This window comes from Flavobacterium sp. N2270 (assembly GCF_025947225.1).
GTDB lineage: Bacteria > Bacteroidota > Bacteroidia > Flavobacteriales > Flavobacteriaceae > Flavobacterium.
Genome location: NZ_CP110005.1, coordinates 1 through 230686, shown reverse-complemented (window position 1 = coordinate 230686; position 230686 = coordinate 1). Strand labels below are relative to the sequence as shown.

The window sequence follows — 230686 nt, the reverse complement described above, 5'->3', positions numbered from 1 at the left end:
TGGCGGAATGGTTTGGTATATGTTTCCAAAAGTAGATGACGCTATTTCTTGGGAAGGACATTTAAGTGGTTTTTTAACAGGAATTGCTTTTGCTTTGGTTTTAAGAACACCTCAATTTGCAAAACCTATTTTATACGACTGGGAAAAACCTGATTTTAACCCAGAGCTGGATCCATTTATAAAAAATTTTGACGAAACAGGAAAATTTAACCCTCTGCCAAAACCAGAAGAAGTCGTAAAGGAATACTTTACAACTTCTTTAAAGGTAATTTATAATTTTATTGGAATTAAAAAAGATTGATGGTTATAGATTAACGACTTTTGATTTTTAAAACAATCTGAAATCAATAATCTAAACTCTACCTTCTTCAATCTACTGTCTTTGTCTTACCGTTTCATATAAAAAAGCGCCACAAGCCACAGAAACATTTAACGATTCTATAGTTCCATACATTGGTAATTTTGCTTTTTCATCTACAATTTTCAATACTGAGGGGTTTACACCACGGTCTTCACTTCCCATTATAATTGCAGTAGGTTCAGCAAGTGATATGTCGTAAATGGTATTGTCGGTTTTTTCAGTTGCAGCAACAGTTTTGATTCCGCTTCCTTGTAAAAAGAAAATAGCGTCTTTAATGTGGTCTACTTTGCAAATTGGGACATTAAATACTGCACCAGCACTAGTTTTTACAGTATCTCCATTTACAGGTGCAGAACCTTGTTTTTGAATAATAATTCCGTCAACTCCAGTACATTCTGCAGTTCTGATAATAGCTCCAAAATTTCTAGCGTCAGACAATTGGTCTAATATTAAAAATAAAGGTGTTTTTTCTTTTTCTAAAACTGCTGTAACCAACGTTTCTAAATCATGGAAAGAAACAGGTGAAATACTTGCAACTGCACCTTGGTGGTTTTTAGAAGTTAATCGGTTAAGTTTTTCAACAGGAACATAAACAAAATTAATATTGTTTTTTTTCATTGTTTTCAAAAGCTCTTGCATCAATTCGCCTTGTGCGTCTTTTTGAATAAAAACTTTATCGACTTCTTTTCCTGCAACAATAGCTTCTATTATTGCTCTAATTCCAAATATTTGATTTTCTTTTTCCATTTGGCAAAGATAAATTAAAGTTAGAAGTAAAAGTTACAAGTTAGAAATTTTTTAAAAATTCGTTTTAAAACTAATGTGAATTATAGAATTTGAAAGTTTGATCGCTTGATTATTTGTAGAGCCATTTGCATAAACCAAATTAAAAAGACCGTTATTGGTTAGTAATCCAAATCCAAATCCAAGCCCGAGAAGGCTATCTTGTATTTCTGATGATTTATCTTGAAAATAGCCGTAATCAGTTATAGAATGAACATAAATATTTGGTGCTAGAATATAGTTGTATTCAAGCATTAAGCCTGAGAAGAAGTTGGCTTGTAAACTATTTTCTCTAAAACCTCTAATGGAATTGATTCCTCCAAAGCGATACAGTTCGTTTATTATATAAGTATCACTATTTAAATAAAACGTTTGGTTTTTTATTCGAATGTTGTTTTTGGTGTTTAAATATAAAATATGAGTAGCGTCTATTTGTCCAAAAAATTGAGAAGTGTTTTCGGAAGCTATTTTACGATTTCCAAAACCTGTTTTGAAAAGGAAATTTGTTCTTTCTGGAAATAAGAAGTCATCTATTTTTCTTTTGAAATATTCAAAACTTGTGGTGTAAAAAGTATTGGTAAATGTATTTAAAGTTGCTGAATTTACTTTTTGGATGTCTACTGATTTGGTGTTTTGAAAACCTAAATATACTTTTTTGTTATACGTAAAATAATAACCTAAATTTAAATCGGTAATTGTGTTTTGAAATGTACTGTCTCTTTTAAATATTCGTAAATCAGCTTTTAATCCAAGCGGACTTTTAAATAAGTAAGGTAATTCTGTTCCAAGGTTAAAAGAAGTTTGTTGTTTTCCGTCGTTTTTCCAATAGAGTTTAAATTTTTCTCCTGAATTGAAAATGTTTTGTAGTGATAAATCCAAATATCCGTTAAAAATCAACTTGTTATTTTCATCGTTTGAAAAACCAATAAAGCCATCAAATTTATTTGGTTTTGTTTTTTCTAGATAAGTATAAATCTTTGTTGAATTTTCAGTAAATAATATTTCTGGATATTTTGTTTGTGTAATGAATGGAAGTTCGGAAAAATCATCGTTTATCTCTTTTACCAAATCTTGGTTGAAGGTTCTTCTTTTATATTTTTTAATCCAATTCTTTTTAATGTTTGTTGGAAATTTATCATATCCAAGAATGACCAAATCATCAACTGTTCTTTTTTGGTTTAATTCTATAAATAAAGTAGCAGTAAGTTTATTTTTAATTTGTTTATGATTAGTCAATGAAAGTTTAGCTAATGAATAGCCTTTCTTTTCAAGTAAGTTGACTTTAGATTGCATCCAACTCTCAGTTTCTTTTATTTTCAGTCGAATGGAGTCGGATTCTATTTGAAGTGTAGCTAAAATGTCTTCTGAAATTGTACCTGTATATATATGTATCTTTTTAAAAGGTAAGCCTAATTTATATTGAAATAAAAATGTACTGTCGTTCGTTTTTGTTTGTTTTATTAATTCAGCTTCAAAAAAACCATTGTTTTGAAGTGTTAAATCAAATATTTCTTTCTCCTTTAATATATCTGCCACAAGTTTATGTTTACTCTTATAGTTTATAGAGTCAATTTGCTTGGTTTCAAAGTCATTTTCGCCTTCAATTTTCAAATAAAAGTTTTGAGAAATAGAAAGATTGCAAGTAAATAAAGTAAAAAACAGAATAAAATATTTCATTGATGTAAAGAAACGTAAAAAAAATAAATTAAGTATAATGTCTTGTAAATAGCTTGATGAAACTAAGTTATTAATTCTGTTTTTTAATGTAAATAAATATTTCATTTAGAGATGATTGAAAATTAATGGATTAAGTTTGTTTTGTTTAAATTAATCATTACATTTGCATCCCCTAAAAAGCGGGGATATTAAATTATTAGTAACAATTATTAACAGTTATGCCAACAATTCAACAATTAGTAAGAACAGGAAGAGCCAAAATAACTAAGAAGAGTAAATCGGCTGCTTTAGATTCTTGTCCTCAAAGAAGAGGGGTTTGTACGCGTGTGTATACTACAACACCTAAAAAACCAAACTCAGCAATGCGTAAAGTTGCGCGTGTGCGTTTGACAAATGGTAATGAAGTAAATGCTTACATCCCTGGAGAAGGACATAATTTACAGGAGCACTCGATAGTATTAGTTAGAGGTGGAAGAGTTAAAGATTTGCCAGGTGTTAGATACCACATTGTACGTGGTGCTTTGGATACTGCCGGAGTTAGCGGTAGAACTCAAAGAAGATCTAAGTACGGAGCAAAAAGACCAAAAGACGCTAAAAAGTAATTTTTAAACTTTTAAAGAAAAGACATGAGAAAAAGAGCAGCCAAAAAAAGACCTCTTTTACCGGATCCTAAATTTAACGATCAGTTAGTAACACGTTTTGTAAACAACTTAATGTGGGATGGTAAAAAATCAACAGCTTTTAAAGTATTTTATGATGCATTAGACATTGTAGAAGCTAAAAAAGGAGATACAGAAAAAACAGCTTTAGAGCTATGGAAAGATGCATTAACAAATGTTATGCCTCACGTAGAAGTAAGAAGCCGTAGAGTAGGTGGAGCAACGTTCCAAATACCAATGCCAATTCGTCCAGATAGAAAAATTTCTACTGCAATGAAATGGTTAATATTATATGCAAGAAAAAGAAATGAGAAATCTATGGCAGGTAAATTGTCGTCTGAAATCTTAGCAGCTTCTAAAGAAGAAGGTGCTGCGGTTAAGAAAAGAATGGATACTCATAAAATGGCAGATGCAAATAAAGCATTCTCACACTTTAGATTTTAATTAGAAGAAATGGGAAGAGATTTAAAATATACAAGAAATATTGGAATTGCTGCTCACATTGATGCTGGTAAAACAACAACAACAGAGCGTGTATTATTCTATACTGGGAAATCGCATAAAATTGGTGAAGTGCATGATGGTGCAGCAACAATGGACTGGATGGCTCAAGAACAAGAAAGAGGTATTACTATTACTTCTGCTGCAACTACTTGTGAGTGGAATTTTCCAACAAAGCAAGGTGCATTGTTGCCAGAGTCTATACCTTACCACTTTAATATTATTGATACTCCGGGACACGTTGATTTTACTGTAGAGGTAAATCGTTCGTTACGTGTATTAGATGGTTTAGTTTTCTTATTTAGTGCTGTTGATGGTGTTGAACCTCAATCAGAAACTAACTGGAGACTTGCTGATCAATATAGAGTACCTCGTATGGGATTTGTTAATAAAATGGACCGTCAAGGATCTAATTTCTTAGCAGTATGTCAACAGGTAAAAGATATGTTGAAATCAAATGCTGTTGCTATCACTTTACCTATTGGTGAGGAAAATGATTTCAGAGGAGTTGTTGATTTAGTTAAAAATCAAGCTATTGTATGGCATGATGAAACTCAAGGAGCTACTTTTGATATTATTGATATTCCAGCTGATATGGTTGATGAAGTTAAACAATATCGTTCTATTCTTATTGAAGAAATCGCTACATATGACGAAAATCTTTTAGATAAGTATATGGAAGATGAGAATTCAATAACTGAAGATGAAATTAATGCTGCATTAAGAGCTGCTACAATTGATATGGCTATCATTCCTATGATTGCTGGTTCTGCGTTTAAAAACAAAGGAGTTCAATTTATGTTAGATGCTGTATGTAAGTATTTACCATCTCCAATGGATAAAGAAGGTATTGAGGGGATTCATCCTGATGATGCTGATTTATTAGAAGAAGATCAAACAAAAATATTACGTAAGCCAGATGTTAAAGAGCCATTTGCTGCTTTAGCATTTAAAATTGCTACTGACCCTTATGTTGGTCGTTTAGCGTTCTTCCGTGCTTATTCAGGACGTTTAGATGCGGGATCTTATATTTTGAACACTCGTTCAGGAAATAAAGAGCGTATCTCTCGTATTTACCAAATGCATGCTAACAAACAAAATCCAATCGAATATATTGAGGCTGGAGATATTGGAGCTGCTGTAGGATTTAAAGATATCAAAACTGGGGATACAATGTGTGACGAAAAGCACCCAATTATTCTTGAGTCAATGAAATTCCCTGATCCTGTAATTGGTATTGCAATTGAGCCTAAAACAAAAGCTGACGTTGATAAAATGGGTATGGCTTTAGCTAAGTTAGCTGAAGAGGATCCTACATTTACAGTTAGAACTGATGAGGCTTCAGGTCAAACTATTATTTCAGGTATGGGTGAGTTACACTTAGATATCTTGATTGATAGAATGAAGCGTGAATTTAAAGTTGAAGTTGACCAAGGTGAGCCTCAAGTTGAATATAAAGAAGCATTTACAAGATCTGCTACTCATAGAGAAACTTACAAGAAACAATCTGGTGGACGTGGTAAATTCGGTGATATTGTATTTACATTAGAGCCTGCTGAAGATGTTGATGGTAAGCCAGCTGTAGGGTTACAATTTATTAATGCTGTTAAAGGAGGAAATGTTCCTAAAGAATATATTCCTGCTGTTGAAAAAGGTTTCCGTGAAGCTATGAAAACTGGTCCATTAGCAGGTTATGCTGTGGATAGTTTGAGAGTTACTTTGTCTGATGGATCTTTTCACCCTGTAGATTCTGATGCTCTTTCTTTTGAATTAGCGGCAAAAATGGGGTATAAAGAAGTAGCTAAAGCTGCAGGAGCTGTTATTCTTGAGCCTATTATGAAAATCGAAGTTATTACTCCAGAAGAAAATATGGGTGATATCGTTGGGGATTTAAATAGAAGAAGAGGTCAAGTTAATGACATGGGAGATAGATCTGGTGCAAAAACTATTAAAGCTGATGTGCCTTTATCTGAGATGTTTGGTTATGTAACTACATTGAGAACATTGTCATCTGGTAGAGCTACTTCTACAATGGAGTTCTCTCACTATGCAGAAACACCTTCTAATATTTCAGAAGAAGTAATTAAAAAAGCAAAAGGTAACGCTTAATTTTTAAGAAAATGAGTCAAAAAATCAGAATAAAATTAAAATCTTACGATCACATGTTGGTAGACAAGTCTGCTGAAAAGATTGTAAAAACTGTAAAGAGTACTGGTGCTGTAGTTACTGGGCCAATTCCTTTACCAACAAATAAAAAGATTTTCACTGTTTTACGTTCACCACACGTAAATAAAAAATCTAGAGAGCAATTTGAATTAAGCTCTTACAAGAGGTTATTAGATATTTATAGTTCTTCTTCAAAAACTATCGATGCTTTAATGAAATTAGAGTTACCGAGTGGTGTTGAAGTTGAAATTAAAGTATAATTTCAATATAACTGTTTGGTCAGTAATAAAAACCGCAAGTATTTATGTACTGCGGTTTTTTTAAATACTTCAAGTTGTTTTTTAGGTCAAAAACTTATTTTTTGGTCTAACTAATTATATTTGCGGTATTTAAAAAAAAATTATATATTTGCACCCTCAAAAAGAGGTGTGTATGTATTATATGTATACAAAAAGTAAAATTTAATTAATAATTAGTTTAATATGTCTGGGTTAATCGGAAGAAAAATTGGCATGACTAGCATTTTTGATGAAAACGGGAAAAATATTCCTTGTACAGTAATTGAAGCTGGTCCATGTGTAGTTACCCAAGTCAGAACCGAGGAGGTTGACGGGTACGTTGCTCTACAACTTGGTTTCGATGACAAATCTGAAAAGCAAACTGTTAAAGCTGAGGCAGCTCACTTTAAGAAAGCAGGAACTGTTGCGAAGAAAAAAGTCGTTGAAATTAAGGAGTTTGAACAAGAGCACAAATTAGGTGATGTTATCACTGTGGATTTATTCATTGAAGGTGAGTATGTTGACGTTCAAGGAGTGTCAAAAGGTAAAGGTTTTCAGGGTGTTGTAAAACGTCACGGTTTTGGTGGTGTTGGTCAAGCGACTCATGGTCAACATAACCGTTTGAGAGCACCTGGTTCTGTTGGAGCTTCATCTTATCCGTCTAGAGTATTCAAGGGAATGCGAATGGCTGGTAGAATGGGTGGTGATAATGTTACAGTTCAAAATTTAAAAGTTTTGAAAGTTGTTGCTGAAAAGAACTTATTAGTTGTTAAAGGAGCTATTCCTGGACACAAGAACTCTTATGTAATCATTCAGAAGTAATGGAAGTAAAAGTAGTAGATTTCAACGGAAAAGATACTGGAAGAAAAGTTCAACTTTCTGATTCAGTATTCGCAATTGAGCCAAATAATCATGCAGTATATCTTGATGTTAAGCAATACTTAGCAAATCAAAGACAAGGTACTCATAAAGCTAAAGAGAGAGCAGAGGTTACTGGAAGTACTCGTAAGATTAAAAAGCAAAAAGGAACAGGTACAGCTCGTGCTGGTAGTATTAAGAATCCTTTATTTAAAGGAGGAGGTACTGTTTTTGGTCCAAGACCAAGAAGTTATTCTTTCAAATTGAACAAAAACTTAAAAAGATTAGCAAGAAAATCTGCTTTATCTATTAAGGTAAAAGAGTCTAATTTGATTGTTGTAGAAGACTTCAGTTTCGAAGCTCCAAACACTAAAAATTTCATTAACGTATTGAAAGCTTTAGGGTTAGAAAATAAAAAATCTTTATTTGTGTTGGGCGATTCAAATAAAAATGTATATTTGTCGTCACGTAATTTAAAGGCTTCTTCAGTGGTAAGCTCTTCAGAATTAAGTACTTATACTATTTTGAATACAAATAGTTTGGTTGTTTTAGAAGGTGCGATTGGAGAAATTGAAGAAAATTTAAGTAAATAATTAAGGTTATGAGTATCATTATTAAACCTATTATAACTGAAAAAATAACTAAACTTAGTGAAGTTTATAATCGTTTCGGTTTTGTGGTTCAGAAGTCAGCTAATAAAATTCAAATCAAAAATGCAGTTGAAGCTGCTTATGGTGTGAATGTTGAGGCTGTTAACACTATGACTTACAGAGCGGATAGATCGGTAAAATACACTAAAAGTGGTTTGATCAGTGGTAAAACAAATGCTTACAAGAAAGCAATTGTACAAGTAAAAGAAGGTGAAACAATAGATTTTTATAATAATATCTAATAGAACATGTCAGTTAGAAAATTAAAACCTATTACCCCAGGTCAGCGATTTAGAGTTGTGAATAGCTTTGACACTATTACAACTGATAAGCCGGAACGCTCTTTGTTGGCGCCGAAAAAAAACTCTGGAGGTAGAAATAGTCAAGGAAAAATGACCATGCGTTATATGGGCGGTGGTCACAAGCAAAAGTATCGTTTAATCGATTTTAAAAGAACTAAAGATGGGATTCCAGCTACAGTTAAAACTATCGAGTACGATCCTAATCGTTCTGCTTTTATTTCTTTATTAGCTTATGCTGATGGTGCAAAAACTTATGTTATTGCACAAAATGGATTAGAAGTTGGACAAACTTTAGTTTCAGGTCCAGATGCGTCTCCAGAGATTGGAAACACAATGCCTTTAAGTAAAATTCCTCTAGGGACAGTGATTTCATGTATTGAATTACGTCCAGGTCAAGGTGCTGTTATTGCGCGTTCGGCAGGAACTTTTGCTCAATTAATGGCAAGAGATGGAAAATATGCTACTATTAAAATGCCTTCTGGTGAAACAAGATTGATCTTGTTAACTTGCTCGGCTACAATTGGAGCTGTTTCTAACTCTGATCATCAATTAGTTGTATCAGGTAAAGCTGGTAGATCTAGATGGTTAGGTAGAAGACCGAGAACAAGACCAGTTGCAATGAACCCAGTTGATCACCCAATGGGTGGTGGAGAAGGACGCTCTTCAGGAGGTCATCCACGTTCAAGAAAAGGTTTACCAGCTAAAGGTTATAGAACTCGTTCTAAAGTTAACCCGAGTAACAAGTATATTGTAGAACGTAGAAAGAAATAATATAAGATATGGCACGTTCATTAAAAAAAGGACCTTATGTTCACTATAAATTGGATAAAAAAGTTCAAGATAATGTAGAGAAAGATAGTAAAGCTGTGATCAAAACTTGGTCAAGAGCATCTATGATTACTCCAGATTTCGTTGGGCAAACTATCGCAGTTCATAATGGTCGTCAATTTGTACCTGTTTACGTTACTGAAAACATGGTAGGACATAAATTAGGAGAATTTTCACCAACAAGATCTTTTAGGGGTCATGCTGGTGCAAAAAATAAAGGTAAAAAATAAGAGGCATGGGAGTTCGTAAAAGAGAAACAGCAGATGCGAGAAAAGAGGCTAATAAGTCTATTGCTTTCGCAAAATTGAATAACTGCCCTACTTCACCTAGAAAAATGCGCATCGTTGCAGATTTAGTAAGAGGTCAGAAGGTAGAATTAGCTCTTAATATATTAAGATTTAATAGTAAAGAAGCTTCGAATAAACTTGAAAAACTTTTGTTATCAGCTATTGCTAACTGGCAGGCTAAAAATGCAGAGGAAAGTTTAGAAGATGCAGGCTTAATTGTTAAAGAGATCAGAGTTGATGGTGGTGCTATGTTGAAAAGACTTAGACCAGCACCTCAAGGTCGCGCTCATAGAATAAGAAAGCGTTCTAATCACGTTACAATCGTATTAGGATCTAATAATAACACACAAAGTAATTAATAAACAGTATGGGACAAAAGACAAATCCAATTGGAAATAGACTTGGTATCATCAGAGGGTGGGACTCAAACTGGTATGGTGGAAATGACTACGGTGATAAAATCGCTGAAGACTACAAAATCAGAAAGTATATCCATGCACGTTTATCAAAAGCTAGTGTGTCTAAGATAATTATCGAGAGAACTTTAAAACTTGTAACCGTTACTATCACTACTGCTAGACCTGGTATTATTATCGGTAAAGGTGGTCAAGAGGTAGACAAGTTAAAAGAAGAACTTAAGAAAATTACAGATAAAGAAGTTCAAATCAATATTTTTGAAATCAAAAGACCTGAGTTAGATGCTTTTTTAGTGGCTAACAGTATTGCACGTCAAATCGAAAACAGAATCTCGTACAGAAGAGCTATTAAAATGGCTATTTCTGCTGCAATGAGAATGAATTCTGAAGGGATTAAAGTGTTAATTTCTGGTCGTTTGAATGGTGCTGAAATGGCGCGTTCAGAAGGTTTTAAAGATGGTAGAATTCCTTTGTCAACTTTCAGAGCTGATATTGATTATGCATTGGCTGAAGCTCATACTACTTATGGTAGAATGGGAATTAAAGTATGGATAATGAAAGGTGAGGTTTACGGTAAGAGAGATCTTTCTCCGTTAGTAGGTATGGACAAACAAAAGTCTAAATCTGCAGGATCTGGAAAAGGTAAACCAAACAGAAGCAAAAGAAAGTAATTTTTTAAACTAAAGAAAAATGTTACAGCCTAAAAGAACAAAATACCGTAAGGTACAAAAAGGTAGAATGAAAGGTAACTCTCAAAGAGGGCATGAACTTTCAAATGGAATGTTTGGTATTAAATCTGTACATGAAAATGGAATGTTCTTAACTTCTCGTCAAATCGAAGCAGCTCGTATTGCAGCTACTCGTTATATGAAGAGAGAGGGACAATTATGGATTAAAATATTCCCAGACAAGCCTATTACTAAAAAGCCTCTTGAAGTACGTATGGGTAAAGGTAAAGGTGCAGTTGAATACTGGGCTGCAGTTGTTAAGCCAGGAAAAATAATGTTTGAAGTTGGTGGAGTTCCACTTTCTGTAGCAAAAGAGGCTTTACGTCTTGCCGCTCAAAAACTTCCTGTTAAAACTAAGTTTGTCGTTGCTAGAGATTTTCAAGCATAATCTAAATTTATTATGAAACAATCAGAAATAAAAGATCTATCTGCAGTAGAATTGCAAGAGAAGCTTAGTCAATTAAAGAAAACGTATGCTGATTTAAAAGCAGCTCACACGATTTCACCAATTGAGAATCCTCTTCAAATAAGAACTATTAGAAGAGCTGTAGCTAGAATTGCTACAGAGTTAACTAAAAGAGAGTTACAATAATTGTATTCTGCTGAAAGATGGAAAAAAGAAATTTAAGAAAAGAAAGAGTTGGTGTTGTTACTAGTAACAAAATGGAGAAATCTATTGTTGTTTCAGAAACAAAAAGAGTAAAACACCCTATGTATGGTAAGTTCGTGTTGAAAACGAAAAAATACGTTGCACACGACGAAACAAACGACTGTAACATTGGAGATACTGTAAGAATTAGCGAAACGCGTCCTTTAAGTAAATCTAAATGTTGGAGATTAGTTGAAATCATTGAAAGAGCTAAGTAATTATGGTACAACAAGAATCAAGATTAAAAGTAGCAGATAACACAGGAGCAAAAGAAGTTTTGACTATCCGTGTTTTAGGAGGAACGAAACGTCGTTATGCCTCTGTTGGAGATAAAATTGTAGTTTCTGTTAAAGATGCTACTCCAAACGGTAACGTAAAAAAAGGAGCAGTTTCTACAGCAGTAGTTGTACGTACAAAGAAAGAAGTGAGAAGAGCAGACGGATCTTATATCCGTTTTGATGATAACGCTTGTGTTTTGTTAAATGCAACTGGTGAAATGAGAGGAACACGTGTTTTTGGTCCAGTAGCAAGAGAACTTCGTGATAATAAATTCATGAAAATTGTATCATTAGCACCAGAGGTGCTTTAATATCTAAAATGATGACAAAGCTAAAAATTAAATCTGGAGACGTAGTTAAAGTTATTGCTGGAGACCATAAAGGTTCTGAAGGTAAAGTTTTACGTGTTATCCGTGATAAAAATAAAGCGGTAGTTGAAGGTGTTAACATGGTTTCAAAACATACGAAGCCAAGTGCAAAAAACCCTCAAGGAGGTATCGTTAAGAAAGAGGCTCCAATGCATATTTCTAACTTGTCTTTAATTGATCCTAAATCAAAAGAGGCAACTAAAGTTGGATTTAAAGTTGAAGGAGATAAGAAAATCAGATTTTCAAAGAAATCTAATCAAGTATTATAGTAATGGCTTATATACCTAGATTAAAAGAAGAATATAAGAGTAGAGTGATCTCTGCTCTTACAGAAGAATTCGGTTACAAAAATGTTATGCAAGTTCCTAAACTTGAAAAAATTGTTGTAAGCCGTGGAGTTGGTGCAGCTGTGTCTGACAAAAAGTTAGTTGATTATGCTGTAGAAGAAATGACTAAAATTACTGGTCAATTAGCAGTAGCTACAATTTCTAAAAAAGATGTTGCATCTTTTAAATTAAGAAAAGGAATGCCGATTGGTGCTAAAGTAACTTTACGTGGTGAAAGAATGTATGAGTTTTTAGATAGACTTATTACATCTTCATTACCATCTGTTAGAGACTTTGGTGGAATTAAAGCTACTGGTTTTGATGGTAGAGGTAATTATAATTTAGGAGTTTTAGAGCAAATCATTTTCCCTGAAATTGATATTGATAAAATTAACAGAATCTCTGGTTTTGATATTACTTTTGTTACTACTGCAAATACAGATACAGAAGCTAAAGCATTATTAACAGAACTAGGGTTACCTTTTAAAAAGAACTAAGATATGGCTAAAGAATCAATGAAAGCCCGCGAGGTTAAAAGACAAGCAATTGTAGATAAATATGCTGAAAAGAGAGAAGCTTTAAAAAAAGCAGGAGACTATGAAGCATTGCAAAAATTACCTAAAAATGCTTCTCCAGTACGTTTGCATAATCGTTGTAAGTTAACTGGAAGGCCAAGAGGTTACATGCGTCAGTTTGGTATTTCACGTGTTACTTTCCGTGAGATGGCTAATCAAGGTTTGATTCCAGGTGTTAAAAAAGCATCTTGGTAATCTCGTAAAAAGTTATTACTTTTGCAATCCAAATAAAAATTAACTGGTTATAGGTTCGTTTGGTGAGTGCCAAACGAAAACCCTAACCGCAATTCTATACAAATGTATACAGATCCAATTGCCGATTATCTTACAAGAGTTAGAAATGCAGTTGCTGCAAACCACAAAGTGGTTGAAATTCCTGCTTCTAACCTTAAAAAAGAAATCACAAAGATTTTATTCGATCAAGGATATATCTTAAGTTACAAATTTGAAGACAACTCTGTTCAAGGGACTATCAAAATTGCTCTTAAATATGATAAAGAGACTAAAGAGTCTGTTATCAAAGATATCCAAAGAATTAGTAAACCAGGTTTACGTAAATATTCAGGTTCTTCTACTTTACCTAGAATCTTAAATGGTTTAGGTATTGCTATCGTTTCTACATCAAAAGGTGTAATGACTGGTAAGCAAGCAAAGCAACTTAATGTTGGTGGAGAAGTTATTTGTTACGTATATTAATAAAAAGACGAAGAATGTCAAGAATAGGTAAAAATCCAATTGCAATACCAGCAGGAGTAACTGTAGAGGTGAAAGATGCTGTTGTTACAGTAAAAGGAAAATTAGGCGAGCTTTCTCAGGAGTTTTCTGATGTTACGGTTAAAATTGAAGATAACAATGTTATCGTTGAGCGTTCATCTGATCAAAAAAATGAGAGAGCGAAACACGGACTTTATCGTTCTCTTATAAACAATATGATTATAGGGGTTTCTGAAGGTTTTACAAAATCATTAGAATTAGTTGGTGTAGGTTATAGAGCTTCTAATCAAGGTCAAAAACTTGATTTAGCTTTAGGATTTTCACACAATATAGTTTTAAATATTGTACCAGAAGTTCAAGTGGAAACTATATCTGAAAAAGGTAAGAATCCAATAGTAAAATTATCATCATTTGACAAACAATTATTAGGTCAAGTTTCTGCTAAAATCAGAGGTTTCCGTAAACCAGAGCCATACAAAGGTAAAGGGGTTAAGTTTGTAGGTGAAGTATTAAGAAGAAAAGCAGGTAAATCAGCTTAAAAATTAAGACTATGTCATTAACAAAAACTGAAAGAAGACAGAGAATAAAATTCAGAATTAGAAAGACTGTTAGCGGTACTGCTGCTCAGCCAAGACTTTCTGTATTTAGATCTAATAAAGAAATCTATGCTCAAGTCATAGATGATGTAAACGGTGTAACACTAGTTTCTGCATCTTCACGTGAAAATGAAGTTGTAAAGGGTACAAACGTTGAAACTGCTAATGCGGTTGGAAAATTAGTTGCTGAAAGAGCACTTAAAGCTGGTATCAATACAATATCTTTTGATAGAGGAGGGTATTTATATCATGGACGTGTAAAATCATTAGCTGAAGGAGCTAGAGAAGCAGGACTTAAATTCTAAGAAATTATGTATCAAAATTATAAAAACGTAGAACTAGTTAAACCAGGTGGTCTTGATTTAAAAGATCGTTTGGTTAATGTAAACCGTGTAACTAAAGTTACTAAGGGAGGTAGAGCATTTGGTTTTTCTGCAATTGTTGTAGTTGGAGACGAGCACGGTGTTGTAGGTCATGGTTTAGGAAAATCTAAGGATGTATCTGAAGCTATTGCTAAAGCAGTAGAAGATGCTAAGAAAAACTTAGTTAGAATTCCTTTATATGGTCATACTGTACCTCACGAACAAAAAGGAAAATTTGGAGGAGCTAGAGTTAATTTAATGCCTGCATCGCATGGTACCGGAGTAATTGCTGGTGGTGCTGTTCGTTCGGTATTAGAGTCTGTAGGGATTCATGATGTATTGTCAAAATCTCAAGGTTCTTCAAATCCTCATAACGTTGTTAAAGCTACTTTTGATGCTTTATTACAAATGAGAAGTGCTGCAACAGTTGCAAAACAAAGAGGACTTTCTCTAGATAAAGTATTTAAAGGATAAAATTCAAGGAAAAATGGCAAAAATATTAGTAAAACAAGTAAAAAGTAAAATCAACTGTCCTCTTGATCAAAAGAGAACATTGGAAGCTTTAGGTCTTCGTAAAATGGGACAAGTTGTTGCGCATGATGCAAATCCTGCTATCCTTGGAATGGTAAATAAAGTTAAACACTTAGTTTCTGTAGAAGAAACTAAATAATAATATTCGTTATGAATTTAAGTAACTTACAACCGGCTGAAGGGTCAACACATAACCAAAATAAAAGATTAGGTAGAGGAGAAGGTTCTGGAAAAGGTGGTACTGCTGCACGTGGACACAAAGGAGCAAAATCTCGTTCTGGTTATTCTAAGAAAATTGGTTTTGAAGGAGGGCAAATGCCACTTCAAAGACGTGTGCCTAAGTTTGGTTTCAAAAATATCAACAGAAAAGAGTACCAAGGTATAAATCTTGATACAATTCAAATGTTAGTAGATAACGGTGTGATAACTGATACACTTGATTTTTCAGTGTTAGTTGAAACTCGTTTAGCTACAAAAAATAGCTTAGTAAAGATTTTAGGAAGAGGTGAGCTAAAAACTAAATTAAAAGTAAGTGCTCACAAATTTACTGCAACTGCAAAAGCGGCTATAGAAGCTGCTGGTGGAGAAGTAGTAAGTTTATAATCTAATTAGTAAAATGAAGAAATTTATAGATTCATTAGTCAATGTTTGGAAAATAGAAGAGTTAAGAAATAAAATAACTTTTACTTTACTTATTTTGCTTGCGTATCGTTTTGGTGCACAAGTAACTCTTCCAGGTATTGATGCTACTCAATTAGGAAACCTTTCAAATCAAACTGACGAAGGTATTGGTTGGTTAATTAATGTATTTACAGGAGGTGCGTTTTCGCAGGCTTCTGTATTTGCATTGGGTATTATGCCTTACATTTCAGCATCTATTGTTGTTCAGTTAATGGGAATTGCAGTTCCATATTTACAAAAACTTCAAAAAGATGGTGAAAGTGGTAGAAAAAAGATCAACCAAATTACAAGATGGTTAACTATCCTTATTACTCTTGTTCAAGCGCCAGGTTATATTTATAACCTTAACACGACTTTACCTAGTGAAGCGTTTGTTCCTGAGTTTTTCTCATTCTTTTTCTTATCAATTTCAGTGCTTATTTTAGTCACAGGAACGATATTTGCAATGTGGTTGGGTGAAAAGATTACTGATAAAGGTATTGGTAATGGTATCTCATTATTGATTATGGTGGGTATTATTGCAAGAATGCCTCAGTCTTTCATTCAAGAAGTTACTTCTAGAACTACACAGGCTAATGGAGGTGTTATGATGATTGTATTGGAACTTATCTTATGGTTCTTAGTTATTATAGCTTGTATCCTGTTGGTTATGGCAATGAGAAGAATTCCTGTACAGTATGCAAGAAGAACTGTTTCTGGTGAGTTTGAAGAAGATTCAATGGGAGGATCAAGACAATTTATTCCCTTAAAGCTTAACGCATCTGGTGTAATGCCAATCATATTTGCACAAGCAATTATGTTTATACCTGCTGCAGTTTCTGGTTTAGCTAAAGAATCAGACACAGCACAGTCGTTAGCTGGAATGTTTAATGATCCTTTTGGGTTAGTATATAATATAGTATTTGCTTTGTTAATAATAATTTTTACGTATTTTTACACCGCAATTACTGTACCAACAAATAAAATGGCTGATGATTTAAAGAGATCTGGTGGTTTTATTCCTGGTTTTCGTCCTGGTGTTGAAACTGGTGATTACTTAGATAAGATCATGTCTTTAATTACGTTTCCTGGCTCTCTATTTTTAGCGATTATAGCGGTTTTACCTGCTGTTGTTGTTAGTTTATTGGGAGTTCAAGGGGCTTGGGGTTATTTTTATGGAGGAACATCATTATTGATTATGGTCGGAGTTGCAATTGATACAATTCAACAAATTAATTCATATTTGTTAAATAGACATTATGATGGTTTGATGAAGAGTGGTAAAAATAGAAAAGCAGTAGCTTAATTTTTTATGGCAAAACAATCAGCAATAGAACAAGACGGATCAATTATCGAAGCATTATCAAATGCAATGTTTCGTGTTGAGTTAGAGAATGGACATATAGTAATCGCTCATATTTCTGGAAAAATGCGTATGCATTATATTAAATTATTACCAGGAGATAAGGTAAAACTTGAAATGAGCCCTTACGATTTGTCTAAAGCAAGAATTACATATAGATACTAAAGCTACTAAAATGAAAGTAAGAGCATCAGTTAAAAAAAGAAGTGCCGAGTGCATTATTGTGCGTAGAAAAGGAAGATTATACGTTATTAACAAAAAGAATCCTAGATTTAAACAAAGACAAGGATAATTATGGCTAGAATTGCAGGGGTAGATATACCTAAACAAAAAAGAGGAGTTATCGCATTAACCTATATATTTGGTATAGGTGCTAGTAGAGCTAAAGATATTTTAGCTAAAGCTAGTGTTAGTGAAGATAAAAAAGTTCAAGATTGGAACGATGATGAAATTAGCGCCATCCGTGAGGCTGTTTCATTTTTCAAAATTGAAGGAGAATTACGTTCAGAAATTCAATTAAACATTAAACGTTTAATGGATATTGGATGTCAAAGAGGTATTCGTCATAGAGCTGGACTTCCGTTAAGAGGTCAAAGAACTAAGAATAACTCTAGAACTAGAAAAGGTAAAAGAAAAACTGTTGCTAATAAGAAAAAAGCAACTAAATAATAAGTAAGTATGGCTAAAGCAACAGCAAAAAAACGTAAAGTTATCGTTGAATCTACTGGAGAAGCTCATGTTAGTGCTACTTTTAATAATATCATTATTTCTTTAACAAACAAGAAAGGTGAAGTTATTTCTTGGTCTTCAGCTGGTAAAATGGGTTTCAGAGGTTCTAAAAAGAACACTCCATATGCAGCACAGTTAGCATCTGAAGATTGTTCAAAAGTAGCTCTTGAAGCTGGACTTAAAAAAGTAAAAGTTTACGTTAAAGGTCCTGGTAACGGTAGAGAATCTGCTATTCGTTCTATCCACAATAGTGGTATCGAAGTTACAGAAATTATCGATGTTACTCCTATGCCTCATAATGGGTGTAGACCTCCAAAGAGAAGAAGAGTTTAATATCAAATATATTTATTATATATTTGCACTCTTAAAAAAAAATAATTTAGTATAAACTAGATAGAATTACGATTATCGAAGGATTTGACCTGAATTCATAATCTCTATCTTAAAAAAATTGAAATGGCAAGATATACTGGTCCAAAAACAAAAATTGCTCGTAAATTTGGCGAAGCAATATTCGGAGAAGATAAAGCTTTCGAAAAAAGAAATTACCCACCTGGCCAACATGGAATGGCTAAAAGAAGAGGTAAAAAATCTGAGTACGCTGTTCAGTTAATGGAAAAGCAAAAAGCTAAATATACTTATGGTATTTTAGAAAAGCAATTCAGAAACTTATACAAAAAAGCTGCTGCAGCTTCTGGTGTTACAGGTGAAATTTTACTTCAATTATGTGAATCTCGTTTAGATAACGTTGTATATAGAATGGGTGTTGCTCCTTCTCGTAGAGCTGCTCGTCAAATCGTTTCTCACAGACATATTACAGTTAATGGAGAATTAGTAAATGTTCCTTCATATCACTTAAAAGCAGGAGATAAAGTTGCTGTTAGAGCAAAATCTAAATCTTTAGAAACAATTGCAAATTCTTTAGCAAGTGCTTCACAAGTTTATGAATGGATTACTTGGAATAATGATACAATGGAAGGTACTTATGTTGCTGTTCCTCAAAGATTACAAATTCCTGAAAACATTAAAGAGCAACTAATCGTTGAGTTGTATAACAAATAAAATCTGACATTAGTCGAATTATATGGCATTATTTAATTTTCAAAAGCCCGATAAAGTTATCATGATCGATTCAACCGATTTTGAAGGTAAATTCGAATTTAGACCTTTAGAACCTGGTTACGGATTGACAGTTGGTAATGCATTAAGAAGAGTTTTGCTTTCTTCTTTAGAAGGATACGCTATTACATCTGTTAGAATGGAAGGAGTTGAACATGAATTCTCTACTATTTCAGGTGTTGTAGAAGATGTTACAGAAATTATATTAAATCTTAAACAAGTTCGTTTTAAAAGACAAATTGAAGATATTGATAATGAGTCTGTTTCTATTTCTTTAACAAATAAGGAGCAAATAACTGCAGGTGATTTCCAAAAATTTATTTCTGGTTTTCAAATTTTAAACCCTGATTTAGTTATTTGTAATTTAGATAGCAAAACAACTATCAACATGGAACTTTCTATCGAAAAAGGTAGAGGTTATGTTCCTGCTGAAGAAAACAAAAAAGCGAACGCACCCATTGGTACAATTTATACTGACTCAATTTACACTCCAGTAAAAAATGTAAAGTATTCAATTGAAAACTTTCGTGTGGAACAAAAAACCGATTATGAAAAATTAGTTTTCGAAATCCAAACTGATGGTTCTATTAATCCTAAGGATGCTTTAACTGAAGCAGCTAAAACGTTGATTCACCACTTTATGTTGTTTTCTGATGAAAGAATTACACTTGAGGCTGATGAAATTGCTCAAACAGAATCATATGATGAAGAGTCTTTACATATGAGACAATTATTGAAAACTAAATTAGTTGATATGGACTTGTCTGTTAGAGCTTTAAATTGCTTAAAAGCGGCAGAAGTTGATACATTAGGAGACTTAGTTTCTTTCAATAAGAATGATTTAATGAAGTTCAGAAACTTTGGTAAAAAGTCTCTTACAGAACTTGATGAATTAGTTGCGGCTAAAAATCTTTCTTTTGGAATGGATTTAAGCAAATATAAATTAGATAAAGAATAAATTCTTCATATTTTGCTCTCCATAGTGGATTGCAGCAAGATGAAGGTTAAATAGTTAGTCATGAGACACGGAAAAAAATTCAACCATTTAAGTAGACAATCAAGTCACAGAAAAGCTATGTTAGCTAATATGGCTTGTTCGTTAATAGAACACAAGCGTATTAATACAACTGTTGCTAAGGCAAAAGCTTTAAAAGTGTTTTTTGAGCCTCTTGTTACAAAATCAAAAGATGATACTACTCATAACAGACGTATCGTATTCTCTAAATTAAGAGATAAATATGCTGTTACTGAATTATTCAGAGAAGTAGCTGCTAAAGTTGGTGATCGTCCAGGAGGATATACACGTATTATTAAATTAGGAAATCGTTTAGGAGATAATGCGGATATGGCAATGATCGAATTGGTAGATTTCAATACCATTTATACTGCTGGTAAAAAAGAAGTTAAGAAAACTACTCGTCGTGGTAAGAAAAAAGCAGATGTTGCTGAAGCTCCAACTACTGATGCTTCTGAAAACACAAATGCTCCAGAATAATCTTAAAGTTTTTATAAAAAAAGAGACATATTGTAAAATATGTCTCTTTTTTATTACATTTGCTTACAAAAAAAATATTTTATGAAATATATTATTTTATTCTTACTTGTTTCTTCTTCATTATTTGCGCAAAGCGATAATCAATTTGATTTTAATAATTCTTCAGCTACTTCAGGTATTAATGATGAAGTTAAAATGAATGGTGCTTGGATTGTTTCTAAACCAGTAAAGTCTCAAATTGAAGGTTCAGTATATTTGTTTCCTACTTGGAGTGGAAACTTTGTGATGCAATCTAAAAGTGGTAGTAGATTCACTTTAGATAATTTAAATTATAACATAAAGACTAAAGAGTTAGAAACTAAATTTTCAAGAGATTCTGTTTTTCAGTTTAATAAAAATGACTTAAACTTTGTTTATTACAATTCCAAAACTTATAAATTATTTAATGGCGAGTTGTTACAAGTTTTAAATGTTGATGGGAATTATAATTTTTTTAAAAAATTTGATGTTTCTGTTGTTGATGGTGTTCTTAACCCATTAACTCAGGTAACTTCGCCTAGTTTTTATAAGACTAAAGAAGAATATTTATATTTAAATGGTACATCTTTGGAAACTCTTAAGTTGAAGAAAAAATTTATTTTAAAAATTTTCAGCGATAAAGAAAAAGAAATTAAAGCTTTTGTTTCAGATGAAAAGTTGTCTTACTCTAACGAGGATGATGTAGTAAAAATATTTAAATTTTATTTTTCTAAATAGCTTAAAAAAAGGATAAACATTGTTTATCCTTTTTTTATATACCTTTTTTTCAATTTTTAATTTAAATTTGCATAATCAACAACAACAACAACACACAATGAAATACATTAATCGCTCACAAGCTTTATTGCTATTAAAAGACGGTACTGTCTTTTATGGTAAATCAATTGGTATAGAAGGAAAGACTTTTGGAGAAGTTGCTTTTAATACTGGAACTACAGGCTATCAAGAGATTTTTACTGATCCTTCTTACTTTGGTCAAATTATGGTTACAACTAATGCTCATATTGGAAATTATGGCACTAACCAAGAAGAGGTTGAGTCAAATTCGGTAAAAATATCTGGTCTTGTATGTAAAAATTTTAGTTTCAATTATTCTAGAGAAAATGCAGAGCAAAGTTTGTATGATTATTTAGAAAAAGAAAAATTAATAGTAATTTCTGATGTTGATACTAGAGCATTAGTGAGTTATATTAGAGATAATGGCGCAATGAATGCTATTATTTGTACAGATGGAACTCCTGCTGAAGAGTTAATGAAAGAGTTTGATTCTATGCCTGATATGAAAGGTCTAGAATTAGCTTCTAAAGTTTCTACTAAAGAGCCTTATTTTTATGGAAACGAAAATTCCAAATACAAAATTTCTGCTCTCGACTTAGGCATTAAAACGAATATTTTACGAAACTTGGCTTCAAGAGATTGTTATGTTAAGGTTTTTCCATACAATGCTTCATATGAAGAAATGAAAGCGTTTTCTCCAGATGGTTATTTTCTTTCCAATGGTCCTGGTGATCCAGAGCCTCTTATAAGTGCGCAACAAGTTGCTAGAGAAATTATGAGTGAAAATAATCCACTATTTGGTATTTGTTTAGGGCATCAAGTTATTGCTTTAGCAAATGGCATTTCAACTTACAAAATGTTCAATGGACATAGGGGTATCAATCATCCTGTGAAAAATTTAATTACTGGTAAAGGTGAAATTACTTCTCAAAATCACGGTTTTGCTGTAAATAAAGAAGAATTAGAAGCGCATCCTGATTTAGAAATTACGCATTTGCATTTAAATGACAATACTGTTGCTGGAATGCATTCTAAATCTAAAAACTGTTTCTCAGTACAATATCATCCTGAAGCAAGTCCGGGACCACACGATTCAACTTATTTGTTTGATCAATTTATAGAAAATATCAATTCGTTAAAAAAATAAAATATACAAGATGAGTATTATTATTAAAATTCATGCAAGACAAATTCTTGATTCTAGAGGTAATCCAACAATTGAAGTTGATGTAATTACAGATAATGGAACTTTAGGTAGAGCGGCTGTCCCAAGTGGAGCTTCAACAGGAGAGCATGAAGCTGTTGAATTAAGAGATGGTGGCAAAGAATTTATGGGTAAAGGTGTTCGTAAAGCAATCGAAAATGTAAACATTACTATTGCTAATGAATTACTTGGAACTTCAGTTTTTGAACAAAATGCTATCGATAAAATTATGATTGATTTAGATGGAACTCCAAATAAATCTAAATTAGGAGCAAATGCAATTTTAGGTGTTTCTTTAGCGGTTTCGAAAGCAGCAGCTAATGAATTAGGAATGCCTTTGTATAGATATGTTGGTGGAGTTTCCGCTAATACTTTACCGGTTCCAATGATGAATATCATAAACGGTGGCTCACATTCAGATGCGCCAATTGCTTTTCAAGAATTTATGATCATGCCTGTAAAAGCAAAAAACTTTTCGCATGCAATGCAAATGGGAACAGAAGTTTTTCATAATTTAAAGAAAGTTTTACACGATAGAAATTTATCTACTGCAGTAGGTGATGAAGGTGGATTTGCACCAAATTTATCAGGAGGGACTGAAGATGCATTAGACTCTATTAAATTAGCAGTTGAAAACGCAGGTTACGCTTTTGGAGAAGACATCATGATTGCTTTAGATTGTGCTTCGGCTGAATTTTATGTGAATGGAAAATATGATTACTCTAAATTTGAAGGTAAAACCGGAAAAATTAGAACTTCTCAAGAGCAAGCAGAATATTTGGCAGAATTGACAAATAAATATCCAATTATCTCAATTGAAGATGGAATGGATGAAAACGACTGGGAAGGTTGGAAGATTTTAACAGATTTAGTTGGAGAAAAAGTACAATTAGTTGGAGATGATTTATTTGTAACTAATGTAGAGAGATTATCAAAAGGAATTGATAAAGGAATAGCTAATTCAATTTTAATTAAAGTAAATCAAATAGGTACTTTAACCGAAACAATTGCTGCTGTTAATATGGCACATAATGCGGGTTATACATCAGTAATGTCTCATCGTTCTGGTGAAACAGAAGATTATACAATCGCTGATTTAGCAGTTGCTTTAAACTGTGGACAAATTAAAACAGGTTCGGCTTCTCGTTCAGATAGAATGTCAAAATACAATCAATTATTAAGAATTGAAGAAGAATTAGGAGAGGTTGCATATTTCCCGGGATCAAATGCTTTTAAGGTAAAAAAATAACTTTTTACAAAAAAATAAAAAAACCTGCTAATGTTAAGTTATTAGTAGGTTTTTTTATTTAAAAATTAACGATAAATTATTTAAAATAACTTTAAAATTAAATTTTTATTCGTTAAATTCGCAATGTTCGTAAAATTATAAAATACATTTAGTAAATATGTCAAAAACTGCAATATTAGAGCTAGATGGCAAAAAGTATGAGTTCCCTGTTTATGTTGGGACTGAAAATGAAGTAGCTATCGATATAGAAAAGTTGCGTGGAGCAACAGGTGCAATTACAATTGATCCAGGGTACAAAAATACAGGTTCTTGTAATAGTGAAATTACTTTTTTAGATGGTGAAGAAGGAATCTTACGTTATAGAGGTTATTCAATTGAAGAATTGGCTGATAAATCAAATTTTTTAGAAGTTTCTTATTTATTAGTTTTTGGTCAATTGCCAACTGCTAAACAGTTAGAGCAATTTGAAAATGACATAAGAAAATACACTTTAGTTAACGAAGAAATGAAAACTATTTTAGAGGGTTTTCCTAAAACAGCTCATCCTATGGGTGTTTTGTCTTCTTTAACAAGTGCATTAACAGCATTTAACCCAAAACCAGTGAATGTTGATAATGAAAAAGAATTATATGATGCAGTTTGCAAAACTATGGGGAAATTTATGGTTATTGCAACTTGGACATATAGAAGAAGAATGGGTTATCCTTTAAACTATTATGATAATACTAAGGGATATGTAGAAAATTTTATGCGTTTAATGTTTGAAATTCCTACTGAGCCATACAAAATGGATAACAAAGTAGTTGCAGCTTTAGATAAATTATTTATTCTTCATGCTGATCATGAACAAAATTGTTCAACATCTACAGTTAGAATTGTTGGTTCTTCTCATGCAGGTTTATTTGCTTCTATTTCTGCAGGTGTTTCTGCATTATGGGGACCGTTACACGGTGGGGCTAATCAGGCAGTTTTAGAAATGTTACAAGAAATTCACGATAATGGTGGAGATGTTGATAAATACGTTTTAAAAGCAAAAGATAAAGAAGATCCATTCCGTTTAATGGGATTCGGACACAGAGTTTATAAAAACTTCGATCCAAGAGCAACAATAATTAAAAAAGCAGCTGATGATGTTTTAACTGCTATGGGTGTAGATGATCCATTATTAGATATTGCTAAAAAATTAGAAAAAGTAGCTTTAGAAGACGAGTACTTCAAAGCTAGAAGTTTATACCCAAATGTAGATTTCTATTCTGGAATTATATATAGAGCAATGGGAATTCCTGTTGAAATGTATACCGTTTTATTTGCAATAGGACGTTTACCAGGTTGGATCGCTCAATGGAAAGAAATGAGATTAAATAAAGAACCTATAGGTCGTCCAAGACAAGTATATATGGGGGAAAATTTAAGAGCATTCGTCCCAGTTGAAAAAAGATAATTTTTAAATTATTGTATAAAAAAATCCCGATAAATCGGGATTTTTTTATACACAATATTTAGAAAAAGTGAAGCATACTATTTAATTCCTTTTCCTATCTTTGCCATACTATGTTATGGAATAACAATGTAAAAGCTAAAAAAGCCAATTTATGTTACAATTAAATGTAAAAAACGAGTCATCACGATTAAAAGCAGTGGTTTTAGGAACTGCAATAAGTAACGGACCAACTCCAACAGTAGAAGAAGCTTATGATCCAAAATCATTAGAACATATTCTAGCAGGAACTTATCCTGTAGAAAAAGATATGGTAAATGAAATGGAAGCTTTTAATAAAGTGTTTCAAAAATATGATGTAAAAGTCTTTAGGCCAGAAATTATTGAAAATTACAATCAAATTTTTACAAGAGATATTGGTTTTGTAATTGATGATACTTTTATTAAAGCAAATATTTTGCCTGATCGAGAACGCGAATTAGATGCTATTCAATATGTAATAGATCAAATAGATCCTAAAAAGGTAGTTCGTCCGCCAGAAGAAGTACATATAGAAGGTGGTGATGTTATGGTTTGGAATGATCATATTTTTATTGGGACATATAAAGGTTCAGATTATAAAGATTATATCACAGCAAGAACAAATATGGAAGGTGTAAATTATATTAAAAATTTATTTCCTCATAAAATTGTTAAAGAATTTGATTTGGTTAAATCAAAAATCGAAGCAAAAGATAATGCATTGCATTTAGATTGTTGTTTTCAGCCTGTTGGAAAAGATAAAGGAATTATTTACAAAAGTGGTTTCCGTGAAGAAGCAGATTATATGTATTTGGTGAATCTTTTTGGAAAAGAAAATTTATTTCACATTACAAGAGATGAAATGTACGGAATGAATTCAAATGTTTTTTCAATTGCTCCAGATGTTGTAGTTTCAGAAAAAAACTTCACAAGATTAAATACATGGTTAAGGGAAAACGGATTTACAGTGGAGGAAATTCCATATGCTGAAATTGCTAAACAAGAAGGTTTACTTCGTTGTTCAACTTTGCCATTAATTAGAGAATAATTTATATTAAAATACAAAATGAACCAAACTACAAATACAATATTAATGATTCGTCCGGTTGCTTTCCGTATGAACGAACAAACAGCTGTAAACAATTACTATCAAAAAGTTTTAGATGGACTTTTACCTGCAACTGTAAATGCAAAAGCACAAGAAGAATTTGATAATTATGTGGTGAAATTAAAAGCTGCAGGAGTGAACGTTATTGTGGTTGATGATACTCTTAAGCCAGACACTCCTGACAGTATTTTTCCTAACAATTGGGTTTCTTTTCATGAAAATGGAGATGTTGCTCTTTATCCTATGTTTGCAGAAAACAGAAGATTAGAAAGACGTGAAGAAATTTTAGATCTTTTGGAAGAAAAAGGATTCAAAATTGAGAACATTGTTGATTATACTTCTGCTGAAGAAGATAATTTATTTTTAGAAGGTACGGGAAGTATCATGTTAGACAGGGAAAATGAAATTGCTTACTGCGCCTTGTCTCCAAGAGCAGATGAAGAACTTTTTATTGAGTTTTGTGAAGATTTTCATTACGATCCAGTAATTTTTGAAGCTTTTCAAACGTTACCAAATGGCGAAAGAAAACATATTTACCATACTAATGTAATGATGTGCTTAGCGGAAACTTTTGCTGTTGTTTGTGCAGATTGTATTGATGTTAAAGCAGAACAAAAAAATGTTTTAAAGCGTTTAAAAAATAGTGGTAAAGAAGTAATTTTAATTTCGGAAGAACAAGTAAATAATTTTGCCGGAAATATGTTGCAAGTGCGCGGTGCAAATGACGAGTTGTTCTTAGTTATGAGTAACGCTGCTTACCAATGTTTAACAAAAGAGCAAATTACTAAAATAGAAAAACATTGTAAAATTATTTATGCAAGTTTAGATACTATTGAGCTTTGTGGTGGCGGAAGCGCTCGTTGTATGATGGCTGAAGTTTTCTTGCCAAAAGCATAATCGATGTTGTCAAAAAAAACAAAATATGGAATAAAGGCGTTAATTTATATTGCAAAGCAAGATAATTTAATGCCTGTTCTAATTTCTGAAATTTCTGAAAAAGAAAATATTTCTAAAAAATTTTTAGAGGCTATTTTGTTAGATTTAAAGAAAATTGGTTTGGTAGGTTCTAAAAAAGGGAAAGGTGGTGGTTACTACTTAATGAAAAACCCAAAAGAAATTTCTGTTGCAACAATTATTAGGTTTTTAGACGGGCCAATAGCTATGTTACCTTGCGTAAGTTTAAATTTTTATGAGAAATGCGATGATTGTCCTAGCGAAGAAACGTGTGGCTTAAATAAGTTAATGATTCAAGTTAGAGATAATGCATTGAGTGTTTTAGAAAAGAAAACATTATACGATTTAATAACTTTTTGATTTTTTTTACCAAATTAGTCTACTTATTCGATAGACTAATAGTATATTTGAAAAAAAATAGAATAGTTGAAATGATACTCGATTTAATAAGATCTAAAAAACCTTTAGAAAAACATAAAGAAGTCAAAGTATCTGCGTTAAAAGCGGTTACTTGGAGAATTGTAGGTACTATTGATACTACAATTATTTCTTATATAATGACTGGAAGTTTTAAAATTGCCTTTTCAATTGGCAGTTTTGAAGTTTTTACAAAAATGATATTGTATTTTTTTCATGAAAGAATTTGGGCAAGATGGACAAAATAAAATCACTTTTAGAAGAGTATAACAATAAAATAGCAACGCTCAACTTAGCAGAAAGTTTACAATATGTTGCTAATACCATTGAAGGGAAACATGTTTTTTCAACTTCATTTGGTATTGAAGACCAATTAATTCATCATTTTTTAGACCAATTCGAAAATGAGGTTTCTATTTTTACATTAGATACAGGAAGACAATTCAATGAAACCTACGAAGTCTTCCAAAAAACACAAGATAAATACAAACAAAAAACAATTCATGTCTATTATCCTAATGAACTTGATATTCAAGACTATGTTTCAAAAGACGGAGTCAATGGTTTTTATGACAGTATTGAAAGTAGAAAGAGTTGTTGTTTCGTAAGAAAAGTTAAACCCTTAAAAAAAGCTATTGCAGGTGCTAATTTATGGATTACTGGTTTACGTGCAGAACAATCGCAAAATAGAGAAACCATGCAGTTTTTAGAATGGGATGAAGACAACCAATTGATAAAATTCAATCCTTTATTGAAATTCTCTTTAGAAGAAGTAGAAGAATTGGTTGCCCAACATAATATCCCAATAAACAGTTTGTACAAAAAAGGCTACCTAAGTATAGGTTGTGCACCTTGTACTCGTGCTCTTGAAGAAGGAGAAGATTTTAGAGCTGGTAGATGGTGGTGGGAAAATGGTAAAAAAGAATGTGGCTTACACATTCATCAAGATAAAAATAATTAATAACAAATGAAAGAAATGAGAAATCATTTAGAGGAATTAGAAAACGAAAGTATTTATATTTTAAGAGAAGTCGCAGCCCAATTTCAAAAACCAGTCTTGTTGTTTTCTGGTGGAAAAGATTCCATTACAGTAGCAAGATTAGCGCAAAAAGCCTTTTATCCGGCTAAGATTCCGTTTGCTTTTATGCATATCGATACCGGTCATAATTTTCCAGAAACGATAACTTTTCGTGATAAATTAATAGCTGAATTAGATGTCGAATTAATCGTTCGCTATGTTCAAGATAGTATTAATTCAAATAAAGCACAGGAAGAAACAGGTAAGTATGCGAGTAGAAATTCGTTGCAAACCGTAACGCTTTTAGATGCTATCGAAGAATTCGGGTTTGATGCTTGTATTGGCGGAGCGCGTCGTGATGAAGAAAAATCTAGAGCCAAAGAACGCATCTTTTCAGTAAGAGACGATTTTGGACAATGGGATGCTAAAAAACAACGTCCGGAAATGTTTACAATTTTGAATGGTAAAATCAACTTTGGTGAAAACGTAAGAGCTTTTCCTATTAGTAATTGGACCGAAGAAGATGTGTGGAGTTACATCAAACAAGAAAATTTAGAATTGCCTTCTATTTATTTCGCTCACGAACGCAAATTAGTAAAAAGAGACGGAGCCGTTTTAGCACACTCAGCGTATTTGAATTTGGTGGAAACCGATGAGATTGTTACCGATATTGTTCGTTTTCGTACGGTTGGAGATATGACATGTACAGCAGCTTTACCATCAAATGCAGCTACAATTGATGAAGTAATGTATGAAAACAAAGCATCAAAATCATCAGAAAGAGGAGCGAGGATAGATGATAAACGATCGGAAGCCGCTTTGGAACAAAGAAAAAAGGGAGGCTATTTTTGATGATTGGATCTTTGGATTATTAGATTTTTCGAAGAATCGAAGAATCGAACTTTCCAAGAATCGAAGAATCGTACTCTCAAATAATCTAACTATCGAATAAAAAAATGGAATTACTTAAAATAAATACAGCAGGAAGTGTCGATGACGGGAAAAGTACTTTAATAGGTCGTTTTCTGTATGATAATAATGCATTGACAATCGAGCAAGAAGAACTTGTTCGTAAAAAAACAAAAGAAAAAGGATTAGAAGATTTAGATTTTTCTGTGATTACTGATGGTTTAATTGCAGAACGAGAACAAGGAATTACTATCGATGTGGCTCATATCTACTTTTCTTCGGAAACTAGAAAGTTTATTATTGCTGATAGTCCTGGTCATGTGGAATATACTCGAAACATGGTGACTGGTGCTTCTAATTCCGATTTGTCGATTATCTTAATTGATGCTCGTAAAGGCTTATTGGAACAAACGCATCGTCATTATTTTATTAGTCGTATGTTGCGTTTGCAACAAGTGGTGTTTTGTATCAATAAAATGGATTTAGTCGAATATAGTGAAGATGTTTTTCTAAACATAGCTGCCGAAATCGACAAAATGGTGAAGCAATTAGAACCTATTCAACAAGATATTGCCATTATCCCAATTAGTTCTTTAAAAGGAGATAATGTAGTGCATGTTTCCAAAAATACACCTTGGTATAATGGAGAAACCTTGTCAACTGTTTTACATGGTTTCTCTAAGAAAGTAGAAAACACAAAACCATTTAGAATGGATGTGCAGCAAGTATATCATGTCCAAAATGATAAGTTTATAGATTACAGGTCGTATGCAGGTAGAGTAAGTTCTGGAAGTGTGAAAGTAGGAGATGTATTGAGTGTTTTGCCGTCTGAAAAAAAATCAGAAGTAATTGAAATTAGAAAATTTACAACGACTCTATCAGAAGCTAATACTGGTGATTCTATTCAAATTAGATTAAAAGACGAAATTGATATTAGCAGAGGAATGCTTTTGGCAAAAGAAACTACTCCTTTTCTTTTCGAAAAAGAAGTACAAGCACGTATAGTATGGTTAGACGAAAAACCTGCTAATTTAAGTGCAAAATATCATTTACAAGTTGCTTCAAGAACTACTTTTTGTAAAATTCAAGAAGTAAATTATTTAATAAATCCTGAAAATCCTTTAGAAAATTTTGAAGGATCTAGTATTGAATTAAATACTATTGCAGTTGTAAATTTAAAACTTGCAAATGCTCTTTTCTTAGATAAATTCTCAGAGAATAAAGCAAATGGAGCATTTATTTTAATTGATATGCAAACAAATAATACAGTTGCTGTTGGTTTTGTAGAATAAATTATTTAAAAGAAAACCTTAAAATACAAATTGTTTTAAGGTTTTTTTTTAAGGTTCTAATTGGTTCTTATTAATAATTAAAATGCAGTAGCTAATATATTTACAAGAGAACTACTTATATATTGAATACCAATTGCAATTACAATAAAACCAATAATACGTGAAATTGCTACAATACCCGATGCTCCTAATATTTTTGATAAGTAATGAGCGCTTTTTAAAATAAAAAAAATAGTAAGTGCTACACATAAGATAGCTGCACATGTAATAATTTTATCGGAAATTTCTGGTTGTTCTTGATACATAGCTATTAATAATGACATAGAGCCTGGGCCTGCGAGCATTGGCATTGCTAAAGGGGTAAGTGCAATGTCGTTTCTGTGCATAGCGTCATTAGTAACTTTTTTATTTAATCCTTTTCGCTTACTTATGTTTCCAGACAATAAAGAAAAGCCAGAATTAACAATAATAATTCCACCGGCAATTCTTAAAGCATCAATGCTAATTCCAAAAAAGTTAAGCACATATTCTCCAATAAAAAAGGATATTAAAAGAATTATAAAAACGTTTATAGCTGTCCAAATTGAAATTCTCGAGCGTTCTTTTTTGCTGTCATCTTGAGTTAGTCCAACAAAAATAGGAATTGCTCCTAAAGGATTAAGAACAGAAAATAGTGCGGCAAATACATAAATAAATAGCTCCATAATTTTTTTTGCAAAGATATAGCTACTTTTTTTAAATAGCTTTTAATGTAATGTTAACTCAAAGTTATAATTATTTTAGTAATTTTATATAAATATTCTAAATATGTGAAATCACAAATACTAATATTGTTTTTTAAACTATCTAAAAAAGTAAGCGATACACATTTCTAAAAAATAATAATATTTACATATGAAAACACTTGTTATAGGGGCTTCTACAAATAAAGAACGATATTCTTATAAAGCAATAAATAATTTATTAGCAAAAAGTCATCAAGTTGTGGCAATTGGAGCTGCAAAAGGAATGGTTTTAGATGTGCCTATTGAAACTGAAAAACTAGATTTTCATGCAATTGATACTATTACACTTTATATTAATCCAAAAGCACAGCAAGAATATTACGATTATATTTTATCATTAAAGCCAAGAAGAGTAATTTTTAATCCTGGAACTGAAAATGAAGAGTTTGAACAAATTCTAAAAGCTAATAATATTGCTTTTGAAGAATCTTGTACTTTAGTTTTGCTTGCTACGAATCAATATTAATCCTAAGAAAGTTAGTATTCCGTTTACGATTAATATTTCAAATCCAAAATTAAAACCAAACCATTCAAAACTGTAGTTGTTTAATAATAAAGAAATTACTACTGCTAAAATGGCTACAATTGGTACAAGAACATCTTTGACTTTCCATTTGGTAAATAAACCAAAACTATAAAGACCTAATAATGGCCCATAAGTAAACCCTGCAAATTTTAATACTTTATCAATGATACTTGAATCATTAAAGGCGTATTTGAAAAATAAGATTACAAAAATAGAAATTACTACAAACATTAAATGAATTCTTTTTCTTATTGTAACCTGTTTTACTTCATCGTATTTTTTCTCAATATCAAGAATATCAATACTAAAAGAAGTGGTTAATGATGTTAAAGCACTATCTGCACTTGAATAAGCTGCGGCGATAAGGCCAAGTAAAAAACTAAATGCTACGACTATTCCTAAATGCTTATTGGCTAAAATTGGAAATAAAGCATCACCATGAGCGTTAATACCATATTTTAAGGCATATTCTGTAAATAATAATCCTAAAACAAGAAAGAAAAAATTAACAATAGTAAGTACAATTGTAAACCAAAACATGTTTTTTTGCGCATCTTTTAGTGTTTTACATGTTAGGTTTTTTTGCATCATATCTTGGTCTAGACCTGTCATAACAATTGCTATAAAAGCACCAGATAAAAATTGTTTCCAAAAATAAGTTGGTTTATGTATGTCTTCAAAAAAGAAAGTTTTAGAAAAATCACTATCCGCTATAAAAGAAGAAAAATTTGAAATATTTAAACCTAAATCTTCAGAAACTACAACAATACAAATTCCAACAGATACTAACATGAAGAATGTTTGAAGTGTATCGGTCCAAATAATAGTTTTAATTCCAGATTTAAAAGTATATAGCCAAATTAATAAAATTGTTGCAGTTACGGTTATCCAATATGAAATGCCAAGTGGTTCAAATACTAAAGTTTGCAAAACATCGGCAACTAAAAGTAATCTTAAATTAGAGCCAACAGTTCTAGAGATAATAAAAAACCAAGCTCCTGTTTTATAAGAATATTTCCCAAATCGATCTTCTAAATACGTGTAAATAGAGGTTAAATTAAGTTTATAGTATAGTGGGAGTAAAACGGTAGCAATAATAAAGTATCCAACAATGTATCCTAAAACAATTTGAAAATAAACAAATTGAGAGCCTTCTACTTTTCCAGGAACGGAAATAAATGTTACTCCTGAAAGAGAAGATCCAATCATTCCAAAAGCTACTAAATACCAAGGCGATTGCTTGTTTGCTTTAAAAAAAGAGTCGTTATTTGAAACTTCTTTCTTTCCTGTAAAGTAAGAGAACAAAATAAGTACACTAAAATAAGATAGTATTAATATAAGAATTGATATTGGGCTCATAGTTTTTGCTTAATTTCAAACAAAGATAAAAGAATATATTAATAATAAAATGACTTACTTTTGTATTTTTGTAATTATGGAATTACCTTCAAAATTATTAGAAAATGCGGTAAATGAAATAGCTCAATTACCCGGAATTGGTAAAAGAACGGCACTTCGATTGGCTTTGCATTTACTTCGTCAACCTTTAGATCAAACGCAAAATTTAAGCTCTTCACTATTTAAATTAAGAAGTGAAATTTCTTATTGCACCGAATGTCATAATATTTCAGACGATAAAGTTTGTCTAATTTGTAGTAATACAAAAAGGGATAAGAGTTTAATATGTGTGGTTGAGGATGTTAGAGATGTTATGGCTATTGAAAATACAGGTTTGTTTAAAGGGGTTTACCATGTTTTAGGTGGTAAAATAAACCCTATTGAAGGAATTGGGCCTAGTCAGTTAAAAATAAGTACTTTAATTAATAAAATTAAACTAGGAAATGTTGAAGAAATTATTTTTGCACTAAGTTCAACTATGGAGGGAGATACAACTAATTTTTATATTTATAAACAGATTAAAGATTTTAATATAAAAACATCAACAATTGCTAGAGGTGTTGCAATTGGAGATGAATTAGAATATGCTGATGAAGTAACATTAGGAAGAAGTTTGTTGCATAGAATTCCGTTTGAAAGCTCGTTGAAACAGAATTAATTTTTTTAATATAAAAGGGTTTAAATTTCTCAAATTTAATTCTAAAAACTATATTTGTTTTCTTAAATAAAATGTAATGAAATTGTATAAATTTATATATATATTATTAATAGTAGTTTTTGCTACTTCGTGTATACCAAATAAAGACTTAATTTATTTACAGAAAGAACAAGAAAAGAATCAATTTATTCAGGTAAATGAATCTCTTTCAAAGCCTTATCGTGTTCAAACAAATGATATCTTATCAATATCAATAAAAGCCTTGGATCAACGATTAGTGGAAATGTTTAATCCATCTACTCAACTAAATCAAGTGCAGCAAAGTCCACAAACACTTTACTTCAATGGATTTACAGTAGATGATCATGGAAATATTAATATACCTGTTTTAGGAAACTTAAATGTTTTAGGATATTCTGTTGAAGAAGTTAAAAACGAAATTGAAAAAAGACTTTTGGATGAATATTTTAAGAGTGAGGCGAGATTGTTTGTGAATGTAAAATTAGCGGGCTTAAGATATACTGTGAATGGTGAGATTAACACCCCAGGAACAAATGTATTGTTTCAGGATAAAGTAAACATAATGGAGGCAATTGCAAACTCTGGAGATATTACCATTACAGGAAATAGGAAAGAAGTGCAAGTTATTAGAAAATTACCTCAAGGTTTTGAAACATATTATATAGATTTAACTAGTTCAAAAGCATTTGAATCTCCAGTTTTTTATATACAACCAAATGATTATATCTATATAAAACCTTTGAAACAAAAGTCTTGGGGAACAGGAACCACTGGTGTTCAAACAATAGGAACAATTATAACTGCATTGTCATTAATAACAACGACTATTTTGTTAACTAGAAATCTATAATAGAGAATAAGATGTTAGATACTAAAGATTTTACTTTTTTTGAGTCTCAATCAAATTTCGATTTTAAAGGATTTTTTTTAAAGATTATTGGATATTGGAAATGGTTTGTGTTAAGTTTTATTATTACATTTCTAATTGCTTATAATGTAAATATTAGAAAAGAAAAGATATATGGAATGGAATCTAGCATTGTTGTTAAAGATGAAAACAATCCATTTTTTACAGCTAATACCAGTTTGGTTTTTAACTGGGGAGGTGTTTCAGATAAAGTTCAAACTGTAATTACAACATTAAAGTCGCGTTCGCACAATGAATTAGTTGTTGATAATCTAGAATATTATATCAATTACGAAGTTAAAGGCAAGTATTATTTTGAAGACGTTTATGGCAGTGTCCCTTTCTATGTGAAAATAGATAAAAATAAAGGACAACTTTTAAATACGCCTATCAAAATTAAGTTTTTATCTTCTAATCAATATGAATTAAGTGTTGATTTTGCCGAATATCCATCGGGAAAACTAATCCATTACATTGATAACTCTCAAAGCGATTTAGGAACGTTAAATGATGTATTTGTTAAAAAATACAAGATTAATGAGGAAGTTAATTTGCCATTCTTAACATTAAATCTTCATTTAAATCCAGATGCAATTAATTTTAAAGGAAAAGAGTTTTATTTAAGATTTAGTGATTTTAATGGAACGGTAGCTAAGTATAAAGAAATTGATGTTTCTGCTGATACTAAAGCTGCTTCAGTTATTACCTTGCAATTACAAGGAGCAAATAAATATCGATTAGTAAAATATTTAAATACTACTGTATCAATGTTGAAAAAGATTCAGTTAGATGGTAAAAATCAATTTGCAACAAATACAATTAATTTTATTGATTCTACATTATTACAAATGGAAGGTCAAATAAAAGAAGCAGAAAATGAATTAAAAGATTTTAGAAGAGGAAAAAATGTATTTCAATTAGAAGCTGGTGGTGAGAAATTAACAGATAAAGTTTCAGAGTTCGATATAACAAAAGATGAACTTGAGCGTAAAAGCAAATATTTAAATTTATTGAATACATATTTGCTTAAAAATAACGACTTTTCTAAATTGCCAGCGCCATCAGTTGCAGGAATTGATGACCCTAATATTTTAATTAATGTATCAAAGTTAATTCAATTGTCTACTCAAAGAGCTGAGTTAGGTTATTCAGTTAAAAGCAATAAAATGTTCACCGAGTTTGATTCGGAAATGGAAGCATTAAAAAAAGTGTTACTACAAAATATTATTAGTGCTAAGACTTCTTTGAATGTAGATATGGCTATTGTAAATAGAAATATTTCAGCTCTTGAAGGTGAAATCAGTAAGCTTCCAGAGCAACAGCAAGAACTAGTTAAAATTACTAGAAAATATGATCTGAAAGACAATTTATATAGTACTTTTTTACAAAAAAGGAGTGAAGCAGAAATTGTTAAAGCAGCTAACATTTCTGATATAGACTTTATCGACCCCGCAAAGGATATTGGTGGAGGTTTAAGGGGGCCAAAGACAAGTATTAATTATATTTTAGCAATTTTAATTGGATTTTTGGTGCCATTTTTAATTGTATTTCTTATAACCTTATTAGATAATAACATAAACACTGCTGATGATATTCAAAAACTTACAAAAATTCCTTTAATTGGAGTAATTGGAAAGAGAAATACACTAAATAACTTATCAGTTTTTGAAAAACCAAAATCACCTTTAGCAGAATCATTTAGAGCAATTCGTTCTTCTTTACAGTTTATGTATAAAAAACAGAAAGTTGAGGGTTCTAAAATTTTAATGCTTACTTCTTCAGTCAGTGGAGAAGGTAAAACATTTTGTTCAATTAACTTAGCAACCGTTTTTGCATTAAGTGAAAAGAAAACTGTAATTGTTGGTTTAGATTTACGTAAGCCAAGAATTTTTGGTGATTTCAATATTGATAATATTACGGGTGTTGTGAACTATTTAATAGGTCAAAAAACATTAGAAGAAGTTACTCAATCAACTCACATACCTTATTTAGACTTAATTACTTCAGGTCCTATTCCGCCAAACCCAGCTGAATTGTTAATGGGTGGAGCGATGGATGATTTAATTGAAGAGTTAAAACTAAAATATGATTACATTATTTTAGATACACCTCCTGTTGGTTTAGTTGCTGATGCCTTAGAATTAGCAAAATATGCAGATGCCACAATATATGTTACTAGACAAGGATTTACCAAAAAGGGAATGCTTGCAGTTGTAAATGAAAAACATAAAAGAGGAGAACTAAATAATATTAGTGTCTTATTAAACGGGTTCCAAAATAAAAATAAATATGGCTATGGTTATGGATACGGTTATGGCTATGGTTATGGAGCTTATGGTGAGTCATATCATGATGAAGTAGTGGAAGAAAAAGGATTAAAAAAGATTCTGAATAAGTTTCGAAAAAAAAATTCTTAGGATTTGGAAAAAGTAATAAAAAATAAAAAAATACTTATTACAGGAGGAGCTGGTTTTATAGGTTCTAATTTATGTAATTACTTTGTTGAATATAATGAAGTGGTTTGCTTGGATAACTTTGCTACAGGTCATTTTCATAATATCGCTCATTTAATAAATAATAAAAACTTCAAATTAATTGAGGGAGATATTAGGGATTATAAAACATGTGAAGATGCAGTAAAAGGAACGGACTATGTATTGCATCAGGCTGCGCTTGGCTCTGTTCCAAGATCAATTAATGACCCATTAACTTCAAATGAGGTTAATGTTTCAGGTTTTTTAAATGTTTTACAAGCAGCTACAAAAGAAGGGGTTTCTCGATTCGTTTATGCGGCAAGTTCGTCTACATATGGAGATTCAGAAGCGTTACCTAAAGTTGAAGATTGTATAGGTAAACCATTATCACCTTATGCTGTTACCAAATATGTAAATGAGCTTTATGCCGATGTATTTAGTAAAACCTATGGTATAGAAACAATTGGTCTAAGGTATTTTAACGTTTTTGGAAGAAATCAAGACCCAAATGGAGCTTATGCAGCGGTTATTCCTAAATTTGTAAAAAGTTTTATAAATCATGAAAGTCCGGTGGTAAATGGTGATGGCAACTTTTCTAGAGATTTTACCTATATTGATAATGTGATTCATATGAATGAAAAAGCATTAGAAACGCAAGATAAAAACGCTATCAATACAGTTTATAATACTGCTTTCGGTGATAGAGCTACTCTAAATGAGTTAATAAGTTATGTAAAAGAATATTTAGGTGAATTTGATCCTGAAATTTTAAAAGTAGAAGTTAAATATGGCCCTTTAAGAGCGGGAGATATACCTCATTCTTTAGCAAGTGTAGAAAAAGCAAAAAAATTATTAAATTATAATCCTCAATATTCACTAAAAACAGGACTTAAGGAGGCAGTTGAGTGGTATTGGAAAAATTTAAAATAGAATATGATTAAGAATATATGTTGTATTGGTGCAGGTTATGTTGGTGGTCCAACAATGGCTATTATTGCACAAAAGTGCCCTAATATTAAGGTTACAGTAGTAGATTTAAACGAGGAAAGAATTGCTGCTTGGAATGATGTTGATGTCAATAATATTCCTATTTATGAACCGGGTTTAAGCGAAATCGTTGCTGAATCTAGAGGAAGAAATTTGTTTTTTTCAACAGAAGTAGATAAAGCTATTGATGAAGCTGAAATGATTTTTATTTCGGTAAATACACCTACAAAAACTTATGGAGTAGGTAAAGGTATGGCGGCAGATTTAAAGTATATTGAATTATGTGCTCGCCAAATTGCAAGAGTAGCTAAGTCTGATAAAATAGTGGTTGAAAAATCTACTTTACCTGTTAGAACTGCAAGCGCTATTAAGGATATTTTAGATAATACAGGTAATGGAGTAAGTTTCCAAATTTTATCTAACCCAGAATTTTTAGCTGAAGGTACTGCAGTTGAAGATTTATTGGCTCCAGATAGAGTTTTAATTGGAGGAGATTCTTCTGAAGAAGGTAAAAAAGCAGTTCAGTCTTTAGTAGATGTGTATGCTAATTGGGTGCCTAAAGAAAATATTTTAACTACCAATGTTTGGTCGTCTGAATTGTCAAAATTAACGGCAAACGCATTTTTAGCGCAAAGAGTTTCTTCTATAAACGCAATGTCAGAACTTTGTGAGAAAACGGGAGCAGATGTAAATGAAGTTGCAAGAGCCATTGGAATGGACAGCAGAATTGGTTCAAAATTCTTGAAATCATCTGTAGGATTTGGAGGTTCTTGTTTTCAAAAAGACATCCTAAATTTAGTTTATATAGCTCAGTCATATGGATTAAATGAAGTAGCAGATTATTGGGAACAAGTGATTATTATGAATGATCACCAAAAAAGAAGGTTTGCAAAAAACATCATTAAAACATTATACAATACCGTTTCGGGTAAAAAGATTGCTTTCCTGGGTTGGGCATTTAAAAAAGACACAAACGATACAAGAGAATCAGCTGCAATTTATGTTGCCGATTATTTACTTTCTGAACAAGCTCACGTTTCTGTTTATGATCCAAAAGTGAGTGAAAAGCAAATTCTGTTCGATTTAAATTACTTGGCATCTAGAAGTGAAAATGATAATAAAAAAGGACTTTCGGTTATAGAAAATCCTTATGAAGTATGTGAAAACGCTCATGCTATTGCCGTGTTGACAGAATGGGATGAGTTTAAAACCTACGATTGGCAAAAAATATACGATTCAATGCTTAAGCCAGCATTCGTATTCGACGGAAGAAATTTATTAAATAAAGCAGAATTAGAAAAAATAGGATTTATTTATCAATCTATTGGGAGTTAGGTTTTGAGACTGGGAGACTTTGAGATTGGGAGATTGGGGGACTTGGAGATTAGGAGAGACTTTAAAATTAAATATTTTATGGCGAAAATTGCTACTCATAAAGACTTAAGGGTTTATCAATTGGCTTTTGAATTGAGTATGGAAATTTATAATGTTTCGAAAAGTTTCCCTGTTGATGAGAAGTATTCTTTAACAGATCAAGTTCGAAGAAGTTCTCGTTCTGTTTGTGCAAATTTAGCTGAGGCTTTTAGAAAAAGAAGATATCCTAAAAATTTTGTTTCTAAACTTTCAGATTGTGAAGCCGAAGCTGCAGAAACACAAGTATGGTTAGACTTTGCGTTAGAATGTAAATATATTAATAATGAGCTCTATAATGAGATTTATAAACAATATGATATGGTATTAGGTATGTTAGTAAAAATGATTGTTGAACCTGAAAAATGGAAATTATAATGTCGCAACATCATTCCATCACCCCATCACCTCGTCTGGCTATTATTGGACTTGGCTACGTAGGCTTACCGTTAGCTCGTTTGTTTGCCACAAAATTTAATGTGGTTGGTTTTGATATTAATCAAAATAGAATAAACGAACTTAACCAAGGTATTGATGCTACGCTTGAAATTGAAAATGACGTTTTAAAAGCAGTTTTAAAAGAGACCAATTCTGAAGCGAATGGATTGTTTTGTACAAATGATTTAAAAGAAATAGAATCGTGCAATTATTATATTGTTACGGTACCCACGCCGGTTGATAAGCACAATAAGCCCGATTTAACGCCTTTGTATAGAGCGAGTGAAACCGTTGCAAAAGTTTTGAAAAAAGGTGATATTGTTATTTATGAATCAACTGTTTACCCTGGAGTTACAGAAGAAGAATGCGTACCTGTCTTAGAGAAAAATTCAGGCTTGAAATTTAATGTAGATTTCTTCGCTGGGTATTCTCCAGAACGTATTAATCCGGGAGACAAAGAACATACGGTTGATAAAATATTAAAAGTTACCGCAGGTTCTACTCCAGAAATTGGAATTAAAGTAGACGATTTATATAAAACGGTAATTACTGCAGGAACACATTTAGCTCCTTGTATAAAAGTTGCTGAAGCGGCTAAAGTTATTGAAAACTCGCAACGCGATATCAATATTGCTTTTGTAAATGAATTAGCTAAAATTTTTAATTTATTAGAAATTGATACAGCTGCTGTTTTAGAAGCTGCCGGAACTAAATGGAATTTTCTTCCCTTTAAACCGGGTTTAGTTGGCGGACATTGTATTGGGGTTGACCCATATTATTTAGCACAAAAAGCACAAGAAAAAGGATATCACCCTGAAATTATATTAGCTGGAAGACGATTAAATGATTCTATGGGTGAGTATGTTGCTTCACAAGTTATTAAATACATGATTAAAAAAGGGGTAGTTGTAAATGGCGCTTCTATTTTAATGTTGGGAATTACTTTTAAAGAAAATTGCCCCGATGTTCGTAACACAAAAATTATAGATGTTATCTCTTCTTTGAAAGAATATGGAGTTAGTGTAACTATTTTTGACCCTTTAGCTAACCCTGCGGAAGTGGCTCATGAATATGGACTTGAGGTTACTAATAATGTACCCAATGAAAAATTTGACACTATTATTTTAGGTGTTGCACATAAAGAATTTAAAACATTAGATTTATCTCTTTTGAGGAAAAAAAATAGTGTATTGTATGATGTGAAAGGTGTTCTGCTTGAGGCTGTAGATGGGAAATTATAAATATTAAATTTTGAAAGAGCATAAATTTGGCGCTATATTATCTTATGCTAATCTAGCATTGACAAATATAACGGGGTTATTATTAACTCCGTTTATTATTAAAATGCTAGGCGATTCGGAATATGGTCTTTATACGCTTATAGGTGCTTTTGTGGGTTATTTATCCGTTTTAGATTTAGGATTAAATAATACTATTGTTCGATTTGTTGCCCAATATAGAGTGCAAAATGACAGTAAAGCACAAGAAAATTTTTTAGCCATAAGCCTTATCATATATACTTTTATAGGGCTTTTAATTACTTTTTTTGGTATTTTATTCTATTTTAATGTAGAAGTTTTGTTTAAGAATTCATTATCTTATGGCGAGTTGAGTAAAGCCAAAACTATGTTATTGATTTTGATTTTCAATATAGCCATAACTTTACCTGGCGGAGCTTTTACAGGTATTTGTTCTGGATACGAAAAATTTATTTTTCCAAGACTTTTAACTATAATTAAAGTTGTTGTAAGGAGTATTGCGGTTGTTCTTATTTTAAAAAAAGATGCAGATGCAATAGGTATTGTCGTATTAGACACAATTGTAAATTTGTTATTTATTATAGTAACAATATATTACACCTTTTTTAAACTAAAGGTTAGCATTAAGCTTCATAAATGGGAGTTTTATTATGTTAAAGAAATATTTCAATATTCCTTTTGGATCTTCATTTTCGCTTTAGTGTATCAATTTCAATGGAGAACAGGTCAAGTGATATTAGGAACAACAACTAATACAATAACGGTTGCTGTTTTTGGAATAGGTGTTATGCTAGGGATATATTATACGACTTTTGGAAATGTTGTAAATGGTTTAATTTTACCAAAAGCAATCCAATCTGTTTATAATAATGCTTCTGCTGAAACTCTTACTAATCAAATGATTAAAGTTGGCCGAATTTCTTTATATTTATTGCTATATGTACTTGGCGCTTTTTTATTAACTGGCCAAGACTTTATATTACTTTGGATAGGAAAACTGTATCAACCTGCTTATTTAATAGCGGTTTTAATAATGCTTGTTTATGTACTTCCTATTTCTCAAGGATATGCACATGCTATTTTAGAGGCAAAAAAAATGTTGCGTTTTAAAGCTTTGTCTTTTTTATTATTTAGTATAATTGGATCCGTATTGGGCTATTATTTGTCTTTAAAATTTGGCATATTTGGAATGATTTATGGTTTAGTAAGTGCCATTTTTGTTCTACAATTGATTATGAACTACTATTATCAACAAAAATTAGATCTAAATGTCTTTAAGTTTATAAAAAGTACAATATTAAAGTTTGGAATAACCTTTATGATTATATATATATGTTGTTATTTTGGTTTTACTCTTTTTGATAAAATTAATTGGTTCAATTTTATATTGAAAAACTTAATTTATACGTTCATTTTTGTTTTGGTTTTTTTTCAAATGTTAAATGAAGAGGAAAAGCGTCTAATTTTTAAAAATAAATTATGAAGATTTTACACTTTATAGATGAAATTAAAATGGGCGGAGCACAAACTCATTTACTAACTATTGTGAAAGAAATGGTTTTGCAGCACCCAGAAGATGAACAAAAAATAATTGTTCTATTTGAAGATAATTCATTAAGTGAGAAATTCAGAGAAATAAATGTAGAAGTTATTTGTTTAAATTTAAGATCATTTTTTCAAACTAAATCCTTTTTTAAAATATTACAATTATTAAAAAAAATAATAAAAAAAGAAGCTCCAGATGTAATTGAAACACATTTAACTTGGTCTAGACTATTAGCAAATACTGCTGGTTTTATGGTAGGAGTAAAAAATAGAATAGGTTTTGAACAAGGAGATATTTATATGAATTCCATAAAATTTAGATTTTTAAATTTTATGTCTCAATTTTTATTTCATAAAATAATTGTTTGTAGTAATCAATTAAAACAATGGACAAATAGCACACATAAAATATTTAATTACAAACTAAACGTAATGTATAATTGTGTTGATTTGTCTAAGTATAAATCTATTGCAAATAAAAAATTAGATACATTTATAGATAATCCACCAAAATTTACTTTTGTAACTGTTGGAACACTTGGTCGTGGAGTTAATAAAAGAGTTGATGTTTCTATTAAAGCTATTGGATTATTGAAAGAAAAGGGTCATGATGTAGGATTATTGGTTTGTGGGGATGGTGATCAAAGAAACGAATTAGAATTGTTAGCTAATAAATTAAATATTTCCAATGCGATACATTTTTTAGGAATGAGAAATGATGTAGATCAACTATTGCCAAATGCTTTTGCTTTTATTCATGCTGCTCCATATGAGCCTTTCGGAATTGTATGTATTGAAGCTATGGCATGTGGTCTTCCAGCGATTGTTCCTAATTCTGGAGGTATTCAAAATATAGTTTCAAATGGTATAGATGGTTTTGTTTATGAAAAATTATCAGAAAATGCGTTAGCCGAAAAAATGGAAAAATTGATTCTTAACGATGAGGCTTATCCTAAATTTACGGAAAATGCATTGGAGAATGTAAAGCAATATGATGTAGCTTTATATGTATCTGAATTATATAAATTATACCATGCAAAATAAGAATATTCTTGTCATAACGCCATTTTTCGCTCCCGAAACACATGCTGCAGTTTTTCGTGCCCATAAATTGGTCAAATATTTAAAGCGTGAGGGATGGAATCCAATTGTTTTAACTGTAAATACAAATTATATATATAATGAAGATGAGTCCCTTTTAAAAGATTTAGAGGGTGTTGAAATATATCGAACAGAATATATCGAACCGTCATTAAGAGGTTTGTATATGTGGATTACAGGTAAGGATAGAACATTTAAAACACTTAAAAAATTAAAGCAAAATACTGAAAACACAAACTCTATAGAAAGTAATACTATATTAAATAAAGAATCTTTTTTTAAAAATTATTTGTATAAGTATTTGTTAGATAATTATTTAAATGTTCCAGATCGTTTTTGGACTTGGAGAAAAGGTACGGTTAAAAAAGCAAACCAATTAATAAAAGAAAAGAACATTCAGTATATTTATACAACTTCTTTACCTTTTACAACACTTCAAATTGGAAGTCGGTTAAAAAAGGAGCATAATGTTAAATGGATTGCAGATTTTAGAGATCCAATTATGTATTCTTTACGAAACCATTCTTCATTACCAAGAGTTTTTAAAGAACAAAAACAAATTGAAATTGATGCTTTAGAATCGGCAGATATAATTACAGGATTATCGTCTAGTTACAAACTGATTTATCATGATTTATATGGAGGCAAATATGATAAAAAAACGCATTTTATTCCAACAGGAGCAGACGATGATTATATTCCGAAGGAAGAAATTAACCCATTAAATGAAATAATATATATTGGTGAGTTTCTAAAAGATTATGGGGGAGTTTTCTTTGAGTATTTAGAAAGTTTTTTAAAGACCAAACCGGAATTAAACGAGAGTTTTCAAATTAGGTTTATTGGAAATTCGGCAATCAATAAGAAAGCTATAAATGAAGTTGGAATTTCGTCTTTAATTAAAGAAAAATTGATTTTTGAAGACCATTTACCTCAAAAAGAATTGTATAAAAGAATTGTAGCTTCAAAAGCCGTTCTTTTAATTCCTGGTTATGATAGTCATTGGTGGACAAACTTCGCGAAAATGGTAGACTATATAGCCTTACAAAAGTACGTCTTAGCAATAGTGCCAAATCCTAGTGAAGCTAGAAAGGAACTAACTAATGCTAATTTAGGATTGTTTTTAGATAACGAAGAGCAAGCACTTAAATGCTTCTCAAGCATAACAAATAGTACATTTTCTCAAGAACCTAACGAAGAGTTTTGTAAAAAATACTTAGCAAGTAGTCAGGTTAAGCAATTTATTCAAATAATTGAAGGCTGATAATGGATAAAAAAAGAATTGAGAGTTTAGATGCATTAAGAGGCTTTGCAGCAATAGCGTTTGTTTTAAGGCATTATACTACAATTTTTAATTTTAAATTTAATACACCATTAAATTTTAGTGTTGAATTTAAATACGGCTATTTGGGTGTAGAACTTTTCTTTTTAATTAGTGGTTTTGTTATTTTTATGTCCATAGAACAAATTCAATCGATTAAAGAATTTATCATCAAAAGATTTGTTAGACTTTATCCCACTTATTGGATTCCTTTATTTCTTACATCTTTAGTGATTTTAATTTCTGGAGTGTCAAAATTGGCGTTTTCAAAACTCGATTTTCTTTTAAATTCAACCGTAATTCAAGATTTATTTATTCCCATATTACATAATAAGCATATTGATGGCGTTTATTGGTCTTTAGCTGCAGAATTATTGTTTTATGGATTTATATTATGTTTATACCAATTCAAATTATTAAAACATATTCAAATTATTGGCTTTCTTTGGTTGTTATCCTCTATCATTTGCATTCCAAATGACTATAGTGTTTTTATGATTGGTATTATATTAAACATGAAATGGAGTCCTTTGTTTTTTGGAGGAATGATGTTTTATACTATTTGGAAAAACGAAGCAGAACGAAAAAAATGGACTTCTCATATCTTAATTTTTTTTAGTTTAATTAGTTATTATATTTTAACTTTAACAAAAGCAACAGACCCTTTAAAATCAAGTATAGAAGAATGTATTGTGGTAACTGGTTTCTTTTTTACTTTTTATTTATTGTCGTTTGAAAAAATAACTTTTCTGTCAAAATCTAAGATATTATTATTTTTAGGAAAAATATCGTATCCATTATATTTAATACATCAAAATATCGGTTACATAATTTTGTTGATTTTGGTACAACAGTTTAATTTAATAAACCAAGTTATTATTATAGTTCCCATTTTAATATCTATAGGTTTAACTATGTTAATTGTTTATAAATTTGAAATGTCTATTTAAACAAATTGAAGAAATTTTAATTAGAAAAAAATATAATGCAAGGAATATCCGTAATCATACCTACTTTAAATCGAACTGATTTTTTAATTACTACCTTAAAAGATTTGGTTGTACAAAAATGCACCTTTCCATTTGAAATTATTATTGTAGATCAATCGAATGAGCCAGATATTGATGTAATTAATTTTGTTTCAGACTATTTATTTGTAAAATACCATCATATTACTTTTTTTAAAGGTTTGCCTCAAGCTAGAAATTTTGGATGGCAAAATGCGGAATATGATTTTATATTATATGTAGATGATGATATAAATTGTAATAACCAATTACTTCAAGAACATTTTTCGATTTTGAAAAATAAAAATACAGGTGTTGTTGCTGGAGGAATAATTGAAAAAAACAATCCTAATGAAGGTAGTAGAACAGGTGTTTTTAATAAATGGACTGCAACTCCAATTCCTGGTTTTCATTTAGAGGGAACCTTTGAAGTTGATCATGCAAAAGGGTGTAATTTTTCTACGAAAAAGGAAGTTTTACTAAAAGTAAATGGAATTGATGAAAATTTAACGAAAGGAGCTGCTTTATACGAAGAAACCGATTTTTGTTTACGCGTTAAAAATGTAGGATATGAAATTATGTTCCATTCTAAAGCTAGGCTTCATCATTTAGCTGCAGAAACAGGTGGTTGTCGTGTACTCGATATAAAAAAATATATTGCTTCTTTGGTTCGTAACCGTTCGTTAATAATTCAGCGTCATTTAAAATTTGTAAATAGAATAAGTGCTCATTTATATCTATTAAAACTAGTAGTTGCGTATGCTGTATCTTATCGTAAAATAACCATTTTTAGTAATTATTTTAAAGCCAGATTAGAAGGTAAAAAGGCTGGAATTGCTAGCGTAAAATGCACTAATTATAATGAATAAAACATTACTGATATTTTCTTATGACTTTCCGCCTTCAAATGGTGGAATAGCTCGCTTGTGCAAAGAAATTACTTCAGGAATGCAGGAATATTATTCTGATGTAAAAGTTTTAACAAGAAAAAAATATGGTGAGCAAATTCCTTATAATGTCCATGAAATTGAAATTGTAGAACTTTCTTCTGACCGATTTAAATGTGAAAAAGAAGCTTTCCAATATTTATACAAAATAAAAAACAAGCAAAATGTTGACGTTTTATGTGGGCTTTGGCATCCAGAAGCTACTTTGGCAATATTAGCAGGATTTAAAAATGTTTTTATTTTAGGTCATGGAACAGAGTTTTTAGCTGGAAAAAGCACTTTTAGAAAATATTTTTGGTTGTCTATATATGCAAAATGGACTTTAGGGAAAGTAAAACTAAACATTGCAAATAGTGCATATACAAAGGGGTTAATACATCAAATTAATCCCAAAGCTGAGTCAGTAGCTTTACCATTAGGTGTTAATTCAGATTTTTTTAAACCGTTAGCAACTAATGTAGAAGCTAATAAAAAGTTTAGAATAGCAACACTTTCTCGAATACTACAATTTAAAGGCTACGATTTTATTGCAAAAACAATTGCAGCTTTACCAACGGATTATCAAGAAAAAATAGAATGGAATATCGGAGGAATTGGACCTTATTTAGAAGAGTTAAAAGTACTTGTTAAACAATTAGGGATTCAAAAGCAAGTTCATTTTCATGGTTTTATAAAAGAGGAAGTTTTACCTAGTTTTTATAATTCAAATGATATTTTTGTACTTTGCACAAGAGAACAAGATGACTCAACTTCGGTAGAAGGCTTTGGCTTAGTTTTTTTGGAAGCCCAATCTTGTGGAATTCCTGTTATAGGAACTAAAACTGGCGGAATAGCAGATGCAGTTACAAACGAAACTGGCGGCTGGTTAATAGAACAAGATAATAAAGAAGAATTGTCAGATATTTTGATTAAATGTATAGATAATCCAGTTTTATTGGAAGAACAAAAAAAACTAGCAAGAAAGAGAATTTTAGAAAATTGTACTTGGAAAAAATACAATTTAAATTTAAAACAATTACTTTTAGAATGATACCAGTTGAGATATATTCAAATGTTTATTATCTATTGCTAAGCATCACTGTTTTATTTAGCATATTACCTTTATTTATAAAAAAAGATCTAGAATGTTTTCCAAAAATTAATTTATATGTTGGAACCTTTTTAGTACTATTAATTGTAATTGCATTTATTGGGTTAAGAGACCCTTATGGTAACTGGAAATATTTTGGAGATACAAATCACTACAGTGAAATGTATAAAAATTTATCTTTAACTAGTTACGGAGTAAAGTCTGATTTTGGATTTTATTTTTTAATGTTGTCTGTAAAGCCATTTTTAGACATTGTTGGGTTTTACTTTATATGTGCTTTAATATATGTTTTACTTCCTTATTATACTTTTAAGAAATGGTTTAAAGAGTATGTTTTTTTTGCTTTACTCTTATATGTAACTTCAATGTCTTTTTGGGCCTTTGGTATCAATGGTGTGCGTAATGGTTTAGCAAGTTCTGTTTTTATATTTGCTTTATCCTTTTATGATAAAAAATGGTTAATGTATGGAATAATATTAATTTCCATTTCTTTTCATAAATCCATGTTTCTGCCTTTGATTGCATTTATTTTAACGAGTGAAGTTAAAGATACTAAGTTCTTAATAAAAATGTGGCTTTCCGTAGTTGTTATTAGTTATTTTTTTGGAAGCCAAATAGAAACTCTTATATCTGATTTTTTCTTAAATTCTGGTATTTTTGATGATAGAAGAGTAGAAACTTATTTTTCTGATGAAATTGATGGTGAAGCAGTACGAAGAAGCTATCGAATTGATTTTATATTATATAGTGCTGTTGCTATTGTTTTAGGATATTATTATAAGTATAAAAAACAGTTTGAATCTGTTTTTTATAATCGACTTTTAAACACTTATATTATTGCAAATCTAGTTTGGGTTTTTTTGATTTATGCTGCATATACAAACAGAACAGCTTATCTATCTTGGTTTATAATGCCCGTTGTAATGATATATCCACTGTTAAAACAAAAAATATTTGACAATCAAACTAAGGTAATTGGGTTCATGATAGTTGGAAGTTTATTGTTTACTTTGTTAATTTATTTTAAAACTGCATAATGCAAACTAAAAAAATAGCCGTTGTAGTTCCTGTTTATAATAGGGAAAGTACAATCTTAAAATCTTTAAAATCATTAGAAAATCAAACTTTTAAAGACTGGTTTTGTATAATCGTAAATGATGGGTCTACCGACAATACAAAAGAAGTAATTTCAACTTTAGATGTAAATAAATATTTAGTTGTTAATTTTTCAAAAAATATGGGCAGAGGTTCTGCTCGTCAAGCAGCAATAGATATGGTTAGAAGTTTAAAAATTCCATATATGTGTATGTTGGATGCGGATGATTTTTATTTTCCAGATAAACTCGAATTTCAATTTAATTATATGGAACAGCATCCAGATGTAACTTTACTTTCATCTGCGATGGCTTTATCCGATAAAAATAATAATTTGTACAGTGTAATTCGACCTTTTGAAAATGAAACTGCTTTTTATTTTAATTCTTTTATAAATTTTATTCAACTGCCTCATGCTTCTTCTATTATTCGTATTCAAGATATTGAAGGAGTAAATTATGATAAAACTTTCAGGTTTTCTGAAGATTTAGATTTTTTAAGAAGGATTCTTATTAAGAAAAAATATGCCTTTACACCTAGAATTCATTATGGTTATAAAAGAGACAACTCTTTTTCATTTTATAAATATTTCAAATCAATTAGTTTTAATATAAAATCCTTTAATAGACTAGAAGTAAGTATACTTCAAAAAATAAAATACGCTACAACTTCTGTTTTGAAAACTTCTGTTGTTTTTATTTTAAGTATTTTTGGGGTTGAAAAATTATACTTATCAAAAGTTGGGCAAAAACCAAGTCTTCAAGATTGTAAGAAATATGAAAACTTTGAAGGTAAATTTTAAAAATTATAATGAAAAAAATCTGTTTCATAGTTTCTACTCCATTAACAGCAAATGCATTTTTGTTGAAGCATTTTGAATACCTTTCAAGGGAATTTCAAATTACTTTGGTTGCTAATTATGACGAAAAAATTCAAGAAGAAATTCCTTTTGTAACACATAAAAAAGACATTAAAATAAATAGAAACATCGCTATTTTTTCAGATGTAATGGCCTTAATCAAATTAAGTATTTACTTAAAACAAGAAAGGTTTAATGCCGTACATACGGTTACCCCTAAGGCAGGTTTAATAGGAATACTTGCGGCTTGGTTGTCTAAAACACCCATTAGAATTCATATTTTTACAGGACAAGTTTGGCATACACAAACGGGATTAAAAAAACGATTGTTAAAATTCTTAGATACAATAATAGTTAAATTTTCAACACATATTCTTGTAGACGGTCAATCGCAAAGACAATTTTTAATTGCAAATAAAATTATAAAAGAATCCAATTCTCAAGTATTGGGTAAAGGTTCAATCAGTGGAGTAGATGTTGGTCGTTTTAACCCAACAGCATCCGTTAGAAAAAAATATAGAGCACAATTAGGTTATAATGAAAATGATGTTGTTTTTGCTTTTTTAGGCAGAATGAACACCGATAAAGGCATATTAGATTTAGCACATGCTTTTCAACAATTGAATGTAAAATATCCAAACGTACGATTACTTTTGGTAGGTTTTGATGAAGAAAACATGGAAACTCAACTTCAAACAATTATAAGTTCCAATTATTTCTTTTTTGGATCAACCTCAAAACCAGAAGAAGTTTTGCAGGCCGCTGATGTTTTTTGTTTACCCAGTTATAGAGAAGGTTTTGGAACAAGTGTTATTGAAGCTTCATTATTAGAATTGCCCATAATTTGCAGCGACACTTATGGTTTAGCAGAAACGATTCTTGAAAACAAAACAGGTTTACGCCATGAAGTAAAAAATATAAACCAACTGTATAATCAAATGGAATTGTTAGTTACAAAAGAAACCACTCGAAAAGTTTTAGGTAAAGAAGGAAGAAATTATGTTATTCAAAATTTTTCAGCTGATGAGGTGTCTGAACAATGGTTGCGATTTTATAAAGAATTAGTATAATAAATGTATAAAAATTTTATTAAAATAATACTAGATTTTATATTGTCCTTAATCGGATTCATAGTGCTGTTACCTTTGTTTTTTGCAATAACTATATTGTTGACTATTGCCAATAATGGAAAACCCTTTTTTGTTCAAAAGCGACCAGGTTATCAAGGGAAAATATTCAGCATCGTTAAGTTCAAAACGATGAATGATAAAAAAGATGCCAAAGGGAATCTTTTATCAGATGCTGAACGATTAACACGTATTGGATCTTTTGTTCGAAAAACATCATTAGACGAAATTCCTCAATTGCTAAATGTTTTAATTGGCGATATGAGCCTTATAGGGCCAAGACCCTTATTAACACAATATATGAATTTGTATTCTCCTTATCAAAATAGGAGGCATGATGTGAAACCCGGAATTACAGGTTGGGCACAAGTAAACGGTAGAAATGCAATTGACTGGGAAACAAAATTTGATTTAGATGTTTTTTATGTTGAAAACTTGTCTTTTAAATTAGATGTAAAAATCATTTTAAAAACCATAAAGAAAATACTCATTAGCGAAGGTATAAATGCTGAAAATGCCGCAACAATAGAGCCTTTTAGCGGGAACACAGATATAGTCGTTTTTGGCTGTGGCGGACATTCAAAAGTTGTAATCGATGTCTTGTTAGAAGAAAATAAATACCAAATTAAAGCTGTTTTTGATGATAACCCTAATGTTGTAGAATTATATGGCTTTAAGGTTTTTTTAAACACCAATTCAGATTTTTTTAAAAACAAAAATACTATTATTGCAATAGGGAGCAATCAAATTAGAAAAAAAATAGCCACAACCTTAAATACAAATTTTGTCATGACCATTCATCCATCTGCAGTAGTTTCTAAGTTTGCTAAAATTGGAAAAGGAACACAAATAATGGCTACAGCAGTCGTTAATCCTGGCGTCATAATTGGTGATCATTGTATTATTAATACTGGTGCAATTGTAGAGCATGATTGTATGATTTCTAGTTATGTTCATATATCGCCTAATGCTACTTTAGGTGGAGGTGTATCTGTTGGAGGGCTAACCCAAATAGGAATAGGCGCTTCGGTTTTGCCCGGTTTGCAAATAGGTAAAAATGCACAAATAGGAGCAGGTGCTGTAATCATTGAAAACGTACCCGATAATGCCGTTGTTGTAGGGGTTCCTGGGAGAATAATAAAATACCAAGAAGAAATTAAAAATGAGCAATAAAATCTGGCTTTCTTCACCTCATATGGGTGGAAACGAACAAAAATACATTCAAGAAGCATTTGCTGAAAATTGGATTGCACCACTAGGTCCAAATGTTAATGGTTTTGAAAAAGATATTGAACACTATTTAAAGGAAGGTGTTTTTGTTGCTGCCTTAAGTTCGGGAACGGCAGCTATTCACTTGGCTTTAATTTTATTAGGAATAGAAAAAGACGATGAGGTCATTTGTCAATCCATGACGTTTTCGGCTTCGGCAAATCCAATTATTTATCAAAACGCAACACCTGTTTTTGTAGATAGCGAAAAAGAAACATGGAACATGTGTCCAAAAGCTTTAGAAGAGGCTATAATCGATAGAACAGCAAAGGGTAAAAAACCTAAGGCCATTATAGTAGTTCATTTATATGGAATGCCTTATAAAGTAGATGAGATAAGAGCGGTTGCTGATAAATACAATATCCCTATTATTGAAGACAGTGCTGAGGCGTTAGGCAGTTCTTATAAAGGGCAAAAATGTGGTACTTTTGGAGATGTTTCTATCTTATCGTTTAACGGAAATAAAATCATTACCACTTCTGGAGGTGGAGCCTTAGTAACAAAAACAAAAGCAATAAAAGAGAAGGCCGTTTTCTTAGCCACACAAGCTAGAGATGCCGCACCGCATTATGAACACAGTCAAATAGGGTATAATTATAGATTAAGTAATGTTTGCGCAGGAATTGGTCGCGGACAAATGGAGGTGTTAGATGAGCATGTGCAATTGCGTAGAACAATGAATCAGTTTTATGTAAATTATTTTTCTAAAATGGACGGCGTAACAGTTTTACAAGAGCCCTCTGTGGATTTTTATTCTAACCATTGGTTGAGTGCAATTGTCTTACAATCTTATGAGCAACGAGAAGCTTTACGATTAGCGCTTGAAAGCGAAAATATTGAATCGAGACCTTTGTGGAAACCGATGCACTTACAACCTGTATTTACTAAATATCTTTTTTTTGGAAACGGAACTTCAGAAGATTTGTTTAACAGAGGATTGTGTTTGCCTTCGGGTTCTAATTTATCTGTAGCAGATAAAAATAGAATTAGAGTGGTTTTAGATGCTTTTTTTAAATAGTTACTGTAATATTAATTATAAATAAGGCTATTAACTCAATAAGTTTAATATTTTTGTTGTCCCAATTCTTTAAAATTCAAATACTTTGACAAATAATGAACATAAACCAAGTTCTTCTTTGCTGAAAAAAGTAGGAACATTTTTCTTAGCAAACCGATTTTCTAATCTTGGTTATTTACCCAGATGGATTGTTTTTTGTATGGATGTTTGTATTGTTTTTTTTGCCAGCATCGTAACCTATTATATTGTTGAAAACCTTACATTCAGGCACTATGATACCTATTCGGTTCTTTCTAGGTATATTATTACTATTCTTACATATGTTTTTTTCTTTTTGCATTTAGAACTTATGCAGGAATCATAAGACACTCCAGTTTTATTGACGCTTTAAAACTATTAGTTTCAACTTTTGCTACTTTTTTAGCATTAGTCACTTTAAATTACATCCACTTTTTAATTACAGGAAATAAAATTTTTCTTTTTCCAGTATTACTAATTCATTTTATCATTTCATTTTTATTGCTTTTCTTGTTTAGAGTGGCCGTTAAATTCTTATATGAAAAATACATTGAATATGGTAATTTAGAAAAAGAACAAAGGGTTATTCTTTTTGGAAATGACAGTAATGCAGTTGCAGTTGCTAATGCTTTAAATTTAGAACAACCTAGAAAGTATAGAGTGGTTGCCTTTGTAGATAACGGCAAATCACATGATCTTAGGTTGCTTTTAGGTTTGCCCATAGTAAATTATTCTCAAAACATAGCGGCAATTTTAGAAGAGTTCAATGCTCAAGCTTTAATTATAACCGATAGGATGCTGAGTAAAAAGCAACAAATAAAAATTGTTGACGATTGTTTAGATAACGATTTCAAAGTATTAACTCTTGAAAAAGTAAAAGATTGGCAAGATCAAAAAGACCTTTCTAAAAACCTTAAAAATTTCGATATTAATGATTTGTTAGAACGAAAACCCATACAGTTAAATACCCTTCAAATATCAAATCAATTAAAAGAAAAAATAGTATTAATTACTGGTGCGGCGGGTTCTATAGGTAGCGAAATCGTTGCTCAAATTATAACTTTTAATCCACATGCAATAGTATTAGTAGATCAAGCAGAAACACCGCTCTATGATTTAGTGAATGGAATAGTTAACAATGTAAAGCATATTAAAATTATTCCTTATGTTGCTGATGTAAAAGATGTTCAAATGATGGACTTCATTTTTAAAGAACACAAGCCCCAAGTGGTTTATCATGCCGCGGCTTACAAGCACGTTCCTTTAATGGAAAATAATCCGTATCAAGCGGTTTATACCAATGTAATTGGTACTAAGAATACAGTCGATTTAGCTGTAAAATATGCAGTAGAGTCCTTTGTTATGATTTCGACAGATAAGGCTGTTAATCCCAGTAATATAATGGGGGCAAGTAAAAGAATTGCGGAACAATATGTGCAATCCTTGGCTTTTAATATAAATGAACATAACACATCAAAAACAAAGATAATCACAACCCGTTTTGGAAATGTATTGGGTTCGAACGGTTCTGTTGTACCTTTATTTACCAAGCAAATTCAAGAAGGTGGTCCGTTAACCGTTACGCATCCCGATATCATTCGTTATTTTATGACCATTCCCGAAGCCTGTCAGTTGGTTCTTGAAGCCGGTTCTATGGGAAATGGTGGCGAAATATATATATTTGATATGGGTAAACCTGTTAAAATCATCGACTTGGCTCATAAAATGATAAAACTAGCCGGCTTTATTCCCAATACAGAAATGGAAATCAAAATTACAGGTTTGCGACCGGGCGAAAAATTATATGAAGAACTGTTAAACGAAAGTTCTAAAACATTGAAAACACATCACGATAAAATAATGATTTCTAAAGAATTGGAAGAGTTTAATTATGAAATTGTAAATTCAGATATTGAATCCTTAAAAACTTTATTGGCCACTTTTAATACGGTTGAAATTGTAAAGAAAATGAAACAAATGGTTCCCGAATTTAAAAGCATGAATTCGAGCTTCGAGAAATTAGATTAGAAGTTATATAAAGAATCTTATATTTGTTAAAATTTAAAAGAAGAGAATGAAATTTAAAAATGCAATATATCTAGTACTATTTTCCTTTTTGATAGCTTCCTGTGCTTCAAAAGAAAATATAGTGTATTTACAAAATAACAATATCACTTCCAGTGCCACACAATATGAACCTACCATACAACCGGATGATGTATTGTCTATTATGGTTAGCTCTGAAAATCCTGAAGTAGCCGCACCTTATAATTTAAAAAGTGTAGCCATACAAAATGCTACCGAAGTCATTGCGGTAAATGAACAAGTCCAAGCCTATATAGTAAACAGTAAGGGAGCCATTCAATTTCCAATGTTAGGAGATATTGTATTAGGTGGTTTAACTAAAACAGAAGCCATTGATAAATTAAAATCAATATTAAAAGACCATGTAAAAGATGCCATAATTCATATGAGAATCTTAAATTTTAAAGTTTCAGTTTTAGGAGAAGTAGCAAAACCAGGAACTTTTACTGTTAATAGCGAAAGAATTACAGTGTTAGAAGCATTGAGTATGGCAGGAGATCTTACGGTTTACGGAAAACGAAAAAACATTTTGGTCATTCGCGAAAAAAATGGAGTTAAAACAACTCAACAAATTGATTTAACAAACTCCGACTTTTTAAATTCCGAATATTATTATTTGGCTCAAAACGATGTAGTGTATGTTGAACCCAATAAAACAAAAGTAAATTCATCAGTAGTTGGACCAAATTTAACAGTAGCCATCTCGGCTATTTCATTACTAGTTACTATTTTAGCTATTACAATACGATAAAATGCAAAAAACAGAAAGCTCAATTAGTTCATCAAACAACTTTAACCTAAAAGAAGAGGTTTATAAATATTTATCCCAATGGAAATGGTTCGTATTGGGTGTGTTTCTTTGTTTAGCTGTAGCCTATTTGTATTTAAGATATTCCGTACCTCAATATAAAGCCAATGCTACGATTTTGGTTAAAGACGATCGAAAGGGTGGAATTGCAAACGAACTTTCTGCTTTTTCAGATTTAGGTATGTTGTCTAATATTAAAAGTAATGTAGACAATGAAGTTGAGGTTATCAAATCGAGAACGTTAATTGATAGAACCATTCAAGATTTAGAGCTTACAACCGTTTATATGAATATTGGGAGGGTAAAGTCGGAAGAATTGTATAAAAGTTACCCTGTTAAAATGGTGGTGCTTAAAGCAGATGAAAACTATTTTAGTAGCTATAAAAAATACCGCATTGCACATCATGATGCTGCTTCTTTTAAACTTTATAACGATTCAGATTCTGCTATAGGAACATTTAAATATGGAGAAAAAATTAAAGTAAACGAAGCTGTTTTACAGTTTATAAAAACAAAAGACTACAGTCTTAATAAAGAGTTTAATATTGCGGTGAATTATTACCCCAAAGCACAACTCGTAGAAAGTTTTAGAAACAGGTTGTTGGTTAGTACTTTAAGTAAAAACACGAGTGTTATAGAATTAAGTATTGTTGATCCTGTAAAATCAAAAGCCGTTGATTTTTTAAACGAATTGGTGTCAAATTATAATAAAGATGCAATTGATGATAAAAAATATGTATCTGAAAACACCTCAAAATTTATAGACCAGCGCTTAGAGCTTATTGCAAAAGAACTTCAAGGGGTAGAGCAAGATGTGGAGGCTTTTAAAAAGTCCAATCAAGTTACCGATATCGTTTCTGAAGCCGGTTTGTTTTTAGAAAATGCCAGTGAAGTGGAAAAGCAAAAAATGGCCAACTTAACCCAAATTAAAGTGGTTGAAACCATGATGGACTATGTTAATTCTAGTGATTTTTCAGAAACATTGCCCGCAAATATCATAGCGCAAGATCAAGGCGCAACGAGTTTAATTTCCGATTATAATAAATTAGTTTTAGAACGCAATAAACTTACCAAAACGGCAGGCGAAAAAAACACATTAGTAAAAGCATTAGATGCTAAAATTACTTCGTTAAAGCAAAACGTTAAAGCGAGTTTAGCACAATATAAATCGTCTTTAGGAATTCAACAACAAGACTTAACCCGACAAAAAGCTAAAGTGGTAGGTAAAATAGCTCAAATTCCTACACAAGAACGTTTGTTTCGCGATATTGATAGAAAACAGCATGTAAAAGAAGCTTTGTTTCTTTACTTATTGCAAAAAAGAGAAGAAATGGCTATTTCTTTAGCGGTTACAGCTCCTAATGCAAAAGTAATTGACTTGGCTATTTCCTCTTCGGTTCCTGTATCGCCAAACAGAAAAGTCATTTACTTGGGAAGTTTTCTTTTAGGGATACTTATTCCTTTTGGAGTAATCTATATCAACGATTTATTCGATACTAAAATTAAATCAAGAGTAGACATAGAACGCGCTACAACGTTACCATTTTTAGGTGAAATCCCTCGATTAGATACCGGCGTGCTTTTAGTTGAAAACTCATCGAGATCCACAACTGCAGAAGCCATGCGAATTATAAGGACCAATTTAGAATTCTTACTCAATGAAGTGGAAGAAGGAACAGCGAAAACCATTTTTTTAACCTCTACTTATCCTAAAGAAGGAAAAACATTTGTATCGGTTAATTTAGCGTCAATAATTTCACAATCTAACGATAAAGTACTGTTAATAGGTGCAGATATTCGTAACCCTAAATTAGATGATTATATGCAATTGCCTCAAAAAGGGTTAACCAACTTTTTAGCAGATAAAACAAGTGCCCCTATAAACGATTTTATTGTGAGCAGTAAAGAGATTCCTAATTTACATGTACTGCCTGCCGGAGTGATTCCGCCAAATCCTGCAGAATTGCTAATGGGGTCTAAATTGAATATTGCTTTTGAAGAATTAAAAAAACAGTACAATTATATAATTGTAGATACGGCACCAGTAAGTTTGGTTACCGACACTTTAATTATTGCTAAAAATGCAAATGCATTCGTTTATGTAGCGCGTGCTAATTTCTTAGACAAAAGAATGCTGGAGCTTCCACAAAAACTATATTCAGAAAACAAATTACCTAATATGTCAATTTTGTTAAACGATACAAATGGTAAAAAAGGCTATGGCTATGGCTATGGTTACGGTTATGAAGCAGAAAGTGAAAGCAAGAAATCTTGGAAAAACATTTTTAAAAAATAAATTTTAGTTAAAAAACACATTAGCACTTATTGCTTTTTCAAGTGCTTCTTTATTTTTAATAATAATTTTATTTTGAAAAGACTTTATGTGGTTTTCATGATGAATGTCACTTCCAACAAAATCAATCATCTTTTTTCCTAAAAGAGTGTCAGCTGCTATAGCAACCTCTTTTCCATAATAACCAACAGAAGAAAGTAAATTCATTTGAAATAAACAACCTGCCTTTTTTAACTCCTCATACATTTTAAAGTTATTGTGGTAAAAATTATAACGTTCTGGGTGAGCCAATACTGGTTGGTAGCCTTTTAGCTGCAATTCAAAAAGAATTTCCAACAACTGCATTGGTGGATTTAAATACGACATTTCAACTAAAACGTAATTGTCTTTTAGCGTTAAAAGCGGTTCTGCTTTAAATTGTGCTAAAAAATTTTCATCCATGAAATATTCCGATGCTACACCAAGTTGTAAGTTGTCAGTTTCTTGGGGTAAATCGGCTTTCAACTTTGTATAGGTATTTTCAATATCTTCTTTCGAATTGTCCCACACATTTTTAATCGTATGCGGAGTAGTAATGACTTTTTTAAAGCCTAACTTCTTCATTTCGTTCAAAATAAAAAGACTATCCTCCTTATTTTGTGCACCATCATCTATTCCCGGTAAAAGATGCGAATGGATATCCACATAATCACTTGGAATGAGTTCTTTAAGTTTTGGTTTAGATTTGAAAATGGAAAACATCTTAACATTATAATTTAATGCAAAGATAGTTTATTTAGTGAAAAGTAGCGGTGAATTGTGAAGAGAAATGGAGGGTTGGGGGATAGGAATCAGGTGGGCTTGAGTGTAGAATATTTGTCTGTGTAGAAACTTATCGTACTTTAAGGGCTTGTGCAATCAACTTCCAGAATATCGGTCTCAAAGAGACTGATTTTTATGGTCTCAAATTCTTTCTGGTCATTATATTCCTAATGTAAACTAAGGTGCTAATTCTTCAACTTTTTTTTGAATCAACGCTTTGTAATACTGATATAGATAAGTTTACAACATTAAAATAATGTTGTGAGGGTCTTGATGATTACGTTTCTTCAATGGTTTTTAAAGCTTAGTATGGTTGCTGTATTCTCTTTCTTATGGACTGGTTTGGTTTTTTTTCTGATTTTATTTGAAAATGAAATGCATATGAATGCTATCCAAAGTTTTTTCTCGTTTGGCGTGTTGAGTGTCCAGTTTAAGGTGTGTTTTTTACTTGTTTTTTCTAGCGTAATTTCATTGCTGTAAAGGGTTTCACAAGTATCTTTTTCATAGTCCCAATTTGCAATGGCTAATTGCAGGTGCACAAGATTGGCTTCTGAATCGGGCCAGTTGATGTCTTTTTCAGGGTTTATGGCTTTGATGTTTGGTTCTAATTTTTCCCAATTGAAAGTGATTTTTCGTTTGTATGTTTTGCTTAGAGGTCGTGATTTATTGGCTTCAAAACCTACTAAAAGAGTTGGTCCGTCGGGAGTTTGTAATCCGTTTTCCAGTTTGCGTTCTCCAATAGGGTGTTTGGTATCTTCTTCTAGTATTTCAAATAATAGGCTGTTTACTCTTCCTGCAAAGGAACCTTCTTTTGCTTTGTCGAAGAATTGTTTTGCTGTAAGCCTGAATGCTTTTGCTTTTAGTACACAACTTCCAAACTCATTGCCTTGTTGTCGGATGCGGTCGAAGATAGGGTTTTCTTGGAATTGCTTTTTTGTTATGCCTGTTTTTCCTTTGGTTCTGACATAATTACCGTTTGGTGTGTTGTAAAAATTTAGATCGTCTATGGTTCCCTTAACTTTAAAAGGTGCGATTATTTTTGCCATTGTTCTTTTTTGAATTAAAATTAAATAATTTTCTTTTTTGTGTCAATAGTTTTTGTCGAGAGACTTAGAGAAAAGGAGATGGGGAGAGTGACTTGAGGTTTGTTTATTACGCGTATCCTTGTTATGAATAAAGTTGTCGTAAAATGCACTTCAGTAAACTTTATAAGTTCATAATTGGTTTCTTGCACTTCAATTTTAAAACAAACAAAATCCAAATAAATTTGTACCTTCTTTAAAATAGCTTATTTTTGACAAGACATGTAAAATTATTAGAAATTCAACACATTTGAAGATGAAGAAAGTGTTTATAATAGCTGAAATTGCTCAAGCGCATGAGGGAAGTTTAGGTATTGCACATAGTTATATAGATGCATTAGCTAAAGCTGGAGTAGATGCAGTTAAATTTCAAACACATATTGCTGAAGCAGAAAGTAGTGTTTTTGAGTCCTTTAGGGTTAATTTTAGTTATGAGGATGCCACTAGAATGGAGTATTGGAAACGAATGGAGTTTACTCCTGAACAATGGAAAGGATTAAAAGAACATTGTGATCAAGTTGGAGTTGAGTTTATGTCTTCCCCGTTTAGTTGTGCTGCGGTGGAATTATTAGAAGAAATAGGTGTTTTAAGATACAAAATAGGATCTGGAGAATTGAATAATTACTTGATGTTACAAAAAATTGCAGCTACAGGAAAGCCAATTATACTGTCTTCAGGGATGAGTGATTATGAAGAGCTTGAACAAACTATTAATTTTTTATCTCCTTATGGTAATGAATTAAGTTTGTTGCAATGTACAACTGCTTATCCAACAGTTGCTAGCCAATGGGGGTTGAATGAAATACAAAAATTAAAGAATAAATTTCAAATTCCAATAGGTTTTTCAGATCATTCGGCTGGAATTGTGGCGCCATTAGCTGCAGTCGCAATGGGAGCTTCAATATTAGAATTTCATGTAGTTTTTAATAAAGAGATGTTTGGTCCAGATGCTAAAGCTTCTTTAACTATAGAAGAAACAAAAGAATTGGTAAATGGAGTAAGGTCTATTGAAGAATCAATTCATTCAGATTATTCAAAACAAGATGTACGTACGTTTAATGATTTGAAAATTATGTTTGGAAAATCATTAAGTGTTAATAAGGATTTGAAAAAAGGAAGTGTTTTAAGCATAACTGATTTAGAATCTAAAAAACCTGGAAATAAAGGAATAAGTGCCAAAGAATTCCGAAATGTTATTGGAAAAGAATTATTAGTTGATTTAAAGCAATGGGATTTTTTAATCCCAGAAAATATAGCTTAATATGTCAAAAAGAAAAATATGTGTAGTTGTTACTGCACGACCTAGTTATAGTAGAATAAAAACTGCTTTACAAGCCATAAAAGAGCATCCACAATTAGAATTACAATTGGTAGTTGCTGCTTCTGCTTTGTTAGATAGATACGGAAGTGCGGTTAATTATATTCTAAAAGACGGCTTTGAAATTAGTGCGAAAGTTTTTAATGTTTTAGAAGGTGAAAACTTAGCTGCTGCTGCAAAAACTACAGGAATAGGTATCCTAGAATTATCATCGGTATTTGAAAATTTAAAACCGGATATTGTAGTAACGGTTGCCGATCGATTTGAAACCATGGCAACTGCGATTGCGGCATCGTATATGAATATTCCATTAGCGCACATTCAAGGAGGTGAAGTAACAGGAAATATTGACGAAAAAGTTCGACATGCAATTACTAAATTATCCGATTATCATTTTGTGGCTTCAGAAGATGCAAAAGTACGCGTAATCAAATTAGGGGAAAACCCAGATTTTGTATATAATACAGGTTGTCCTTCTATTGATTTAGCAAAACAAGTTATAGAAAACAGTACAACTTTGCCTTTCAATCCTTACGAAAAATATGGAGGAGTAGGAGAAGAGCCTGATTTATCAAATGGTTATTTGGTGGTTATGCAACATCCAGTAACGAATGAATATCAAAATTCAAGATTACATATTGAAACAACTTTAAAAGCCGTTTCAGAATTAAATCAACCCACATTATGGTTTTGGCCTAATGTAGACGCGGGTGCCGATGGTACTTCTTCAGGAATAAGAGCATTCAGGGAAAATAATAAATTACCAAATGTGCATTTTTTTAAAAACATGGAGGGAAAAGATTTCCTACATGTATTGAATCATTCTAGTTGTTTGATTGGAAACTCAAGTGTTGGAATTAGAGAATGTGCCTATTTAGGAGTGCCAACTGTTAATATTGGAAGTCGCCAAAATCGTAGGGATCGTGGTGCAAATGTAATAGATGTTGACTATAATAAAGAAGCAATAACAAGTGCCATTCAATTCCATTTGAAAACAGGAAAAACAACCAAATCAAATGTATATGGTGGTGGTAATGCAGGAAGTAATATAGCAAATTTACTAGAACAAGTTCCATTGCAATTTCATAAAACCATTATGTACTAATGAGAGTATTGGGGCTTATAACTGCAAGAGGAGGAAGCAAAGGTGTTCCTGGTAAAAATATTAAATTACTAAATGGCAAGCCTTTGTTGGCATATACGGTTGAAGCTGCAAATGCGTCTAAGTTTATTACGGATTTAGTTTTATCAACTGATGATGATGAGATAATACAAGTGGCTGAAAATATAGGTTTGTCTGTTCCTTTTAAAAGACCAGCTGAACTGGCTGTAGATAGTGCGTCTTCAATTGATGTGGTTGCTCATGCTTTGCAGTTTTTTGAATTGAAGGGAGTTTTTTACGATGCGGTTTGTTTATTGCAACCAACTTCTCCATTTAGAAAAGAAGGATTTATTGATGAGGCAATTGAGAAATTCATTAATCAAAAAACAGATTGTTTGCTTAGTGTTTTACAAGTGCCTCACGAATATAATCCGCATTGGACTTTTTTAGAAAATAAAAACGGAACTTTAGATATCGCCACCGGTGAAAAAGAAATTATTAAAAGAAGACAAGATTTGCCCGTTTCTTTTTTTAGAGACGGAAGCATTTATATTACTAAAACAGCTGTAATTAAAGAGAAACATTCCTTTTATGGTGCATCTATTAGTTATATAGAGAGTGATCCTGCTTATTTTTGTAATATTGATACTTTAAAAGATTGGGAAATAGCTGAAGCAAAAGTACTTCAGTTAAGAATGTAATACTATGTGTGGAATTGTAGGGATAATAGGTTCTTTACCTAATGGAAATGAATGTATAAACGAAATGTTGTTTGCACAACGTCATCGAGGACCCGATGCAACCCATAAATGGATAGGTGAAAATGTGTTTTTAGGTCATAATAGATTGTCTATTATTGATTTAAGTTCTGAAGCAGATCAACCTATGGTTTCTTCAGATGGTAGATTTATACTTGTTTTTAACGGCGAAATATATAATTACTTAGAGTTAAAAGAACAGCTGTTTGATTATTCTTTTAAAACATCTTCAGATACAGAAGTTTTGTTGGCGCTTTTTCAAAAGAAAGGAAAAACAATGTTGAATGATTTAAACGGAATGTTTTCTTTTGCAATTTGGGACACCAAAGAACAAAAAATGTTTGCAGCCAGAGATCGTTTTGGAGTAAAACCTTTTTACTATGCTTTTAAGAACGACACTTTATTTTTTGCTAGTGAAATAAAAACACTATTTGCAGCGGGTGTTGAAAAAATAAAAAATAAAAAAGTTTGGGCTAATTATTTAAGTTTTGGAACTTATGGATTGCCAAATGAAACTTTTTGGGAAAATATTCATCAATTACCTGCAGGACATTATTTTGAATATGATTTACATGCTCAAAAAAAAGTAGAACCAGTAAAATGGTACGACTTCGTAAATCATATAAAAAATACACCTCAATTGGCTGAAAAAGAGCTAAAAATAAAATATTTAGAATTATTACAAGACAGTATTCGTTTGCGTTTTAGAGCAGATGTTCCTGTTGGATTTAATATAAGTGGAGGTTTAGATTCTTCAGCGTTATTGGCTTTAGTAAATCAAGAATTTCCAGATAATAAAACAATAGAAGCTTTTACATTTTATACCAATGATGAGCGTTATGATGAATTGCATTGGGTAGAATTAATGTTAGAAAAAACAAAGAATCCTTTAAATAAATGTTTGTTAGAGGCAGAAGAAGTGCCTAAACTGATTGCGGAAATTGCTGCGCTTCAAGAAGAACCTTTTGGTGGTTTTCCTACTTTGGCGTATCATCAAATATTTGCAAAAGCGAGAGCAAAAGGAATCTTAGTGTTACTAGACGGTCAAGGCATGGATGAGGCTTGGGCAGGATATGATTATTATCAAACCAATTCAGGATTTACCATTCAAGGAACGAAAACAGCACCTGTTAGGCCAGAAGTTTTAACCGAAGAGTTTAAAGGATTTGCTGAGAAAGAAGTATATGAAAAGCCTTTTGATAATGATTTGCAAAACCTGCAGTATAGAGATTTATTTTACACTAAAATACCAAGGGCGTTGCGTTTTAATGATCGAATAAGTATGTTGCATGGGACAGAGTTAAGAGAGCCATTTTTAGATTATCGATTAGTGGAATTAGCTTTTGCACAATCAAGCAATATGAAAATAAAGCATGGACAAGGAAAATGGATGTTGCGTGAAATTGTTAAAGAGTTGTTGGGTAACGAAGTAGCTTTAGCTCCTAAAAGACCTCTGCAAACTCCGCAAAGAGAATGGATGGCTCATGAGCTACATGCTTATGTAGATGAGAAAATAGTAGAATTTTCTAATGGTAACTTTGTGCAAAAAGAAAAAGTATTAGCTTTATGGAATGCATATAAAAATGGAAGTCAAGATAATAGTTTTTATCTTTGGCAGTGGATTAATTTGAATGCGATAGGATAATGGATTTAATTGGGAATCTTTCAGGTCGATTAAGGATCATTAAATTTTATTTTAAATATGTAAAATTTGGGATGCTATTTATTGTATGTCTTTCTTTCCTAACAGGGGTTTTAGAAAGTATAGGAGTAAGCATGATTTTTCCTATTTTACAAAGTATTCTAGAAAATAAACCAAAATTAGAAGCTACTAATTTTCCTATTGTAAGCGATGTGTTAACTTTTTTTTCTATTGATTATACCATAAATAATTTAGTAACAATTTTTGTTGTACTATTTCTTTTTAAGGCAGTTTTTAAGTTTGTAACAGGTTATTTTAAGTTGTTTTACTCAAGTAAGTTTTTACTGGATATAAGGAAAAATATGATTAAAAATTTATCTGGCTTAGAATACACAAATTATACTAAGCGAGAAACAGGAAAATTGTCTAGTACTTTTACTTTAGAAGTAGAAAATATGGTTTCTGGATTTATATATTTTTCTAACTATTTAGTAACCATATTTACAGGTATTTCATTTATAATTATCATTCTTTTCATAGAATATAAATTTACTTTTATAATATTATTTTTCGGAATGATATATTATTTAGGTTTTAAAAAGTTAAATGTAAAAATTAAAAATATTTCAAAAGAAATAACTTCGTCTAACTCAAAATTTAATAGCTTATTAATTCAGTTTATTCAATCTTACAAATATTTAAAATCAACAAATAATTTTTATCATCTTAATGATTTTTTAAAACAAACCGTTGTTAACATTAGAAGGTTAAAAATTCAAAAAGATATTAGAACCAATTTTGTTCTTGCAATTCAAGAGCCTGCAGTACTTTTATTAGTATTGCTTATTGTTTATGTTTCTGTATCTGTAATTAAAATAGAAACATCCGTAGTTTTAATGTTATTGGTGTTGTTTTACCGTTCTACCAATTATTTTTTATCTTCTCAATCTACTTGGAATAATTTTTTAGGGCAAATAGGAAGTACAAATTCAGTTATTCAATTAGAATCTAGTTTAATTGAAAATCAAGAGGATAGTGCAGGAGTGAAAAAAGTTGATTTTTCAAAATCAATAATTTTAAAGGATATAGATTTTAAGTATTCTAATGATTCTATGATTAAAAATCTAGATTCTATTAATTTAGAAATTCCATTAAATAAAACAGTCGCTTTTGTAGGTAAAAGTGGAAGTGGTAAAAGCACATTAATTAATATTATAACAGGTTTGTTAAAGCCCAATTCGGGAAATGTGAGTATTGATGGTATTGACTTAAGTGAAATTAATTTAAAAGATTGGCGTTCAAAAATTGGTTATATTGCACAAGAATCTGTAATTTTTAGTGATACAATACTAAATAATATCACTTCCTGGGATTATAACAAAGAGCAAGATTATTCTCGTTTATGGAATGCTATAAAAATGAGTCATTTAGATGAGATTATTAAAAATGATAATGATTTAAACAGAGATGTTGGTGATAGAGGTGTTTCTCTTTCTGGTGGGCAAAAGCAACGTATAGCGATTGCAAGAGAATTATATCGTAATCCTAAAATTTTAATATTGGATGAAGCTACTAGTGCGTTGGATTCTGAAACAGAAAAAAGTATTATTGAAAGTCTGGAAGAATTAAATGGTAAAATTACAATTATTGTTATTGCGCATAGATTATCTACTATTAAAAACTCTGACATAATTAATGTAATTGAAGGAGGAATAATAATTGAAAGTGGAAGCTATGATGAATTAATAAATAATAATTCCTCTAGGATGAATGAGTTTATTAAAATGCAAGAATTATAAAATTTTAGAATTGAAAAAAAAGAAATTACTTATACTAACAACTTCAGTATTTACCGATAGGATGTTGCAACATTCTACTTTTTTAGGTACATTGACAAAAGAATTTACTGTAGAGATATGGGCAAAATCTTTTGTTTCGAACCCTAACGATTGGACAATAGAAAATGTTAGTGTAAAACCATTTCCCGAGCTTAAACCTTTGCCAAATTGGACTAGTTATTTAAGGAGAATTAATGAATATGCTTGGATGTATGCTTTAGATGCAAAAAGTATTGCAATCAATATTAAGTATAAAACAAAGAAAACAGCTAAATTAAAGTTTCTACTTTTTTTAGGAAAGTTGGTATCGTTACTTCATTTGCATTTTTTAATGGAATGGCTTGTTTTTAAAAGTGTTCAGGTTAGCGAAAGAAATCCTTTTCTAGCCTCAGATTTAAAAGATACTTCATTGGATTATTTAATGGTTTTAAATCCTTTTTGGGTAGAGGAGCCTTTAGTAGCGATTGAAGCTAAAAAAATGAATGTTTCGATTGTAAGCATCATTCCTTCTTGGGACAATATTACCACTAAATCGAGAATGCTATATACATCTGATTATTATGGAGTGTGGTCTTCTGTTCGAATACAAGAGTTGAATAAATACTACCCTTACACTTTAAAAACTAAGAATTTTGTTTTTGGAACTCCTCAATATGATGTGTTTTCAAATCCTGATTTTCTTATGGATAAAAAGGTGTTTTATAATCAATACGGTTTAAATGAAGAATTGCCGTTGCTGTTGTATACTTTGGGGTCGCCTTTATTTATAACTTCGGAGATTGATGTTTGCTTGAAATTTTGTAAATTGGCCTCTACAGAAGGATTGTTGGATGCGTTCCAAATTTTAGTACGACCACATCCTATTAAAGATTTTTCAACTTATATACCAAAATTTAAAGATATAGATAATCGAATAAAAATTCAAAGCGAAGTTCAAACATCAAGCAAGCAGAAATACCGTTTTATGGATAAACAAATGCTTGAAAATTGGGTAAGTACATTTCATTATTCTGATTTAGTAGTTGCCACCAGTTCTACGACTTTGTTAGATGCGTCCATGTTAAATAAACCGCATATTAATATAACTGAGAACTTATCAGATGATAAAAAATTTGATTCTTTTTTGAGGGATGTAAGTTATGGGTTTAAGCATTTAGAAGATTTAAATAATAGTGATTTATTGAATAATGTTAAAAACTGGGATGCTTTTTTTGAACAATTGAAAGCGTTTTCTAAAGATAAGAATAGTATAAAAAATACAAGTAATGCTCTTGTTTTACATCTATGTGAATATAAAAATGAAGGTAAATATGGGAAACTATTTGCCGAGCAGATAATAAAAAATTTAAAATAAAAATGTTAAGTAATAAATCCATATTAATTACAGGAGGAACAGGTTCTTTAGGCAAAGAATTAACCAAGACTATTTTGAAAAAATGGCCGGATGTAAAACGATTAGTCATATACTCAAGGGATGAACAAAAGCAGTATCAAATGGCACAAGAGTTTTCGGATAAAGAATATCCTGCTATTCGCTATTTTATTGGTGATGTTAGAGATTTAGAACGATTAAAGCGTGCTTTTAACGGAATAGATTATGTTATCCATGCTGCGGCAATGAAACACGTTCATATAGCAGAATATAACCCAGATGAATGTGTAAAAACAAATATAGGAGGTGCCGAAAATGTCATTAAAGCAAGTTTAGCTAGTGATGTAACCAAGGTAGTAGCCTTGTCTACAGATAAAGCCTGTGCGCCTATCAATTTATATGGTGCCACAAAACTTACTTCGGATAAATTATTTATCGCAGCAAATAATATAAAAGGTAAACAAGATATTAAATTTTCTGTTGTTCGTTATGGAAATGTTATGGGGTCAAATGGATCTGTAATTCCATTTTTTATGGATAAAAGAGAAGAGGGAGTTTTGCCCATCACCGAGCCATCAATGACGAGATTTAATATTTCATTACAAGGCGGAGTAGATATGGTTTTACATGCCTTAGATAGTGCTTGGGGTGGCGAGTTATTCGTGCCTAAAATTCCATCGTATAAAATTATGGATGTAGCTCAAGCTATTGGGCCATCTTGTGAACATAAAATAATAGGAATTAGACCTGGAGAAAAAATACATGAAGAAATGATCACCGCTTCAGATTCTTTTACAACTTATGATTTAGGTAAGTATTTTGTAATTTTACCCCAAGTAACCAATTGGAATTTAGAAGAATATAAAAAACATTTCAATGCTCAATTAGTTCCTCAAGGCTTCAGTTATACTTCAGGAGAAAATACGGAGTGGGAAACTGTAGAATCTTTACGCTTACTTATTAAAGAACATTTGTATACAGATTTTCAAGAAAAATAATTGATGATACCTTACGGAAAACAAAATATAACCCAAGAAGATATCCAAGCTGTTACAGAAGCTCTGAAAGGAGATTATTTAACGCAAGGACCCACTATTTTAGCTTTTGAAGAAGCATTTGCACAATATATTGGATGTAACTATGCCGTTGCAGTTTCAAATGGAACAGCTGCCTTGCATTTATCAGCAATGGTATTAGGTGTTTCTGAAGGAGATAAGGTAATTACCACTCCATTAACGTTTGCAGCTTCTGCAAACTGTATTCGTTATTGTGGTGGGGAAGTTGTTTTTTCAGATGTTGATTCTCAAAGCTATTTGTTAGATTTAAATAAGGTTGAAAAACTTCTAGAAGCTTCCCCAAAAGGAACTTATAAAGGAATTATTCCTGTTGATTTTGCAGGAGCACCTGTTAATTTAGAAGCTTTGAAAGCATTAGCGAAAAAATACAATTTATGGATTATTGAAGATGCTTGTCATGCACCAGGAGGCTATTTTATAGATAGCTTAAATAATAAACAAAATTGTGGAAATGGAAATTTTGCCGATTTGGCTATTTTTTCTTTTCATCCGGTTAAGCATATAGCTACTGGAGAAGGAGGTATGATTACGACTAATGACGAAAAATTGTATCATAAATTATTAGCATTGCGTACACATGGAATTACACGTGACGCCTCTCTTTTTAAAAATTCAGTAGCATTAGCAAATGGTATAACAACTTCAAAAGGAGAAGGTTATCCTGGTTGGTACATGGAAATGCAAGAATTAGGTTTTAATTATCGTTTTACCGATTTTCAAGCGGCATTAGGTATTAGCCAACTTGCTAGAGCAGATGAAGGAATTGAAAGAAGAAAATCGATTGCAAAGAAATACGAAAAGTCTTTTTTGCATAAAGAATATATTAAAGGACAATCTGGATATATTGAAGGGCATGCATATCATTTGTACATAATAGAAGTAATAGATCGCTTAGGACTTTATAATCATTTAAAGGCAAATAATATACATGCACAAATTCATTATATTCCTTGTCATTTAATGCCTTATTATCAAGAGTTGGGTTGGAAAGAAAATGATTTTCCTCAAGTAGAAACTTATTATAAGCAATGCATCAGCTTACCTATGTACCCTACGTTGACCGATGAAGAACAAGATTTTGTAATTCAAATAATTGAAAAGTACTATGCCTAATATAGCTATTATACCAGCACGTGGAGGCAGTAAAAGGATACCTAGAAAAAATATTAAATTTTTTTTAGGGAAGCCAATTATTGCTTATTCTATTGAGGCTGCTATTAATAGTAATTTGTTTGATGAGGTTATGGTTTCTACTGATGACGATGAAATTGCTTCAATTGCATTAAAGTATGGTGCCAAAGTACCTTTTTTGAGAAGTGAAAAGAATAGTGATGATTTTGCTACTACTTACGATGTTATTGAGGAGACATTAATAAATTATAAAAAGCAAGGTAAAAATTTTGATTATGCCTGTTGTATTTACTCATGTGCTCCTTTAATTCAAATAGCTTCCTTACAAGAAGCTTTTACGGTTTTACAGCAAAATTTTTTGGATACTGTATTTCCAGTTGTTCCTTTTTCATTTCCTATTCAAAGAGCGCTAAGGTTGCAAGAAGAAAAACTTTCTTTTTTTTATCCAGAGTTTGCTTTAACACGTTCTCAAGATTTAGAAATTTCCTATCATGATGTAGGACAATTCTATTTTATGAACTGTGAACAGGTATTAAAAAAGAAAGCATTGTTAACGGATAAAACAGGAACCGTTGTTTTAAATGAATTATTGGTTCAGGATATTGATAATGAATCGGATTGGATGTTAGCCGAATTTAAATATAAAATCCAAATCTTAAATGAGAAAATATAAAATCCTTAAAACAAATGTTTTTGAAAAGAATGGATTTCGAATAGAGCCTATCCGAGATGAAGATAAGTATGCTATTTTACAAATTCGAAATGAACAATTATACCACTTAAGGCAAACTGAGCCATTAACAAGAGAAAAACAAGAGCATTATTTTGCAACTGTAGTGTCTAATTTATTTGAAGTTGAAAGGCCTGACCAATTATTGTTCTCATTTTTTGAAAATAATGAGTTTATAGGTTATGGTGGCTTGGTTCACATCAATTGGATTGACAAAAACGCAGAGATTTCATTTGTAATGAAGACCGAACTAGAAAAGGAATATTTTGCTAAATATTGGTCAGTTTTTCTTCAATTAATTGAAAAAGTTGCCTTTGAACAATTAAAATTTCATAGAATTTTTACCTATGCGTTTGATTTGAGACCTCATTTATATAACGTATTAGAATCTTGTAACTATCAATTAGAAAAAGTTTTAAAAAATGTTCCTTTTGCTAATAATAAATCGACTAACGTTAAAATTCATTCTAAAACCTTTAAAAGATATTGTATGCAAAGTAAATTTAAAGACTATGAAATGAATACTTTTAATAAAAAAATTGCTATAATAACTGGCGCTAACAAGGGACTTGGTGAGGCGCTTTTTAACCAACTATTTAACAATGAGTATTTTGATAAAATTGTATCTCTTTCAAGGCGTGTTTCTAAAGTTCAGGCTGATTTAATTTCTAATGATGATCCGCGTTTTGAGTTTATTCCTGTCGATTTATCTATGTTAAATAATAGTGAATTACTTAAAAATCTTGAAACGATATCTTTAGAAGCAAAAGAAGTACTTTATATAAATAATGCAGGAACTATTTTTCCAATTGGAAAAATAGGTGAATTAAATGATAATGAGTTAGTTGAGTCTTTACAAGTTAATGTTTTAGCGCCATCTATAATTATTAATTATGTTCTTAAAACGTTCTGTAAGGCGAAAATTGAAATAATAAATATTACATCTGGTGCTGCAAATTATAGTATTGATGGTTGGTCAGTCTATGGAAGTTCTAAAGCATACTTAAAATTTTTCACTCAATCACTTTCTGATCAAGAAGCAAATAATAATTTTGTTAAAGCAATTAATGTCGATCCAGGAGTAATAGATACTGATATGCAATTACAAATAAGGAATTCTTCAATTCCTGGATTTACAAAACATGCAGATTTTGTTGCGCTTAAAGAAGATGGTAAGTTGCAACCTGCTTCAATGGCCGCTCAAAAAATTATTGAAAAGATTAGCCTTATTATATGAAGTTAGCCATATTGTCAGATATTCATGGTAATGTTTATGCATTGCAGCAAGTACTTCTCCATGCTGAGAGAATTGGTGTAAAAAAGTTATTAATACTTGGTGACATTATTGGGTACTATTATCATCCTGATAAAGTATTGAGTTTGCTTAGTAAATGGGAATATGAATTAATTAGAGGTAATCACGAGGAAATGCTTCAAAAAGTTATAAATGGTGAGCTAAAAATGTCTTTTCTAACAAAAAAATACGGCAATGGACATCAATTTGCAATTGATAAACTTAGTACTGAACAGCTTGATGAAATTTTAACAGCTCCTGATCAAAAGGAAGTCATTATTAATGCTACAAAAATATTAATGTGTCATGGTTCACATTGGGACCCTAATTATTATTTATATCCAGATACAAATGAAGAAATTTTAAATCGTTCTAATGATGTTTCTGTTGATTTTGTGTTTGTCGGACATTCTCACTATCCTTTTGTTCATCAAAACAAAAAAAATACTCTTATAAACGTTGGTTCTGTAGGTCAATCTCGTAAGAAAGGAGGAATAGGTAATTGGGTCTTATTAGATTCTAAAACTAAAGAGTTTCAATTAATGAGCACTTCTTATGATGTAAGTATATTATTAGGAGAATTGGAACAAATTAATCCAGATATCCCTTATTTACAAACTATACTAAAAAGAAATAATAATGAAATTTAAATGTAAAATTTTGGTTACTGGTTGTGGTGGTGATATTGGACAAAGTATTGGTAAGCTCCTCAATAATCATGTAGATGATTTGTATGGAATAGATATTTCGAATAAAAATGCTGCTCAATTTATTTATAATAATTTCTCTTTAGGAGAAAGATGTACTAATGAAAACTTTATTTCTTTTTTAACTAACTTTGTACAGGAAAATAAAATTGATTTTATAATTCCAGTTTCTGAACCAGAATTACGTTTTTTTTCTGAACATAATATACATGATAATATAGGTGGAGCAAAATTAATTACTGCTTCTTTATTCGCATTAGAAATTGGTTTTGATAAATTAAAAACAGCAATTTTTTTAAAGGATAATAATCTTCCATTTCCAAAGACACAAAATGTAAATGAAGTTGATCAATTGAGTTTTTATCCTGTTATTTTGAAATCAAGAACTGGTTCAGGAAGTTCTCAAGTATATGTGGTTCATGATAATGAAACATTTCAATACCTTAAACGTGTGAATTCAGAATTTATAGTTCAAGAATATTTAGATGACACACATGGAGAATATACTTGTGGTGTTTTTAGAAGTAGTAAAGGAGAAATACGAACGATAATCTTAAAAAGAGAGTTAACAGGTGGATTCAGTGGTTATGGAGAAGTAATAATTGATAATTCAATTGTAAGTGTTTTAATTTCAATTGCTGAAAAATTAAATTTAAAAGGAAGTATTAATGTTCAATTACGAATAACTAGCAAAGGGCCAGTCGTATTTGAAATTAATCCACGTTTCTCTAGCACAGTTCTTTTTAGACACCTTTTTGGATTTAAAGATGTAATTTGGTCTATAGAAGATGCACTCGGTCTTCCTATTTCTAAATATACAGCTAATGCTATTGGTAAAAAATTTTATAAAGGATTTAACGAATATATATCATAAACGAATTTATAATGATAACTTTTAAAATTAAAGATATACTTGTAGGTAATGACTCACCATGTTTTATTATTGCAGAACTTTCTGCCAATCATGGTGGAGATATAAAAATTGCAATTGAAACTATTAAAGCAGCAAAACGTGCTGGGGCAGATGCTATAAAACTTCAAACATTTAAACCTGAAACAATTACCATAAACTGCAAGAATGATGACTTTAAGATTAATCAAGGAACACTTTGGGATGGTCAATTTCTTTATGATTTATACAAAACAACTGCATTACCTTGGGAATGGCATAATGAATTAATAAATACTGCTACTTCTGAAGGACTAATTTGTTTTTCTTCACCTTTTGATAAAACAGCGGTTGATTTTTTAGAGACATTGAATGTGCCTGCTTATAAAATTGCTTCTTTTGAAATTACTGATATTCCGTTGATTGAATATACTGCTTCTAAAATGAAACCTATTATTATTTCTACTGGAATTGCAGAATTAGCAGATATTGAATTGGCTGTTGAAGCGTGTAAAAGAGTAGGGAACCACGATATTGCATTACTGAAATGTACCTCAAGTTATCCAGCACCTATTGAAGAAGCAAACATGATTATGGTTAAAGATTTAGCGGAGCGATTTAATGTAGTTTCTGGGCTTTCAGATCATACCATGGGAGCTACGGTGCCTATTGTAGCTACCGCTTTTGGAGCAAAAATAATTGAAAAGCATTTTATTTTAGACAGGTCTATTGGTGGTGCTGATGCATCTTTTTCAATGAATGAGGAAGAGTTTACAGTAATGGTAAAAGCTGTTAGAGAGGCTGAAAAAGCAATTGGTAAAGTAGATTATGCGTTGACAGAAAAACAAAAAAAAGGCAGGGATTTCAGTCGTTCTTTATATATTGCAGAAAACATTAAAAAAGGAGCAGTTTTTACTGAAGAAAATCTTCGTTCAGTGCGTCCAGGTTTTGGTTTGCATCCGAAATATTACAATCAAATTATTGGCACTGTGGCAGACAAAGATTATGAAAAAGGAGATCGGTTTTTAAAAGAAATGAACTAAATGAATTTGGAAGAGAAAAAAGTTATTTTTATAACTACCTATAAAGCGAGAGACTTTCATGGTAATGGATTGGTAGGTTATTATTTAAAAAAACATTATAATATTGACTCATTTTTTGTGCATGGATATAGCGTAAAAAAAGAAATTTTAAGCATAAAACCTGCGGTTTTGGTAATGGATCATTTGGTTTGGGATCATAAAAAAGAGCTCGCCAATTGGGCTTCTTCAATAGGGGTTAAAGTTGTGTTATTATTTACAGAAGGCTATTATAAAGATATTTCAAGTTTTGATAAAATTTTTGGACATCCAAAAGCGTCTGACTTAGGAGTTACTACTTATTGTGCTTGGAATGAAAAAATGATTCAAAGAGTTAGGGCTTTAGAGTACTCTCAAAACTTTATTGATAAATTTAAAATTACAGGAAATCCTAGATTTGATTTTTTAACGAATTGTAAATTAAAGAATTTTGGGATTAGTAAAGAAAGTTTTTATGCTAAATATGATTTAGAAAAATTCAACGGCATAATAACGTATATGTCAACTACTCCTTACCAAGGTTATGATTTTGAAAAATTTCATTTTCGCTATAAAAATAAAGCTAAATATACTGAAGATACAATAAATTCAGCTTTTAATGATAATCAGAAACAATTTAAAAATCATGTCACAATTATTAGAGATTTGGCTTTAGCAAATCCAAATATTTGTTTTTTTTATAAAACACATCCATCAGAAGCCTATATCTCTAACTACGATGCGTTTTTTAGTGAATTGCCAAATGTTAAGTTGATTGTTAACGAAACTGTAAAACCATTTTTACAGTATAGTGATTTAGTTATTCAAAGAAATTGTACCACTGCATTAGAATCGTGGTTGCTAGGAAAACCTGTTGTTCAATTGGATGATGACACTTATAGTAGTGCTACTTATGAAGAACACAAAAGATATTCATATATATTGAAAAACTTTGAAGAAGTTGATGCGTTTATTAAAAATACCAAATATACTGATTGGGATACTAAAGACGTAACTGTATTTTTAAAAGGAATTTTTGGTGAATTAGATGGTTTAGCACATGAACGAGTTGCTCTACAAATTTATGGAACAATTGAAAATTGGAATGAAGTAGATGAATTGAATTTAATAAAAAATTTAAATCAATTTAAATTAGAAGATAATAATAGATTGCCCAATAAGATAAAAGATGCTTTTGGATTAAAAAGAGATTTTTCATTGCGTCCTAAAGTTTATTTCAAGAGATTGTTTTCAAATAAGGAAGCTAAAAATACCGATAATGAAGTAAATATTTCACAAGATGAAGTAAATGCATTTTACAATAAATTAGATAATATTTTTGAAGAAGCCTAATGTCTAAATTGCCTAAAATACTTATAATACTTCCGCGTGGAGAAACCATTCGTAACTTTATTTATACTGATATAGTTAAAGAATTGCGTACACATTATCATGTTACTTTACATGCTGTAAAACCTAATGAACCTATTTGGGAGCTTTTAGAAGAGCATAGTGATGAATTAATAGAATTACAACCGGAAAAGTTTTCGTATATTTATAAATTGTTTTTTGAAATTTTTGATCTTGCACATAATCGTTATATGTGGTCTGAAGCTGCAAAAGTGCGATGGGAAATGCGCGATGTAGAGGCCAATACTATTAGGAAAAAGGCTATTCGTTTTTTTAAAAAGACAGTTGCACGAGTATTGGCTAATCAAAGAGCATTAGTTTTTTTAGAACAAATAGATGCATGGTTGGCTAACAGAGAACAGCAAATTATTACACATCGTAATTGTCTTAAAGCAGAGAAATTCAAATTGGTTTTTAATACCTCTCATTCTCATGCGCGAATTGCATTGCCACTAATTTATGCAGCTAATCAAGAAAAAATAAAAACAGCTACTTTCTTGTATTCTTGGGATAACTTAACTTCACAAGGTAGAGTAGTACCTCGATATGATTATTATTTTGCTTGGAATTCCAAAATAAAAGCCGATTTTCATTCTATTTATCCACATATTGAAGAACAACAAGTTCTAGTGACGGGTACTCCCCAATTCATCAATCATTTTAATGATGATAAGTGTTTAGCTAAAAACGATTTATATCTAAAAATAGGTTTAAAACCTGAAGATAATTATTTTTTATATTCTTCTGGTATGAGTCATCATATGCCTTATGAACCGTATGTGGTAGAACGAATAGCGGATATTATTAAAGCAATTGATCCTAATTTAAAATTAGTCGTTAGAACGTATGCAAAAGACAAAGGTGATGTTTTTGATGCATTAAAGCATAAACGAAAAGACATCATTATTCCTAATGTAGAATGGGAAAAAAATTTTCAAACTCCTTTAGAATCGGATCAGGCTTTTTTTATCGCTTTAATGAAAAATTGTATAGCAGGTATTAATGTTGCTTCCACTATTTCTTTAGAATTGTGTATGCTGAATAAACCCGCAATTAATGTAGGGTATAATCCGCCCGGAAAAGATATTTATCCTTATAATTATACTCGTTTTTATAGCTTTGACCATTATAAACCTATTGTTGATAGTGGCGCCGTTCAAGTAGCCAAAGACGAAGAAGAGATGAGGTTGTTTTTAGAAGAAGCGATACAAAATACGGATAATTTTTCTGCGGAACGAAGTGCATTAGTAGATGCTTTTTTCGAACAACAATTAGGTGAAATTGTGAAAGATAATTTTATTAAATTTATAAGGCAAAGTGTAAATGCAAACTAAAAAAATAGCTATAGTAAGTCATGTTAATCCATTCTCAAATGGTAGTGGGCAAGTGGAACGTGTTTATAATACTTTGTTAGCCCTTGCTTCAGAATGGAATGATATTACGTTGTTTACATTGCATGAAGATAAAACTACTTCTGATAAAATAGAGGTTTTAAAAGCTATAAATACATCTGTAAAAATTATATATCTCAAAAATAAAAAACCAAATTTAATATTAGCTTTTTTATTTAAAATTTTACCTTATTTGGGTTATGGTAAAGATTCAAATTTTATTATCCCTTTTTTATTTAACGGAATTGAAAAAGAGCTGGAAGATAATTTCGATGTTGTACTTTTTGAATATTGGCATTTACATAAAATGGCAAAAAGGTTAAAAGAGAAAGGCTTATTTGTAATTTGTGATACACATAATATATTATTGAATTCTTTTAAAGAATTCATTGCAATGAAGCGCTGGATGCCTGGTTTTTATAGAACTTTTTTAATTAATGAGTATGAGAAATTAGAGTTTGAAGTTGCATTAAATAACAGTTTTAATTTGTTAATCGCTATTAATAAAGAAGAAGATGCTATTTTTAAAAAATGTTACCCAAAACAATTAATTTATTATTTTCCAATGGGAGTTAAACTCAAACCATTTGAAGTGAATAAAAAAGAAGATACGAAAGAGTTTTCCTTATTGTTTTATGGAGGTTTGGGTAGTGAAAGAAATTATAAAGCTGCAATCCAAGTAATAGAAGCAATACATAATATAAAGGATTTAGTTATTTCTTTAAAAATTATAGGTTCAAATCCGCCTGAATCATTAAAAGAAATAGTAAATCAATATGCGAATGTTACTTTATTAGGTTATGTTGAAGATATTTCTCTTGAGTTTCAAGGAATTGATTTAGCTGTAATTCCTTTTGAAGGAAAATTTGGATTTAGAAGCAGGTTAATTGAATTAATGCACTTTGTAATACCTGTTTTAACCACAAATGATGCGGTATGGGGAATGGGTTTTGTAGATAACTTTGATATTATTATTTATGAAGATAATTTGTCTTCAGCAATTCAACGTACTTTAAATAATTATAGATTAAGAAATAATGTTGCTTTACAAGCAAAAAAGAGAGTTGAAGAAGAATTTACTTTTGAAGCAACCTATCAAAAATTTGCTTTGGATTTACATAAAATTATAGAAAAATAAAATATGAAATTATTAGTTTTTTCACATAAAGAGTGCTGGAAAAGTAAAAGTTCACCCACGGGTTGGGCTACCGATGGCGGTTTTGCCATGCATATGGATTATTTATCCAAATTATTCGATTCTACTAAAATAATTGTTCCAGAAATAAGGGGAAATGAGAAAGGAGAAGTTTATTTTACAAACCCAACTATTACAATTGTACCCGTTAAACTGTTCTTTAAAAAAGGACTGTTGAACAAGTTTTTTATGCCATTTTGGTTCTTATATTATTTTCCTAAATTTATACTTGAAATTATAAGATGTGATGCCATTCATGCTCCTATTCCAAGTAATATTGGTACCGTTGGTTTTTTGTTAGCACATATTTTCAATAAGCCGCTTTATATTCGACATTGTGGTAATTGGTTTGTGCAACGTTCTGTAGCAGAACGATTTTGGCGATGGTATATGGAACAATTTGCTGGAGGTAAAAAAGTTTTTTTAACCACTGGAGGTTCTGATGAAGCACCATCAAAAATAAATCCCAATATTAAATGGATTTTTTCGAGTAGTTTAACACTTAATGAAATTGAACATAAAAATCATACTAGAGACTGGTCATTACCTAACAAGCTTTGTATTGTTTCTAGACAAGAATATTCTAAAGGAGCAGTACTGGTTATTAAAGCTTTAAAGATTTTAAAAGACCAAGGAAAAGTTTTTTATTTTGATGTAGTTGGAAATGGAGGATATCTTAATAAATTGAAAGAGTTAGTAAATAATCTAGAACTAAATGATCAAGTTGTTTTTCATGGAAAGTTAAATCATTTAGAAGTTCTAAACGTTTTACAACAAAATCATTTTTTTGTATTTCCAACTAATGCGCCAGAAGGATTTCCAAAAGTTGTTTTAGAAGCTATGAGTCAGGGTTTACCTGTTATAACAACACCAGTTTCTGTTTTGGAAAAATTAATTAATACCTCTAAATCAGGAATAATTTTAAAAGAAAGAAGCGCTGTTGAAATTGCAAGTCAATTGAATAGTTTAAGTTCAAATATTGAATTAGCTGTAGAGATGAGTGAAAATGGAATTAATTATGCTAAACAGTTTACTTTAGAACAGTGGGCAAAAGATATAGGTTTTCATTTAGAGCAAGCTTGGAATGTTAAGTTAAATGAAATCTAAATGAAAATACTTTTTATCGCTGGTTCATTAGGTAAAGGAGGTGCAGAAAAACAATTGTTTTACTTGTGTAAAATTTTAAAAAGCAATAATTATGATGTTAAAGTGGCTTGTTTAACTCAGGGAGAATATTTTGAAAATGAGATTAGAAATTTAAATGTAGAAGTTGTTTATATTGGTAAATCGAGCAATAAATTTCAAAGACTTTATGAGGTTTATAAATTAGTAAGAAAATTTAATCCAAAATTGATTTATGGTTTTCATTTTTATACGGGCTTTTATGCAGGTTTTGTTGGTCGAATTACCAACACTTTAAGCTTTGGTTCTATTCGGAATGATGGATATTCTGAAAAAAGAGAAAACGGATTGTTTTCTTGGCTTCATTTTAGCTTTCCAACTAAAATTATTGCAAATTCAGTTCATGGATTGGACAATGCCCAAAAAATATTTTATACTAAAGATTTAGATATATTGCCTAATATAATAGATTTAGATTATTATAATTTTGAAAAAAAAGAGAGAAAAGATGTTTTGCATTTACTTTTTATTGGCAGTTTAAAAAAAGTAAAACAACCCCACTTATTTATAAAGCTTGTTGAAGAATTACATTCAAAAGGTATTGTAGTTGAGGGAAAAATAATTGGGAAAGGAGTTTTAGAACAACAACTAAAAATTCAGGCCAAGGATTTACCAGTTGAATTTATGGGAAATATAGATGATGTAAGACCTTATCTAGAAAATGCAGATTATTTAATTTCAACTTCACTTTTTGAAGGAACACCTAATGTAATACTGGAAGCTATGGCTACATTAACTCCTGTTTTCGTTTTGTATCATGAAGGAATTTTAAGTTGGATAGAAATGGGCTTATTGTTGAGGACTAATTCTCTTGTTGAAATTGAAGAAAAAATTATTTCTAACAAAACAAATAATATTCAGGCGGCAAGGAATTATTTACAAAAAAATCACAGTTTTAAAGAAGCTCTAGAAAAATTTGAAAGGTTGATTGAAAAATAATAATATTCATTTAAAGATTTTTTTAAATGAAATAATTAAAACGATAAAAATGAGACAACAAATAAAATATTTTTCGCAAGACCTAAATAGATTATTAGGAAAATATAAAATAAGAATTTTACATATTTGGTTGAGTAGGATTTTTTGGGGACTTTTTTTGTATCGATTCGAGAGAGGTATGTTTCTTTTATTGGGTAAGCCTTATTCAGTTATAAGAGTGTTCTTTATTCCTTTTTTTAATTTAATACAAGCTTATTCTAATATGGATATCAATTACAAGGCAGATATTAAGGGAGGGCTTTTGATTTTACATCCTTCTGTAGGTGTTGTGATTTCGGGGTTATCAGTAATTGGAGAAAATTTAACTTTAACTGGAGGAAATGTCATTGGAGGTAGAGCAGGAACCAAAGAAAAAGGAATTATTATAGGTGATAGATGTCATCTTGGTGCAAATGCAGTTGTTTTAGGTCCTGTTGTTTTAGGTAATAGAATAAATATTGGGGCGTCTGCTTGTGTTGTAAACTCTTGTGAAATTGATCATACAATATTAATAGGTGTCCCGGCTAAACCACTTTCAAAATAAGTAACTATTGTTGAATGTATTATTAAATAGTTTTTTTTTTGATGTTTCTCATAGTCTCATAATATCAAGTTAGTTTCTTATATTGCACCTATATATAAAACAAAGGTTGTTTTAGGTAAATTTAAAATGGTTAATCATTCAAATTTAATAAATGATAGCAATATGTTTTATGACGATATTCATGTAAACAAAATCGGAAGAAAAATATGTTCGATTGAATTTTCAAAATATCTTAACTGAAATATAATTTTATATTCTAAAAGTAAAAAGTGAATAAGACTTCGAGAAACCCATATCTTTTTTTAATTTTTTTTCATCTACTTCTTGGTGCAGTGGTATTTGCTTTGCCTTTCCTAGCAAAAATATACAGTTTGTTAATTGTGTTTTTTGGGTATATGTGGGTAATTAAAAATAAAAACAAAAACCACGAAGCGTTAATTGTCTCGGCTTATATAGTAGGAGCAGAGGTTTTTTTAAGGATGACTGAAGGAGGATTTATAAGCGAGTATGGGAAATATAATATAATACTTTTAATGACTCTAGGAATTCTTTATAGGGGTTTCCATCAGGGAAGTTATGTTTATTTAATTTATCTTTTTTTATTAATTCCTGGAGTGTTTTATGGTGTTCATACTTTGAGTTTTGATGCTAATATTCGTAAAGCTATTGCTTTTAATATTTCAGGGCCTGTTAGTTTGGGTTTTTCAGCTTTATATTGTTATCGAAAGACTATTAGTTTAAAGCAATTTAAAAAAATATTTTTAGCTTTTGGGCTACCCATTTTATCCATTGTTGCTTATATAATTCTATATGGTTCAAATAAGACTAAGGTTTTTTTAAATACTTCATCTAATCATGATGCCTCTGGTGGGTTTGGCCCAAATCAAATGTCGACCATGTTAGGCTTTGGAATGTTTGTTTTTTTTACTATTTTTTATCTATTTGCAAAAACTAAACTGGAAAAATTTGTTACGGTAGTTATTCTTGCAGTGGTTACTTTTAGGGGGATTCTAACATTTTCAAGAGGAGGTGTTTATGTAGGTATAGGCATGATTTTGATTTTAATTGCTTTTACTTTTTTTAGAATTAATGCTAGGGCTAAAATGAAAGTTTTTGTCATGATCTTGACAGGGTTTGCTTTGTCTATAGGTATATGGACGTACACGTCAGTTACAACAGATGGGCTTATTGATAAAAGGTATGCAAATCAAGATGCTTCTGGTAAGTTAAAACAAAGTAAGTTGACGGGTAGGGAAACTTTAATTGAATCGGAATTATTGATGTTTTGGGAAAATCCAATTACAGGTGTTGGTGTTGGTAAAAATAAAGAATATCGGGAAGAACAAACAGGTATTTTATTGCCTACTCATAATGAGATTTCAAGAACGCTTGCAGAACATGGTTTTTTAGGTATTGTATGCTTATTGATTATTTTCTTTACACCTTTAATTAATTTCATAGACAATAAGAGAAATATTTTTGCTTTATCTTTTTTCTTATTTTGGATTTTAACTATTAATCATGCTGCCATGCGTTTAGCTGCCCCCGGATTTGTTTATGCATTATCAGTACTAAATCTTTCTTTCAACAATGAAGAAGATTAAACTTCTCTACATAGGTAATGCCATTTCCAAGCACGGGTATAATAAAACCACTGTTGAAACTTTAGGGAACTCTTTTGAAGAGGAAGGATATGTTGTTTTTTATGCATCCAGCAAGAAAAACCAACTGTTGCGTTTAGTGGATATGATTTTGACAACCTTTAAATACGCAAAAAAAGTCGATTATATTATTATAGATGCCTACAGTACTTCGAGTTTTTGGTATGCTTTTTTGTGCAGTCAAATAGCACGAGTGTTTCAAACAAAATACATTCCTATTTTACACGGTGGAGATTTACCAAAGCGTTTGGATAGCCATCCAAAATTATGTAAAATGCTTTTTGAAAATGCTTATAAAAATGTGGCGCCTTCCAATTATTTATTATCTGAATTTGCCAAAAGAGGTTTTCAAAATGTAGAATATATTCCTAACAGTATTGAGCTAAAAAATTATCCGTTTAAGGTGAGAAAGTCATTTGAGCCTAAATTATTATGGGTAAGGGCTTTTGCTACGATATACAACCCTAAAATGGCGGTTGATGTTTTAAAGAAATTGCAAGTTCGTTTTCCAAATGCATCGCTTACTATGGTGGGACCTGATAAAGACGGAAGTATGGAAACTACTCAGCAATATGCTAAACAATTAAATGTTGAGGTATGTTTTACTCATCGTTTAAGTAAAGAAGAGTGGATAGATTTATCTAAAGATTTTGATTTTTTCATCAATACCACCCATTTTGATAATACGCCAGTTAGTGTAATGGAAGCCATGGCTTTAGGCTTGCCTGTTGTGAGTACTAATGTTGGAGGAATTCCGTTTTTACTAACGCATAATGAAAATGCAGTTTTAGTAAACGACAACGACAGTACACATATGGCTGATTCTATCATTCATTTAATTGAAAATCAAGAAAAAGCGCTTTTACTATCAAAGAAAGGAAGAGCCTACATAGAGCAAATGGACTGGATGATGGTAAAAAAGAAGTGGCATGCGTTACTTCAGTAAATAATTAGAGTAATCAGAATGCATTTGTTAATTATTTAACATTATTTTTTGTTTCTTTGTCAAAAAAATAAAGCTTTTAAACATGTCTCAAAATAGCAAAATACATTTTGAAATTTCAGAGCGAAAAATTCTCTTACGGGTTTTTGATGTTGTTTTTGTTTTGGGTTTCTTGCATTTAATTAGCCATAATTTTAAGTTTGATTATTTTTCAATACGAGAAGATAGCTACTATTGGACGATACTTTTAGCGGCTTATATCACAGTTATAGGAACTGTTTTTGATATGTATAACCTGCAAACGGCGAGTAATAGATATCAAATTTTAAAAAGCATTATTTTAACTACTTCCGTTACTACTTTACTGTATTTATTAACTCCTTTTTTTACGCCCATTTTACCGTCAAATCGACTTCAAATTATATTATTCTATTTGGCCATATTGACGGCTTTACTCATTTGGAGAAATTTATACATCCTTTTTTTAGCCACGAATCGATTTGTAAAAAAAGTTATTTTTGTAGGAAGCGGTAAAAAAGTAGTAAAGTTTATCAATAAGTTAAAGGAGGTTAATCCTAATTTCCAAGTAATTGGATTTGTGGTTACAGATGACAAAGCGATTACTACGGAAATTCCACAAATTAAATTGTCTGACTTAAAATCAACGGTTAGAACTCATTATGTTTCAGAGATTATAGTGGCCGATGATTCTAATAAATCGATTAGTTTAGAGCAATATGAAGTGTTGCTTCAAATTTTAGAAAGCGGAATAGTTATTCGTCAATATTCAGATGTTTATGAGCAAATAACCGCAAGACTTCCTTTGCAACAAGAGGATAAAGAATTGTTTAAATTTTTCCCTTTTAGTAGAAGTAATCAAAATAAATTGTATTTGTTTTTCAGTCGTTTTTTTGATGTACTTTTTGCTTTAATCGGTTTGTCTTTTTTAGGATTAGCTTTACCTGTTCTTATGTTGTTTAATTTGTTTTGGAATAGAGGGCCTATGTTTTATGTTCAAGAACGAGTGGGGAAAAACGGAGCACCTTTTCAAATTTATAAGTTAAGAAGCATGATTGTAAATGCTGAAAAAGACGGTGCAGTTTTTGCCAGTACCAATGATACTAGAGTTACTCCTTTTGGAAGGTTTTTAAGAAAATCGCGTATAGATGAAATTCCTCAATTCATAAATGTATTATTTGGACAAATGGCACTTATTGGACCTAGACCAGAACGCCCTGTTTTTGTAGACGAAATTGCAAATACAATACCTTTGTATAAAACAAGACATGTTGTTAAACCCGGACTAACAGGTTGGGCACAAGTAAATTATTCTTATGGTGAAAGTATAGAAGACAGTCTTATGAAATTAAGATATGATTTGTACTACATAAAACACCGAAGTATGTTTTTAGATTTAAATATCGTGTTAAAAACATTAAATACAGTTTTGTTCTTTAAAGGACAGTAGGGGGAGATTTGGAGAAGGAGAGATTTGGAGATTCATTATCCATTATTCATTATCCATTACCCATTGATTTCTTACACTTCATAATAATTCTAGTGATTAAGATAAAATGTGCTACTGTAAAAGGCAAGAAAAGCATTAAGTCGACTTTGTTGATGATTAATAGGAAGTGCGCAATAAGGCAAACCAAATTGATTTTTCCCCAAGTAATTATTGTTTTTGCACTTCGCTTGTACATAGTAAATACAAAAACAAGTAATAACGGATTGAATAATAAAGCATTATAGTTCCATAGCACTTCTTCGTGAAAAGAATACAAACCTACTAAGCATAAAAAAACACCAATCAATGCAATAACTGAAAAATAGAAAGAAGTAACCTTTTTGTTGTTGATTAAGACTATTAAAGCCAATATTAAAATTATTAAATAAGGAGAATTTAATAAAGAAGATTTAAAATCTGTTTTTTGGGCTTCAAATACTGTTTTAGTATTGGTCACTAAAGGTTTGCCTTTGTATGTTTTCGTTTTTAAAACATGGTGTAATTCTAAGGGCAGAAAAAGTGTTTCGGCAAGTCTATCTACTTTTTCTCCAAAAATTAAATTAATTCCTAATTTGGTAAAATAATCATGGTCGAGGTAATTGATGTTTAAAATATCTCTATAACTAATTTCAACAGGTTTGTTTGTAGTAATTGAATCGTTAACTAAAACATCATTTAGTTTGTCAATTACTTTAGTAGTACAGTTTCTGTCAATAAACTTATACGTATAATATTTATCGTCAGAAAATAAAGAAGCGTTTAAGTTTTTGTATAAGGTGTTTTTTTGGTCTAAACTTAAATCGATTTCTTGTTCGTATATAGAACGATTGTCTAAAATATAACTGTATTCAAAATCCATATAACGTTGCGTTGAAACAAAATATTTCATGTCGCCTTTTACAAATTTTGCTACAAAATAAGGTGTGTTAAAATCAAAAAAACCATAGTTGTAAACAATGTCTATTCCGTTTTTAGAATCTTTTATTCTAATTCCGGTATGGCCATATAATTCGTGTGATGCATTTCCTGTACCAATAGTCAAAACGCTTACTTTTGAGTTTTCAGATAAAGTAGTACTCTGACCAAAACTGTGTAAAGAAAAAAATAGGAATAAATAGAAGTATAATTTTTTCATAAGAACAGGCTAATGTCTAAAAATATCGAAATCAATTTTTAAAGAAAAAATATTAGAATAAAGTGCAGCACTTTGATCGCCTAAATCTGTTAAGGCATAATCAATTTGAATGCCTCTGTATTTAAACCCTAATCCAATATTAGGCTGAAAACTTAATTTTTTTGAATCGTCTATTTGTGTAATTTGTTGAAAATTACCAACACCACCTCTTAAGAATACTAAATCTACATAACCAAATTCAAAACCTACTGCAGGATCGATACTTACTAAACTAGTAGAAATAATATCATTTGTTTGCGTAAACTGCATGTTTAAATTTGCTGCTGCTGTAAGACTATAATCATAACGAATGATGTATTTTTTAGAGATACCCAATTGTGCTTTTGGTAATGTAATTTCAGACGTTTCTGGTAATTCTTGGTTTTCTCCAGGAACAGCATCGGCAATTTCATTGTATTTGTCTTCATCAATGATCCAAGTGTTGTAAGTAGTAGTAATATCTCTTAACATTAAACCAAACTTCCAGTCTTCATCGTCGCTTATATATTGTAAGCCTAAATCAAACCCAAAGCCCCATGAACTGGCAAAATCACCTATTACTCTGTGAATCACTTTTCCGTTAACCCCAATATTTAAGCCGTCAATAGGTAAACTTCTTGCATAGGAAACGGTTAAAGCATAATCGGCAGTTGAAAAAAGAGAAATTCTATTGTAGTCAATGTTTCCTTGACTGTCAATTAACTGAGTAGTGTTTAAAATATCGTCAACACCAAAACGAATTATAGAAAGTCCTACGGCGCTTTCAGTATCAATTGGCATAGCAAAACCCGCATAGTCATATTGAGCAATATTAGCAAAATAACTCGCATGCATTAGAGCAACCTGATTGTCTTCTAGTTTTATTAATCCTGCCGGATTCCAGTATCCTGAGTTTACATCGCCACTTTGGGCTGTAACAGCATTACTCATTCCAAGTGCAGCAGCATCAACACCAATACTCAAAAATTCATTAGAATATTTTCTAACTGTTTGACTAAAAGAGAATAATGATTGTAAAAAAATAAATAGTATAAAGGTCTTTTTCAAAGCCGTTGTAATTTTTACAAATATCTAATAAAATTCTTAATTACTAAACTCAAATTCTATTAACTTATTGTATTACATTTGCTTTAAATTATTTGAAGCCACACATTTGGTTTTGTATATTTGTATTTCCTGCTATTCGTTATATTACTTGCAAAGCAAGATAATGTCACTTCTATCAGGGCTATAGAAACACTTTAAGTCTTTATTTTTAACTATTTTTTATGAACATTAAAAAACACATTCCAAACGCATTAACACTTTTAAATTTATTATGTGGTTTGCTTGCGATTATTGCTATTTTTAATGGTTTTTACGATCATGCTTTTATTTTCGTTTCGTTAGGAATATTTTTTGATTTTTGGGATGGGTTTTTAGCACGTAAATTTGACGTAGCTGGTCCGTTAGGTGTTCAGTTGGATTCACTTGCAGATATGGTAACGAGTGGAGTTGTTCCTGGTTTATTAATGTTTAAACTATTTGAAACTATTCAGCAAAATCAACCTCAATATATGCTTACTGAAGAAACTTTTTATATGGGACTTATTCCGTATTTTGGTTTTTTTATTACACTAGCATCATGTTATCGATTGGCTAATTTTAATATTGATACGAGACAAACTAATTCTTTTATAGGATTGCCTACTCCTGCAAATACACTGTTGATTATGAGTATTCCAATGATTCAGTATTTTGGCAGATATGAATGGCTTACAATTGCTTTAGATAATCCTTATGTGTTATTGGTAATTACTTTGATAAGTACTTATTTACTAAATGCTGAAATTCCTTTATTTTCGTTAAAGTTTAAAAAATTAAATTGGGCAGAAGCTAAACTTCAAATTAGTTTTGTAGTTTTTGCTGTAATTTTGCTAATTTTATTGAAGTTTGTAGCAATTCCATTAATTATTATTTCTTACATAATACTTTCTATGGTGTTGAATTCGTTATCTAAAAAATAACATCATTTGGCTACGCGAAAAAGAGTAGTTGTAAAAAAAGCTACTAAAAAGAAAACCACTAATTATCAGTTTACAATAATTACATCAGGAATTTTATTGCTGATGGTAATTATTGTAGGCTATAAATATCACACACGTTTTTTATCTTATTTAGGCTTTATACCTGAAAAACCCTATAGTTCTTTATCGGAAGAGGAAAGAAAAATTTCAAACGAACATATTGAAAAGGTGTTGTTGAACCATGATGATAAAGCATTAGGTTTTGATGTTTCGGAATATCAAAGTGTTATTGATTGGGAAAAAACATATAATATTAACGAATCTTTTGAAATGTCATTTGTTTTTATTCGTGCCACGGCAGGAAATAATAAAATAGACAGAAGGTTTAAGGAAAATTGGAAAAAGGCAAAGGAAAGAAATTTAATTTGTGGTGCTTATCATTATTATCGTCCTAATGAAAATTCAATTGAACAAGCCAATAATTTCATTAAAACAGTACAACTAAAAAAAGGCGACTTGCCACCGGTTTTAGATATTGAAAAATTACCTAAAACACAATCTATTGCTAACTTAAAATTGGGTTTAAGAAGATGGCTTGAAGTTGTTGAAAAACATTATAAAGTAAAGCCAATTATTTATTCGGGCGAAAGCTATTATAATGATTTCTTGAAAGATGAATTCTCAGATTATCCGTTTTGGATTGCGAATTATAATTTTTGGATAAAAGATATTAAAGACGAATGGGATTTTTGGCAATTTACCGAAAATGGTGAGGTAGAAGGAGTAAAAGGAAGATTAGACTTGAATGTGTATAACGGTTCGGTTTTATCGCTTCAAAATAAGTGTATAAAATAAAAGCTTAAAGTGATGGGGAGACTTTGAGACTTTGAGAAAATAAAGCTGCAACCATTATTGTCACACTGAGCGGAGTCGAAGTGCTTTTAAAAGTTAAAAGTAAAAAGCTTATGCCTACAACTAAAATTCTATTTTCTTCTTTCTCAACTCAAAATTCTGACCTAAGTACACTCTTCTTACCATTTCATCTTCCACTAATTCTTCGGGTTTACCAGCTTTTAGAATTCCACCTTCAAACATTAAGTACGTTTTATCGGTAATCGCTAAAGTTTCTTGGACATTATGATCGGTAATTAAAATTCCAATGTTTTTATTTTTTAATTGAGCTACAATTCGTTGAATGTCTTCAACCGCTACTGGGTCAACGCCTGCAAAAGGTTCGTCAAGTAAAATAAATTTTGGGTCAGTTGCTAAACAACGAGCAATTTCTGTTCTTCTTCGTTCTCCACCAGAAAGTAAATCTCCTCTATTTGTTCTAATATGTTCTAAAGAAAATTCAGCAATCAATTCTTCCATTTTGGCTACTTGTTCTTCTTTGGTTTTATTGGTCAATTGAAGGACACTCAAAATATTATCTTCAATGCTTAGTTTTCTAAAAACAGACGCTTCTTGTGCTAAATAACCAATTCCATTTTGAGCTCTTTTAAACATTGGATAATCTGTAATGTTTAAATCGTCTAAATAAATATTTCCACTATTAGGTTTTACCAAACCTACAATCATATAAAAGGAAGTAGTTTTTCCAGCACCATTTGGACCTAAAAGCCCTACAATTTCTCCTTGGTTTACTTCTACAGAAATACCTTTTACAACACTTCTTTTTTTATAGGTTTTGACTAAATTTTCTGCTCTTAGTTTCATATTATGGTTATGAGTTTAAAAGTTTATGGGTTTAAAAGGGAACATTTAGCCACAAATAAACGAATAAACAATTTAACAGTTAAGCGATTTAACAATAATTTATCCTGTTACTGAGCACTTTCTTCCAATGCTTCCCAGAATTCATAAGCTCTTCTTAAATGAGGAATTACGATTGTACCTCCTACTAGAGTGGCTATTCCCATGGCTTCCATCATTTCTTCTTTGGTAATTCCGTTTTTAAATGCAGTTTCTAAATGATATTTAATGCAATCGTCACATCTTAAAACAGCCGAAGCTACTAACCCTAAAAGTTCTTTAGTTTTAACATCTAAAGCGCCTTCAGCGTATGCGTTTGTGTCTAAATTGAAAATTCTTTTAACAATTTTATTATTGTCGGCCAAAAGTTTATCATTCATTTTTGAACGATAATCATTGAATTCTTGTACTGGATTTGACATATTATTTTATTTTTTCTTGTTTTTTATGAACGATAACACTTATTAAAATACTTATTTCGTATAAAATCATGATTGGTATTGCTACTATAACTTGACTGATTATATCGGGAGGAGTTATAATTGCTGAAAGAATTAATACGATTACTAGAGTGTATTTTCTATAGTTTCTTAGTGAGCTTGGAGTTACCAAACCTATTTTGGTTAGAAAATAAATAAGAATTGGTAATTCAAATAATAACCCGCAAGCCACTGTAGATGATCTTAATAAACTAATATAGGAATCTAAGTCAATATCATTGAAAATTTCCTTACTTACATTATAATTAGCTAAAAAATTAACCGATAATGGAGCAATCATAAAATAACCAAACAATACTCCTGTGAAAAATAAAATGGAAGCCGTAACTATAAATAAAACAGCATATTTTCTTTCTTTTTCATAAAGCGCAGGACTTATGAATTTCCAGAATTCCCAAATGATAAACGGAAATCCTAAAATAAAACCAGCGGTTATTGAAGTCCACATATGGGCCGAAAATTGACCCCCCATTTCTCTACTTTGAATTCGCATTGGAATTTCGGTCACACAAAGACTTTTGTCTAAACCAAACTCTTGAGAAAGATCACAAAAAAATCGATACGTTATAAAATCTACGTTTTTTGGTCCAAATAAAATTTTATCAAAAATAAAGTCGCTAAAAAAGAAGGCAACAGTTGCACAAGCAAGAATGGCAATCGTACTTCTTATTAATAACCATCTTAACTCTTCAAGATGATCTAAAAAAGACATTTCGCTTAAGTTTTTCTTCGCCATTATACAATTCCTTCTTTTAAAATATCGTGTAAATGTAAAATACCTAGATATTTGTTATTGTCTAAAACAACTAATTGTGTAATTGAATTGTTCTCTAAAATGTTTAACGCATCAGAAACTAATATGTTAGAATCGATATTTTTCGGATTTTTGGTCATAATGTCTTGAGCAACTAAGTCAACAAAATTATCTCGAGTATTCAACATTCTTCTAATATCACCATCCGTAATAATTCCTATAACAGTATTGTTCTCTACAACAGCTGTGACTCCAAGTCTTTTTTCAGAAATTTCCATGATCACTTTTTTAATACTGTCGTTTGGATTGACTTTAGGAACATGAGTTGTATCTAACATGTCTTTGACTTTTAATAATAATTTTTTTCCTAACGCTCCTCCAGGATGATATATAGCAAAATCTTCATTTTTAAAATTCCTTACTTCCATTAAAGCAACCGCAAGGGCATCTCCTAAAACCAATTGAGCGGTTGTACTGTTTGTTGGAGCTAAGTTATTTGGACATGCCTCATTGTCTACATGAGCATGTAAAATATAATGTGATTCTTTTCCTAAAAACGAATTTAAATCGGCAGTCATTCCTATTAAGGTGTTGCCAAATCGTTTTAAGAGAGGAACTAAAACTTTAATTTCTGGACTATTTCCGCTTTTTGAAATGCATATAATTACGTCTTCGGGTAAAACCATTCCTAAATCGCCATGCACTGCTTCTGAGGCATGTAAGAAAATAGAAGGTGTTCCTGTAGAATTTAAAGTAGCCACTATTTTTTGAGCAATAATAGCACTTTTGCCTATTCCGGTTATAACAAGTCTTCCTTTGGATTTAAAAATAATATCTACACTTTTCGCAAAATCATCGGTTAAATAATTTACCAAATTGGCAATGCTTTCACTCTCGGCTAAAATGGTTTTTTTAGCAGATTCTAAAATTGTAGTTGTAGTATTCAAAGTAGTTGTTTTAATTGTTTTGTGTTTTTAAAGATTATTGTATCTTTATAAATGCAAATTTAGGTAAAATCATATTAATAGAGAATGAAACTAAACGAAATTGATTTACACAAAGAGTTAAAAAAATATTTTGGGTTTAACCAATTCAAAGGACTTCAAGAACAAGTAGTTAAAAGTATCATATACGGTAATAATACATTTGTAATTATGCCAACAGGTGGTGGTAAATCATTATGTTACCAGTTGCCTGCTTTGGTATTAGATGGAACAGCAATTGTCGTTTCTCCGCTTATTGCGTTAATGAAAAACCAAGTAGATGCTATTAGAGGTTTAAGTTCTGAGTATGGAATTGCGCATGTTTTAAACTCATCATTAACTAAAACAGAAATAAATCAGGTAAAGTCAGATATAAAATCGGGTGTTACTAAATTACTGTATGTAGCTCCAGAATCGCTAACAAAGGCCGAGTATATTGAGTTTTTACAAGGTGTAAAATTGTCTTTTGTAGCTATTGATGAAGCGCATTGTATTTCTGAATGGGGACATGATTTTAGACCTGAATATAGAAACTTAAGAAATATAATTAAACAGTTAGGTGATATACCTATTATTGGTTTAACGGCTACTGCAACGCCAAAAGTACAAGAAGATATTCTTAAAAATTTAGATATTCCAGGTGCAAATACTTTTAAGGCTTCTTTTAATAGAGCTAATTTGTATTATGAAATTAGACCTAAAACAAAAAATATAGAATCAGATATTATTCGATTCATTAAGCAAAACAAAGGAAAATCGGGTGTTATTTATTGTTTAAGCAGAAAAAAAGTAGAAGAGATTGCTCAACTTTTACAAGTAAACGGTATTAGTGCAGTTCCTTATCATGCTGGTTTAGATGCAAAAACGCGTGCGAAGCATCAGGATAATTTCTTAATGGAAGATGTTGATGTTGTAGTTGCAACTATTGCTTTTGGAATGGGAATTGATAAACCAGATGTTCGTTTTGTAATTCATCATGATATTCCTAAATCGTTAGAAAGTTATTATCAAGAAACTGGTCGAGCTGGTCGAGATGGTGGCGAGGGTCATTGTTTGGCGTATTATGCATATAAAGACATTGAAAAGTTAGAAAAATTCATGTCGGGTAAACCCGTTGCTGAACAAGAAGTTGGTTTTGCCTTGTTACAGGAAGTTGTAGCATATGCTGAAACTTCAATTTCTAGAAGAAAATATTTACTGCATTATTTTGGAGAAGACTTTGATTCAGAAACAGGAGAAGGAGCAGATATGGATGACAATATGCGTAATCCAAAACAAAAAGAAGAAGCTAAAGATCAAGTAAAATTATTGCTTGAAGTAATTAAGCAAACCAAAGAACAATTTAAGGCAAAAGAAATTATTTTAGCTTTAGTAGGAAAAGTTAATGCTGTAATAAAAGCGCATAAAATTGACCAACAATCTTATTTTGGTAAAGGAAATAAATTTGATGATAAATATTGGATGGCTTTAATTCGTCAAATTTTAGTCAACGGATTTATAGAAAAAGATATTGAAAGTTATGGAGTAATTCGACTTTCTAGTAAAGGGCATGATTTTATTAAAAATCCTGAGTCATTTATGATGTCTTTAGATCATGAATATAATGAATCTGATGACGATAGTATTGTGACTTCTTCTAAATCTTCAGGTGTGGCAGACGAAGCGTTAATGTCAATGCTAAAAGATTTAAGAAAGAAAGTGGCTAAGAAATTAGGTGTTCCTCCTTTTGTTGTTTTTCAAGATCCATCATTAGAGGATATGGCGCTTAAATATCCAATTACAACAGATGAACTTGGGAATGTTCATGGTGTGAGTGAAGGAAAGGCTAAAAAATATGGTAAAGAGTTTCTAGATTTAATTAATCGATATGTTGAAGATAATGATATTATTCGTCCAGATGATTTGGTAGTAAAATCGACAGGTGCAAATTCAGGATTAAAATTATACATTATTCAGAATGTTGATAGAAAACTCGATTTAAACGATATTGCTTCTGCAAAGGGATTATCAATGGATGATTTGCTTAAAGAAATGGAGCAGATAGTATATTCAGGTACAAAATTGAATATAAGCTATTGGGTTGACGAAATATTAGACGAAGATCAACAAGAAGAAATTCATGATTATTTCATGGAATCTCAATCAGATAATATTAAAGCTGCATTATCTGAATTTGATGGTGAATACGATACCGAAGAATTACGCTTAATGCGAATTAAGTTTATTAGTGAGGTGGCGAATTAGTGTATGAAGATTTGAACAAAACGAACTATAATCTAATTTTTAAAGCAATTATTCCAATTGGAATTTTGTTGTTTTTTATTCTTTTATCTGAATTAAAAACTGAAGGTGATTTTGGTGGGCTTTTTGGTGGATTTAGAACTTTTTTTTTCTTTTTAGTTGGAATCGGGATATTTCTATTTACTTTTTTTAAGAATATCTATAGAATAAAAAAGGAGCAAAATGTAAAAGAATCAAAAATTATTTTGATTCTTTTAGTAATTGCAACCATAATAAGCATTAGTTCATTTTTCTTTCCGTATGATTTTTTCGACAGAGATCCTGAATTTGTTGCTTCAGATATAATTGGGAATGAACTTAAATTATATAATGGAGATTTTGTATTAAAAACAAGAGAAATTGAATGGACAACAATTAGGCGTGGAAAGTATAAAGTTGACTCAGATACGATTAAATTAGATATTGATAAGGAAAGATATTTATCAAAAAGAGCAATGAAATATTTTATTCAAGGAGAATATTTGATTCCAATATATAAAGATAAAATTGAAAAAGATTCTATTGGATTTTTAAAAATAATTAAAGATTTAAAAAATATTAGGGATTAAATAACTCGATAATTACTTTTGATAAAAGTATTTAGTTCACAATTTTTAACTGATTACTAATTACTGCGACTGAACACTAATTTTCAAAAACTTCTCCACGATGAGGTTTCAGTGCATCTCTAAATGTAATCATATCTTTTTCTTCTACGACTAAAAAAGCAATAGCGTACATTTCGTTTATAATTTCAAAGCCAGTAATTTTTAGTGGATGTTTTTCCATTTCTAAGAATTCCTTCAAATGTATTTCATGATGCTCTGCTGTTTTCGCTGCAGCTTGACCTCTAAAATCCCAAATTAGTTTAATTTTTCGCATTTTATTTATAGTTGCAAAGTTTCTAAGCTGTAAAGTTACAAAGTACAATTTCAAATTGCTACTTTTGTACCCAATTAAAAAGTCTAGAAATCTAAATATCAATTTTAATGCCTCGCGAATTTCAATTTCAAGTTTCACCAGAAGTAGCCGCTAATGAAGTATTGCTTAATCAGCATGTTGCAAAGCTGTTTCACGTATCTCCAAAAGAGATTCAAAAAACAGTGGTTGTTAAACGTTCCATTGATGCAAGGCAAAAAGCAATTAAAGTCAATATAAAAGCCAATGTATTTTTGGTTGGTGAAGAGTTTGTAGAGTCTGAAATTGAGTTACCCAATTACCCTAATGTTTCGAATGAAAAAGAAGTAATTGTTGTAGGAGCTGGTCCGGCAGGATTGTTCGCGGCGCTTCAATTAATTGAATTGGGTTTAAAACCAGTAGTTTTAGAAAGAGGGAAAGATGTAAGAGGAAGAAGGCGTGACTTAAAAGCTATAAATGTAGATCATATTGTAAACGAAGATTCTAATTATTGTTTTGGAGAAGGTGGAGCAGGAACCTATTCTGATGGAAAGCTATATACACGTTCCAAAAAACGTGGCGATGTAGATCGAATTTTAGAGCTTTTAGTGGGTTTTGGAGCTTCAACAGAAATATTAGTAGAAGCGCATCCACATATTGGAACCAATAAATTGCCGCAAATTATTCAAGATATTCGAGAAAAAATCATTGAATGCGGAGGTGAAGTTTTATTTGAAAAACGAGTTACCGATATTTTAATAAAAAATAATGAAGTGGATGGAGTTGTGCTTCAAGATGGCGCAACAATACATGCTGATAAACTTATTTTAGCAACAGGACATTCTGCTCGTGATATTTTTGAATTATTAGATAAAAAGCAGGTTTATATTGAAGCAAAACCATTTGCTTTGGGCGTTCGTGCCGAACATCCACAGGATTTAATTGATAAAATTCAATATTCGTGTGATTTTAGGGGTGAGTATTTACCACCTGCACCTTATTCTATAGTGAAGCAAGTTGGAGGTAGGGGAATGTATTCTTTTTGCATGTGTCCGGGAGGAGTTATCGCACCTTGCGCAACAGCTCCAGGTGAAGTGGTTACCAACGGTTGGTCGCCTTCAAAAAGAGATCAAGCTACTGCTAATTCTGGAATAGTTGTAGAATTACGATTAGAAGATTTTAAACCTTTTGAAAAGTTTGGTGCTTTAGCCGGAATGGAGTTTCAAAAGGCAATAGAACAAAAAGCATGGCAAGTTGCTGGGATGACACAAAAAGTTCCTGCCCAAAGAATGATTGATTTTACACAGAATAAAATATCCGATTCAATTCCTAAAACGTCCTATGTTCCAGGAACCACTTCTGTTGAACTTGGAGAAGTCTTTCCTGGTTTCTTAACGCAAACAATGCGCGAAGGTTTTGTGCAGTTTGGTAAATCTATGAAAGGTTATTTTACCAATGAAGCCATATTACATGCTCCAGAAAGTAGAACATCTTCGCCTGTACGTATTCCTAGAGATAATCAAACGTTAGAACATGTTCAAATAAAGGGACTTTATCCATGTGGGGAAGGAGCAGGTTATGCTGGTGGAATTATTTCGGCAGCGATAGATGGTGAAAAATGTGCATTAAAAATCAAAGAAAGTTTATAAAATAAAAAAGCCGCTAATCAAAGCGGCTTTTTTTATATTTGAATAGAGTATTTATATTTTCTTTACTCTTACTGCGTTCATTCCTTTAGGTCCTTTTTCAAGTTCATAAGTAACTAAGTTACCTTCTTTAACTTCGTCAATTAAACTACTAACGTGGAAAAAGAATTTATCATTAGAATCTACTTCTTTAATAAATCCAAAACCTTTTGAAGTGTCGAAATAATCAACCGTTCCTTTTCTATCTGTTGGAACTTCTTCAATATCTTCTTTCTTAGGTATACCTATTTCAATGTCTTCAGCCTCAATAACAATTTTCTTTGATGGATCTGGAGGAGTGCTTGTTAAGTGTCCGTTTTCATCAACATACACAAACATGTCGTCCGTTTTTCCACTAGCTTTACGAGCATCTTTCTTAAGTTGCTTCTCTTGCTTTTTCTTTAATTTAAGTTTTTCTTTTTCTTTTTTGTTAAAAGTTTCTTGAGGTCTAGCCATTAAATAATGTAATAATTTAAGTTAAAAATAATAAAGTGATAAAATGTTGAAAAAAAACAATAACAATTAAAAGAAAGTATAACTGTGAAGAGTTAATTATATAGCATTTTGACAAAGATACAATAAAATTGAATAGGAATTAAATAATTGTAATGTATTGATTGTGAATTAATTTGTTTTTATAACAAAGACTTAGGGATTTAAGGTTTTTTTATGTTTTGTATTAATGAAATCAAATAGTTTTAAATATTCTTTTTTTGTACTTTTGAAGTGAATAAAAAATCATGGAAGAAGAAAAAGTAATTTTAGTTGATGTAAATGATGAACCGATTGGTTTAATGAATAAAATGGAGGCGCATGAGAAAGCGTTACTGCATAGAGCATTTTCAGTATTTGTTTTAAATAGCAATAATGAAATCATGTTACAACAACGAGCTTCACATAAATACCATTCTCCATTATTGTGGACGAATACTTGTTGTAGTCACCAACGTGCAGGAGAGACAAATCTTCAAGCTGGTAAGAGAAGGTTAGAAGAAGAGATGGGTTTTGTTGTTCCATTAAAAGAGCTTTTTTCTTTCATTTATAAGGCGCCATTTGATAATGGTTTAACCGAACATGAGTTAGATCATGTAATGATTGGTTATTCTAATGATGAGCCAAAAATAAATCCTGAAGAAGTTGAGAGTTGGAAATGGATGAAGATTGAAGATGTTAAAAAAGATATGGAACTTCATCCAGAAATTTATACGGTTTGGTTTAAAATTATTTTCGACAAGTTTTACCACTATTTAGAAGATCATAAACTATAGAAATGTTTATTTTAGGATTCAAATTTTAGAAGAAATCAAAAATCAATAATCGTTAATTAAAAATTAAAAGTATTTATGAAAGTTACTGTTTCTAGGAAAGCCCATTTTAATGCTGCTCATAGGTTGTATCGTAAAGATTGGACAAATGAAAAAAACGATTTGGTTTTTGGAAAATGTAACAATCCAAACTTTCATGGTCATAATTACGATTTGATAGTCAGTGTGACTGGAGAAATAGATCAAGAAACGGGTTTCGTTATTGATGTTAAGATTTTGGCAGATTTAATAAAAGAACATATTGAAGACGCTTTTGATCATAAAAATTTAAATTTAGATGTTCCTGAGTTTGAAAATTTAAATCCTACTGCAGAGAATATTGTAGTTGTTATTTGGAATAAACTACGAAACTATATTTCGAGTGATCAAGAATTAGAAATCACTTTATATGAAACAGCTAGAAATTTTGTAACTTATAAAGGAGAGTAGTTTTTAGCACTATTATTTATTAAACTTTTCGCATATTTGCAGCACTTAATACACTTATGAAATTATATCCATTAACATTTAAACCTATTATTAAAGAAAGAATTTGGGGAGGAACCAAGCTCAATACTTTTTTAAATAAAGAGATTGCAATTGAAAATGCTGGTGAGAGTTGGGAATTGTCTTCAGTTCCTAATGATATAAGTGTTGTAAATAATGGTGTTTTAAGTGGTAAAAACTTAAATGAGGTTATTGCTCTAAACCCTGAAGCGCTTTTAGGGAAAGAAGTTGTTGAAAAATTTGGCAGTGAGTTTCCTTTGCTTTTTAAGTTTTTAGATGCAAACAAAGATTTATCAGTACAATTACATCCTAATGATGAATTGGCTAAAGTAAGGCATAATTCATTTGGTAAAACCGAAATGTGGTATGTAATGCAAGCTGATAAAGATTCGCGAATCATTGTAGGTTTTAAAGAAAATTCTAATCAAAAGGAATATTTATCTCATTTAGAAAATAATACAATTGTTTCTTTACTAAACGAAATTCCTGTTCAAGCAGGTGATGTGTTTTTGCTAGAAACAGGAACAATACATGCAATAGGTAGTGGAATTGTTATAGCTGAAATTCAGCAAACGAGCGACAATACTTATCGAATTTACGATTGGGATAGGGTAGATGCTCATGGAAATAGTAGAGAATTGCATACTGAGTTAGCTTTAGAGGCAATTAATTATAATGTGGTTCATTCAAGAATTAATTATACTTTAAAAAGTAATGAAAGAAATACTTGTGTAAAGAACACTTATTTTACAACTAATGTTATTTCTTTGGTTTCTTATTTTATGTGGAAAAAAAATAAAGAGTCATTTACTGTTTTGATGTGTACAGAAGGTGATTTTTCAATTCATTTAAATAAAGAAGTGTTTCGCTATAAAAAAGGAGATACGGTTTTAATTCCAGCAGAATTAGATGCTTTTGAACTTCATGGAAAAGCGACTATATTAGAAATTTCTATCTAAAAAAATTGTACTACCAAAATATTATGTAATTTTGCATAAATTTTAAAACAAGAACAAAATGGCAAGCGTTAAAAACTTGAAAAAAGAAATCAACTACGTTTTAGGTGATTTAGTAAACATCGTTTACATCTGGGAAATGACTAATGGAGGAAAACCAACTGAGGCTACTGATGTATTGGTTGACGAAATCTATGATAATTACGATAATTTTGTTTCTAGAATTAGAGATAGAAAGGTTGAAAACAAAAAAGCACATTACAAGCAAATTCGTTCAGAATATGAAACTGTTGCTAATCAAATAGTTGCAAAAATAAACGAATTAAAATAAAAAAATCAATAAAAAAAATGCAAAAAAGGTTTGGATATTTAAAAATCAGTCCTATATTTGCAATCGAAATTTGAGTTGCCAGCGTAGCTCAGCTGGCTAGAGCAGCTGATTTGTAATCAGCAGGTCGTGGGTTCGAGTCCCTCCGCCGGCTCAAATTAAAACCATCACTTTTTAGTGATGGTTTTTTCGTTTTATATAAATGTGTTCAAATAAAAAAAAGCGACTAATTTTCATTAGCCGCTTTTTTATTCTGTTGATTTTTTTATTCTGAAGCTTTTCTTGCTTTAATATGTTCGTCTAACATTTTTCCATACTTTGATTTTGTAACTGAAGGAGATAAATGTTTTTGAATAGTATCTAAATATGCAATGTTAATATCTGCAATTTCTGAAACTGCTAAATAAGGTGCAATTTCGTGTTCTCCATGAGTTGAAGCAAAATTTGCTGTATATCTATATTTCCTTATTTTCAATCTGTCAAAAGCTGTATTTATACTATCAGCAGTAGAAATATTCTTAGAAATTTGATTTTTAATTCTCTTTTCAGTTAAAATTAAGTTTTCATCATTAAACTTCGAGTTAAACGAATTAAATTCTTCTAATAACTCTTGGTTTTTAGATCCTGTTATTTTAGCAGCATTATAGAATTCTTTAAGCTTTGAATTGATGTTCATTTTTCCTTTTTCAGCAAAAAAGGGTAGACTGTTATCAATTGAATTACTTTGACCTCTATCTAAGGTTAAATAGAGCATTTCAGGTTCTTCGAGTGTAATGTGTGATTCAAATTTAGAATCTCCTTTAATTTCAATACTGTCTAAAATTACAAATGCTGTGTCTTGTATTTTTTGAATATAAATTTTTCCTTGACTTAAGCCTTCAATGTTTCCGGTTAGGTGTAAATTACTACCTTCTTCGTTTTTATTACAAGCAATTAATGTAATTAAACTTATTCCTGTGATGAATATCTTTTTCATTATTTATTATAAATATATTTATTTTGGTGCTACTGTTTCCATTAAATAGGTACATAAAATTGCTCCATATGTACCGGCTACATAACCAAATATAGCCAATAAAACGCCTACACTAGCTAAAGATGAATGAAATGCCGATGCTACAACTGGTGCAGAAGCTGCTCCGCCTACATTTGCTTGGCTTCCAACTGCTATAAAAAAGTAAGGCGCTCTTATTAATTTTGCAACGCCAAAAATAATGATAAAATGAATAAGCATCCAAATTATTCCTACTGCAATTAAGCCTGGATTTTCTAAAACTGAACCTAAGTCCATTTTCATACCAATTGAGGCTACTAATATGTATATAAAAACACTCCCTATTTTACTTGCTCCAGCTCCTTCATATTTTTTTAATGGTGAAAAAGACAATGCAATTCCTAATATAGTTGCAATAGTTACCATCCAAAAGAACGTTCCACCAAAGGTAGAAGCAAAGCTAGTTGGATCATTTACAATTTCAAATGTTTTAGAAAAGAATGAGGCACATAATTGTGATCCCCAATGTGATAATCCGACAGAGCCAAAAGCAATGGCTGTAATAATGATATAATCGTTTAACGAAGGTGTTCTTTTTACACTTTCTTGATATTCTGAAACTCTATCTTGTAGTTCTTGTATAGATGAATTATCTGCTTTTAACCATTTGTTGATAGCTTCTTTTTTTCCAATTCCAAACAATAAGAAAGCCATTCCTATATTGGCAACAACAATATCTACTAATACCATTGCTCCGTATTTTTCTTGATTGTATTTAAAAATCTCTAGCATAGCTGCTTGATTTGCTCCTCCGCCAATCCAACTTCCGGCAAGTGTAGAAAGCCCTCTCCAAACCGCGTCAAAACCATTTCCGCCAACTGTTTCTGGAGAAAAGATAGAAACGATTAAAATGGCTATTGGTCCGCCTAAAATAATTCCAACTGTCCCAGCAAGAAAAACAATTAATGCTTTTGGACCTAAATTAAATAAAGCTTTTAGGTCAATGCTTATCGTCATTAATACTAGTGCTGCTGGCAATAGATATCTACTGGCTATAAAATATACAGATGATTCTTTTGAGATTACTTCTCCGTTTGCATCTATTTCGGTCCATTCTGGCGAAATGATGTTTAAAGAGCTAAAGATAGCGGGTAATAAATAACACATTAATAAGGCAGGAACAACTCCGTAGAATTTTTTCCAAAAACCATCTTCCTTTGAAGAGGTATGAAATACAAAACCTAATAATAGCATTAAAAGACCAAATACAATAGTATCGTCAGTAAAAAAGGGTGCGTTGCTCATGAATTTTTATTTGGATGCAAAATAATGAAAAAAATCCTCAAAACTACTATGAGTCTTGAGGATTTGCTATTTGTGTTTTTTAATAAATTTAACCTTTTAACCAAGCTTCTTTAATTGCTTTCTTCGCTTCATTTGTGGATTGGTAACCTTCACGAACTTCTTTAGGCATTTTAATTTTACCTTTTAATACTTGTTCTTTACCATCACGTTTAATTTTAACGGTCATAGCTTCACCGTCTTTCCAATTTGCAGAACCTAATACTAAATCGTAAATGTTGTCTAAGTTATAGTTTGTACCATTTACAGCAAGAATTTTGTCTCCATTTTTTAATCCCATTGAAGTCATGAACTCGTTCAATTCAATACTTGGTAAAATCATGATTTCTTTTGTAGTAGGGTCAACCGTAATGTATGGAGTTTGACCTTTTAAGAATGGATTTCCTGCTACTTCTATTTTAGCTTCAGTTACACCCATTTTTGCAAAATAATCTGCATAAGGAATTGGAGTTTCTCCAGCAACATAAGTTTTTAAGAACTCACCAACTGATGGGTACGTTAATTCGGTTATTTTAGCAAATAACTCATCATCTTTAAATGCTTTTTTACTTCCGTATTCATTAGATAAATCTTGCATTAAAGTCAAAATTCCTTTTTGACCGTTGCTTTCTTCTCTAATAATGATGTCTAAACACATTGCAATTAATGCCCCTTTTTGATATACGTTAACATATTGATCTTTATATGGAGCATTTAAAACGTTTTTACTCATTTTAGTAAAACTCATTTTGTCATTCATTTCACTTGCTTGAGCAATTTTTTGAGCCATTCTTTCAAAAAATTCAGTTTCGTCAATTAAACCTTGATTTACTTGGAATAAGTTTGCAAAATATTCAGTCACACCTTCATACATCCATAAATGTTCAGACATTTGAGGGTTGTTAAAGTCAAAATATTGAATTTCGTTTGAATGGACTGTTAATGGAGTTACAATGTGAAAAAATTCATGAGAAACTACATCTTTTAATTGTTCTTGTAACATTTCTAATCCCATCATTTCAGGCATTACAACTGTTGTTGAAGTTGGGTGTTCTAAAGCTCCAAATCCTTTAGCATCTTTTGCTTGCATATCAGAAAGATATAACAAGATGGCATATTTTTTAGTTGAATTGAATGCGCCTAAGAAATTCTTTTGCGCTCTCATCATTGTTTCCATATTAGGAGTAATGTCTTTAGCAGTATATTTTCCTGTTGGAGAATAAACACTTATGATGATTTCCATGTCGTCTACCATAAATGAAGTAAAGTCTGGCTTAGAATACATTAATGGCATTTCAACTAAAGTTGCATATTTTGAACTGTTGAATACATCTTTTGTGTCTGAATTATCTAAATCTACCATTGCAGATACACCTAATAAGTTTGCAGGATGAGTCACTGTCATTTTATATGGAGTTTCCGTTTTTCCGGCAAAATAACCTACAAAACCGTGCGTATTTAACATGAAGTTTTCGCCTGCTTTGATATTTGTACCAGCAGGAGAAAAAACATCTTCACTTTTTCCAAAACCACCGCCGCCTTCAGTATCGTAAGTATCGTTTACTAAATAAGTGACTTTTGATAGTTTAGTTGCGTCTGAAATTGAATAAGAATTTTCATCAATTTTAGTAACGCGCAAACCATTACCTTTTGTATCAAATGCTTTGAAGTTTTCGATGAAACGACCGTAATCATCTTCAGAATAAGTTCCAGGAACTGTTTTTGGGATATGAAAAGTTGCTGTTTCAGAAGTAAAACTAGGTGCAATAATAGACACCATTACTTTATCGTCTTTTACATTTACTAAATCGATTGATACGTCTACTACATCTATTTTTGGAGTAGTTTGAGCTGTTTTACAACTCCAAAAAAAGGTTGCTACAGCAAGGCTTAAAATTATTTTTTTACTCATGATTACATTTTTTGTAGATAGGATTTCGTGAATCTTTGATTTCATTTTTTTACTATTGATTGTATATAAGTATGGGTTTATTGAAATTTGTTACATCATATATAAAAAAAATGCTCTTGAATTTCAAGAGCATTTTGCTTTAATCAAATTTATTTTTAAAGTAATATTTACTATCTAAATCATCATCTTCAATAGGATTGAATTTTTGAGGTTTTGGTTTTGGTTTATTTGCCGCTACCTTTTTTTTCCAAAGTTCAAAGTTGTCTTTGTTTAAACGCATTCGCATTAATTCGGTTACTTCTTTTTCAGAAACACCAAATTCTTTTTTAATTATATCAAAAGGCTTTTTTTCCTCTTGCGCCAAAGTAACAATTCTTTCTAATGATTTGTTATCTAATTCTGTTTTTCCTTTCTTTTCCATCAGATGAAAAAATTATTTATTTTTAAGTTGATAGTTCAATATTATAAAAAAAAATAAAATAATAAAAATCTACGATAATTTTTTTTACAAAATAGTTCTAAAGGTTAAGTTTATTCTTTCTTTTTTTTGTTTTGTAGCTTTTGGGATTTGATGTTTGTAATAAATTTGACTTCCTTTTTTCATTATTAATAAACTACCGTGTTTTAAAATTAATGATTGTTTGGCTTCTTTATTAGTATTGTGTTTTAATTGAAAAACCCTTTCTTCTCCTAAACTAACCGAGGCAATGATTGGGTCTCTCCCTAATTCCTTTTCATTATCGGCATGCCACCCGTTAGAGTCTTTTTCATTTCTATAATTATTGAGTAAAACCGTTGTAAAAGAATGATTACAAGTTTCTTCTACTTTTTCTTTTATATAAGTGAGTAAAGGATTCCAATAATGTGGGTGCATTATGATATTAGAATAAGAGTAGGGTTTTCCTTCGTTTCCATATAATGCAGTTAATCGTGGTTGTAAATGTGTTTTTCCAAAAACTGTAATTTCATCTTGCTGCCAAGGAGTTTCATTTAAAAGTTTTTTAAAAAGTTCATCTGCTGTTTCTTTCGAGAAGAAATTAGGATAATATTCAAAAACAGCATCTGGAAGGTTTAAAGTTATTTTTTCGTTTGGAAATAAATCTAACATTTTATAAAGTGTATAAAAAGGCCCAATACATTAGAATTAATTGTAGAGGTAATCTTAGTAATAATATCCATTTTGGTAGTCCTAATTTAGCTTTATCATTTTGATACATATAAATATTAGCCGGAAAAACGGCAATTAATAAAGCTATTATACCCCAAGCTGCATAATTAGAAGTAAGTGAAAAGCAGACCAAAATGCCTAGTAGTATTTCTGCAATACCACTTAGTTTATTTAATAAATTAGGGTTAGGTAAATAGTGTGGGATAATTTTAAGGTATAAGCGAGGTTGTCTAAAATGATTTAGACCAGCCAAAACATAAATTATCCCCATTACATATTGATGCCAAGGTAAAGTCATACAAAATTAATTTGTAACGAATTTATCTAAAATATAAATAAGGAACTATTTTTTATTGAAATTAATGTTCATTATTACAATTGCAGTAATGATTAATACAATTCCAATCCATTGTGAAAAGACAACTGTTTCATTTAATAAAAAGTATGCCATTAAAACAGATACAGGTAGTTCTAACGAAGAAACAATACTTCCAAGTCCAATTCCAGTTTTTGGAAAACCTGCATTTAAAAGCATTGGTGGAATAATAGTTCCAAACAGCGCCAAGAATATTCCATAGTTACCAAAAATAGCAAAGTTAAAAGGTCTGTTTTGTGTATAAAGACTAAAGATTAAAACAATTACAGCTCCACCTAAAAGCATAAATAAGCTTCGTTGAGCAGAAGAAATACCAAGTGCAACTTTATTTGCTGTAAACATTGTTGTTGTAAATGAAGCTGCTGCTAACATTCCCCAAAAAATACCTACTGCGTTTAATTCAACTTCATTAAACAAAATATTTGTTGCTAAAAGAGTTCCTATTAAAACTACAAAAACGGCAATTGTTTTTTGTTTTGAAGGTGCTTTTTTGTCTAATATCCATTCTAGTAAAACGCCCATCCAAACCGTTTGCATTAGCAATACAATTGCAATAGAAACGTCAATGTATTTTACACATAAATAGTAAAAAACACTAGTCGTTCCTAATGAAGTTCCTGCTAACATTAAGTTGAATATGTTTTTTGGTGTTGCTTTTACTACCTCTTTTTTATTTTTAAATTTTTGGAATACATTAATTAAAAGAATTCCAATAATTCCATATACAAATTGAGAAGTAGTTACTTCTGCGGTTGTAAATTTCTCAGCATCTAAATAGGCTAATTTTACAAATGTAGCTAACATTCCATAGCTGGTTGCGCCTAAAGCAACTAAAAATACTCCTTTTACTATTTCATTTTTCGACATGTCTCATTTTTTTAAGGGGCGCAAATATAAATGAATATAATAAGTTATTAGGCTTAATTATAAAAAAAAAAGTCCTTAAGTTTTATATGTACTTAAGGACTTTTGATTACTAATTGTTTTATTTACAAACTTACATTATAAACATTTCCATCAGAATGTGTGTAAGTGGCTTGATTGTCACAAGTATTGTCTCCATAATCTAGAATACCATCTAAATAAGAACCTTGAAGGTTTAATTGACCTTGTGAAATATAATTACAAGAATATTTTTTAATTAATGTTTCAACAACTGTTACCGTAAGTGTGCTTCCGTTTGGTTTTGTTACTGTATGATTACCAGACAAAACTTCATAAGTATTGTCTCCTAGAGTTAATGTTCCTACACCTTCCGTTTGTTGTACAGTTCTACTACCGTAGAAAGTATATTCTACTCCAGTTAAAGTTGTTAGTTTTCCGTTAGTAACCGTTCTGTTCCATCTAGGAATTGCAGTGTTTGTGGTAGTGTTTTCATACACAACAGTTCCTTCTAACTTTCTGTTGTTTACATAATAATTATTTGAACGAGTAATGGTCATTGTACTTCCATATTCAATAAAATAATTTGAAAAAGTAATTGTAATTATTCCTGAGCGAAGAATACCATTATGTAAACATCCAGTTCCAAAATCTACAGTGAATGTTTTAGGAAATTCACCTATATTAGGATTGTCTACAGAAACATCCGCACATGTAGCATATATAGATTGAAAATCTGTGCCATTTCTATCTGAATAACTAGAATTTTCATTTGCCACATCTACACCAGCATTAAAATCTACTTCATTTCCAAAATCAATTTGTGCATTTGCAGCAAGAAGTTCCGTATCCACAGCAATATCTTCATCTTTATTGCAAGAAACTAGCATTGTACTTAAAGCTAAAAAGCTTCCAAACACATACGTTTTTAAATTTTTCATAATCATTTTTTTTAGTGTTATATATTCATTAGATGCCTAAAAAACAAAAAGGTTTAAAAAAATGTTAAAAAAAATCAACATTTTAGTGTTTAGTACAATAAAGATAGTTTTATTTTTTAAGTTGATAAACCCAGTTTATTTTAGATAAGTTTTCGCTTTTTATTTCTCCAATTTTTATTGCGCCTAATTTTTCAACTGCTTTTTGCGAGCGATAATTTGTTTCGCCAACATGAAAATATACTTTGTTTACAAACTGAAAAGCATAGTTTATCATTAATTCTTTTAAACTGCTGTTGTAGTTTTTGCCCCAAAATGCTCTTGAAATAAAAGTATAACCTATTACAATACTTTTTTCAACTTCGTTAAATTCATAATAACGTGAAGAACCAATTATTTCATTTGTCTTATTATTAATAACGATAAATGCCCCTTTAGATTGTATTGCATTTTCAAAAAACAATTGGAATACTTCTTTTTTATATCTGTCCTTATTAGGGTGTTGTTCCCAAAGAAGTTCATCTGAGGCTATAGCAAATAAAGCTTCAAAATCTTCTTTTTGAATAGGCTTAATGGTGATTATTTCGTTAGCTAAAGTGGGTTGTAAATTCATTTCTGTTTTATTGATGATATGTTGTAACAAATTTAGGAGAATTAGTCTAATATGAAATCAAAGTTTTAATGAATAAGTATTTAAGTTTAGTAATTGTTTTTGTTGTTACTGTTTTTACTAGTAATGCTCAAGTAGAGGAAAATAAAACTGAGAAAGAAGTTGAACTCAATGAAGTTGTAGTTGTTAAGAAAAAGAAGGCAATTGAACAAAAGGCTGATAGAACTGTTTTTGATTTCTCTGAACAACCACAATTAAATTCAGGTTCGGTTTTAGAAGGATTAAAAAAACTTCCGGGTTTAATTATTTCTGATGTTGCCGGCATGATGTATCAAGGAAAGCAATTAGAAGTTTATTTGGATGGACGACCTTTGAATATTTATTCTAATGAATTGAATTCTTTTTTAGAAGGAATGCCTGCAAACAGCATAGAGAAAGTTGAGGTTATTACGCAACCAGGAGCTGAATTTCCTGCTACTTCTGGTGGTGCAATTATTAATATTATAACGAGTAGAACTGCAAAAAAATATTTAAGTGCCACGTATTCATCAGGTGCAAATTTTACCGATTATGATAAAACAAGAGTTCGTTTTAATAACAGCTTGCTTTTAAATGCTAGAAATAACTATTTTGGATGGCAAATTAACATTGGTCAAAACTATAGAGAAAGTGCGCAATGGTCTATAGTAACAAATCAACCAACAGCAAGTCCAAGTGTTGTTTTGTCAGATACTGATGCAGATAGAATAGGGAGAAGTACATATGTAAAATCGGCATTAAAGTTCAATTTAAAAAGAGATCGATTGTTGTTGAATTATGACATGAATTTTAATAATAACGATGCTTATACGTTAGCCAATGGTTTTGGTTTTACTTCGGATGATTTTAGTAAGACCAAAAGTAATAGGCAAGATGCTTTAATTACCTATCAAAAATATTTTGAAGATGTAACTAAAAAGTTAGAGTTTAAATTTAATTTTAATAGAAATAGAACCGATTTTAATTTGGATTCAAGAATTACAAATGCTTCCATTTTAAATAATTCTAGTTTTCAAGATTATTTAAATTTTAAAATTGATTATTCTCAAGAAATTAAACTTTTAGACCAAAGTAAATTTAGTGTTGGAACTTTAATAGACGAACTTTCTTTTGAAGCAGAGAGCGATGGTATTGAAAATTTAAATTATACAAGAAGAACAGTGGCTGCTTACGCAGAACTTCAGTCCGATTATAAAAAGTTTAAATTCATTTTAGGAAGTAGGGCAGAAGATTATTTAATTAAAGGAAATACCGATACCGATGAATTGATTCCGTTTAAGAAATTTAAATTTTTCCCTAACGCAAGTGTTCAATATAATTTTCACCCTCAAATATTTATGAGTTTTAATTATAATAAGAAGATTAGTTTGCCAAGTACTTCGTCATTAAATCCTAATAATACCAACTATCAAAACCCTAATGTAGACTATTCTGGAAATCCGCAATTACAACCTACTATTTTTGATAATTTCGAAATGAAAATTAGTGCTTTTGATTATGCTTTTATTGGTTATTCGGTAAGTTCTGCAAAAAATCAAGTGGTAAATAGGGTTTCTGAAAATAGTAATGCAATTTCAAATACAAGTATTAATGTACCTGAATTAAAAATTCACAATTTTAATCTTGGTTTACCTATTCCTTATATGTTATTTACAAAAGGACTAAACGAAACCTTAAAGTTTGATTTTAACCCTGATAAAATTAATTTTTTATACGCTTATGCTGGTTATCAACTGCATGAAATTCCTGATTTGGAGACTAAAGGTTTTTGGATTTTTAATTTTATGTCGCAAATTCTGTTACCAAAAGACATTAAATTTATTGCCAATTATAACTATAGTACACCAAATGGAAATTACTATTACTTTGTTGCAAAAGAATCATTTAGTCACAGTTTAGATTTTACTTTTTCGAAAAAATTCTTAAACGATAATTTATCTGTTGCTCTTAATTTTGATGATATTTTAAATACCAATAGACAAGGTTTTGGTTCTGCAGGAACAGCTGTTTTATTACAGAGTAAATATGACACAAGACGAATTGGATTTACGCTGAATTATAAAATTCCAACAAAAAACAAATTGGCAAAAGTTGATTCTAATTTATTGAATAATGATAAAAAAGAAGAAGGCGGTTTAATTGGGAATTAAGAAATTAAGCTCTTTTTTTACAAGTATTTTAACAATACATTTTTCTGTTTTTTTATACCTTTATAGAGCAATTTAGTTTAAAATGTCATTAAGTATTAAAAATAGAGAAGAATTTTTAAATGTAATTTCACATGCTGCTGGAATTATATTAGGTGTTTTTGGGCTTGTTTTTTTGTTATTAAAAAACAGAGAATTAACCAGTTTTAGCACTTTAAGTATCGTTATTTATGGTTTTTGTTTAATTGCTCTTTACACAGCTTCAACTGTTTATCATGCTATTTCTCACGAGAAGAAAAAGCAAAAAGCACAAATTTTTGATCATATTGGTATTTTCTTATTAATAGCAGGAACGTATACACCAATTTGTTTGGTTACTTTAGAGAAAACTACTGGTTGGACACTCTTTTTAGTAATTTGGAGCATTGCCGCTTTAGGATTAGTAATGAAGTTGTTTTTAACCGGAAAACTTGATAAATTATCGTTGCTTATTTATTTAATTATGGGCTGGTTGGCTGTAGTTGAATATGAGCAATTAATAAATTTATTATCTGTTGAAGCTTTGTTTTACTTAGCTCTTGGCGGAGTTTTATATACTTTGGGGACTATTTTTTATGCATTTGAAAAAATTCCGTATGGACATTTCATTTGGCATCTATTCGTTTTAGGCGGAAGTATTTCGCACTACTTTATGATTTATAATATTGTGTAAAATAGAAAAACCTGCAAAGAGTATAAATCCTTGCAGGTTTAGTATAAAATTTATTTTTTTCTTTTCTCTTATTTTAACGTTTCAAAACTACGTTTTACAAAAGAAGTCAATTCTTCACCTTTTAATAAGCCTTGAGAAAGTTTAGCTAAATCCAACGCTTGTTTTACTAATGTTGCTTTAGATTCATCATTATTAGAACTTAAAATAGAAGAAGCTAGTTCAGAATTGGTATTGACTACCAAATTATACATTTCTGGCATATTTCCCATTCCAAACATTCCGCCACCGCCAGACTGACTCATTTCTTTCATTCTTCTCATGAATTCTGGTTGTGTAATCATAAACGGAGCCGCGTTGCTGTCCATCGCTTCCATTTGTACAGCATATTTTTCTTTTGGCACAAGAGTTTCTAAAATATTTTTTAAAGATGTTGTTTCTTCTTCTGATAATTTAGAAATTTGATTTTCTTCTTTCTGAATTAGCTTGTCAATATGATCGGCATCTACACGAGCAAAAGTTAGATTCTCATTATCCGCTTCTAATTTTTGAATTAAATGCGAAACAATTGGCGAATCTAATAAGATAACTTTGTATCCTTTTTCTTTAGCAATTTCAATATAACTATGTTGCGCTTCTTTATTAGATGCATATAACACGACTAATTTTCCGTCTTTATCTGTCTGAGTATCTTTAGTAGCTTCTTTTAATTCTTCTAAAGTAAAATACTTATCATCAGTAGTTGGATACAATGTAAAGGCACCTGCTTTTTCATAGAATTTTGGTTCCGAAAGCATTCCGTATTCCAATACAATTTTAATATCGTTCCATTTTTTTTCAAAATCTTCACGGTTTTCTGTAAACAAAGCCTTCAATTTATCGGCAACTTTACGCGTAATGTAGTTAGAGATTTTCTTTACATTACTGTCTGCTTGTAAGCCAGAACGCGATACATTTAATGGAATATCTGGCGAATCAATAACACCTTTAAGCATTGTTAAAAATTCAGGTACAATTCCTTCCACGTTATCCGTAACGAAAACTTGGTTTTGGTACATCTGAATTTTATCTTTTTGCATTTGAATGTCAGCAGATAACTTAGGGAAATATAAAATTCCAGTTAAATTAAATGGATAGTCTACATTTAAATGAATATTGAACAAAGGTTCATCAAATTGCATTGGATATAATTCACGGTAGAAATTTTTATAATCTTCCTCGGTTAAATCAGCAGGTTGTTTTGTCCATGCCGGATTTGGATTATTGATGATGTTATCTACTTCAACCTCTGTGAAAATTTCGTCTTTGTTTTCACTATCAACGAATTCTCCTTTTTTCTGCTCAATTTTCTCTTTACGAGTTCCAAACTTAATAGGAATTGGCATGAATTTATTGTACTTAGTAAGTAATTCGCGAATTTTACTTTCTTCTAAAAATTCTAATGAATCTTCAGCAATATGTAGAATTATTTCTGTTCCTCTTTCTGTTTTATCATGAGGAACTAAATTAAATTCTGGACTTCCATCGCATGTCCAATGCGCTGCAGGTTCATCTTTGTAAGTTTTTGTAATTAATTCCACTTTTGAAGCTACCATGAACGCAGAATAAAAACCTAAACCAAAATGACCAATTACACCTGAATCTTTGGCAGAGTCTTTGTATTTTTCTAAAAACTCTTCAGCACCAGAAAAAGCAATTTGATTGATGTATTTTTCAACTTCTTCGGCAGACATTCCTAATCCTTGATCAATAATATGGATTTTTTTTCCTTCTTTATCGATTTTCACTTCAATTTTAGGGTTTCCATATTCTACACTTGCTTCACCAATGCTTGTTAAGTGCTTTAATTTTAGGGTAGCATCAGTTGCATTTGAAATCAATTCACGAAGAAATATTTCGTGGTCATTGTACAAGAATTTCTTTATTAAGGGAAAGATGTTTTCAACCGAAACATTAATTTTTCCTGAAGACATATTTTTATTTTTTAGTTAAACATTTTATTATTTGTTTTATTTCAAAAGAGATACCAAAGAAGTATAACTGACAAATTGACGTAAAGAAAAAGCCCAATTCAACGAATTGGGCTTTAAAATATTTTTATGCTTTAGAGCTTAATAATTGTCTCCAAATTTATAGGATACAGTTGCAGATATATTGTACATTAAACCTGTAATTGAATTTACATCATCTCCTACATAAGTTGATGTACCGTCAAAATTATAATGTTGAGAAATATTTGCAATAAATGATGCGTCAATTCCTAGATATAACCCTTCTGCTACTTTATATTGAGGATTTACACCAATAATAACATTTAAAATATGGTCAGTTCCTGTTGTATTTATGTCAGATTTTAAAATTGACAAACCCGCACCAGCATGTGCTAACAGTTGAAAGTTGTTGTAAAATGAACGATCATCAATTAAATTAGAAACATTAACTACACCTTGTAAAGATATTCTTGTGTTAGAAGTTCCAGTTTCAGTTCCAAAATCATTCTTAATAGAAAACTTATCAGAAGCAAAATCTATTTTTGCTCCAAAAGTTTCATTAAAATTATAGCTTACACCACCTCCAAAGTGTGTGAAACCACTATAGCTTGGTTCATAAGAACCGTTCATTCCATAATTTAATTCAACTCCAAATTGTGCATTTGAAAGATTAGGTGATAATAATGCGCCTAATATAATTGCTAAAGCAAATAAGTTTTTTTTCATCGTAAATTGGTTAATAATTTAGGGTTGTGCAATATATAATTAATAAATAGAATATGAAAATTATTTTTTAATCGATTTTTTTGAACCAGAATTCCTGTATTTTCTTTATACTTTTGCTTAAAATTTTAAAAAGATGCTCTCATTAACTAATGTTGTTTTTTCATACGATAAATCTAAAATTCTCAATAATATATCTTTTTCAGTTGAGAAAGGGAAACATATTTCACTTATTGGCGAAAGTGGGAGTGGGAAAAGTACTTTGTTAAAAGTGATTTATGGACTTGAAGATTTAGATGAGGGAAAAATATTTTGGAATGATGCGGAAGTTTTAGGTCCTAAGTATAATTTAGTTCCCGGAATGTCTTTTATGAAATATTTGGCTCAAGATTTCGATTTAATGCCTTTTACGACTGCTGCAGAGAATATTGGTAAATTTTTGTCTAATTTTTATCTTGAAGAGAAACAAAAAAAAGTTGAAGAGTTGCTAGATTTAGTCGAAATGACAGAGTTTTCTAATGTTAAAGTGAAAAATCTTAGTGGTGGACAAATGCAGCGAGTTGCAATTGCACGCGTTTTGGCTTTAGAGCCAGAAATACTATTATTTGATGAACCTTTTAGTCATATTGATAATTCTAGAAAAAATAATCTAAGGAGAAGTGTTTTTAATTATGCTAAAGAAAAAGGAATTACCTGCATAGTGGCTACTCACGATATGGATGATGCATTATCTTTTTCAGATGAAATAATAGTTTTGAAAAATGGAGAGATTATCGCTTCAGAGAAACCAAAAGAATTATTTAGTAAAAAAAATAATTTAGAAATAGCTAAACTTTTTGGCGATGTAAATCAGATTTCTAAAAAATATTTTGAACTTGATTCTTTTGAAGATATTTTAGTTTATCCTTTTGAACTTGTAGTTGTAGAAAAATCAAAATTAGAAGTTAATGTAATCAAATCGTATTATAAAGGACAAAAATATTTGGTAGAAGCAAAATATAAAGAAGGTGTTTTGTATTTTGAATCACTAGTATCTTTAAAGCCAGGAGTTACTTTATATTTAACTCTTTTAAAATTATCAAATTAATAAATATGACAGTTAATATTATTTATTTCTTAAATTTGCGGTTTAGATTTTAAATAAAATACAATATATGTATCATTCAAAAATATCAGGATTAGGGTTTTATGTGCCAGAAAATGTAGTGACTAATGACGATTTGTCGAAGTTAATGGATACCAATGACGCATGGATTCAAGAACGCACAGGAATTCAAGAAAGAAGACACATTATTAGAGGAGAAGATACAACAACTTCAATGGGTGTTAAAGCCGCAGAAATTGCCATTCAACGTTCAGGCGTTGCTAAAGAAGATATCGATTTTATCGTTTTTGCTACTTTAAGTCCCGATTATTATTTCCCTGGTCCAGGAGTTTTGGTTCAAAGAGATTTAGGTTTAAAAACAGTTGGAGCTTTAGATGTTCGTAATCAATGTTCGGGTTTTGTGTATGCTATTTCAGTTGCAGATCAGTATATTAAAACGGGAATGTATAAAAATGTATTGGTAATTGGTTCAGAATTGCATTCAACAGGTTTAGATATGACCGATAGAGGTCGTGGAGTTTCGGTAATTTTTGGAGATGGAGCAGGAGCAGCCGTTTTATCTAGAGAAGAAGATTTATCAAAAGGAATTTTATCTACACATTTACATTCTGAAGGACAACATGCTGAAGAGTTATCTTTAGTTGCACCAGGAATGGGAAAACGTTGGGTAACTGATATTATTGCGGATAATGATCCAAATGATGAAAGTTATTATCCTTATATGAACGGACAATTTGTGTTTAAAAATGCAGTAGTTCGTTTTAGTGAAGTTATTAACGAAGGTTTACAAGCCAATAATTTAGAAGTTTCAGATATTGATATGTTGGTTCCTCACCAAGCTAATTTGAGAATTTCTCAATTTATTCAATCAAAATTTAAACTATCTGATGATCAAGTGTTTAATAATATTCAAAAATACGGAAACACAACTGCAGCATCTATTCCTATTGCTTTAACTGAAGCTTGGGAACAAGGAAAAATTAAAGAAGGTGATTTAGTGGTTTTAGCTGCTTTTGGTTCTGGTTTCACTTGGGGGAGTGTTATTATTCGCTGGTAAATTTTTAGAAGAAAGAGAAAAGACTAAATTGAAAGATTATATAAAGAAAGTGGTTCAATTGAATCACTTTTTTGTTTTTAAAATAATAAAAAACTAATTACTAATCACTTTTAACTAATTACTAAAAAAGATTAAATTTGCACCTTTAAAAACAATAGAAAAATGACTTTACAAGAAACATTAACCATTCACATTCAAAAAGCCGTTCAAAGTTTATTCGATTTATCATTAGATAAAGTAGAATTTCAAGCAACTAGGAAAGATTTTGAAGGTGATGTTACTATGGTTGTTTTTCCATTAGTAAAACAATTAAAAGGCAATCCAGTTGAAATAGGAACTAAAATTGGAACGTATTTAGTAGAGAATGTTGCTGAAGTTGCACGTTTTAATGTAGTTGGCGGATTTTTAAATATTGTGATAACCGATGCTTTTTATGTAGATTTTTTCAATTCTATTCAAAAAACAGAAAAATATGGTTTTGTAGCACCAAAAGAAGGTGAAAAAGCCATTATGGTTGAATATTCTTCACCTAATACCAATAAGCCATTGCATTTAGGTCACGTTCGTAATATTTTATTAGGCTATTCTGTGGCCGAAATTATTAAAGCTTCGGGTAAAAAAGCATACAAAACACAAATAATCAACGACCGTGGAATTCACATTTGTAAGTCGATGTTGGCTTGGCAAAAATTTGGAAACGGACAAACTCCTCAATCAACTGGGTTGAAAGGAGATAAGTTAGTAGGAAATTTCTATGTAGAATTTGATAAACACTACAAAAAAGAAATTGCTGAATTAATAGCGGAAGGTAAAACGGAAGAAGAAGCTAAGAAATTGGCGCCGTCTATTCTTGAAGCACAACAAATGTTATTGAAATGGGAAGCTGGCGATGAAGAAGTTGTTGCGCTTTGGAAAACAATGAATCAATGGGTTTATGATGGTTTTGAAGCAACCTATAAATCAGTTGGTGTAAATTTTGATTCCTATTATTACGAAAGCAATACCTATTTGCTTGGAAAAGAAGTAGTGCAGTTTGGATTAGAAAAAGGCATTTTCGAAAAAGATCCAGACGGTTCTGTTTGGATTGATTTAACAGAAGATGGTTTAGATCGTAAAATTGTACTTCGTTCAGATGGAACTGCGGTTTACATGACGCAAGATATTGGAACTGCTATTCAACGTGTAAAAGACAATCCCGATATTGGAGGTATGGTTTACACTGTGGGTAACGAACAAGATTATCATTTTAAAGTATTGTTCTTAATTTTAAAGAAATTAGGTTTCGAATGGGCAGATAGTTTGTATCATTTAAGTTATGGAATGGTAGAATTGCCTTCTGGAAAAATGAAATCGCGTGAAGGAACCGTTGTAGATGCAGATGATTTAATGGCTGAAATGACAGCTACAGCGCAATCTATTTCGGAAGAATTAGGAAAATTAGAAGGCTATTCAGAAGAAGAAAAAGCGACATTGTATAAAACAATTGGTTTAGGCGCTTTAAAATATTATATGTTAAAGGTTGATCCTAAAAAGCAAATGATGTTTAATCCGGAAGAATCAGTCGATTTTGCTGGAAATACAGGTCCGTTTATTCAATATACTTATGCTCGAATTCAGTCTATTTTAAGAAAAGCAGAATTCGAATATAAAAATGTCACACTGAGCGCAGTCCAAGTGTCATTACATGAAAAAGAGAAAGAATTAATCAAACAAATTCAGCTTTTTCCTGAAACGATTCAGAATGCAGCACATCATTATAGTCCAGCGTTAATTGCAAATTACACCTATGATTTGGTTAAAGAATTCAATTCATTTTACCAGAATGTATCTATTTTAGGTGAAAGTGACGAAGCTTTAAAAGTATTTAGAGTACAATTGGCAAATAAAGTAGCTGAGGTTATTCAATCTTCTTTTCAATTGTTAGGAATTGAAGTTCCTGAAAGAATGTAATTTTTGCTAAATTAAAGTGGAACAATCTAAATCTTATTTTTTTAAAACTTTTCTTGCCTTGCTTTTAGCAACGGCATCCTTTTTGGTATTCAAAACATTTTTGCCTAAAAGAATTTTTGATGAAGGCTCAACTTTAACCGAAAATGTAGTAATTGATAGTTTTCTTTTAGAAGCTGTTGCCGATGCTGAAAAAGAAGATATTACAGATACTTTAGGAAATAAAAAAATAGATTTTGCGCCTGTTGAAGGCGTAAGATTTCCGTCAGAAACTTTTAAAGTGTATAAAGGTGACCAGTTTTTGGTTTCTTTTTTTGAAAAACTTTTTCAATTGGAAAAAAATCCAACAAAGAAAGTACGAATAGCCTATTTTGGAGATTCAATGACTGATGGAGATATGATTGTAAAAGACTTTAGAACTTATTTTCAAGAAAAATTTGGTGGTGAAGGTGTTGGTTTTGTAAACATTACTTCAGAATCGGCTTCTTCTCGAAATTCAATTTCTCATGAATTTTCGCGAAATTGGAAAACGTATTCTTATTTAAAAACCAAACATCCGGTTAGTCCATTTGGTGTAAACGGACATTTGTTTTTTGCAAATGATACGTTGCATGATGCTTGGGTTAAATTTAGAGCTACAAAAACACGTTTCGCTACCGAATTAGGTAATCCAACTTTATTTTATGGGAAATCTAAAAACACACAGGGTAAAATTTATCAAATTGTTGGTACAGATACCATTTATAAAAAATTAAAACCTACAAATAAGTTAAACACTTTATCTCTTTCGTCAAACGGACAAAAAGCAATGAAGATTCATTTTACACAAGCAGATAGTATTCCTGTTTATGGCTTTAATTTTGATAATGGAAAAGGGGTTCATGTAGATAATTTTTCGAGCAGAGGAAATTCGGGTTTGCCTTTATCTATGTTTGATATTGGTTTAATGAAACAATTTCAAGAGCAGTTGCATTACGATTTAATTGTACTACATTACGGAACAAATGTGCTTAATTATGGTTCTTATAATTATTCTTGGTATGAAAAAAGAATGAGTAAAACGGTAGCGCATTTAAAAGAATGTTTTCCGGGTGTTGCTATTTTAATTGTCTCTACAGCTGATAAATCAACTAAATACGACATGGAAATGAAAACAGATTCAGCTGTTGTTCCTTTAATGTTGGCTCAAAAGAAATACGCTATAAAATCAGAATCGGCATTTGTGAATTTATATACTTTAATGGGTGGAGATGGTTCAATGGTTCAATGGGTTGATGAAGAGCCTGCAAGAGCCAATAAAGATTATACGCATTTTAATTTTAGAGGAGCAAGAGATGTTGCTAAAATGATTTTCAATCAGATTGATGAAGGATATGAAAAATATAAAAAAATTAGACCTGTAAAGAAACCCGTAAGTAAACCAATTAAAAAAGATAGTGCTAAAATAGTTAAGGACAGTATAGTTTATGAAGAATAGTATTTTATTTTTTGGTTTATTTTTTGGTCAATTTTTGTTGGCTCAAACCTTTACTGATACAACTGAAGTTATGATTGACTCAGTAAGTATTGATACAGTTTCGGTAGTTGAGTTTAAAAACGAAATATACAATGCAAAAGCTATTACTCGGTTTTTACAAAAGTTGGATTCTGTTGAAAGTATAAAACAAAATAAAGTAAGAATTGTTCATATTGGAGATTCACATATTCAAGCCGATTTGTTTTCAGGAAAAATGCGTTCGCTTTTGCAAGAACAATTTGGAAATGCAGGTTTAGGATTCACTTTCCCTTATAATTTAGCAAGTACAAATGGAAGTCATTATATAAAATATTCCAGTTCTATTTCTTTTTCCAATTATAGAAATGTTAAGCCTGATGAAGGTAAACCTGTTGGGTTGAGCGGAATTGCTTTATATACCGATAAAAATGATTTTGCCATTGAATTGAACGTAAGAGATAAATCATATGCTTTTAATTCAATTAAAATAGTAGCACCTATAAAAGACAATTTTAATTTAGCAAAAACAACTAAAAATATTGTAATTGAATCTTCTAAACCAAAAGTAATTTACCATAAAATTAAAAGCGGAGAAGCACTTTCAATTATTGCAAATAAATACAATTGTACGGTTTTAGAAATTAAAAAAGCTAATAATTTACGTTCCAATACCATTCAGGCTGGTAAAACTTTACGAATTCCCACAGATGAAAAAGAACCCGTAAAAATAACTAAGTCAGAATTTATTCCGGTCACTATTTTCGAAGATAACTATTCATACAATTATGCATCAGAAGAAAGTTTAGATAAAATTTACATTACTTCAAATGATAAAACGACTGACTTTTCTTTGAATGGAATCATTTTAGAAAACAATAATTCGGGAATCGTTTACAGTGCCATTGGTGTGAATGGAGCAAAAGCTTCTGATTATTTAAAATACCCGTTGTTTTTTGAACAATTACAGGCTATTGAAGCGGATTTAGTTGTTATTTCTTTAGGTACCAATGAAAGTTTTGATAAAAGAGAAACGGCAGTTTTTTATACAGAATTAGAAGAAATGCTTCTTTCTATAAAAAAGCAAAATCCTGAAGTTGAAATTTTACTTACGACTCCGCCTCCGTCACTTTTTCAAAGGAAATATCCCAATACTTTTGTAGCAAGTTATACCAAAGCGATTATTGAATTTGCAGAGAAGAATAATTATGCAGTTTGGGACATGTATAGAAATATGGGTGGGCTTTACAGTGTGAATTCGAATGCTAAAAAAGGCTTAATGTCTAGAGATAAAGTACATTATTCAAAACAAGGATATGAATTACAAGGAGAATTATTTTTTAAAGCATTGATGGAAACGTATACTAATTTTAAATCGGTAGAATAGTTTGTTAGCCTTATTCCATATACAAGATGTTTTCCAAAATGTTTTTGGAGATGTATCGATAGAAATCGTTAAAAATTGGTTTATATATAATCCTAAACAGCCTTTATTGTTTAACAGTGCGTTGTTTTTAGGATTTTTCCTCATTTTCTATTTTATCTATATTTTATCTAAAAAAACACATTATTTCAGGATTACTTATGTGGTTCTTTTTTCTTTGTTTTTCTATTATAAATGCAGCGGAATTTATTTTTGGTTGCTTATTTTTTCATCTGTTTTAGATTATACTTTATCTAAACTTATTTTTGAAGAAACTAAACAAGGCTATAGGAAATTTTATTTGATATTGAGTTTGCTAGTCAATTTAGGACTATTGGTTTATTTTAAATATACCAATTTTTTTATTGATAATTATAATACACTTTTCAGCGGAAATGTAGCTTTTGAAGATATAATTCTTCCGGTAGGAATTTCATTTTATACATTTCAAACCTTAAGTTACACCATTGATGTGTACCGAAAAGATTTAGAGCCTACAAAAAGCTTTGTCGATTTTTTATTCTTTGTTTCGTTTTTCCCGCAGTTAGTGGCAGGGCCAATTGTTAGAGCGAGTGATTTTATTCCTCAAATTTATGAGAAATTAAAAATTACTAAAGAAGATTTTAATAAGGCTTTGTTCTTAATTATTGGAGGTTTGCTTAAAAAAGCGGTAATTTCTGATTATATTTCTTCTAATTTTGTTGACCGAGTTTTTGATGCACCAAATAGTTATTCTGCTTTTGAAAACTTATTAGCTTCTTATGGATATACACTTCAAATTTATTGCGATTTTTCAGGTTATTCTGATATTGCAATAGGTTTAGCTTTATTAATGGGTTTCACTTTACCGCCTAACTTTAGAACGCCTTATAAATCTTCTTCTGTCACTGAATTTTGGAGAAGATGGCATATTTCATTATCGTCTTGGTTAAGAGATTATTTATACATTTCATTAGGTGGAAACAGGAAAGGTAATTTTCGTACTTATTTTAATCTTTTCATGACCATGCTTCTTGGTGGTTTATGGCATGGAGCCAATTGGAAATTTGTTTTTTGGGGAGTTTTACACGGTTTGGCCCTTGGAGTTGAGCGTTTCTTTGGACAATTTATTAAATTACCAAAAAACTATTTTGTAAAAACAATTCAAATTCTTTTAACCTTACACTTTGTGATTTTTTGTTGGTTGTTTTTTAGAGCCAAGGATTTTCAAACTGCTTTTCAAATTGTAGATAATATTTCTTCATTAACTTTTAATCTAAGTCAATGGCAAACTATTTTGTTAGGTTATAAGAATGTGATTTTCTTAATGGTTTTTGGTTTTGTTTGGCATTTTATTCCAGAGAACGGAATTAATAAATTAGAAAAGGGCTTTAACGCAATTCCTATTTACATTAAAGCCCTTCTTTTGGGATTTGTTTTTTGGATTGTTTATGCCACAGCTTCCTCTGGACCACAACCTTTTATTTATTTTCAGTTTTAAAATACAAAAAGGCCTGCTGTTAACATGCCTTTTAAAATTCTATTTTCTTAGGTTTTATTTTTTTAAAATAGTATTCATGACTAAATCTTTGTCAAGTTTTTTTGTACAAAAGAACCAATCTTTACAGTCTAATTCTTCTTTACTTTCCATTCTATCTTTAGCCACTCCGCAAGAACCCGCAGTTGGTACAATTACATCATCTCCAGGATACCAATCAGCTGGACAAGCTACTTGAAATTCATCTGCAGTTTGTAATGCAATTAATGTTCTGTAGATTTCTTGAAAGTTTCGTCCAATACTTAAAGGGTAATACAGAATTGTTCTAATCGTTCCTTTCGGATCAATAAAGAATACAGCTCTAACAGCTTGCGTACTGCTTTCTCCCGGTTGAATCATTCCGTACTTGTTTGATACATTCATAGAAATATCTTCAATTAAAGGAAATGTTACTTCAATGTCTTTCATTCCTTTATATTCAATTTTTTCTTTTATGGTTCTTAACCATGCTATATGACTATATAAACCGTCAATTGATAAACCTAATAAATCACAATTAGCATCATTAAATTGTTTTTCCATGTTTGCAAACGTCATAAATTCTGAAGTACAAACAGGTGTGAAATCTGCAGGATGACTAAAGAAAATAACCCACTTTCCTTCATAATCTTTTGGGAAATTGATTGTTCCTTGAGTTGATACTGCAGTAAATTCTGGTGCTTGGTCGCCAATTCTCGGCATAAATGTTACTTGATTTTCCATTGTATAATTTTTTATAAGTTTTTAATTATTTTGTTGGTACAAATTTCTTATAATAAAAAGTTATATAAAGTAATAGAAGTATTTGTGTATTAATTTAATTTATCGTATAATTATTTGTAATAGTATTTTATTATAGTTGGATAATATTTTTTTATTTAGTAATTGGTTTTGAATAAAAAAAGCCAACAATAATTGTTGGCTTTTTCAATAGTAATAACTAATTCAAATGCTATTTATAGGCTGTAATTTAAATTTAAACTCCAGCGGTAATTTGCTTCAACATTTCCACCCGTTAAATTTTGGTTTATTGGTAGTATTGCGTTAGCGCCAAATGAAAATTCACTAGTTTTTATATAAACAAATTAAAATCCAAAATTTACATTCACAAATACATTTCTCCCCATTCTTGGTATATTGTTCCAGTCTGCAAAAGTAGAATATTCGCTATCTAATATATTTTCTATTCCTAATCTAATGTTTAGTTTGTTTTTATCAATATCAAACATATAATTTGAAGCGAAATTTACAATTGCATAATCTGGTTTTTTAATTTCACCATATTTTGGAGCGTAATTAGAATGAATCAAATTACCTTGTAAAGCAATTTCAGAAGAAAATTTTCTTTTGTTAAATTGTAATTTTGAGTTATAAGCTAACGGACTAATAAAAGGCAAGTTTTCTTCATCACTTCCTTTTCCATAGCTATAAGTAAATTGATTTGTCCATTTTAAATTACTTGTTAGGTATGTTTCAAAATTAAAAACCGATTTTATTATGGTAGCATAATCTAATGCGTTGTATATTTTTACGCCACTTGCTCCAATAGTCATTGGTAAAATTGATGCATCTGGAGTTCCAATAATATAATTTGAAATATGAAAATATGATGTAGTTAAGGATGTTTTAAACTTCGACGGCTTATAACTAATTCCCAAAGAACCTTCAACTGATTGTTCGTTTTTTAAATCAGGATTTCCTACATAATCATATCGATCAAAACTATTGAATAAATAAAATCCATATCCTTCTGAAATAGATGGAGCTCTTTCTCCATAAGCTAGTCCAAAATTAAACCCAAAGCTGTTTTTTTTCCAGTTGTAATTTGAAGCTAAACTTTTTAGAATTCTATTTTGACTGGCTTCCATATTTGGATAAAATATTTGTAAACTTTCCAAGCCAAATGTGCTTTTAATTTCATTATAATGATTTCCTAAACTTGCAGAAACTTTTACACTTGAATTACTATTAAATTCATAAGTGTCGTCTAAATAGATTCCATTGTAAAACGTAACAACATCTGGCCAAGTAAGCATAAACATTATGTTTTCGTTTGGGTCACTTGGATACATAGTCATTTCTGCTTTTGAACGATTGTAAAACGAATTGAAAGTAGCTAAAAAAGTGTTGTTTTTTACTTTTCCATTTAAGTTTAAATACATTCCGTACGTGTCGCTCCAGCCAGGCATGTCCATATGAATAGGTACACTTGGACGCTTTGTGTCGTCCATTGTATGTGTAATGGTATTGTAGTATATCTTTGTTTCTAGTTTATTTATGATACCATTTAAAGAAACGTATTCAAATTTTAGAGAAGAGATTAAAGCTTCTGCTAAAGAAACATCCATTGGCAATGCTGGATAACCTACATTAGTTGCTTTGTCGTAAATAACGGCTGCTTCAAAATATTTATTTTTATTAACCAGATAACCTGTAGTACTTGACAAGTTTAGTTTTCTAAATTGTGAAAAATACACTTCATTATTGTTTCCTGCCTTATAGTTTTCAGCATCTCTAAACATGATATTGTTGTCTGTGAAAAACAAACTGTCAACATAATTTATAGCAGCTCCTATTATTTTTTGTTGGTTATTGAATTCATAACCTGAGTTGATATAACCATTTATTCCTTTTTTAGCAAATGTACTTTTACTTCTTTTTAAATCTATTGAACCCCCAATTGTTGGTCCATGACAACTTCCATTTTGACCAGAAGAAATCTCAGCTTCAGAAAGATTTGAAACTTCAACATATGATGTAATTGGATCCATTTTATCGGTACAGGCACCAAAAATTCGCATACCATCAATGGTAACAACCGTTCTTTCTGTACTCATGTTATTGATGTTAGGTTCCCAAGCATATCCTCCTCTTTTTATCATTTCTACTGTTCCTGCTTGTTGTAGATATTCGTCTATAGTTGATAAAGGTTTAAATTGTTTTTGATCTAATGAACTTACTTTTTTAATTACAATAACCTCATTTAAATTTATACTTTTTATTGAATCGTTTTCTTGTGCAATTAAAAAAGTGATGTTAAAAAGCAAGGTTAATACTAGCGTTAAGTTTCTCATTTATATATTTTTTTATACACTTTATTTAATTTTTTTAAATGAAATGATACATTAGAAGAAAGTAAAAAAGGGTTGTAAATTTCAATTTCAACCCTTTTTTAAATTAAAATTCTAATTCAAAATAAATACTACTTGCAGTAACAGATTCTGTAATTTCCTCACCTTTTAAAACTTCATCAGATGCGTTTAATAATTGTAAGTTAATTTTCCAATAACCTGTCATTGTTAATGATAATTTTCCATGATATAAATCATCGTCAGATTGAGTTAAATTAACATTATTTGGTGATCCATGGTTTCCCATACTTGGCATTCTTGGGTCAATTTTAATAGTATAATCATCAACTATTGGAAACGACATCATGCTTTGCATTTTAAATAAACCAAAAGTAGCATCATTAATAGCCACTTTTGGGTCAGCTGGATCAATTAATGCTAATATGTATTTTACATTATCTGAACCCGTAAAAGTTGTAACTCTTTGTTTTGTAGAAGCAGGAACATCAATAACGGCTGTAGCTGAATAAGCAACTTCATCTATTGTATAATCAACTTGTAAATCCCAATATTCAGTTGTGTTTTGAGCCATTTGAAAAACAATATATCCATTATATAATGTTTCTTTTAAAGGAGTTCTAGAAATTGAAGACATAGGGCATGAATGCGTCATAGAAGTCATATGCATTTTTGGCATCCAAGTAATTGTTGCGTTGTCTTCATATTCGTTTGTAGTTTTGTTTTTAATACGAAGGGAAATACCATTATAACCTTGTTCTAAAGCTCCATTAGCATTATATAATTCTATAATATGTGTTGTGTTTTCAATTTCTTGAATTTTATTTAATCCGTCAAGTTCAGATACAGTTGATGAATCGTCTGAAGAACATGATGCTAATGCGCCTACTAAAAATAGGAAAGTATATTTTAAAGTTTTCATTTTAATTTTGTTTAATTTTAGACATAAGTAAAGTGTATTGACTAAGAAATAGCCAATAATTTTTTATTGAAAAAACTCAATAAATAATATAATTATGCTAAAATAGGAGGGTGAAAAATAGAAGTACTATTTAATCGAAAGTATATGCAGTTATATAAAGATTTAACCCTTTTATCAAAATACATATTAAAATTAAAAACATAAGAAGTTATGTTTTCACAAAATAAAATTTCAAATGCTATAGAGTTACTTTTTTGTTCATTTGATTTAGGGCTGCTTTTTTTTGCTTCGTTAGCTAATTCTTTTTTCAAATGACATTTACCATTACATTTTAATTCTGGCTTTTCAATGTTTTCACATAAATGAGTTGATATATAATCATAATTAATTATGTAATCAACAACTGGCAAAACCGGTTTGATTAACATAAAAAGAATTATTATGAATATTATTTTCTTCAACTTTTACAGTATGAAATAATTTATTAGACAAAATTAATATTTGGCTTACAAGATAAATATGATTTAAATCATATAATAATAAAAAACTATATTATTTTTTTACTTCTTTAAAAATCTTTTCAAACGCAAAAATACATAAATATATTTCAAGTATTATCCTCAAATTAAATATGTAAAAATATCTTTTAGTTTATGATTTCAATCATAAAGAAAGAGTTGTATTAATCCGAAATTTGTAGTATAAATTAAAAATAAAATTTATGAACAAGTTATCTTTATTATTAGTAATGTCTGTTTTGTTCTTTTCATGTGGAAAAAGTAAATCAGACTCAGGAGAAGATTTTTCAAAGCCAACTGTAGCTGAAGAATCTACTGCAACTGACGCTTCTTCTTATGATCCAAATAGAGGAGAAGGAAAACATACCAATGTAGAATTAGGAGCAGCATTAGACCAAGCAATGGCTACAAGTGGTGAAAAAGTTTCTAGTGTTAAATGTACTTCTTGTCACAAAATGACTGACGAACGTTTAGTAGGTCCAGGCTGGAAAGGTGTAACTGAGCGCAGAAAACCAGAATGGATTATGAACTTCATAACCAATCCAGACCCAATGATTGACAAAGATCCAGAACTACAAGCGCAATTGGAATTGTGTTTAGTGAGAATGCCTAACCAATCATTAAACGACACTGAAGCACGTGAAATTTTAGAATTTATGCGTAAAAATGACGGTGTAAAATAAGTAATTTAAAATCGAAAGTATATGAAAAATAGATTTTTAAAAGCAACTTTTGCTACAGTATTAGTCGCAGCCTTTTTTGCCTCATGTAAACCTAAAAACTCAAGCAATGCAGTTAGTGGTGACGCAGCTTCAAAAGTATATGTTGCACCAGGAAAGTATGACGAATTTTACAATTTCGTTTCAGGTGGATTTAGTGGACAAATGAGTGTTTACGGTTTGCCAAGTGGTAGAATGTTAAAAGTAATCCCAGTATTTTCTGTTGATCCAGAAAGTGGATGGGGTTTTAGTGAAGAAACAAAACCTATGTTAAACACTTCACACGGTTTTGTTCCTTGGGATGATGCCCATCACCCAGAAATGTCTCAAACAAATGGAGAAGTAGATGGTCGTTGGGTTTTTATCAACGGAAACAATACACCACGTATTGCTCGTGTAGATTTAAAACGTTTTAAAACTGCCGAAATTATTGAGTTACCAAACAGTGCAGGAAATCACTCATCACCATTTATTACAGAAAATACAGAATATGTAGTTGCAGGAACTCGTTTTGGAGTACCAGGTGATTACGAAGAAGGTGATGTACCAATTAATACGTATAAAGAAAATTACAAAGCACACATTAGTTTTGTAAAAGTTGGAAAAGAAGGTGAAATGGATATTGCATTCCAATTACGTTTGCCGGCTGTAAATTTCGATTTATCTCACGCAGGTAAAGGAAAATCTCACGGTTGGTTCTTCTTTTCATGTTATAATTCAGAACAAGCTAATACACTTTTAGAAGTTAATGCTTCTCAAAAAGATAAAGATTTTATCATGGCTGTGAACTGGAAAAAAGCAGAAGAATATATCAAAGCCGGAAAAGGTAAAAGAGAAAAAGCTAGATATGCTCATAACTATTGGGATGAAAAAACACATTCTGCCGTTTCAGAAATGAAAGAAGATGTTTTAGTTTTGGATGCAATGGCATTAAAAGATATTTGTTACATGATTCCTTGTCCAAAGTCACCTCACGGTTGTGATGTGGATCCTTCAGGTGAATATATTGTAGGTTCAGGTAAATTAGCGGCTTTAATTCCTGTATTTAGTTACACAAAAATGTTAGATGCAATAAGCAAAAAAACATACGAAGGTGATTATAATGGAATTCCAGTTCTTAAGTATGATGCCGTTTTACATGGTGAAGTTCAAAAACCAGGTTTAGGGCCATTACATACAGAATTTGATGGGAAAGGAAATGCTTATTCTACAATGTTTGTTTCTTCAGAAATTGTAAAATGGGATATTAAAACCTTAAAAGTATTAGATAGAGTTCCTACTTATTACTCTGTGGGTCACTTAATGATTCCAGGTGGTGATAGTAAAAAACCATTCGGAAAATATATGGTTGCTTATAACAAAATTACTAAAGATAGATATTTGCCAACAGGACCAGAGTTAACACAATCGGCTCAATTATATGATATTACTGGTGATAAAATGCAGTTGCTATTAGATTTTCCAACTATTGGTGAACCTCACTATGCACAAGCTGCACCTGCTGATTTAATTCGAAATAACGGACAGTATAAATTCTATAAAATTGAAGAAAATCAACATCCTTATGTAACCAAAGGTGAAAAAGAATCTAAAGTGGTTCGTAACGGAAATGTGGTTCATATTTACATGACTTCAACTCGTTCACACTTTGCTCCAGATAATATTGAAGGAATAAGAGTAGGTGATGAGGTTTATTTCCACATAACTAACTTAGAACAAGATTGGGATGTACCTCATGGGTTCTCTGTAAAAGGCGCTAAAACAGCCGAATTGTTAATCATGCCAGGAGAAACTTCTACCTTAAAATGGATTCCAGAAAGAGTTGGAACATCGGTATTCTATTGTACAGATTTCTGTAGTGCACTTCACCAAGAAATGCAAGGTTATATTAGGGTGTCTCCAAAAGGAAGTACTACACCACTTACTTATAGTGTTGGAACTAACATGCCAGCAGTTAAATAAACAAAAATTCTTTAAGGGAACAGTAAAACAGTGGGTTAACTGTTCCCTTTTTTAAACTTAAAGTTATGAGTACCTCAAAAATATCATTACTTTCAAAAGGGTTACTTTTGATTGTGAGTGGATTGTTTTTTGCTTCTCTTTTTTTTCCAATGTGGCAAATAGAATTAGAAGCACCACAATATCCTGAAGGTTTAGTCTTGAAATTACATGCACATAAAATTGGTGGTGATGTTGAAATCATCAACGGATTAAATCACTATATCGGAATGGCAACTTTGCACACCGAAAACTTTATTGAGTTCAAAGTTTTACCTTATATCATGGGATTCTTCGGATTATTTGCCTTACTATTAATTTTTCTAAAAAGCAGAAAAGGAACTTTAGTCTTATTTGGAACATTTGTTTTATTTGTAATTTTAGCTGCTATAGATTTCTATAGATGGAACTACGAATACGGACATAATTTAGATCCAAATGCGGCTATTATTGTTCCCGGAATGGCTTATCAACCACCCTTAATAGGTTACAAACAATTACTTAATTTTGGTGCTTTTTCAATTCCAGATATTGGAGGTTGGATGTTAGTTGGTGCTGGATTATTGATGTTTGCTATTGTATTTAAAGAATATGAATTAATGGCTAAGTTCAAAAAAAAAGGTAGTGTAGTTGCTCTTCTATTTCTAGCGAGTGGAATATTTGTTTCTTGTCAAGGCAAAGAAGTTGAACCAATAAAATTAAATGTTGATCAATGCGCTTTTTGTAAAATGAGTATCGCTGATGGAAAATTTGGTTCAGAACTTATCACCACTAAAGGAAGAATTTATAAGTTTGACGACTTAAGTTGTTTATCAAGTTATGTAAATGAAAATAAAACAGAAGTAAAGTCGTATTTTGTAAATCAATATACATCAGATAATGTATTAATTCCTGCTGAAACAGCTTACTATTTAAAAGGGGGTTCAATTTCAAGTCCAATGAGAGGAAACATGGCTGCTTTTTCAAGTCAAGAAGAAGCCAATTCAGTTAAAGATAAATTAGAAGCAACAGAAATTACTTGGGATAATATCATCAAACAATAGTAATGAAAAAAATTAGCTATATACTTTTCTTATGCTTTTTATCCTTTACAATAAATGGACAGAGAATAGAAGTTGGTGCTACAAAAAACATCAAATCTATAAAAGAAGCAATAGCTTTAGCAAAAGCTGGAGATACCATTGTGGTTCATAAAGGAACTTACCGAGAAGGAAATATTACAATTGATAAAAAAATTGTTCTTTTAGGAAAGGATTATCCCGTTTTAGACGGACAAAAAAAATTTGAAATTCTTTCGATAAAAGCAGATAGCGTTGTAGTAAAAGGATTAAAATTTATTCGTTCTTCTTTTGCTTCTATGGAAGATCCAGCGGCAATTAAAGTATATAGTCATAATTACATTCGTATAGAAAATAATATTCTAGATGACAATTTTTTCGGAATTTATATTCAAAACGGAAAAAACTGTATTATTAAAAACAATATCTTAAAGGCTTACGGAAAAGAAGAACAAAAACTTGGAAATGGAATTCATTGTTGGAAAAGTAATGATATTCAAATAATCGCTAATAAAATTCAAGGTCATCGTGATGGTATTTATTTTGAGTTTGTGTACGATTCCATAATTTGGAGAAACATCAGTCAAAATAACATTAGATATGGATTGCATTTTATGTTTTCACACAACGATTCTTATATAACCAATACTTTTAGAAACAACGGAGCTGGAGTTGCCGTAATGTATAGTAAAGATGTGAAAATGATTAACAATAAATTTGATGAAAATTGGGGACAATCTGCTTACGGACTTTTATTGAAAGAACTTAATGATGGATATATTTTAGGTAATAAATTCATTAAAAACACAGCAGCTGTCTATATGGAAGGGTCTAATCGAATGAAATTTGAAAATAATTTGTTTCAAGAAAATGGTTGGGCAATGGTCGTTCAAGCTAGTTGTGATGATAATGTGATTTTTAACAATAACTTTTTAGGTAACACATTCGATATGGGAACCAACGGAAGTTTAGTGTTGAATAATTTTGATTCTAATTATTGGGATAAGTATGAAGGCTATGATTTAGACAAAAATGGTTTTGGAGATGTTCCTTATCATCCACTGAGTTTATTTGCCGTTTTAGCCGAAAGTAATCCTTCAACGATGTTGTTGTACAGAAGTTTTATGATTTCACTTTTAGATAAATCGGAAAAAGTATTGCCAAGTATTACACCTGATAATTTTATAGATAACAAGCCTTTAATGAAGTCTTTGCCAATATGATAGAAATAAAAAATATTAATAAAAAGTTTGGGAAATTAGAAGTGCTAAAAAACGTTGACCTTACTTGTAATAAAGGAGAATGTATAGCCTTAATTGGACCAAATGGTTGCGGAAAAACAACCTTAATTAAAGCCGTTTTAGGCATGGTTTTGCCAGATAATGGAACTATTCATTTTAATGGAAAATCAATTGCTAAAGAATATTTGTACCGAAATGACATTGGATATATGCCACAAATTGGTCGTTATCCTGATACAATGACCATCGGACAAATTATCGAAATGATAAAAACAATTCGAAATTCTAACGAGGCTTTAGATGAAGATTTGATAAAAGCATTTGAATTGGAAAAAATGTTCGACAAACAAATGCGAACACTTTCTGGTGGAACAACTCAAAAAGTGAGTGCTACCATAGCTTTCTTATTCAATCCTGATGTTTTGATATTAGATGAACCAACAGCTGGATTAGATCCATTGGCATCTGAACTATTAAAAGAAAAAATCATCAAGGAAAAGGAAAAAGGAAAATTGATTTTAATCACTTCACATTTATTGAGTGAATTGGATGATTTAATTACTGAAATTGTTTTTATGCAAGATGGAGAAGTTCATTTTCATAAAAAAGTAGCGACTCTTTTAGAAGAAACAAATGAAACTAAAATTTCAAAAGCGATTGCTAGTGTTTTAAAAAACAAAAAATAAAATGAACAGAATCATAAAAATCATATTATCCGATATTTTAAAGAACAAAATTATTTTGGCTTACACTTTAATTTTAGCCATTTTATCTTGGAGTTCGTTTACAATGGAAGACAATTCGTCAAAAGGGTTATTAACTATATTGAATGTAATATTATTTACAGTTCCGTTAGTTTCTATTCTTTTTGCAACCATATATTTATATAATAGTTCCGAATTTATTGAACTTTTATTAAGCCAACCCATTAAAAGGGTAAAAATCTGGATGAGTTTATTCTTCGGATTATCTTCATCAATGGTAGTTGCCTTTTTCGTTGGAGCAGGAATTCCATTATTGATTTATTCACCCAATTCCATTGGAATGATGATGATATTAATAGGATGTATTATTTCAGTAGTTTTTGTGGCGTTGGCTTTTTTAAGTTCTATCTTAACTAGAGATAAAGCAAAAGGAATCGGAATAGCTATCATGACTTGGTTGTATTTTGCTTTACTTTTTGACGGAATGGTTTTATTCTTGTTGTTTCAATTATCAGAATATCCTATAGAAAAAGCAATGGTTGCGGTTACTGCACTTAGTCCAATTGATTTAGCCCGAATTCAAATTTTATTGCACCTTGATGTTTCTGCTATGATGGGATATACAGGAGCTATTTTTAAAGATTTTTTTGGCACAACATCAGGATTAATCATTTCCTTTTTACTGTTGTGTTTATGGGCAATTATTCCGTTTTTCATTTCCTTAAAAAAGTTTAAAAGCAAAGATTTATAATCTTAAATTATTGAGTTATGAAGAAAGATATTCAGAATAGAGAAGATATTATTAAATTAGTGGATGCTTTTTATGAAAAAGTAAAAGGTGATGATACCATAGGATACATTTTTACTGAAGTAGCTCATGTTAACTGGGATTCTCATTTACCAAGAATGTATGATTTTTGGGAAAATATCCTTTTTTGCACTGGAAATTTTGATGGAAACCCAATGATGACTCACAAATCATTAAATCAAAAAGCACCTATGGATTTTACACATTTTAACCGTTGGAATATGATGTTTAATGAAACCGTAGATTCTTTATTCAAAGGAGAAAAAGCAGAAGAAATTAAAAATCGTGCTATGAATATTTCAAAAGCAATGATGGATAAAGCGATAAACTAAACCTTATAAAAATTACCAAAATTTTCAGTTCGCAATATGGACTGATTTACAATTAGTATTGAAACATCAATCATGTTTTTAAGTTCGTAAAGTTCTTTAGAAATATGATTTTTGCTTTCTAGTATTTTCATATCATTTTGTAAAATGAGTAATTTTTTTAAAGTTTCGTTCAAATCATTATTGTTTCTAACAATACCAACGTTTTGTTGCATTAAACTTTGAAGTTTTGTTCTTATTTCTGAATAGTCATCTACTACATCAAACTGATTTTTTTCCTGATTAATATCATTATAATGAAGTTTGTTTTCAAATGAAAATTTCGAATTTATTTTTAAATATTCAAAAATCCTATCCGAATAAACCAAAGCTTCCAATAATGAATTTGAAGCCAAACGATTTGCACCATGCAAACCTGTATAAGAACATTCACCACAGGCAAATAAGTTTTCAATTGAAGTTTTTCCGTATGTATCAACTTCAATGCCACCACACAAATAATGTTGTGCCGGAATTACAGGGATCCAATCCTTCTCAATAAAAATATTAAAATCTTTGCACCTTTCATAAATCATTGGAAAATGTTTTTTAAATGCATTAATTTCTAAATGAGTACAATCCAAATAAATACAGTCTTCTCCTGAATTTTTAAGTTCTTTTTCAATGCTTTGCGACACAATATCTCTCGATGCTAATTCGCCTCTTTCATCATAATCAAGCATAAAGCGTTTTCCGTTTTTGTCTCTCAAAATTGCACCAAAACCTCTAACAGCTTCTGAAATTAAAAAAGTAGATTTTAGTTCTGGATTATATAAAGCTGTTGGATGAAATTGTATAAACTCCATGTCTTTTACATTTGCTTTGGCTCTAATAGCCATTGCAATTCCATCACCAGTAGCTACTTCAGGGTTTGTAGTATGGCCATAAATTTGACCAATTCCACCTGTTGCTAATAAGGTTTGGTTGGCAAAAACAGTACTAATTTCATTGTTTTTTTCATTTAAAACTGTTGCTCCAATGCACTTGTTGTTTTCGAGAATTAGCTCTAAACCAAAATGAAAATCGAGAATAGTAATGTTTTTTTGTAAATGAGCTTGTTTTAAAATGGCTCTTTCAATTTCAAAACCTGTTTGGTCTTTATGATGAATAACTCTATGGTTTGAATGGCCACCTTCTTTGCCTAAATCAAAACTTCCTGTTTCGTTTTTGTCAAACTGTGCTCCCCAACCTATTAATTCTTGTACACATTTTGGACCTTCTTTAACGACCATTTCTACAACTTCTTTTTTACATAATCCATCACCACAAATTAAAGTGTCGTTTATGTGTTTTTGAAAGTTATCTTCAATTTGATTTAACACCACAGCAATTCCGCCTTGTGCATATTTTGTATTGGATTCTTCTTCGTTAGATTTGGTTATTATGGTAACATTTTTGTTTGGAAAATGAGTTGCGATTTTTATAGCAAAAGTTAATCCGGCAACACCAGAGCCAAAAATTAAATAATCTGTTTGTTTCATTTTTTAGGATAATTGAAGCATTCTGTTAATCGGAATCAATGCTTTTTCCTGAATATGTGCAGGAACTATAATTTCGGGAGATTCATTTAATAAACAATCATAAACCTTTTGTAAGGTGTTCATTTTCATAAAAGCACATTCACTGCAGGCGCAAGTGTTATCTTCATGTGATGGTGCAGGAATAAGTGTTTTAAGTGGTACTTGTTGTTGCATTTTGTACAAAATACCAGCTTCTGTTGCAACAATAAACTTATCAGAAGGCGATTCTTTTACATAATTAATCATTCCTGCGGTTGAACCAATGTATTTTGCCGTTTTTAAAATATGTGTTTCTGATTCTGGATGTGCAATGATTTCAGCATCTGGATGTTGTTTATATAATTCTAATAATTTATCAATTGAAAAGGCTTCGTGAACAATACAAGAGCCATCCCAAAGCAGCATATCTCTGCCTGTTTGTTCTATAATATATTTTCCTAAATTTTTGTCGGGAGCAAATATAATTGGTGTTTCTTTTGGTATAGAATTTACAATTTTTAATGCGTTTGATGAAGTACAAACAATATCAGATAAAGCTTTAATTTCTGCCGAACAATTTACATAAGTAATCACAATATGATTAGGATGTTGTTCTTTAAACGTCTTAAACAATTCTGGCGGACAAGAATCGGCTAACGAGCAACCTGCTTTTAAATCGGGAAGAATTACCTTTTTATTTGGGTTCAAAATTTTAGCAGTCTCAGCCATAAAATGAACTCCTGCAAACAAAATAATATCGGCATCAACATTTACAGCTTCTTGAGACAAGCCTAAGCTATCGCCGACATAATCTGCAATTTCTTGTATGGCTTCTTCCTGGTAATAATGGGCTAATATAACCGCATTTTTCTCCTTTTTTAATTGAAGAATCTTTTCTATTAATATATCTGTGTTCATTTTTCTTCTTGTATTAAAAATTTAGTTCCAATCTAATAATCGTTGTTCTCCTTCTATTTTTTTAATGTCGGTAATATCTTGCGACATTTCAATTACACCTCTGTATTTTTTATCATTATCTCTAACCGCAAAATAACGTATGTAAATCAATCGTTCTTTATAATTTATCCAAAACGAAGCTTCGTTTTTATTCCCTTTTTTAAACTCTTCTAAAATTTTTAAAACGGTATCAACGCTTTTTGGGGGATGGCAAAACTTTACTTCTCTACCAATAATTCCTGCGCTTCTTGGAAATACTCTTTCTTCTCCACGATTATAAAAAATCACCTTATCATTTTCATCTACATAAGTAATATCTAATGGTATAGTTCTAAAAAGCAAATTAACTTGTTCAATCGTCATGTATCCTTCATCAAAATGAGAAGCATCTTTTGAAGTAAAATCTAAATTTCTTTCTGTAAAATCATCTGAAGGATGTATATATTGATTTTCTGGGTAATTTGGGGGAGTTTCTTTAAGCATCCAACCAATCTCTTCTTCTCCTTTTCGCATTTTTACCCAATCTTCTTCATTTAAAAGGTTTAATGCATTCGGAAATAACATGGTTTCTTCTATTTCCATTAATCGATAAATACCATTTAAAAGATATTCTAAATTAATTTTTAATTTTTCAAAGTTTTTTGTTTCTACATAACCTCTTAACAATCGAAACTGCTCTCTTATTGTGTCATGAAAAGACCACATTCCTTTAGATGGACCATTCCAATTGTATTTTTCTAGAAAAGGAAAAAGTTGGTTTTCTTTTCGAACAAAGCGCTTTTCAATTGTTGCTAATTGGTTAAATACATTATAGAATTTTTGAAAATCAACCTCTGGGTCTGATTCTACCAATTCATTAATTAATTCATTAATTAATTCAATTTCTTGAAAATAAATGCTAACAGGGTGTCCCTTTTCTAAAGTTGTAGGAGTTCTTTCATCCATTTTAATAGCGTTTTAATTGCCTAATCTTTCATCTGCAAAATAAAAGCGAATATTTTGTTTAGGGTATGACTTTAATCATAAAACCTAATATGTTTTATGTTGTAATATTGTTCTAATTGTAATTTGAAAATCAGATTACTTAAATGATAAAATGTAAATATTATGAATATATTAGAAAAACAAACCATTGGAGAATATGTAGCGAAAGATTTTAGAACGGCTTCTGTTTTTTCAAAATATGGAATAGATTTTTGTTGCAAAGGTAATAGAACAATTGAAGAAGCTTGCAGTAAAAAAGGAATGGATTTTGAATTAATTGAAAAAGAAGTTAATCAATTATTAGAAATGAAATCAGATGGAGCAATTGATTTTCAATCATGGCCAATTGATTTATTAGTTGATTATATCGAAAAAACACACCATCGCTATGTAGAGGAAAAAACGCCAGTTTTATTAGCGTTCTTAGATAAATTGTGTAAAGTACATGGAGGTGCACATCCCGAATTATTTTTAATAAATGAATTATTTATAGGTTGTGCAGGAGAATTAGCCCAACATATGAAAAAAGAAGAATTGATTTTATTTCCATTTATTAAACAAATGGCAAATGCTTCACGTACAGATCAAGATATAGTACAACCTAACTTCGGAACTGTTGGTAATCCTATTGCCATGATGAAACATGAACACGAAAATGAAGGAGATCGTTTTGTTAAAATTGCTGAATTAACAAATAATTACACACCTCCCGCAGATGCTTGTAATACGTATAAAGTTACCTTTTCAATGTTACATGAATTTGAACAAGATTTACACAAACACATTCATTTAGAAAACAATATTCTATTTGTTAAAGCTATTGAAATGGAAGAAAAATTTTCAATTTCTTAGAATTCTAAATTAAAATTAAAAATGTACTAATTACTCTAAACTTAATTATCTATGGAAATATATGTTATTAAAAGAAACGGCGATTATAAACTTTATGAAAGTTATAAAATAAAAGATGCAATCGAGAAGAGCTTTAATAGCGTAACTGTTCCGTATGATGAAAGTATTTATAAAACGGTAATACACCAAATAGAACAAAAAGAAGTTTGGGCGGTTGAAGATATTCAAGATTGTATTGAAAAAGCTCTTTTTGAAAAAGGGTATTTTAATGTAATGCGTTCTTTTATGTTATTTCGTCATACACGAAAGTTACAAAGAGAACATGTGGATGGTTTAAATGATGATACCACCTATGTAGACAGCACACAAACCATTGAAGAATATATTTCTCAAACCGATTGGCGAATAAACGCAAATGCAAACACTTCGTATTCAAATGCAGGATTGGTAAATAATACTGCAGGTAAAATAATTGCGAATTATTGGTTAGACAATGTCTATACTAAAGAAGAAGGTTACGCGCATAGAAATGGTGATATTCATATTCACGATTTAGATTGCTTAACAGGCTATTGTGCCGGTTGGAGTTTGCGTGTTTTATTAAACGAAGGTTTTAATGGCGTTAGAGGCCGTGTAGAAAGTAAAGCGCCTTCTCATTTTAGAGAAGCGCTTGGACAAATGGCTAACTTTTTAGGAATATTACAAAGTGAATGGGCAGGTGCGCAAGCTTTTAGTTCGTTTGACACGTATTTAGCTCCTTATGTTTTCAAAGACGATTTATCTTTTGATGAAGTTTTAAAAGCAGTTAGAAGTTTCGTTTATAACTTAAATGTTCCAGCGCGTTGGGGACAATCGCCTTTTACGAATATTACTTTGGATTGGGTAGTTCCGTCTGACTTAAAAGAACAAGTTCCAACAAAAAATGACATTCATTTATTTAGAGGAATTGATAAACAAATTTTATTAGAAAAAGTAAAAGAAAGAGGTGTTTCAAACTTAGAAGAAATGCGGTACGAACATTTTCAAAAAGAAATGGACCTCATCAATAAAGCCTATTATACGGTTATGACCGAAGGTGATGCAAATGGGCAACCGTTTACTTTTCCAATTCCAACAGTAAACATTACAGAAGATTTTGATTGGGATGGGGAAAACACCGAAATTCTTTTCGAAAATACAGCAAAAATCGGTTCTTCTTATTTTCAAAATTTCATTGGAAGTCAATATACTTTAGATGAAAACGGAGTAAAAATTGAAAACGAAAGTGCTTATAAACCAAATGCGGTACGAAGTATGTGTTGTCGTTTGCAACTCGATTTACGCGAATTATTAAAACGTGGAAATGGACTTTTTGGAAGTGCTGAAATGACTGGAAGTATTGGTGTTGTTACTGTAAATATGGCGAGACTTGGTTATTCATATAAAAATAATGAAAAAGGTTTGTATGAACAATTAGATAAACTTTTAGAAATAGCTAAATCTACTTTAGAGAAAAAACGAGTCTTTATACAAGACATGTACGAGAGAGGTTTATTTCCATATACAAAACGTTATTTACCTCATTTTAGAAACCATTTTTCTACTATTGGCGTAAATGGAATGAATGAAATGGTGCTTAATTATACCGAAGGAATGTTCGATTTAACTTCTGGATATGGTAATGATTTTTGTTTGGAAGTATTGGATTATATCCGAAATAGAATGAAAGAATACCAAGAAGAAACGGGTAATTTGTATAATTTGGAAGCAACTCCAGCCGAAGGAACTACCTATCGTTTTGCCAAAGAAGATAAAAAACGTTTTCCTGAAATTTTACAAGCAGGAATGGAAGAAAATATTTATTATACGAATAGTTCACAAATACCTGTTGATTATACACAAGACCCATTTGAAGCTTTATTAATGCAAGACGAATTGCAATGTAAGTACACTGGAGGAACCGTATTGCATTTATACATGAATGAACGAATTAGTTCTTCTGAAGCATGTAAAAACTTTGTAAAAACAGTAATAACAAATTTCAAATTACCTTATATAACAGTCACACCAGTATTTAGTGTTTGTCCAAGTCATGGTTATTTAAATGGCGAACACGAATATTGTCCAAAATGCGATGAAACTTTAATTGAAAACCTTAATAACACAGCTTATGAACACAAAAACTAACGAAGTACTAGAACAAAATCAGCATTTAAGAACAAAATGTTTGGTTTACACGAGAGTAATGGGTTATCACAGACCTGTAGAGAGTTTCAATATTGGAAAGAAAGGAGAACACAAACAGCGTGTTCATTTTAAAGAAAATGTGTGTTAGCAAAAACTATTTCAAATATATCACCTTTTACTCTTTTAGACTATCCACATAAATCCGCTTGTATTTTATGGTATGCAGGCTGTAATATGAGATGTTTGTATTGTTACAATCCCGAAATTGTTTTGGGCAAAGGAACTATTGCGTTTACCAATGTTATTGCTTTTTTAAAAACAAGAATTGGGTTATTAGATGCAGTTGTTTTTAGTGGCGGGGAATGTCTTATTCATAAAACTATTTTAGAACACATTGAAATAGTAAAAGAAATGGGCTTTTTAGTTAAAATTGACACAAATGGAAGCAGTCCAAAGGTTTTAAAAAAACTATTAGACGCTAATTTAATTGATTATGTTGCATTAGATTTTAAAGCGCTTCCTGATAAATTTGAAACAATTACAAAATCTAACTTGTTTTCTGATTTTGAAGCCTCTTTTGAACTTTTGAAGTCTTCTAAAATAGCCTACGAAATACGAACAACTTACCATTCTGAACTTTGTACTAATGATGATTTAATTGAAATGCAAAATTATCTTGAAAAGAATGGATATTTAGGTAATTTCTATGTGCAAAATTATATTAACGGAAGTGAAACCTTATCTCCTTTACCTAATTCCATGAGTTTAAAAATTGAAGAATTAAATACGTTAAAACAACCTCAAGTCATAATTAGATAAAAAAATACCGAAACAATATTTCGGTATTTTTTTATGCACTTCTATTACCTTTTGGTAAATAAAAAAGCCAGCTAAATCCAATTAAAAATATCACTAAGGAAGCTATAAATGCTGGAATTAAAATCTCTTTATGATTGTCTAGTGCATTATTTAATGCAGTATAGAGCAACCAAATTTGTAAGCTAACATTTAATATTAAAACAAATATTAAAGTTGATAATATATTATTTAGTTTGTTAGGATTTGCTTTGTTTTGACTTGTTCTAAAATTACTCATAATCTTGTTTTTTAATTATGCTTATTAGCTAATTGCTTCCTGAAATGATTTTACAAAAACATTATTTTCTTTAAAGAACACTTCTAGTTTTGGCAATGCTCTTGGTGGCGGACCTTCTAAAACTTCACCTGTCATGGCATCAAAAAAACCTTTATGACATGGACATTCAATTTTTCCAGAACCTGGTGCATAAAAAACAGAACATGATAAATGTGTACATTTTTGTTCGTATGCTCTAAATTCACCATTTTCTAAATGAATTAAGATATACGGAATAGTGCTGCCTTCTATAACAAAACCTCTAGTTCCGCCAACAGGTACATCATTTTTATCACAGATAAAATGTTCTCCTTGCACTTTTTCTTTAGGGTCTAAATATGCTTTAGCAGCAACTAAACCACTTCCAACCATTAAACCTCCAGATACTAATGTTAAAAATTTAGCAAAATCACGGCGGCTTACTTGTGTTGCATCTTGTTTATGAATAGGAAAATCTTTTTTCCAGTTTTCTTTATTGTTTTTATCAGGCATAAACTTCTGTTTAATATATTATTAGCTCATTACTACCTTTCGGCATCATGATATTTACTTTTGTATTGACAATTTCTTTTCCAAAAACAAATGTGTTTACAGGTGAACTGTTTGGACGCATTTCTTGAATTTCTTCTTTTGTACCATAAAATAATGCACCACTAGGACAAACGGTTGCGCACATTGGTTTTTTTCCAACACTTGTACGATCGTAGCACATAGTACACTTCATCATTAAATCGTATTCTTCTACTTTCTTTGGAACCCCAAAAGGACATGCAATTACACAGTTAGAACAACCTATACATCTTTCAGTATTTGCTGTATGTACAATTCCAAATTCGTCTTTAGAAATTGCATCGGCTGGACAAACACTTGCACAAACAGGGTCGTCACAATGCATACAAACTTGTACTGTTGTTTGAATTGTTTCTGCTCGTTCTACATAATTTACATGAATCATTGAATCTTGCCCGTTAGTTTCACACTCAGCACAAGCCATTTCACATGCCTTACAACCAATGCAACGTTGCATATCTACAAAAAACTCTTCATTTTTATTAAAATCGGTATAATTCATATTTTAATTTTTATAGATTAGATACTTGCGTATGCTTTGGTTTCACTTGATGGTTTTGCTTGTTCTTTTAAGGGTTCTAATTTACAAGCAGAAACTTTAAATTCTGGAATTTTTGAAATTGGATCTAATGTCCCGGGAGTCAATAAATTTGCTGATTTTAAACCTGACCAATGGTAAGGAATAAAAACAGTGTCTTTACGAATTGTTTCTACAATATTTGCTGGGAATATACCTTCACCCCTACGAGTACTTACTTTAATAAGTTCGTTTTGTTGAATGCCATATTTCGCTGCCAATTCTGGGTGTAATTCTAATAAAGGCTCAGGGTATTGATCTACTAATTTTCCAATTCTACGTGTTTGTGTTCCACTTAAATATTGCGAAACTACACGTCCTGTCGTTAATGTTACAGGATAATTTTCATCTGTAACTTCACCTGGTAATTTATAGGGAGCTGGGTTAAAGTGTGCTTTACCATCTGGTGTTTTAAATTTTTTATCTTCCCAAAGTCTTGGCGTTCCTGGATGGTCTTCCGTAGGACATGGCCAGAACATTCCCATATTATCTTCAATTCTTTTATAAGTAATTCCGTTATAATCTGCAGTACCACCTTTTGATGCCACTCTTAATTCATTAAAAATAGCTTCACTATTTTCGAATGTAAATTTATCTTTTACGCCTAATCTTTCCGCTAATTCTAATATAATAGAAGTATCCGTTCTAGCATCTCCAGGAGGAGTTACTGCTTGACGTATTCTAATTACTCTACCTTCTGCAGAAGTTGTAGTTCCTTCTTCTTCTTCTTGTAAAGAACCTGCTAAAACAATATCAGCATGACGAGCAGTTTCATTTAAGAAAAAGTCAATACACACATAATATTCTAATTTTTCAAGGGCTTCTCTAACATAGTTGCTATTTGGTAAGGATACTAAAGGATTAAAACAAATTGAAATTAAACCTTTAATTTCACCTCTATGAATCGCTTCAATAATTTCATATGCAGACAATCCTTTACCAGGCATATCTTTTTCATCTATTCCCCAAACTTCTGAAATATATTTTCTATGTTCTGGGTTTTCAATATCTCTATTTCCAGGTAACTGGTCACATTTATGTCCGTGTTCTCTACCTCCTTGACCATTTCCTTGACCAGTAATAGTTCCGTAACCGCAATACGGTCTTCCTATTCTTCCTGTTGCTAATACTAAATTGATGCAACCTAAAACATTATCTACACCTTTAGAATGGTGTTCAATTCCTCTTGCATGTAAAAAGAAACTAGTTTTAGCTTTACCCCAAAGTTCAGCTGCTTCTTTAATTTTTTCCTTCTTTATTCCTGTTATTCCTTCTGCCCATTCTAAAGTATAATCTTTAACAGCATCAATAGTAATATCAAAACCAGAAGTATAATTATCTATAAAATCATGGTCTAGCATGTCGTTGTCAACCAAATACTTTAACATTGCACCATATAAAGCCGAATCTGTACCAGGTTTTACATCTAAATGCACATCAGCAGTTCTTGCTAAAGGAATCACACGGGGATCAATAACAATAATTTTTGCACCTCTATCTCTTGCTTTCCAAATCCAATGAGTTAGAGTAGGGAAGGTCTCACTAATGTTTGCTCCAGCAACGATAATTACTTCGGCATATTCTAAATCGGCATAAGTATTAGAAGCTCTATCTAGACCAAAGGCTTTTTTGTTTCCAGCACCAGCACTTACCATACACAAACGGCCATTGTAGTCAAGGTTTTTTGTCTTTAAAGCGATACGGGCAAATTTACCAACCAGGTAACTTTTCTCATTCGTTAAAGAAACTCCAGAAAGCATAGAAAATGCATCATTTCCATATTTTTCCTGAATTCGTTTTATCTCTGAAACCGTTTTATCCATAGCTTCATCCCAAGAAGTAGGTTCAAAACCTTTTCCTTCGACACGTTTTATTGGACCTAATAATCTATCTGGATGATTATTTTGTAAGTAGCGTTGAACTCCTTTAGGACAAAGACGACCTTCGTTAAATGGGAATTCCATCCATGGTTCAAAACCAACCACTTTGTTTGTTTTTACTAATAACTTTATTCCACATTGCATACCACAAAAGCAACAATGCGTTTCAACCACTTTATCTGGCTCATCTCTACCTTCATATCCATCTTTTGGTGAATAATTCAAACTAGGACCAAATTGTTCTATTATTTTTTCTGCTGGAACAGGTAACTTTGCCATGCTATTTTTTTTTAATCTTTATTTATTAACCGAATAATTTTCCACCTTCTAATCTTGCTTTTAAATGCGCTTGCGCTAAACGAGATCTTTTTCCTTCTGGACTTAAATCTAAATGTGACGATCCATCTTCTCTGTCAAAGTTGAAACCTAACTCTTTTGTAACTATTTTTAGATCATTCACATGTAAGTTAGTTGCATATTCTTTACCAGTATGCTCACAAACTGCCATTCCTTGTTTTATTCCTTCTTGTTTATAGATATGTGCTCCAATTTGAGCTGGTCTTTGAATGATATGAAAGAATTTTCCAAACGGAATCCATATTAAAAACATAATTACGGTTACAGCATGAATTACAGCTAAGAAATCAAATGCAAAACCTTTCATGAATTGGTAGGAAAAAGTAAGTCCTAAACCAGTAACTGAAATTGCAATTAATAATAACAATGGAAGTAAATCACCTTCGAATGTTTGTGTTGCAATTAAACCTGGATTTGTTAATCGTCTTCTTAAATAATATAATGAGCCTAAAATAACTAACCATGATGACCAGTTTAAGGCATGAAAAGTCATAAAAGCCATAATAGAACCTAATTTAAATGACATCATATGAAAACCAAAGAAGTGTGCTTCATAAATGTCAATTCCACCTGGAGCCAAGCTAAAGTGTATCCACCCAAAGGTAAGTGGTATAGTAATTAAAAAGGCTGAAGTACAACCAATTGCTATCATAAAATGGGCAATCCAACGGTACTTTCCTCTTGGGTAAATAAATTTCTGAAAAGCTATATTCTCGATAGATTCTTTGGATACAAACCAAAGATGTGAAAACACTTTTCCAGTTACCAAATAAGTAATTCCTCTTTTAAAATAAATCCATGTTGGAGGACGTTGCAACCAAACGGAATATCTATATACGATTCCGAAAAAGGCAAATATTGTCCCAAATAAATAGGTAATTAATGCTGCATCAAAATTTTGTAGATTTCTAGATCCAAAAAACACCAAAGAAACCATAACTATAGATAAGCCAGTAGCTATAAGTAATGCCTTTGTATTAAATGTTTTATTTTTCATCTGTATACTTTGTGTTTATTAGTTAATATAACTTGTCTTTTGAGAGTGTTTTTAAGAAGACAAGTTATATCATGACTTAAATATAGTAAATATTATTTTAATTTGTTTTTTTACATTTTTTGAAGTTGTAAAAAAAATTATGGATTATCCACTTCTCTTTTAGGCCCTTGGTAATACCACCAGTTAAGAACTAAACAAATTAAATAATAAACTGCAAAACCGTATAGCGCATATTCAGGTGTTCCTGCAGTAACTTGCTGCCCAAATACATTAGGGATAATAAATGCTCCATAAGCAGCAATTGCAGCTGTCCATCCTAAAACAGGTCCTGCTTTTTCTTTGCTAAAAATATACGGGATACTTCTAAAAGTTGAACCGTTTCCAATACCAGTTGTTAAGAATAAAACCATGAATGCTCCGAAAAAAGGCCACCAATATGATTCTGGAGTTTCAGAACTTCTTGCTTGCACAACATAATAGGCAACAGTTAAAGCAGCTATAATTTGAAAAATAGTACTCCACATTGTAATTTTAGCACCACTATTTACTTTATCAGAAAGAATTCCTCCAATTGGTCTAACTAAAGCACCAAACATTGGCCCCAAGAAGGCCCAAAGCATAATGTTAGGAGCGTTAGGGTTTGCCCATTCAGGATCTAATGGATTTGTGTATACAAATATATCTTGCGCTAATTTTGGGAACACCATAGAAAAACCAATGAATGAACCAAAAGTCATAGTATAGATTATTGTCATAATCCAATTATGTTTATCTCCAAGTATTGAAAATTGTTTATTAAGATTTTCTTTTATATCAGCAGGTGTACCATATTTCATTAATAAAACAGTTAGTACTATTACTAAAGGAAGTACAATCCACATTGCAGAATCTTTCATTCCAAATGAATCCCACGGAATTCCAACTAACATAAAAGCACCAATACCAGCAGCTATTAAACCTAGTACAATCATGTAGAGTGTTTTTGAAACCCCTTTTGCTGTATCTGGCATACTTGGAGTTCCTGAATCTACATTATTCATTCCAAAAAATGCAGCTAAAGAAGCTAATACAATAAGTGGAACCCAAATCCATGCAGCATTTTGCATCCCTTCAAAAGGAGCTCCTTTTGCAGTTGCAATTGCACCAGCTGTACCACCAAATAATGAGAATGTAACAATAAACGGAATTGTTTTTTGCATAATAGCAACACCTAAATTACCAAGCCCTGCATTCATTCCAAGAGCATATCCTTGCGCTTTTTTTGGAAAAAAGAATGATATATTACTCATTGATGAAGAGAAATTACCTCCCCCAAGTCCTGAAAATAGAGCCATTGCTGCAAAAAAGAGATAAGATGAGTTTACATCTGACAACGCTATGCCTGTACCAATTGCCGGAATAAGTAATAACGCAGTTGTTATAAAAACTACATTTCTACCTCCTCCTAATGAAATTAAAAAAGAGTTAGGTAATCGTAAAGTTGCACCTGCTAAACCTGCAATTGCTGGTAAAGTATAGTATAGATTATTTACTTCTTTCAAAGCATTTATATATTCTGTAGTTCCAGTAACTAATCCATCGGTCATCCCGAAATTGAAACCAAATTCTTTCATGTACTTAATTAGTACTCCCCACATAATCCATACAGAGAAAGCTAGTAATAACGCAGGAATTGAAGTCCATAGATTTCGATCTGCTATCTTTTTTCCTGTAGACTTCCAGAAACCTTCATCGTCTACGTTCCAATCTTTAATATTTACTGCCATATTTTTATTATTAAATTTTTAACTAATTAGGTAAAATTAATTGTACTATTATTTTTGTTCGATTTGTGTTGTAAATTCAGGATTGTTTTTACGAATTGCTTTAATAATTGTTTTGTGCATCCATATTAAACAGATTGTTGATACTGCAAAAATGAAGAACCACGAACTTGTCCAAAACCCTGTAGAAGTTAATAAGTAACCAAAAACAATTGGCCCGAAAAAACCTCCAAGCCCACCAATAAGTCCTACCATTCCACCTACAACACCAATTTCATTCGGAAAATACTCTGGAATATGTTTGTAAACTGCTGCTTTACCAATTCCCCAGCAAGCACCAATTAGAACAACTAAAACTAAATAAACCCACATGTTTGCTTCAAACTGAATATGTGTAACACCTTTTGCTAATAATTCTTTCTTTTTTACTGATTGGTTTTCTGCAACAATTACTTCTTGCCAAGATGATTTTACTGGAAAAATTGGTTTGTTAGTTAATTGTTTTTCTGTTTTTGGCGCAATAACATATTCTTTATCATTAACCATTATTTTTTCAGAAGTAACATTGGTAACAATACCATTATTTCCTGCCAAAACTCCAGGACCAGCAGTAAAAACTTCCATTTTAGGAAACATTAATAAAAAACTAATAACCATTGAAGTTCCTAAAACCCAATACATTACTTTTCTTGCTCCAAATTTATCCGATAAATAACCTCCAAACGCTCTAATAATTCCTGAAGGTAAACTGAACAATGTTGCAAACATACCTCCCATTACTAAAGTTGTATGGTATACATTCATGAAATTTGGTAATAACCATTGAGAGTAGGCTACGAAACATCCAAAAACTAAGAAATAATAAATTCCAAATCTCCAAACTCTCATAGACTTTAGAGGTTGTAAAAGTGTTTTGATGTTTTTTGTTTCTCCTTGAACAATTTTCTCTTTTGTCAATAAAACAAATAAGAATCCGATAACTACAAGTACAATTCCGTAAGTAATTGGTAAAAGTTTCCAACCATTTATAGGATCACTTTCTGAAAAGTAGTTTAATAAAGAAGGAGCTAAAAAAGTAGTTAATGCGGCACCCGCATTTCCCATTCCAAAAATACCTAAAGCTCTACCTTGCCATTCTTTTGGATACCAAACAGAAGTATATCCAATACCTACAGCGAAACTCGCTCCAACCACACCAAATAATAAACTTAAAATAGCGAATCCCCAAAATGAATCAGCTAACGGAATTAAAAATAAAGGAATGGCACATAAAAACAATAACCATGTAAATACTTTTTTACCACCGTATTTATCGGTTAAAATTCCTATTGGCAATCTTGTTAAAGCTCCAGATAAAATAGGAATACCCATTAACCATCCTGCTTCAATAACAGTCCAATTAAAAATTCCCTTGTCTATTAAATAGGTTACTAAAACACCATTTAGTGTCCAACAAGCAAAGCATATTGTAAACGCTAAAGTATTTATAAATAATATTTTGTGTGATTGTGATAAATTACTCATACCCTTAAATAATTAATTTTGTGTAAAATTAGTTCTCCTAGATTGGAAATTTTATGACAATTATCAGTAAATGTTAATTTTTTCTTAACCTCCTATTTTTATCATGCTTCTATTTTTAGAGAAAAGCTTTGGGTTTTGAAATTCTGCATCATTTTCCATTCCGCCTCTAACAGGAAATTTAGATTTAATATTTTTTTCAATTATAGGAAGTATACTTTTTCCATCTCGTAAAGTTTCTAATAAGGAATTTTCAGTATTGGAAAACAAACAGTTTTTTAGTTTTCCATCGGCAGTTAAACGAATTCTATTACAAGTACCACAAAAAGGATTGGTAACAGAACTAATTACCGAAAAACTTCCCTTAAAGGATTCTATTTTATGATTTCTTGCAGTATCGTTTAGTTTATCTTCCATTCGAAGAATAGTGTTTTCTTTAAAATGATTATCTACTTTTTCTAGAATTTCTGCATAAGTTACCAATTTCGATTTGTCCCATTGGTTTCCGTTAAAAGGCATAAATTCTATAAATCGAATTTTAATATTTAAGGTTTTGGTAAGATTAATAAAATCAATAATTTCGGAATCATTAAAACCTTTTATTAATACAACATTTAGTTTTACAATAAAATTATTTTCTAAAAGTAATTCGATGTTTTTCCAAAGTGTATCATAATGATCACGTCTGGTAATTTGTTTGAATTTTTCCTTTTGTAAAGTATCCAAACTTATATTTAAAGACGAAATTCCGGCTGCCTTAAAAGTATTAATATATTCATGAACTAAAAGTCCGTTTGTGGTAATATTTAAATCGATGTTTAATTTTCCAAGACGTTCAATAATATCGCGAGCATCTTTTCTAACTAATGGTTCTCCACCTGTTAATCGAATTTTTTTTACTCCAAGTGATACAAATGTCTTGGCAATAGTTTCAATTTCATCAGCCGTCATTATATGTGCTTTTGGAGTCAAATTTATTCCTTCGGCAGGCATACAATAGGTGCAACGAAGGTTACAATTTTCAGTAATTGAAATTCGTAAATAATCGTGCACTCGACCGTGTAAATCTTCTATTTTCAACATATTATTTTCCGTGGTTAAAACCATTAATTATTTTGAATAAATGCAATACAGATGGAAAAATAGCGTCCATCGATTCGCTTGCTCCATTTGTAGAGCCTGGTAAAGCAATTACTAAAGTAGATCCAATAAATCCAACCACACTTCGAGATAACATGGCATAAGGAGTTCTGTCTTGTCCGTACGAACGAATTGCTTCTTCAATACCTGGGATTCTTCTGTCTAATAGAGGAATTAAGGCTTCAGGTGTAACATCTCTATTCGACAAACCTGTTCCACCAGTTAAAATAACTAAGTCTGTTTTGTTTTCTTTTAATGTGTTTACTGTTTTTTGAATATCTGTAATTTCATCTGGAATGATAATATAATTGGTAACATCTAAACCTAAAGTATTCAATTTAGAAGTGATTGCTTTTCCTGCACTATCTTGTTTACTTCCTTTTGAAACACTATCGGAACAGACAATTACTGCTACATTTAGATTTAAACTTTTAGCATCGTTAAAATCAGATTTTCCACCTTTTTTATGTAATAATTTAACCGTTGAAATTTCTACATTTTTATCAATAGGTTTCAGCATGTCGTACATAGTTAAAGCAACAATACTTGCTCCGTGCATAGCTTCCACTTCAACTCCGGTTTTGTAAATGGTTTTTACAGTGATTTCAATATGAATTTCCATTTCTTGAATATCATAAGCAATTGCTGTGTATTCAATAGGTAATGGATGACAATCTGGAATAGCGTTTGAAGTATTTTTCACCGCAAATAAACCAGCAGTTCTTGCCACTTCTAAAACATCTCCTTTTGGAACAGTTTTGTCTTTGATTGCTTTTATAGTTTCAGAACTTCCAACTTTTACAATTGCTTGAGCTGTTGCTGTTCTTTGCGTGATGATTTTATGAGTAATATCTACCATGATTAGTTATTTTTTTTCCAAGTATAGGTTTCGTCTTCCAATATTTCTTTACCAAAAATGGCTACTTTCTCTTTAATTTCTTCTACCAAATAGTTCAATGCTTCATACACGACTTTTCTTCTTGGAGCAGATACAAATACAAACAGACAAATTTCACCTGCTTTTACATTTCCTAAACTATGATAAATATGTAAACAAGTTAGATCGTACTTTTCAAAAGCAGCTTCACGTATTTCATGAAAATTTTGTTCCGCCATTTCTTCATAAGCCGAATAGTCAATTGCTGCAACTGTTTTTCCATCTATTTCATCGGCACGAACTTGACCTAGAAAAATATTATGTGCACCAATAGATGTTTTAGTTTGGTGTTTAGCAATAGAGTTGCCAATGAATTCTGCTGAAATTGGTCCTTGAACAAATGATTTTTTTATAGGTTTTGGTGTTTCCATTTTTCTAATATTTTAAATAACTTCTAATTGTACCTTTTGAATGCCTTTTTGTAAATGTGCTATGTTTGTAAATCCTTTTTCTAAAAAAAATTTTAACGCTTTTTTACTGCGAATGCCACTCTGACAAAAAAGAATAATAGGTTGGTCTTTTTGAAATTGATTAATATGCTTTTCTATTTCTAAAAACGAAATATTGATGATGTTTTTATGCTTTAATTTTGGTGTTTCATGTACTTCACGTAAATCAATAATCGTATAGTTTTCATTCGAACAAAAATCTAAAAAAGCCTCTTTATTGACTTCATGATTTTGCTTTTCTGAGCTTTCTAATTCTGTTCCTTTTTTAGTTCCAATACGAATTTGCTCTTCGTTTTTACTAAATTCTAATTCGTTAAAAGACATGTTCAAAGCATTGTAAATAAGTAACTTTCCTGAAAGAACTTCTCCAATTCCAAGTATGATTTTCATGACTTCTGTTGCCTGTAACATTCCTAAAGTATTAGGTAAAACACCTAAAACTCCTGTAGTTACGCAATTTGGAATTTCTTGCGAATTTTTCTCAGGAAACAAACAACGATATGTTGGTCCGTTTTGGTAATTAAAAACACTAATTTGTCCTTCAAATTTATGAATAGAAGCATAAATCATTGGTTTACCCAAATGAACACTTATATCGTTAATAAGGTAACGTGTAGCAATAGTATCCGTGCAATCTACTAATATTTCATAGTCTTTTACAATAGTTGCAATATTACTTTCAGAAATAAATTCAGGATATACATTAACCTTTACATCTGAATTAATTTTACGAATTGCATTGGCTGCAGCAACCACTTTTTTAGTGCCGCAATCATCAGTCGTATAAAGTAATTGACGGTGAAGATTCGTTTCATCCACAACATCACCATCCACAATTCCAAGTGTTCCAACACCAGAAGCTGCCAGTATTTGTAAAACAGGACAGCCTAATCCACCAGCACCAATAACCAACACTTTTGCGTTTAGTATTTTTTGCTGACCAAGACTTCCAATTTCAGGAAGAGCCATTTGTCGTGCATATTGTTTTGAATGTTCCATTTTTGTTTTTTATCCGCCTGCAAAAGGAGGTAATAATGCTATTGTATCGTTATTGTTTAAATTAATTTCTGTTGAGGTAATTGATTTATTCACAGCAATTACAAAAGAAACATTTTGTAAACCAGTGTATTTTTCATTCAATTGTTGCATCAAATCGTTTGTTGTAAAATCTGATTTTTCAAGACGAAACAACTCTTCGTTTGTGTTTGTGATATCAGCTAATAAGCCAAAATATTTTAGTGTTATCGTCATTTTATTAAGTTTTGATAGTCTTCTTTTGTGTTGATGTTTTGCAATAAAGAATGCCATTTTTCAGGAACTTCAATAGTTTGATTCGGAATTGCTTCGACAACCATTTTTAACCTTAATTGCTCTTTTTTTAGATGTTCTTCAAAAGTATTTACTGCATTTCTATTATAAACCGCAATTAGCGGACTCGTTTTATCTGCAACTTTTACTTGTGTAATTAGCTTTTCATCATCAATATTAGCAATCAACCAAGTAATAATTTCAGCTGAAATTAACGGAACATCTACACTTAAAACAATGTTTTGTTCTGTTTTTGAATGTGACAAAGCAGTAAAAATTCCACCAACTGGACCTTTATCAGGATATATATCTTCAATTCGATTACAGTTCAAAAAATCATAATCTGAATTGGCTGAAACAATAGTTATATTTTGAATAGTTGCTTCTTGTAATGCTTTTACAATATGTTCTATAAAAACAGTTTCGTTTAAAAGTAACATACCTTTATCAGAACCCATTCTGGAACTTTTTCCACCTGCAATTATGTATGCTGAAATGTTTTTCATTAAATAGTGTAGAGTTTAATAATTGCTATTCCTAAAACAAAAGCCAAAACATTTCGCAATACAATATTGTTGAATTTTTTACTTCCATAATACGCTCCAAAAAAACCACCAATAAGCACAATTCCAATTAATAGAGTAGAGGAAGTTGGTATTTCACCTCCTTTTGATAAAAATCCGAAAATTCCAGAAATTGAATTTACAAATATGAATAGTGCAGAAACTGCAGCAGTTTGTTTCATGTTTGCCCAACCTAGTAATAGTAAAACCGGACTCAATACAATTCCTCCGCCAATACCAATTAAGCCAGATAAAAAGCCAATTATTGCTCCAATTAGTAATGCGTATTTTATATTTATTTCTTTTAATTCAGCCTTTTCTTTTCCGAAGAAACCTAATAATCGAAAAACAGCAAATAATAATAATGTTCCTAATATGATTTTATAAATTTTAGAATCCACTGTTAAAAATCCGCCTAAAAAAGAAAATGGTATAGATGTAATAGCAAAAGGATAAAATAAGTTCCATTTAAAATTCTTCTCTCTGTAATAAAAATAAAATGAAATTCCAGAAACTAAAATATTTAAGAGTAAAGCAGTTGGTTTCATGAATGTAATTGGTAGAGCAAACAAACTCATTAACGCCAAATATCCACTTGCTCCACCGTGTCCAACACTTGCATATAAAAAGGCTACTATTGGTAATAGTAAAAGTAATAATGGTGAATTTAAGATTTCAGATACTAACATAAAGAATGCTTTTTTAATTGTTCGTCTAAAAACTGCCAACAATCTTTATTTATAGTTTCGTAAATAGAAATTAACGATTTTCCATAAGGAGTTAATATTGTTCCGCCACCTTTTGCGCCACCAATTTTGGTTTCTATAATAGGTTGCTTTGTAGTTTTACTTACTTCATCAATTAAACGCCAAGCTTTTTGGTACGAAATTTTTAACGCTTTAGACGCTTTATTAAGAGAACCTGTTTCGTCAATCATTTTAAGTAATTGCACGCGGCCTTCACTTAAAAGAATTCCGTTATTAGACTCTATCCAAATTTTACTTTTGATTTTCAAAATAAACTTCTTTCGTTATGCTTTTACAAAGATAACGAAATGAGAATGTTATTAAATATGATAAATGTCAACTTTTGAACCTTTTTTTAATTCGTAGTTTCCTTCTGGAAGATGAATTAGGCAATTGGAAAGCGCAAAAGTATTTAACATAGAAGATTGTTGGTGCGATAAAACCGAAACATTATTATCTGAAAAATTAGCTTTTAAAAATTGACTTCGTGTATTATTTACTATAAAATTGTGCGTTATTTCTTTTTTAATTGTAGAAGAGTTTTCTGATTCACCAGTTATTTTTTTTAAAATGGGCTTTACATAAATATAATAACAAGTTAAACTTGCAGCTGGGTTTCCTGGAAGTGCAAAAACTAATTTATCTTCAAATTTTCCAGCTAATAAAGGTTTTCCTGGTTTTTGATTTACTTTGTAGAAAAGAGTTTCGACTTGTAATTCATTCAATGCCCCTTTTACGAAATCATAATCTCCAACAGAAATTCCTCCAGAAATTAATAGAATATCATTTTCATTAAGCGCTTTTTTAATACTATTTTTAGTATTTAAGAAATCGTCATTTACTTCGTAAATAGTGCTTTTTTTAACTTCGGAATCTATTAAAGCAGCTTGTAACATTATAGAATTACTTTCGTAGATTTTTCCGTATTCTAAATTATTTCCTGGTTTTACAAGTTCATTCCCTGTTACTAAAATACCAATACTAGGCTTTTTATAAACTGTCACTGTAGTAATTCCTAGACCTGCAAGAAAGCCAATAGACGCAGCATTCAATTTCGTTCCTTTTATAAGTGCAACTTCATTAGTCTTTATTTGTTCACCAATGGGTCTAATATTTGTGTTTAAATTTATGGTTTCGTTTAACTCTAATCTGTTTCCATTTAGAGAAGTTTTTTCTACTTGTATTACTGCATTAGCTGAATCTGGCACAGCAGCTCCAGTAAATATTTTTATAGCTTCACCGGGTTTTAATTCCATTTTATGAGAATCTCCAGCTTTAATTTCTCCAATTAAATTGTAAACTAAAGAATCATGAATGTTTAATGCAAACCCATCCATTGCTGATTGTCTAAAAGGAGGCATATTTATAGTTGAAACTACATCATCTGCAAGAATATGATTTTGCGCATCTAATAGAGAAAGCTGATTTTTTTTAGACTTAGGAATATTATTGTTTAATAGGTTAATAGCTTGTTGAACAGAAATCATGTGAAATGTATTTAGTTTTCAAATTTAAAATAAAAAGGTAAATAAGATGGTAATAAATATTGAAAAAGACCATGTCAAGTTAGCCGACACAGTCTTTTTCCACCTATTAACTAATTAATTATTTTGAAAAAGTAAATATTCTAGGGTCAATATTAACCATTACCCAGCCCAAATTATTATCTAATCCTTTGTTACCAGTTTTAAGTACTTCCATGGTGTCAGATCCAAACATTTGAGAATACCCTGCAGAAATAGAAATGTTTTTATGTAATTGATAAGAAGCAACTAAATCTAATTCAGTACCTAAATAACTATCCATTGTTTTTGTTGGTACAATAGGATTTATTACATCAGCTGCAGTCATAAATACATGAGGTGATACATTAAATTTCCATTTGTTAGAAGTATAATTCAGTTTTAAGAAAATATCTTGTAAACCTACTGTGTTTTTGTAATTACCTACATAAAAGTAATCCATTAATCCATTAAATGCATGGTTTGTTCCAAAAATAGGATTGAAGGATTTTATTTTATTGCTTGTATCTGTTTGGTCTTTACCAGACAATAATTCATATCCAATCCCTGCTTTTAATTTTTCAGTAAAAGTGTAGTTTAGATTTAGGCCAATATTATAAGTACTTACTGTTGAGTTTTCAGTTATTAACTTCCCTTTACCCGTTTGCGCATATATACTTAAATCGGCATCTAATTTATTTTTTTTATATTTTAAAAACGTTCCAAAAGTTTGCATATAATCTACTTTTAAATCAGCAGTAATAGGCTCTTCATATTGAAAACCTGTGTTTAATGCTAATAAACTCATTTGTAAACTACTAAAATTTGTATGGTACCACGCATATTGCATATTTTTATAATTGGTAACATATAAGTCACGATATAAAGCTTCAGAGTCCGCATTTAATGCAGCTCCTAAATCTAGTTGACTTTTAGCTTTTTTATACGATATTAAAAGAGCATCATGACTTTGTCCTTGTTGAATCCAATCAATTTCTCCAAATATTCTTTGGTTGTCATATGATAAAACTTGCCTACCAATTCGAGTGCTCCAGTTTTCATTAAAATTATATTGTCCCCAAGCTTCAAAAAGCATCACACCATTTTTATCATCATTTGTAGTAGTTTTAACATCTCCCCATGTTCTTATATTTTGAAATGTAAGCTTTGCAGTTATTTTTTCTTGCTTAAAGTTTAAATTTAGCCTAGTTCTTTGCGTTACAAAAGAAGTTGGAAGTTCGCTGTCTAACATTAAACCTTTAAAGCCATTTCTATATTCGTAACGTGGTCTCATTTGTAAATTTGCATCGATTTCTTGTGCAAATGTATTCATGCCAATTACTGCAAATAAGGATAATGAGACTTTTTTTATATAACTTGTTTTCATAAATAATGTATTTATTGTTTTAATTCTTAGACAAAATTAACACATAGAATTAAGCTATAAGATGATATTTATCAGTACTTTTTACGTTTATTAATAATTGTTTTTTATAATCTTCAAGCTCTTTTAGAAGAGTAACTTTATCTAAACTGAAAAAATTTGAGTTCGAAAATAAATTTGAATAATATTCAATACCTTCAATAATATTATTTTTAAAACTAGTTACCTTTTTTAATTTAGCATTTGTGCTATCTGCTGTAAGTGTGTTTATTTCTTTTATAAAATAATCTACATACATTTTAAGTTCATTAATAAACATGTTTGGTCTATTTTTATTTTTTAAAATGTTTGTATTTCCATAAATATGTTGAACCATCTCAACTAAAGAAATCTCTTTGTCAAAATATGCCAAATTAGGTCCAGGACAAATAACAACTCCTTGTTGTTGCCCTTTAATTGTCATGTCATTTTCCATGTAAGATGCATTTGCTAAACCTACGCAAAGACAAGCTTTATCAGTAATTAATGTTTTTTGTTTTATGAATCCATTTAATGAAAATTGACCTTTATTTTCTTCTAATTCGGCAAGTTTTTTGTCTTGATATTTTTTTGAAGCTGTACAAAGACCTTCTTCATTATATTCTTTATTTAATGCTAAGAATTTTTTAGGACAAGAACTTCCAGCTTTATTATCGTCTATTCTTTTTTGCTTCCAAAAATCATTAGAAACACCTTTTATTGAATTGAAAGGAACTCCAAGCGGAGAAATATTACTCAAATAAAAATCATCTTCTTTTGCTTTTGCTAAAAGGTTTCTAGTTTCTTTATCTAATGAAGTTGCTTCTGGAACCAGTAAAAAAGGAGAGCCCCAACCTATAGTTTCTAAATTATAATTTTCTAATAAAAATTCATGCTCTTCAGCTGTTCCAACTCCACCTTGTGCGGTAATTTTTAAAGATAAAGGTTCATTAGGAATTGGCATTTCTTTAATTTCTAATGCTTTTACTAATAATTCATGTGTTGCATTTATTAATTCGGTTCTTTTAACTTTAAATTCTTCTAAAATTGGACCTAATAATAACCCGTCAGTTGCAAAAGCGTGACCGCCACAATTTAAACCCGATTCAATTCGGTATTCAGAAACCCAAAGCCCTTTTTTAGCTAAAAAACTTCCTTGAATTAATGCAGAACGATAATCACTTACTTTTAAAATTATTTTCTTTTTTAAAAATGAATTTTCATTTGGAAAGAAATCATAAAAATTTTCAAAATAGCTGTATAACCTGGGATTTAAACCAGCTGAAAGTACTACAGATGAGCTTAAATTGCTGTTTGCAAAACCACGCAAAGCAGCATGCGCATCATTAAATTCTGTTGATAGTTTTTCATTTCCAATGTAGTTTTCTTTATCTACTTTCGTCATGATATTAACATCAATTTCTCCTACAGAAACATTTTTTTCAACAAAATTTTTTAATGTTTCTTTAATTGAAAACCCTTCTTCCATAAACTCTTGAAGCCCTTTTTTAAGTTCTGATTTATTTGGAAGTAAAGCGATATAGTTTTCTAAAGCTGACTTGCTTTCTGTTAATTCATGTTTAAATTTTTCAAATTTATCGTTTACAATTGTATCCATTAAATTTAAATAATGAGTAATTCTTTCAGCACGATAATCATTAAATTTTTGTGAAATCTCTTGATAAGGAATACTAAATTTTTCACTATAAAAAGCTCTCATTTTTTCAATAAGGTCATCGTCAGTTATTGAAACCACAGAAGAAATGCCATATTGGGCAATTCTTATTGGACTGTCTATTGTATACGCCAATCCCATTACTGGAATGTGAAACGTATGATTATTTTTTTTGTTAGACATATAAAATATTTTTAATTATTTTTTTCAGTGTATGTTTTAATTAAATTATAAATAATGGTTCCAATTCCTGTAATAATTCCAATTCCAAACAGCACAAAAGCAAGATGTAAAACATGTTGTGAATCTTGAAATTGGCCAAAAGTTTCGGTTGAATTACCAAAAAGCCAAATACTTTTTTTTAATCCCATTATTAAAAGTGTTACCCAAAATAAAATAAATGAAATGTGAAAAAGTTGTATTCCGTTTTTTAATTTTTTAACCGTTTTATAAGTAAATGAAAATTCAGTATTGAAAATATAAGTTATTGATGAAAATAGAATTAAAGTGTTTATTCCAATGGTTGTTCCCATAGAATGTGCAACTGTAATATGGGTTCCATGTGTAAATAAATTAATAGATGGAATTGAAATTAACAGGGCAACTACAATATTTAGAAAAACCCATAAATCGGCCAAACGCATAAATTTATAAGCAATTGAAAATTGGATTTTTTGTTCTTGCGATAGATTTTTTTTCCAATCGTATATAATTGAAAATAGAATAATCCATTCGGTCATACTTATTCCGTATGCAAAATAACGAATCCATGAAGCAGTGGGAACCATATAAATATGATGAGCCCAACCAAACATTAAATTAGTTAAACCTAAAAAATAAAAGAAAAACGCTTTTTTTGAAGTTGCATAACTATTATTACCACTTATTTTTGACATTACAAAAAGTGCAGTTCCGTAAACTAACATGTTCCAAGAACCAACATAGGAACCCCCAGCTTTCCACTGCATGGCTATATTTTGAATATAATTATCTCTAAAATAAGGCAATAACCATAAGTGTGCTTCGGTAAAATGGAAAATCATTAACACAATTCCTGTCGCCCACATATAATAATATACTGGCCAATTTTTAAACGATGGGAGCATTGTTTTAAAATAATTGATGCCAAATAAAATCCAACCTAGGACAATTGGAAAATAGAAATAACTCGGAAATTCTAAATATTCTTTACCTGCAAAGTTTTTAGTTAAATAAGAAATTGCTATGCCTATTCCTGTTAAAATGAATAACCAAAAATGCCATTTTATAAGGTTTTTTTTAAAAAATAGTATTGACGAATTTGATGTTAAATAATAATAAATTCCGCCTATTGGCGCCAATAAAATCCACGATACCACAAACAGAGTATGAAGTGGTCTAATGGCATTGAACGGAAGTTTTTCTTTTATAAAACCCGAAAACACATATTGTAAGCCTCCTAATAAACCAAAGAGCATTCCTAAAAACAAAGCTATTAATGCAATGATTATAAAATAAAAAGGATAGTTATTTTTTTTCATTTTCTAATGTCTTGTTTTTTATAGTAACCCAACCATCCTTGCTAATTGTTGCATTAATATCTGGGTAATGTCCTGTTTGATCAATTTCTTTAAAAAACTGTACTAATAAGTCTTTCTCATCTTCGTTAAAATTGAACTTTGGCATTGATTTTATTGCGCTATTTACAATGGTTTTAATGAGTTTTTCACCTTTACCTTTTGTAGAATATACGTTGGTTAAATCAGGACCTAAATATCCACCTAAGCCATAAATTTGATGACAAGAATTACAGTTGTTTTGTAGCCAAATATTCTCACCTTCAATTGCTTTTTTACTTAATCGAATAGTTGTATAATTGGTTTCGGAAGTATAAATGTTAAAGTTATATAGTGTAAAAGCAGTTACTAGAACGAGTAATATTAACAAGTATTTTTTAGATTGTTCCATCTATTAAAAAACAAAAAAAGATTATTGAAAATTAAACGTTGGTTGAACTAAAACTTCTGTTTTAATAGAGTTTGAAATCAAGCAAGCTTTTTCTGATTTTTGTAAAATTCTATTTGCTTTTTCTGTATCATTTGGATCGATAATTGTTAAAACTGGTTTTATAATAACTTGTGTCATTAAATATTTCCCTTCTACTTTTTCTAATATTCCGTCAGAACTGCATTGAAAATCAATAAATTCAAATTTTGAAAATTCGGCAACAGCCAAAAAAGTAGTCATAAAACAACTTAAAATAGAAGCTGTGTATAGATGTTCTGGTGACCAAATATTAGGAATTCCTTTGTCAAATTCTGGAGGAGTTGCTACTTCTATTTTTGAAGGTAATTCATTTGAAGATAAAGTTCCTAAACGATCTTTTTCCCATTTTAAATTTACATTATAGCTATGCTTTTCCATATTTGTTGTATTAAATTAATTGTTGTACAAAAAAAAGGATAAGTATCTTTTTTACTTATGATTTAAATCACAAAAAAATTAAATTATTAATGATATAATTCCAATTAGTAGCATTAAAAAAAGACTTAAGGTTACTTTCCAAAACACATTTGCTTTTTTTAATTCCATAAAGTGAAAAGCAACTAATAAAAACTTAACACCCGATAGTGCTAATATGGAAATGGTTGCAGTTTTATGAACACTAAATTTAGATAGAATTGCTGTAGCAATAGTTAGTAATAAAACTATTCCATATACAAGAGTTAAATGTTTTTTCATTTCTAAAAAATTAAATAAATAATAGGGAAAAGTAGTAACCAAATAATATCGCACATATGCCAAAAAGCAGCTGATGCTTCTACATCTTCTAACTCAGCTTTATTCTTACTTATATTTTTTTCAGTTATAAACAATAAAACTAACCCAATAAGAACATGAATAATATGAAAACCCGTTAACATCCAATAAAAAGAAAAAAATGTATTTGTATCTAAAGTAATTCCGTTTTCTATTTTAGTATAATATTCAAAACTTTTTAAAAACAGAAACAGTAAACCTCCAAGCATAGCTAGCTTAAAAAAGAAGGTTGTTTTTTTTATGTTTCCTTCTTTATAGAAATGAATTGCATTTGCAACGAATAATCCACTTGTTAGTAGAAATATTGTATTTATTGCGCCTATAGTTGGATTTAATTGAAGTTTAGATTGATGAAAAACTTCTGGTTCTTCAGCTCCATAATAAACAAATGCTACTAAAGCCATTCCAAAAGTAATTAATTCTAAAAAGATGACAATCCACATTAAAATTCCTCCTGGTGGGTAAAAAACATTTTTATAATCGACAGTTGTTGTTTTCATTTTTTAATGTTTAATTTTTTCATATAATTTAACCAATGACTTTAATAAATCTTCTGGATTTGTTAATATTTGGTAGTGATTTTGACCAAACATAAGTGGTAAATAATATTTTGCTTGCGCTTCAATTGCTAAAGCGTATGTGTTAATTTGGTTCTGCTTTAGTTCTTTAAGTGCTTTTTTAACATCATTAATTCCGTATTTTCCTTCATATTTATCATAATCATTTGGTTTTCCGTCAGAAAGAAAAATAACCCATTTGTTTTTGGATTCTCTTTTTTCTAGCAAAGCTCCCGAATGACGTAAGGCTGCACCAATTCGTGTATAACCCTGTGGTTCAGCAGCACCAATTTTATATTTAGCTTTTTGCCAATCTTCGTCGAAATCTTTTAAGGTTAAATAGGTTGAATAATTTCTTGTTTTTGAGAAAAAGCAATTAATAGAAAAATCAATATCAAATTCATTTAAAATTTCTCCAAATAAGATTGAAACTTGTTTTTCTACATCAATAATTTTGTTTCCAGCAGCATAAGAATCGCTTGATAAACTAATATCCAAAAGCAATAAAATTGAAATGTCTTTATCTTTTTTTCGGTTAGATAAATAAATATTTTCCGATGGTGTTTTTTTAGATAAAACATCGGTAATCATATCTGTCGTTGCATCAATATCAAATTCATCACCTTGTGATTGCCTTCGATGTTGTTGCATCTTATTATTAACATTGGTCAACATTTTTCGCAAACCATTTAGAACAGATGCTTTTTTAGAAATTGTATTATTATAATAATCAACGTCCGTTTTTACTTGAGAAATAGGGTAGACCTTACAAAAAGAATCTTTGTACGCTTTTGATGAATAATCCCATTCGTTATATTTTATGTGATACCCTTTTTCGTCTCTTTCTGCACTTTCAGAAATAGTTGTGTTTTCAACAAAGTCAGCTTGGTACACAGAATGCGTAGTATCATCTACACGAACTGTAAATTTCATATTCAATTCTTCTAATGCTTCTTGGTGTTTTTCTAGTTCATCTGAACCGTCAAAATCGCGCCAATTTCCATTAAACTCTTCTGCTGTTTCAACCTTTTCAAAACTATGCAGCAAAACGTAATCCTCTTGCTGTTTTTTATCAATTGCAAGACTTTTTACTTCTTCAACCGGATTTGCTTTTAAAATTGTTTGTTCTTGTTCTTCCTCATCAGCTTTTTTGACTAAGTCTGAAAAAATATTTAATATTTTATCGCTTTCAACTTCTGGACTATTTTGCATCCATTTTCCGTATAACCAACTAAAGTCTTTTGATTCTTGTGTATCAAAAAAAGTATAAAATTCATGATGTAAATCTGCCATTAACGGAAATTCTTCAACTAAATTTTTTAAAACTACTGGAGCAGATTCAAAGGCTTTTAGTTGTGATGTTTCTAAACTATTTTCTAGAGTTTCATTCCAATTAAATTCTAATTTTCTTTGTTCTGTTAGATATAAAATTCTGAAAAAATAAAAAGAAAGATTGGCTTTAGAAGTAGTAAATTGACCAAATGAAAGTGGAAGAAAAAAGTTGTTGTTTTTATAGCCGCCTTCTCTTTCAGCAGGGAAAATTTCAATAGCATCGCCTGTAATAGCTCTTGCCAAAATAGTTAAACGAGATTTTATCTCTTCTAAATGAACGGTACGGTTAACCAAATCAACATCAACCTTTTTGTTCTTTTTGAAAAACTGTAAAACCTTGCTGTATATTATTTCGTCAAGTTCCATTAAATCATTAAATTACATAAATCGGTTAAGGCTTCAGTTATTTCTAAATCGTCTGTTAAAGGTTCAACTATTGCAACTTTTACAGCTAATCTTTTTGGTAAATTGGTATGAATTAATTTTGCAGCATCTACTAATAAACGAGTTGAAACAGTTTCGGCCAAACCAAGTTCTGTAAGGTTTCTAATTTTGTTACCAATTTTCACTAATTTTTTAGCTACATCTGCATCTACATTTGTTTCTTGAATAAGGATTTCAATTTCTTGAGAAGCTTCTGGATACGTAAAAGACAATGCCGTAAAACGTTGTTTTGTAGAAGGTTTTAATTCTTTAAACCCTCTTTGATATCCTGGGTTAAATGAAGCAACAAGCATAAAGTCTTCGTGCGCTTTTATAGTTTCTCCTAGCTTGTCAATGTATAACTCTCTTCTATGATCTGTTAAGGAGTGAATTGCTACAATAACGTCTGGACGTGCTTCTGCAATTTCGTCTAAATATAAAATTGAACCTTCTTTTAAAGCTTTTGTTAATGGTCCGTCTATCCAAACAGTTTCTGATCCTTTGATAATAAATCGTCCAATTAAATCGGTAGAAGAGGTTTCCTCATGACAACTAATTGTAATTAATTTTTTATCTAATTTGTGAGCCATATATTCTACAAATCTCGATTTTCCAGTCCCAGTTGGGCCTTTTAATAAAAACGGAATTTTGTTTTGGTACACATTTTCAAAAACTTCTACTTCTTTGTTTATTGGGTTATAAAATGGAACTTTTGTAGTCATTATTTATTTTTTATTTGATAAAAATTTACTTTTTAACTGTTTCAAGTATTTTATCAATGGTTTCTTTATTATTTACGCCTAATCCTTCTTGTTGATGTATTAATTCTCCTTCTCTATTAAAAACACTTATAATATTTGAATGTGAAAAATCTATAGGCGTAATTTTTTTATATTTTACAGCTAAAACATTAGCAAATTCCTGTACAGTTGTTGGTGTTCCTTGTAAGAATGTCCAATGTTCATCGTCCATAAAGTTGTCTTTCGCAAATACTTTTAGTCTTTCTGGTGTGTCTGTTTCTGGATCAATACTTACTAAAATGAAGTTTAAATCTTTTAAATCTTCTTTTGGAATTTTAGATTCAATATCACGCATATCTGCAACTAATCTTGGGCAAGCTGCTTTACAAGTAGTATAAATCATTACCATTACAGAAACTTTTCCTCTGAAATCTTTTATTTCAATGGTTTTATTATCTTGAGTTTTCCATTTACTGGTTAAATTAAAGATTGATTCTTCTGAAATAGGTGTTTTTTTAATTTCACTTTCTTCTTGTTTACAACCTAATAGAAGCAAACCTGTAACTACGAGTACTATTATTTTTGTTTTCATTTTTCAATATCTTTTACACATCTAAATCCTAAATTTTGCACTGAATAATTTGCTTTGATACTTCCTCTAAAAGCGTATCTAATGAAAGCAGCGTAATTCATTAAATCGGTCGCGTTTAAAGAGCCACTTCCGCAAAAAAGGTTCTTGTTTTCTGCCGAATCAGTTCTAGATTCACCAGTTATTAAAATGGAATTAAAATCGGAAGTCCATTCCCAAACTAATCCATGTAAATCATAAATACCATAATAATTTTTAAAGGTATGTCCAATTTCATTTTGATATGTTTTTGGTTTTTCATACCAATCCAAAATCATTTGATTATAGGTTTCTAATTTTCTAGCATCAGCAATTTTTTCATCTGCCATGCCTATATATTCCCATTCATCAACAGTTGCTAATCTTTTTCCTTGGCAATCACAATATGCATTTGCAGCAAACCATGATACATTTGTTACTGGACTATTTGGTTTTGCATCAGCATTTAATAATGTGTCGTTTTGCCATTTTCTAAGGTAATTATCATCGGCAAATATTTTTTTTACTTTTGATTTTTGCCATTTTTTATTCTTTTTAATAAAATCTAAATATTCAGCATTTGTAACAGGATAAACATCTATATATAAATCGTCTACAATTACTTCTTCTTGTTTTTTTCCATATAAAGGCACATAACTTCCACCTTTAATTAAAACCATTTCAGTTGTAACTTTAAAAGGGCTATCTGCTTCTTTTTCTACAGTTACATTTGAAATAGAGCTAATTTTAGTAGTTACTTGCTCTTCATTGTTTTTGCAAGAAACAATAAGTATAATGATCAATAAAAAATATATTCTATACATTTTTGTGATTTTCAATTTCTACTTTTAAAAAAATAACCATGATAGTAATTCATGAAACACTACCATGGTTATTAAACTAATTAATTATTTTTTTTCATTTCTCACTTTAGTAACCATTTCTTTAGTAACCTCTTTTTTGCTGTTACCCCAAGTGCTATATACATAAGTTAAAACATTTGCAATTTCATCATCTGTTAATGTTTGTGCAGTCATAACACTGTTGTATTTTTTACCATTAACAGTCATTTCGCCAGTTTTACCATGTATAACAATATCAATCGCTCTATTTATATCAGCATTTAAATAGTCAGATTTTGCTAAAGGTGGGAAAGCATTTGGCAAACCTTCACCTGATGGTTGATGACAAGCAAAACATGTTGTTGAATAAATTGATTTTCCATCTGCAATTCTTTCGGCAAGAGTTACTGCTTTTGTAGGAGCAGCTGACTTACTATTTGGCATAGTTTGAATTGTTCCTCCTTCAGGTAAATAAACATTATCTGATTGTGTACCAGAATAGATCGTTTTATTTTCATCTCCAGTAACTGATAAAACACCAAGACTTCCTTTATTAAATGTTCTAAAAATAGAGTGATCTACAATAACTAAATTTCCTGGTACATCTACTTTAAAGTCCACAATTGCAGCACCACCAGCTGGTACTAATGTAGTTTGTACGTTTTTATTAATCATTGATCCTCCTTCTACATGAACATTGTCGAAAATTTCACCAATAACGTGGAATGAAGATACTAAGTTTGGACCACCATTACCTACAAATAAACGAACTGTTTCACCAACTTTTGCCGAAATAGCACCATCACCAGTTAAAGCACCAGTTTTTCCATTAAATACTACGTAATCTGGTTCTTCTTTAATTGCTTTTGCCATATCAAAAGGTTGTAATCCTTTTTCCCCATAAGCGCCTTTAGTATAGAAGTCTCCTTGCATAATGTAGTATTCTTTATCTACTTTTGGTAATCCTCCTGCAGGTTCAACTAAAATTAAACCATACATTCCATTTGCAATATGCATTCCAACAGGAGCAGTTGCACAGTGGTAAACAAATAATCCTTCGTTTAACACTTTAAATGAAAAAGTTACTTCATGACCAGGAGCTACAAATGAAGCAGCTGCACCACCACCAGGACCTGTTACGGCATGTAAATCGATATTATGAGGTAATTTGTTATCTGGATGATTTTTTAAGTGGAATTCAATTTCATCACCAACTCTTGTTCTTATGAAACTTCCAGGAACAGTACCACCAAATGTCCAATACATGTATTTTACACCATCGGCCATTTCGCCTTCTTTTTCAATGATTTCCAAGTTTACAATTAATTTTTTTGCAGGTCTATCTCCAATAGGTTTTGGTACAAATGGAGGTGAGGTTAATTCTGCAATAATTGGAGCTCCTTCTGTTTTTATTTTAGAAGCATCAATTGTCTCTTCTTCGTTGTTTGATTTGCAGCTTACAAATAATGCAATTGTAGCAACAGTTAATATTAATTTAAGTTTTTTCATGTTTTTTCGTTTTTTAAGATTCTAGAGCTTCATCTGTTGGTAAACCATATTTAACAAATTCATAAATATACATACTTATCCCTACAGTAAACATTGTTGCACAGACAAGTAAAACTACAAAGTGAATTGCAATTTCGTTTTGCACGTCCATAAAATCCATTTTTAGTTTTCTTTCCATATAAACTTGTGCTACTCCGGCTACACCAAAGGCAACAGTCATTCCAAGAATTCCAATGTTAGAAATCCAAAAAGCCATGTGTCCATTTGTATTGTTGTAACGTTTACGTCCTGTTAAGTTCGGAAGAGCATAACTAATAATTGCAAGTACAATCATTGCATAAGCTCCCCAGAAAGCGTAATGTCCGTGCATTGCAGTTACTAAAGTTCCATGAGTATAAAGATTTGTTTGCGGTAAAGTATGCGCAAAACCTAATAAACCTGCTCCAACGAAAGAAACTATTGCCGAACCAATTGTCCAAAATAAAGCAATTTTATTTGGATGACTTTTTTCTCCTTTGCGATACATGTTTACAGCAAATAATGCCATTGCTAAGAAAGCTAAAGGTTCTAATGCAGAGAATATTCCGCCAATTACTAACCAAATTTTGTTTACACCAATGTAATAATAATGGTGACCTGTACCTAATACTCCAGATAAGAATGTTAAACCAATAATTACATATAACCATTTTTCAATAACTTCTCTATCTACACCAGTAAGTTTAATTAATAAGTAAGATAAAATACCTCCCATAATTAATTCCCATACACCTTCAACCCATAAATGAACTACCCACCATCTAAAGAAAGAATCCATTACTTGACTATCAAACCAAATCATTCCAGGAATGTATAATAAAGCTGCAAATACTAATCCCATTGTTAATACTAAAGCTGTAGTAGTTTTTCTTTTCCCTTTAAAAAGAGTTCCTAAGATTAATCCTAAGAATACTAGGACATTAACGACTACTAAGAAATCTAATTCTCTTGGGATTTCTAAAAATTTTCTTCCTTCCCAATGGTTAAAGTGAAAACCAGCAATAGCTATAACCCCAACAACTGCAAGTGAAATTAATTGAATATATGCCCATTTAACACTAATTAGTTCACATTGTGCTTCTTCTGGAATAATGTAATAAGCAGCTCCCATGAATCCGGTTAATAACCAAACAACAAGTAGGTTTGTGTGAACTGCTCTTGCTGTATTAAAAGGTATAATTTCGTGTAGGCCTTGTATTCCAATTCGGTCAAAGCCCATTATAAACCCATAGATAATTTGCAGAGAAAACAATAACATGCACAATGCAAAAAACCAATAGGCTACTTTTTGTGATTTATATTTCATATTCTTATTGTATTTTTTGTTGATCTTTAATTTTATCTTTAGCTAACGGAGATACTATTCTATCAAAGCCATTTAAATCAATGTTACCTATCCATTTAAAATACGCAACCATAGCGTCAGCATCTTCTTGATTCATCTTATAGGCAACCATTTTCCTTCCTTTTGGAGCCCATGGAACTGGAGACATTAAGACAGCTTTTACATAGCCTTCTCCACGTCTTTCAATTACTTTGGTTAATTCAGGAGCATAATAGCCACCTTCTCCCATAATACTATGACAACCCATACAATTATTGGATTCCCATAATTCTTTACCTCTAACGACATGTTTGTCAATGTCTTTAAAGTTAGTTTGGTCGTTACTAGGCATAAAGGAATAAATAGTCAGACCTATAAAAATTAAAAAGGTGACTACTGTACCGCCTAGAAAAAACGCTCTTGCTTGTGATTTTGAAAGCATAGATTTATAGTTTTAGTTAGTATTTAAATAAAGGACTAAAATGTCTTTTATTGTTAACAAAATTGCAATTTTTAAACATATAAAAACATGATAAAAATCATATAAGTTAAATAAAAGATAAAATTATCTTTTATTTAAAAAAATAATTAATTTTGAAAAAAAAATGTTTTCAAAAAGTTGTGAATACGCAATTAGAGCAACAATTTTTATTGCTAGTAAGTGTTGCGAGAAAAGAAAAGTAGGTATTAAAGAAATTGCAATTGCAATAGATTCTCCAATTGCATTTACAGCTAAGATTTTACAAAAATTATCTAAAAATAAAATTGTTAATTCTACAAAAGGAGTTAATGGAGGGTTTGAAATTTCGCAAGAAAAATTAAAACAGATTAAATTAATACAAATTGTTGTTGCAATTGATGGTAATAGTGTTTTTTTAGGTTGTGGATTAGGGTTGGGTAATTGCTCAGAAGACCATCCTTGTCCTGTTCATTATAAATTTAAAGAAGTAAAAGAAGGTCTTGTTTCTATGCTTGAAAATACGACTTTAGAAGAATTAGCTTTAGGTGTAAAAACGGGTAATTCATTTTTAAAATATCAAAAAAAAGCATAGGTAAATTACCTATGCTTTTTTCTTTAAAAAAAATCTGAATTAATAATTATCTTTTATTTTGGCAATAAAACATCACCAATTATATGGATGATTCCATTAGAAGTTTCGATGGAAGTAACTATTTCAGATCCATTCACTAATGTTTTTTTACCTTGCTTTGAGATTTTTACTTTTCCACCAAAAACCATATCAAACTCTTGACCATCTTGCATGTACTCAGTTTTTAGAATTCCTACATAGGTATGATATCCTAAAATATTTTCTAAATCTCCCTTTTTTTCTGGTTTCAATAATCCTTCAACTGTTCCAGCAGGTAATTTGTCAAAAGCGGCATTTGTTGGAGCAAAAACAGTAAATGGTCCTGCATTACTTAACGAAGTTACAAGACCTGCAGCTTTAACAGCAGCTACTAACGTTGTGTGATCTTTACTACCAGAGGCAACTTGCACAATGTTTGGATTAGACACATCGTCTTGAACACCTTCTTGACCAACACTTAAATCAACACCACTTTCTGTAGTTGTTGCTTCTTGAGGATTTTCATTATTTTCTTTACAGCTTCCTAAAAAAAATAAAGATGCAATTGCTAAAAATGAGATTGATTTTTTCATAATGGTTATACTTTAATATTATACAACAAAGTACCAACATTAAGATGTTTTATTTTATGAGGCAAATCATAAAAACATTTTTTTTATTTGCTTTTTGTATTTAAATAAAACATCCAAAAAGCACTAAAAAATAAAAGAATTGCTATTCCAAAAAGTATTTCGTTTACATATGGAATTAACGTATAACTAAAAGAAGCAATTCCTTGGATGGCTAAAACCAATTCATTTAAAAAGACGCCAATAATAAATAATGCTAAAGCTTTTTTAATAGTATTGTTTTGAGCTACGAATTGATTGGTGAATAAATAAACCAATAAAAATCCAGAAATAATAGCCAATAAAACCAAGTGTAAATAAGCAATCACAACGGGTCTAAAGCCAAAAGCTAGTTTTCCAACTATTGGAATGGTGGAACTAAATTGCAATAAGAATTTTATAGAAACACAAGCAATTATACTGATGTAAATCCATTTGAATAAGGGAATTAATGAATGGTTTTTAATAAAATTCGGAATTATTAGTTTTATGAATTTTAACCATGCAAACACTTGAAAAATGACACTTAATATTGCTATTATATAAATCCAAACAGGTAACTCTAACCATAAAACTGATAATAAATAAGCAGGAATACAACTGATAAAAAACCAAGAAAATATAGTTTTATTGGCTTTTTTAAGAGCTAAATTTGGTGTAAGTTGATTCATGAATAAACCTAAACAAGCAAACCAAAACCATCCGTTGTATTGAAAGTGTAAATAGAAATAAATGGATGATAAATAAAAGTCTTGAGATATATTTTTAGTTGCCATCATATAAGCTAAAGCAAAAGTTCCTAATGAAGAAATTACATTAAAAAACAAAGCTGCTTTAAGCCAGTTTTTAGATAAGTTGTCTTTTGAAATTAATTTTAAGTCTTTGAAAAATAAAATAGCAAACCAAAAAGACACAAATATTGATAAGGTTGAGAATAGTATAGAAATCAAACCATAACCCTGAAAAATAAAACTAAACAACATTATGTAAGCGCAAATTATATTGGCAATGAATATTTTTTTATATTTTTCTATATTAGTAGCAACATTTTGTTTTGATAAAAAGTGAACCATTAAAACTATTATAGTTTGTGAAACCCAACCAGCAAATGCAAAATGCGAATGCGAATGTTGAATGTTTTTTTGATTTAAAAAAGGTAATTCAAAAGCAATTTTATAGCGCATTAATAAGCCTAATGTGGCTACTAGTAGCAAATTAAATAAAGAAAATTTAATCCAATCTGAAAAGGTTAATTTCATTTTTTAGAAGAATAATTTATGATTGTTGATTTCTGCTTTGTTGTTTTTTTTCATTTGAGTTAAAGTTCTAATAACGGTTTCAACACGCAAACCAGTAAAGTCAGCAATCTCTTGCCTTGTATATGGTATTTGAATTTTTTCAGAATCTGAAACCCCATTTTTTTGTTTGTAGTCTATCAAAAAAGCAATAATTCTATGTTCAGGTTTTTGATTGACTATATGTTTGTTAGTTAATGCTTTTCTAAAAACGCGTAAAGCTAATAGTTGCATAATACTTTTATTAATTTCAGGGTATTCTTGAATAATAGTTAAAAATTTGTCTTTAGAAATTTTAATTATAACACTATCTTCAATTGCTAAAGCTGAACAGGGATAAATTTCATCAATAAATAAAGGAGGTTCTCCAAAACTGTTTCCTTTCTCAAAAACGCCTTGTGTAAATTCTTTTCCATCTTCATTCGTGCAAAACATTTTTATTGAACCTTCAATTACTTGGTAATAAAACAAAGCCATTTCATCTTCATAAAATATAATTTCTTCTTTTTGATATTTCTTAGAAACAGCACCCCAAGTATATAATATATCTACATCTATTTGCATAAAATATAAATTAAGAAATTACAAATTTTCATAAATTTAATAAAAATAAATATGATAATTATCATTAGTGTAACATTTATTACATTTAATAATCAATGAATTATATAAATTTGTGTAACTATATTTATTATGAAAAAATTACTTATACTATCCCTATCAATTTTGCTTTTTTCTTGCAACAAAAAGAAAGAAACATATCAAGATGTTGATAATGAACAAGTTTTTGTGTATGATACACACGAGGCTAAAGAATTAATGGAAAAACATTGTTATTTATGCCATAGTCCAACTGCTGATGAAGTTACAGGAAGAATTGCGCCTCCAATGGTTGCAATTAAAGCTAGGTATATTGATAAAGAAGGATATAATAAAACAGAATTTATTAAAGCTGTTTCAGAATTTGTAAATCATCCAACCGATGATAAAGCGTTAATGTATGGAGCTGTAAAAAAGTTTGGAGTAATGCCTAAACAAGTTTTTCCTGATAGTGTAGTCGTTAAAATAGCATCTTTCATGTATGATTATAAAATTGATTCCCCAGAATGGTTTGCTTCACACTGGCAAGGACATGGAAATAAGAATTGGGAACAATCAGGAAAAGAATATGTGGCTCAAGAAAAAGAAAAAACATTTGCCGATATTGGTTTAGAGTATGCATTAGGAACTAAAAAAGTTTTGGGTAAAAATTTAATGGGTACTATCCAAAAGAAAGGAACTATAGAAGCTTTAGCTTTTTGTAATATTCAAGCAATGCCTTTAACAGATAGTATGTCAGTGCATCACAACGCTATTATAAAAAGAGTTTCAGATAGAAATAGAAACCCTAATAATAAGGCAAATGCAGAAGAATTGAAATATATTGATCAATTTAAAAAGCAAATGGTTGCTAAGCAAGAAATAAAACCAGTTGTTGTTGAACAAGACAATAAAGTTCAGTTTTATTATCCAATAGAAACAAACACAATGTGTCTTCAATGTCATGGAAAACCTGAAAACATTAAACCTGATGTGCAAGCAAAAATAAAAGCTTTATATCCTAAAGATTTAGCCGTTGGTTACGGAGAAAATGAAGTTAGAGGAATTTGGAGTATTACTTTTGATAAGAAAAAATAATGGAAACTATAAAAATAAAAGAAGTTTGCCCAACAAGCACTTTAGAATTAATAAAACGCAATTATCTTTTGATAGATGTACGTGAAGAAAATGAATTCCATCAATTTTCATTTGATGTACCTCGTGTTCTTCATATTCCTCTTAGTAAATTAGAGGAACGAATGAATGAGATTCCTAAAAATGAAAAAGTTATTTTAGTTTGTTTAACTGGCGAACGAAGTTTAAGAGCAGTCCAATTTTTAAATGAATATGGGTTTACCAATTTATTGAACATGAAAAAAGGACTTTCAAAATGGGCTCAAAAAGGATATCCTATAAAAGGTGTAGCAATTATTGAAGAAAAATCATGTTGTGGAGGACACTCACATTGTAATTAAAATGACAAAAAAACAATATATTATTACAGGAATTGGAGTAGTGGTAGGTTTAGTTGCAGGTTATGTATATTATTTGCAAGTTGGATGTGCTTCAGGAACATGTGCTATAACATCAAAACCAGTAAACAGTACTTTGTATGGCGGTTTAATGGGTGGTTTGTTATTTAATATGTTTGTCACTTCTCCCAAAAAGAAAGATAAATAATGAATGACTTTTGGAATGAACGATATGCTAAAAAAGAATATGCTTATGGAATACATCCTAATCAGTTTTTAGCCGATTCTATTTTGAAACTACCAAAGCACGGAAAAATTTTATTTCCCGCTGAAGGTGAAGGTAGAAATGCTGTTTTTGCTGCTAAAAACGGATTTGAAGTTGCTGCTTTTGATTTAAGTAGTGAAGGAAAAAAGAAAGCGGATGAATTAGCAAGTGATAATGATGTAAAAATTGATTATCGAGTTGGAATGTTAGAAGATTTGAATTTTGAACCAAATTCTTTTGATGGAGTAGTATTCATTTATGCTCATTTTCCAAAGGCAATTCGAAAAGCACTGCATCAACAAATTTTACGATTAGTAAAACCAAATGGAGTTATAGTTTTTGAAGCTTTTAGCAAAGAACAATTAGACTATCCTTCTGGTGGACCAAAAGAGTTTGCTATGCTTTTTTCGGAAGAAGAAGTAAAAGAGGAATTTGAAAATGTTGATTTTGATTTTCTAAAAACCGAAATTATTGAATTAAATGAAGGAGTATTTCATCAAGGAAAAGGATCTGTCGTTCGATTTATAGGAAAGAAAAGATGATAAAATCTTGGAAAGATTATCTATTTGTAAGCATACAATTTCTATTATTTGGATTGTATGCTTTTGATTTTTTACCAGCTTTTGAACTTCCACAATTAGTTAAATATATTGGCTTGATTTTTTCAATTTTAGGTTTTTTGATTGCTGTACTTTCGGTTTTGCAACTCAATAAAAATCTGACTGTTTTTCCAACACCAAAAACAGATTCTGAATTAATGACCTTTGGAATGTACAAATTCAGTAGGCATCCAATTTACACCGGACTTATTTTATTTACTTTTGGATATGCCTTTTTTAAAGCATCACTTTTTAAAGTTTTAATTGCTTTGGTTCTTTTGTTGTTGTTTTATTTTAAAACCAATTACGAAGAGCAGAAATTACTTCAAAAGTTTTCAAATTATAAAGATTACAAGAAAAAAGTAAACCGATTTTTCCCCAAAATAAAAAATCCTCAAGCATAATTACTTGAGGATTTTTTGATCCATTAAAATTTATAATTTACAAACAAAGTAAAGTTTCTACCCGGTTCTGTAATAGGAACTCTACCATAACCTGCCACATTGTTGAAAGCAAAAGTCAAGTGATTATTGTAATATTGGTCAAACACATTTAAAAGTCCCATTCCTATAGATAATGATTCAATAGGTTTGTACCCAATGTTTAAATCCATTACTTCGTAACCAGCTGTTGCAATTTCATCATAACTGGTTGCAATTTTATTTTGTTTAGCTGTTAACGTATAAAGCGCTTTAGCCCAAAACTTTTTGTAATCATAACCTAATTTCAATCTGGTTACTAAAGGTGGCGTTAAAGGTAAACTTTCGTTGAAATCTTTATTTTCGGTATATGTGTAAGATACTTCTGTACCAAAATTAAAATTGTTATAAAACTGTACATTTCCATAAACTTCAAATCCTGTTTTTAAAGCATTGTCAATGTTTCTAAATACTTTTGGATGAATAGGTGGTGTGGTTGAATTGTATTTTCTAATTAAAGTTTCATCAACAACTCCTAAAATATAGTTTTCATAAATAGAATAGAAGACCGAAGTTCCAAACTGTACCTCATTAAAGAATCCGTTTAATTTTGATTTTCCATCAAAACTCAATTCAAATTGATTGTTTACTTCTGGTTTCAAATTTGGATTTCCCACATATTCATAAGCATCTCTTCCAATGTTGAAGAAGGCAATGTAACGCTCTTCTATGTTGGCAGCTCTTGTTCCTCTACCAAAAGAAGCTTCCATTATATAGTTTGAATTGAACAAATATTGATAGGAAACTGTTCCACTATAAAGTGTTTCGTTTCTTTTTTCTAAGTTTGGATACAAAGCTGCAAAAGTGGCATCTAAATCATTTGCATCAGAAGTAACAAAATCCAAACGAGAACCAACAGTTAACCATGATTTATTAGATGCTTTAATTTTAGTTTCTGCAAAGTAACCAAAATCATTAGAGTAACTGTCTTGCCAAACTTTATCATAAAAAGCTATTGGAGTAGGTAATGGATTTCCCATCATGTTGACTTTTACTAATCGATCTCTACCACCATCTCTTGATAAATTTACCATATCAACTCCAGTAAACAAGTTAATTTTAGTACCCAATCGCCATTCTGTTTCTATTTTTCCACCATAAGTTAAGGCTTCTACTTTAGAAACCGCTTCTGAATTTGCAAATGATGCTCTTCTAGTATTACTCATAATATGATCTACAAAAGAATAATAGGCTTTAGCTGTTAATCCTTTAAAATAGGTTCCTGTGTTTTCCCATTTATAATCTAAATTAGCGAGTGTACTGTTGTCTTCGTCCGTATCCATTGGTAATCCAGCATGCAATACATCTCTACCAAAATTTTGACGGAAAGTAGCTTGTAAACGTTGATTGTCTGCAATTTGATAACCTGTTTTTAATCCGTAACTGATACTTCTAAAAGAAGAAGGTATTTCATTTTGATTACCATCTTCATAATTACCATAATCTCTGTAACTGAAATTTCCAGAAAAATCAAACTTTTTAATTTTACTTTCTAAAGAAAATAGGTTCACAATTGAATTGCCGTTGCTTTCATATCCAGAAGAAAAACTTCCTCCAATAATTTTTTTGTTATTTGCTGGAGATTTAGAAACGAGATTGATAAGTCCGGCAAAAGTATTTCCATAACGTACAGAAAAAGGTCCTTTTATGATTTCAATTTTAGTAATTTCTTCTGGATTAATTAGAGTGGTAACTGGATCCATTCGGTTTGGACACGCATGAAAAGCTTTTGTTCCACCATCTATTTGTACGTTTAATTGTTCGTATTGCGAAGCTCTAAAAGCTGGATCAACAGCATAATTTCCTCTTTTAATAAGGTGAAAACCATTGATGTCTTCAAATAATTCTCCTGAGTTTTTAGGTTGGACTACTTTTTCTGTAAAATCTTTTTTTACAATAATTTGAGCAGGATTTTTTGTTAATGATTTAGTAACTATAACTTCATTTAAAAGAGTAACTTTTACTGAGTCTACTTCTTTAACTGGTTCTTGTGCATACAAGAAAGTTGTGCCTAGTACAACTAAGGCCAATATTGATTTTTTCATTTTTATAAATTTGATTTAATATATAAGCTATTAAGCTGCCGAGTTATTAAATCAAACTTTGTGGTGGATGTTCTAAAGGGTGTTTTTTAATTGATTTTATTAAAAAATCATTAAAAAGTTTTCTTTTTTTCTCAATAAAAGCATAGCTTTTAAAGTCATAGCTCCAAGCTGAATTGAAAAATGTAATTTCTATGTCAAAAAATGTTTTTTTAGAATTGTTTTGAGTTTCTTTTTCAGAACTTATTTTCTTTAAATGACATTTACCATTACATTTTAATTCAGGTTTTTTAATATTTGAACAATATTTTTCTGTAAAATGTTCGTTGTCAAAAATAAATTCATATTGCAAAATAGCTGTTTTAAAATTAAAACATAATACACTAAATGTGATTATTAGAATTAAACTATTATGAATTGAAATTTTCATGCAATTTTTTATATCATACAAAATTCCTAGTATTTTTTTACTTGATAAGTAATATTTGTTACAAACTGAAATTTTAAAATTAATTACATTAGCTTTAATTAACTACTTACACTGTTTTTATATACTTTTTAAAATATGTCAAATAAATTTCCTCAAATAATAAAATCAGAAGGTTCAATTTTAGTTGAATTTATTAATTCTAATTGCGAACCTTGTGCAATGATTGAGCCTACATTGTTACAAATTAAAAAATCTATTGGCAATCGTATTGAAATTCTGGTTGTAGAAGTTGATGAAGTGCCAGAAGTTGTAAATCTTTACAATATAGATTCTGTTCCTACAACTGCTTTATTTCAAAATGGAGAGTTAATTTGGAAAACTGCCGAAGTTTTATCAAAACAAAAACTTCTAGAAAAAATACTAGATATTGTTTAAAATCATATATTTACGTAATGAAATTTAAGGTTTACATATTATTTATCTACTTAGTTGTTTTAATAGCTCTGCCATCGGTGCGTGCTGTAAAACTTCAATTTTGTAATAATAGTAAACAAACTTGTAATAATTCAGAGCAAAAAGAATGCGATACTGGCAAGTTTGTAATGAGCTTAAATTTTAGTCCATTGCAAATTATAAAGAGTTATAATTATAATTTAAATTTTGAGCTTTTTGATTTCGAATTAAAAAAAGAAACTTCTTTTTATGATTCTTTTTTCGTTTCAAATTTTCAAAATAATATTTGGCACCCTCCAAAAGTATAGTTATTTGTTTTTTAAAACGATTAACCATATTATTTTTTAATACTATGGTATAACTATATATGTCAATATTTATGAAAAAAATTATATTAATGGTATTGTTTGTTTCTCTAATTGCTTTTGGGAAAGAAACAATTACCAAAACGTTGATTGCAAGTAACTATAATAATATAGTACTTGTGTCAAAACCAGTTTTACATACTAATTTGCTCTCAACGAATAAGGTTAGTTGCGCTCAATGTCATGGTTGTAAAAACGATGCCGACTTTTCTTTGGAGGATAATTCATTAGAATTGTTACAAATTAATAATGTTGAACGAGATACAATAAGCAATAAAAAAAAGGAAGTAGAACTTAAACAAAATAAATCATGAAATTTTTTTTAAAAATTATAGCGATGATTTTTGTTTTTCAATCATCATTTGCACAAAGTGATTTTCCTTATGATGTTATACTAACACCAGTTACAGTAGCTGGATTGCCAGGATTGCATTCCTATGCAGTTGGGCAACATAATGGGAAATGGCTTATAATTGGAGGACGAAAAGATGGTTTACATGCGCGCCAACCTTTTAATGCCTTTCCAGGAAGTTTAAATAACACTGATATGTATGTAGTAGATATTGCTACTCAACAATCATGGACTGCTTCTGTTAATTCTTTAGCTACAGATTTAAAGGAACAGTTACAATCTACTAATATGAATTTCTATCAAGATGGAGATGTTTTATATATTATTGGTGGTTATGCTTATTCTGCAACTGCTGCTGATCATAAAACTTTTGATGGTTTAATATCTGTTGATGTACCAAATCTTATTAATGCAATTGTAAATAACACCTCAATTACTTCTTATTTTAAGCAAATTACAAATGCAAGTTTTGCTATAACTGGAGGTTATTTAGGTAAAATAGGAAATGAGTTTTATTTAGTTGGAGGTCATAAATTTGACGGCCGATATAATCCTATGAATAATCCAACATTTACTCAAACTTACTCTAATTCTATTCGAAAATTTGAAATTGATAACTCAGGAACTCAATTGTCGTTTAGTAATTATTCTGAAATTACAGATGCAGTACATTTACACAGAAGAGATTATAACTTAGTGCCTCAAGTTTTTCCTAACGGAGAGCTTGGTTACACTATTTCTTCGGGTGTTTTTCAAATAAATGCCGATTTACCTTTTTTGTATCCAGTAGATATTAAGTCAAGTGGATATTTTCCTCAAACGAATTTCAATCAGTATTTGAGTAATTATCATTGTGCAAATGCTAGTTTGTATGATGCGACAAATAATAATATGCATAACTTGTTTTTCGGAGGATTAAGTCAGTACTATTATAATAATGGGACTTTAGTTCAAGATGATACAGTTCCATTTGTAAAAACAATTAGTAGAACAAAAAGAGCAGCAAATGGTTCATTAACCGAATATCAATTGCCTGTAGAAATGCCTAATTTAAAAGGTGCTGGATCAGAATTTATTCCAAATGAAAGTTTACCTAATTATTCAAATGGTGTTATAAAACTTTCTGATATTACAGCGTCTGAATTTATTATAGGTCATATTTATGGAGGAATTCAAAGTTCATCTATTTCTGCATTTACAGATAATCAAACAAATCTTACAAGTGCCGATCCATCTGTTTATGAGGTTAAATTGGTTTATAATCCTACTTTAAATCATGATTTGATAGACGGATCAAATCCTTTTAGTTTTTCGGTGTATCCAAACCCTGCAGTAAATGACACCGTAAATATAAAGTTTTCTATACCTTATAGTTCAGAATTAGAATATATTATGTCTAGTGTTGATGGGAAAATTTTATCTGAAGGGATAATTGAAGGCCTAAAAGTAGGTTATAACGAAATGAACTTTAATTTAGAAGAAGCAAAAACAAATATTGTAATTTTGACTTTTGTTTTTGATCATAAATTTTATTCTTCTAAAAAAATCATAAAAAAACAATAAAGTTAAATGTGCAATTAAATAATTATATATATTTGTTGCACAAGTTTTTATAAAAAATAAATTAATATTTTATATCATGAAAAAAGTAATCACAATAGTAGCTATTGCTGCATTTATGTTCTCTGTAGATGCTACAGCTCAAACTCAAAAAAAGAAAGAAGCTAAAAAAACTGAAAAAGCAGCATGTTGTTCTTCTGAAAAGAAAGAGGTGGCTTCAGCTTCATCTGAGAAAAAAGCATGTGGAACAGAAGCTAAAAGTTCTTGTTGCTCTTCTAAAAAAGTAGAAGCTAAAAAAGAAGATTAATCACAAAATTAAAAGCATTTCTTTATTGAGATGCTTTTTTTTGTATCTTTGTTAACCAAATGGTTGAACCGATTAGTTAAAATGGAGAAAACAGAATATAATACAGAAGAAATAATATTGAAAAGTGCGATAACCATTTTTCATAAAAAAGGAATGGCTGGTGCAAGAATGCAAGAAATTGCTGACGAAGCTGGAATTAACAAAGCGATGTTGCATTATTATTTTAGAAGTAAGCAATTGCTTTTTGAAGCTGTTTTTAAAAAAGCATTTATGCAATTGGCACCACAAATTCATCAAGTGTTAAATTCTCAAGATTCGTTGTTTGATAAAATTGAAAATTTTGCAGGTAAGTATATTTCATTTGTTATGGAAAATAGGTTTTTACCCACATTTATTATTCAAGAATTAAACAATAATCCTGAATTTACGAATCAATTTTTTAGTCAAGCTGAATTTCCTAAACCAACGCATTTTCTATTGCAAATTGAAGAAGAAATCCAAAAGGGAACCATAAGAAATGTAAATCCAAAACAAGTATTAATTGATATGTTTTCGTTATCTGTTTTTCCATTTGTTGGAGCACCTTTGCTTCAAAAAATAACAAACTCGAATGAAGAAGAATATAACAATTTGTTAATAGAGCGCAAAACACATATAGCTTCAATGCTAATAAATAGTATTAAAAAATGAGAAATTTAATTATAATTTTATTCCTGTTTTTTGGATCTTTCCTTCAAGCTCAACAAAAAATTACATTGAACGAATGTTATGATTTGGTAGAAAAAAATTATCCATTAGCTAAACAGACTAATTTACTGCAACAAAAATCTGCTTTAGAAATTGATGCATTAAACAAAGCAAAATTGCCCAAAATTGATATTAACGCTCAAGCAACCTATCAATCTGCCGTAACACAATTGCCTATTAGTTTGCCAAACGTAACAATTACACCTTTAAATAAAGATCAATATAGAGCTACTTTAGATGTTAATCAGTTAATTTATAATGGTGGAATGATTGAGGCTAATTCTAAATTAAAAGAAGTTCAAACGCAAACGGTTCAACAACAAGTTACAGTTAATTTGTATCAATTAAAATCGAGAATTAATTATTCTTATATGATGATTTTATTGTGGCAAGAACAAAATCGATTGTTGATTTCAAAGAAGAATTCAATTTTAGAAAAAATTAGCGAAGTTAAATCTGGAGTTAGAAATGGAGCTATTTTACCAGCATCAGAGCAAGTTTTAGAAGCTGAATTACTAAAGTTAGAGCAAGCTTTAACCGAAAATTCATTCCAAAGAATAAAGGAACTTCAAAATTTAGCGAGTTTAACAACTACCTCATTTGCTGAAAACACTATTCTAGAACAACCAATTTTAAATTTAGAAACTAACGGAACTAGACCGGAAATACAATTTTTCGAATTGCAACAAACTCAAATTGAGGCTTCTAAAGATGTAATTTCAAAATCAAATTTACCAAAACTAAACGCTTTTGGTCAAGCTGGTTATGGAAATCCTGGTTTGAATATGTTAAATAATTCGTTTGAGAGTTTTTATATAGTTGGTTTAAAATTAAATTGGAATGTGTTCGATTGGAATAAATCAAAAACAGAAAAAGAAGCTTTAGATGTTGCAAAAGAAATTATTTCAACTGAAAAAGAAACTTTTGAAACCAATAATCAAATGCAATTAAATGAGTTAAAATCAGAAATTTTAAAAATGGAAACTATCATTAAAACGGATGTGCAAATCATTCAATTGCTTGAAAAAGTGTTACAATCGTATGATTCTCAATTGCGCAATGGTGTAATAACTTCATCAGATTATATAACAGAGTTAAACAATCTTTTTGACGCAAAGACTAATCAAAAAATACATGAAACACAACTTCAATTAGCTAAAATAAATTATCAAACGATTAAAGGACAAAATTAAAATGAAAAATTTACTAACAATATTAATCGCATTAACTTTATTTTCTTGCAACAAGAATGATAATGAAGCAGATGCTTACGGAAATTTTGAAGCAACCGAAGTTACAATTTCAGCCGAAAGCAATGGGAAAATAGAATTTTTAAATCTTGATGAAGGAATGCAACTTGAGAAAGATGCAGTAGTTGGACAAATAGATACAGTTCAGTTGTATTTGAATAAGCAACAATTAATAGCTTCAAAAAGCACAATTTATTCTAAATCAGCTAATGTTTTGTCGCAACGGAATGTGTTGAATGAGCAATTAAAAACCACTTTAATTGAGCAAAAACGTATTAAAAATATGTTTGATGAAAATGCAGCAACTAAACGTCAAGTTGATGAAATTACGGGAAAAGTAAAAGTGTTGCAACAACAAATAAATAGTGTAGAAACACAAAATGCTCCAATTGTAAATGAAGTAAAATCAATTGAAGTTCAAATTGAAAAAATTAACGATCAACTTAAAAAATCAAAAATTATTAATCCTGTAAAAGGTACGGTTTTAGCTCAATATGCTGAACCAAATGAGATTACAGCGTTTGGAAAACCATTATATAAAATTGCTGATTTATCTGAAATGACTTTACGAGTTTATTTTAGTGAAACTCAATTATCATCAATAAAAGTTGGGCAAGAAGTAAATGTTTCAATTGATGAAAATGAAGGGACAAAACCATATAAAGGAAAAATTTCTTGGATTTCATCATCAGCTGAATTCACGCCAAAAATTATCCAAACCAAAGAAGAAAGAGTCAATTTGGTTTACGCAGTAAAAGTAATCGTTAAGAATGATGGCAGTTTGAAAATAGGAATGCCAGCAGAAGTTAAATTATAATTCAATATCAATAACTATAACTAAATACCATGAATAAATTAAAAATTACAACAATTGTGTTATCTGCATTCTTCCTTTTTTCGTGCAACGATAAAGCAAAAAATGAAACTACCGAATCAAATCAAGCAACTGAAACTGTAATTCACAATCATTCAGATGATGAGGCTATTCAATTAGATGGGGATAAAAAATGGAAAGTGGATGACAATATGATGGCTCACATTCGTAATATGGAAAAAGATATTGCTTCATTTGATAATTCAAAACCAGAAAATTATCAAGTTTTAGCAGATAATCTAAAAGAAAACCTTAATTTATTAACTTCAAATTGTACAATGAAAGGTCAGGCACACGATGAATTACACAAATGGTTATTGCCATATCTTGACTTAGTTGATGAATTTTCAAAAGATAAATCTGTCGAACAATTTACTGAAATTCAAAAATCATTTACAACATTTAATCAATACTTCGAATAATGAATTTACAAGACTTACATACAGAAGGAAAAGCAGTTCAAACGAATGTTTTATTTGAACCAACTCAAAATGTTATTTCCATACAAATTGCAAAAGGAGAACAATTAAAAGAGCATATTACAAAAATTCCAGCTTTACTGGTTTGTGTTTCTGGAGAAGCATTTTTTAGCGATGAAAATGCACAAAAAATCAGTTTGAAATCTGGTGATTATGTAAAAATTGAACCAAACGTAAAACATAAAATTGACGCAATTGAAGAAAGTAATTTTCTATTAATAAAATAAGCAATATCAAAAATCAATATCAAGTATCTTGTTGAAATTGAATTTTGAAATTGCCATTGAAATTTTAAAAACATGAGTATTTCAGTCCAAAATATTTCTAAATCTTACAACAAAATCAAAGCTATTGATTCAATTTCTTTTGAAGTAAATGAGGGAGAATTATTTGGATTAATTGGCCCAGATGGTGCAGGAAAAACGACTATTTTTAGAATTTTAACTACACTTTTAATTGCTGATGAAGGAAAGGTAACGGTAGCAAATTTCGATGTTGTTGAGGATTATAAATCCATCAGAAATTCGGTTGGATATATGCCTGGTAAGTTTTCGTTGTACCAAGATTTAACGGTTGAAGAGAATCTAACCTTTTTTGCGACTATTTTTGGAACAACTATTGAAGAAAACTACGATTTAATCGAAGATATTTACGTTCAAATTGAACCGTTTAAAAAACGTAGAGCAGGAGCTTTATCTGGTGGAATGAAACAAAAATTAGCGTTGTGTTGTGCTTTAATTCATGCTCCAAAAGTCTTGTTTTTAGACGAGCCTACAACAGGAGTTGATCCTGTTTCTCGAAAAGAATTTTGGCAAATGCTAAAACGTTTACAACAAAAAGGAATCACCATTTTAGTTTCCACACCTTATATGGATGAAGCTGCCTTATGTGATAGAATTGCTTTAATTCAAAAAGGTAAAATCTTAAAAATTGATTCACCACAAGCCATAACGGCCAATTATGAAAAAGTAATTTATGATATTCAATCTAAAAATACACACGGTTTAATTCACGATTTAAAAAACTATCCAAGTCATTATAGTGTTTATGCTTTTGGCGAATTTATTCATTACATTGATAGAAAAAAAGATTTCAATCCAAATGATTTAAAGGAATATTTAGAGCATAAGAATCATTTAGAAATTATAATAAAAAAAGCAATCACAACCATTGAAGATGTATTTATGGATTTGTAATTATGGATAAAGAAAAAATCATACAAGTAGAAAACTTAACCAAACAATTTGGCGATTTTACAGCAGTGAAAGGAATCACTTTTGATGTCTACAAAGGAGAGATTTTTGGTTTTTTGGGAGCAAACGGAGCAGGAAAAACAACTGCAATGAAAATGCTCATTGGAATTTCTAATCCAACTTCTGGTAAAGCAAATGTGGCCGGTTTTGATGTATTGACTCAAGCAGAAATGGTTAAGAAAAGCATTGGTTATATGAGTCAGAAGTTTTCTTTGTACGACGATTTAACCATTAAAGAAAATATTACTTTTTTTGGAGGAATTTATGGTTTATCGCGAAAGCAAATAAAAGAAAAAACAATCCAATTAGTACAAGAATTAGAAATGCAAGACGTTGCTGATAATTTGGTCGGTTCATTACCATTAGGTTGGAAACAAAAATTATCATTTTCAGTTGCTTTATTACACGAACCCAAAATAGTTTTTCTAGATGAACCAACTGGTGGAGTTGACCCAATAACCAGAAGACAATTTTGGGAAATGATTTACACCCAAGCATACAAAGGCACAACCATATTCGTAACCACGCATTACATGGACGAAGCCGAATATTGCGACCGTGTTTCCATAATGGTTGACGGAGTTATTGAAGCACTTGACACGCCCAAAAAATTAAAAGAACAATTCAAAGTAGATTCTATGAATGATGTTTTTTTAAAATTGGCTCGAAATATCGAGTAAACTAATTACTAAAAAATGAAAAGATTCATCGGTTTTGTAAAAAAAGAATTTTATCACATTTTTCGTGATAAACGTTCTATGTTCATACTTTTCGGAATGCCAATTGCCCAAATTATGCTGTTTGGTTTCGCCATCACAAACGAAATTAACAACGTAAAAATTGCTATTCTCGATAAATCAAAAGACACCGAAACCCAAAAAATAATTCAAAAAATAAGTAATTCCTCATATTTTGATATCGAACAAGAAATTACAACCGAAGCACAAATAGAATCTGTTTTCAAGAAAGGAAAAGTTAAAGCCGTTTTGGTTTTTGAAAATGATTTCATCAAGCATTTACAAACCCAAAAAAACGGAAAAGTGCAAGTAATCACAGATGCAACCGATCCCAATATGGCTAATACTATATCTAATTATATTACGTCGATTTTACAAAATTTCATTCAAGAAAAAAACAAAAATAATAAGCCAACATATCAAATTCAAACGCAAACCCAATTGTTTTATAATCCAGAAATGAAAAGCGTTTTTACCTTTGTTCCCGGAGTAATGACGGTAATTTTAATGTTGGTTTCAGCAATGATGACTTCTATTTCCATTACACGAGAAAAAGAATTAGGCACCATGGAGATCCTATTAGTTTCTCCGCTAAAACCGTTTCAAGTCATCATTGGAAAAGTATTTCCTTACATCTTTTTATCAGTAATCAATGCAACAGTTATTCTGCTTTTAGGTTTTTTTGTGTTCAAAATGCCTATTGAAGGAAGTCTTTTTTTATTAGCTATAGAAAGCGTTTTGTTTATAGTTTGCGCATTAGCATTAGGAATTTTAATTTCCACTTTGTCTAATTCTCAACAAACCGCCATGATGATTTCGCTATTCGGATTAATGTTGCCTGTAATCTTATTGTCAGGATTTATTTTTCCCATTTCGAGCATGCCATTACCATTACAAGTCATCAGTAATATCATTCCAGCCAAATGGTTCATCATCATCATCAAAGCCATCATGTTAAAAGGTTCAAGTTTTGCTTTAATTTGGAAAGAAACTTTAATTATTATTACAATGACAATAATTTACACAGTAATCAGCATCAGAAAATATAAAATAAGATTAGAATAATCAATTTCAATAAAAAAAACTTTGTGACTTTGTGTCTTCGTGGCAAAAACTAAATAAAATGAAAACAATATTATTCATCATACAAAAAGAGTTCAAGCAAATTTTTAGAAATAAAAGTATGTTGCCTATTATTTTTATTTTACCATTAATGCAATTGGTTATTCTGTCAAACGCAGCTAGTTTTGAAGTCAAAAACATTAAGTTTTCCTATGTTGATAATGATCATTCTTCAGCTTCACGCGAATTGATAAGCAAATTTCAAGCATCCAATTATTTTAATATAATATCTCAATTTCCTTCAAAAAAAGAAGCCAATCTACAAATGCAGAAAGGAAATGTAGATGTAATTCTCGAAATACCAATTTATTTTGAACGTAATTTAATCAAGCAACAAAACACAAATCTTTCGGTAAGTATCAACGCTATAGATGGAGCAACTGCTGGAGTTTCAAATGTTTATATTACGCAAATTATTTCGGGTTATAATCAATCTATACAAACACAGTTGCAAACCTATAATCAAGGAACTATTGTACAAGCCGAAAATATAACAACAATCCCATCATTTTGGTATAACAAAACTTTGAATTATAAAACATTTATGGTTCCAGGAATTTTAGTTTTATTAGTAACAATGCTTTCCTTATTCTTATCGTCCATGAATATTGTTCGTGAAAAAGAAGTCGGAACTTTAGAACAAATTAATGTAACACCCATTAAAAAGCACCAATTTATAATTGGAAAATTATTTCCGTTTTGGGTAATTGGTTTAATGGTCTTAACTGTCGGATTGACTATTGCAAAGCTAGTTTTCAACGTACCCATTTTAGGGAATATTTTCTTGATTTATGGATTCACTTCTATTTATTTAATTTTAATTCTCGGAATTGGACTATTTATTTCCAATCATACCGAAACCCAACAACAAGCTATGTTTATTGCTTGGTTTTTTACTGTAATATTCATTTTAATGAGCGGACTTTTCACTCCAATTGAAAGTATGCCAAATTGGGCTCAAAAAGTCACTTTATTGAATCCAATACGTTATTTTGTAGAGGTCATAAGAATGGTTATGCTAAAGGGAGCAGGTTTTAGTGATATAAAAAATCAAATTGCAATAATTACTATTTATGCTTTTGCAATTAATGGCTTTGCGGTTTGGAGTTATAAAAAAACAAATTAAATTTATTTGAACATTAGTTAAAGTTTTAGCTATATAACGCTTGTTACTTTATAGTGTTTGAAGTTTAGTAAATTTGTTTAAAATTTTACATAATGGAAGAAATGTTATTTTATGATAGAATGCAATTTGCCTTTACTATCACGTTTCACTACTTGTTTCCACAATTAACGATGGGACTTTCGTTAATGATTGTTTACTTTAAGTGGAAATTCATTAAAACACAAACCGAACAGTATAATGATGCCGCCAAATTTTGGATGCGTATTTTTGCTTTAAATTTTGCAATGGGGGTTGTGACCGGAATTCCAATGGAGTTTCAGTTTGGAACTAATTGGGCAAAATTCTCTGAACTCACAGGAGGAATTATTGGTCAAACTTTAGCTATGGAAGGAATGTTTTCTTTCTTTTTAGAATCTTCGTTCTTAGGTTTGTTCTTGTTTGGAGAAAAATTACTAGGTCAAAAGTTGCATTTTTTAACTGGTTTTTTAGTCTTTTTAGGTTCTTGGATGAGTGGTTATTTAATCATAGCAACCCATTCCTGGATGCAAAATCCTGTAGGATATGAAATTTTAGCAAACGGAAAATTTGTTCTGAATAATTTTGGAGCCTTATTTTCAAACCCTTGGCTTTTACCATCTTATTTTCATAATCAAGCTGCTTCTTTAGTAACCGCTTCTTTCGTGGTTGCCGGTGTTGGAGCTTTTTATATTTTAAATAATAAAAACGTTGAGTTTGGTAAATTATTCGTTAAAACAGGAGTAATATTTGGTTTAATTTCTTCTTTAATTGTAGCGATGCCAACAGGAGATTTATTAGCTAAAAATGTTGTGAAATATCAACCTGTAACTTTTGCAGCTATGGAAGGAATTTTTCATACTGAAAAAGGGGGTTCTGAAATAGTTCTAATTGGACAACCAGACGTAAAAAACAAAAAACTAGACAATAAAATTGCGGTACCAAATATTTTGAGTTTCTTAACTTATGGAAATTGGGATCAAGAAGTAAAAGGTTTAGATCAATTTACAGAAGATGTTCATCCTACAAATATTTCCGGCTTGTATTATGGTTACCATATTATGGTTGGTTTAGGTACATTATTTATTGGATTATTGGCTTTTGCTGTTTTTCAATTAATTAGAAAGAAATTATATGAAACGAAATGGGTTTTATGGTTATTGTTATTTTTTATTCCATTTCCATATATTGCCAATACAACGGGTTGGTACACGGCAGAATTAGGAAGACAACCTTGGTTGGTTTATAATTTATTAAGAACATCAGAAGGCGCTTCACCAACTGTTTCATCAGGAAATACATTATTCACTTTACTTGGATTTATCGGATTGTATCTTTTATTAGGAATGTTATTTCTTTTATTAGTGGGAAAAATTATTAACAAAGGTCCAAAACCTCAAACACATTAGATCATGGAATATTTTTGGTATATAGTTATAGTTATAATGCTAGCTGCTTATGTCGTTTTAGATGGTTATGATTTTGGAGCAGGAATTATACATTTATTTTTTGGTAAAACAGAAAAAGATAAAAAAGCCATTACAAATGCTATTGGACCTTTTTGGGATGCAAACGAAGTTTGGTTGATTGCCGTTGGAGGTGTGTTGTTTTTTGCATTTCCAACATTGTATGCTTCTTCATTTAGTGGGTTTTATTTGCCTTTAATTATGGTGCTTTGGTTGTTGATTTTTAGAGCTGTTGGTCTAGAATTACGTGGTCAAGTACATCATCCAATGTGGGAATCCATTTGGGATAAAGCTTTTGGAATTGCTAGTTTGTTATTAGCTTTATTCTTTGGAGTAGCATTAGGGAATGTAGTTAGAGGTGTAAATTTAGGAATGGTTGAAAATGGAGTTTCTACAGTTGAAGCACATTATTTCTTTTTACCTTTATGGAATCCAGAATTTAGTCCAACTTCAGAAAATCTTGGTGTAATCGATTGGTTTACATTGTTATTAGGAATAATAAGTGTTATAGCCCTAACCATTCATGGAGCCAATTGGATTATTTATAAAACAAATGCCGATATCAATGAAAAGCTAAAAACAGTAGTCTTTAAATTGAATTTTGCTCTGCTAGCATTGGTAGTTATTTCTTTATTAGTTTGGCACATTATTGAACCAAATCCGTTTCATAATTTTATTCAATATCCTTTTTTATGGATTTTACCTTTAATTACCTTTACTGGAATTTTTGGCTTATTTAAAGTCAAATCGTTTAAAAAACATGGAATGGGATTTTTGTTTTCAACTCTGTTTTTAGTTGGGGGTTTAGCATCAACAGTCGCTTCAATATTTCCTAAACTACTACCGTCTACCAATACTATAAACCCTTCGTTAACCATTGAAAATGTTGCAGCTCATGAATACGGATTGGCAACCGGAATGAAATGGTTTTTTATAGCTTTGGTTTTGGTAATTATTTACATGATAGTTCAATACAAAGTTTTTAGAGGAAAGATGGATGATGTAGGCTACGGTGATCATTAAATTACATAAAAAAAGTGTCTTTTTTAGACACTTTTTTTATGTAACAAATGTTGCTGTAGGGAGTTATGGCATATTTTAACTTTGAAGTATCAAACTAATCAAAATGTCAAAAATAGTAATATTAGGTGCAGGAATTTCTGGTCATACAGCAGCTGCACATTTAAGAAGAAAATTAGGGAAAGAGCATGAAGTTCTTGTAGTTTCTCCTAATAGAAATTACCAATGGGTTCCTTCGAATATTTGGGTAGGAATTGGAAGAATGAAAGCTGAACAATTAATTTTTCCATTGGAACCATTATATAAAAGAAAAGGAATTGGTTACAAACAAGCTAAAGTAGTTTCTTTTCATCCTGAAGGAAATAAAAATGAAGATAAACCATTCGTTTCTGTTGAATATGTGTTTGGAGAAAAAAAAGGTACACAAGAAAATGTTACCTATGATTATTTAATCAATGCAACAGGGCCAAAACTAGCTTTCGATTTAACAGAAGGTTTAAATCCAGGAACAAATAAAGCTTTTTCGGTTTGTACTTATGATCATGCTGAACACGCTTGGCACGGTTTAAAAGAGCTTATTAATGAATTAAAAAAATCAGATAAAAAAGCTAAGATTTTAATTGGAACTGGTCATGCTAAAGCAACTTGCCAAGGAGCCGCTTTTGAATACATTTTAAATGTAGAAAAAGAATTAGTTAGACACGGTGTTAGAGATAAAGTAGAAATAACATGGATTTCGAATGAAAATGACTTAGGTGATTTCGGAATGGATGGTATGTTAATGGATTACAACGGTTTCAATATGAAATCCAAAGACATGATTGAAATGATTTTTGAAGATAGAGGTATCAAGTGGATTTTAGGTGCTGGTGTCAACAAAATAGAAGATGGAATTGCTCATTATGAAAATTTAGAAGGAGAATATAAATCTGAAACCTATGATTTTGCGATGTTAATTCCTGCTTTTTCAGGTCACGGATTTAAAGCATATGATAAAAATGCTGCAGATATTACCGATAAATTATTCAAAGGATTTATGATTGTAGATGCCGATTATACACCAAGACCTTACGAAGAATGGACAGTTCAAGATTGGCCAGAAACCTATCAAAATCCATCATATAAAAATATTTTTGCTCCTGGAATTGCTTTTGCTCCGCCTCATTCTATATCTAAACCAAGAAAGAGTAAAAATGGTACAGATATTTTTCCTTCACCACCAAGAACAGGTATGCCTTCTGGAATTACAGCAAGATTAGTAGCAGATAATATTATTGATAGTATTAAAGCTGGTAAAGAATCATTACATCATAAAGGTTCTTTAGGGAATATGGGAGCTGCTTGTATAGCTTCTGCTGGTTATGGAATGACAAAAGGTAGTGGGGTAAGTATTACTACCTATCCAATTGTTCCCGATTATAAAAAATATGGTGAAACAGGAGGAAGAGATATAAATAAAACATTTGGAGATATTGGTTTAGCCGGACATTGGGTTAAATTAGCTTTACATTATGCTTTCATATATAAAGCAAAAATGAAACCCTTTTGGTGGTTAATTCCTGAATAATCAATAGGAATTTATTAAAAAGTTATAATTCCTTATCTAAATCCTAAAAAAATAAATAAAATGGCACAAAGAATATCTAACGCACAGCGTTCTAAAATGCAAAATCCGTTTTTACAATTTTTTAAATTTTTCTATTTAAACATTAGAATTATGAAAATTGTTGCTGGTGGTCATGGTGGAACAAGAAAGTAATAATCATTTTGAAGATGATGATTGTTTTTAGTTTTTATTGGTTAGTAAAAGAGCATTTGTAAAAATGCTCTTTTCTTTTTGTATCATAAGTTACTTTTCAGTGTAACACTTGTTACTGAATGTAGATTTTGGCTATCGTACTTTTGTTAATGTAAAATGATAAACCAATGAAAAAAATTAAAATTTTAATAATCAGTACAATTGCAATGACTTCTTATATGGCTAATAGTCAAGATACATTGTCAATTTCTAAAAGTGAAGTACTTGAGAAGGTAATAGAAAATAACCTTCAAATTAAAGTCGCTGAAATATCTTTTGAATCAGCTCGAGGAGATTATCGTCAGTCTAATGCACTTTTCTTACCTAATATTAATGCTTCTTACACAGGGATTTCAACAACAAATCCTTTAATGGCGTTTGGTTCAAAATTAAATCAGGAAATTTTAACGGCTTCTGATTTTAATCCAGCGTTATTAAATGATCCCGATCCAATTCAAAACTTTGCAACTGTTATAGAAGTAAAACAACCTTTAATTAATATTGATGGGTTGTTAGGAAGACAAGCAGCTAAAGCAAAAATGAATGCTTTTCAGTTGCAAACAGAAAGAACAAAAGAATATTTAGAATTGGAAGTTTCTAAATCTTATATGCAATTGCAATTGGCTTATAAAGCAGTAATTGTATTAGAAAAAGCAAACGCAACAGCAAAAGGTAATCTTAAAATGGTAGAAAACTATTTTAAAAACGGAATGCTTCAAAAAACAGATTTACTAAATGTTCAAGTTAGAGTAAATGAAATAGCAAACCAGTTACAATATGCTAAAAGTAATGTGCAAAATGCATCAGATTATTTAGGGTTTCTTTTAAACGAAGATACAAATGGAAAAACATATAAACCTTCTGAAGAATTAGAAAGCACAATTGCAATTGAAAACATAAACACATCATTGTCAGATTCTAGAAAAGATATTCAAGCAATGGAAATGTCATCAGAAGCATATCGTAAAATGTACCAATCTTCAAAATATGGTTTTTTACCAAGATTAAACGCTTTTGGAAATTATCAATTATATGATAGTAAATTTTTAAGTACAAATGCTAAAGGGTATTTAATTGGTGCTCAATTGTCATGGGATGTTTTTGATGGTTACAAAAACATTGGAAAAACCCAAAAAGCGAAGGCTGATTTTCAAAAAGCTGAATTAGAAACAGAACAATATAAAAAACAAAGTCAGTTAGAGTTAAATAAGAGTAGTCGTCAGCTTTTAGACGCAGAAAATAAAGTAAATCTTTCAAAGTTAGCTTACGAACAATCTCAAGAAGCATACAGGATACTTCAGAATAGATACACTCAAGGTTTAGAAAAGACAACCGATTTGTTAATGTCTGAGACACAAATGGCTCAAAAAGAGTTAGAGCATTTACAAGCTGTTTTTGAATATAATTTTACCAAACAATATTTACAATTTTTAACGAAATAAAACCATGAAACCTAAAATTCACGAAAATCTAACTATAAAAACACTAAACATGAGAAAAAAAGCAATTGCAATATTAATAGTAGCTTCAACAGTATTTATTTCTTGTGGAGGTGATAAAAAAGAACAAGTAGCAAGTTTACCTGCTATTCCTGTAAAAGTTGCTGGAATTTCAGATAATAATACAAGTCCATACGTTTCTGCAAGTGGAAAAATTGAAGCAGAAAATAGTGCTAATTTAAGTACTAGAATGATGGGTTATGTAACTAAAGTAAATGTTAAAGTAGGACAAAAAGTTTCGCAAGGACAACTTTTAGTAAGTGTAAATAATACCGACTTACAGGCTAAAAAAGCACAAGTTAATGCATCTATAACACAAGCTCAAGCAGGTTATAATAATGCTAAAAAAGATTATGATCGTTTTGTAAATTTATTTGCACAACAAAGTGCTTCTCAAAAAGAATTAGATGATATGACAGCTCGTTACGAAATGGCAAAAGCAGGTTTAGAGGCTGCAAAACAAATGCGTAACGAAATTAACGCACAATTTGCATATTCAAATATATCTGCTCCTTTTAGTGGTGTTGTAACTAATACATTTGTAAAAGAAGGAGATATGGCAAACCCAGGAATGCCTTTAGTAAGTATTGAAGGAGCAAAAAAATTACAAGTTACTGCAATGGTATCAGAAAGTGATATTGCTTTAATTACACAAGGAATGAAAGTAAATGTTTTAGTAAAATCTATCAACCAAGAAGTTGAAGGAAAGGTTTCTGAAATTAGTTTGTCAGCTAAAAATACAGGCGGTCAATATTTGGTTAAAATTGATTTAAACAAATCAGAAGCTAAAATTTTATCAGGAATGTTTGTTAATGTTCAATTCCCTGTTGAAAAGAAAGAAAATGTAAAAGTTTCTGATAAAGTTTTAATTCCTGTGACTGCTTTGGTAAAAGAAGGACAATTGACAGGAATTTACACAATAGGTAGCGGAAATGTTGCTATTTTAAGATGGTTAAGAATTGGAAAAACTTTTGGAGACCAAGTAGAAGTATTGTCTGGTTTATCAGTTAATGAGCAATATATTGTTTCAGCTGATGGAAAGTTATTCAACGGTGCTAAAGTTAGTATTCAGTAATTGAAACTTAAAAAAAAAAAGAAAATGCAAGAAGGTATATCAGGTAAAATAGCCAATTTTTTCATGAACTCAAAGTTAACCATTTTGTTAATGGTGGCTTTAATGATAATTGGTTCATACAGTTCGCTCTTAATTCCTAGAGAAGAAGAGCCACAAATTAATGTTCCTATGGCTGACGTTATGGTTGGTTATCCTGGAGCAAGCCCAAGTGAAGTAGAAAGTAGAGTAATAAAACCACTTGAAAAAGTTATTGCTAACATAAAAGGAGTAGAGCATTTGCATAGTATGGCAATGAACGGTCAGGCTATGATAATTGTACAGTTTTATGTAGGTGAAAATAGTGAAGAATCCTATGTTAAGTTGTATGATGAATTGATGAAACATCAAGATATGTTTCCGCAAGGAGTTATGCAGCCTATGGTAAAAACACGTTCTATAGACGATGTTCCTATGTTAGGTTTAACGCTTTGGAGTGAAAAATATGATGATTTTCAATTACGCCAAATAGCGGAAGAAGTTACAAATGAAATTGAAAAAGTAAAAGATGTTGCCATTACAAAAGAAATTGGTGGTAGAACTCGTGAATTAAAGGTTGTTTTAGATAAAGATAAAATGGCTGAAAATGGTGTAGATGCGTTAAGCATTATGCAAATGATTCAAGCTAATAATGGAAGTTCACAATCGGGAAGTTTTGTTCAAAATGATACGGAATATTTAGTTACAACAGGAAAATTTTTAGCTTCTACTGAAGATGTTGAAAATCTAGTAATTGGGGTAAATAAAAACATGCCTGTTTATTTAAAGCAAGTTGCTGCTATTCAAGACGGACCCCAATCTCCTAAAAATTACGTTTCTTTTGGATATGGAAAAGCGAATGAAAAATTCTCTAATTATAAATCAGAATATCCAGCAGTAACTATTTCGGTAGCGAAAGTTAAAGGTGCCGATGCAATGAAAATTGCAGAAAAAATAGTAGCAAAAGTTGATGGTTTAAAGAAAAACATAATTCCTACAGATGTTCATGTAGAAGTTTCTCGTAATTATGGAGAAACGGCTTCGCATAAAGTGGGTGAATTGTTATTGCATTTAGGTGTTGCAATTATAGCGGTTACAATTCTTGTAATGTTAGCTATGGGCTGGAGAGGTGGATTAGTTGTATTCTTTTCTGTTCCTTTAACCTTCGCATTAACATTGTTTAGTTATTATTTATTAGGTTATACATTAAATAGAATTACTCTTTTTGCCCTAGTATTTGTTGTAGGTATTGTAGTAGATGATAGTATTATTATTGCCGAAAATATGCACAGGCATTTTAAAATGAAACGACTTCCTTTTAAACAAGCTGCTATTTATGCGATTAATGAAGTAGGAAACCCAACAATATTAGCAACATTTACTGTAATAGCTGCTATTTTACCAATGGCATTTGTGTCTGGAATGATGGGGCCATATATGAGTCCTATGCCAATTGGTGCATCTATTGCCATGATATTATCGTTATTTGTAGCCTTAACAGTTACTCCTTATTTGGGTTACCATTTGTTACAAGAAAAAGATGACCAAGAACACAAAGAAGAAGAGGGTTTAGAAACGAGTAGAATTTATAAAATCTATAAAAAAATAGAGCAACCACTTTTAGATAATTCTAAAAAACGTAACCTAATGTTTTTAGTTACGATAGTTTTATTATTAGGCTCAGTAGCTATGTTTTTTACTAAATCAGTTACGGTAAAAATGTTGCCATTTGATAATAAAAACGAATTTCAAGTGGTTATTGATATGCCAGAAGGAACAACTTTAGAAAGAACTGCTGCGGTAACAAAAGAAGTTGCGCAATATCTTTCTACGGTTCCTGAAGTAGTAGATTATCAAAATTATGTTGGAGCTTCAGCACCTATTACGTTCAACGGACTAGTTCGTCATTATGATTTACGTGGCGGAAGTAATATGGCTGATATTCAAGTGAATTTATTACATAAAGCTGACAGAGAGTTACAGAGTCACGATATTGCAAAAATAGTTCGTCCAGAAGTACAAAAAATTGGAAAAAAATATGGTGCTAATATTAAAATAGTTGAGGTTCCACCAGGACCGCCAGTATTATCAACATTAGTTGCTGAAATTTACGGTCCTAATTATGAAGACCAAATTAAAGTTGCAAATCAAGTAAAAACAATTTTAGAAACTACTGATGATGTGGTTGATACAGATTGGATGGTTGAAGCACAACAAGTAGAATATAGACTGGAAGTGGATAAAGAAAAAGCCATGTTAAATGGAATTGCACCACAACAAGTTGTAGGTAATCTAACCTATTTACTTAGCGAAATGCCAGTTTCTAATTTATATGATGAAAATTCTGTTGACCCGGTTGGAATTGTTCTAGCATTAGATGATTCAGACAAATCTTCTCTTCAAGAACTTCAAAACCTTAAAATTAAAGGAAGTCAAGGTAATGTTGTTTCGGTAAGTGATTTGGTAAAAGTTAAAATAGACACACTACAAAATACGATTTATCGTAAAGATCAAAAACGTGTAGTTTATGTATTGGCTGACATGGCTGGCGGATTAGAAAGTCCAGTATATGCTATTTTAGGGATGAATGAGAAGTTACAAAAAATGAAATTGCCAAAAGGATATACGGTTAATGAATTGTACACAGATCAACCTTCAGATGAAAGTAATTTTAGTGTTAAATGGGATGGTGAATGGCAAATTACATTAGAAGTATTCCGCGATTTAGGAGCTGCTTTCTTAGTTGTTATTATTGTAATTTACATGTTAATTGTTGGTTGGTTCCAAAACTTTAAAACACCAATGGTAATGATGGTTGCAATTCCACTATCGTTAGTTGGAATTGTATTAGGTCACTGGGTTCTAGGCGCCTTCTTTACAGCTACTTCTTTTATTGGAATGATTGCATTAGCTGGGGTTATGGTTCGGAACTCCGTCTTATTGATCGATTTTATTGAAATTCGATTAAATGAAGGTATACCTATAAAACAAGCTATTATTGAAGCCGGAGCGGTAAGAACCACACCTATTTTATTAACAACAGGAGCAGTAGTTATTGGGGCGTCAATTATTTTATTTGACCCTATTTTCCAAGGACTAGCAATTTCTTTAGTTGCAGGTGCTATTGTTTCTACTATATTAACGCTATTAGTAGTGCCATTAATTTACTACATTACAGAAAGAAAAAAATGGGAGAATAAAGAGGTAGTGGAAGAAAATCAAAACGAAACTAATATTTAAGAATCATGAAGCTACTAATATTAACAGCGATTAAAGAGTTTGAAAAAGAAATCAAACAACAATTAAAAAAAGCAGAAGTAACTACGTTTTCATATAAAGACGTTATTGGTTTTCGAGATAGTACAGAAGATGCTCTAGAATCCAATTGGTTTTCAGCCGAGATGAATCAATCGCAATCTATTTTGTTTTATGCTTTTGTAAAAAAAGAAAATGTAGATAGGTTATTTGAATCCATAAACGATTTTAATACAAAACAAGAAACGCTTTCACATATTCATGTGGCTGTTTTAAACATAGAAAAGTCAAATTAAAAATAAAAAAAATGGTTAATAAACTAATTACAAGAATCGCAGGAATATTTATAATTATAAGTGTTCTATTGGGAATGTATGTAAATCCAAATTTTTATTGGTTTACTTTATTCGTAGGTGCAAATTTATTGCAGTCCTCATTTACAAACTGGTGCTTAATGGGAGATATTCTTCGAAAAGTATTTAAAGTGAAAGACTAAATATAAGTACATAAAAAATGCCGTTTCATTCATGAAACGGCATTTTTTTATATTTAAAAGAGTACTATCTTTTAACAATACTAACAGCAGTACCAGTTGTTGTAACTGTAATATAATTGTTAACAGATAACTCAATATCAACATTTATTCCTACAACAGCATTGGCATTTAGTTTTTCGGCATTTTCTTTAAGTTGCACAAATGCTTGTTCTTTAATTTCAGAAATACTTTCACTAATTCCGGAATAATGTTTTTGCATATTGAATGTCATTTTTATTTTCTGTGCATTTACCGAAGTACCAGAAACGATGCCTCTGTATTCTAAAATTTTATAATCTTCTACAGAATTGGTCGTTGTTAAAATCATAATCAGGTTTTTATAGTTTTGTTATTGTGTTAGTCTATTAATCTGAATTATTGTTACTAATTTTTAATTTTAAAACCAATTTTAGCTCTTTGTAACTTTACAACTTTATACTATCTTTGCATCTTATAAAAACTACAAGACATTATGTTTAATAATTTAACAGATAAATTAGATAAGGCTTTTCATATTTTAAAAGGGCATGGTAAAATTACCGATGTTAATGTTGCTGATACTTTGAAAGAAGTTCGTCGAGCATTATTAGATGCCGATGTGAATTTTAAAATAGCAAAAGATTTTACCACAAGAGTAAAAGAAAAAGCTATTGGACAAAATGTATTAACTACATTACAACCAGGTCAATTATTAGTTAAAATTGTTAAAGATGAATTGACAGAATTAATGGGTGGCGATGTTGAAGGAGTTAACCTCTCTGGAAATCCATCGGTAATTTTAATGTCAGGTTTACAGGGTTCAGGTAAAACAACCTTTTCTGGTAAATTGGCCAACTTTCTTAAAACTAAGAAAAACAAAAAACCATTATTAGTTGCCTGTGATATTTATCGTCCGGCGGCAATTAATCAGTTACATATTGTAGGAGATCAAATTGGTGTTGAGGTTTATTCAGAACCAGAAAATAAAAATCCAGTTGAAATTGCTCAAAATGCAATTAAGCATGCAAAAGCAAATGGTTTTAATGTAGTAATTGTTGATACTGCTGGTCGTTTAGCAATAGACGAACAAATGATGAATGAAATTGCTGAAGTACATAAAGCAATTCAACCACAAGAAACATTATTCGTTGTTGATGCAATGACGGGTCAAGACGCAGTTAATACTGCAAAAGCATTTAATGATAAATTAAATTTTGACGGAGTTATTTTAACAAAGTTAGACGGTGATACTCGTGGTGGAGCTGCAATTTCAATTAAATCGGTAGTTGATAAACCTATTAAGTTTATTGGTACAGGTGAAAAAATGGATGCAATTGATGTTTTCTACCCAAATCGTATGGCAGAACGTATCCTTGGAATGGGAGATGTTGTGTCTTTAGTAGAAAGAGCTCAAGAACAATACGATGAAGAGGAAGCAAGAAAATTACAGAAGAAAATTGCTAAAAACGAGTTTGGTTTTGATGATTTCTTAACTCAAATTCAACAAATTAAAAAAATGGGTAACATGAAAGACCTTGTCGGAATGATACCTGGAGCTGGAAAAGCATTAAAAGATGTAGAGATAGAAGATGATGCTTTTAAGCATATAGAAGCTATCATTCACTCTATGACTCCTTTAGAAAGAACAAAACCTTCGGTAATTGACGTAAAACGTAAAGCTAGGATTGCAAAAGGTTCTGGTACAAGTGTTGAGCAAATCAATCAATTAATGAAGCAGTTTGATCAAATGGGTAAAATGATGAAAATGATGCAAGGCGGTGGAGGAAAAAATATGATGCGTATGATGCAAGGCATGAAAGGAATGAGATAATATGTAAGGCGCAATTTTTTGCGTCTTATTTTTTTAATAAACAACACACAACCACAAAACAATGATTTTATTAGACGGGAAAAAAGTTTCGGAAGATATTAAAAACGAAATTACTGCTGAAGTTGACAAGATGAAAGCTAAAGGCGAAAAAGTTCCTCATTTAGCTGCTCTAATTGTAGGTAATGATGGGGCGAGTTTAACTTATGTAGGCAGCAAAGTAAAAGCTTGCGAAAGAGTAGGTTTTGAATCTACTTTAATAAAAATGCCAAGCACTACTTCAGAGACTGAATTGCTTAAGAAAATTAAGGAATTAAATGAAAATGATGATATTGATGGATTTATTGTTCAATTGCCATTACCAGATCAAATAGATACTCAAAAAGTATTAATGGCTGTTGATCCAAGTAAAGATGTTGATGGGTTTCATCCTGAAAATTTCGGAAAAATGGCCTTAGATATGAGTACATTTATTCCAGCAACTCCTTTCGGAATTTTAGAGCTTTTAGAACGCTATAATGTTGAAACAAAAGGAAAGCAAACCGTAGTTATTGGTAGAAGTCATATTGTAGGTAGACCAATGAGTATTTTAATGGGAAGAAAAGGTTTTCCTGGAAATTCAACAGTTACCTTAACACACAGTCATACTAAAAACATAAATCAAATAACAAGTCAGGCGGATATTATCATTACAGCATTAGGTGTTCCTAATTATTTAAAAGCTGAGATGATAAAAGATGATGCTGTTATTATTGATGTTGGAATTACTAGGGTTCCAGATGAAACATCTGAGCGAGGTTATAAAATTACTGGAGATGTTGATTTTGAGAATGTTTCAAAAAAAGCATCTTATATCACTCCAGTTCCTGGAGGAGTAGGTCCAATGACAATTGCAATGTTGTTAAAGAATACTCTACTAGCTAGAGAGAGAAGAATGAATGAATAATAAATAGTAGATGATAATAAAAAAAGCACACTTTTAAGTGTGCTTTTTTTATTATTTAGTTGCAAATTGCTTTCTATTTTTAAAATAATAAAACATAAATGCTATTCCTATTATTGTTAACCAAATTAATTTTGTGTTAATTGGTGCTGGTGGCGGGTCATCATCAGCTGGTGGATCAATTGGCTGTGCTACACTAAGGAAGCTAATGAAAGCCATCATGATAGTAGCTAAAAATTTAAAATTTGTGAATTTCATTCTTTTTGTTTTAGGTTAAATAGGGCGATTGTTATGCAATTATATTAAAAAATTATGAATTATGAAAATCTGAAGTAAAAAATAACTTTACACTTGGGTATTTTTGTTTGGTCATTTGTATTGAAAACTCACTATCTGCTAAAAATACTAATTGACCGTATTTATCAGTTCCAAGGAATTTTTGTTTAATTCTTCTAAATTCTCTAAACTCTTCATTTTTAGCATCATCAGGCTTAACCCAACACGCTTTGTATGCAGGGAAGTTTTCATAACTACATTTTGCGCCATATTCATGCTCTAAACGATACTGAATTACTTCATATTGTAATGCTCCAACAGTTCCAATAATTTTACGTCCATTCATTTCTAATGTAAACAATTGCGCAACACCTTCATCCATTAACTGGTCAATTCCTTTTTCAAGTTGTTTTGATTTTAAAGGATCTGAATTATTAATATATCTAAAATGTTCAGGTGAAAAACTTGGAATTCCTTTATAATTCATTTTTTCGCCTTCCGTTAAAGTGTCTCCAATTTTAAAATTTCCAGTATCATGAAGTCCAACAATGTCTCCAGGATATGAAATATCAACAATTTCTTTTTTTTCAGCAAAAAAAGCATTCGGACTTGAAAATTTCATGTTCTTACCGTTTCTTACATGTAAATACGGCTTGTTTCTTTCAAATGTTCCTGAAACAATTTTAATGAACGCTAATCTATCTCTATGTTTAGGATCCATATTAGCATGAATTTTAAATACAAAACCGCTAAATTTATTTTCATCAGGTTGTACAAGTCTAGTATCTGATTCTTTAGGTCTTGGAGCAGGAGCAATGTCAATAAAACAGTCTAACAATTCTCTAACACCAAAATTATTTAATGCCGAACCAAAAAACACAGGTTGAAGTTGTCCTGCTAAATATTCATCTCTATTAAAAGTTGGGTAAACTTCATCGATTAACTCTAATTCTTCTCTAAGTCTTTTAGCTGGTTTTTCACCAATAATTCCATCAAGTTCTGGATTGTTTATATCAGAAAAAGCAATAGTTTCTTCAATATCTTTTCTACTGTCTCCAGAAAATAAATTAATATTTTTTTCCCAAATGTTGTAAATTCCTTTAAAGTCATAACCCATCCCTATAGGAAAGCTTAATGGAGTAACGGTTAGCCCAAGTTTTTGCTCTACTTCATCTAATAAATCAAATGCATCTTTTCCTTCACGATCTAATTTATTGATAAATACAATGATAGGGATTTTTCTCATTCTACAAACTTCAACTAATTTTTCAGTTTGTTCCTCAACCCCTTTGGCAACGTCAATTACAACAATTACACTGTCTACAGCAGTAAGTGTTCTAAAGGTGTCCTCGGCAAAATCTTTATGTCCGGGAGTGTCAAGAATATTAATTTTCTTGTCTTTGTAGATGAATGCTAAAACAGAAGTTGCTACAGAAATACCTCTTTGTCTCTCAATTTCCATAAAATCGGAAGTGGCACCTTTCTTAATCTTATTGCTTTTTACAGCTCCAGCTTCTTGAATAGCTCCTCCAAAAAGTAATAATTTTTCAGTTAGAGTTGTCTTTCCGGCATCTGGATGTGATATAATTCCAAAAGTTCTTCTTTTAGCAATTTCTTCTTTAAAGCTCATTTTATTTTTTTTAGAGTTTGCAAAATTAACGTATTAATTTAAATATCTAAAATGGAATAAGAGTTATGTTTTTAAATTGAAAATAAATTACGTTATTACTAATTAGAAACTTGCTATATACATAGGAATTGTTATTTTTGTTGATTGCAAATTAAAAATGTTATTCAATGAGATATTTATTTCAACTTTTAGTGTTTATTACGTTTATACAAAATAGTTTTTCTCAAGAAAAGCAAGCTTTATTTACTATTGATGATGCGTCATATTATTCTGATGAATTTATTAGAGTTTATAATAAAAATTTAGACTTGGTAAAAGATGACTCTCAAAAAGATTTAGATAAATATTTAGAACTTTTTGTTGGATATAAATTAAAAGTTCAAAAAGCATATAAATCAGGGTTACAGTATAATACAAAATATCAAAATGAATTAAAATCATATAGAAGTCAGTTGGCAAAAAACTATATGAATGATTCTAAAGTAACTAATGAATTAGTAGAAGAAGCTTACGAAAGAATTAATAAAGAAGTTAAAGCATCTCATATTTTAATTTTAGTAGATGAAAGCGCTTCTCCTGAAGATACATTAAAAGCTTATGCTAAAGTATCAAAAGTTCATCAACTATTAAAAGAAGGTAAAAACTTTGAAGATGTTGCAGTACAATACTCAGAAGATCCTTCTGTAAAGGATAATAAAGGGAATTTAGGATATTTTTCTGCTTTTAGAATGGTTTATCCTTTTGAAAATGCAGCTTTCAATACTACTGTTGGTCAATTTTCGGCACCATTTAGAACCAAGTTTGGTTATCATATTGTTAAGGTTACAGATGCAAGAAAAAACAAAGGTGAAGTAACTGTAGCTCATATTATGATTGTAAAACCAACTGATACTGACGAGGCTTCACAAGAAAAAGCAAAACAAACTATTGAGGATGTTTATAAAAAAATTCAACAAGGTGAAAGTTTTGAAAGTTTAGCCAATCAATTTTCTGAAGATAAATCTACTTCAGGTAAAGGTGGAGTTTTACAACGTTTTGGTTCGGGTCAATTGGCTTCAGAAAAGTTTGAAGAAGTTGCTTTTAGTTTAAATGATAAAAACGAAATTTCTAAACCTTTTTTATCTCAATTTGGTTGGCATATTGTTAAGCTTGTTGAAAAGCATCCAGTGCAATCAATTCAAGAAATGAGAACCGAACTTGAAAATAAGGTTAGAAAAGATGAGAGATCGTTGATAATTACAAATTCACTTGCGGCAAAACTTAGAAAAAAATATGCATTTACTAAAAATGAAAAATTACTGCAAAAAATAAAAAAATCAGTGACTAATGATTTTTATACTCAAACTTGGGAGGTTCCTGACAATAAAAAGGAGTTAAGTGGAGAAATAGCAGTAATTAATAAAAACGGAAAATTATATTCACCTTCATTTATTAGTTATCTGTCTAGTCAACAAAAAGCAAATATTAAAATTAAACCAATTGGTGCTTTGGTAGACCATTTATTTGATAAATGGATGGATGTACAGCTAATTCAATATTATGAAGATAATTTGGAAAATGAATTTGTTGAATTTAAAAATGTTGTTGAAGAATATAGAGATGGTTTATTATTGTTTGACTTAATGGAGAAAGAAATTTGGGAAAGAGCAAAAACGGATACTATTGGTTTAAATACATATTTTAACAACAATTCAAAAAACTATATGTGGACTAATAGATATGATGTAGATGTTTATTCTTCAACCAACGAGAAAGTTATAAAAAAGACAAAATCATATTTAGAAAAAAATAAAACAACAGATTATATTAAATCTAAAATTAATAAAAAAGGAGTTGTTGATGTTATGGTTAAATCAGGGTTGTTTGAAGAGAATCATGATGTTTTATCAGAATATAAAAACCCTCAAATTGGAACAACTTCTGTGGTTAAAAAGGGGAATTATTATTTTGTTGTAAAAGTTAAAGAAGTTAAACCAGCGCAACAAAAATCATTAGACGAATGTCGAGGAAAAGTAATTAGTGATTACCAACAATTTTTAGAAAACAATTGGGTAGATGAACTAAAAAAAGAGTTTAAAGTTATTGTAAATCAAAATGCTTTTGAAGAAGTTAAAAGTCAAATTTCTAAGTAATGTATAAATTACTACAATACATAATTCTAATTTTAGCAGTTTCTTCATGTAGCTATTTTAAGAAACCTCAAGAACCAGAATCTATTGCTAGAGTTGGAGATGTGTTTTTGTATAAAAGCGACATAAAGGATTTAGTTCCAAAAGGAACATCTAAAAACGATAGTATTGCAATTGTAAAATCGTTCATTGGTAGATGGGCAACACAAAAAATTCTTTACAATGCGGCAGAATATAATCTATCAGATGCTCAAATGGAAAGTTTTAACGATTTGATTAATCAATATAAAGTTGATTTATACACAAAAGCATATTTAGAAGAACTGGTTAAACAACAAATAGATACAGTTGTTACTGAAGCTCAAATAAATTCTTACTATAATTCAAACAAACAATATTTTAAAAATTCAAGTGAGTTAATTAAGCTTCGTTACATTAATTTAGTTAAAGAAAATCAAAAGTTAGATAAAATTAGAGCAAAGTTTAGTTCCTTTACAAAAAATGATAAAAAAGACCTTCAAGAACAAGCAATACAGTTTAAAAGTTATGCTTTTAATGATTCAATGTGGGTAGATATTAATCAGGTTTATGAAAAATTGCCATTTATTAATGTTAATAATAAAGAGGAATATATAGTTTCTGGAAAAAATTTTCAATACCCAGATTCTACAACAATTTGGCTTGTTAAAGTAAATGATGTATTGTCTAAAAATGAAGCAACGCCGTTACAATTTTTAAAACCTACAATAAAACAAGTTATCATAAATAACAGAAAATTAGAATTAGTTAAAACAATAGAAAAGGAAATAACAAATGATGCGATTAAAAATAACAAATATGAAATTTATAAATAAAAGTATTTTAGCTCTTACTTTATTATTATGCTCGTCAGTAATATTCGGTCAAGGAAAAAAAGTAAAAGTTGACGGAGTAGTTGCTGTTATTGGAGATTATGTGGTTTTAGATTCAGATATTGATTTAGAGTTTATTCAACTTAAAGCACAAGGAGTTGATATTAAAAACATCACAAGATGTGAATTGTTTGGAAAGCAGTTAGAAGATAAATTATATGCTCATCACGCCATTCAAGATAGTATTATTGTTTCTGATGATGAAGTTTATGGTTATATGAATCAACAAATCGATGCTATGGTTGAGCAAGTAGGTTCATTAGATAAGGTTATAAAATTCTATAGAAAGAAAAACGAAGAAGAATTTAAAAATTACTTTTTCGATATCATCAAGCAAAGTAAGTTAACTACTCAAATGCAAAATAAAATTGTGGATGAAGTTACTATTACTCCTGAAGAAGTTAGAAATTTTTTCAAAGAAATTCCTAAAGATGAAATTCCAGTATTTGGTGCAGAAGTAGAAGTAGCTCAAATTGTTATTAAACCAGTAGTTACTCAAGAAGAAAAACAAGCTACTATTGATAAATTAAACGCTATTAGAAAAGATGTAATAGAAAATGGATCAAGTTTTTATACAAAAGCTGTTTTGTATACAGAAGATGAAGGATCAGCTTCAAGTGGAGGTTTTTATAAAATAAACCGTAAAACTGGTTTTGTAAAAGAATTTAAGGAAGTTGCTTTTAGTTTGGGTGAGGGTGAAATTTCAGAGCCTTTTGAAACAGAATTTGGATATCATATTATAATGGTAGAGAAAATTAAAGGTCAAGAAGTAGAGTTAAGACACATTTTAATGAGTCCTAAAGTTTCAAGTAAAGCAATGGCTGATGCTAAAGAAAAAATTGAACTAATTAGAGAAAAAATTATTAACGGTGAAATTACATTTGCTGAAGCTGCAAAATCTTCTTCAGATCAAAAAGAGACTAGAAACAACGGTGGAGTTTTATTAAATCCTAGAACTATGGAACCTCGTTTCGATTTAACAAAAATGGATCCAACATTATACAGTCAAATTTCTAATTTTAAAGTTGGTCAAATTTCTATGCCTATTTTAGATGAAGAAAGAGGTGTTGGTAAATTTTACAAAATCATTACAGTTAACAATAAAACAGAAGAACATACTGCAGAATTTGCAAGTGATTACTTAAAAATTAAAGACTTAGCTTTAACTGATAAGAAGATTAAAGCAATTGCGAAATGGACAGAAGAGAAAATCAACGAAACATATATAAGCATTAATGCTGACTATAAAGATTGCGATTTTACAAATAACTGGTTAAAAAAGTAATTCAAAATAAAATTTAAAACCCTTCAAGTTGAAGGGTTTTTTTATGCTTTTTTTTCTTATTTTAGTGGTTCTAATATTATAAAATCCAATATATATGTCTGACGTTGCAACTATTCAACAATTAGTACAAAAACAAAAAGAATTAAAGCAGGAAATTGCAAAAGTCATAGTAGGTCAAGATGAAGTAATCAATCAAATTATTTTAAGTGTTTTTGCAGGTGGTCATGCACTATTAATTGGAGTTCCAGGTTTAGCAAAAACATTAATGGTAAATACTATTTCGCAGGTTTTAGGACTTGATTTTAAACGTATACAGTTTACACCCGATTTAATGCCTTCAGATATTTTAGGAAGTGAAATCTTAGACGAAAACCGACAATTTAAATTCATAAAAGGTCCAATTTTCTCTAATATAATATTAGCCGATGAAATTAACCGTACGCCCCCAAAAACACAAGCTGCATTATTGGAAGCAATGCAAGAACGTGCTGTAACGGTTGCGGGTCATCATTATAAATTAGATTTACCTTATTTTGTTTTGGCAACACAAAACCCTATTGAGCAAGAAGGAACATATCCTTTGCCAGAAGCGCAATTAGACCGTTTTATGTTCGCTGTAAAATTAGAATATCCTTCGTTTCAAGAAGAAGTAAATGTAGTAAAAGCAACCACTTCAGATCATAAACCACAAGTAAATGCATTATTTACAGCGCAGGAGATTATCGATTTCCAAAATGTAATTCGTAAAATTCCAGTGGCCGATAATGTTATTGAATATGCGGTAACTTTAGTAAGTAAAACTCGTCCGGATAATGCTTTAGCAACCGAATTTGTTAAAACCTATATCGATTGGGGAGCAGGACCAAGAGCTTCACAAAATCTTATTTTAGCTGCCAAAACACAAGCTGCTTTAAATGGTAAATTTTCTCCAGATATTGAAGATGTGCAAGCAGTTGCAACAGGAATTCTTCGTCATCGTATTATCAAAAACTATAAAGCCGACGCCGAAGGTATTTCGGAAGAAGATATTATTAAGAAGTTGTTTTAAAGATTAACTATTATGAAAAAGCACTTTTTAATTTTATTATTTATAGCTTCTTTTGTAAATGGTCAAAATAGTAAAAAGTTAACTTTTGATAATTTGAAGCCATTTTTAATAGACTTTTTGTATGAAAAGAGTCAGTTGTCTTCAGAAAGAGTTGATGAATTAAAAAAAGGTGAATATGATTTTTATTTAAGAGGATTGTTTGATGATAAACATGATGGAGAATTAGTTAATGGTGTTTATGCTTTTTCTAATTTTAGCTCACATTCTAAAGCTTTTTTTGTTCTAGTAGAAAATAATGAATTTACAATTTTAGATTTGGATAACAGAGAAGGTTTAGATGTTTCAATTAAAAATATTTTAGACTTTTCTGAAAGAAGTAAATATTGTGTTTTAATTACTTCAGAAATATTGACAAGGTTATTAAATGTTTATTATAATAAAAACGTTAATCCATTAATTGGTCAAGATATTAATTGTATAAGAGGTGTTGTTGATTTTGAAGACTTACCTTAATTCCTAAGTTTCTCTTCCAATTCCTTATCATAAAAAAACAAAAACATACTTCCCATCATGTCTTGGTCAATTGCAGAAGTGTTGTTGGTTTCTAAAACCAATTCATATTCATGGTTTTCATACAGCCAAATTCCTTCAACTGAAGAAAAAGGTTGAACTTCTATTAAACCAATTTTATCGGTATAGTTTGAAACATTACTTTTAAAGATGTTCTGCCTTGTTGTTTTGTCGTATAAAGCAATTGAAGTTGTAAATGGATGCACATGTATGGCAGAAAAATGCAAACGTAAACTGTCTTTCAATTGTAATTGCGAATTTATAGAACTTCTGTAGCTGTTTTTCCCTTTAGGAATTACCCAATGTCCAGAAAGCATATTTCCATTTCCATCATCATAACTATGGTTTTTGGTTTCCACAGGAATACATTGATTACTCGCTGGGTCAAGCGGCATTTTAAATGGATCTTGCTTGTCGTAAGGCAACTGAATAAAAACCGTTTTACTCATTAAAGGCTTTTGCGTTCCGTTATATTTCTCGTTTTTAACGGTAACTAAATGCTTTATTTTTTTAAAAACGGGGTCTTCATTATGGTTTAATGCTTGTGTGGTAATAAATAAAAATTCATTTCCTTTTATGGGAACGCCATAACCTTTTGGGAAATCAAAACTCACAAATCCGTTTGATAAAGAAGTTAGTCTTGGATATTGTTTGCCAATTCTATCATTTAACCCCCAGCTTCCATAATAATTAACATCGTTTAAGTCAACGTTCATATGACAAATATAATCGTTACTAATCACTTCATTTGTTTTGGCATCTAACGCTTTTACATCAAAACCTGTAATCCAGAGCATTTCATCATTTTGACTCAATTGAATGTAACGAGACGATTTCGGACCTTCCATTGATTTATAAATAGCATCAATAATAAATGTTGGTGAAAGCATTTTGTATTCTTTTGAATCGGTTTCAACCAACCAATTATTGTCAACTAATCCTAATTTATGGACTAATGTTGTTTTAATAATGGCTTTATGCCTGTTGGAAAGTAAATTATAGGTAATAATTCCAAAAAGACTAGAAAGAATAAAAGTGAAGCCTAAATATTTATATATCTTTGAATTTCTCAAAATTAATAGTTTGATATTCACAAAAGTAGGTAAAATGAATACAGATATACAAAATAATCAACGAATTTTTGGACTAGATGTTGTTAGAGCAACCGCAATTGCAATGGTTGTTTTTTCGCATGTGTATTACTTAATCGATAGTTCAAATCCTTTACTTATATCGGTAAGTGGATTGTTTGGTTTTTTTGGTGTAGAGTTGTTTTTTGTTTTAAGTGGTTTTTTGATTGGAACTATATTATTAAAAAAATACATTAATGAAACGTTCTCGGTTAAAGAAATTTTTATTTTTTTAAAAAGAAGGTGGTTTAGAACTTTACCAACCTACTATTTGGTTTTGATACTGAATATAATTGTTGCTTTAATTTTTAATTATTCAATTGATGGTTGGGCTGCTTATTTTGTGTTCTTTCAAAATTTTATCGATTATAAGATTAACTTTTTTACCGAATCGTGGAGCTTGTCTGTAGAAGAATGGACGTATTTATTAATTCCGTTTGTATTGTTTTTTAGCTGGACTGTTTTTAAAAAGAATAAAAAATCATCTTTTATAATTACCGTTTTAGTATTGATTTTGTTTTTTCATATTTTACGTTATTTCGTTTATTTAGAAAATTCATTTTCAGATATGACTACTTGGAATTCTAATTTGAAGTCATTAACTATTTACCGTATTGATAGTATTTTGTTTGGTTTTGTAACTGCTTGGTTGTATATGTTTTATAAAGATTTTTTACAGAAATATAAAGGTTATATGTTTATAGTTTCATTGCATTTGTTTTTGTTTCAGTTTGTAGTGATGAATGTCTTAGGCTTTGATATTGTGGCAACTCCACTTTATTATAAAGTGTTCTATTTTACACTTAGTTCCTTTACAATTTTTTTAGCTTTACCACTGTTTGTCTATTGGAATAGTTCTAAAGCTTTATTTGTTAAGCCAATACAATTGATAAGTAAAATTTCATACAGTATGTATTTGTTGCACTATAGTATTATTACAGTGCTTATGAAATATGTAATTAGTAATTTTAATATTCGGTTTTCAAATGTTGTAATAATCATTAGTTACTTGTTTATTACCATTTTAAGTTCCTATTTATTGTATCGTTTTTATGAAAAGCCTATGATGAATTTAAGAGATAAATACTAGACTTAAATCTCTTTATATTACTAAAATGATAGGTTTTAGATGTAATTTTTGAGAAATTAATAATATTAATTATCGAAATTACGAATTATTCAATAAACATTGTTTTTTTGAGTTTTTATTGAAGGATATTCATCAAAATAGAATGTTTATAAATAATTATTCTTAGAATCTTTACTTTTATTAAAAATTTTTAAATCTCATTACTATTTATTAAATTTGTGCGGCTTTGGCGAATAGTAAACGCAAAAAACCTAGATATTACGGCTTTTAATTTTGAAATGATCGAGGATATCGCCTTTAACATTGAAAAGACATCTATTATGAACACTTACAACGATTATCTTAACGAAATCGAAAAACGAAAAGGTCAAGGGCTTCACCCGAAACCGATTGATGGCGCTGAATTATTAAGCGAAATCATTGCACAAATAAAAGATTTAAATAATGTAAATAGAAAAGATTCTCTTAATTTTTTTATTTACAATGTTGTACCGGGTACAACGAGTGCAGCTGATGTAAAAGCTAAATTTTTAAAAGAGATTATTCTTGGCAATGAAACAGTTGCTGAAATATCGAAAGACTTTGCTTTTGAGTTATTGTCTCATATGAAAGGTGGAGCTTCAATTACCATGCTTTTAGACTTAGCTTTAGGTGATGACGTAGCTATTGCAAAACAAGCAGCAGAAGTATTAAAAACACAAGTGTACTTATACGAAGCAGATACAGCTCGTTTAAAAGACGCGTATAATGCAGGTAACACTATTGCCAAAGAGTTATTAGAAAGCTACGCGCAAGCAGAGTTTTTTACTAAACTTCCTGAAATAGAAGAAAAGATAGATATTGTAACATTTATCGCTGGTACAGGTGATATTTCTACAGATTTATTATCTCCAGGCGCAGATGCGCACTCTCGTTCAGATAGAGAATTACACGGTCAGTGTATTTTTGAACACAACAAAGAGATGCAGAAAGAATTAACTGCATTAAAAGCACAGCATCCAGATAAGCGTGTTATGTTAATTGCTGAAAAAGGAACAATGGGTGTAGGTTCTTCAAGAATGTCCGGAGTAAATAACGTAGCATTGTGGACAGGTATTCAAGCTAGCCCTTATGTACCGTTCATTAACATCGCTCCAATTATTGCAGGAACTAACGGAATTTCGCCAATTTTCTTAACTACAGTAGGTGTAACAGGTGGTATTGGTATTGACCTTAAAAACTGGGTAAATAAAACCGATGCTGAAGGAAATATAGTAAGAGATGAAAATGGAGATGCTGTTTTAGAACAAAAATATTCTGTTGAAACTGGAACGGTTTTAACAATCAATACAAAAACAAAAAAATTATACCACGGTGATATTGAACTTAAAGATATTGCTGCAGCTTTAACACCACAAAAAATGGAGTTTATTAAAGCAGGTGGTTCTTATGCCGTTGTTTTTGGTAAAAAATTACAAACAATAGCTTGTGGAATTTTAGGAATAAGTATTCCAACAGTATATGCTCCTTCTAAAGAAATCTCTGTTGAAGGTCAAGGTTTAACTGCTGTTGAGAAAATCTTCAACAAAAACGCAGTTGGAACAACGCCAGGTAAAGTTTTACATGCAGGTTCTGATGTACGTGTAGAAGTAAACATTGTAGGTTCTCAAGATACTACAGGTTTAATGACTTCTCAAGAGTTAGAAGCAATGGCTGCAACGATTATTTCTCCAATTGTTGATGGAGCTTACCAATCAGGGTGTCATACAGCTTCTGTTTGGGATGATAAGTCGAAAGCAAATATTCCTAAGCTGATGAAGTTTATGAATGATTTCGGATTAATCACAGCACGTGACCCTAAAGGTCAATATCCTGCAATGACAGATGTAATACACAAAGTGTTGAATGATCTTACAGTTAGCGATTGGGATATTATTATTGGTGGAGATTCACATACTCGTATGTCTAAAGGTGTCGCATTTGGAGCCGATTCAGGAACCGTTGCTTTGGCTTTAGCGACAGGTGAAGCTACAATGCCAATTCCAGAGTCGGTTAAGGTTACTTTTAAAGGAGAAATGAGAAGCTTCATGGATTTCCGTGATGTGGTTCATGCTACGCAACAACAAATGTTGAAGCAATTTGGTGGTGAAAATGTTTTCCAAGGAAGAATTATTGAAGTACATATTGGTACTTTAACTTCTGACCAAGCCTTTACATTTACAGATTGGACTGCAGAGATGAAAGCAAAAGCTTCTATTTGTATTTCAGAAGATGAAACATTAATTGAGTCATTAGAAATAGCAAAAGGTCGTATCCAAATCATGATTGATAAAGGAATGGATAATCATATTAACGTACTAAAAGGTTTAGTTGACAAAGCGAATAATAGAATTCAGGAATTAAAAACAGGTACTAAGCCTTCTTTACGTCCAGATGCTAATGCGAAGTATTATGCAGATGTAGTTATTGATTTGGATCAAATTGCTGAGCCAATGATTGCGGATCCAGACGTAAATAATGATGATGTTTCTAAGCGTTATACTCACGACACTATTCGTCCACTTTCTTTCTATGGAGGAACTAAACAAGTTGATTTAGGTTTCATAGGTTCTTGTATGGTTCACAAAGGAGACATGCAAATTTTAGCTCAAATGTTGAAAAACATCGAAGCACAACATGGTAAAGTAGAATTTAAAGCACCATTAGTGGTTGCACCTCCAACGTATAACATTGTTGATGAACTGAAAGCAGAAGGCGATTGGGAAGTATTACAAAAGTACTCTGGTTTTGAATTCGATGATAATGCGCCAAAAGGAACCGCTCGTACTAAATATGAAAACATGTTGTACTTAGAGCGTCCAGGTTGTAACTTATGTATGGGTAATCAAGAAAAAGCAGAACCAGGAGATACTGTAATGGCTACTTCTACACGTTTATTCCAAGGAAGAGTTGTAAAAGATTCTAGTGAGAAAAAAGGAGAATCTTTATTATCATCAACACCTGTCGTAGTTTTATCTACTATTTTAGGAAGAACTCCAACAATGGCAGAATACGAAGCAGCAGTAGACGGAATTGTATTAACTAAATTTAAGCCATCTCAAAAACAATTAGTTGGATAGTTTAAGTTAACTGTTAAATATTATAAAAAAGCCTGAGTTATTAACTCAGGCTTTTTTTATGACATCTATTTTTTTTGTACCTTGTGATACGGGAAAATATTACAAACTAATAAAATAAATTAATATGGCTTTTGATATTGAAATGATTGAAAAAGTGTATGCAACAATGACTGAACGTGTAGACAAAGCACGTGAATTAGTTGGTCGTCCACTTACTTTATCTGAAAAGATTTTATATTCTCATCTTTGGGAGAAAACACCTACGCAAGCATTTACGCGTGGAAAAGATTATGTAGATTTTGCTCCAGATAGAGTTGCTTGCCAAGATGCAACGGCACAAATGGCATTGTTGCAATTTATGCATGCTAACAAAAAAACGGTTGCAGTTCCAACTACAGTTCACTGTGATCACTTAATTTTAGCAAAAAATGGAGCTAAATCTGATTTGGCTTTAGCTAACAATCAATCTAAAGAAGTTTTTGATTTTCTTTCATCAGTTTCAGATAAATACGGAATTGGTTTTTGGAAACCAGGTTCAGGAATTATTCACCAAATCGTTTTAGAAAATTATGCATTTCCAGGTGGAATGATGATTGGAACCGATTCTCATACTGTAAATGCAGGTGGATTAGGTATGTTAGCAATTGGTGTTGGTGGTGCAGATGCTGTTGATGTAATGTCTGGAATGTCTTGGGAATTAAAATTTCCAAAATTAATTGGAGTTAAATTAACAGGTAAACTTTCTGGTTGGACTGCACCAAAAGATGTTATTCTTAAAGTAGCTGACATTCTTACTGTAAAAGGAGGAACAGGTGCAATTGTAGAATATTTTGGTGAAGGCGCTACTTCAATGTCATGTACAGGTAAAGGTACTATTTGTAACATGGGTGCTGAAATTGGAGCAACAACTTCAACTTTTGGATACGATGATTCCATGAGAAGATATTTAGCTGCTACAGGTCGTCAAGATGTTGTTAACGCTGCTGATAAAGTAGCGGATTATTTAACAGCTGATAAAGAAGTATATGCTAATCCTGAACAATATTTTGACCAATTAATTGAAATCAATTTATCAGAATTAGAGCCACATATCAACGGCCCTTTTACTCCAGATAGAGGAACACCAGTTTCTAAAATGAAAGAGGAAGCGGCCGCAAACGGTTGGCCAGTAAAAGTAGAATGGGGATTAATTGGTTCGTGTACAAACTCTTCTTACGAAGATATGTCAAGAGCAGCTTCTATTGTGAGACAAGCGGTTGAACATGGAATTACTCCAAAAGCTGAGTTTGGAATCAACCCAGGTTCTGAACAAATTAGATACACTATTGAAAGAGACGGTATCATTGCTGATTTTGAAAAAATGGGTACTAAAGTATTCACAAATGCTTGTGGACCATGTATTGGTCAATGGGATAGAGAAGGTGCAGACAAGCAAGAAAAAAATACTATCGTTCATTCTTTCAACAGAAATTTCTCAAAACGTGCCGACGGTAATCCAAATACGCATGCTTTTGTAACTTCTCCAGAAATGGTTGCTGCTTTAGCAATTTCAGGAAGATTAGATTTTAATCCTTTGACAGATGCTTTAATCAACGATAAAGGAGAAGAAGTAATGTTGAAAACTCCTTATGGTGATGAGTTGCCAAAAAGAGGTTTTGATGTAGAAGATGCAGGTTTTCAAGCTCCAGCTGAAGACGGAAGTGGAGTGCAGGTTGTAGTTTCTCCAACTTCAGACAGATTACAATTATTAGCGCCATTTAAACCTTGGAATGGTGAGAATATTATAGGTGCTAAATTGTTAATCAAAGCATTTGGAAAATGTACTACTGATCACATCTCTATGGCTGGTCCTTGGTTGCGATTCCGTGGTCACTTAGATAATATTTCAAATAACATGCTGATTGGTGCAGTAAATGCATTTAATCAAGCAACAAATAAAGTTAAGAATCAATTAAGCGGTTCTTATGATGCTGTTCCTGCTGTAGCAAGAGCATATAAAGCGGCAGATATTCCTTCTATTGTAGTGGGAGATCATAATTACGGTGAAGGATCTTCTCGCGAGCATGCTGCAATGGAACCTCGTTTCTTAGGAGTTACGGCGGTTTTAGTAAAATCGTTTGCACGTATTCATGAAACAAACCTAAAAAAACAAGGTATGTTAGGTTTAACGTTTGCTAATGAGGCAGATTATGATAAGATTCAAGAAGATGATACGATCAATTTCTTAGATTTAACGTCATTTGCTCCAGGTAAACCATTAACGTTAGAGTTTGTTCATGCAGATGGTTCTAAAGATATAATTATGGCGAATCATACGTATAACGAAGGTCAAATAGAATGGTTTAAAGCTGGTTCTGCATTAAACTTAATTGCTGCAGGCAAAGCTTAATTAGATTATATATGATATGAAAAAAGCTCCGTTTATGGAGCTTTTTTTATTTATCTAATTTGTTGAATTGTGAAAAAACAGTCTTCACTTGTGCCTAATATGGAAACACTGATTAAATCACTAACTATGTTGAAATTAATAGTATCTCCAGTGTTTAATTGAACTAAACTTTCTAAGCTTCTAATTGGCGGTGTAACATTAGTGCTTAATAAGCTAATATTTGCAAAATTATTCCTAGAAATGATACTTCCATTTTTGGAAATAGCAACTCCAAAATTTGTTGCAATTCCAACTGTTGCATCAGATTTAATTTGAATTTTTATAGAGTAAATTCCATCTTGTTTAGCTGTAAATGTGTTTGTAGTGGTATTAAATTCTGAGTTTATATCAAAATCTACAGCATCAAAAGGAATGGTTACTTTGTTAGAAATCAAGCTTAAATTAACAACTGAACTCGAGGAGAATTTTCCTTTTACAACTGTTTTTAAGTAACTGTTTACTACTTTTTTTGATGAAGTTCTATTTACATTACCAAAATTATCAACAACTAATATTGAATCTTTGGCAGCCGGTTCATTTAAATTAGATGAAGTAAATCTAACCCTCATCTCCCCATTAACATCTAGTGTTTTGGTAGGTCTAGTGGTTTCGATACCAACTTGCGCAATAATGCTAAGTGGTAATATTAAAAATATAATAAAAGTAATTTTTCTCATAATAACGACGTAATAGTGATTAATATTTAAATATAAGTATATTATTTTGTTTTATTATCAATAAAAGTGTTAAAATATAAATATAAAATCAATACAAGATGTTAAAAGGAAAATGTGTTTTTTGAATTTATTGACTAACTTTGAAATAAATTAACAATATGAATTCACTTTGGTTTTTTGAAGATGTAAATCTTTTTAACATACTTTGTCCTCATAAATTTAAGGGATATGAAGGGGGGCATGATTTTAATGAATATAAAAAGAATGATTTCATCTACTTTGAAGAAGATGCAGCTGACAAAGTTTTCTTGGTAAATTCAGGAAAGGTTAAAATTGGTTACGTTACCGAAGAAGGAGACGAGATTATTACTGCAATTTTATCTAAAGGTCAAATTTTTGGAGAAAAAGCAATTCTTGGACAAGAAAACAGAAATGAATTTGCACAAGCTATAGATAAGGAAACTTCGGTTTGCCCAATTACTACTCCTGAAATGATTGAATTACTAAGAGAAAATAAAGAATTCAGTCTTAAGATTTATAAATTTATTGGTTTTCGATTCAAAAAGTTAGAAAGAAGGCTTCAGTTACTTTTATTTAAAGATACAAAAACACGTTTGAAAGAATATTTAAAAGAATTGGCAGAAGATTTTGGTTATACTAATCAAATTTCGGGAGATATTATTATACGCCATCCCTATACTCAAAAGGAAATCGCAACTTTAATAGGAACCTCTCGACCAACATTAAATATATTATTAAATGAATTACAAGAAGAGAACTATTTATCTTTTCAACGTAAAGAAATAATTTTGAATAAAAAATAAAAGCTTTTTACTTAAATAAATAAAAAAAGCGCTTCAATTGAAGCGCTTTTTTTATTTAAATATTTCTACCTTACTAATAATAAGTATATCTTCTTACCTTAGAAATGTATTTTGCTAAACGTATAACTTGGTGACTATAACCATATTCGTTATCGTACCAAATATACATTACAATGTTATTTCCATCAGCAGAAACAATAGTTGCATTACTATCAAAGATTGATGGAGCAGAGGTTCCAACAATATCAGAAGATACTAATTCATTGTTTAATGAATATTTAATTTGTTCAACTAAATCTCCTTCAAGAGCATATTTTCTCATGATGTTATTTAGTTCTTCAACTGTAGTTTTTTTAGTTACTTCTAAATTCAATACTACTAATGAACCATTTGGAACAGGAACACGAATTGCATTAGAAGTTAATTTACCAGCTAAACTTGGTAATGCTTTTGCAACAGCGCTTCCGGCACCAGTCTCGGTAATAACCATGTTTAAACCTGCAGCTCTACCACGACGGTATTTTTTGTGCATGTTGTCTACTAAGTTTTGGTCATTAGTATAAGCATGAATTGTTTCTAAATGTCCTTTTACAACACCTAAAGTATCTTCAACTACTTTTAAAACTGGAGTAATTGCATTTGTAGTACAAGAAGCTGCAGAAAAAATTGAAACCTCGTCTGGATTATATTCAGTATGGTTAACACCATAAACAATATTTGGAACACCTTTTCCAGGGGCAGTTAATAATACTTTATCTACACCTTTTGATGTTAAGTGTCGTTTTAATGCTTCTTCAGTTGTAAATGCTCCAGTGTTATCAATTACTAAAGCGTCATCGATTCCATATGTTGTATAATCAATCTCTTCAGGAGAATTAGCTGTAATAATGTGAACTGTTGTACCGTTAATGATTAATGCGTTGTTTTCTGGATCCGCAATTACTGAACCTTGAAAATCTCCATGAACAGAATCATAACGTAATAATGAAGCTCTTTTTTCTAATAAAACGGCATCACTTTTATCTCTAGTTACAATTGCTCTTAAACGCATTTGTTGTCCTTTTCCCATTTTACTCATCATTTCACGAGCAAGTAAACGACCAATTCTTCCAAAACCATATAAGACTACGTCTTTTGGTTTAATATCAGAGTAATTTTTAGCGTTTTTTAATTTGTCCAATACAAATGCAGTAGCATCATTGTATTTATTGTCTTCTAAATGATATTCGTAAGTTAATTTACCTATATCAATTCTCGATGGTGGTAAATCTAAACTGTTAATTGCTTGAGCAATTTCAACCGAATCAAAAATATTAATTGGTTTCTGAACAAATTCACCCGCATATTCATGCAAATTAATGATATCACTTACATTTCTATCAATAAGTTGATTTCTAAATAAAATTAGCTCAATAGATTTATCATACCATAAATCGCTAACGATTTTGATAAACTCAACGCAAGCCTTACGTCTGTCGGCCTGGAAAGCAAGTTCTTTTTCGTATAAATTGTTATTACTCATGAAGTGGTTATAATGTGTTGTTTATAATTCTGCAAAAATAAAGATTTCAAACCTCATAGGGAAATTATTTTTATAAATAATATAAAAAAAACCATGTTAAAAACATGGTTTTTTAATTTGAGCTTTAATAGATTACATTATAATTCGTAGAATTTGTTTGTTCTTTGTTATAATTTGATATTGTGCTTTTGAGCCTTTTTTACGAGTCAAATAACTTGAAACTTTGTCAACATTATCGGCTTTCACTCCATCAATACTTAAAATAATACTTCCTTCAAGTTCTTTGGCGTAATCTAAGTAGTTTTCGTTTGTTATATTTTTGATTTTTACACCAAAGTCTATTTTAAATTCTTTTTTATCGTTTGTATCAATATCTTCAAGCTCAATTCCGTTGAACTCATATGCTAAAAGTTCTTTTTTAGTAAGTTTTACAGGAATTGTTTTTTTACTTCCGTCTCTAATGACGCTAACATTGACAATTTCTTCTGGTCTTTTCGTATTGATATATGAAGTTAAGTCTGAGAATCCATTTATTTTTTTAGCGTCTAAAGCAGTAATGATATCTCCTTTTTTTAGCCCTGCTTTTTCAGCACCAGAATTTTTAGTTACTTTGTTAATGTAGAATCCTTGAGTTTGGTCCACTCCAATTTCTTTGGCAACATTACTATTTAATTCTCCACCTTCGACGCCTAAAACTCCTCTTTGTACATTTCCAAACTGCATTAAGTCTTCAATAATTTTACGCGTTATGTTTGACGGTACAGCAAATGAATATCCAGCATAACTTCCGGTTGGAGAAGAAATCATAGTGTTAATTCCAACTAATTCTCCGCGAGTATTTACCAATGCACCGCCGCTATTGCCTGGGTTTACAGCTGCATCAGTTTGAATGAAAGATTGTAATCCTTCATTGCTTAAATCTCTTGCTTTTGCTGAAACAATACCTGCAGTTACAGTTGAATTTAAGTTATATGGATTTCCAACAGCTAAAACCCATTCTCCTACTTTTATTTCATCTGAATCTCCAAAAACAATATATGGTAATTTTTCATCTGCCTCTATTTTCAAAAGTGCAATGTCCATTTTGGTGTCAGTGCCAATCAATTTTGCTTTATAAGATTTATTATTGTTTAGAGTTATTTCTAATTCACTAGCATTCTGAATTACATGGTTATTGGTAACAATATATCCATCTTCAGATATGATAACTCCAGACCCTGTTCCTATTTGTGTTTGTTGTTGGTTTCCCTGATATCCATAGAAATATTCCATTATTGGATTTCGAGGAACATTTGAAACAGTTACATTTTTTACGTGTACTACATTGTGTAAAGTAGTTTCAGCAGCAGTAGTAAAGTCTATTGTTTCAGCTCCTAAATTTACATTTTTCGCATAATTTGGCGCTATCGTTACAGCTGATGATGTGCTTTTGTTTTCAAATATAATTTTGTAAGCACTTAGCGTTATTGCACCACTCAATAAAGAAACAAATAATAGTCCTGTGTATTTTTTCATAGTTCAATAATTTAATTTGGTTAGGTAAATTTAAATACATTTTTTTTTGTTAAAAAGATTTTAACGCTCGATTAACAATGTTTAACATCTTATTAATATTTGTATTTTTGCAAAAGAAATTAACTATATGCAATTTACATTTTACAAATACCAAGGCACCGGAAATGATTTCGTAATGATTGATAATCGTACTTCTATATTTCCCAAAAATGATACCAAACTAGTTGAAAGACTATGTGATAGAAGATTTGGCATTGGTGCAGACGGACTTATTTTATTAGAAAACCATGATAAGTATGACTTTACTATGGTGTATTATAATTCAGATGGGAATGAAAGTACCATGTGTGGAAATGGAGGTAGATGTTTGGTTGCATTTGCAAAACAAATGGGGGTTATTTCTGATAAGGCTGAATTTGAAGCGGTAGATGGTTATCATTTTGCAACGATTGATTCTAATAATATTATTTCACTTCAAATGAAAGATGTAGATGTTGTTGAAGTAAAAGAAAGTTATACTTTTTTAAATACAGGTTCTCCACATCATGTTGAAATCGTTGAAGATTTAGCACATTATAATATTAAGGAAGAAGGAGCGAAAATTCGTTATTCTAATTTATATGGTAAAGCAGGAAGTAATGTGAATTTTGTTGCTCAATTAAACGATGATACTTTTGCAGTTAGAACCTACGAAAGAGGAGTGGAAGATGAAACTTTATCTTGCGGAACTGGAGTTACAGCCGTTGCAATAGCTATGTTTGTAACTAAAAAAACAACTTCAAATCATATTAAATTAAATGTTGAAGGCGGAAAATTAGCAGTCAATTTTGATGAGCATAACGGTGTTTTTACCAATGTTAATCTAATTGGTCCGGCTACTTTTGTTTTTGAAGGAATTATAAATTGCTGATAATGACTTTAAAAGGACAAAATATATATTTACGAGCGCTTGAGCCAGAAGATTTAGATTTCATATACGAAATTGAGAATAATGAAAGCATTTGGCATGTAAGTAATACACAAACACCTTATAGTAAGTTTTTAATTCGTCAATATTTGGAAAATGCACATCAAGATATATATGAAGCCAAACAATTACGATTGGCAATTTGTTTGAATAATTCAAATGATACTGTTGGATTAATTGATTTATTTGAATTTGAACCCATGCACCAAAGAGCAGGAATTGGCATTGTAATTATGAATGATTCCAATAGAAATAACGGAATTGGATCAGAGGCTTTGTCTTTGTTAATCGATTATGCATTCAATCAATTACAATTACATCAATTATTTGCAAATATTGGTTCTAAAAATGAAATTAGTATCGCTCTTTTTTCTAAATTTGGATTCGAAAAAATAGGAATAAAAAAAGATTGGAATAAAGTTAACGGAAGTTTTGAAGATGAAATTTTATACCAACTTATTAACCACTAATAACTAAATCGCTTGAAAATTAAAAAAATACTTACGATTGTTGCCGTTGCAGGATTGTTTATTGCAGCTGGAGTTACGGCTTATGTTTATAATAAAGCATTTACTCCAAATACAACCTTTAATCAAAAAGAAGTTTTTGTTTATATTCCCACAAATGCTACTTATGAAATGGTGCAACAAGAATTGGCTCCTTTTGTTAAAGATATGAGCAAGTTTGATTTTGTAGCGAGTAAAAGAAGTTACGATGTAAATGTAAAGTCAGGTAAGTTTTTATTGACACAAAACATGACTAGTTTTGATATGATTAGAGCTATGCGAAGAAATATTCCTGTCAAAGTAGCTTTTAACAATCAAGAAAGTTTGGGTAAATTAGCAGAACGTATGGCTTCTCAGTTGGAGCCTGATAGTGTAGCGTTATATGTTTCTTTTACAAATGAGCCTTTCTTAAAAGAAAATGGATTTACCGAAGAAAATATTTTAGCTATGTTTATTCCAAATACTTATGAGTTTTATTGGGATGTAAATTCCAATAAACTTGCCGATAAAATGGCAAAAGAGTATAAAAAATTTTGGAATCATGAACGTTTAGAAAAAGCTGCTGCAAAAGGTTTAACTCCTATTGAAGTTTCTGTTTTGGCTTCAATTGTGCATAAAGAAACGGCAAAAGTAGATGAAAGAGCAACGGTTGCAGGTGTTTATTTAAACAGGCTTAAAACAGGGATGCCATTACAGGCTGATCCAACCATAATTTTTGCGATTAAAAAAGAAACAGGTGATTTTGACCAAATTATTAAACGTGTTTATCATAACGATTTAAAAATAAAGTCACCTTATAATACTTACGTTAATACTGGTTTACCTCCAGGGCCAATTGCAATGCCCGATATTTCTGCAATCGATGCGGTTTTAAATGCTGAAAAACACGATTATATTTACTTCTGTGCAAGTCCAGAAAAACCAGGGTATCATGCTTTTGCATCTAATTATGCAGAACATCAAGTAAATGCTCGTAAATATGCAGCTTGGGTAAATAAATTAGGCATTAACCGTTAATCATTTGAAGCGAAACGTTCATTCATACCAGTTATCCATTTTCCTGTTTTCCGCTATACAAGGTATCGCTGCAACCAGGGCTAGAATGGTGCTGATAGGATTACTTGTAGCTTTTTCGTCCTATTCACAATCAAAAATAAACACCTTTTTAACACCTTCAGATACGTTAGATACATCTAGAAGAACTTATGTTTATATTGGAGAAGTTGGTGTTTTGGGTGTAACTTTAATCGGGTTAAATCAACTTTGGTATAAAGATTATCCGCAAACTAATTTTCATTTTATCAATGATAATAAGGAATGGAATCAAATGGATAAAGCTGGGCATTTTTTTTCGACTTATCATGTGGGTCGTTTTGGGAGCGAAATGTTGCAATGGAGTGGAGCATCAAAAAAAGAGCAATTGCTTTATGGTTCTACTTTAGGTTTCGGATTTTTAACTGTGGTTGAAGTTTTTGATGGTTTTTCTCAAGAATGGGGAGCTTCTTGGGGAGATATTATTGCAAATGGTTCAGGAACATTATTGTATGTTTCTCAAGAATTACTTTGGAACGAACAAAGAATTACTCCTAAATTTTCATTTCATCAAACTAGTAAAGCAAAATTTCGCCCTGAAACTTTAGGCGCATCTTTTCAAGAACAAATTTTAAAAGATTATAACGGACAAACGTATTGGTTATCTTTTAACTTGTATTCTTTTACGAAATCAAGTTTTATTCCAAAATGGTTGAACTTAGCTGTTGGATATGGTGCTGAAAATATGTTATACGGAACAGATTCTGAAGCACAATTAAATGGTTTTAATCAAAACTCATATCGTCAATTTTATTTAAGTCTTGATGTCGATTTGACGAAAATTAAGACAAAATCTCATTTTTTAAAGTCTGTTTTTTCTGTTTTTAACACAATAAAAATTCCTGCTCCAACACTTCAATATGATGATTTTAACGGTGTTAAAGGCCGTATTATCTACTTTTAGAAAACTTTAACAGACTGTAAATCAATATTGTAATTTTTTTTGTATCTTTGCCCTCGGAAATTTCAGATGAGTGACAGACGCTGAGAAATAAAAATTTATGGTAAGAAAAAGCTCTTATTTTTTAGGATTAATTGTTTTAGTGGTTATAGTTTCTTCAGGTTTTGGATCATTCCAAATTGAAAGAGTTCCTGGTTTTCATATAGACGAAAACGAAGAAATCAACTATAGTGTTCCTAATGAGGATGAACTAAACAATATTGATGAGAAAGTTAGTAGTGTAGAAATTCCTTATGTTGGAAAAACCTTTGTAGGTTTTAGGCAAGCATTGGCTTTTAAGGAGTCGAGAGGAATTTTAAATATGGTTAATCCTTATGGCTATATGGGAAAATATCAATTTGGTAGAAGTACTTTAAGAGCTGTAGGAGTATATGATTTTAAAGAATTCTTAAAAAATGCAACTTGGCAGGATAAAGCATTTAAAGCTTTAATTGCAAGAAACAAATGGGAATTAAGAAAAGAAATTGCAAAATATAAAGGTAGAGTTATTAACGGAATTAAAATAACTGAATCTGGTTTAGTTGCTGCAGCTCACTTAGGTGGTGCGGGTTCTGTAAAAAAATACTTAAGAAGTAATGGAAGAAATGGTTTTAAAGACGGTTTTGGAACTTCTTTAAAAAGTTACATGAAAAAATTTGGCGGATATGATTTAAGTCATATAGATGCTGATAGAAATGCAACAGTAAAGTTGTAGTTTGCAATTACATTTTGTGAATAATAAAAATACAAGGTCGGTTATGAAAATCGACCTTTTGTTTTTTCCAGTCGTTAATTGTTTTTGTTTTAATAAATTCGGTAGGCAATGTAATATCACAAGCAATACATAAATGAGTGTTTCCATTTAAATTTACTAGTAAATCCTCAATTAATTTATTGTTTCTATAAGGAGTTTCAATAAATAATTGTGATTGATTTTTTTCTTGAGATAGTCTTTCAAAATCTTTCAAAGCTTTTTTCTTTTCTCCTTTTTCAATAGGTAAATATCCATTAAAAGCAAAACTTTGGCCATTCATTCCACTTGCCATCATGGCTAATAAAATTGAGCTAGGTCCTACTAAAGGAACAACTTGAATTCCTTTATCGTGAGCAATTTTTACAATTGCAGCTCCTGGATCTGCAACACCTGGACAGCCCGCCTCACTCATAAGACCAATATTATAACCGTCAAAAATTGGTTTTATGAATTCATTAAATTCGCTCTCTTCTGTTCGTTTGTTTAATATCGAAATTTTTAAACTAGGTTGCTTTTTATCAGGGTTTACACTTTTGATAAACTTTCTTGCGGTTTTTTCATTTTCAACAATATAATGATCTATAAAGTCAATACTTCTTTTGATGGTTTGCGGCAAAACATCATCGGGAATCATTTCTCCTAAAGTAGTTGGAATTAAATATAATTTTCCGTGTAAAGAGATTGGTTTCATATCATTATTTTTTTAGCAATGTTACTGCAAGCTTTGTCAAGCATGTTGTATACTTTTTCAAATCCATCATTTTGTCCGTAATAAGGATCAGGAACATCTTTATTTTCGTTAGGATAAAGTTCGTTTAAGATTAAATGAACTTTGCTTTTAGCATTTTCATCAGGAGCTAATTGAAGTATATCTTTTAAGTTAGAACTATCCATTGCGTAAATGATGTCAAAGTCTGTAAAATCATTTTTGGTAAATTTTCGAGCTCTTTGATTGGTAATGTCTAATCCATTTTTATTAGCAATTTCAATAGAACGTCTGTCGGGTAATTCTCCAGCGTGCCATCCGCCAGTTCCGGCTGAGTCAACAATAAAATTATTTGATAGTTTTGAACGTAGAATACCTTCTGCCAATGGAGATCGGCATATGTTTCCTAAGCAAACCATTAAAATTTTTGTCATTTATAAGGATAACTTTTTGTTGATATCGTCAACAAACTTTCTAAATTGTTTATCAGTAGTTACTAAATTGTCTACTGTTTTACAAGCGTGTAATACAGTTGCGTGATCTCTATCGCCAATTTGTGAACCAATATTAGCTAGAGAAGATTTAGTAAACTTTTTAGCAAAAAACATAGCTAATTGTCTTGCTTGTACAACGTGTCTTTTTCTTGTTTTAGATTGTAAAACTTCAAGGTCTAATTGAAAATAATCTGAGACTACTTTTTGGATATAATCAATTGATATTTCACGTTTTACATTTTTAACAAATTTTTCAACAACCTGTTTTGCAAGTTCAATAGTTACTTCTTTTTTGTTAAAAGAAGATTGTGCAATTAAAGAAATGATTGCGCCTTCAAGTTCTCTAACATTGCTTTTTATGTTTTTGGCTACATATTCGATAATGTCTTCAGGTATTTCTACTCCGTCTCTATAAAGTATATTTTTTAAAATAGAAATACGTGTTTCAAAATCTGGTTGATGAAGTTCAGCTGAAAGTCCCCATTTAAATCTCGACAATAAACGTTGTTCAATGTCTTGCATGTCGACAGGTGCCTTATCAGATGTTAAAATTACTTGTTTTCCGTTTTGGTGTAAGTAATTGAATATGTGAAAGAAAACGTCTTGTGTTCCTGTTTTTCCTGATAAAAATTGAACATCATCAATGATTAATACATCAATTAATTGATAAAAATGAATAAAATCATTTCTCGTGTTCTTTTTAACAGAATCTATATATTGTTGTGTAAATATCTCGGCTGAAATATATAACACTGTTTTTTCTGGATGTTTATCTTTAATTTCAACACCAATAGCGTGCGCTAAATGTGTTTTACCTAATCCAACACCTCCAAATATTAAAAGTGGATTAAATGAGGTTCCGCCAGGTTTATTTGCTACAGCAAAACCTGCACTTCTTGCAAGTCTATTTGAATCACCTTCTAAAAAATTATCAAAACTATAGTTTGCATTAAGCTGAGATTCAATTTTTAGGTTTCGAATTCCAGGAATTATAAATGGATTTTTTAATTCCGGGTTTTTATTTGCAATTGGAACGTCTACTTCTTGAGTTTTTACCGCTTGTCTGTTTGTACTTGGAATTTGTTCAGTAAATGGAAGTTTATTGCCATAAGTGTTCTCCATTTTAATTTTATACAATAACTTTGCGTTAGAACCAAGTTCTTTTGTAAGAGCAACTTTTAATAACTTAACATAGTGTTCTTCTAGCCATTCGTAGAAAAATTTACTAGGAACTTGAATATATAATGCATTTTCTGTTAATTCAACTGATTGAATAGGTTCAAACCATGTTTTATAGGCTTGTTCCTGAATATTGTCTTTGATAAAAGACAAACAGTTGTTCCATACAGATTGTGCAGTTTTGCTCAT

The 230686-nt window shown here is 30.6% G+C and carries 237 protein-coding genes, 1 tRNA gene and 2 pseudogenes (1 of these 240 cut by a window edge); 162 read left to right on the top strand and 78 right to left on the bottom strand.

Going from position 1 to position 230686, the window contains the following annotated elements; translation table 11 throughout:
• Positions 1 to 301: the end of a rhomboid family intramembrane serine protease gene (locus OLM55_RS01195; RefSeq protein WP_264559598.1), read on the top strand. Its footprint begins 458 nt before the window's first position; 301 of the gene's 759 nt are visible here — the last part of the coding sequence; its start codon lies beyond the left edge, outside the window; the stop codon is at positions 299 to 301.
• A 72-nt stretch (positions 302 to 373) separates the two neighbouring features.
• On the opposite strand, the gene rlmB is transcribed toward OLM55_RS01195, so the two are convergent.
• Together rlmB and OLM55_RS01185 are read right to left on the bottom strand one after the other, a co-directional pair.
• Positions 374 to 1108 (bottom strand): 23S rRNA (guanosine(2251)-2'-O)-methyltransferase RlmB, encoded by a 735-nt coding sequence (gene rlmB / locus OLM55_RS01190; protein ID WP_264559597.1) that lies wholly within the window; start codon positions 1106 to 1108, stop codon positions 374 to 376.
• Positions 1109 to 1159: 51 nt separating this feature from the next.
• Entirely contained in the window at positions 1160 to 2926 is a 1767-nt protein-coding gene (locus tag OLM55_RS01185) for a hypothetical protein (protein ID WP_264559596.1), read from the bottom strand.
• A gap of 113 nt (positions 2927 to 3039) precedes the next feature.
• Between OLM55_RS01185 and rpsL the strand changes: the two genes are divergently transcribed.
• The 43 genes from rpsL (at position 3040) to OLM55_RS00970 (ending at position 30685) form a co-directional block, all read left to right on the top strand.
• On the top strand, positions 3040 to 3423 hold the full coding sequence (gene rpsL / locus OLM55_RS01180) for a 30S ribosomal protein S12 (protein WP_264559595.1): 384 nt from the start codon (positions 3040 to 3042) through the stop codon (positions 3421 to 3423).
• A gap of 24 nt (positions 3424 to 3447) precedes the next feature.
• Positions 3448 to 3924, top strand: coding sequence for a 30S ribosomal protein S7 (rpsG, locus tag OLM55_RS01175; RefSeq protein ID WP_264559594.1), 477 nt, complete (start codon positions 3448 to 3450; stop codon positions 3922 to 3924).
• Between the two features lie 9 nt (positions 3925 to 3933).
• On the top strand, positions 3934 to 6090 hold the full coding sequence (fusA, locus tag OLM55_RS01170; protein ID WP_264559593.1) for an elongation factor G: 2157 nt from the start codon (positions 3934 to 3936) through the stop codon (positions 6088 to 6090).
• 11 nt (positions 6091 to 6101) lie between these two features.
• Positions 6102 to 6407, top strand: a complete 306-nt coding sequence (gene rpsJ / locus OLM55_RS01165; protein WP_264559592.1) for a 30S ribosomal protein S10 — start codon at positions 6102 to 6104, stop codon at positions 6405 to 6407.
• 222 nt (positions 6408 to 6629) lie between these two features.
• On the top strand, positions 6630 to 7247 hold the full coding sequence (gene rplC / locus OLM55_RS01160) for a 50S ribosomal protein L3 (RefSeq protein ID WP_264559591.1): 618 nt from the start codon (positions 6630 to 6632) through the stop codon (positions 7245 to 7247).
• Positions 7247 to 7876, top strand: a complete 630-nt coding sequence (rplD, locus tag OLM55_RS01155; protein WP_264559590.1) for a 50S ribosomal protein L4 — start codon at positions 7247 to 7249, stop codon at positions 7874 to 7876. Before rplC ends, rplD begins: the two co-directional genes overlap by 1 nt.
• Before the next feature lie 8 nt (positions 7877 to 7884).
• A complete protein-coding gene (gene rplW, locus OLM55_RS01150; protein ID WP_264559589.1) occupies positions 7885 to 8175 on the top strand; it encodes a 50S ribosomal protein L23 in 291 nt (96 codons plus the stop codon).
• A gap of 6 nt (positions 8176 to 8181) precedes the next feature.
• Entirely contained in the window at positions 8182 to 9006 is an 825-nt protein-coding gene (gene rplB / locus OLM55_RS01145) for a 50S ribosomal protein L2 (RefSeq protein ID WP_264559588.1), read from the top strand.
• A gap of 8 nt (positions 9007 to 9014) precedes the next feature.
• Complete coding sequence (gene rpsS / locus OLM55_RS01140) at positions 9015 to 9293, top strand: 30S ribosomal protein S19 (RefSeq protein ID WP_264559587.1); 279 nt, start codon at positions 9015 to 9017, stop codon at positions 9291 to 9293.
• A 5-nt stretch (positions 9294 to 9298) separates the two neighbouring features.
• The gene (gene rplV / locus OLM55_RS01135) at positions 9299 to 9709 is read left to right on the top strand and encodes a 50S ribosomal protein L22 (protein ID WP_264559586.1); all 411 of its coding nucleotides are present in this window, start codon (positions 9299 to 9301) and stop codon (positions 9707 to 9709) included.
• Positions 9710 to 9717: 8 nt separating this feature from the next.
• Positions 9718 to 10437 carry a 30S ribosomal protein S3 gene (rpsC, locus tag OLM55_RS01130; protein ID WP_264559585.1) on the top strand — a complete coding sequence of 240 codons (720 nt, stop codon included), beginning with the start codon at positions 9718 to 9720 and terminating at the stop codon, positions 10435 to 10437.
• Positions 10438 to 10456: 19 nt separating this feature from the next.
• Positions 10457 to 10882: a 50S ribosomal protein L16 gene (gene rplP / locus OLM55_RS01125; RefSeq protein WP_264559584.1), complete on the top strand. Its 426-nt coding sequence runs from the start codon at positions 10457 to 10459 to the stop codon at positions 10880 to 10882.
• A 12-nt stretch (positions 10883 to 10894) separates the two neighbouring features.
• Positions 10895 to 11086, top strand: a complete 192-nt coding sequence (rpmC, locus tag OLM55_RS01120; RefSeq protein WP_264559583.1) for a 50S ribosomal protein L29 — start codon at positions 10895 to 10897, stop codon at positions 11084 to 11086.
• 17 nt (positions 11087 to 11103) lie between these two features.
• Complete coding sequence (gene rpsQ, locus OLM55_RS01115; protein ID WP_264559582.1) at positions 11104 to 11361, top strand: 30S ribosomal protein S17; 258 nt, start codon at positions 11104 to 11106, stop codon at positions 11359 to 11361.
• A gap of 2 nt (positions 11362 to 11363) precedes the next feature.
• Entirely contained in the window at positions 11364 to 11732 is a 369-nt protein-coding gene (gene rplN, locus OLM55_RS01110; protein ID WP_264559581.1) for a 50S ribosomal protein L14, read from the top strand.
• 11 nt (positions 11733 to 11743) lie between these two features.
• Positions 11744 to 12058: a 50S ribosomal protein L24 gene (rplX, locus tag OLM55_RS01105; protein ID WP_264560642.1), complete on the top strand. Its 315-nt coding sequence runs from the start codon at positions 11744 to 11746 to the stop codon at positions 12056 to 12058.
• 2 nt (positions 12059 to 12060) lie between these two features.
• Positions 12061 to 12612, top strand: a complete 552-nt coding sequence (gene rplE, locus OLM55_RS01100; protein WP_264559580.1) for a 50S ribosomal protein L5 — start codon at positions 12061 to 12063, stop codon at positions 12610 to 12612.
• A gap of 3 nt (positions 12613 to 12615) precedes the next feature.
• Positions 12616 to 12885: a 30S ribosomal protein S14 gene (rpsN, locus tag OLM55_RS01095; protein WP_091467597.1), complete on the top strand. Its 270-nt coding sequence runs from the start codon at positions 12616 to 12618 to the stop codon at positions 12883 to 12885.
• Between the two features lie 102 nt (positions 12886 to 12987).
• Positions 12988 to 13386, top strand: a complete 399-nt coding sequence (rpsH, locus tag OLM55_RS01090; RefSeq protein WP_264559579.1) for a 30S ribosomal protein S8 — start codon at positions 12988 to 12990, stop codon at positions 13384 to 13386.
• A gap of 14 nt (positions 13387 to 13400) precedes the next feature.
• The gene (gene rplF / locus OLM55_RS01085; RefSeq protein WP_264559578.1) at positions 13401 to 13943 is read left to right on the top strand and encodes a 50S ribosomal protein L6; all 543 of its coding nucleotides are present in this window, start codon (positions 13401 to 13403) and stop codon (positions 13941 to 13943) included.
• A gap of 11 nt (positions 13944 to 13954) precedes the next feature.
• On the top strand, positions 13955 to 14305 hold the full coding sequence (rplR, locus tag OLM55_RS01080) for a 50S ribosomal protein L18 (protein ID WP_264559577.1): 351 nt from the start codon (positions 13955 to 13957) through the stop codon (positions 14303 to 14305).
• A 6-nt stretch (positions 14306 to 14311) separates the two neighbouring features.
• Positions 14312 to 14836: a 30S ribosomal protein S5 gene (gene rpsE / locus OLM55_RS01075; protein WP_264559576.1), complete on the top strand. Its 525-nt coding sequence runs from the start codon at positions 14312 to 14314 to the stop codon at positions 14834 to 14836.
• 13 nt (positions 14837 to 14849) lie between these two features.
• Entirely contained in the window at positions 14850 to 15032 is a 183-nt protein-coding gene (gene rpmD, locus OLM55_RS01070) for a 50S ribosomal protein L30 (protein WP_264559575.1), read from the top strand.
• Between the two features lie 11 nt (positions 15033 to 15043).
• Complete coding sequence (gene rplO, locus OLM55_RS01065; RefSeq protein WP_264559574.1) at positions 15044 to 15496, top strand: 50S ribosomal protein L15; 453 nt, start codon at positions 15044 to 15046, stop codon at positions 15494 to 15496.
• Between the two features lie 13 nt (positions 15497 to 15509).
• Positions 15510 to 16859, top strand: coding sequence for a preprotein translocase subunit SecY (secY, locus tag OLM55_RS01060; RefSeq protein ID WP_264559573.1), 1350 nt, complete (start codon positions 15510 to 15512; stop codon positions 16857 to 16859).
• 6 nt (positions 16860 to 16865) lie between these two features.
• Positions 16866 to 17081 carry a translation initiation factor IF-1 gene (gene infA, locus OLM55_RS01055; protein WP_007136545.1) on the top strand — a complete coding sequence of 72 codons (216 nt, stop codon included), beginning with the start codon at positions 16866 to 16868 and terminating at the stop codon, positions 17079 to 17081.
• 10 nt (positions 17082 to 17091) lie between these two features.
• Positions 17092 to 17208: a type B 50S ribosomal protein L36 gene (gene ykgO / locus OLM55_RS01050; protein ID WP_002987490.1), complete on the top strand. Its 117-nt coding sequence runs from the start codon at positions 17092 to 17094 to the stop codon at positions 17206 to 17208.
• 2 nt (positions 17209 to 17210) lie between these two features.
• Positions 17211 to 17585 carry a 30S ribosomal protein S13 gene (gene rpsM / locus OLM55_RS01045; protein ID WP_264559572.1) on the top strand — a complete coding sequence of 125 codons (375 nt, stop codon included), beginning with the start codon at positions 17211 to 17213 and terminating at the stop codon, positions 17583 to 17585.
• 9 nt (positions 17586 to 17594) lie between these two features.
• Positions 17595 to 17978 carry a 30S ribosomal protein S11 gene (gene rpsK, locus OLM55_RS01040; protein ID WP_264559571.1) on the top strand — a complete coding sequence of 128 codons (384 nt, stop codon included), beginning with the start codon at positions 17595 to 17597 and terminating at the stop codon, positions 17976 to 17978.
• A gap of 123 nt (positions 17979 to 18101) precedes the next feature.
• Positions 18102 to 18707 (top strand): 30S ribosomal protein S4, encoded by a 606-nt coding sequence (gene rpsD, locus OLM55_RS01035; protein WP_264559570.1) that lies wholly within the window; start codon positions 18102 to 18104, stop codon positions 18705 to 18707.
• A gap of 22 nt (positions 18708 to 18729) precedes the next feature.
• Positions 18730 to 19722, top strand: coding sequence for a DNA-directed RNA polymerase subunit alpha (locus OLM55_RS01030; RefSeq protein ID WP_264559569.1), 993 nt, complete (start codon positions 18730 to 18732; stop codon positions 19720 to 19722).
• A gap of 60 nt (positions 19723 to 19782) precedes the next feature.
• Positions 19783 to 20259 (top strand): 50S ribosomal protein L17, encoded by a 477-nt coding sequence (gene rplQ / locus OLM55_RS01025; protein WP_264559568.1) that lies wholly within the window; start codon positions 19783 to 19785, stop codon positions 20257 to 20259.
• Between the two features lie 81 nt (positions 20260 to 20340).
• Entirely contained in the window at positions 20341 to 21015 is a 675-nt protein-coding gene (locus tag OLM55_RS01020; RefSeq protein WP_264559567.1) for a hypothetical protein, read from the top strand.
• Between the two features lie 97 nt (positions 21016 to 21112).
• Positions 21113 to 22222 carry a glutamine-hydrolyzing carbamoyl-phosphate synthase small subunit gene (carA, locus tag OLM55_RS01015; protein WP_264559566.1) on the top strand — a complete coding sequence of 370 codons (1110 nt, stop codon included), beginning with the start codon at positions 21113 to 21115 and terminating at the stop codon, positions 22220 to 22222.
• Between the two features lie 10 nt (positions 22223 to 22232).
• Entirely contained in the window at positions 22233 to 23528 is a 1296-nt protein-coding gene (gene eno, locus OLM55_RS01010) for a phosphopyruvate hydratase (protein WP_264559565.1), read from the top strand.
• A gap of 157 nt (positions 23529 to 23685) precedes the next feature.
• On the top strand, positions 23686 to 24969 hold the full coding sequence (locus OLM55_RS01005; protein WP_264559564.1) for a citrate synthase: 1284 nt from the start codon (positions 23686 to 23688) through the stop codon (positions 24967 to 24969).
• A gap of 151 nt (positions 24970 to 25120) precedes the next feature.
• On the top strand, positions 25121 to 26035 hold the full coding sequence (locus tag OLM55_RS01000) for a dimethylarginine dimethylaminohydrolase family protein (protein ID WP_264559563.1): 915 nt from the start codon (positions 25121 to 25123) through the stop codon (positions 26033 to 26035).
• An 18-nt stretch (positions 26036 to 26053) separates the two neighbouring features.
• A complete protein-coding gene (gene ctlX, locus OLM55_RS00995; protein ID WP_264559562.1) occupies positions 26054 to 26992 on the top strand; it encodes a citrulline utilization hydrolase CtlX in 939 nt (312 codons plus the stop codon).
• Positions 26993 to 26995: 3 nt separating this feature from the next.
• On the top strand, positions 26996 to 27409 hold the full coding sequence (locus OLM55_RS00990; RefSeq protein ID WP_264559561.1) for an RrF2 family transcriptional regulator: 414 nt from the start codon (positions 26996 to 26998) through the stop codon (positions 27407 to 27409).
• A gap of 71 nt (positions 27410 to 27480) precedes the next feature.
• Positions 27481 to 27714 (top strand): DUF2061 domain-containing protein, encoded by a 234-nt coding sequence (locus OLM55_RS00985; protein ID WP_264559560.1) that lies wholly within the window; start codon positions 27481 to 27483, stop codon positions 27712 to 27714.
• Positions 27702 to 28427, top strand: a complete 726-nt coding sequence (locus tag OLM55_RS00980) for a phosphoadenylyl-sulfate reductase (RefSeq protein ID WP_264559559.1) — start codon at positions 27702 to 27704, stop codon at positions 28425 to 28427. The genes OLM55_RS00985 and OLM55_RS00980 overlap by 13 nt, the downstream gene beginning before the upstream one ends.
• 6 nt (positions 28428 to 28433) lie before the next feature.
• Positions 28434 to 29336, top strand: coding sequence for a sulfate adenylyltransferase subunit CysD (gene cysD / locus OLM55_RS00975; protein ID WP_264559558.1), 903 nt, complete (start codon positions 28434 to 28436; stop codon positions 29334 to 29336).
• A 104-nt stretch (positions 29337 to 29440) separates the two neighbouring features.
• A complete protein-coding gene (locus OLM55_RS00970) occupies positions 29441 to 30685 on the top strand; it encodes a sulfate adenylyltransferase subunit 1 (protein ID WP_264559557.1) in 1245 nt (414 codons plus the stop codon).
• A gap of 77 nt (positions 30686 to 30762) precedes the next feature.
• On the opposite strand, the gene OLM55_RS00965 is transcribed toward OLM55_RS00970, so the two are convergent.
• A complete protein-coding gene (locus tag OLM55_RS00965) occupies positions 30763 to 31389 on the bottom strand; it encodes a MarC family NAAT transporter (protein WP_264559556.1) in 627 nt (208 codons plus the stop codon).
• A gap of 190 nt (positions 31390 to 31579) precedes the next feature.
• Here OLM55_RS00965 and OLM55_RS00960 point away from each other — a divergent pair, with 190 nt between their 5' ends.
• On the top strand, positions 31580 to 31936 hold the full coding sequence (locus OLM55_RS00960; RefSeq protein WP_264559555.1) for a CoA-binding protein: 357 nt from the start codon (positions 31580 to 31582) through the stop codon (positions 31934 to 31936).
• Here OLM55_RS00960 and OLM55_RS00955 read toward each other — a convergent pair.
• A complete protein-coding gene (locus OLM55_RS00955; protein WP_264559554.1) occupies positions 31907 to 33355 on the bottom strand; it encodes a sodium:solute symporter in 1449 nt (482 codons plus the stop codon). The genes OLM55_RS00960 and OLM55_RS00955 overlap by 30 nt on opposite strands.
• 76 nt (positions 33356 to 33431) lie before the next feature.
• Between OLM55_RS00955 and recR the strand changes: the two genes are divergently transcribed.
• The 22 genes and pseudogenes from recR (at position 33432) to OLM55_RS00845 (ending at position 59134) form a co-directional block, all read left to right on the top strand.
• A complete protein-coding gene (gene recR, locus OLM55_RS00950; RefSeq protein ID WP_264560641.1) occupies positions 33432 to 34052 on the top strand; it encodes a recombination mediator RecR in 621 nt (206 codons plus the stop codon).
• Positions 34053 to 34128: 76 nt separating this feature from the next.
• Positions 34129 to 34923 carry a polysaccharide biosynthesis/export family protein gene (locus OLM55_RS00945; RefSeq protein WP_264559553.1) on the top strand — a complete coding sequence of 265 codons (795 nt, stop codon included), beginning with the start codon at positions 34129 to 34131 and terminating at the stop codon, positions 34921 to 34923.
• A gap of 11 nt (positions 34924 to 34934) precedes the next feature.
• Positions 34935 to 37397, top strand: coding sequence for an exopolysaccharide transport family protein (locus tag OLM55_RS00940; RefSeq protein WP_264559552.1), 2463 nt, complete (start codon positions 34935 to 34937; stop codon positions 37395 to 37397).
• 3 nt (positions 37398 to 37400) lie between these two features.
• Complete coding sequence (locus OLM55_RS00935; RefSeq protein WP_264559551.1) at positions 37401 to 38384, top strand: SDR family oxidoreductase; 984 nt, start codon at positions 37401 to 37403, stop codon at positions 38382 to 38384.
• A gap of 3 nt (positions 38385 to 38387) precedes the next feature.
• Complete coding sequence (locus OLM55_RS00930) at positions 38388 to 39776, top strand: UDP-glucose 6-dehydrogenase (protein WP_264559550.1); 1389 nt, start codon at positions 38388 to 38390, stop codon at positions 39774 to 39776.
• Between the two features lie 78 nt (positions 39777 to 39854).
• The gene (locus OLM55_RS00925) at positions 39855 to 40229 is read left to right on the top strand and encodes a four helix bundle protein (protein ID WP_264559549.1); all 375 of its coding nucleotides are present in this window, start codon (positions 39855 to 39857) and stop codon (positions 40227 to 40229) included.
• Positions 40217 to 41530, top strand: a complete 1314-nt coding sequence (locus OLM55_RS00920; RefSeq protein WP_264559548.1) for a nucleotide sugar dehydrogenase — start codon at positions 40217 to 40219, stop codon at positions 41528 to 41530. The genes OLM55_RS00925 and OLM55_RS00920 overlap by 13 nt, the downstream gene beginning before the upstream one ends.
• 10 nt (positions 41531 to 41540) lie before the next feature.
• The gene (locus OLM55_RS00915; protein WP_264559547.1) at positions 41541 to 43031 is read left to right on the top strand and encodes a lipopolysaccharide biosynthesis protein; all 1491 of its coding nucleotides are present in this window, start codon (positions 41541 to 41543) and stop codon (positions 43029 to 43031) included.
• Entirely contained in the window at positions 43028 to 44137 is a 1110-nt protein-coding gene (locus tag OLM55_RS00910; protein WP_264559546.1) for a glycosyltransferase, read from the top strand. The genes OLM55_RS00915 and OLM55_RS00910 overlap by 4 nt, the downstream gene beginning before the upstream one ends.
• Entirely contained in the window at positions 44127 to 45458 is a 1332-nt protein-coding gene (locus tag OLM55_RS00905) for a hypothetical protein (protein WP_264559545.1), read from the top strand. The genes OLM55_RS00910 and OLM55_RS00905 overlap by 11 nt, the downstream gene beginning before the upstream one ends.
• 2 nt (positions 45459 to 45460) lie before the next feature.
• Positions 45461 to 46465 (top strand): acyltransferase family protein, encoded by a 1005-nt coding sequence (locus tag OLM55_RS00900; protein WP_264559544.1) that lies wholly within the window; start codon positions 45461 to 45463, stop codon positions 46463 to 46465.
• A 35-nt stretch (positions 46466 to 46500) separates the two neighbouring features.
• Positions 46501 to 47391, top strand: a complete 891-nt coding sequence (locus tag OLM55_RS00895) for a glycosyltransferase family 2 protein (protein WP_264559543.1) — start codon at positions 46501 to 46503, stop codon at positions 47389 to 47391.
• Positions 47384 to 48499 (top strand): glycosyltransferase family 4 protein, encoded by a 1116-nt coding sequence (locus OLM55_RS00890; RefSeq protein WP_264559542.1) that lies wholly within the window; start codon positions 47384 to 47386, stop codon positions 48497 to 48499. Before OLM55_RS00895 ends, OLM55_RS00890 begins: the two co-directional genes overlap by 8 nt.
• On the top strand, positions 48496 to 49596 hold the full coding sequence (locus tag OLM55_RS00885) for an EpsG family protein (RefSeq protein ID WP_264559541.1): 1101 nt from the start codon (positions 48496 to 48498) through the stop codon (positions 49594 to 49596). Before OLM55_RS00890 ends, OLM55_RS00885 begins: the two co-directional genes overlap by 4 nt.
• Complete coding sequence (locus OLM55_RS00880; RefSeq protein ID WP_264559540.1) at positions 49596 to 50456, top strand: glycosyltransferase family 2 protein; 861 nt, start codon at positions 49596 to 49598, stop codon at positions 50454 to 50456. Before OLM55_RS00885 ends, OLM55_RS00880 begins: the two co-directional genes overlap by 1 nt.
• Before the next feature lie 8 nt (positions 50457 to 50464).
• Positions 50465 to 51583, top strand: a complete 1119-nt coding sequence (locus tag OLM55_RS00875) for a glycosyltransferase (protein WP_264559539.1) — start codon at positions 50465 to 50467, stop codon at positions 51581 to 51583.
• A gap of 3 nt (positions 51584 to 51586) precedes the next feature.
• A pseudogene (locus tag OLM55_RS00870) lies at positions 51587 to 52186 on the top strand (sugar transferase); the annotation flags it as partial.
• On the top strand, positions 52166 to 52813 hold the full coding sequence (locus tag OLM55_RS00865) for an acetyltransferase (protein ID WP_264560640.1): 648 nt from the start codon (positions 52166 to 52168) through the stop codon (positions 52811 to 52813). The pseudogene OLM55_RS00870 and the gene OLM55_RS00865, both read left to right, overlap by 21 nt.
• Positions 52803 to 53927 carry a DegT/DnrJ/EryC1/StrS family aminotransferase gene (locus OLM55_RS00860; RefSeq protein ID WP_264559538.1) on the top strand — a complete coding sequence of 375 codons (1125 nt, stop codon included), beginning with the start codon at positions 52803 to 52805 and terminating at the stop codon, positions 53925 to 53927. Before OLM55_RS00865 ends, OLM55_RS00860 begins: the two co-directional genes overlap by 11 nt.
• A gap of 318 nt (positions 53928 to 54245) precedes the next feature.
• Complete coding sequence (locus OLM55_RS00855) at positions 54246 to 55973, top strand: polysaccharide biosynthesis protein (protein WP_413614324.1); 1728 nt, start codon at positions 54246 to 54248, stop codon at positions 55971 to 55973.
• 121 nt (positions 55974 to 56094) lie between these two features.
• Positions 56095 to 56781 carry a polysaccharide biosynthesis/export family protein gene (locus OLM55_RS00850; RefSeq protein ID WP_264559536.1) on the top strand — a complete coding sequence of 229 codons (687 nt, stop codon included), beginning with the start codon at positions 56095 to 56097 and terminating at the stop codon, positions 56779 to 56781.
• Position 56782: 1 nt separating this feature from the next.
• A complete protein-coding gene (locus tag OLM55_RS00845) occupies positions 56783 to 59134 on the top strand; it encodes a GumC family protein (RefSeq protein WP_264559535.1) in 2352 nt (783 codons plus the stop codon).
• Between the two features lie 3 nt (positions 59135 to 59137).
• On the opposite strand, the gene OLM55_RS00840 is transcribed toward OLM55_RS00845, so the two are convergent.
• Together OLM55_RS00840 and OLM55_RS00835 are read right to left on the bottom strand one after the other, a co-directional pair.
• Entirely contained in the window at positions 59138 to 59872 is a 735-nt protein-coding gene (locus tag OLM55_RS00840) for a tyrosine-protein phosphatase (RefSeq protein ID WP_264559534.1), read from the bottom strand.
• Between the two features lie 347 nt (positions 59873 to 60219).
• The gene (locus tag OLM55_RS00835; protein ID WP_264559533.1) at positions 60220 to 60978 is read right to left on the bottom strand and encodes a hypothetical protein; all 759 of its coding nucleotides are present in this window, start codon (positions 60976 to 60978) and stop codon (positions 60220 to 60222) included.
• A 292-nt stretch (positions 60979 to 61270) separates the two neighbouring features.
• On the opposite strand from OLM55_RS00835, the gene OLM55_RS00830 reads away from it, so the two are divergent.
• The 22 genes from OLM55_RS00830 to OLM55_RS00725 all read left to right on the top strand — a co-directional run bounded on the left by OLM55_RS00830 (position 61271) and on the right by OLM55_RS00725 (position 86701).
• On the top strand, positions 61271 to 62275 hold the full coding sequence (locus tag OLM55_RS00830; RefSeq protein WP_264559532.1) for an N-acetylneuraminate synthase family protein: 1005 nt from the start codon (positions 61271 to 61273) through the stop codon (positions 62273 to 62275).
• 1 nt (position 62276) lies between these two features.
• The gene (neuC, locus tag OLM55_RS00825; RefSeq protein WP_264559531.1) at positions 62277 to 63437 is read left to right on the top strand and encodes a UDP-N-acetylglucosamine 2-epimerase; all 1161 of its coding nucleotides are present in this window, start codon (positions 62277 to 62279) and stop codon (positions 63435 to 63437) included.
• Positions 63437 to 64135, top strand: a complete 699-nt coding sequence (locus tag OLM55_RS00820; RefSeq protein ID WP_264559530.1) for a cytidylyltransferase domain-containing protein — start codon at positions 63437 to 63439, stop codon at positions 64133 to 64135. The genes neuC and OLM55_RS00820 overlap by 1 nt, the downstream gene beginning before the upstream one ends.
• A 4-nt stretch (positions 64136 to 64139) precedes the next feature.
• Positions 64140 to 65837 (top strand): asparagine synthase (glutamine-hydrolyzing), encoded by a 1698-nt coding sequence (asnB, locus tag OLM55_RS00815; protein WP_264559529.1) that lies wholly within the window; start codon positions 64140 to 64142, stop codon positions 65835 to 65837.
• A gap of 71 nt (positions 65838 to 65908) precedes the next feature.
• A complete protein-coding gene (locus OLM55_RS00810) occupies positions 65909 to 67633 on the top strand; it encodes an ABC transporter ATP-binding protein (RefSeq protein WP_264559528.1) in 1725 nt (574 codons plus the stop codon).
• Between the two features lie 10 nt (positions 67634 to 67643).
• Entirely contained in the window at positions 67644 to 69026 is a 1383-nt protein-coding gene (locus OLM55_RS00805; protein ID WP_264559527.1) for a hypothetical protein, read from the top strand.
• Positions 69027 to 69028: 2 nt separating this feature from the next.
• Positions 69029 to 70042, top strand: a complete 1014-nt coding sequence (gene pseB, locus OLM55_RS00800) for a UDP-N-acetylglucosamine 4,6-dehydratase (inverting) (protein ID WP_264559526.1) — start codon at positions 69029 to 69031, stop codon at positions 70040 to 70042.
• Between the two features lie 3 nt (positions 70043 to 70045).
• Positions 70046 to 71233 (top strand): UDP-4-amino-4,6-dideoxy-N-acetyl-beta-L-altrosamine transaminase, encoded by a 1188-nt coding sequence (pseC, locus tag OLM55_RS00795; RefSeq protein ID WP_264560639.1) that lies wholly within the window; start codon positions 70046 to 70048, stop codon positions 71231 to 71233.
• Positions 71226 to 71924 carry a pseudaminic acid cytidylyltransferase gene (gene pseF, locus OLM55_RS00790; RefSeq protein ID WP_264559525.1) on the top strand — a complete coding sequence of 233 codons (699 nt, stop codon included), beginning with the start codon at positions 71226 to 71228 and terminating at the stop codon, positions 71922 to 71924. The genes pseC and pseF overlap by 8 nt, the downstream gene beginning before the upstream one ends.
• Positions 71911 to 73218, top strand: a complete 1308-nt coding sequence (locus OLM55_RS00785; protein ID WP_264559524.1) for an SDR family NAD(P)-dependent oxidoreductase — start codon at positions 71911 to 71913, stop codon at positions 73216 to 73218. The genes pseF and OLM55_RS00785 overlap by 14 nt, the downstream gene beginning before the upstream one ends.
• A complete protein-coding gene (locus OLM55_RS00780) occupies positions 73215 to 73925 on the top strand; it encodes a metallophosphoesterase family protein (protein ID WP_264559523.1) in 711 nt (236 codons plus the stop codon). The genes OLM55_RS00785 and OLM55_RS00780 overlap by 4 nt, the downstream gene beginning before the upstream one ends.
• On the top strand, positions 73915 to 74856 hold the full coding sequence (locus OLM55_RS00775; RefSeq protein WP_264559522.1) for an ATP-grasp domain-containing protein: 942 nt from the start codon (positions 73915 to 73917) through the stop codon (positions 74854 to 74856). Before OLM55_RS00780 ends, OLM55_RS00775 begins: the two co-directional genes overlap by 11 nt.
• A gap of 11 nt (positions 74857 to 74867) precedes the next feature.
• Positions 74868 to 75914: a pseudaminic acid synthase gene (gene pseI / locus OLM55_RS00770; RefSeq protein WP_264559521.1), complete on the top strand. Its 1047-nt coding sequence runs from the start codon at positions 74868 to 74870 to the stop codon at positions 75912 to 75914.
• On the top strand, positions 75915 to 77282 hold the full coding sequence (locus OLM55_RS00765; protein WP_264559520.1) for a surface carbohydrate biosynthesis protein: 1368 nt from the start codon (positions 75915 to 75917) through the stop codon (positions 77280 to 77282).
• Positions 77283 to 77290: 8 nt separating this feature from the next.
• Positions 77291 to 78673 carry a hypothetical protein gene (locus OLM55_RS00760; protein WP_264559519.1) on the top strand — a complete coding sequence of 461 codons (1383 nt, stop codon included), beginning with the start codon at positions 77291 to 77293 and terminating at the stop codon, positions 78671 to 78673.
• Positions 78663 to 79868, top strand: a complete 1206-nt coding sequence (locus OLM55_RS00755; RefSeq protein WP_264559518.1) for a glycosyltransferase — start codon at positions 78663 to 78665, stop codon at positions 79866 to 79868. The genes OLM55_RS00760 and OLM55_RS00755 overlap by 11 nt, the downstream gene beginning before the upstream one ends.
• Before the next feature lie 3 nt (positions 79869 to 79871).
• Positions 79872 to 81032, top strand: a complete 1161-nt coding sequence (locus OLM55_RS00750; protein ID WP_264559517.1) for a glycosyltransferase — start codon at positions 79872 to 79874, stop codon at positions 81030 to 81032.
• Positions 81033 to 82046: a glycosyltransferase gene (locus OLM55_RS00745; protein WP_264559516.1), complete on the top strand. Its 1014-nt coding sequence runs from the start codon at positions 81033 to 81035 to the stop codon at positions 82044 to 82046.
• Positions 82047 to 82095: 49 nt separating this feature from the next.
• Positions 82096 to 82629, top strand: a complete 534-nt coding sequence (locus OLM55_RS00740) for a DapH/DapD/GlmU-related protein (RefSeq protein WP_264559515.1) — start codon at positions 82096 to 82098, stop codon at positions 82627 to 82629.
• A gap of 269 nt (positions 82630 to 82898) precedes the next feature.
• The gene (locus OLM55_RS00735; protein WP_264559514.1) at positions 82899 to 84233 is read left to right on the top strand and encodes an O-antigen ligase family protein; all 1335 of its coding nucleotides are present in this window, start codon (positions 82899 to 82901) and stop codon (positions 84231 to 84233) included.
• Positions 84220 to 85236 (top strand): glycosyltransferase family 4 protein, encoded by a 1017-nt coding sequence (locus OLM55_RS00730; RefSeq protein ID WP_264559513.1) that lies wholly within the window; start codon positions 84220 to 84222, stop codon positions 85234 to 85236. Before OLM55_RS00735 ends, OLM55_RS00730 begins: the two co-directional genes overlap by 14 nt.
• An 82-nt stretch (positions 85237 to 85318) precedes the next feature.
• Positions 85319 to 86701 (top strand): sugar transferase, encoded by a 1383-nt coding sequence (locus tag OLM55_RS00725; protein ID WP_264559512.1) that lies wholly within the window; start codon positions 85319 to 85321, stop codon positions 86699 to 86701.
• Between the two features lie 49 nt (positions 86702 to 86750).
• Here the strand turns inward: OLM55_RS00725 and OLM55_RS00720 are convergent, their stop codons facing one another.
• Both OLM55_RS00720 and OLM55_RS00715 read right to left on the bottom strand, forming a co-directional pair.
• Complete coding sequence (locus OLM55_RS00720) at positions 86751 to 87875, bottom strand: DUF4105 domain-containing protein (protein ID WP_264559511.1); 1125 nt, start codon at positions 87873 to 87875, stop codon at positions 86751 to 86753.
• Positions 87876 to 87884: 9 nt separating this feature from the next.
• Complete coding sequence (locus tag OLM55_RS00715) at positions 87885 to 88961, bottom strand: PorV/PorQ family protein (RefSeq protein WP_264559510.1); 1077 nt, start codon at positions 88959 to 88961, stop codon at positions 87885 to 87887.
• A 221-nt stretch (positions 88962 to 89182) separates the two neighbouring features.
• On the opposite strand from OLM55_RS00715, the gene OLM55_RS00710 reads away from it, so the two are divergent.
• Entirely contained in the window at positions 89183 to 89920 is a 738-nt protein-coding gene (locus tag OLM55_RS00710; RefSeq protein WP_264559509.1) for a CDP-alcohol phosphatidyltransferase family protein, read from the top strand.
• Between the two features lie 6 nt (positions 89921 to 89926).
• On the top strand, positions 89927 to 90775 hold the full coding sequence (locus OLM55_RS00705; protein ID WP_264559508.1) for a glycoside hydrolase family 25 protein: 849 nt from the start codon (positions 89927 to 89929) through the stop codon (positions 90773 to 90775).
• A 120-nt stretch (positions 90776 to 90895) separates the two neighbouring features.
• Here OLM55_RS00705 and lptB read toward each other — a convergent pair whose 3' ends face one another.
• The 4 genes from lptB to OLM55_RS00685 all read right to left on the bottom strand — a co-directional run bounded on the left by lptB (position 90896) and on the right by OLM55_RS00685 (position 93873).
• On the bottom strand, positions 90896 to 91636 hold the full coding sequence (lptB, locus tag OLM55_RS00700) for an LPS export ABC transporter ATP-binding protein (RefSeq protein ID WP_264559507.1): 741 nt from the start codon (positions 91634 to 91636) through the stop codon (positions 90896 to 90898).
• Between the two features lie 107 nt (positions 91637 to 91743).
• A complete protein-coding gene (locus OLM55_RS00695) occupies positions 91744 to 92094 on the bottom strand; it encodes a carboxymuconolactone decarboxylase family protein (RefSeq protein ID WP_264559506.1) in 351 nt (116 codons plus the stop codon).
• Position 92095: 1 nt separating this feature from the next.
• Complete coding sequence (gene tatC / locus OLM55_RS00690; protein ID WP_264559505.1) at positions 92096 to 92908, bottom strand: twin-arginine translocase subunit TatC; 813 nt, start codon at positions 92906 to 92908, stop codon at positions 92096 to 92098.
• On the bottom strand, positions 92908 to 93873 hold the full coding sequence (locus OLM55_RS00685) for a KpsF/GutQ family sugar-phosphate isomerase (protein ID WP_264559504.1): 966 nt from the start codon (positions 93871 to 93873) through the stop codon (positions 92908 to 92910). The genes tatC and OLM55_RS00685 overlap by 1 nt, the downstream gene beginning before the upstream one ends.
• A gap of 84 nt (positions 93874 to 93957) precedes the next feature.
• Here OLM55_RS00685 and recQ point away from each other — a divergent pair, with 84 nt between their 5' ends.
• Both recQ and OLM55_RS00675 read left to right on the top strand, forming a co-directional pair.
• Positions 93958 to 96153, top strand: coding sequence for a DNA helicase RecQ (recQ, locus tag OLM55_RS00680; RefSeq protein ID WP_264559503.1), 2196 nt, complete (start codon positions 93958 to 93960; stop codon positions 96151 to 96153).
• Positions 96154 to 96164: 11 nt separating this feature from the next.
• A complete protein-coding gene (locus OLM55_RS00675) occupies positions 96165 to 96758 on the top strand; it encodes a hypothetical protein (RefSeq protein ID WP_264559502.1) in 594 nt (197 codons plus the stop codon).
• Between the two features lie 76 nt (positions 96759 to 96834).
• Here the strand turns inward: OLM55_RS00675 and OLM55_RS00670 are convergent, their stop codons facing one another.
• On the bottom strand, positions 96835 to 97071 hold the full coding sequence (locus OLM55_RS00670; RefSeq protein ID WP_264559501.1) for a hypothetical protein: 237 nt from the start codon (positions 97069 to 97071) through the stop codon (positions 96835 to 96837).
• A gap of 107 nt (positions 97072 to 97178) precedes the next feature.
• Between OLM55_RS00670 and OLM55_RS00665 the strand changes: the two genes are divergently transcribed.
• Positions 97179 to 98735 (top strand): NAD(P)/FAD-dependent oxidoreductase, encoded by a 1557-nt coding sequence (locus OLM55_RS00665; RefSeq protein WP_264559500.1) that lies wholly within the window; start codon positions 97179 to 97181, stop codon positions 98733 to 98735.
• Between the two features lie 51 nt (positions 98736 to 98786).
• Here OLM55_RS00665 and OLM55_RS00660 read toward each other — a convergent pair whose 3' ends face one another.
• On the bottom strand, positions 98787 to 99227 hold the full coding sequence (locus OLM55_RS00660; RefSeq protein ID WP_264559499.1) for a cold-shock protein: 441 nt from the start codon (positions 99225 to 99227) through the stop codon (positions 98787 to 98789).
• A gap of 284 nt (positions 99228 to 99511) precedes the next feature.
• Here OLM55_RS00660 and idi point away from each other — a divergent pair, with 284 nt between their 5' ends.
• The 5 genes from idi (at position 99512) to OLM55_RS00635 (ending at position 102020) form a co-directional block, all read left to right on the top strand.
• Positions 99512 to 100039: an isopentenyl-diphosphate Delta-isomerase gene (idi, locus tag OLM55_RS00655; protein ID WP_264559498.1), complete on the top strand. Its 528-nt coding sequence runs from the start codon at positions 99512 to 99514 to the stop codon at positions 100037 to 100039.
• Positions 100040 to 100114: 75 nt separating this feature from the next.
• Positions 100115 to 100525, top strand: a complete 411-nt coding sequence (locus OLM55_RS00650; RefSeq protein ID WP_264559497.1) for a 6-pyruvoyl trahydropterin synthase family protein — start codon at positions 100115 to 100117, stop codon at positions 100523 to 100525.
• Between the two features lie 56 nt (positions 100526 to 100581).
• The gene (locus OLM55_RS00645; protein ID WP_264559496.1) at positions 100582 to 101541 is read left to right on the top strand and encodes a type I phosphomannose isomerase catalytic subunit; all 960 of its coding nucleotides are present in this window, start codon (positions 100582 to 100584) and stop codon (positions 101539 to 101541) included.
• Between the two features lie 58 nt (positions 101542 to 101599).
• Positions 101600 to 101869, top strand: a complete 270-nt coding sequence (locus tag OLM55_RS00640; protein WP_264559495.1) for a hypothetical protein — start codon at positions 101600 to 101602, stop codon at positions 101867 to 101869.
• Positions 101870 to 101946: 77 nt separating this feature from the next.
• Positions 101947 to 102020: transfer RNA gene (locus OLM55_RS00635), tRNA-Thr, on the top strand.
• A gap of 111 nt (positions 102021 to 102131) precedes the next feature.
• Here the strand turns inward: OLM55_RS00635 and OLM55_RS00630 are convergent.
• The 9 genes from OLM55_RS00630 to OLM55_RS00590 all read right to left on the bottom strand — a co-directional run bounded on the left by OLM55_RS00630 (position 102132) and on the right by OLM55_RS00590 (position 110090).
• On the bottom strand, positions 102132 to 102842 hold the full coding sequence (locus OLM55_RS00630; protein WP_264559494.1) for a DUF4369 domain-containing protein: 711 nt from the start codon (positions 102840 to 102842) through the stop codon (positions 102132 to 102134).
• An 18-nt stretch (positions 102843 to 102860) separates the two neighbouring features.
• Positions 102861 to 104165: a DUF819 domain-containing protein gene (locus OLM55_RS00625; RefSeq protein WP_264559493.1), complete on the bottom strand. Its 1305-nt coding sequence runs from the start codon at positions 104163 to 104165 to the stop codon at positions 102861 to 102863.
• An 88-nt stretch (positions 104166 to 104253) separates the two neighbouring features.
• Positions 104254 to 106113, bottom strand: a complete 1860-nt coding sequence (locus tag OLM55_RS00620; RefSeq protein WP_264559492.1) for a peptidase M61 — start codon at positions 106111 to 106113, stop codon at positions 104254 to 104256.
• 139 nt (positions 106114 to 106252) lie between these two features.
• Positions 106253 to 106534: a TIGR03643 family protein gene (locus tag OLM55_RS00615; RefSeq protein ID WP_264559491.1), complete on the bottom strand. Its 282-nt coding sequence runs from the start codon at positions 106532 to 106534 to the stop codon at positions 106253 to 106255.
• Positions 106535 to 106618: 84 nt separating this feature from the next.
• The gene (locus tag OLM55_RS00610) at positions 106619 to 107221 is read right to left on the bottom strand and encodes an alpha-ketoglutarate-dependent dioxygenase AlkB family protein (RefSeq protein ID WP_264559490.1); all 603 of its coding nucleotides are present in this window, start codon (positions 107219 to 107221) and stop codon (positions 106619 to 106621) included.
• Position 107222: 1 nt separating this feature from the next.
• Positions 107223 to 107579, bottom strand: coding sequence for a DoxX family protein (locus OLM55_RS00605; protein ID WP_264559489.1), 357 nt, complete (start codon positions 107577 to 107579; stop codon positions 107223 to 107225).
• Positions 107580 to 107624: 45 nt separating this feature from the next.
• Positions 107625 to 108524 (bottom strand): EamA family transporter, encoded by a 900-nt coding sequence (locus OLM55_RS00600; protein ID WP_264559488.1) that lies wholly within the window; start codon positions 108522 to 108524, stop codon positions 107625 to 107627.
• 122 nt (positions 108525 to 108646) lie between these two features.
• The gene (locus tag OLM55_RS00595) at positions 108647 to 109480 is read right to left on the bottom strand and encodes a hypothetical protein (RefSeq protein WP_264559487.1); all 834 of its coding nucleotides are present in this window, start codon (positions 109478 to 109480) and stop codon (positions 108647 to 108649) included.
• Between the two features lie 109 nt (positions 109481 to 109589).
• A complete protein-coding gene (locus tag OLM55_RS00590) occupies positions 109590 to 110090 on the bottom strand; it encodes a GNAT family N-acetyltransferase (protein WP_264559486.1) in 501 nt (166 codons plus the stop codon).
• 68 nt (positions 110091 to 110158) lie between these two features.
• Here OLM55_RS00590 and OLM55_RS00585 point away from each other — a divergent pair, with 68 nt between their 5' ends.
• Together OLM55_RS00585 and trhA are read left to right on the top strand one after the other, a co-directional pair.
• Positions 110159 to 112276, top strand: a complete 2118-nt coding sequence (locus OLM55_RS00585; RefSeq protein ID WP_264559485.1) for an outer membrane beta-barrel family protein — start codon at positions 110159 to 110161, stop codon at positions 112274 to 112276.
• 82 nt (positions 112277 to 112358) lie between these two features.
• The gene (gene trhA, locus OLM55_RS00580; protein ID WP_264559484.1) at positions 112359 to 112985 is read left to right on the top strand and encodes a PAQR family membrane homeostasis protein TrhA; all 627 of its coding nucleotides are present in this window, start codon (positions 112359 to 112361) and stop codon (positions 112983 to 112985) included.
• Between the two features lie 68 nt (positions 112986 to 113053).
• On the opposite strand, the gene htpG is transcribed toward trhA, so the two are convergent.
• A complete protein-coding gene (htpG, locus tag OLM55_RS00575; RefSeq protein WP_264559483.1) occupies positions 113054 to 114955 on the bottom strand; it encodes a molecular chaperone HtpG in 1902 nt (633 codons plus the stop codon).
• A 138-nt stretch (positions 114956 to 115093) separates the two neighbouring features.
• The gene (locus tag OLM55_RS00570) at positions 115094 to 115699 is read right to left on the bottom strand and encodes an outer membrane beta-barrel protein (protein ID WP_264559482.1); all 606 of its coding nucleotides are present in this window, start codon (positions 115697 to 115699) and stop codon (positions 115094 to 115096) included.
• A 133-nt stretch (positions 115700 to 115832) separates the two neighbouring features.
• Between OLM55_RS00570 and OLM55_RS00565 the strand changes: the two genes are divergently transcribed.
• The 6 genes from OLM55_RS00565 (at position 115833) to OLM55_RS00540 (ending at position 124200) form a co-directional block, all read left to right on the top strand.
• Positions 115833 to 116783: an ABC transporter ATP-binding protein gene (locus tag OLM55_RS00565; RefSeq protein ID WP_264559481.1), complete on the top strand. Its 951-nt coding sequence runs from the start codon at positions 115833 to 115835 to the stop codon at positions 116781 to 116783.
• A gap of 67 nt (positions 116784 to 116850) precedes the next feature.
• Complete coding sequence (locus tag OLM55_RS00560) at positions 116851 to 117858, top strand: 3-oxoacyl-ACP synthase III family protein (protein ID WP_264559480.1); 1008 nt, start codon at positions 116851 to 116853, stop codon at positions 117856 to 117858.
• Between the two features lie 162 nt (positions 117859 to 118020).
• Positions 118021 to 119808, top strand: a complete 1788-nt coding sequence (gene argS, locus OLM55_RS00555) for an arginine--tRNA ligase (protein WP_264559479.1) — start codon at positions 118021 to 118023, stop codon at positions 119806 to 119808.
• Between the two features lie 100 nt (positions 119809 to 119908).
• On the top strand, positions 119909 to 121282 hold the full coding sequence (locus OLM55_RS00550; RefSeq protein WP_319800098.1) for a hypothetical protein: 1374 nt from the start codon (positions 119909 to 119911) through the stop codon (positions 121280 to 121282).
• Positions 121272 to 122684, top strand: coding sequence for a GDSL-type esterase/lipase family protein (locus tag OLM55_RS00545; RefSeq protein WP_264559477.1), 1413 nt, complete (start codon positions 121272 to 121274; stop codon positions 122682 to 122684). Before OLM55_RS00550 ends, OLM55_RS00545 begins: the two co-directional genes overlap by 11 nt.
• 1 nt (position 122685) lies before the next feature.
• Entirely contained in the window at positions 122686 to 124200 is a 1515-nt protein-coding gene (locus tag OLM55_RS00540) for an MBOAT family O-acyltransferase (protein WP_264559476.1), read from the top strand.
• A gap of 54 nt (positions 124201 to 124254) precedes the next feature.
• Here OLM55_RS00540 and OLM55_RS00535 read toward each other — a convergent pair whose 3' ends face one another.
• The 5 genes and pseudogenes from OLM55_RS00535 to OLM55_RS00520 form a co-directional block, all read right to left on the bottom strand.
• A complete protein-coding gene (locus OLM55_RS00535; protein ID WP_264559475.1) occupies positions 124255 to 124959 on the bottom strand; it encodes a peroxiredoxin in 705 nt (234 codons plus the stop codon).
• A 233-nt stretch (positions 124960 to 125192) separates the two neighbouring features.
• Positions 125193 to 125297: pseudogene (locus OLM55_RS13265) on the bottom strand (transporter); the annotation flags it as partial.
• Between the two features lie 24 nt (positions 125298 to 125321).
• A complete protein-coding gene (locus tag OLM55_RS00530) occupies positions 125322 to 127310 on the bottom strand; it encodes a TonB-dependent receptor plug domain-containing protein (RefSeq protein ID WP_264559474.1) in 1989 nt (662 codons plus the stop codon).
• Between the two features lie 103 nt (positions 127311 to 127413).
• The gene (locus OLM55_RS00525; RefSeq protein ID WP_264559473.1) at positions 127414 to 128247 is read right to left on the bottom strand and encodes a hypothetical protein; all 834 of its coding nucleotides are present in this window, start codon (positions 128245 to 128247) and stop codon (positions 127414 to 127416) included.
• A 92-nt stretch (positions 128248 to 128339) separates the two neighbouring features.
• A complete protein-coding gene (locus tag OLM55_RS00520; protein ID WP_264559472.1) occupies positions 128340 to 128708 on the bottom strand; it encodes a hypothetical protein in 369 nt (122 codons plus the stop codon).
• A gap of 260 nt (positions 128709 to 128968) precedes the next feature.
• Between OLM55_RS00520 and OLM55_RS00515 the strand changes: the two genes are divergently transcribed.
• The 7 genes from OLM55_RS00515 (at position 128969) to OLM55_RS00485 (ending at position 135625) form a co-directional block, all read left to right on the top strand.
• Positions 128969 to 129448 (top strand): c-type cytochrome, encoded by a 480-nt coding sequence (locus OLM55_RS00515; protein ID WP_264559471.1) that lies wholly within the window; start codon positions 128969 to 128971, stop codon positions 129446 to 129448.
• 21 nt (positions 129449 to 129469) lie between these two features.
• Complete coding sequence (nosZ, locus tag OLM55_RS00510) at positions 129470 to 131446, top strand: Sec-dependent nitrous-oxide reductase (RefSeq protein ID WP_264559470.1); 1977 nt, start codon at positions 129470 to 129472, stop codon at positions 131444 to 131446.
• Between the two features lie 65 nt (positions 131447 to 131511).
• Entirely contained in the window at positions 131512 to 132525 is a 1014-nt protein-coding gene (locus OLM55_RS00505; protein ID WP_264559469.1) for a nitrous oxide reductase accessory protein NosL, read from the top strand.
• Positions 132526 to 132527: 2 nt separating this feature from the next.
• Positions 132528 to 133763, top strand: a complete 1236-nt coding sequence (locus OLM55_RS00500; RefSeq protein WP_264559468.1) for a nitrous oxide reductase family maturation protein NosD — start codon at positions 132528 to 132530, stop codon at positions 133761 to 133763.
• Complete coding sequence (locus OLM55_RS00495) at positions 133760 to 134467, top strand: ABC transporter ATP-binding protein (protein ID WP_264559467.1); 708 nt, start codon at positions 133760 to 133762, stop codon at positions 134465 to 134467. Before OLM55_RS00500 ends, OLM55_RS00495 begins: the two co-directional genes overlap by 4 nt.
• Before the next feature lies 1 nt (position 134468).
• Complete coding sequence (locus OLM55_RS00490) at positions 134469 to 135236, top strand: ABC transporter permease (protein WP_264559466.1); 768 nt, start codon at positions 134469 to 134471, stop codon at positions 135234 to 135236.
• A 17-nt stretch (positions 135237 to 135253) separates the two neighbouring features.
• Positions 135254 to 135625 (top strand): group III truncated hemoglobin, encoded by a 372-nt coding sequence (locus tag OLM55_RS00485; protein ID WP_264559465.1) that lies wholly within the window; start codon positions 135254 to 135256, stop codon positions 135623 to 135625.
• Here OLM55_RS00485 and nadB read toward each other — a convergent pair.
• Genes nadB through OLM55_RS00470 form a run of 3 tightly spaced genes read right to left on the bottom strand, consistent with a single transcriptional unit; the run spans position 135622 to position 139062 of the window.
• On the bottom strand, positions 135622 to 137142 hold the full coding sequence (gene nadB / locus OLM55_RS00480) for an L-aspartate oxidase (RefSeq protein WP_264559464.1): 1521 nt from the start codon (positions 137140 to 137142) through the stop codon (positions 135622 to 135624). The genes OLM55_RS00485 and nadB overlap by 4 nt on opposite strands.
• Positions 137143 to 137145: 3 nt before the next feature.
• Positions 137146 to 138078: a quinolinate synthase NadA gene (nadA, locus tag OLM55_RS00475; RefSeq protein ID WP_264559463.1), complete on the bottom strand. Its 933-nt coding sequence runs from the start codon at positions 138076 to 138078 to the stop codon at positions 137146 to 137148.
• Between the two features lie 21 nt (positions 138079 to 138099).
• The gene (locus OLM55_RS00470) at positions 138100 to 139062 is read right to left on the bottom strand and encodes a DUF438 domain-containing protein (protein ID WP_264559462.1); all 963 of its coding nucleotides are present in this window, start codon (positions 139060 to 139062) and stop codon (positions 138100 to 138102) included.
• Between the two features lie 162 nt (positions 139063 to 139224).
• Here OLM55_RS00470 and ric point away from each other — a divergent pair, with 162 nt between their 5' ends.
• The 4 genes from ric to OLM55_RS00450 are packed head-to-tail and all read left to right on the top strand — an operon-like array spanning position 139225 to position 142938.
• Positions 139225 to 139953, top strand: coding sequence for an iron-sulfur cluster repair di-iron protein (gene ric / locus OLM55_RS00465; RefSeq protein ID WP_264559461.1), 729 nt, complete (start codon positions 139225 to 139227; stop codon positions 139951 to 139953).
• A 51-nt stretch (positions 139954 to 140004) separates the two neighbouring features.
• Positions 140005 to 142119: a ribonucleoside triphosphate reductase gene (locus OLM55_RS00460; RefSeq protein WP_264559460.1), complete on the top strand. Its 2115-nt coding sequence runs from the start codon at positions 140005 to 140007 to the stop codon at positions 142117 to 142119.
• Complete coding sequence (gene nrdD / locus OLM55_RS00455; protein WP_264559459.1) at positions 142103 to 142267, top strand: anaerobic ribonucleoside-triphosphate reductase; 165 nt, start codon at positions 142103 to 142105, stop codon at positions 142265 to 142267. Before OLM55_RS00460 ends, nrdD begins: the two co-directional genes overlap by 17 nt.
• Positions 142261 to 142938, top strand: coding sequence for an anaerobic ribonucleoside-triphosphate reductase activating protein (locus OLM55_RS00450; protein WP_264559458.1), 678 nt, complete (start codon positions 142261 to 142263; stop codon positions 142936 to 142938). The genes nrdD and OLM55_RS00450 overlap by 7 nt, the downstream gene beginning before the upstream one ends.
• A gap of 31 nt (positions 142939 to 142969) precedes the next feature.
• On the opposite strand, the gene OLM55_RS00445 is transcribed toward OLM55_RS00450, so the two are convergent.
• The 30 genes from OLM55_RS00445 to OLM55_RS00300 form a co-directional block, all read right to left on the bottom strand.
• Positions 142970 to 143215, bottom strand: coding sequence for a DUF6755 family protein (locus tag OLM55_RS00445; RefSeq protein WP_264559457.1), 246 nt, complete (start codon positions 143213 to 143215; stop codon positions 142970 to 142972).
• A 24-nt stretch (positions 143216 to 143239) separates the two neighbouring features.
• Positions 143240 to 143746 (bottom strand): Rieske (2Fe-2S) protein, encoded by a 507-nt coding sequence (locus OLM55_RS00440; RefSeq protein WP_264559456.1) that lies wholly within the window; start codon positions 143744 to 143746, stop codon positions 143240 to 143242.
• Between the two features lie 10 nt (positions 143747 to 143756).
• Positions 143757 to 144326 carry a 4Fe-4S dicluster domain-containing protein gene (locus OLM55_RS00435; protein ID WP_264559455.1) on the bottom strand — a complete coding sequence of 190 codons (570 nt, stop codon included), beginning with the start codon at positions 144324 to 144326 and terminating at the stop codon, positions 143757 to 143759.
• Between the two features lie 17 nt (positions 144327 to 144343).
• Positions 144344 to 146560: a molybdopterin oxidoreductase family protein gene (locus OLM55_RS00430; protein WP_264559454.1), complete on the bottom strand. Its 2217-nt coding sequence runs from the start codon at positions 146558 to 146560 to the stop codon at positions 144344 to 144346.
• Between the two features lie 25 nt (positions 146561 to 146585).
• Positions 146586 to 147635, bottom strand: a complete 1050-nt coding sequence (locus tag OLM55_RS00425) for an MFS transporter (protein WP_264559453.1) — start codon at positions 147633 to 147635, stop codon at positions 146586 to 146588.
• 137 nt (positions 147636 to 147772) lie between these two features.
• On the bottom strand, positions 147773 to 149401 hold the full coding sequence (locus tag OLM55_RS00420; protein WP_264559452.1) for a hypothetical protein: 1629 nt from the start codon (positions 149399 to 149401) through the stop codon (positions 147773 to 147775).
• A 48-nt stretch (positions 149402 to 149449) separates the two neighbouring features.
• Positions 149450 to 150922, bottom strand: coding sequence for an MFS transporter (locus tag OLM55_RS00415; protein ID WP_264559451.1), 1473 nt, complete (start codon positions 150920 to 150922; stop codon positions 149450 to 149452).
• A gap of 84 nt (positions 150923 to 151006) precedes the next feature.
• Positions 151007 to 152002, bottom strand: coding sequence for a GTP 3',8-cyclase MoaA (gene moaA, locus OLM55_RS00410; RefSeq protein WP_264559450.1), 996 nt, complete (start codon positions 152000 to 152002; stop codon positions 151007 to 151009).
• 1 nt (position 152003) lies between these two features.
• Positions 152004 to 152918: a bifunctional molybdenum cofactor biosynthesis protein MoaC/MoaB gene (gene moaCB / locus OLM55_RS00405; RefSeq protein ID WP_264559449.1), complete on the bottom strand. Its 915-nt coding sequence runs from the start codon at positions 152916 to 152918 to the stop codon at positions 152004 to 152006.
• A 2-nt stretch (positions 152919 to 152920) separates the two neighbouring features.
• Positions 152921 to 153367 (bottom strand): molybdenum cofactor biosynthesis protein MoaE, encoded by a 447-nt coding sequence (locus tag OLM55_RS00400; RefSeq protein ID WP_264559448.1) that lies wholly within the window; start codon positions 153365 to 153367, stop codon positions 152921 to 152923.
• A 12-nt stretch (positions 153368 to 153379) separates the two neighbouring features.
• The gene (locus tag OLM55_RS00395; protein WP_264559447.1) at positions 153380 to 154444 is read right to left on the bottom strand and encodes a HesA/MoeB/ThiF family protein; all 1065 of its coding nucleotides are present in this window, start codon (positions 154442 to 154444) and stop codon (positions 153380 to 153382) included.
• A 9-nt stretch (positions 154445 to 154453) separates the two neighbouring features.
• Positions 154454 to 154696 carry a MoaD/ThiS family protein gene (locus OLM55_RS00390; RefSeq protein WP_264559446.1) on the bottom strand — a complete coding sequence of 81 codons (243 nt, stop codon included), beginning with the start codon at positions 154694 to 154696 and terminating at the stop codon, positions 154454 to 154456.
• The gene (locus OLM55_RS00385; RefSeq protein ID WP_264559445.1) at positions 154693 to 155259 is read right to left on the bottom strand and encodes a molybdenum cofactor guanylyltransferase; all 567 of its coding nucleotides are present in this window, start codon (positions 155257 to 155259) and stop codon (positions 154693 to 154695) included. The genes OLM55_RS00390 and OLM55_RS00385 overlap by 4 nt, the downstream gene beginning before the upstream one ends.
• A complete protein-coding gene (locus OLM55_RS00380) occupies positions 155259 to 156005 on the bottom strand; it encodes a sulfite exporter TauE/SafE family protein (RefSeq protein ID WP_264559444.1) in 747 nt (248 codons plus the stop codon). Before OLM55_RS00380 ends, OLM55_RS00385 begins: the two co-directional genes overlap by 1 nt.
• On the bottom strand, positions 155999 to 156331 hold the full coding sequence (locus tag OLM55_RS00375) for a winged helix-turn-helix domain-containing protein (protein WP_264559443.1): 333 nt from the start codon (positions 156329 to 156331) through the stop codon (positions 155999 to 156001). The genes OLM55_RS00380 and OLM55_RS00375 overlap by 7 nt, the downstream gene beginning before the upstream one ends.
• 51 nt (positions 156332 to 156382) lie before the next feature.
• A complete protein-coding gene (glp, locus tag OLM55_RS00370; RefSeq protein ID WP_264559442.1) occupies positions 156383 to 157549 on the bottom strand; it encodes a gephyrin-like molybdotransferase Glp in 1167 nt (388 codons plus the stop codon).
• Positions 157550 to 157667: 118 nt separating this feature from the next.
• Positions 157668 to 158951 (bottom strand): alginate export family protein, encoded by a 1284-nt coding sequence (locus tag OLM55_RS00365; protein ID WP_264559441.1) that lies wholly within the window; start codon positions 158949 to 158951, stop codon positions 157668 to 157670.
• 49 nt (positions 158952 to 159000) lie between these two features.
• A complete protein-coding gene (locus OLM55_RS00360) occupies positions 159001 to 160824 on the bottom strand; it encodes a hypothetical protein (protein ID WP_264559440.1) in 1824 nt (607 codons plus the stop codon).
• Between the two features lie 11 nt (positions 160825 to 160835).
• Positions 160836 to 162161 carry a cbb3-type cytochrome c oxidase subunit I gene (locus OLM55_RS00355; protein ID WP_264559439.1) on the bottom strand — a complete coding sequence of 442 codons (1326 nt, stop codon included), beginning with the start codon at positions 162159 to 162161 and terminating at the stop codon, positions 160836 to 160838.
• Positions 162148 to 162588 carry a c-type cytochrome gene (locus OLM55_RS00350; protein ID WP_264559438.1) on the bottom strand — a complete coding sequence of 147 codons (441 nt, stop codon included), beginning with the start codon at positions 162586 to 162588 and terminating at the stop codon, positions 162148 to 162150. The genes OLM55_RS00355 and OLM55_RS00350 overlap by 14 nt, the downstream gene beginning before the upstream one ends.
• 21 nt (positions 162589 to 162609) lie before the next feature.
• A complete protein-coding gene (locus OLM55_RS00345) occupies positions 162610 to 163044 on the bottom strand; it encodes an OsmC family protein (RefSeq protein WP_264559437.1) in 435 nt (144 codons plus the stop codon).
• A 78-nt stretch (positions 163045 to 163122) separates the two neighbouring features.
• Positions 163123 to 163362, bottom strand: a complete 240-nt coding sequence (locus OLM55_RS00340) for a cytochrome C oxidase subunit IV family protein (RefSeq protein WP_264559436.1) — start codon at positions 163360 to 163362, stop codon at positions 163123 to 163125.
• A 2-nt stretch (positions 163363 to 163364) separates the two neighbouring features.
• Entirely contained in the window at positions 163365 to 163940 is a 576-nt protein-coding gene (locus OLM55_RS00335; RefSeq protein ID WP_264559435.1) for a cytochrome c oxidase subunit 3, read from the bottom strand.
• Between the two features lie 3 nt (positions 163941 to 163943).
• On the bottom strand, positions 163944 to 165695 hold the full coding sequence (locus OLM55_RS00330) for a nitric oxide reductase activation protein NorD (protein ID WP_264559434.1): 1752 nt from the start codon (positions 165693 to 165695) through the stop codon (positions 163944 to 163946).
• Complete coding sequence (locus tag OLM55_RS00325; RefSeq protein ID WP_264559433.1) at positions 165695 to 166474, bottom strand: CbbQ/NirQ/NorQ/GpvN family protein; 780 nt, start codon at positions 166472 to 166474, stop codon at positions 165695 to 165697. The genes OLM55_RS00330 and OLM55_RS00325 overlap by 1 nt, the downstream gene beginning before the upstream one ends.
• A 25-nt stretch (positions 166475 to 166499) precedes the next feature.
• Positions 166500 to 167084, bottom strand: a complete 585-nt coding sequence (locus OLM55_RS00320; RefSeq protein WP_264559432.1) for an SCO family protein — start codon at positions 167082 to 167084, stop codon at positions 166500 to 166502.
• Positions 167081 to 167923, bottom strand: coding sequence for a formylglycine-generating enzyme family protein (locus OLM55_RS00315; RefSeq protein ID WP_264559431.1), 843 nt, complete (start codon positions 167921 to 167923; stop codon positions 167081 to 167083). Before OLM55_RS00315 ends, OLM55_RS00320 begins: the two co-directional genes overlap by 4 nt.
• A gap of 84 nt (positions 167924 to 168007) precedes the next feature.
• Positions 168008 to 169450 (bottom strand): copper-containing nitrite reductase, encoded by a 1443-nt coding sequence (gene nirK / locus OLM55_RS00310; RefSeq protein ID WP_264559430.1) that lies wholly within the window; start codon positions 169448 to 169450, stop codon positions 168008 to 168010.
• A gap of 13 nt (positions 169451 to 169463) precedes the next feature.
• Positions 169464 to 170795 (bottom strand): cbb3-type cytochrome c oxidase subunit I, encoded by a 1332-nt coding sequence (locus OLM55_RS00305; RefSeq protein ID WP_264559429.1) that lies wholly within the window; start codon positions 170793 to 170795, stop codon positions 169464 to 169466.
• A 4-nt stretch (positions 170796 to 170799) separates the two neighbouring features.
• Complete coding sequence (locus OLM55_RS00300) at positions 170800 to 171165, bottom strand: c-type cytochrome (RefSeq protein ID WP_264559428.1); 366 nt, start codon at positions 171163 to 171165, stop codon at positions 170800 to 170802.
• A gap of 253 nt (positions 171166 to 171418) precedes the next feature.
• On the opposite strand from OLM55_RS00300, the gene OLM55_RS00295 reads away from it, so the two are divergent.
• Positions 171419 to 171865 (top strand): RrF2 family transcriptional regulator, encoded by a 447-nt coding sequence (locus OLM55_RS00295; RefSeq protein ID WP_264559427.1) that lies wholly within the window; start codon positions 171419 to 171421, stop codon positions 171863 to 171865.
• A gap of 53 nt (positions 171866 to 171918) precedes the next feature.
• Here OLM55_RS00295 and OLM55_RS00290 read toward each other — a convergent pair whose 3' ends face one another.
• The 3 genes from OLM55_RS00290 to OLM55_RS00280 form a co-directional block, all read right to left on the bottom strand.
• A complete protein-coding gene (locus OLM55_RS00290; protein WP_264559426.1) occupies positions 171919 to 172476 on the bottom strand; it encodes a fasciclin domain-containing protein in 558 nt (185 codons plus the stop codon).
• Between the two features lie 83 nt (positions 172477 to 172559).
• Entirely contained in the window at positions 172560 to 173771 is a 1212-nt protein-coding gene (locus OLM55_RS00285) for a hypothetical protein (protein ID WP_264559425.1), read from the bottom strand.
• 3 nt (positions 173772 to 173774) lie between these two features.
• Positions 173775 to 174371, bottom strand: a complete 597-nt coding sequence (locus OLM55_RS00280) for a Crp/Fnr family transcriptional regulator (protein ID WP_264559424.1) — start codon at positions 174369 to 174371, stop codon at positions 173775 to 173777.
• A 129-nt stretch (positions 174372 to 174500) separates the two neighbouring features.
• Here OLM55_RS00280 and OLM55_RS00275 point away from each other — a divergent pair, with 129 nt between their 5' ends.
• The 5 genes from OLM55_RS00275 to OLM55_RS00255 are packed head-to-tail and all read left to right on the top strand — an operon-like array spanning position 174501 to position 177126.
• Positions 174501 to 175484 (top strand): DUF3365 domain-containing protein, encoded by a 984-nt coding sequence (locus OLM55_RS00275; RefSeq protein WP_264559423.1) that lies wholly within the window; start codon positions 174501 to 174503, stop codon positions 175482 to 175484.
• On the top strand, positions 175484 to 175861 hold the full coding sequence (locus OLM55_RS00270; RefSeq protein WP_264559422.1) for a rhodanese-like domain-containing protein: 378 nt from the start codon (positions 175484 to 175486) through the stop codon (positions 175859 to 175861). The genes OLM55_RS00275 and OLM55_RS00270 overlap by 1 nt, the downstream gene beginning before the upstream one ends.
• Position 175862: 1 nt before the next feature.
• Positions 175863 to 176066, top strand: coding sequence for a DUF6132 family protein (locus OLM55_RS00265; protein WP_264559421.1), 204 nt, complete (start codon positions 175863 to 175865; stop codon positions 176064 to 176066).
• On the top strand, positions 176066 to 176665 hold the full coding sequence (locus OLM55_RS00260) for a class I SAM-dependent methyltransferase (protein ID WP_264559420.1): 600 nt from the start codon (positions 176066 to 176068) through the stop codon (positions 176663 to 176665). The genes OLM55_RS00265 and OLM55_RS00260 overlap by 1 nt, the downstream gene beginning before the upstream one ends.
• Positions 176662 to 177126, top strand: a complete 465-nt coding sequence (locus tag OLM55_RS00255; RefSeq protein WP_264559419.1) for a methyltransferase family protein — start codon at positions 176662 to 176664, stop codon at positions 177124 to 177126. The genes OLM55_RS00260 and OLM55_RS00255 overlap by 4 nt, the downstream gene beginning before the upstream one ends.
• 23 nt (positions 177127 to 177149) lie before the next feature.
• Here OLM55_RS00255 and OLM55_RS00250 read toward each other — a convergent pair whose 3' ends face one another.
• Together OLM55_RS00250 and OLM55_RS00245 are read right to left on the bottom strand one after the other, a co-directional pair.
• Positions 177150 to 179246: a TonB-dependent receptor domain-containing protein gene (locus OLM55_RS00250; RefSeq protein ID WP_264559418.1), complete on the bottom strand. Its 2097-nt coding sequence runs from the start codon at positions 179244 to 179246 to the stop codon at positions 177150 to 177152.
• 46 nt (positions 179247 to 179292) lie between these two features.
• Positions 179293 to 179673, bottom strand: coding sequence for a hypothetical protein (locus OLM55_RS00245; protein ID WP_264559417.1), 381 nt, complete (start codon positions 179671 to 179673; stop codon positions 179293 to 179295).
• 135 nt (positions 179674 to 179808) lie between these two features.
• Between OLM55_RS00245 and OLM55_RS00240 the strand changes: the two genes are divergently transcribed.
• The 22 genes from OLM55_RS00240 to OLM55_RS00135 all read left to right on the top strand — a co-directional run bounded on the left by OLM55_RS00240 (position 179809) and on the right by OLM55_RS00135 (position 200937).
• Positions 179809 to 180108, top strand: coding sequence for a thioredoxin family protein (locus OLM55_RS00240; RefSeq protein WP_264559416.1), 300 nt, complete (start codon positions 179809 to 179811; stop codon positions 180106 to 180108).
• A 397-nt stretch (positions 180109 to 180505) separates the two neighbouring features.
• The gene (locus OLM55_RS00235) at positions 180506 to 180805 is read left to right on the top strand and encodes a hypothetical protein (RefSeq protein WP_264559415.1); all 300 of its coding nucleotides are present in this window, start codon (positions 180506 to 180508) and stop codon (positions 180803 to 180805) included.
• The gene (locus OLM55_RS00230) at positions 180802 to 182406 is read left to right on the top strand and encodes a hypothetical protein (protein WP_264559414.1); all 1605 of its coding nucleotides are present in this window, start codon (positions 180802 to 180804) and stop codon (positions 182404 to 182406) included. The genes OLM55_RS00235 and OLM55_RS00230 overlap by 4 nt, the downstream gene beginning before the upstream one ends.
• Before the next feature lie 76 nt (positions 182407 to 182482).
• On the top strand, positions 182483 to 182710 hold the full coding sequence (locus OLM55_RS00225) for a hypothetical protein (protein ID WP_264559413.1): 228 nt from the start codon (positions 182483 to 182485) through the stop codon (positions 182708 to 182710).
• Positions 182711 to 182791: 81 nt separating this feature from the next.
• On the top strand, positions 182792 to 183400 hold the full coding sequence (locus OLM55_RS00220) for a TetR/AcrR family transcriptional regulator (RefSeq protein ID WP_264559412.1): 609 nt from the start codon (positions 182792 to 182794) through the stop codon (positions 183398 to 183400).
• The gene (locus tag OLM55_RS00215) at positions 183397 to 184650 is read left to right on the top strand and encodes a TolC family protein (RefSeq protein WP_264559411.1); all 1254 of its coding nucleotides are present in this window, start codon (positions 183397 to 183399) and stop codon (positions 184648 to 184650) included. Before OLM55_RS00220 ends, OLM55_RS00215 begins: the two co-directional genes overlap by 4 nt.
• 1 nt (position 184651) lies before the next feature.
• On the top strand, positions 184652 to 185524 hold the full coding sequence (locus OLM55_RS00210; protein WP_264559410.1) for an HlyD family secretion protein: 873 nt from the start codon (positions 184652 to 184654) through the stop codon (positions 185522 to 185524).
• Positions 185525 to 185553: 29 nt separating this feature from the next.
• The gene (locus tag OLM55_RS00205) at positions 185554 to 186003 is read left to right on the top strand and encodes a hypothetical protein (protein ID WP_264559409.1); all 450 of its coding nucleotides are present in this window, start codon (positions 185554 to 185556) and stop codon (positions 186001 to 186003) included.
• Complete coding sequence (locus OLM55_RS00200) at positions 186003 to 186287, top strand: hypothetical protein (RefSeq protein ID WP_264559408.1); 285 nt, start codon at positions 186003 to 186005, stop codon at positions 186285 to 186287. Before OLM55_RS00205 ends, OLM55_RS00200 begins: the two co-directional genes overlap by 1 nt.
• A gap of 72 nt (positions 186288 to 186359) precedes the next feature.
• Entirely contained in the window at positions 186360 to 187256 is an 897-nt protein-coding gene (locus tag OLM55_RS00195; RefSeq protein ID WP_264559407.1) for an ABC transporter ATP-binding protein, read from the top strand.
• 2 nt (positions 187257 to 187258) lie between these two features.
• Positions 187259 to 187993 carry an ABC transporter ATP-binding protein gene (locus tag OLM55_RS00190; protein ID WP_264559406.1) on the top strand — a complete coding sequence of 245 codons (735 nt, stop codon included), beginning with the start codon at positions 187259 to 187261 and terminating at the stop codon, positions 187991 to 187993.
• Positions 187994 to 188008: 15 nt separating this feature from the next.
• A complete protein-coding gene (locus OLM55_RS00185) occupies positions 188009 to 189115 on the top strand; it encodes an ABC transporter permease (protein ID WP_264559405.1) in 1107 nt (368 codons plus the stop codon).
• Positions 189116 to 189173: 58 nt separating this feature from the next.
• The gene (locus OLM55_RS00180) at positions 189174 to 190298 is read left to right on the top strand and encodes an ABC transporter permease (protein WP_264559404.1); all 1125 of its coding nucleotides are present in this window, start codon (positions 189174 to 189176) and stop codon (positions 190296 to 190298) included.
• A 92-nt stretch (positions 190299 to 190390) separates the two neighbouring features.
• On the top strand, positions 190391 to 191722 hold the full coding sequence (locus tag OLM55_RS00175) for a cytochrome ubiquinol oxidase subunit I (protein ID WP_264559403.1): 1332 nt from the start codon (positions 190391 to 190393) through the stop codon (positions 191720 to 191722).
• 3 nt (positions 191723 to 191725) lie between these two features.
• Positions 191726 to 192802, top strand: a complete 1077-nt coding sequence (gene cydB, locus OLM55_RS00170) for a cytochrome d ubiquinol oxidase subunit II (RefSeq protein ID WP_264559402.1) — start codon at positions 191726 to 191728, stop codon at positions 192800 to 192802.
• A 103-nt stretch (positions 192803 to 192905) separates the two neighbouring features.
• Entirely contained in the window at positions 192906 to 194366 is a 1461-nt protein-coding gene (locus OLM55_RS00165) for an NAD(P)/FAD-dependent oxidoreductase (RefSeq protein ID WP_264559401.1), read from the top strand.
• Between the two features lie 60 nt (positions 194367 to 194426).
• Positions 194427 to 194558: a hypothetical protein gene (locus OLM55_RS00160; protein WP_264559400.1), complete on the top strand. Its 132-nt coding sequence runs from the start codon at positions 194427 to 194429 to the stop codon at positions 194556 to 194558.
• Between the two features lie 167 nt (positions 194559 to 194725).
• Positions 194726 to 196039 (top strand): TolC family protein, encoded by a 1314-nt coding sequence (locus tag OLM55_RS00155; protein WP_264559399.1) that lies wholly within the window; start codon positions 194726 to 194728, stop codon positions 196037 to 196039.
• A 49-nt stretch (positions 196040 to 196088) separates the two neighbouring features.
• On the top strand, positions 196089 to 197171 hold the full coding sequence (locus tag OLM55_RS00150) for an efflux RND transporter periplasmic adaptor subunit (protein WP_264559398.1): 1083 nt from the start codon (positions 196089 to 196091) through the stop codon (positions 197169 to 197171).
• A 24-nt stretch (positions 197172 to 197195) separates the two neighbouring features.
• The gene (locus OLM55_RS00145) at positions 197196 to 200426 is read left to right on the top strand and encodes an efflux RND transporter permease subunit (protein WP_264559397.1); all 3231 of its coding nucleotides are present in this window, start codon (positions 197196 to 197198) and stop codon (positions 200424 to 200426) included.
• A 5-nt stretch (positions 200427 to 200431) separates the two neighbouring features.
• Positions 200432 to 200737, top strand: a complete 306-nt coding sequence (locus OLM55_RS00140; RefSeq protein WP_264559396.1) for a hypothetical protein — start codon at positions 200432 to 200434, stop codon at positions 200735 to 200737.
• 11 nt (positions 200738 to 200748) lie between these two features.
• Positions 200749 to 200937 (top strand): DUF2892 domain-containing protein, encoded by a 189-nt coding sequence (locus OLM55_RS00135; RefSeq protein WP_264559395.1) that lies wholly within the window; start codon positions 200749 to 200751, stop codon positions 200935 to 200937.
• 64 nt (positions 200938 to 201001) lie between these two features.
• Here the strand turns inward: OLM55_RS00135 and OLM55_RS00130 are convergent, their stop codons facing one another.
• Positions 201002 to 201304, bottom strand: coding sequence for a YbjQ family protein (locus tag OLM55_RS00130; RefSeq protein WP_264559393.1), 303 nt, complete (start codon positions 201302 to 201304; stop codon positions 201002 to 201004).
• A gap of 144 nt (positions 201305 to 201448) precedes the next feature.
• Here OLM55_RS00130 and ffh point away from each other — a divergent pair, with 144 nt between their 5' ends.
• Positions 201449 to 202786, top strand: coding sequence for a signal recognition particle protein (gene ffh, locus OLM55_RS00125; RefSeq protein ID WP_264559392.1), 1338 nt, complete (start codon positions 201449 to 201451; stop codon positions 202784 to 202786).
• Between the two features lie 61 nt (positions 202787 to 202847).
• Positions 202848 to 203729, top strand: coding sequence for a bifunctional 5,10-methylenetetrahydrofolate dehydrogenase/5,10-methenyltetrahydrofolate cyclohydrolase (locus OLM55_RS00120; protein ID WP_264559391.1), 882 nt, complete (start codon positions 202848 to 202850; stop codon positions 203727 to 203729).
• A gap of 51 nt (positions 203730 to 203780) precedes the next feature.
• On the opposite strand, the gene OLM55_RS00115 is transcribed toward OLM55_RS00120, so the two are convergent.
• Positions 203781 to 203984 carry a hypothetical protein gene (locus OLM55_RS00115; protein WP_264559390.1) on the bottom strand — a complete coding sequence of 68 codons (204 nt, stop codon included), beginning with the start codon at positions 203982 to 203984 and terminating at the stop codon, positions 203781 to 203783.
• 52 nt (positions 203985 to 204036) lie between these two features.
• A complete protein-coding gene (locus tag OLM55_RS00110) occupies positions 204037 to 205632 on the bottom strand; it encodes a peptide chain release factor 3 (protein WP_264559389.1) in 1596 nt (531 codons plus the stop codon).
• Positions 205633 to 205799: 167 nt separating this feature from the next.
• Between OLM55_RS00110 and OLM55_RS00105 the strand changes: the two genes are divergently transcribed.
• The 5 genes from OLM55_RS00105 (at position 205800) to OLM55_RS00085 (ending at position 211518) form a co-directional block, all read left to right on the top strand.
• Complete coding sequence (locus tag OLM55_RS00105; protein WP_264559388.1) at positions 205800 to 207764, top strand: peptidylprolyl isomerase; 1965 nt, start codon at positions 205800 to 205802, stop codon at positions 207762 to 207764.
• Entirely contained in the window at positions 207764 to 208615 is an 852-nt protein-coding gene (locus OLM55_RS00100) for a hypothetical protein (RefSeq protein ID WP_264559387.1), read from the top strand. Before OLM55_RS00105 ends, OLM55_RS00100 begins: the two co-directional genes overlap by 1 nt.
• Positions 208599 to 209957 carry a peptidylprolyl isomerase gene (locus OLM55_RS00095; RefSeq protein ID WP_264559386.1) on the top strand — a complete coding sequence of 453 codons (1359 nt, stop codon included), beginning with the start codon at positions 208599 to 208601 and terminating at the stop codon, positions 209955 to 209957. Before OLM55_RS00100 ends, OLM55_RS00095 begins: the two co-directional genes overlap by 17 nt.
• A gap of 94 nt (positions 209958 to 210051) precedes the next feature.
• Positions 210052 to 211005 carry an AAA family ATPase gene (locus OLM55_RS00090; RefSeq protein ID WP_264559385.1) on the top strand — a complete coding sequence of 318 codons (954 nt, stop codon included), beginning with the start codon at positions 210052 to 210054 and terminating at the stop codon, positions 211003 to 211005.
• A 12-nt stretch (positions 211006 to 211017) separates the two neighbouring features.
• A complete protein-coding gene (locus OLM55_RS00085) occupies positions 211018 to 211518 on the top strand; it encodes a hypothetical protein (protein ID WP_264559384.1) in 501 nt (166 codons plus the stop codon).
• On the opposite strand, the gene OLM55_RS00080 is transcribed toward OLM55_RS00085, so the two are convergent.
• Positions 211515 to 212648, bottom strand: a complete 1134-nt coding sequence (locus OLM55_RS00080; RefSeq protein WP_264559383.1) for a hypothetical protein — start codon at positions 212646 to 212648, stop codon at positions 211515 to 211517. The genes OLM55_RS00085 and OLM55_RS00080 overlap by 4 nt on opposite strands.
• Before the next feature lie 34 nt (positions 212649 to 212682).
• Here OLM55_RS00080 and OLM55_RS00075 point away from each other — a divergent pair, with 34 nt between their 5' ends.
• From OLM55_RS00075 to OLM55_RS00065, 3 genes are all read left to right on the top strand, one after another.
• On the top strand, positions 212683 to 213795 hold the full coding sequence (locus OLM55_RS00075) for an acyltransferase family protein (protein WP_264559382.1): 1113 nt from the start codon (positions 212683 to 212685) through the stop codon (positions 213793 to 213795).
• A gap of 320 nt (positions 213796 to 214115) precedes the next feature.
• Positions 214116 to 216893 (top strand): bifunctional aconitate hydratase 2/2-methylisocitrate dehydratase, encoded by a 2778-nt coding sequence (locus tag OLM55_RS00070; RefSeq protein ID WP_264559381.1) that lies wholly within the window; start codon positions 214116 to 214118, stop codon positions 216891 to 216893.
• Positions 216894 to 217017: 124 nt separating this feature from the next.
• Positions 217018 to 219282, top strand: a complete 2265-nt coding sequence (locus OLM55_RS00065; RefSeq protein ID WP_264559380.1) for an aconitate hydratase — start codon at positions 217018 to 217020, stop codon at positions 219280 to 219282.
• A gap of 50 nt (positions 219283 to 219332) precedes the next feature.
• Here the strand turns inward: OLM55_RS00065 and OLM55_RS00060 are convergent, their stop codons facing one another.
• A complete protein-coding gene (locus OLM55_RS00060) occupies positions 219333 to 219998 on the bottom strand; it encodes a C1q-like domain-containing protein (protein WP_264559379.1) in 666 nt (221 codons plus the stop codon).
• 158 nt (positions 219999 to 220156) lie between these two features.
• Between OLM55_RS00060 and OLM55_RS00055 the strand changes: the two genes are divergently transcribed.
• Positions 220157 to 220822, top strand: coding sequence for a Crp/Fnr family transcriptional regulator (locus OLM55_RS00055; RefSeq protein ID WP_264559378.1), 666 nt, complete (start codon positions 220157 to 220159; stop codon positions 220820 to 220822).
• 73 nt (positions 220823 to 220895) lie between these two features.
• Here the strand turns inward: OLM55_RS00055 and OLM55_RS00050 are convergent, their stop codons facing one another.
• Together OLM55_RS00050 and OLM55_RS00045 are read right to left on the bottom strand one after the other, a co-directional pair.
• Positions 220896 to 222344, bottom strand: coding sequence for a glyceraldehyde-3-phosphate dehydrogenase (locus OLM55_RS00050; RefSeq protein ID WP_264559377.1), 1449 nt, complete (start codon positions 222342 to 222344; stop codon positions 220896 to 220898).
• A gap of 132 nt (positions 222345 to 222476) precedes the next feature.
• Entirely contained in the window at positions 222477 to 223859 is a 1383-nt protein-coding gene (locus OLM55_RS00045) for a Do family serine endopeptidase (RefSeq protein ID WP_264559376.1), read from the bottom strand.
• Between the two features lie 127 nt (positions 223860 to 223986).
• Here OLM55_RS00045 and dapF point away from each other — a divergent pair, with 127 nt between their 5' ends.
• From dapF to OLM55_RS00020, 5 genes are all read left to right on the top strand, one after another.
• Positions 223987 to 224769, top strand: coding sequence for a diaminopimelate epimerase (gene dapF, locus OLM55_RS00040; protein ID WP_264559375.1), 783 nt, complete (start codon positions 223987 to 223989; stop codon positions 224767 to 224769).
• On the top strand, positions 224769 to 225296 hold the full coding sequence (locus tag OLM55_RS00035) for a GNAT family N-acetyltransferase (protein ID WP_264560638.1): 528 nt from the start codon (positions 224769 to 224771) through the stop codon (positions 225294 to 225296). Before dapF ends, OLM55_RS00035 begins: the two co-directional genes overlap by 1 nt.
• Before the next feature lie 12 nt (positions 225297 to 225308).
• Positions 225309 to 226349 carry an endolytic transglycosylase MltG gene (mltG, locus tag OLM55_RS00030; RefSeq protein ID WP_264559374.1) on the top strand — a complete coding sequence of 347 codons (1041 nt, stop codon included), beginning with the start codon at positions 225309 to 225311 and terminating at the stop codon, positions 226347 to 226349.
• 85 nt (positions 226350 to 226434) lie between these two features.
• Complete coding sequence (locus tag OLM55_RS00025; protein WP_264559373.1) at positions 226435 to 227328, top strand: YfiM family protein; 894 nt, start codon at positions 226435 to 226437, stop codon at positions 227326 to 227328.
• A gap of 97 nt (positions 227329 to 227425) precedes the next feature.
• On the top strand, positions 227426 to 228079 hold the full coding sequence (locus OLM55_RS00020) for a transglycosylase family protein (protein WP_264559372.1): 654 nt from the start codon (positions 227426 to 227428) through the stop codon (positions 228077 to 228079).
• A 7-nt stretch (positions 228080 to 228086) separates the two neighbouring features.
• On the opposite strand, the gene OLM55_RS00015 is transcribed toward OLM55_RS00020, so the two are convergent.
• The 3 genes from OLM55_RS00015 to dnaA are packed head-to-tail and all read right to left on the bottom strand — an operon-like array spanning position 228087 to position 230686.
• Complete coding sequence (locus OLM55_RS00015) at positions 228087 to 228809, bottom strand: SAM-dependent methyltransferase (protein WP_264559371.1); 723 nt, start codon at positions 228807 to 228809, stop codon at positions 228087 to 228089.
• Positions 228806 to 229258: a low molecular weight protein-tyrosine-phosphatase gene (locus OLM55_RS00010; RefSeq protein ID WP_264559370.1), complete on the bottom strand. Its 453-nt coding sequence runs from the start codon at positions 229256 to 229258 to the stop codon at positions 228806 to 228808. The genes OLM55_RS00015 and OLM55_RS00010 overlap by 4 nt, the downstream gene beginning before the upstream one ends.
• Positions 229259 to 230686: a chromosomal replication initiator protein DnaA gene (gene dnaA, locus OLM55_RS00005; RefSeq protein ID WP_264559369.1), complete on the bottom strand. Its 1428-nt coding sequence runs from the start codon at positions 230684 to 230686 to the stop codon at positions 229259 to 229261.

Coding starts and splice junctions, on each gene's coding strand:
- rlmB (WP_264559597.1), bottom strand. CDS start 1,108: ATGGAAAAAGAAAATCAAATATTTGGAATTAGAGCAATAATAGAAGCT.
- OLM55_RS01185 (WP_264559596.1), bottom strand. CDS start 2,926: ATGAAATATTTATTTACATTAAAAAACAGAATTAATAACTTAGTTTCA.
- rpsL (WP_264559595.1), top strand. CDS start 3,040: ATGCCAACAATTCAACAATTAGTAAGAACAGGAAGAGCCAAAATAACT.
- rpsG (WP_264559594.1), top strand. CDS start 3,448: ATGAGAAAAAGAGCAGCCAAAAAAAGACCTCTTTTACCGGATCCTAAA.
- fusA (WP_264559593.1), top strand. CDS start 3,934: ATGGGAAGAGATTTAAAATATACAAGAAATATTGGAATTGCTGCTCAC.
- rpsJ (WP_264559592.1), top strand. CDS start 6,102: ATGAGTCAAAAAATCAGAATAAAATTAAAATCTTACGATCACATGTTG.
- rplC (WP_264559591.1), top strand. CDS start 6,630: ATGTCTGGGTTAATCGGAAGAAAAATTGGCATGACTAGCATTTTTGAT.
- rplD (WP_264559590.1), top strand. CDS start 7,247: ATGGAAGTAAAAGTAGTAGATTTCAACGGAAAAGATACTGGAAGAAAA.
- rplW (WP_264559589.1), top strand. CDS start 7,885: ATGAGTATCATTATTAAACCTATTATAACTGAAAAAATAACTAAACTT.
- rplB (WP_264559588.1), top strand. CDS start 8,182: ATGTCAGTTAGAAAATTAAAACCTATTACCCCAGGTCAGCGATTTAGA.
- rpsS (WP_264559587.1), top strand. CDS start 9,015: ATGGCACGTTCATTAAAAAAAGGACCTTATGTTCACTATAAATTGGAT.
- rplV (WP_264559586.1), top strand. CDS start 9,299: ATGGGAGTTCGTAAAAGAGAAACAGCAGATGCGAGAAAAGAGGCTAAT.
- rpsC (WP_264559585.1), top strand. CDS start 9,718: ATGGGACAAAAGACAAATCCAATTGGAAATAGACTTGGTATCATCAGA.
- rplP (WP_264559584.1), top strand. CDS start 10,457: ATGTTACAGCCTAAAAGAACAAAATACCGTAAGGTACAAAAAGGTAGA.
- rpmC (WP_264559583.1), top strand. CDS start 10,895: ATGAAACAATCAGAAATAAAAGATCTATCTGCAGTAGAATTGCAAGAG.
- rpsQ (WP_264559582.1), top strand. CDS start 11,104: ATGGAAAAAAGAAATTTAAGAAAAGAAAGAGTTGGTGTTGTTACTAGT.
- rplN (WP_264559581.1), top strand. CDS start 11,364: ATGGTACAACAAGAATCAAGATTAAAAGTAGCAGATAACACAGGAGCA.
- rplX (WP_264560642.1), top strand. CDS start 11,744: ATGACAAAGCTAAAAATTAAATCTGGAGACGTAGTTAAAGTTATTGCT.
- rplE (WP_264559580.1), top strand. CDS start 12,061: ATGGCTTATATACCTAGATTAAAAGAAGAATATAAGAGTAGAGTGATC.
- rpsN (WP_091467597.1), top strand. CDS start 12,616: ATGGCTAAAGAATCAATGAAAGCCCGCGAGGTTAAAAGACAAGCAATT.
- rpsH (WP_264559579.1), top strand. CDS start 12,988: ATGTATACAGATCCAATTGCCGATTATCTTACAAGAGTTAGAAATGCA.
- rplF (WP_264559578.1), top strand. CDS start 13,401: ATGTCAAGAATAGGTAAAAATCCAATTGCAATACCAGCAGGAGTAACT.
- rplR (WP_264559577.1), top strand. CDS start 13,955: ATGTCATTAACAAAAACTGAAAGAAGACAGAGAATAAAATTCAGAATT.
- rpsE (WP_264559576.1), top strand. CDS start 14,312: ATGTATCAAAATTATAAAAACGTAGAACTAGTTAAACCAGGTGGTCTT.
- rpmD (WP_264559575.1), top strand. CDS start 14,850: ATGGCAAAAATATTAGTAAAACAAGTAAAAAGTAAAATCAACTGTCCT.
- rplO (WP_264559574.1), top strand. CDS start 15,044: ATGAATTTAAGTAACTTACAACCGGCTGAAGGGTCAACACATAACCAA.
- secY (WP_264559573.1), top strand. CDS start 15,510: ATGAAGAAATTTATAGATTCATTAGTCAATGTTTGGAAAATAGAAGAG.
- infA (WP_007136545.1), top strand. CDS start 16,866: ATGGCAAAACAATCAGCAATAGAACAAGACGGATCAATTATCGAAGCA.
- ykgO (WP_002987490.1), top strand. CDS start 17,092: ATGAAAGTAAGAGCATCAGTTAAAAAAAGAAGTGCCGAGTGCATTATT.
- rpsM (WP_264559572.1), top strand. CDS start 17,211: ATGGCTAGAATTGCAGGGGTAGATATACCTAAACAAAAAAGAGGAGTT.
- rpsK (WP_264559571.1), top strand. CDS start 17,595: ATGGCTAAAGCAACAGCAAAAAAACGTAAAGTTATCGTTGAATCTACT.
- rpsD (WP_264559570.1), top strand. CDS start 18,102: ATGGCAAGATATACTGGTCCAAAAACAAAAATTGCTCGTAAATTTGGC.
- OLM55_RS01030 (WP_264559569.1), top strand. CDS start 18,730: ATGGCATTATTTAATTTTCAAAAGCCCGATAAAGTTATCATGATCGAT.
- rplQ (WP_264559568.1), top strand. CDS start 19,783: ATGAGACACGGAAAAAAATTCAACCATTTAAGTAGACAATCAAGTCAC.
- OLM55_RS01020 (WP_264559567.1), top strand. CDS start 20,341: ATGAAATATATTATTTTATTCTTACTTGTTTCTTCTTCATTATTTGCG.
- carA (WP_264559566.1), top strand. CDS start 21,113: ATGAAATACATTAATCGCTCACAAGCTTTATTGCTATTAAAAGACGGT.
- eno (WP_264559565.1), top strand. CDS start 22,233: ATGAGTATTATTATTAAAATTCATGCAAGACAAATTCTTGATTCTAGA.
- OLM55_RS01005 (WP_264559564.1), top strand. CDS start 23,686: ATGTCAAAAACTGCAATATTAGAGCTAGATGGCAAAAAGTATGAGTTC.
- OLM55_RS01000 (WP_264559563.1), top strand. CDS start 25,121: ATGTTACAATTAAATGTAAAAAACGAGTCATCACGATTAAAAGCAGTG.
- ctlX (WP_264559562.1), top strand. CDS start 26,054: ATGAACCAAACTACAAATACAATATTAATGATTCGTCCGGTTGCTTTC.
- OLM55_RS00990 (WP_264559561.1), top strand. CDS start 26,996: ATGTTGTCAAAAAAAACAAAATATGGAATAAAGGCGTTAATTTATATT.
- OLM55_RS00985 (WP_264559560.1), top strand. CDS start 27,481: ATGATACTCGATTTAATAAGATCTAAAAAACCTTTAGAAAAACATAAA.
- OLM55_RS00980 (WP_264559559.1), top strand. CDS start 27,702: ATGGACAAAATAAAATCACTTTTAGAAGAGTATAACAATAAAATAGCA.
- cysD (WP_264559558.1), top strand. CDS start 28,434: ATGAAAGAAATGAGAAATCATTTAGAGGAATTAGAAAACGAAAGTATT.
- OLM55_RS00970 (WP_264559557.1), top strand. CDS start 29,441: ATGGAATTACTTAAAATAAATACAGCAGGAAGTGTCGATGACGGGAAA.
- OLM55_RS00965 (WP_264559556.1), bottom strand. CDS start 31,389: ATGGAGCTATTTATTTATGTATTTGCCGCACTATTTTCTGTTCTTAAT.
- OLM55_RS00960 (WP_264559555.1), top strand. CDS start 31,580: ATGAAAACACTTGTTATAGGGGCTTCTACAAATAAAGAACGATATTCT.
- OLM55_RS00955 (WP_264559554.1), bottom strand. CDS start 33,355: ATGAGCCCAATATCAATTCTTATATTAATACTATCTTATTTTAGTGTA.
- recR (WP_264560641.1), top strand. CDS start 33,432: ATGGAATTACCTTCAAAATTATTAGAAAATGCGGTAAATGAAATAGCT.
- OLM55_RS00945 (WP_264559553.1), top strand. CDS start 34,129: ATGAAATTGTATAAATTTATATATATATTATTAATAGTAGTTTTTGCT.
- OLM55_RS00940 (WP_264559552.1), top strand. CDS start 34,935: ATGTTAGATACTAAAGATTTTACTTTTTTTGAGTCTCAATCAAATTTC.
- OLM55_RS00930 (WP_264559550.1), top strand. CDS start 38,388: ATGATTAAGAATATATGTTGTATTGGTGCAGGTTATGTTGGTGGTCCA.
- OLM55_RS00925 (WP_264559549.1), top strand. CDS start 39,855: ATGGCGAAAATTGCTACTCATAAAGACTTAAGGGTTTATCAATTGGCT.
- OLM55_RS00920 (WP_264559548.1), top strand. CDS start 40,217: ATGGAAATTATAATGTCGCAACATCATTCCATCACCCCATCACCTCGT.
- OLM55_RS00910 (WP_264559546.1), top strand. CDS start 43,028: ATGAAGATTTTACACTTTATAGATGAAATTAAAATGGGCGGAGCACAA.
- OLM55_RS00905 (WP_264559545.1), top strand. CDS start 44,127: ATGCAAAATAAGAATATTCTTGTCATAACGCCATTTTTCGCTCCCGAA.
- OLM55_RS00900 (WP_264559544.1), top strand. CDS start 45,461: ATGGATAAAAAAAGAATTGAGAGTTTAGATGCATTAAGAGGCTTTGCA.
- OLM55_RS00895 (WP_264559543.1), top strand. CDS start 46,501: ATGCAAGGAATATCCGTAATCATACCTACTTTAAATCGAACTGATTTT.
- OLM55_RS00890 (WP_264559542.1), top strand. CDS start 47,384: ATGAATAAAACATTACTGATATTTTCTTATGACTTTCCGCCTTCAAAT.
- OLM55_RS00885 (WP_264559541.1), top strand. CDS start 48,496: ATGATACCAGTTGAGATATATTCAAATGTTTATTATCTATTGCTAAGC.
- OLM55_RS00880 (WP_264559540.1), top strand. CDS start 49,596: ATGCAAACTAAAAAAATAGCCGTTGTAGTTCCTGTTTATAATAGGGAA.
- OLM55_RS00875 (WP_264559539.1), top strand. CDS start 50,465: ATGAAAAAAATCTGTTTCATAGTTTCTACTCCATTAACAGCAAATGCA.
- OLM55_RS00860 (WP_264559538.1), top strand. CDS start 52,803: ATGAGCAATAAAATCTGGCTTTCTTCACCTCATATGGGTGGAAACGAA.
- OLM55_RS00845 (WP_264559535.1), top strand. CDS start 56,783: ATGCAAAAAACAGAAAGCTCAATTAGTTCATCAAACAACTTTAACCTA.
- OLM55_RS00840 (WP_264559534.1), bottom strand. CDS start 59,872: ATGTTTTCCATTTTCAAATCTAAACCAAAACTTAAAGAACTCATTCCA.
- OLM55_RS00835 (WP_264559533.1), bottom strand. CDS start 60,978: ATGGCAAAAATAATCGCACCTTTTAAAGTTAAGGGAACCATAGACGAT.
- OLM55_RS00830 (WP_264559532.1), top strand. CDS start 61,271: ATGAAGAAAGTGTTTATAATAGCTGAAATTGCTCAAGCGCATGAGGGA.
- neuC (WP_264559531.1), top strand. CDS start 62,277: ATGTCAAAAAGAAAAATATGTGTAGTTGTTACTGCACGACCTAGTTAT.
- OLM55_RS00820 (WP_264559530.1), top strand. CDS start 63,437: ATGAGAGTATTGGGGCTTATAACTGCAAGAGGAGGAAGCAAAGGTGTT.
- asnB (WP_264559529.1), top strand. CDS start 64,140: ATGTGTGGAATTGTAGGGATAATAGGTTCTTTACCTAATGGAAATGAA.
- OLM55_RS00810 (WP_264559528.1), top strand. CDS start 65,909: ATGCTATTTATTGTATGTCTTTCTTTCCTAACAGGGGTTTTAGAAAGT.
- pseB (WP_264559526.1), top strand. CDS start 69,029: ATGTTAAGTAATAAATCCATATTAATTACAGGAGGAACAGGTTCTTTA.
- pseC (WP_264560639.1), top strand. CDS start 70,046: ATGATACCTTACGGAAAACAAAATATAACCCAAGAAGATATCCAAGCT.
- pseF (WP_264559525.1), top strand. CDS start 71,226: ATGCCTAATATAGCTATTATACCAGCACGTGGAGGCAGTAAAAGGATA.
- OLM55_RS00785 (WP_264559524.1), top strand. CDS start 71,911: ATGAGAAAATATAAAATCCTTAAAACAAATGTTTTTGAAAAGAATGGA.
- OLM55_RS00780 (WP_264559523.1), top strand. CDS start 73,215: ATGAAGTTAGCCATATTGTCAGATATTCATGGTAATGTTTATGCATTG.
- OLM55_RS00775 (WP_264559522.1), top strand. CDS start 73,915: ATGAAATTTAAATGTAAAATTTTGGTTACTGGTTGTGGTGGTGATATT.
- pseI (WP_264559521.1), top strand. CDS start 74,868: ATGATAACTTTTAAAATTAAAGATATACTTGTAGGTAATGACTCACCA.
- OLM55_RS00765 (WP_264559520.1), top strand. CDS start 75,915: ATGAATTTGGAAGAGAAAAAAGTTATTTTTATAACTACCTATAAAGCG.
- OLM55_RS00755 (WP_264559518.1), top strand. CDS start 78,663: ATGCAAACTAAAAAAATAGCTATAGTAAGTCATGTTAATCCATTCTCA.
- OLM55_RS00750 (WP_264559517.1), top strand. CDS start 79,872: ATGAAATTATTAGTTTTTTCACATAAAGAGTGCTGGAAAAGTAAAAGT.
- OLM55_RS00745 (WP_264559516.1), top strand. CDS start 81,033: ATGAAAATACTTTTTATCGCTGGTTCATTAGGTAAAGGAGGTGCAGAA.
- OLM55_RS00740 (WP_264559515.1), top strand. CDS start 82,096: ATGAGACAACAAATAAAATATTTTTCGCAAGACCTAAATAGATTATTA.
- OLM55_RS00730 (WP_264559513.1), top strand. CDS start 84,220: ATGAAGAAGATTAAACTTCTCTACATAGGTAATGCCATTTCCAAGCAC.
- OLM55_RS00725 (WP_264559512.1), top strand. CDS start 85,319: ATGTCTCAAAATAGCAAAATACATTTTGAAATTTCAGAGCGAAAAATT.
- OLM55_RS00720 (WP_264559511.1), bottom strand. CDS start 87,875: ATGAAAAAATTATACTTCTATTTATTCCTATTTTTTTCTTTACACAGT.
- OLM55_RS00710 (WP_264559509.1), top strand. CDS start 89,183: ATGAACATTAAAAAACACATTCCAAACGCATTAACACTTTTAAATTTA.
- lptB (WP_264559507.1), bottom strand. CDS start 91,636: ATGAAACTAAGAGCAGAAAATTTAGTCAAAACCTATAAAAAAAGAAGT.
- OLM55_RS00695 (WP_264559506.1), bottom strand. CDS start 92,094: ATGTCAAATCCAGTACAAGAATTCAATGATTATCGTTCAAAAATGAAT.
- tatC (WP_264559505.1), bottom strand. CDS start 92,908: ATGGCGAAGAAAAACTTAAGCGAAATGTCTTTTTTAGATCATCTTGAA.
- recQ (WP_264559503.1), top strand. CDS start 93,958: ATGAAACTAAACGAAATTGATTTACACAAAGAGTTAAAAAAATATTTT.
- OLM55_RS00670 (WP_264559501.1), bottom strand. CDS start 97,071: ATGCGAAAAATTAAACTAATTTGGGATTTTAGAGGTCAAGCTGCAGCG.
- OLM55_RS00665 (WP_264559500.1), top strand. CDS start 97,179: ATGCCTCGCGAATTTCAATTTCAAGTTTCACCAGAAGTAGCCGCTAAT.
- OLM55_RS00660 (WP_264559499.1), bottom strand. CDS start 99,227: ATGGCTAGACCTCAAGAAACTTTTAACAAAAAAGAAAAAGAAAAACTT.
- idi (WP_264559498.1), top strand. CDS start 99,512: ATGGAAGAAGAAAAAGTAATTTTAGTTGATGTAAATGATGAACCGATT.
- OLM55_RS00650 (WP_264559497.1), top strand. CDS start 100,115: ATGAAAGTTACTGTTTCTAGGAAAGCCCATTTTAATGCTGCTCATAGG.
- OLM55_RS00645 (WP_264559496.1), top strand. CDS start 100,582: ATGAAATTATATCCATTAACATTTAAACCTATTATTAAAGAAAGAATT.
- OLM55_RS00640 (WP_264559495.1), top strand. CDS start 101,600: ATGGCAAGCGTTAAAAACTTGAAAAAAGAAATCAACTACGTTTTAGGT.
- OLM55_RS00630 (WP_264559494.1), bottom strand. CDS start 102,842: ATGAAAAAGATATTCATCACAGGAATAAGTTTAATTACATTAATTGCT.
- OLM55_RS00625 (WP_264559493.1), bottom strand. CDS start 104,165: ATGAGCAACGCACCCTTTTTTACTGACGATACTATTGTATTTGGTCTT.
- OLM55_RS00620 (WP_264559492.1), bottom strand. CDS start 106,113: ATGAGTAAAAAAATAATTTTAAGCCTTGCTGTAGCAACCTTTTTTTGG.
- OLM55_RS00615 (WP_264559491.1), bottom strand. CDS start 106,534: ATGGAAAAGAAAGGAAAAACAGAATTAGATAACAAATCATTAGAAAGA.
- OLM55_RS00610 (WP_264559490.1), bottom strand. CDS start 107,221: ATGTTAGATTTATTTCCAAACGAAAAAATAACTTTAAACCTTCCAGAT.
- OLM55_RS00605 (WP_264559489.1), bottom strand. CDS start 107,579: ATGACTTTACCTTGGCATCAATATGTAATGGGGATAATTTATGTTTTG.
- OLM55_RS00600 (WP_264559488.1), bottom strand. CDS start 108,524: ATGTCGAAAAATGAAATAGTAAAAGGAGTATTTTTAGTTGCTTTAGGC.
- OLM55_RS00595 (WP_264559487.1), bottom strand. CDS start 109,480: ATGAAAAATTTAAAAACGTATGTGTTTGGAAGCTTTTTAGCTTTAAGT.
- OLM55_RS00590 (WP_264559486.1), bottom strand. CDS start 110,090: ATGAATTTACAACCCACTTTAGCTAACGAAATAATCACCATTAAGCCT.
- OLM55_RS00585 (WP_264559485.1), top strand. CDS start 110,159: ATGAATAAGTATTTAAGTTTAGTAATTGTTTTTGTTGTTACTGTTTTT.
- trhA (WP_264559484.1), top strand. CDS start 112,359: ATGTCATTAAGTATTAAAAATAGAGAAGAATTTTTAAATGTAATTTCA.
- htpG (WP_264559483.1), bottom strand. CDS start 114,955: ATGTCTTCAGGAAAAATTAATGTTTCGGTTGAAAACATCTTTCCCTTA.
- OLM55_RS00570 (WP_264559482.1), bottom strand. CDS start 115,699: ATGAAAAAAAACTTATTTGCTTTAGCAATTATATTAGGCGCATTATTA.
- OLM55_RS00565 (WP_264559481.1), top strand. CDS start 115,833: ATGCTCTCATTAACTAATGTTGTTTTTTCATACGATAAATCTAAAATT.
- OLM55_RS00560 (WP_264559480.1), top strand. CDS start 116,851: ATGTATCATTCAAAAATATCAGGATTAGGGTTTTATGTGCCAGAAAAT.
- argS (WP_264559479.1), top strand. CDS start 118,021: ATGACTTTACAAGAAACATTAACCATTCACATTCAAAAAGCCGTTCAA.
- OLM55_RS00545 (WP_264559477.1), top strand. CDS start 121,272: ATGAAGAATAGTATTTTATTTTTTGGTTTATTTTTTGGTCAATTTTTG.
- OLM55_RS00535 (WP_264559475.1), bottom strand. CDS start 124,959: ATGGAAAATCAAGTAACATTTATGCCGAGAATTGGCGACCAAGCACCA.
- OLM55_RS00530 (WP_264559474.1), bottom strand. CDS start 127,310: ATGAGAAACTTAACGCTAGTATTAACCTTGCTTTTTAACATCACTTTT.
- OLM55_RS00525 (WP_264559473.1), bottom strand. CDS start 128,247: ATGAAAACTTTAAAATATACTTTCCTATTTTTAGTAGGCGCATTAGCA.
- OLM55_RS00515 (WP_264559471.1), top strand. CDS start 128,969: ATGAACAAGTTATCTTTATTATTAGTAATGTCTGTTTTGTTCTTTTCA.
- nosZ (WP_264559470.1), top strand. CDS start 129,470: ATGAAAAATAGATTTTTAAAAGCAACTTTTGCTACAGTATTAGTCGCA.
- OLM55_RS00505 (WP_264559469.1), top strand. CDS start 131,512: ATGAGTACCTCAAAAATATCATTACTTTCAAAAGGGTTACTTTTGATT.
- OLM55_RS00500 (WP_264559468.1), top strand. CDS start 132,528: ATGAAAAAAATTAGCTATATACTTTTCTTATGCTTTTTATCCTTTACA.
- OLM55_RS00495 (WP_264559467.1), top strand. CDS start 133,760: ATGATAGAAATAAAAAATATTAATAAAAAGTTTGGGAAATTAGAAGTG.
- OLM55_RS00490 (WP_264559466.1), top strand. CDS start 134,469: ATGAACAGAATCATAAAAATCATATTATCCGATATTTTAAAGAACAAA.
- OLM55_RS00485 (WP_264559465.1), top strand. CDS start 135,254: ATGAAGAAAGATATTCAGAATAGAGAAGATATTATTAAATTAGTGGAT.
- nadB (WP_264559464.1), bottom strand. CDS start 137,142: ATGAAACAAACAGATTATTTAATTTTTGGCTCTGGTGTTGCCGGATTA.
- nadA (WP_264559463.1), bottom strand. CDS start 138,078: ATGAACACAGATATATTAATAGAAAAGATTCTTCAATTAAAAAAGGAG.
- OLM55_RS00470 (WP_264559462.1), bottom strand. CDS start 139,062: ATGGATGAAAGAACTCCTACAACTTTAGAAAAGGGACACCCTGTTAGC.
- ric (WP_264559461.1), top strand. CDS start 139,225: ATGAATATATTAGAAAAACAAACCATTGGAGAATATGTAGCGAAAGAT.
- OLM55_RS00460 (WP_264559460.1), top strand. CDS start 140,005: ATGGAAATATATGTTATTAAAAGAAACGGCGATTATAAACTTTATGAA.
- nrdD (WP_264559459.1), top strand. CDS start 142,103: ATGAACACAAAAACTAACGAAGTACTAGAACAAAATCAGCATTTAAGA.
- OLM55_RS00445 (WP_264559457.1), bottom strand. CDS start 143,215: ATGAGTAATTTTAGAACAAGTCAAAACAAAGCAAATCCTAACAAACTA.
- OLM55_RS00440 (WP_264559456.1), bottom strand. CDS start 143,746: ATGCCTGATAAAAACAATAAAGAAAACTGGAAAAAAGATTTTCCTATT.
- OLM55_RS00435 (WP_264559455.1), bottom strand. CDS start 144,326: ATGAATTATACCGATTTTAATAAAAATGAAGAGTTTTTTGTAGATATG.
- OLM55_RS00430 (WP_264559454.1), bottom strand. CDS start 146,560: ATGGCAAAGTTACCTGTTCCAGCAGAAAAAATAATAGAACAATTTGGT.
- OLM55_RS00425 (WP_264559453.1), bottom strand. CDS start 147,635: ATGAAAAATAAAACATTTAATACAAAGGCATTACTTATAGCTACTGGC.
- OLM55_RS00420 (WP_264559452.1), bottom strand. CDS start 149,401: ATGGCAGTAAATATTAAAGATTGGAACGTAGACGATGAAGGTTTCTGG.
- OLM55_RS00415 (WP_264559451.1), bottom strand. CDS start 150,922: ATGAGTAATTTATCACAATCACACAAAATATTATTTATAAATACTTTA.
- moaA (WP_264559450.1), bottom strand. CDS start 152,002: ATGTTGAAAATAGAAGATTTACACGGTCGAGTGCACGATTATTTACGA.
- moaCB (WP_264559449.1), bottom strand. CDS start 152,918: ATGGTAGATATTACTCATAAAATCATCACGCAAAGAACAGCAACAGCT.
- OLM55_RS00400 (WP_264559448.1), bottom strand. CDS start 153,367: ATGGAAACACCAAAACCTATAAAAAAATCATTTGTTCAAGGACCAATT.
- OLM55_RS00395 (WP_264559447.1), bottom strand. CDS start 154,444: ATGGAACATTCAAAACAATATGCACGACAAATGGCTCTTCCTGAAATT.
- OLM55_RS00390 (WP_264559446.1), bottom strand. CDS start 154,696: ATGACGATAACACTAAAATATTTTGGCTTATTAGCTGATATCACAAAC.
- OLM55_RS00385 (WP_264559445.1), bottom strand. CDS start 155,259: ATGAAAAACATTTCAGCATACATAATTGCAGGTGGAAAAAGTTCCAGA.
- OLM55_RS00380 (WP_264559444.1), bottom strand. CDS start 156,005: ATGTTAGTATCTGAAATCTTAAATTCACCATTATTACTTTTACTATTA.
- glp (WP_264559442.1), bottom strand. CDS start 157,549: ATGATTTCTGTTCAACAAGCTATTAACCTATTAAACAATAATATTCCT.
- OLM55_RS00365 (WP_264559441.1), bottom strand. CDS start 158,951: ATGAAAACAAGTTATATAAAAAAAGTCTCATTATCCTTATTTGCAGTA.
- OLM55_RS00360 (WP_264559440.1), bottom strand. CDS start 160,824: ATGTCTAACAAAAAAAATAATCATACGTTTCACATTCCAGTAATGGGA.
- OLM55_RS00355 (WP_264559439.1), bottom strand. CDS start 162,161: ATGAAAAAAAATAACTATCCTTTTTATTTTATAATCATTGCATTAATA.
- OLM55_RS00350 (WP_264559438.1), bottom strand. CDS start 162,588: ATGGAACAATCTAAAAAATACTTGTTAATATTACTCGTTCTAGTAACT.
- OLM55_RS00345 (WP_264559437.1), bottom strand. CDS start 163,044: ATGGAAAAGCATAGCTATAATGTAAATTTAAAATGGGAAAAAGATCGT.
- OLM55_RS00340 (WP_264559436.1), bottom strand. CDS start 163,362: ATGAAAAAACATTTAACTCTTGTATATGGAATAGTTTTATTACTAACT.
- OLM55_RS00335 (WP_264559435.1), bottom strand. CDS start 163,940: ATGAAAACAACAACTGTCGATTATAAAAATGTTTTTTACCCACCAGGA.
- OLM55_RS00330 (WP_264559434.1), bottom strand. CDS start 165,695: ATGGAACTTGACGAAATAATATACAGCAAGGTTTTACAGTTTTTCAAA.
- OLM55_RS00325 (WP_264559433.1), bottom strand. CDS start 166,474: ATGACTACAAAAGTTCCATTTTATAACCCAATAAACAAAGAAGTAGAA.
- OLM55_RS00320 (WP_264559432.1), bottom strand. CDS start 167,084: ATGAAAACAAAAATAATAGTACTCGTAGTTACAGGTTTGCTTCTATTA.
- OLM55_RS00315 (WP_264559431.1), bottom strand. CDS start 167,923: ATGTATAGAATATATTTTTTATTGATCATTATACTTATTGTTTCTTGC.
- nirK (WP_264559430.1), bottom strand. CDS start 169,450: ATGAAAAAACTTAAATTAATATTAACTGTTGCTACAATTGCATTATTT.
- OLM55_RS00305 (WP_264559429.1), bottom strand. CDS start 170,795: ATGAAATATAAATCACAAAAAGTAGCCTATTGGTTTTTTGCATTGTGC.
- OLM55_RS00300 (WP_264559428.1), bottom strand. CDS start 171,165: ATGCCTAGTAACGACCAAACTAACTTTAAAGACATTGACAAACATGTC.
- OLM55_RS00295 (WP_264559427.1), top strand. CDS start 171,419: ATGTTTTCAAAAAGTTGTGAATACGCAATTAGAGCAACAATTTTTATT.
- OLM55_RS00290 (WP_264559426.1), bottom strand. CDS start 172,476: ATGAAAAAATCAATCTCATTTTTAGCAATTGCATCTTTATTTTTTTTA.
- OLM55_RS00285 (WP_264559425.1), bottom strand. CDS start 173,771: ATGAAATTAACCTTTTCAGATTGGATTAAATTTTCTTTATTTAATTTG.
- OLM55_RS00280 (WP_264559424.1), bottom strand. CDS start 174,371: ATGCAAATAGATGTAGATATATTATATACTTGGGGTGCTGTTTCTAAG.
- OLM55_RS00275 (WP_264559423.1), top strand. CDS start 174,501: ATGAAAAAATTACTTATACTATCCCTATCAATTTTGCTTTTTTCTTGC.
- OLM55_RS00270 (WP_264559422.1), top strand. CDS start 175,484: ATGGAAACTATAAAAATAAAAGAAGTTTGCCCAACAAGCACTTTAGAA.
- OLM55_RS00265 (WP_264559421.1), top strand. CDS start 175,863: ATGACAAAAAAACAATATATTATTACAGGAATTGGAGTAGTGGTAGGT.
- OLM55_RS00260 (WP_264559420.1), top strand. CDS start 176,066: ATGAATGACTTTTGGAATGAACGATATGCTAAAAAAGAATATGCTTAT.
- OLM55_RS00255 (WP_264559419.1), top strand. CDS start 176,662: ATGATAAAATCTTGGAAAGATTATCTATTTGTAAGCATACAATTTCTA.
- OLM55_RS00250 (WP_264559418.1), bottom strand. CDS start 179,246: ATGAAAAAATCAATATTGGCCTTAGTTGTACTAGGCACAACTTTCTTG.
- OLM55_RS00245 (WP_264559417.1), bottom strand. CDS start 179,673: ATGAAAATTTCAATTCATAATAGTTTAATTCTAATAATCACATTTAGT.
- OLM55_RS00240 (WP_264559416.1), top strand. CDS start 179,809: ATGTCAAATAAATTTCCTCAAATAATAAAATCAGAAGGTTCAATTTTA.
- OLM55_RS00235 (WP_264559415.1), top strand. CDS start 180,506: ATGAAAAAAATTATATTAATGGTATTGTTTGTTTCTCTAATTGCTTTT.
- OLM55_RS00230 (WP_264559414.1), top strand. CDS start 180,802: ATGAAATTTTTTTTAAAAATTATAGCGATGATTTTTGTTTTTCAATCA.
- OLM55_RS00225 (WP_264559413.1), top strand. CDS start 182,483: ATGAAAAAAGTAATCACAATAGTAGCTATTGCTGCATTTATGTTCTCT.
- OLM55_RS00220 (WP_264559412.1), top strand. CDS start 182,792: ATGGAGAAAACAGAATATAATACAGAAGAAATAATATTGAAAAGTGCG.
- OLM55_RS00215 (WP_264559411.1), top strand. CDS start 183,397: ATGAGAAATTTAATTATAATTTTATTCCTGTTTTTTGGATCTTTCCTT.
- OLM55_RS00210 (WP_264559410.1), top strand. CDS start 184,652: ATGAAAAATTTACTAACAATATTAATCGCATTAACTTTATTTTCTTGC.
- OLM55_RS00205 (WP_264559409.1), top strand. CDS start 185,554: ATGAATAAATTAAAAATTACAACAATTGTGTTATCTGCATTCTTCCTT.
- OLM55_RS00200 (WP_264559408.1), top strand. CDS start 186,003: ATGAATTTACAAGACTTACATACAGAAGGAAAAGCAGTTCAAACGAAT.
- OLM55_RS00195 (WP_264559407.1), top strand. CDS start 186,360: ATGAGTATTTCAGTCCAAAATATTTCTAAATCTTACAACAAAATCAAA.
- OLM55_RS00190 (WP_264559406.1), top strand. CDS start 187,259: ATGGATAAAGAAAAAATCATACAAGTAGAAAACTTAACCAAACAATTT.
- OLM55_RS00185 (WP_264559405.1), top strand. CDS start 188,009: ATGAAAAGATTCATCGGTTTTGTAAAAAAAGAATTTTATCACATTTTT.
- OLM55_RS00180 (WP_264559404.1), top strand. CDS start 189,174: ATGAAAACAATATTATTCATCATACAAAAAGAGTTCAAGCAAATTTTT.
- OLM55_RS00175 (WP_264559403.1), top strand. CDS start 190,391: ATGGAAGAAATGTTATTTTATGATAGAATGCAATTTGCCTTTACTATC.
- cydB (WP_264559402.1), top strand. CDS start 191,726: ATGGAATATTTTTGGTATATAGTTATAGTTATAATGCTAGCTGCTTAT.
- OLM55_RS00165 (WP_264559401.1), top strand. CDS start 192,906: ATGTCAAAAATAGTAATATTAGGTGCAGGAATTTCTGGTCATACAGCA.
- OLM55_RS00160 (WP_264559400.1), top strand. CDS start 194,427: ATGGCACAAAGAATATCTAACGCACAGCGTTCTAAAATGCAAAATCCG.
- OLM55_RS00155 (WP_264559399.1), top strand. CDS start 194,726: ATGAAAAAAATTAAAATTTTAATAATCAGTACAATTGCAATGACTTCT.
- OLM55_RS00150 (WP_264559398.1), top strand. CDS start 196,089: ATGAGAAAAAAAGCAATTGCAATATTAATAGTAGCTTCAACAGTATTT.
- OLM55_RS00145 (WP_264559397.1), top strand. CDS start 197,196: ATGCAAGAAGGTATATCAGGTAAAATAGCCAATTTTTTCATGAACTCA.
- OLM55_RS00140 (WP_264559396.1), top strand. CDS start 200,432: ATGAAGCTACTAATATTAACAGCGATTAAAGAGTTTGAAAAAGAAATC.
- OLM55_RS00135 (WP_264559395.1), top strand. CDS start 200,749: ATGGTTAATAAACTAATTACAAGAATCGCAGGAATATTTATAATTATA.
- OLM55_RS00130 (WP_264559393.1), bottom strand. CDS start 201,304: ATGATTTTAACAACGACCAATTCTGTAGAAGATTATAAAATTTTAGAA.
- ffh (WP_264559392.1), top strand. CDS start 201,449: ATGTTTAATAATTTAACAGATAAATTAGATAAGGCTTTTCATATTTTA.
- OLM55_RS00120 (WP_264559391.1), top strand. CDS start 202,848: ATGATTTTATTAGACGGGAAAAAAGTTTCGGAAGATATTAAAAACGAA.
- OLM55_RS00115 (WP_264559390.1), bottom strand. CDS start 203,984: ATGAAATTCACAAATTTTAAATTTTTAGCTACTATCATGATGGCTTTC.
- OLM55_RS00110 (WP_264559389.1), bottom strand. CDS start 205,632: ATGAGCTTTAAAGAAGAAATTGCTAAAAGAAGAACTTTTGGAATTATA.
- OLM55_RS00105 (WP_264559388.1), top strand. CDS start 205,800: ATGAGATATTTATTTCAACTTTTAGTGTTTATTACGTTTATACAAAAT.
- OLM55_RS00100 (WP_264559387.1), top strand. CDS start 207,764: ATGTATAAATTACTACAATACATAATTCTAATTTTAGCAGTTTCTTCA.
- OLM55_RS00095 (WP_264559386.1), top strand. CDS start 208,599: ATGAAATTTATAAATAAAAGTATTTTAGCTCTTACTTTATTATTATGC.
- OLM55_RS00090 (WP_264559385.1), top strand. CDS start 210,052: ATGTCTGACGTTGCAACTATTCAACAATTAGTACAAAAACAAAAAGAA.
- OLM55_RS00085 (WP_264559384.1), top strand. CDS start 211,018: ATGAAAAAGCACTTTTTAATTTTATTATTTATAGCTTCTTTTGTAAAT.
- OLM55_RS00075 (WP_264559382.1), top strand. CDS start 212,683: ATGAATACAGATATACAAAATAATCAACGAATTTTTGGACTAGATGTT.
- OLM55_RS00070 (WP_264559381.1), top strand. CDS start 214,116: ATGAACACTTACAACGATTATCTTAACGAAATCGAAAAACGAAAAGGT.
- OLM55_RS00065 (WP_264559380.1), top strand. CDS start 217,018: ATGGCTTTTGATATTGAAATGATTGAAAAAGTGTATGCAACAATGACT.
- OLM55_RS00060 (WP_264559379.1), bottom strand. CDS start 219,998: ATGAGAAAAATTACTTTTATTATATTTTTAATATTACCACTTAGCATT.
- OLM55_RS00055 (WP_264559378.1), top strand. CDS start 220,157: ATGAATTCACTTTGGTTTTTTGAAGATGTAAATCTTTTTAACATACTT.
- OLM55_RS00050 (WP_264559377.1), bottom strand. CDS start 222,344: ATGAGTAATAACAATTTATACGAAAAAGAACTTGCTTTCCAGGCCGAC.
- OLM55_RS00045 (WP_264559376.1), bottom strand. CDS start 223,859: ATGAAAAAATACACAGGACTATTATTTGTTTCTTTATTGAGTGGTGCA.
- dapF (WP_264559375.1), top strand. CDS start 223,987: ATGCAATTTACATTTTACAAATACCAAGGCACCGGAAATGATTTCGTA.
- OLM55_RS00025 (WP_264559373.1), top strand. CDS start 226,435: ATGGTGCTGATAGGATTACTTGTAGCTTTTTCGTCCTATTCACAATCA.
- OLM55_RS00020 (WP_264559372.1), top strand. CDS start 227,426: ATGGTAAGAAAAAGCTCTTATTTTTTAGGATTAATTGTTTTAGTGGTT.
- OLM55_RS00015 (WP_264559371.1), bottom strand. CDS start 228,809: ATGAAACCAATCTCTTTACACGGAAAATTATATTTAATTCCAACTACT.
- OLM55_RS00010 (WP_264559370.1), bottom strand. CDS start 229,258: ATGACAAAAATTTTAATGGTTTGCTTAGGAAACATATGCCGATCTCCA.
- dnaA (WP_264559369.1), bottom strand. CDS start 230,686: ATGAGCAAAACTGCACAATCTGTATGGAACAACTGTTTGTCTTTTATC.